The following is a 230,686-nucleotide window of genomic DNA, read 5'->3' as shown; positions in this document are numbered from 1 at the left end:
TCATTCCATATTCGGTTACCATGCTACGGGCAATCCCAGTCGCTTGTTCAAAGTCATTAGATGCACCTGTTGATTGAACATTGAAGATAATTTCTTCAGCTGTACGACCACCAAGTAAACCAACGATTTGTTCAAACATGTCTTCTCTAGTCATTAAGAATTGATCTTCTTTTGGTAAAGCGATCATGTAACCACCAGCGCGACCACGAGGAATGATCGTTACTTTATGAACAACACGAGCACGGCTTAAGACTAAACCGACAATTGTATGTCCAGCTTCGTGGTAAGCAACCATTTCGCGTTCTTTTTTGTTGATGACACGATCTTTTTTCGCAGGTCCTGCAATAACGCGATCTTCTGCTTCATCCACATCGGATGCATCGATTTTCTTCTTATTACGACGAGCAGCAACTAGAGCCGCTTCGTTTAAGACGTTTTCTAAATCAGCACCAGCAAAACCTGGTGTTTGTTGTGCCACGACTTTTAAATCAACATCGTCAGCCAATGGTTTGTTTCGGGCATGAACTTTAAGGATTGCTTCACGGCCTTTCACATCAGGACGACCTACTAAAATTTGACGATCAAAACGACCTGGACGTAACAAGGCTGGATCTAACACGTCTGAACGGTTGGTTGCGGCAACAACAATAACACCTTCGTTACCATCAAATCCATCCATTTCAACAAGTAATTGGTTAAGAGTTTGTTCACGTTCATCGTGTCCTCCGCCCATACCGGCACCACGTTGACGACCTACTGCATCGATTTCATCGATAAAGATGATCGCTGGAGCATTTTTCTTCGCTGTTTCAAACAAATCACGGACACGGCTTGCACCGACACCGACAAACATTTCAACGAAGTCTGAACCTGAGATAGAGTAAAACGGTACGCCTGCTTCACCGGCAACAGCTTTAGCAAGTAATGTTTTACCTGTTCCTGGAGGTCCTTCTAATAGAACACCTGCTGGTATGCGAGCACCTAATTCAACGAAACGGCGAGGATCTTTTAAGAACTCAACCACTTCAACTAATTCTTGTTTTTCTTCTTCAGCTCCTGCTACATCAGAGAAGCGTACACGGTTGGCTTTTTTGTCTGCTTCTTTGGCTTTTGATTTACCGAAGTTCATGACACGGCCGCCACCACCGCCACCGCCGCCTTGTTGTCCCATCATCATATAGAATAGGAAGATGAACAATACGATCGGTAAGAAACTAAACAAGATAGACAGCCAAGCACCACTTGTTGATTGTTCTTTTACGGTAAGTTTTACATTGTTGTCTTTCGCCATATCTTGGATACCTGATAATGTAATATCACTCGGTAGGACGATTGTTGTAAATGATTTTGTCGAAACTTCTGTTGATCCCCATAAAGAAAGACCGCCAGTGTTTTTGATTTCTTGTTTTTCTTTGTACTGACCTGTGATTTTAAACACACCATTTGTTGGTTGGATCGTCAGTTCTTTGACTTTGCCTTCCTCTAATTGAGTACTGAAAGTCGAGTATTCGATATCTGGTGATTGAGGATTGTTATTTCCAAAAATGAAATATACAACCATGACCATCGCCAAAATCAGCAATACATAATATAGGCCATTTTTCATGCCGCCATTCTTTTTATTCATGCCTGTCCTCCTTTGACTGCTGCTCGTAATTAATTTTACGGTTTATTTTATCAATTCTGACCTTTACATTGTAACATAACTAAATCTAAGAGAGATATTAATTTGATTCGTAGATTTCAGGTTTTAATACGCCTACATAAGGGAGATTTCGGTATGCTTCTGCATAATCCAATCCATATCCTACAACAAATTCGTTCGGTACATCAAAACCAACGTAATCTGCAACGATATCAACGACACGACCTTCTGGTTTATCCAATAGGGTGACGATTTTCACAGATGCTGCTTTTCTATATTTAAATAAATCTACGAGATAAGCTAACGTACGGCCACTGTCAATAATATCTTCTACGATCAAGATATCACGTCCTTCAACATTTGTATCTAAATCTTTGATGATTTTTACTTCACCGGAAGATACAGTTGCGTTACCGTAACTAGACACAGCCATAAAGTCCATTTCTAAATGCGTATCGATGCAACGTGTGATATCAGCCATGAAAGGTATCGCACCTTTTAAAATACCGATCACTAACGGATTTTTACCTTGATAATCTTCTGTTAGTCTTTTGCCAAGTTCAGCTGATTTTTCAAGAATTTGTTCTTTCGTAATCAAGACTTGTTTAATATCTTTCTCTAACATATTGCTCTCCCTTTCCTTATAAGTTCGACCTTTAACTCCTTGCAGTTTCTCCTGAGAGGTAGATAGAGTCGAAACGATAGTGTGTTTCCTTGCCCTAAACAGATATGCTTTCATGAGCAATCATTTTTTCTCTGACTTTTAAATCGTTGTTTCTGATTTTTTATGTTCTTTTGCTTCTTTGAATAACAGTATTTTTTAGTTTTTACTGTTTTACTTTATAAAGGAGCCTGTAGAGTATTTTATCAGTTTCTTTAGGAATACTCAAATAGGAATTTACAAATTGTGGAATCCAAATAATCTGCTCTTGACCTGATAGAACGACCCATGCTTGCTCTCTGATCGAATTAGGTATTTTACGATCGATAAATATCCGCTTCAAGCGCTTTGTCAGCTCTGGAGTCAAAGCGATTTTATCCCCGTTTTTTCGGCGACGAATCGTTAATGGTAAAACAGTTTGTCCACTTATGAGCAAAGAAAATTCTGCCCAATCCTTAGTAGACTCAGGCACCTCAAGTGTTTTCCCTGTTACTTCCAAACCGACCCATTCTTTTTCAGATAGAAAAAGGTGTTCGTTTTCATTCAAATAAAATAGGCTCTCATGATTTACAGGTTGCTTTTTTTTCAGTAATAGCGTGTCATATTCTTTTACAGCCTGCCAACCTTGTTGCATATCTAATGACAACTGGGGAGCGGAACGATCTAGCATTGTCAATAATTGTTGAATCTGCGATTGGCTTATCTTTACACCTTTAGGTACGATTGTTCGTTGAAATAACGTCATTAGGAAAAATGTTTGGATACTTTTTTGCTCCCGTTTCAAATCAGATAGTTTGACCTGCCAACCTTCTGTAGTTGCTTCTACCCAGCGTTCATATTTTGGCTCTATCACGGACTGAATAAGTTGATCAGCCAATGAGACTTGTTCACTAAAATCCATAATGTGCTGCAAAAATTTTGGGTTTTCTTTTTTCAAAAGTGGCACGATTTGATTTCTGAAGCGATTACGCAAATAGGTATCACTCCTATTTGAATCATCTTCAAAATAAACGATTCCTGATTTTTTAGCGAACTGCATCAATTCTTCTTTAGAAAATATTAAAAAAGGACGAATCAATTTCCCAGTTCCAAACAGCTGTACGTCTCTAATTCCCACTAAGTTAGGTAACGCACTACCTCTCGTTAGTTTCATTAATATAGTTTCAGCTTGATCATCACTATGATGAGCAGTCATAAGCGTAGGGTAGTTTTCTCTCTCCATAATTTCTTTGAAAAAATCATAGCGAAATTCGCGAGCCCGCGCTTCTACATTTTTCGTCTTCTCAGGTTCTTCCCATACTTTGCTATAGTAAGAAATGCCTTGATCTTGACAATAGTTTTGCAGGTACTTCGCTTCTGCCTCGGATTCTCCCCGTAACTCATGGTTGATATGGGCGACTGCTAATTCTAGCTGGTCTTTTTCAGCAGCTATTTGCATAAGCCTCAACAAAACCATTGAATCTACTCCGCCAGAAATCGCCAGTACTATTTTTTGCTTTGGTAGCCAGTATTCATTTCTTTTACAATGATTGTAAAATTCTTGAAACATCTACTCACCTCTTGGTTGCATAGTTGATAGACCCGAAAAAAATGCTCAAAACACAAAAGCCGAGCTTTCGCTCAGCTTCGATATTTATTAGTTACGGCGTCCACCGCGTCCGCCACGTTTACCTTCTGTATTACGCTTCAAAGAAGTTAAACGGTCGTCACTATCTTTTAAGAATGAGCTCATCAATGAGTCAAAATCTTGTTTTGAGTTGTTCATTGGTTGCGCTCTTGTAAATTGTTTTTTAGGTGCTGGGCGTGTTCCACGGTCACGATTGCCTTGATAGTCATTGTTCTCACGACGTTGATATTCACGCTTTGGTTCTGCAGCTTGTTCTTGTGCTTTACGAATCGATAAACCTACTTTACCGTCATCACCGACTGAGGTAACTTTTACGGTTACTTCATCCCCTACGGTCAATACATCATGGATATCCTTCACGAATCCATTTGACACTTCACTAATGTGAACCAACCCTGTTTTTCCTTCACCTAGATCGATGAAGGCACCAAAATTAGTGATACCAGACACTTTTCCTGGCAACTTAGCTCCTACTTCAATTGACATAAAAAAAATGTTCCTCCTATTATTTACCCTATTATATCTGCAGCTATTCGCCTGATTGTTTTTCAGTTGAATGAGACTGTGATTGACTCTCTTGCCCTGATTGTTTTTGCTCATTACTAGAGCTAGTCGTTCCGCCTAACTCTGGAATGTTGTAAATCTGTTCGCCTTCTTTTGAGACATAAAAACGGCTACGAGCAAGCTTCGCCACATAATCGTCATCTCTTAAAAGCGCAACATCCTGTTCCAATCGATTTAACTTTTTATCCGCTTCTGCTGACTCAGCTACGGCTTCTGCCTGCTGTTTCTTAAAGGCATTCAACTGTTGATAGTCTTGCATTAGCTGGATACCCGAAACGATAAAGATCACAAATGCCACGAGAAAAACAACAGCCAGACGTCGGCGTCTGAAAATCAGCTGCTTTTGCTGTTTTTGAAATTCGGCATACTGTTCTTTAGTATACTCATTATCTAAGGCAGCAACTTTTTCCACGTCTTTTTTCTTTTTACTCATGTTTTCCGCTCCACTCGTTTTTGGTTTGTCTGTCTTATTATACCAACATCTAAGAAGCTTGTCTAATCTAAATTATCACTATTTTCGACTCTTTTCTCTGAAACAACCTGATACATCTTTTCTGCATCTTCTTTTTTCGTTGAATCACGAAGTTCAAGAACTTCGATTTCTAAGATTTTATTACCAAATTGAATTTTGACTTGATCGCCAATTTTGACATTACTTGATGATTTCGCTAGGATACCATTGATCTGAATCCGGCCTTTGTCTGCTACTTCTTTGGCTACAGGTCTTCTTTTAATAATTCGTGAAACTTTTAAAAATTTGTCTAAACGCATACCCTTACCTCTTCATTCTTAATATTTTTGCTCCAAACGGTAATGTTAGCCATTCCCGAATTGTAAATAGTTTAATTTTGATGATGATATAAATAAATGTTCCGCCACCGAGTAAAACTCCGATGATGGTGATCAACAACGCCTGTCCACGATGACTAACTACTCCTAGAAATAGAGCAATCACGCCTTGATAACAGAGTAACACAAATCCCATCGATCCTAAACTGATAATCAGCTTTCTAAAGAAATGATTTTCAACAGCAAATTGATTGATTGCTTTTTTTGAAAAAAGGATCAGGAAAAATAGCGTTGCGACTAACCCAGCAATGGTTGAAACGCTCGCTCCAATTGTTCCCCAAGCAAACGTCAAGGGGCTCGTCAAAAAGAGCTTCGTCAACAAGCCGATTCCTGCTGATACCATTGATACGACAAAGCGATTCTGACTTTGTAAGATACTTTGATAGGCTTGGATAATTGCCATAAAAGCAATCGAACAGACATATACACCTAAAACACCGTTTCCCTGATAATCTTTGAACAAAGCAAAGTTCATATAAGGAAGTAATAATGCTAACCCGATCGATGCAGCAGCTGCAATCGTTGTGGTTAACCGTAAAAATATTTTGGCTGCTTGTAAAAACCGACCTTCTTCTCGACTCATAAAATACTTCGTTAACGCTGGTAAAAAACTTGAACTTAAGGCTAGCGCAACAACCAAGCCTAATTGAACTAAAGGCTGACCTCGATCATAAACACCTTTATCTATTTTCGCCGCTGAATCACTGATTCCTGCTGCGACTAAGGAATTTTTAATCAAAAATGAATCAATTAGTTGAAAGAGAATCAAAAAAGCACTGTATAGCGATACCATTCCACCTTCTATGACTAAACGACCAAATAGTTTTCCGGAACCTTTTTCAACTTTCCATTGCGTCAAATACGCAGAACTTCCTACACGGATTTTCCGATCATAATACCAAAGAATCCCTGCAGCAACAATCCCACCTAACAACGCACCACCCATTGCGATCGTTCCTGTCTGATACACCGACCAACCAAACTGACTAAAAGAGTAAGCCGCAATCAAGATCACACCTACTCGAACAATTTGTTCCATTACTTGAGAAACCGCGCTTGGGATCATCAATAAATGACCTTGAAAATTCCCTCTATAAAAAGATAATACAGGAACCAACAAGAATGTAAAAGAAACGACTTGGATCAAAGAAGCTAAGCGATAGTCTCCCATCATAAAGGCAATTTCATGACTGCCTAAAAAGAAAAACGCCCAACACAAACCAGCAATCACAAAAACAAAGGGAAACAGCTGTTGTAAAACCTTTTTCTGCCCACTAATATCTGCTTGCTCCGCTACTACTTTTGAAATAAACTGCGGCATTCCTGACAATGCTAAGGTCATCGCAATACCATAGATTGGATACACTTGTTGGTAGACATAAAAACCTTCATCACCAACTAGATTTTGAAAAGGCACACGATAAACTGCACTTAACACTTTGGCAATAAACGATGCGACCGTTAAAATAGCTGCACCTTGCATCATCGTCCGCATTTCTTTGTGTGCCATTGCATTACCTCCGATTCTAAAAGCTGAATGAGCCCGTTTAGTCTCGACTGGAAAATAGAAAAAATCGATTGAGGTGCTTTTTGCCTCACTCTATTTTTATCTTTTTCCCGAGAGACTGGCTCATGAAGCTAGATACGTCTAAAAGCTGAACAGGCTCGTTTAGCTCTGACTGGAAAATAGGAAAAATTGACTGTGACGCTCTTGGTCACATGCGATTTTTATCTTTTTCCCGAAGAGCTAGCCTGTAAAGCTGGATAAGTCTAAATGCTGAATAGGCTCGTTTAACCTCGACTGAAAAATAGGAAAATACGAAGGTGACGCTTTTTGTCACATGCGGATTTTATCTTTTTTCCGAGAGGTTAGCCTGTGAAGCTGGATAAGTCTAAATGCTGATCAGGCTCATTTTCATTCTGCCTCAGCAATGGCAGTCTTATACTTTTCTTGCCTCAAAGCTGTCGTAAACAAGGCAACTTCCTGCAGCCAAGCAGCTTCTTTCATATCTTTAGGCAGTTTCAAGCGAATCGACATTTTTTCATTGTCAACAGCAAGATCTGCTTTTAACTGAGTGTGTGATAATGCTTCAAAAATTTGTTCTACATTATACGTTTTCGTCCCGATTTTGCTCAAAGTAAACGTAATTTCTTGTTGTCTCTTACGGATTGTTTCCACTAAGGCGCGATCACCATCCATTTTAATTTGCCCAGTCGTTAATAAATGAGCGACTTCATCGGGATATTCGCCAAAACGATCAAGCAGATCTGCTTCAAGTTCATCATACATATCTCTATTTTCAAGTTGACGAATTCGTTTGTAAATCTCAATTTTTTGACGTTCATCCGAAATATAACTAGTTGGTAAATAGGCGTCAATTCCTAGATCAATCTCAACAGATGTTTTTTGATCTTGAATATTTTTCCCTTGTTTACGGGCGACTGCTTCTGAAAGCATTTGTGAATACATGTCAAAGCCGACTGAATCGATAAAGCCATGTTGCTGAGCGCCTAATAAATTTCCTGCACCACGAATCGATAAATCGCGCATCGCAATTTTAAAGCCTGATCCTAGTTCAGTGAAGTCTTTGATCGCTTCTAATCGTTTTTCACTAACTTCGTTTAAAATCTTTTGCTGTTCGTACATAAAATAGGCATACGCCACACGATTGCTTCGGCCAACTCTACCACGTAATTGATACAAGGTTGATAAGCCCATGTAATCAGCATTTTCTACAAATAACGTATTCGCATTGGGAATATCAACACCCGTTTCAATAATTGTAGTCGTCACTAAAACGTCGTATTGTCGCTCAATAAAGTCAAACAAGGTATTTTCTAGTTGAACTTCGGTCATTTGCCCATGTGCATAAGCAATTCTAGCCTCTGGAACCAAGGCTTGGATTTCTTCCACTTTTTGCTCAATCGTATCTACACGATTATAGAGATAAAAAACTTGTCCATCTCGCGCCATTTCTCTTTCAATCGCTTCTCTAATCGCACCTGGATTATGCTCCATTACATAGGTCTGGATCGGATAACGATTTTCCGGTGGCGTTTCAATAACAGATAAATCACGTACGCCAAGCATCGACATATGCAGAGTCCTTGGAATCGGTGTTGCAGTCAAGGTTAAAACATCAACTTGTGCTCGCAGTTGTTTTAAACGTTCTTTATGTTTTACACCAAAGCGTTGTTCTTCATCAATCACTAGTAAACCTAAATCGCTGAATTGCACATCTTGAGAAAGTAAACGATGTGTTCCTACAACAATATCCACTTGACCATGTTTGATTTTTTCGATAGTTTCTCTTTGTTGTTTTTTCGTTCTAAAGCGGCTTAATAAACCCACTTCTACTGGAAACCCTTCAAAACGATCTACCATCGTTTCATAATGTTGCTGAGCTAAAATCGTGGTTGGAACTAGAAAGGCTACTTGTTTATTGTTATTGATTGCTTTAAAAGCCGCACGTAAAGCCACTTCTGTTTTCCCATACCCCACATCACCAACTAATAAACGATCCATTGGTCGTGTTTTTTCCATATCATGTTTAATTTCAGCCGTACTACGTAACTGATCGTCTGTTTCACTATAGGGAAATGCATCTTCAAATTCTTTTTGATACGCATCATCTGGTGGAAAAGCATAGCCTTTTTCCGATTCTCTGGATGCATATAATTGAATCAAATCATCTGCAATGTCTTCGATTTTAGACGTAACTTTTCGTTTTGTTTTACTCCACTCGCTACCGCCCAATTTATTCACTTTCGGCGATTTCGATTCAGAAGCAACGAATTTCTGTATCAGATTTAGTTGCGTAACGGGAATAAACAGTTTGTCGTCATTTTGATATAAAATCGTGATGTAATCTTGGTGAACACCATCGACTTCCAAGGTCTGCATTCCAATATATTTCCCGATCCCATGGTTTGCGTGAACAACATAGTCACCATTTTTTAAATCACTATAGCTTTTTAATCTTTCCGCATTAGAAACAGTTTGACGTCTGGCTCTTTTTTTGGTCGTTGTATGGAAAATTTCTTTTTCGGTGATGGTGACGAGTTTTTCCACAGGGAGTTCAAAACCTGACTGCAAGGAACCTTGAACGATTTGAATTTTTCCTTCTATTAAACGGTCAGCTGCAGCAGTCACGCTAGCAATGTCGAAATCCCGAAACAGTTCTTCAACTTTTTGACTCCGTTCTTTCGTTGGGACAAATACCACAACCGTTTGATCTTGTTTTTGCCAACGATCCATTTCAGTTTTTAATAATGGCATTTGACCAAAAAATTGCTGCATTGAGCGATATTGGAAGTTATGAACCGCTTGAAAACGGAGATTGCCCATCCCTTTTTGAAATAATGAAAAGAAGGTTGTTGCAAAAGTCATTTTCCGTACTTGCTCATGAAACTCTAAACCAAAAGTCTGTTCAGGAAAAACGCGCATTTCTTCTAATTTAAGAACTTGCCACTCATTTTCTTCACGAATTATCTCACGTTCTGCCTCTAAGATACGAGCATAATCATCAATAAAGACCAAGCTATCTTCTGGTAGATAATCAAGCAAGGTTGTCTTAGTTTCATATAGAAGGTCTGTATAGTAATGGGCTGTATCGGTAGGAATCCCTTGATTCCAGGATGTTGCCAACTGACCAAAATAATCTTGGAGAAAGTCTTTTTCAGCAGCGTCTTTCACAATTGCCACTCGTTTTTCTAAAGCATTCGTTAATTGTTTTTCCCCATGAATCAAATCTGCTTTCGAAAAGACTAAGTCTGTCATCGGCGAAAGCGTCACAGATTCAATGTTGCCGACTGATCGCTGCGTATCTGCTTCAAAATAACGCAAAGAATCGATCTCGATATCAAACAATTCTGCTCGAACTGGATAGTCAGAGTTCAGTGGATAGACATCGACAATACTTCCTCGAATGCTGAAATCACCAGGTTTCCCCACTAAAGACTCACGTTGATAGCCCATTAAGACCAATTGCTGCGCCAAAGTATCTAGCTCAATTTCACCACCAAGTTCCCAGTGAAGCTGAGCTTGTCCCCAAGTCTGTTTACTCGGCAAGTACTTTCTTAACCCAGCTACAGGCACCACAATGATTCCCGCTTGATCTGTCAAAAGAAAGTTTAGCGCTGCAACCCTTTCTGCCCTAGCTTCCGGCGAAGAAAAAGCCATTTCAGCTGATAAAACCTCATCTACAGGAAATAGGTACACTTCTTCATCTGATAAAATATTACGAAAGTCTTCAACTAGCTGATTCCCATAATAAAGATTTGGAACAGCCACAACGACTTTTTTATTTTTTTGTTTAAACCCACTGGTCATAACCAATGTCTTGGCTGAGCCAGCTAAGCCAGTAATCAATTGGCGGGTATTTCCTGTTAACTGCGTTTGCCAATCTCGGGCTAGTTCACTTGCGCCAATCCGTTCAATGATGTTCAAAACAGGCTCCTCCTTCTATGCTTTTTATTCTACTTATTTCCCATTAAATTGATTCATCGTATCGACAAAGGTATGACCTTCACACGCATAAATCGCTGCATCCGCTGCATTTTTCACAGCTAATAAAATTTCTTCATGCTTGTCTTTAGGAAACCCAGTCAGCACGTGATGAACGACAGTGTTACTCCCGATAGGACGACCAATGCCGATCTTGATTCTTGGAAACACATTTGTGCCCAAATGTGCGATCAAGCTTTTAATGCCATTATGTCCACCTGCACTGCCTTTCTGGCGTAGACGAATCTTACCGATTTCTAAATCTAAATCATCGTAAATTACGATCAAGTCTTCTTCTTCAACGCCGTAATAAGTCATTAATGGCCCAACTGAACGACCGGATTCATTCATAAATGTCAGCGGTTTGACTAGCATGATCTTTTCCGTTCCTATAAAAAATTCAGCAATATCGGCTTCAAATTGACTACTATTAAATGTGGCATTGTAGCGATGAGCAATCTCATCCAACGTGATAAACCCAATATTGTGTTTCGTTTCTCGATACTTACTTCCTGGATTGCCTAATCCGACGATCATTTTCATTTATCTATATTCTCCTTATTAAAAGGTGCTTTTATCACCATCTATTCATTCTCCAACACAAAATACCCGAGCAGGAAAATCCTCTGCCCAGTTTTTTTTATAATTATACCATAAAACAAACGTTTGCCGATGCTTTTAAATTCTTAAAAAAGCTGTAAGCTTCATTACAGAAAAAAATGTTGACCAAAACACAAATAGTGAAATAGCGCACATGAAAGAGTTTTCTTATGAAACACCTTGAAAAACTGTATTAATATAAAAAACAAAAAACGTGACAAACCTCACAAACGGTGGTATTATCATTGTGATAAAACAATTATCTGAAAGGAATGATACACATGACTGCAGCAGTTGGGAACAAAGACCACCAAAAGGTAATTTTAGTTGGAGATGGCGCTGTCGGATCTAGTTATGCTTTTGCCTTAGTTACTCAAAATATTGCTCAAGAAGTTGGTATTATTGATATAGATACAAAGAAAACTGAAGGAGATGCCGCTGATTTATCTCATGCGTTAGCTTTTACTTCTCCTAAAAAGATTTATGCCGCAACATATGACGACTGTCACGATGCTGACCTTGTTGTTTTAACAGCAGGTGCCGCACAAAAACCTGGTGAAACACGGATTGATTTAGTACACAAAAACTTAAAGATCAACAAACAAATCGTTACAGCGATCGTTGATTCTGGTTTTAGCGGAATTTTCTTAGTTGCTGCTAATCCAGTTGATATTTTAACTTATTCTACATGGAAATTCTCAGGATTTCCAAAGGAACGCGTTATCGGTTCTGGAACTTCACTTGATTCAGCTCGTTTCCGTCAAGCAATCGCTGAATTAGTAGATGTAGATGCTCGTAACGTCCATGCTTATATTCTAGGCGAACATGGGGATACTGAATTTCCAGTTTGGTCTCATGCCAATGTTGCCGGCTTACAAATTTACGAATGGGTTAAAAACAATCCAGATGTTGATGAAGAAGCGATGGTCAATTTATTCTTTAATGTACGAGATGCTGCGTATTCGATCATTGAGAAAAAAGGGGCGACATTCTATGGAATCGCCGCTGCTTTAGCCCGAATCACAAAAGCGATTTTAGACGATGAAGATTCTGTTTTCCCACTTTCTGTTTATTTAGATGGTGAGTATGGACAAAATGATATCTATATCGGTGCACCAGCTGTAATCAACCGTCAAGGAATCAAACAAGTCATTGAAATTCCGTTGACTGATTCAGAAAAAGATCGTATGAATGCTTCTGCAAATGCGTTGAAAGAAGTAATCAAATCTGCTTTTGAAAAATTTGAAGCTGAAAATAATTAATTATAAAAAGCATCGCAGCTAATTGGTTGCGATGCTTTTTGTATTAATTATATAATCCGTCTGACTCTTCTTTGGTCACAATATAAATATTCTTCATTTGTGTATAGGCATCTAGCATTGATTTATGTGTTTCACGTCCAATACCAGATTTTTTATATCCGCCAAATGGAGCTCCAGCAGGCAATTGATTATACGTGTTGACCCACATCCGTCCAGTTCTAACTTTACGAGCAACACGCAGGGCTGTGTTGATATTTTGTGAGAATACGGCTCCACCTAACCCATAATCAGATTGATTCGCTAAAGCAATCACTTCTTCTTCTGATTTAAACTTGATCACAGTTGCTACTGGACCAAATATTTCTTCTTGTGCAATACACATCGCATTGTTGGCGTCTGCTAATAACGTGGGTTCCAAAAATGCGCCTTTATCTAAGCCATTCTCAGTGATTTTACGTCCACCTGTAACCAGTTTAGCCCCTTCTTTTGTGCCGATTTCAACATATTTTAAAATATCTTTTAATTGTTTTTCATTGATTTGCGCACCCATTTGTACACCCGTTTCCCACGGGAGACCGACTTTGATACTCTCAAATTTTTCTTTCAGTGCTGTTATAAATTTATCGTAGATCCCCTCTTGAACAAAAACACGAGAACCAGCACAACAAACCTGTCCTTGGTTAAATAAAATCCCTAATTGAACGCCTTCTAACGCTCGCTCCCAATTTGCATCATCAAAAATAATATTGGCTGATTTTCCACCTAATTCTAAAGTTGCTGGAATCAATTTCTCTGCTGCTGCCTTTGCAACTGTATAGCCAATTTCCGTTGATCCTGTAAACGCTAATTTATCAAAGCCTTGGTGTTCCAACATATAGTTTCCAGAGTCAGACCCTTTACCTGTGATTAAATTCACAACACCTTTTGGCAAAACTTGATCCAATAACTTAAATAGTTCCAGTAAACTTAAAGAGGTTGTCGAAGATGGGTGGATCACAACTGTATTGCCCGCAGCAATAGCAGGTGCTAACTTCCAAGCGCCCATCAATAGCGGGAAATTCCACGGAATGATCTGACCTACAACACCGATCGGTTCTTTAAGCACAATGGACAACGTATTTTGATCAAAGTCTTTTACAGAACCTTCCTCGGCCCTAATCACACCAGCAAAATAACGGAAGTGATCTGCAGTAGCTGGAACATCAATCGACATTGTTTCACGTAGCGGTTTACCATTATCCAATGTTTCAACTAAAGCCAAATGTTCTGTATTTGCATCGATCAAATCAGCGATTTCCAACAATAAATTACTGCGCGTAGTAACATTCACATCTTTCCACGTCTTGAACGCAGCTTGTGCCGCTGCGATCGCCTGATCAACATCCTCATGAGTCGCATCAACAAAATCTGCCAATTTTTCTCCATTACTTGGATTATAACTAGTCATTTTCTGATTTCCTGAACCATTTGTCCACTTGCCGTCAATATACAATTGATATGTGCCATCCACCGTGTTACGAACATCGATTGGTCTACTCACTTAAAAACACCCCTTCTTATTTTTGGTTACGCTTACATTTTATATCTATAAAGCAAAAAAGTAAATAGAGATTTGCCATTTGTATTTTAAAATTCAAAAATGGTCTAATTAACGATCCTTTAAAAATTATTTTGTAACAAAAAAAATATACGCAATTATCGCATTGTGATAACTACATACCCACTAAGAGAGCAAAGAATTTCACACTAAAAACAATGACCCGAGATAAACTAAACTAGTTTGATCTCAAATCATTGTTTTTTAGCCTTTATATAAAATATTTTTTAGCTCTAGTGCTGCTTTGATTTGTTGAAAAGTAGCTTCGTCTTTACAGCGAATCGTATGCAGATGAACACCATCTGTCAGCTCAGACAATAAAGTCGTGCTGTTCTTTTCATAATTCTCGACAAACTCTGTTATTGCTTTTTTGGTCTTGATATGCAAACCACCAGTCAACTCACCGTAAATAGGATGCTCAACAATAACATCGATAACTTCTCCACCTAGCGAGATAATCGTCAACAATTCATCTTTGGTTTGATCGGGTGAGTGTTGACACGCAATTTTTCGAATAATCCCTTGCTGATCTTCTGCTCTTTCAAGTAAGTACCCTCTAGCTGTTGCAATAATTTCATACCCTGCCGCTCTTAAAAGTGCAACATCTCCTACCACGATTTGACGGCTGACCTTGAATTCTTTGGCAAAACGACTGGCACTGATCGGTTTTTCAGTTGTTTCTAATTGTAGTAAAATGGCTTCTCGTCTTTTTACGCCATCCATTCAAATCCCTCCCTGTCATCTTTAATCTAGTTGTTTTTGCTGAAAATGTTTGGATGCATCCATAATTCCTTGATACGTTTCTTTGATGACTTCTTGATAGTCTTCATTTTGGACATACGTCGCGACTTTAGCTAAAACGTCTTGTTCTCTAGTTGTATCTAAAATTTGTGTATCGGACGTCTTTTTGATTGCTACGATTGCTTCGACAACTTCCATACGTTCTTCTAATAAAGCGACGATTTTTTTATCTAAAGTATCGATTTTGTCTCGTTGGCTCATTAGTGGAGACTGCTTATTATCATCTAGTTCTATTTCCTTGATGATTTTCGCAGGATTGCCGCCGATCACACAATTATCTGGAAACGATTTGGTTACAACAGCCCCAGCTGCTACTACCACATTATTCCCTAATGTCACGCCAGGTGCGATGATTACACCGCCGCCAAGCCACACATTGTCACCGATTGTGATCGGTTTTCCGTATTCTAAACCGCTGTTTCGTTTGACTGGATGTAGTGGATGTGTAGCTGCATATAATTGAGCGTTTGGTCCAAACATGCAGTTGTCTCCAATCGTGATTGGGCAAATATCTAAGAAAATACTATTGAAATTCGCATAGAAATTTTTCCCCACATGAATGTTAAAACCATAGTCAAAACTAATCGACGGTTCGATATAACTGCCTGTTCCGGTCGAGCCAAAGGTTTCTTCAACTAATTGACGGCGAATCTGCGTGTCTTCTTCTCGATTGATCAGCTTCATTTGTTCTCTAGCAAATTTTCGCGCTGTTGCTAATTCAGGATCTCCTGCAAAATACAGTTCGCCGTCGATCATCTTTTGTCGTTCTGATTTAATTTCTTCCATATTAAAGCTCCTCTGTCACTATATTTTCAAAGACCTTTACTGCATCTTCTTTTAAGAAATAAGCCTCTCTGTTTAAATGAATCGGGGTTTGATTGATCACTAAAACAGTCGCCGTAGCTTTTGCGTAATGAATCAAGTCACAAAATGGGTGCACTTGAAAGCTAGTACCCACGATTACGATCAAATCGGTCTTTGCTACAGCTTCAATCGACATGGTTATCGCTTGTTCATCTAAGCCTTCTTCATATAAAACGATATTCGGCCGAATTTGTCCACCGCATTGCTCATGGTGATCAGAAACTAAATATGCTTCTGCTGAAACAGCTTGACCACACTTCCTACAATAACAATCATACAAGTCCCCATGAAAATTAACTAATTGCTGTGTTTTGGCTTTTGCATGTAGGCCATCGATATTTTGAGAAATGACCCATGTATTTTTTATTTTTGCTATGTTTGCTATTTTCAAGTGGATACTATTTGGTTTTGCATCAGGATGATATAACGTTTGCACAAATGAATAAAATTTTTCTGGCTCCTCACGCATACAGGTCTGGCTTAATAAATATTCAGGGCGTTCGATCCCGTGATAAATACCAGATAGCGAGCGATAATCAGGTATGCCAGATGCTGTTGAAACACCTGCCCCTGTTAAAAAGGTGATTTGTTCCGCCTGTTTGATTAAAATGTGCGCTTTCGTTTCATCGATTGTTTGCATCGTCTCATCTCCTAATAGGTTTATTATAACGTAAAGATAGAGTGGAGAGAAAACATATTCGCACAAAAAGAAAATTACTCCCTTTCCTACTGATTGATCTCGGTAAGAATGTTCCCTTTTTCACTGTCTTTTCATGACAAACAAAAGAGAACGTGATAGAATACATAATGTATAAAAGTGAGGTGAAACTTCGTGGTAGCATTTATTATTTATTGGGCAGCTATTTTAGTCTGCATCGCTTGGGGTGTTTTAAGCATCTGGTTTTCGATCTACTATCTTTCACGTAAAGAAAACGGAAATCTATGGGCGTTTGCATTTTTCAACGTTCTTGCAGCTATTGTTTTAGCAATTGTTTTAGTTATTTACAAAACGTGGGATTTCGATATTACAACTTATTCAAGCTTGATTTACACAATCTTAGCTTCATATGGTGTCTTAACAGTCTTACAAGCAATTTTAGGCCGCGAACCAAAAGAAGCTGCGAAAGCTTAATTCTTATTTGATGATTAAAAAGCACTGAAAAGGAATTCTTTTCAGTGCTTTTTTCGTTGGAATGACCTGTCTGCCAAACATTGCTTAGCTCTCTAATCGTTTAATAGCATTTCTGATTTCCACAAGTACCTCTTCTTCTGGTTCTACTTCCAATAATTCATTCAAAACACCTAACCATTTTTCCGCTTCTTTATTTCCAAGTTTTCCAATTGCCCAGATAGCCGTCCCTCTGATTACAGGACGCACATCTTCTGTTGCACATCTGTAAATCTCTGGCAACGCACTGCGGTCACCTAAATTGGCTAATGCAATCAAGGCATTTCTTTGCAATGGCTTTTTCCCCCGCCAGGATCCTGAAAGATGCCCAAAGGTTTCTTTAAATTCTTTATTGGAAATGCTCAGCATCGGCTTTAGTTTAGGATAAACAGTATCGACCTCTGGTTCCATTTCTTTATGAAAATGAAAATCCTTCCCGCGATTATAGGGACAAACAAGCTGACAAATATCACAACCGTAGATAACATTATGCATTTTCTTTCGGTATTCTTCTGGCATCATTTCTTTGGTTTGGGTTTGATAAGACAAGCATTTTTTTGCGTTCATGCTCCCATTCCCTAAAAGTGCCTGTGTGGGACAAGCTGTTACACACCGCGTACAATCGCCGCAACCAAACGCAACAGGTTCATCTACTTCAAAATCAATATTTGTCACGATCTCTCCTAAATAAACAAAGGAGCCGAACTCTTCTGTGATCAACAAACCATTTCTTCCGATAAACCCTAGCCCAGCACGTTGGGCAACAGCTACATCTACTAATTCGCCAGTATCAACTTGAGGTGCAAACCGCCATGCTTCAGTCTCTTCAAGACTTTCGGCTTGTGATTGAATAAAAGCAATCAATTTCGCTAACCGATCTCGCAACACATCATGATAATCAATCCCCCATGATGCTCGGGCAAACATGCCTCTTTTTTCATCTCTTGGTACTTTTCCTTCTATTTTAGTAGGATAAGCTAACGCAATCGAAATAATTGTTTTTGGATTCTCAAATGTTTTTTCAGGATAAATTCTCTCTTCGATCACTTGATGTTCAAAGCCTGAATTAAAGCCAAGTTCCCTTTGCTCTTTTAATGACTCTTCTAGTTCATAGAAAGGTTGCGCTGAAGCAAATCCAATCTTATCGATCCCTAGCCGCTTACTTTCTGCTACGATTTTTTGTTTTAATGACATGAGATACTCCCTACTTAAGATAGTACCTTCATTATAAGCTACCGCCTCAAAACTTGTCACCCTTTTGCTTTTATCTTTAATTTTCTATTTATTTCCAAATACAAAAAGCGTATTTAATTTTTCTCTCATCTAAAAAAAGATTAGAAGCGCCTAATCTCCAGTTTTTCCACACTTTTCATTATTTTTATGTTATTTTTCATAAAAAAATTTAATTTTATTCGTATTTTTATGATAAAATGATTTGTGATAATACATTTTTTATTATCTTCACACACTTTATTCTGAACTATGGAGGAACTACATATGAAAAACAGAACTATTACACCACTACATAAGAAAAGATCCGTCCGCGCAGTTATGGTGCTGGCACTTTTAGCACCGACTTTGCTCACCACTTCTCATGTTTTCGCTGAAGATAGTCCCGCTGAAACTGAGCAAACCACGCCTGCAGTATCACAAGAAAGCGCTGAAACAACAGAAGCAACACTTGAGTCTGCTACTACTGTTGAAAGTTCTAGCACAGAAGCAATCCCGGAAACAACAATTCCTGTGGAAAATGAAACAACGATGTCAACGACAGAATCTATCACAGAAAACGAAGCTGTACCAACATCGATCGCACCTAGAGCAGATACTATTGAAATCGCCGATCCCGTTTTAAAACAAGCAATCGTTTCATCAGTAGGTCTTCCTGCTGGCAGTGAACTGACACAAGCAGACATGGATCGTTTAACGAATCTTAATCTTAGTTCAACTCTAATCACTAGTCTTTCTGGATTAGAACACGCAACCAATTTAAGCTCTATTTACATGAATGTTAATAATAGCATAACCGACTTCAGTCCATTAGAACAGCTATCTTCGTTAACTTATGTTACGCTTCAAACCAAAAGTTTAACTAGCGCTAATTTCCCTGATCTAAGTAAAAATACCGGGTTGACCAATCTAAGTGTAGCCGCTACAAGTATTGACAATGATGTCTTGCCTAAGATCGCTCAGTTAACCTCACTAACACGTATTTACATGGACACAAATATGAATATCACATCCATTGCCCCTTTTAAAGCACTGCCTAATCTGACATCACTTTCTGTTCAGTTTTGTGGAATCACGGATTTTACTGTAATCAATGAATTCCCTGTGCTTAATAATTTGTCAGCATTCGGACAAAATACAGGTCGTACCGATCTACCAACAACACTTGGTCGTTCTACTTTAGATTATGACTTTGATCAAGAAACGTTATTTTTACCATTTTCAATGATGCCAAACCGAATGACGAACTTCGATGGTTATGTTCCACCGTTTACAACATCAAATTCTGCTAGTAATACTTACCTTGATTTCAACGGTACACAATTACCTGCAAATCGTCTCCAGATCACTGATTTAGGTATTACAGTTTCTGGGGTGACAGAAGATGAGTTTAAAAACCTTACAAGTTTTGAATACAATGCACGTCTAAATAATCCAGCTGGAACTTATGCACAACCGGATGGTTTTACTTTCTATGCTATTTCATCAGGAACTTATTTGCATCAATTCACTATTCTTGATGACGGCCAACCAGTTACCATTCATTATCAAGATGAAGCTGGAAAAGAGTTGTTAGCTAGCGAAACACGTTCTGGTTTAGTTGGGCAAACATTTGAGATCACAGCTCCAGAAATTACTGGTTATGAGCTAACAGAATTACCTGCCAATGCATCAGGTAGTTTCACTGATCAAGAACAAACAGTGACCTTTGTTTACAAAAAAACTTCTGAACCGATCATTAAAGGAACCGTGACTGCTTATTATGTTGATACAACGGGTACCGAGCTGAAAAAAATCGAGCAGACCGAAGTAGTTGGAACTCCTTTTACAACAGAACAACTAGCTTTTAAAGACTACACATTTAAAGAAGTAACAGGAAACCAAACAGGTTTATTTACGAAAGAAGCTCAGAAAGTAACATATGTTTATACGAAAGATAAAGATACAACAGAGCCAACTGCATCGACTGATTCTTCTGAATCAACCGAATCAAGTGAATCGACTGAAACAACTACGTCAAATACTGATAATAGCGAAACAAACGATTCCGCTAACCAAGTTCCAAATACTTCTAACAGCAACACGCCTTCACCAAAAGCAAGCGCTAAAGCGAATACAACGGCTAAAAAGAAGTTGCCTGCTACAGGTGAACAATCAAGTTACGCTTGGTTATTCCTTGGTTTACTTGTCATTGGCTTCGTCAACTATCAATATGTTTTAAAAAAGGTAAAACAAAAAAAATAACCTTTGATTAAATAAAAAATACAAGAGTGAACAAAAGCGAACCCAAACTTTTGCCCGCTCTTGTGTTTTTTTATTGTCCGAATAAACTAACGACCTTGGTTGTCTCTTGATTTACAACATCACTTACGATTATTTAGGTTCTCCATTAAACGGTCCGCTGACCACGACTTTCCCATTCATATGCCCTGTTTCCACATCTGCAGTAGCTTTTTTCAAATTGGCAGCATTGATCCCATTTGAATAGGCTTTTCCTACAGTCGTCACAATTTCTCCCGCTTCTACCAGTTGTGCTATCAGAGCTAGTGTTTGACCTTGTGTTTCGATTCGATCCTGATAATCTGTTTTAGCAAACATATATTCCCAATCAAAACTAACCGACTTATTTTTCAAAAGACTGATGTCTAAAGGCTCTTCTACACCTACGATCGTTCCAACATGCCCGAAAGGTTTGATTACTTCAGCCACTGTGGCAAAGTACGAAGTGATATCAAATAAAACGGCTACATAATCCACCTGCTGAACCGCCAATTCTGTTAAACTCTGTTTTAAATTTTTATGATAGTCGAGAGGATAAGTTACGCCATTTCTCTTCAACCTATCAAAATTTTTAGGACTAGCCGTAGCGTAAACCGTCAGACCAGCCCAAGCAGCCAATTGCGTCAATATCGAACCCACACCCCCTGCTCCGTTGATGACTAAAATCGTTTTGCCCTGATTAGCCTGTTTTTTCGGAATCAAGCCGAATTTTTCAACTAATAATTCATAGGCTGTCAAAGAAGTAAGGGGGAGCGATGCCGCTTCTTCATCGTTTAAATTGCTAGGAGCTACTGCCGCAATTGCTTCATGTACTAATTGAAATTCTTGATTGCTACCAGCTCGTTTCGTTGTCCCTGCATAATAAACTCGATCACCTATAGAGAATTTTTTGACATCCTTACCCACAGCGACAACTTCGCCGACCCCATCAAAACCTAAAACAGTTAAAGTCGTTTGTTTCTTTGTTGTTTGTCTTAGCTTTATATCAACAGGGTTAACAGAGACCGCTTTAACCTTGACAAGAATGTCTTGAGCTGCTGGGATTGGGATCAGTTTATCTTTATCAATAAAGCTTGCCTCATTCGTAATAGGAAATCCTTCAAAAAAACCGACTGCTTTCATTTGAGTTTTTTTCTCCATTCGTTTCATTCCTCCAATTAACTATTTATTCATTAGTATGAACTCAATCGTTTACGATGAACAGTGATTTGTCTCATTCCTTTGGCTTTTTATGTACTATATTAAGAAACTCTTATGACATCTTGCAACAGACGAATGTTATCTATACAATAAAATAAAATACATCTATTATCTAGCTTGGCTGATCTATTTTGCTTAGCTTTTACAATAAGGAGATTACACAATATGCTTGAATCCGCACACACACAAATCACATCATTGATCGATGAAATGGAAAAAGTTATTTTAGGAAAACGTGATATCTTACAATTAACTGTGACCGCTTTCTTAGCTGGCGGTCATGTTTTACTTGAAGACATACCCGGTGTCGGTAAAACGATGATGGTCAAGACTTTAGCAAAAGCGACACATGGTACATTTAATCGAATTCAATTTACCCCAGATTTACTGCCTAGTGATATTTTAGGTGTTTCTATTTACAATACAGCCGAGCACCGATTTGAATTTCATCAAGGACCAGTCTTTACAACCGTTCTATTAGCGGATGAAATCAATCGAACGACGCCTAGAACTCAAGCTGCATTATTGGAAGCTATGTCTGAAAACCATGTAACGATCGATAATCACACGTATCCATTAGATGAGCACTTCTTTGTCTTAGCAACTCAAAACCCGTTAGATTACGAAGGAACTTATCCTCTACCAGAAGCTCAGCTAGATCGCTTTTTATTTAAACTCCAGATTGGCTATCCTGAATTTACAGATGAACTTAATTTAATCTTGAATCAAACTGGACATGAGCTGAATCGAGTACGACAAATCTTGAATGCTTCTGAAATCAGTCAGTTAAAACAGATTGTTGACGATATCTATGTGGATCCTGTAGTTGCTAGATATGCTTTGCAATTAGTTCATGTTACTCGGAATCATGACGGAATAGCTCTTGGAATCAGTCCGCGCGGATCCGTTTCATTTATACGAGCTGCTAAGGCATTTGCGTTAACTGAAGGAAGAAATTACGTTACACCTAGTGATCTACAACAAATTTTACCTGCAACTTTTGGCCATCGCTTGCTATTAAAAGGCGGACAACCAGCCACGTCAAAACACTTAGAAGACATTTTTGAGCAGTTACTTAGACAAGTACCTGTTCCAGTTAGGAAATAGTTATGAGACGATACTTGATCAATAACCTTATCCGAGCTATCGGTATCGCTTTTGTTTACACTGCTGTTTTTCTATATGCAATTATTTTTAACAATCCAACTGGTTGGTTACTGTTTTTCTTTTTGCTCTTTTTATTGTTGCTAGATATTTTGACTTTGCTGCCTTCTCTAAAAAAAATTAAGGTTCACTCAATAGAAAAAACAATTTACAGAGTCCATCAATCAAGTAACATTCAAGTAGAACTCTTTCGCTATCGTCCAACACTGTTGCCAATTCCAACACTCTTGGTTTTTTTAAGCGAAAATAGCGCAACAAACAGCCACTATTTAGGTCTATATTCAGGACAGCGAAAAGATCTGGCTTTTGAGTGGCGCCCTTCCCAGAGAGGTATTTTCCAAGAGCTTTCATTTGTCCTTGTCAGTACAGACTTATTCCGGCTATTTTCTAAACAATATGCAGTCAAGGCTGCAGGTCCATTTGTGGTCATGCCTACGTTGCAGATAGATGTAGCAGAACAACTTTATCACCAACTAGTGAACTCAATGGTAAATTTTACTACCCCTTTTGGGAATCAAACTTTTTCGATTCGAAATTTCCGCAACTATCAGGTAGGAGATCCGTTCAATTTAGTTGATTGGAAACTATCTGGAAAAAGAAATGAATTGATCGTGAAAGAATACGAACACGAAGCCGAAACAGAAACTTATTTTGTATTTTATGGTTTGGCTCATGAAAAATTTGAAGAACTTGTTTCTATCTATTATTCATTTATTCACTTCGTTGAGCATAAACTATCGTTTCAACAAACGATTCTAGCTGATATTCCTGATACTGCACTAAAAGAATTTACCATGGCCACCGTAGCTCCTTTGTCACAGGAGTGTGCTCTACCGTCTTATTCAAATAAAAAATTAGTGATTTTTACGCCTTGTAAGACACCCCAGTTAGCAGAACAATTAAATCATTTGGAGAAGACAAATGAGCTCTGTTTAATTACGTTTGAGGAAGGGGCTCTCGCTTTTCTTTGGAAAGATCAAATAAGCTCGCTCCATAAAGGAGGTCCTATTTTTGAAAAATAGTCTAAAAGAAAGATGGCCTTTTGCACTGCTCAGTTTTTTTATCTTAATAACAGCTGCTCTGCCTTTTTTAAAAGTCTATAATCTAGCCCAAGCAAACACATTCTTTTTCGGTGGGATGTTGGCATTGGTTTGTTCTATGACTTTACTTGTCAAAAACCAATTAGTTATTTTACCGTTTTATATGCTTAGTTATTCGTTTACACTTTACTATTATTTCCCTTTTTCTCGATCATTCGGCTTTTCTTGGTTCAGTGTTTTTGTTCAGAAAATGCTAGTCACCTATCCAAAAATGATTAGCGGGGAAATTAATTACTTACCTGATTTTTTTGCTTTGGCGATTATTTTATTTTTACTGATTTTATTAAATGTACTCTTGATCCGTTATGAGCGGTGGCTACTCGGTACTTTGTTGTTGATTGGTTATTTGCTTATGCTGGCGGTGTTTAATCGTTTAAATTTAGGGCTTCACGTTATTTTGATCACAAGTTTTGCCATTCTTTTTTATGGATTGAAACACACGCCGAATTGGTTGGCCAAACAAGTCAAATTGAAGCTATTTTTATTAAGTAGTACTGCGCTGTTCTTGATCGCTGTCGGCTCGTATTTCTTTCCTGTGCTATTTCCTCAATCACAGATTTTTTTAATTACGCAAACTGCAAGCATTCGTGATTACGTAAATCAACAAGGAATCTATCAAAAAATTGAGGGTTATGGGAGTGACTCTTTGGCTACAGCTGGTTTTAGTGAAAACGACGCTCAATTAGGTGGACCGTTGTCAGATGATCAATCGGTACTTTTCACAGCTAAACAGACCAGTGAGCATTATTGGCGTGTGGAAACCAAAAATTACTATACTGGAAAAGGTTGGAAGAATACTTCTGAAATAGTCACAGTAGCTGCAGAACACCCTTTGATTCTCTCTACAAATCTTGAATATCAAGGGACTTTAGCTGCTGAAACAAGCATCACATTGACTTTTAACGCCCCAAAAGACTATTTGCCTTATCCTTACGGAACGATTTCCCTTCCAATTAACGAGCTTGGACAGGTAGAACAGATCAAAGATAAACAACGAATCAATCTTACATCGAAGCCTAAATCGATTCAGTTTACTTGGCAAAAGCCTACATTTACTCAAGAATCGTTGGGGCAAGTGCCTTATCAAATTTCGCTAGATGAACAAAATAGTCAAATTCCTCTGACTACACCAAATCGGATCAAAGAGCTAGCTATTTCAATTACTGAAAATCAAGTCACTCTTTACGATAAGGTAAAAGCTGTTGAGCGCTATCTAAAACAAGAGGGTGGTTATCGCTATTCAAAAACGGATACACCTTTTACTCCACAAAATGAGGATTATGTTGATCACTTTCTTTTTGAATCAAAAGTTGGTTATTGTGATAATTTCTCCAGTGCTATGACGATCTTACTTCGGTCAATCGGTATTTCTAGTCGTTGGGCAAAGGGATTTTCACCTGGTGAACTCACGCGCTCTGAAAATACAGGATATCAAGAATATACCATTAAAAATAGCGATGCTCATTCTTGGCCAGAAGTTTACTTTGAAGGATATGGTTGGATCCCGTTTGAACCCACACCAAGTTTTGTCAACGAAGTTAGTCAAGCTACAGCAACAACCACTTCTAGTACAGAAAAGACACTTGAAAGCTCAGCAGAAACCACTGTGTCTTCTGAAACAAAAAATCGAACTGAAGCTACTTCTAGCAATTCAGAACCTGTCACTAAAAAAAATACACAAGATTCTGTAAGTAGCCCATGGCTTCCAGTTTTGCGTAATATGGCTATCGGCTTATTGATTATCTTATTAGCAGTCGGCAGTTTCTTTTTGAAAAAGTACTTTTTCTTGCTTCGTTTCAGCCTAGCTCTAAAACTTCATCCAAAGCAGTTTGCTAAAGCTTACTCGCTATTATTACGTAAAGCAGAGCATATTTTACCGCGACAGCCCGATGAACCCTTAACTAGTTATGCTCAACGGTTGGAGCATGCGTATGTACAATTTCACGGTAGTTTCATCCAATTGACGGAGTTATATGAGCAGAATTTATATGGCGATGTAAAAGCTAAAAAAGTAGATTATGCGGGGCTATTGAAGCATACAGCTGGATTGTTGACTCGTTTGAAGTAACGTAGCATTTAAACATATAACGCTACTATACAAACAGGACTATGAGAAAACACACTCGTATTAAGTCAAAACAAAAACAACTTAAACAGCCAATTGTATGATATACTGAACATTGTAGAAAAGTTATGACGGTGGCTACTTCCGAAGGGTGGTGGTGCTTATGCAAGTAAGTACTAAAATCTACGAAAGGAGAAAGCCTTTTGTCTGCATTAGAAACAATTCAATTGATTCTAAGTTTTGGTATGTTTACCATGACTTTGATTAAATTGATTGTAGATATGCTAAAACAAGACAAAAAAAAATAACCGTCTTATCTTTGGCAGGATAACGGTTATTTTTAACTTATAAAAAACTGCTACCGTCTTAAACGGTTCTACATAAGAGGGATGTGAGCTAACATATCCCTCTTTTCATTTTCATTATATCACTATTTTATAAAATTAGCTAATTTTATAATAGATCGAAATTCCCAAAAATCACCAGTAAAACTAAATTATCATTACTATAAAAGTATGATTTTACATTTTGTTTTTTAGTATTTAACCAATGCTCAAAATCACTTAGTCCACAAAGTCAGTTCTTTAACCTAGATAACTTGCATTATTCACTCTTAAATAGCCATTAGTCTCCTCTAGAAAAAGTACCTGGGTTTTCTTATCCAAACCATTGTTTAAACTGGTACGTATGAAATGGCTGTTCGCATGCATTCCCAAAGGCTAAATGCATATTTCCTTTTCCTAAATCAAAAACCATCGAAGCTAATGATTTGGATAACGGGTGCTCTGGCGAAGGATGATTACAGACACTTTTCGGAAAATTACGATGATTGGCTAAAAACTGTTTACCTAACTCCGCATCAATAATTCCAACATTTTCATTTACGATCGCTTCCATTGCTTCAAAACGAGAATGAGAGGTTTTAGAACCGCCTTCTTCTGGTTCTTCTAGGGCAATACTATTATGATTGGCGTGAATCATAACATCTGCTGGTGCATGTTCATAAATTTTGTTTGGAAAACACTCAAAACTTGCGATTCCTTCAGTTGAATGCGATAGGCTAAACTGATTTGGCACTGCATGAGGAATGCTATACAGATATTCACGCGCTTCTTTTAAGCTTTTCTTGTTGAGCAACTCTCTGATGATGCCCGCAGTCGGCAGACCAGCCTGACGCTGTCCATTGTCGATATAGGTCCACATCACGGCTAAGCCATAATTGTTCATACCCATATAGGCTGGAATGCCTGGATGACTGTAAATCAACGCTTCAAAATCAGTCTCGCTATCTATATGATGAACGACGCAATCAACTTCTGATCGGTATTCATCCAGTCTTTCATCATTGGTTTGTCCACAAATCACGGAACCATCAAGAGTCGCATTTCCTTTAGCAGCAAATGAGGTACATTTATCACTGATCAATTCATCAAAAAATGAGCGTTCGTAAATCGTATACAGATACAAAATCTCTTGAAAATCTAGGCCACTTCCTTGAGCTACGCCTTTCATTTCCGCCACTACGTTCGGTGCGAATTTTTCTGTATAGTCAAGATATATTTGTGCTGTTTCCAACCATTTATCCACGATTTCAGTTGGATCTTTATAAAATAATTTTTGACTGGATAAATTCGTTTGGATCTGCATTTTTAATATTTTACCGATTTCAACTCCGCGTTCAAAGGCTGAGCCTGTTACTTGAATATATCGGTGAATCATCTAATCCACTCCTTTTCAACTTTCAATTGCTACTCAATAAATGTCCATTTATAATCATACTCTGGTCCAGAAGGCAAAATACCTTTGACTTTAGGATTTCGTAAATGGGCCTCCGCTTTTTGGTAGACTGGACAAACACCCATCGTATTCATCAAAACCTTTTCCGCTTCAAGCAAGTCTGTCCAGCGTGCTTTGGGATTCCCAGCATCAGTCGTAGCCGATGCTTTCAAATACTTATCGAATTCTTTGTTATTATATTTACCACTATTATTGATATTATCAGATGCAAATAGTTCTAAAAATACACTAGGATCATTATATTCTGCACCCCAACCGACTAAAATCATATCAAAATCACCTTGATTGCCCCGCTCTAGTCGAACGGAAAGTGGTACAGAAGAAACTTCTACCGTGACCCCTTTCAAGGTTCCTTGAATTGCACCTTGCATGTATTCTACCACTTTTTTAGCTGAATCAGCATCGGATGAAAGTAAATTAATTTTAAGCGTGTCGATCCCCAGCTCTTTTTGGGCTTTTTCCCAGGATTCTTGGGCTTTTTCTGGATCATATTTCAAATGATTACCAGAATCTTTCACAAAATCAGCTTCTGTTTCAGGATTGAAGGACATATTTTTAGGGACTAATCCTGTTGCTGCAATCGATCCATCACCTAATACTTGATCAACTAATGTTTGACGATCTAAAGCATATGAAATGGCTTTACGGATATTTTCATTTTGGAATTCTTTTTTTGTCTGGTTATATTCAACATATGTTGCATTCGACATATCTTGTGAGAAAAACGCTGGATCATCGACCATTTGTTGAGCTAATTCGCCTGTTACAACGATATCATCTGTTTGACCATCTTGAAACAGATTTAAAGCAGTCGCATCTTCTTTGACTACATCAAAATCGATTTTCTCCATCTTAACATTGGCTTGATCCCAATATTTTTCATTTTTTACATAGCTCCATTTTGTATCTGTTCCTGCCCCTTCAAAATCACTTAGGACAAAAGGACCATTGTATACCATATGTTCACTTGAACTAGCATATTTTTCACCACTTTTATTAATTGTTTTTTCATTTTGCGGGAAAAATGGCGGTAGTGACAGTAGCGATTCCATATAAGGAACAGGTACTTCTAGTGTCACCTCTAACTCATAATCATTTAACGCTTTTATACCTAAATCTTCTGCTGGTGCTTGGCCATCCATGATTGCTTGATAATTTTTGATTGATTCAAATAGGTAAGCAACCTCTGAAGCCGTTTTTGGTGCTACCGTCCGTTGCCATCCATAAACATAATCTGCTGCAACTACTGGATCACCAGTTGACCATACTGCGTCTTCTCTTAATTTAATGGTGTAAGTTAAACCGTCTTCACTGATTTTTGGTGACTCAGCGGCACCTGCTGGAATTAATTTTCCATCCTTATCAGCACGGAATAATCCTTCACTGGTATTTTTCAATACGCCCCACCCAACGACATCATTTGTAACCGATGCATCGATCGATGGAATTTCTTGTTTAGCAACAACGGAAAATGTTTGTTCATCGTTTGCTGATTTTTGACCAGAATCACCAGTCTTTGCTCCACTAGAACCGCATCCACTCAATAAAATGGTTAAGCTTGCAGCCGCTAGCAAATACCCTAATGTTGTATTTCTCATCCCGTAACCTCCTGTATAGTTAAGCTGTATTGTAACGAACAATAACACTCATTATCATACCATAATAAAAAAGTGTTTTCTCATTAAATTCCTGTTATTCTTTTATCGTTTTTTCTCCATAGACTTACTATCACAGTTAGAACAGCCGCTCACTATTCAGATTGACTTGCATCCAAGTCGATCTTATGTGACAATAAATTACTTAATTCTAGATGAATACAAAAGGAGCAACTTATGAAAAAATTAGCGATTATCGGCGGTGGAATCATTGGAATGACTTTAGCCAACTATATCGATCTAAAAAAATATAGTGTAACAATTTACGACAACCCTGTTGGCCAAGCAACCAAGGCAAGCGCAGGAATTATTTCTCCTTGGTTGTCTAAGCGACGCAATAAACAATGGTATCAACTAGCAAAAGATGGGGCAGCGTTCTATCCTAAACTAGTACAAGATTTTGATTTGGCCGCCAATGTTTATCAACAAACTGGAACATTGATCCTTAGAAAAGATGGCGAACTCGAACCATTAATGGCTTTGGCCAAAGAACGGAAGCAGGCAGCACCTGAAATTGGGGATATTCAATTATTGACTGGTGCAGCAGTCACAGAAAAGCTGCCGTTATTAAAAACAGCACCCGCCTTATTTATTACAGGTGGCGGAAAGTTAGATGGTGCCAGTTACTTAGAAACATTACGACAACGGGCAATCGCTAAAGGTATAGCTTTAAAAACAGCTTTTGCTCAACTAAATCAACAAAACGATCACTGGCTCGTTAACACTGAAGCTTTTGATGCTATTGCATTGTGTGCAGGACCTGGATTGCCTCATTTATTACAACCCTTGGGACTTACTACAGATATTAGACCTCAAAAAGGACAACTATTAGCCTTTGATACACCTTATAAAAAGAGTGGCAGCTGGCCAGTTGCCATGCTCGATGGCGAGAGCGATCTGATTCCTTTTGAAAACGGACAAATTTTAATCGGTGCAACACATGAAAATGACGGCGGCTATGATCTAACACCAACAACCGAAGCTTTTTCTCAACTGAAAGAAAAATCAGTACCTTTTCTGACAGAATCAGCTTTTTTTGAAAAACATTCAGCAAACTATCGTGTGGGAACCCGTGCCTATACCTCCGATTTTGCTCCTTTTTTCAACTGCTTACCAAATAATCCAACAGCTGTCGTTGCAAGTGGTTTAGGCTCTTCTGGTTTGACAACTGGTCCTTATATTGGCTATTTATTAGCTGATTACTTTAATTCTGGACAACAAGATTGGTTGAACTACCAAAAAACAATCGATCATTATTTGAAATAACATCTAAAAAAACAGTTAAGTCGTCGAAGACAAACTAACTGTTTTTTTATCACGCTTTCGGAAAAAGCAATACGGATTGAAGTAAATATGGCTCCTGATACTTAACTGTTAATTTTTTTAGAAAAGGTAATACTTCATCCTCATTGATAGAAAAGTTTTCTATCAATGATTGATAATGTTGACGTTCCTCATCTGTTGCTTTTGTTTTAAAGTATCCCCAGACATGTTGATAGGCGTTTAGCAGATCTCCTTTTTTAGTTGGTTGGGCTAACGCATGTTGAAGATACTTACGAAATACCCATTCTTTTTCATCATCCCAATGATTATCTGCAAATAGTTTTCTGATAGCCTTGTAGTCAGGTTGGGATTTTGCTAAAACCAGATATTTCAATGAAGCCCATTCTTTTTGGCGTTCGGCTATTTTTTTCAAAAAAACTCTTCCTTTCTATTTTAGTCCATTTCTTTAGTGACGTCTTACTATTAAATTTAAATGAATAAACTAGCTATTTTTCTTATAGTCTATTCATGAAACTTTATGAAGTTTAAAAGAGTAACAGTTTACAATATATCGTATATATTTTTTCAGAAATTCTAGGTTAAATGAATTTTCTGAATATTAAAAAGAATTGAGGTTATTTTTTATGGATGAGCAGCAGTTAGACAAGTCGTTCTTGGGGCAACCCAAAGGATTGTCTACACTCTTCTTTACTGAGATGTGGGAAAGATTTAGTTACTATGGTATGCGAGCAATTTTACTGTATTATATCTATGATACGGTCGCAAACGGCGGATTGGGCTTACCGAAAGAAACAGCTTTAGCCATCATGTCGATTTACGGCTCATTAGTTTTTATGTCCAGTATTGTTGGTGGTTGGATCTCTGACCGGGTATTGGGCGCCAGAAAAACGGTTTTCTTCGGCGGAGTATTCATCATGGTCGGACATATTGTTTTAGCAACACCGTTTGGAATTGGCGCATTATTTCTTTCGATTCTTTTGATTGTGATCGGAACTGGAATGTTGAAACCGAATGTTTCTGGTATGGTGGGACATCTTTATTCCAAAACAGATACACGTCGTGATGCTGGTTTTTCTATTTTTTATATGGGCATCAATATTGGTGCGTTGTTAGCACCCTTAGTTGTCGGAACATTAGGCCAAACATATAATTATCATGTCGGCTTTTCTGTTGCTGCATTTGGGATGTTTTTCGGTTTACTACAGTATTACTTGCAAGGGAAAAAATCATTAGCAGGTATTGGCTTAAAACCAACCAACCCAATCGGAACAGAGGAACGGAAAAAATTTATTCGCTCATTAGTGATTGCGCTTCTCTTTATTATCATTCTTTTTGGTGGAGCCTTTTTATTAGGTCATTTAACGATCGGGTTCTTTATCAACAGCGTTAGTATTTTAGGGATCTTGCTGCCAGTTTATTATTTCACCAAGATGTTAACTTCTAAGGATGTTACTGCAGAAGAAAAACCAAGAGTACTTGGCTACATCCCTTTATTTTTAGCTGGTATCGTTTTTTGGTCATTAGAAGAACAAGGCTCTTCAATTTTAGCATTATTTGCGAGTGAACGGACGAATGACACCCTATTCGGCTTTTCCATCGCCCCAAGTTGGTTTCAATCTTTAAATCCAATTTTCGTTGTGATCCTAACACCTGTTTTTGTAACGCTATGGACGCGATTAGGGAACAGACAACCATCGACTGTGGTTAAGTTTTCATTTGGCTTAGTTTTTGCAGGGCTTTCTTTCGTGCTTTTGATGTTTCCGGGATTGCTATATGGTACAAATACCAGAGTTAGTCCGTTATGGTTATTCTTTAGTTTCTTTATTATGATCATAGCTGAAATGTGTATTTCTCCTGTAGGCCTATCTATTACAACAAAGCTTGCTCCTAAGGCCTTTGAATCACAAACAGTGGCAATTTGGTTATTAGCCGATGCCGCTTCACAAGCAATCAATGCTCAGATCGCACGTTTTTATACTCCTCAAACGGAATCAGCGTATTTCGGTATCATAGGAATCATTGCTGTAGTGGCGGGTATCTTGCTACTCTTTTGTAAAAATCCAATAAAAAAATTAATGGGTTCTATTCATTAAAATAAAACAGTTTCTGTCAAAGTCGCTTTTAATGCGTTTTGGCAGAAACTGTTTTTTTAGTAATTAAGTTGTTTTTCTTGTTTCATGATCGTGGCTTTCAATAATAAAGGCGCGATAATCGTTGTGGCAATAATAACAATGATCACAGAAGAATAATACTCTTCTGAAAGGAAACTTGACGTTAGACCAACTTGTGCAATGATTAATGCCATTTCCCCTCTAGATACCATTCCCGAACCAATGATCAAGGTCGAAACCCCTTTGAAGCCCGTCGCACGTGCGCCTAAAGCACCACCTAACAATTTAGACAAGACCGCTACAACGGTTAAGACGAGGATAAAAAGAAAATGCTTTGACATGCCTGTAAAAGTCATATTCAACCCAATAGAAACAAAAAACATCGGAATAAATACAGTGTAGCCTATCGTCTCTAATTTCTCATCAACTGCTTTACGGTAATCCGTCTGTGCAATGGCCACACCTGCAAAGAACGCGCCAATGATCGCGCCCATATCCAACATTTCTGCAAAATAAGCAAAGCCTAAACATATAACTAAAGAAACCGCCGATACAGCCTCAATTGCAATCAGCTTTTTACTTAAATTCAATAACCAAGGGACCAACCACTTACTAGCAGCAAAAATCACAACAAAGAAGAAGACTTTTAAGAGTAACACTTCCCACATTGGCAAGCCTTCACCTGGTGCAGAGCGATTCATCAGGCTCAACATAACACCTAAAATCAAAACGACCACAATATCATCGACAACTGCTGCACCTAGGATGGTTGCACCTTCTTCGGTATCTATTTTTTTCAGGTCTTTTAATACTTGAACAGAAATACTAACAGAAGTTGCACTAAACAAAACGCCTAGGAAAATTGAATTCTGTACAGAAAACTGAAACATCTCCCCCACACCAAATCCCATCGCAGCTGGAAAGACAATTCCTAAAAGCGCTACTGCTAGTGCTGGCCGCCAATATTTTTTCAACAATTCCAGATCACTTTCTAAGCCTGCAATAAACATCAAAATAATAACACCAATTTCAGAAAAATAATGCATAAAATCATCTGGTTTAATCCAACCTAACAACGCTGGTCCAATTAAAATCCCTACTAGTAATTCGCCGATCACAGAAGGGATCCCTACCCGATTACAAAAATGTCCAGCAAGTTTAGTAAACAATAAGACCAGACATAACGTTAATAAAAAACCCATATTTCTCTCCCTTTCTACTCTAAAACATATATTCCATTGTAACATGCCAACTGACTTTAGTAATGCTGAAATGTTTCTTAAAGCTTGCGAAAACATGAAAAAAAACTGACCGATCACTTACTCATCGGTCAGTTGTCTTATTTTACTTATTTTGACGCACGTTTTAAATACGTACCTTCTTGTGTGTTGATTTCTAACGCTTCATCTACTTCGATAAAGTCAGGAACGTTGACAACTAAGCCTGTTTCCATCACAGCTGGTTTACCTGAACCTGAAACCGTTGCGCCTTTGATCGATGGTTGAGTTTCTTTAACTGTTAACACAACCGTCGTAGGTAATGTGATTCCGATTACTTCTGATCCGTAAAATTGGATTTTTACTTCCATGTTTTCTAAAAGATATTTCAATTCATATTCGATCACAGAAGTTGGAATCTCATATTGTTCGTACGTTTCAAGGTCCATAAAGTTCGCTGTATCATCTTGGCTATAAAGATATTGAACAGGTTTACTTTCGATAAACGCTTTTTTGACTTTATCATCAGGACGCATAGTTGTGTCCGTTGTAGCACCAGTACGAACATCTTTTAATTTCATACGCATAACCGTATTCCCTTTACCTGGTTTATGGTGGCTTGCTTCCATTACACGGATTAATTTGCCGTCTTGTTCAAACGTCATGCCTGCTTTAAGATCACTTACTGCTATCATGTTGTTATTCTCCTATTCTTTAAGATCCGACCAGAAACTCTGATCGAAACGTTAGTATAATGCCGCTATATCTAGGTTGCTTCGCTTCTTAGGATAGAGGCGTTTCTTAAAAAAAATCTTCTCAATCATTGTAGCAGATTACTAGCGGATATTCTAGAGAATACACAGTTTAGATTTATATTTTGAGAAAAAATAATATAAAATCTAATTTTTGAAGCAAAAATAACTGGGCCATAACTCCGCGAGTTACAACCCAGTTACTTATAATCCAGATAAACGGTGAGATGAGCTGTGGTCCTGACTTTTTAAACGTCTATTCAGCCCTCCCTTTAAAATCAATCAATACTGACGGGTTCTTTTTGTTCAACGACTGTTCCTATCCGTTCTTTCACTAAGTTTTCTAGTGATGTGATTACAGCTTTATTTGCTGGACTTCGTTTGACAAATTTGACAGCTGCCTCAACTTTCGGCAACATACTTCCCGGAGCAAATTGTCCTTCCTCAATATACGTTTCTATGTCGGAAATACTAACTGTTTCTAAGGCTTTTTGATTTGGTTGATTATAATGAACAAAAACATTAGCTACACCAGTTAAAATGATCAGTGTATCCGCTTCGATCAATTCAGCTAATTTTGCTGCTGCCAAATCCTTATCAATAACTGCCTCAGTTCCTTTCAACTCACTCCCTGAACGAATAACTGGAATTCCTCCCCCGCCACAGGCAACTGTTATAACACCATTCTCTAATAAGAGTTTGATTGTCTCACTTTCTTTGATTTTGACTGGTTCAGGAGATGGAACCACTTTGCGAAAACCTCGTCCTGCATCTTCCAGATAAACAGCATCTGTTGTTTTCATTAATTCTTGCGCTTCTGATTCTGTTAAAAACGGCCCGATCGGTTTACTTGGATGCGTAAATCCTTCATCATTTGGCGATACTTCGACTTGCGTCATGATCGCTGCAACATTTCGGGTTATTTTTCTTTTTTCCAATACATTTGTTAATGAATTGGCTAACCAATACCCAATGCTACCTTCTGTCATCGCTACACATGTATCTAATGGCATTGCTGGATTTTTTTCTGAATCAGCTTCAGCTTGCTGCAAGACTACGTTCCCTACTTGAGGTCCATTGCCATGAACAATTACTAATTCCATTTCATCAGTCAATAAATCCGCTAATGCTTCAGCAGTCTCCTGCACGATTTTTTGTTGTGCCGCAGCTGTTGGATCACTTTCTAAAATGGCATTACCACCTAATGCTACAACCACTCGTTTCATTTTCCGCCAACTTTCTCCACATCTTCTGCCATTATTTTATCAAAGGTTCCCCACAACGAGTCGCATTCAGGACAAGGGCCTGTATGAATCATTGCTAATGGTGATTGATCTGTTCCGTTTAAATAGTTTCGTAAATGCATATCAGAAAAACCATGCTTTGCTGCGTCTTCTCTAGTATTAGAATAATAAACCGTTTTGATCCCAACCCATAAAATAGCGCCTACACACATTGGACAAGGTTCACATGTTGCATAAATTTCACAATCAGATAAATCCATCGTATTTAATTTTTTACATGCTTCTCGCACAGCAACCATTTCTGCATGTGCTGACGGATCAGTATCTTTCATCATAGTATTACTAACTGAAACAATCACTTCACCATTTCTAACTAAAGTTGCACCAAACGGACCCCCAAATTTCTTTTCCATTCCAGCAACTGTTGCATCTGCTGCCATTTTCATATAGTTCATGATTTTTCTCCCTTCATTACTTTACTAAGTACGCTATATACAACAAATGAAAAGATCAATCCTGAAAAGAAAGCAAAATCATTGATCGTTTTCAACAATGAAACGGACTGTAAAAACGCGCCTGACATCGTGATCACAAAACTTGTTGCTAAGGTGATCATGGCTTTTTTATTATAGCCAGATTTAAATTCTCCCAGATCACCATTTTCAACATAAATATCCTCTAAATGGATCACTTGTTTATGTTCAATATAAAAACTAGCTAGCATGATTCCAGCAATCGGGCCAAACATTGAACCAATAAAACTGTAGAAGTAAAATAATGTCGAAGCATTTTCCACTAATTTCCAAGGTAGAATCATGGTTCCAATAATGGCCGTTAATACTCCTGCTTTTTTTACATCTAAATATTTAGGGAATAATGAAGACATTTGCAACCCTGCTGGGAATAAATTCCCAAATACAACGAAAGCCAGCGCCCCCATATTCAAGGCTAGAATCAAAACAAAAACCGCAAAGGTATTATCGATTTTATCAAAGGCATTAACGATATTAAAGATTGGTTCTCCAAAAGCAATTTGGGTTCCTGCAATCAACCCTACACATGTAACCGCAAACAAAATATAAGAAAGGATAAAACCTAATGGTAACCCGATGATCATCGCTTTCGGTGTTTTCGCCTTTTGAGTAAAGTCACCAATGTTTACGATTGGACCTGCCCAGTTTGAAACCAAGGCACTCACACAAGCAATAAAAACAAGTGGACTGGTTGTCGCATTCGCTGGTGAATAAGCTAAAATTGGGCCAAAACCGCCAGCAATTTGAATTGTCCAAACAGCCGCTCCAATGATGAACACATACACAATTGGTGATGACCAATTACCGAATTTGTCCAAAACTTTGGTTCCACCCAAAAACAAAGCAACTGTAACACACCAAACGATCAAATAGCTAAGCATCGTTGGAGCAGGCATCCCTAAAATCGCCATTCCACCGCCAATATTCATATAATTAGGAAAAATCCGGCTAAACAAGACATCTAAAGATTGAGCACTCACAACACTTTGTGTTCCAAAGAAAACGACTCCTGCAATCAAGCCACGGCATAAAGATGGAATGATTGCTCCTTTCACTCCAAAAACAGAACGCAACAACATCGGAAACGGCAGTCCATATTTGGCTGATGCTACACCATTCAGTACATAGAAAATCGACACGATCACAGCTGACAGCATAACAGCCGCTAAAACTTGTTTGGTATTCAGTCCGAGCAAGAAGAAGCCAGCTACAGTCATATAAGAAAGAATATTATGGACGGCTCCCATCCATAAAGTCACATAATTAAAGACGCCCCAATTTTTATCTGCTCCTGTTTTTGGTAGTAATTCTGCTGAATAGGCTGGAGCTTGTGCGATGGCTTGTTTTTCTACTGATTCCATTGTATTTTCCTCCAATACATTTCTTTAGTTTTTTACTAACTGAAGTGATTGTGCAAGGTGTTCTGAAAATAATGGATTTTCCGGATTGAGTTGAATGGCTTGTTCCATCGCTTCTGCAGCTTCTTGATGCCGATTCAAACTACGTAAGCTGTTGGCTTTATGAAAATAGAAATCAACTCGATCAGGGTAGTCTTCCAACAAGTTATCCATCATTTTGACAGCTTCTTCATGACGGCCTAATTCTCTTAAGAAATTAGATTTATGATAGCGGTAAAAGAAGCTTGTATCGGTTTTGATTGCTTGGTCATAGACTTGTAGCGCTTGGTCTATCTCTCCCATCATACGATAACTATTTCCGACATAAAAAGCAAATTGATTGTCTTGCTGCCAGCCTTTTTCATAATAGCTGATTGCTGTCGGATAGTCTTTTAGACGTTGATAAGTATAGCCTAAATAATAAAGAACAGCTAAATCCGTTTGGTCTTGATCTTCTAATCTATTTAACGCCTGGATCAGTTCATCTTTCCTTATACGGGTACGGACTTCATGGAAAAGTAAGTCTTCGACTTCTTCTCGTTCTACAATAGCAAGAAGTTGCTCATTGTCTGCCTCTTTTACATAATCTACCGTGTCTCTTCCAGTATCATCTACTTGATTCACGTCTGCTTGATGTTGAATCAATTCACGGATCACATCTTGATATAAGAAGCCGCCATTCCCTAAAATTGTTGCTTCTAATAATGCCGACCAACCTAAACGATTCACATGATTGACTGGAACGCCTGCAGTTAGACATAACTGAACAGTTCTCAAGTACCCTTTCTCACTGGATGGAAGTAACGCTGTGCCGCCAAAACGATTGACTGAAGCTAAATCTGCTCGTCCTGATCGAAGAATCTCACTAACGATCTCATCAAATCCATTAGCTGCAGCGCAGATAAACGGCGTAAGTTGCGTATTATCCCGTTGATTCACATCTGCACCAAAAGCCAACAATTCTTTCACTAATGGTAAGTCGTTATTTTGAATTGCAATCATCAGTGGGGAACGACCTGCTTCATCTTCCACAAAGACATCGCAACCATCATTTAGTAATTGGCGTACTTGTTCGATTTGCCCTAACGCTACAGCTTTTAGCAAGGGTTGATTCACTTTTACTGTATCCATGATTTCACTCCTTTCTCTATTTTTATAATTGTTCGCTAAAAGCAATGATCGCTTTTTCAAAAGCTTCCATCGGCGGATGTGTAATCCCTGCTCCGATCATACCGATTCCAGCTTCTTTGTGAGCGATTGCGGTATTGATGATCGGTAAGGTATTCGTTTGAATTACTTTTAAACTATCGATCCCTGATGGAATTCCCATAAAATCTAATGTAGGAATTGTGATATTTGGATTCTCTGCCGTCGTAATGCCTTGCATTTCCATAGAAAAACGTAGAGCATCTTCAATTGTTCCACCTACTAAAGCTACGATTGCAGGAGCCGCTGCCATTGCAAAACCGCCAATTCCATATGTTTCAGTAATGGCACTGTCCCCAATATCAAGTCCTGCATCTTCTGGCTTATAGCCTGCAAACATTGGCCCAACAACTTTTTGTGACGGTCCAACGAACCATGGATTCCCTTCGATTCCGCTGATATGAATCCCAAATTCAGTCCCATTTCTAGCCATAGTTGTGACAACTGTACTGTATGGAATCCCAGCTGCTGAATCTAATGCTGCTTTACACATGGCCATCCAAGTAGGTCCAGAAAAATAATCACTGCTAGCTACAAAATCAAAGACTTCTTTCATTGCTTCGATTGAATGATCCGTTTGAATGATATACGGCGTCAATGCTTGAATCAACAAGGTCGTTCCTGCATTATTACGATTATGACACTCATCTCCCATATGCAGCGCTTGTGCTAACATATGTTTTAAATCAATTCCTTCTGTACATAACTTCATCGCATCTCTTAAAATCGGACCAAAGACATCTCGCATCCAAATCAATCGTTCAATTACACTGTCATCATTGGCACCCATACGCAGAATTTTAGACATTTGCTCACTTAAATTTGTGAACGCTAGGTTGCCATACGTTTTGTTTTCCACGATATGCATATACATTGATGCTGACGTGACCCCTGCCATCGAGCCAACACATTGATGTTCATGACATGGTGAAAAGATGATTTCGCCAGATGCTGCGACTTTTTCAGCGTCATCTAAGTCTTTTGCTAGCCCTTCAAAAACTAAGGCTCCTTTGACGGCTCCTCTCATCGGACCATTCATTTTATCCCAAGTGATTGGCGGTCCTGCATGCAAAATCGTATTTTTAGTCATGCCTGGAACCACATTGATTGCCTGATCATAACCAATCAATGAAATTTGAGAAGAAATAATTCGATGGACAGCTTCTTCATTAGCCTTTTTGATTTTTTCCAAATTTTCTGGTGTTTCGATTTTCTCTAAGGCAGCTAAAATACTTGCTTTGCCTCGACCGGGAGGTGCCCAATTTAGATACGTCGCCTGCACCTGTTGTTCGACTAACTCTTCTTGAAAAGATTCAATCCCTAGATCGATGATAACGGGTTGTTCTTTGAATAACTCAGTAATTTTGCTCATTGTTCTGCTCCTTTCACAACAAACTCTCTTGCTAATAAACCGGCGTTTTGACTACTGCTGGCATAAGTTGCACCGATCGATGTCAATTTTTCAACTTGTTCATTAATGTTTTGTTTATCTAGATCTGTCCCTAAAACATAGCCAATGATTTCTAAATGACGACCACGAGCAGCCGCTTGTTCTTTAGCTGCTTTCATCGCAGGCAACATTGCACCGACTGGATCTGGATGAGCACCATAACCTAATACGAAGTCCATTAGAATCACACCAACCGTAGGATCAGCTGCTTCTTCTATAAAACGAGCGATTCGATTAGATGGATCAATCATTGGATGCGGTTTGCCATTCGTAAATTCATCTGCACCAAAATCGATAAAAGTATGTGCTTGACTAACATCGCCAAAATGTAACAGATGTTCCTGATCAGTTGCGATATTGCTGTATACATCAGAAAACCGTTCTTTGGCTGTAAACATCGCTTCATCACAAAGAGTTCCACCTGTAAATAACCCCCGAATATATCGTTGTTCAGGATTTAATTTTTCCCGAACTTCATCGATCAATGGTAAGTTCAACGGGTGAACATCTAATGTATCTGGATCAATGCCAGCTAAAGTGACCGCTTTTAACGCAGCAGCTTTAGACATTTTTTCAAAGTAGATCCCCGCTTCATTTTCTCGTGTTTCACTACCAATAAACCAAATGACAACCGGTTTTCCAGCTTTTCTAACTCTAGCAAGGATTTTTTCTTCAACCGTTTTTGCTGGTGGTTTTGAAATTAGAACAATCACTTTTGTGTCTTCGTCAGCTTCTAACGCACCGATTGCATCTAGCATCATTTTTCCTCCGACGGCTTCACTTAAATCACGTCCGCCTGTACCAATCAATTGAGAAACACCTTCACCAAATTCATGGATCCGAACACTGATTTCCTGACTACCAGTTCCAGAGGCCCCAACGATCCCAATACTACCTTTGCGGACATTATTAGCAAAACATAAGCCAACATTGTTAATAATGGCCGTTCCGCAATCCGGTCCCATCATCAATAACCCTCTGTCATGCGCTAGCTCTTTTAATTGAATCTCATCTTCCACGCTAACGTTGTCGCTAAACATCATCACGTGTAAATCATTATTCAACGCTTTTCTCGCTTCACGCGCTGCATATTGACCATTAACAGAGATCACTGCTAAGTTCGCTTCTGGTATCGCTTTTTTAGCCGTTTCGATCGTTGTATAACGTTCAACCGTTTGACTAGCACTCTTCTCTTTTTTTTCTGTCATTAACGATTCGATCTGCTGGATCAACACTGCTGAGTCCTGCTCTGCTTTTGCATCTAAAGCAATAACTAAATCACTTGTCTGAGCTTGAGCAATTTCATCTGTAAATAACCCGACATTTTTCATCACTTCTTTATTCATTTCCGTTGCCATTGCAATGATTGCCTGTTCTACCCCAGTTAACTGATTCGCCTTTGTTGATAACGCCATTAATGAGACTGAATCAATGTAGGTATTTGGTTGAATTTTAATACTGATTGTCATTTTGGTTCCTCCTTAATATAAAAGCATAGCGGGCTCGTTCAGTCTCGACTGAAAAATAGGAAATTATAACTGAGGTGCTTTTTGCCTCATTTATAATTTATCTTTTTTCCGAGAGACTAGCCCGTGAAGCTAGATAACAATAAAAGCGTAGCGGGCTCGTTCCGCTCTGACAGGAAAATAGGAAAAATTGATTGAGACGCTTTTTTGTCTCACTCCATTTTTATCTTTTTCCCGAAAGGCTAGCCCGCGTAGCTAGATAACACATGGTAACAACCTTTCACCTGCTGCTTTCCAACGTCAACTTGATCCCTGCCAACATCCCAGTCAATATATCGCCTCCAGATGTAGAGCCGATTGCCAACACAGCCAACATCTTTATTTTCAAAGCACCTTCATTTTCTCCATAAAATAGTTCATTTAAAAAAAGTCCGATCCGCTCACGTGCTGATCCTTTAATAGCCCAATCTAATGCAGAATAACTAATAATATTCGTTCTTTTTTTCAGCTCCGTTCGACTATTGATTAACCATTGTCTTAATGAATGATATGGATAATTCACTGTTGTAAAAATAAGTGCTAATCCTACTAAAAAATCATCACCTGAAGGGGTTAAACCAGGTCCTAAGCCAATCACCCGATTCAACTGCTTCATCGCTTGGAATAATTGCTTTTCCTTTAAGTAAGTCAGTAATTGTTCCGATTCTTGCCAAAGCATGACATGGATCATTTTTTCGTACGTTGTCGCTTGCCTCTTGTTTAATAAATAGCCACCTGTATTCTTTAATTGGATCAACCACTCATTCAGTTGTTCAATACGCTTACTGATTTTTGCATAGTCGTATTGCTTAGGAAATTCAATTTGTGGATAGTGCCATTCACTCGCACTTTGAATTTCAATTGCAGCTGTTTCACCAATCATTAATTGGCCTTTTTGAGAAAAAACAGGCGTTTTTACGAGAATCTGAGGTCGTTTGTCAAAAAAGTCAGTCACTCTCAAGGTATTGGGCGCATTATCCAATTCCTCTGCCGCTATCGTGTACAATTCTCCAGAATCGCAAATTATATTTATCGTTCGGTTAAAAGTACTATGAACTTCTCCTTTCCACGACTTATTTTGAATCTCAGATAAGAAATTTTGAGACCCTGATAGGGATTGATAGGTACGCATCTCATTCACTTCCTTGAATGTTTTTCTTCTTTACACTATTCAATTTACAACAAGAAAGCCTTTTCATATACAGATAGAGTAGCCGAATATTTTCTTTTCCTGTTGTACACTTTAACCAATTGCCGTATAGTTAATGTAATAAACTCATGAATAGGAAAGAGGCTGTATCATGTTAACTGTCAAAAATTTTCTGCAACTAGCTCCTTTTAAAACGTTCAAACTAGTCGCAGGAATAAACGGGCTTGAAAATAAAATTACTGGAGTGAATATTTTAGATAATCCAGACGCTTCAGACTGGTTATCAGCAGGTGAGCTACTGATTACTTCTGGGTACTTTTTTAGCGAAAATGCTGAAATCCAAAAACGCTTTATTCAACGCTTTAAAGAAATCAATTGTTCAGCAATTTGTATCAAACCGCATATCTACTTAAAAGGAATCCCTGAATCCATGCGTATTCTAGCGGATGAACTGGCTTTGCCAATCATCGAAATCCCCTATGGAATCGCGTTTTCTAAAATCATGAATATCGTCATGGCGGAAATTTCTGGTCGAATGAACGAACTGAATCAAGCTTCTTTAGATATCCATTCACAATTTTTTGAAATTTCATTGCATGGCGGTGGTATGCAAAAAATTGCTTTAGGCTTAGCAGAGATGGTCAATAATCCTGTTATCTTAGTTGATACGGATTGGTCAGTAGCCTCTATTAGTGATCCAGATCAACCTATGATCAAAGAAACAATCAAAAATACAGGGGATACTTTTAACTTCCCAGTTCAACTTTTTACTGACTTGCCAACAGATTTTGAGCGAATTCAAAAACCGATTACTCGAGGGATTTCTTTTGAGGAACAAGAATATCCTTGCGTGATCATGCCTGTTTACTTTGATACGATCCATTATGGCTTTATTCTGGTTTGCCAAATAGAGCGTCCTTTGACTGATCTTGATTATGTCGCTTTAGAAAATGGTTCGATGGCATTTGCGTTAGAACAAATGCGTCTATTTGAGATCGAACGGACGGAAAATCGCATTCGTCGTGATTTCTTCGATCAATTATTATCTGGTCAAATCAAAGACTTAGATGCATTAGCTGCTTATGACACAACGATCGATCCAAGTCTTAACTATACTGTGTTGATCCTATCGATCCAGACGATTGGTCATGAATCGGACTCATTGATGAAAAAAAAACAATCCGAAGATCGTTTAATGAAAAGTTTGTTATCATCACTCACAACCTACACAACCAATCGATTTCCCCAACTTCATTTGTTCAGTCGGAAAAATCAGTTGGTCATGCTGTTAGGAACGGAGCAAAAATTGAGTTCATTAAAAACCTACAATGAAATTTCTGATACTGCTGAACGGATTCGGATGTATATAGAACAACAAGGGCAATCTGAACGAGAAATTTTCTGCACGATCGGTTCAACCTTACCGATTCTTGAATTATCTCAAAGTTTTGAAGAAGCAAAAAAAGTCATCCAACTACTTGAAGATGACTCAAAAGAAGAAAAAATTTATTTTTTCAATGATTTTTACTTTGATTCATTTTTAGTTGATTCCATTTCAAAAGAGCAAGGAAAAAAATTTTACACGCACTATTTGAACACGTTATTGACCTATGATCAGGAAAACAACACTAGCTTTACACCGACCTTAAAGGCTTATTTGGCTCATCATTTAAATATTGCTACGACGTCAAGAGCGTTATTTATTCATCGAAATACGTTGCTTTATCGGATTGAAAAAATCAAAGGATTACTGCCAGTGGATTTGGAGCAGGAGAAAAATACTTTTGCGTTACAATTAGCGTTGAAATTATATGAATTGCATCACTAAAATAAACAAAAAAAGCCGAAACATTTTGTTGGTTTCGGCTTTTTTATTTATTTATCTACCTACGATAAACGTCAATTCACATTCACAAACTTTTTTATCTTCAACGTAAGCAGTTGCTTTCCCAATTCCTACATAATCTCTGATTTTCACGATTTCAAAGTGTAATTTCAAAACATCACCTGGAACTACTTTTTGACGGAATTTTGCTTTGTTAATACCGCCAATATAGGCTGTTTCGCCGTTAAATTGTTCCATTTTTAAAATCAAGATCGAACCCACTTGCGCCAATGCTTCAATAATTAGAACACCTGGCATTGTTGGATTTCCAGGGAAATGTCCTTGGAAAAATTCTTCATTGATCGTAACGTTTTTTGTTGCGATGATTTTTTTCTCTGGAATAATTTCATCCACATAGTCGATAAAACAAATTGGGTAACGGTTTGGAATCATTTCCATAATTTCTGTTGCATTCATTAATCTTGTCATTGTTAATTTTCCTCCCATTTCTTCATACAAATAACGCCATTATGACCACCAAAGCCAAATGAATTGCTGATTGCATATTCTGCAGCCACTTTGCGTGAGCCATCTGTTATATAATCTAAATCACAATCTGGATCGGCCACTTGGTAACCGACAGTAGGATGCGCAACACCTTCTTGCAGTGTCTTCACACACGCGATTGCTTCAATTCCTCCACCAGCGCCTAAAAGGTGTCCTGTCATACTTTTAGTGCTGGAAATTGGAATATCATACGCACGTTTGCCAAACACTCGTTTTAAAGCAGCTGTTTCAGCCGCGTCATTGGCTGGCGTTGCTGTTCCGTGTGCATTAACATACCCTATTTCAGAAGCTGCGATTGACGCTTCTGCCAAAGCTAATTCAATTGCGTCAGCAGCGCCGCTACCATCTTTTAATGGTGCTGTCATATGACTGGCATCGCAATTACTACCGTAACCAACGATTTCACCTAAAATGGTTGCCCCACGTTTTTGAGCGTGTTCAAGTTCTTCTAGCATCAACATGCCCGCTCCTTCGCCCATCACAAATCCGTGTCTTTCTTTATCAAAAGGAATCGAGGCTCTCGTTGGATCATCCGTTGTATTCAACGCGCTCAATGCAGCAAAACCAGCAATCCCAATTTCACAAATCGTTGCTTCTGTTCCACCAGTGATCATCATATCAGCTAAGCCATATTTAATCGTTCTAAAGGCTTCACCAATGGCATTTGTTGCTGAAGTACAAGCTGTAACGATCGTTTGAGAGGGACCTTTTGCACCTAATTTGATGGAAATATTTCCTGATGCCATATTTGCGATCACCATCGGTACAAAAAACGGTGTTACCCGTTTAGGCCCTTTTTTATCCATCACTCTTACTTGATCTTGCAGGGTAGTCATACCACCGATTCCACTACCTACGATCACACCAAAACGCTTTGGATCAATCTCTTCCTTCGTTAAGCCGCTCATATTCCAAGCTTCCATCGCTGCCACTATACCGTATTGTGAAAATAGATCCATCCGTTTTTGTTCTTTACGATCAAGAACCTCACTTGGGTCAAAGTCTTTTACCTCTCCTGCAAGTGCCACACCTGTATCTTCTGAATCAAATTTCGTAATTTTAGCGATTCCTAATTTTCCATTGACTAGATTTTGCCAATACTCTTTTACCGTATTTCCTAAAGGAGTCACAGCTCCCATTCCGGTTATTACAACTCGTTTCATCGTGCACCTCCGCTATTATTTTGACGCTCAAATTAAAAAAAACTTGCTTAACCAACACTTTTTTGTTTAAATTTAAGTAAAATAGTTTGACTTTCAAAGTATTTTGGTTAATAATTCAGACATCCGATAAAATGTCTGTATGGGTGTCGTATTCGTTAGAGAATTTTATTAGCTTTCTCAAACAGATAATACCAGTTGCAATTTTATCCGTCAACTTAAATAAAATTAGATATTTAGATTTTATTAAGAAGTGAGACCTTTTCACAGACTAAAATAATTTTAAAAGGGGAAAATCAATATGTTTCTAAAAAATAAAAAAGTCGTCGTAATGGGCGTAGCAAACAAGAGAAGTATTGCTTGGGGATGTGCCAAGGCATTGAAAGAGCAGGGTGCTGACATTATTTACACGTACCAAAACGAGCGCATGAAAAAACAATTATTAAAATTAGCTGAACCAACAGACTTACTTGTTGAATGTGATGTTTCATCAGATGAATCAATCGCACAAGCCTTTACGATTATTCAAGAAAAATTCGATAAAATCGACGGTTTAGTTCATGCGATTGCCTTTGCCAATAAAGAAGAACTAGATGGCAATGTTAGTGACATCACACGTTCAGGCTACTTATTAGCGCAAGACATCAGCAGCTACTCTCTATTAGCTGTGGCTCACTATGCTAAACCATTATTAAACCCAGGTTCTGGAATCGTGACAATGACTTACCTAGGATCTGAAAGAGCCATTCCAAATTACAATATGATGGGCATTGCCAAAGCTTCTTTAGAAACTGCGGTAAAATATTTAGCGTATGAATTTGCTGTTGATAAGATTCGTGTAAACGGCATTTCAGCAGGTGCTATTAAAACCCTTGCAGTGACTGGCGTAAAAGATTACGATCAATTGATCAAACTCTCAGAAGATCGTACTCCAGATAAAGCGGGTGTGACAATCGAAGAAGTAGGGAATACTTGTGCCTTTTTAGTCAGCGAATTAGCGGCTGGTATCGTAGGCGATATTATTTATGTGGATAAGGGTGTTCACTTAACTTAAATAGAAAAGCTGAGACAAAATTCATTTCATTTTGTCTCAGTCTTGTCTTTTTATGCTAAACATCAGCTTCTACACCAATTTTTGGATATAACTACGATTGACTCTAAGCATCAATTGCAAATCGAAATAGTAGTACGGAAGTTGCTGATTAAATAGTATCACGAGCGAGCTCAATAAATGAGTAGCTACAATGGTAACGATTAACTGCAGCCAAGCATTTGCAAAAAAATCATAGCTGTTAACTAAATTGGCTGCCCACAAAATACATAACGGATGGATGAAAAAATAATATTTGCCTAATTCCCTCAAATGCTTAAAGTCAGTCTTACACTTTACTTGCCACGCTAAACTCCAACAAAAGAAGACTGCTGTAAAGGGTATTAATGACCACATAAAGTTTTTGTCGATCCCCATATTAGCATAAACAATCAACCCTTCCCCAACTAAAATCAATCCAGTAAAAAGCACTAAAAAACGAAAATGCTTGTGGAATCTAGCTATTTTTTCACGATAATCCCATAGAAAATAGCCCACTGCCACAAATATTAAGGCAAAAAACAAACCATTACGAGTTGTAATAAAAATAGTTAGATACTGATCAAAAAATAATTGCAACTGTTCATTATTGATATAGCCATAATACGTTTCTAATGAACCAAAAAGATATAATATAAACGTTAACATGAATAACGGAAAATAGCCTGTTTTCTTGATCAACCAGTGAGCGATAATCATACCAAAGATCATAGCCGGTATGTACCAAAGGTGATAATAAGTTCCTGTATACAGCAATCCTGTTAGCAATGCTACAGGATATAATTCAGGTCCAAGCGTATAATTTTCTTGAATCCACATAAAACCAATCGGCATATAGATTAAGCTCCAAAATAAATAGGATTTAATAGATGATTGCAAATAACGTTTCAGATAACTTGGCGAACCATTTTGTCCTCGTCTAACAAAGTAACTAGATGAAATAAAGAAAAACGGTACAGCGATCCGACATAACACATTTTTAAACAAATGATGCACCATTGGATCTTGAATCACTCGTTCACAGTGAAAACAAATAATTAAAATTGCCGCAGCGTACTTTATTAAATCGATTCCATTATTACTTATGGCTTGTTCTTTGACTTGCTTATTCATACCACTCACCCCTATACTCCCCATAAAAAAGATTTATTACACCAACTTGCTCTTATTCATTTTAATTATAACAAAGCAACCGCTTCATTTTATCGGCTTAAAGTCTGAGTTTTTCTCACAGCTTTAGGACTACTTTTTGATTGATTCTAAAAAAAAAAAAAAGAAACATTCGTCAGAGATTTCTCCATCCAATGTTTCCGCTTCTCATTAAAATGTCATCGTTTAAAATAAAATGTACGATACCATGAATGTTCTTCAAATTTATATTTATCAACTTGCCCACCAGATAGAGCAAAACCGATCATAGCGATCACAAAACCTAAAACAGTTAAACTAAGCCCAATTTTAAACAGTGATTTTTTATTCGTCATAACGATAATCCCCTTCCCTCAAACAGACCGACTATTTTTCCTGAGAATCGCTTCGATGCTTTGATAAAATGATTCGCTAGATTCAAGGTTGCTAAACCACTAAGCAACGCTAAGCCTAAAACAAAAATACTGATACCCATTTGTGTAACTGCAATGTAGACACCATCTTGTATAGCGAAAAAACTAGCACAGACACTAAATATTGATGCTCCTAAGCCGAGTACCGCAAACATTCCCGTTGTAAAAGGTAGACACCAAATAATAATATAGGCGGATAAAATAAGTAAAATAGCTGTTAACAAAATACTGCCCCATAAAGGAAAACCAATAATCAGTAAAACCACCATCAACGGACTTCGTTTTTTCTTTTGAAAACTCCGCTCTTCAAACGCTTCTTCTAAAATCTTACTTGCGATTCTTGAAGGTTTGCCCAACTTGCTTACCGCCTCTGCTTCACTGGCTCCATCTTCTAGGTAGTCTTCAATCAATTCATCATAATAAAGAATAAATTGATTTTTTTCTGATTCCTCCAAGCGAATCAAACCTTCTTCTAATTGATACAAAAATTCTTGTTTATTCATTTTGCTCCCCCTTTTCAATAAAATGATACACTTGCATCACTTCATCCCATTCTTGAATAAAGGACTTTATTTTGTCCCTACCAACATCAGTAATTCGATAGTATTTTCTTAAGCGGCTATTATGTTCCATTGAATATGTCTCCAACTCTTCTTTCGTCTCTAAACGTTTCAAGATTGGATATAATGTTGATTCGGAAATTGTTATCACGTTAGATAAATCTTTGATGATTTGATAGCCATAGGAATCTGATTTCTTTAAAATGGCTAAAATACAATATTCCAACAACCCTTTTTTTAATTGTGAATCCATAATATACCTCCTGACACATATTACTATACATTGCGTAGTATAATGTGTCAAGGAGTATTTTTACAGTAAAAAAAAGAGACCAAAAATTGGTTCTCTTTTCTAGGATTCACAATATAACTACACCTTCCCATAAAACAACTGAATTTTATCAGCTTCGCTACGAATTGCCGTAACGGCTTCATCTTCGTTTGAGAGATTTAATGCTTTTTGAAATGGCTTGTCTAGATTGAGTTTGATTGATGAAAATTTTTCGTGATGCCAGATAGCATGGGCAATTTTTAGCGATTCTACCCAAAAATAATAGGTTTTATCTGGGGTCACGATATCGATCAATGTTACAAAATTACCACCCACATTTCGAAAATATTTTCCAAATTGTAAGTTTATCTCCAAAATCTCATGCAGTGAAAAGGAGGCTATCGGTTGCTCCACAGGTATATTTACAGCAAGCTTGAATTTTCCGATTTGATCAATAGACACTTCATCACTGTTAAAACTACATAAACAATTAGCATAGCCCATCAATTTTGAAAAAGTTGCTTGTGGAAAAATTGCTGCTTCGATTTTGATAAATGTATTTACCCGTTTGTTCGCTGCAAATAATGGTTGAATTTCTGGTGCATAAGCACTATAAAATGCTGCATTATTAGTTGCCTTGCTACTTTGATCCATAAGACTTTGCCTTCTTTCTTTTCCGCCAAACAAGCTCTCAAAGAAACTAGCTTTCTTACGTCCAATTAAAACATCGACACTGATATTGAAATAGTCAGCAATTCTTACAACATTTTCGATATCAGGAAGACTTTTTCCTAACTCCCATTTTGAAATTGTTTGACGAGAGATCGTTAAATAGTCAGCTAGTTCCTGTTGTGAAATTTCTTGTTCTTCACGGAGTTTTTTAATTTGTTTACCAATTTCTACAGTCACTATAATTCACCCATTTCCTAACGTCTAGTATTTTCGCCGCATAAATACGTTGCTTTCATCTATTATACAATAAAGGTAGTTGCAACGGTGCGTTGCTTGCTGATTTAACAGTGTTTTAATAGAAAAATCCAGCGGCATTCGTTCGCTAAAACGAGTACCGCTGAATAGATTTACTATTTAAATTTTTTTAGCTAATTGTAATTGTGTCAGTTGTATCGTAATACCTATTTTTTCTAATTCAGCATATTCTGGTGTTGCCTTATCAAAGTTGGTGAATTTGATTGTATCAAGAATTTCTTGTTCTTTTAAAGTAAGTAAGATAGCTGTTATTAACGAGCAATTTTTTTGTTCAACTAGCTGTAATTGTTTAAGGACTAAACTTTCTCCAGAAACATCCTCAACTAGATTAAAACTGATTGAGCCAACTTTTAGTTCTTCGTGATAAATAGCATAGTTTTGTTCAGAAAAAATACTACGATTTTGCCAAGGTATCCATTTTGTTTCGCTTAACGCTCGTTCTTCTAACGGGATAGCTTTGAACTCAATGCACTCTTTTTTTCTTGTTCTAGCTGGTAAAACAACTGAACCAACTGCCAACTCATTGATAAGTTGAAACCCTTTTTCTTGGTACAATCGCCTCGCCCGCTCATTCTCTTTGATCACTTCCAAGATTAGGTACTCACATTGATGTTCTTTTGCTAATTTTTCTGCGTAATCCATCAATTTAGAAGCGACTTTGTTCCTACGATATTTCGGAACAACCGCCATACCACCGACCCACATCACTTTCGTTCCTTGAAAGGTTTGCACGCCTAACAGGATAATTCCAGCAGATTCTCCCTTGATCGAATAAATAGCCGAGAGTTTCTTTGACAGTTTTAACGATTGAATTCTCTGTTCTAACGCTTTTTGATCGACAGTTATTGGCAATAGGTAATCGCTAAAGCCTTGATTCCAGGTTTCTACAGCCTGTTGAAACTTTACGTTCTCAATTGTTGTAAACATTTTTTTGCTCCATTCATTTTAGCTTTATTCCTTTAACTATAAACGAAATTAAAAATATTCATAGCCTTTAGGAGCAATAATGTTATCAATATCTAGGTACAGCTGAAATCCTTCTTTATTACAAAGGCAAACCTGCTCTTTTTCACTATCTATAATAACTGTTTCTAAATAAAATGTAACCAGCAATTTTTCTAAGCTTCTCATAAGTTGAGCCCTAATTGGAGAATTTAGACAATCTGGCAGTAGCTCATCCGAGTGTTCAATGATCACAACTTCTTTGCCTTTGTTAGCTAGCTTAATAGCTGTTTGGCATTCTAAAACGCCGCTGCCAATAATCAAGATTCGATCAGCCAACTTATCTTCTGATACTCTTTTTAGTTCTCGCTCCATCCACGAAAATTGGTAGACTTGATGGTTTTCATCTCCAGTAAAATCCATTATCGGTCACCTCATTGCTTTAGAAGATGTTTATCTGCAACAGCATAAACATGATCCGCTACACCTGAATAAAACTGTTCATCATTTGAAATCAGCAATACACTTCCTCTAAACGCTTTTATAGCATCTTGCAAGGCTTTTCTTGAATCTACATCTAAATGATTGGTTGGTTCATCTAAAATCAGGAAATTGCTTGGTTGCATCGTCAGATCACATAATTTCACTTTTGATTGTTCCCCACCACTCAGCATAAAAATATTTTTTGAAGCAATTTCTCGTTTCAACCCACATTTTGCCAATTCGCGACGGACATCTTCATAGGTAAGTCTTGTATATTTATTGGCTAATGCTTCAATTGGTGTCCATTCAGTATTTTCCCACTCAATTTCTTGAGAGTGATAACCAGTAACAACTTGTGGTGAAAATTGTGCTTTACCAGAAATTGCTGGTACCAGTGACAGCAGTGTTTTTACTAATGTCGATTTGCCTAAACCATCTGCACCAGTGATCACGATTTTTTCCCCTTTTTTTACTTGTAAATCACGTACCGTAAGAAGCGGTTCTTTGTAGCCTACTGTTAATTCATCAATTGTCATCACATTAGGCGAACTTTGAGGCATTAGTTTAAAGGAAAAATTAGATTTCACCTTTTTCTCTGGTTCTTTCAAACGATCCATTTTTTCTAGATGTTTTCGTCTGCCTTGTGCCATTTTTGTTTTGATCCCTGCAATATTTTTCTGAATGAACGCTTCTGTTTCTTTGATTTTTCGTTGCTGTGCTACAAATTGACTTTGATACGCTTCAGCTAAATGGGCTTTTTGTTTTAAGAAATCAGTGTAGTTGCTATGGTATTTTTTGATCGAACCAAAATCAATATCACAGATACAGGTTGCGATGTTACTTAAGAATTCTGTATCATGGGAAACGATGATAAACGCATTCTCAAATGCATTTAGATAATCTGTCAGCCATTCGATATGTTCTTGGTCTAAATAGTTTGTAGGCTCGTCTAAAATCAAGACAGATGGTTTTTCTAATAGTAATTTGGCTAAAATGACCTTGATTTGATCCCCACGATTTAATGCAGCTAATGTTTGATCAGCATCACTGATGCCAAGCCCTGTGATTGCTTTGCTGATATCATTTTCAACTTCATAAAATCCCTTCATTTCCAAATTTTCTTGATAGGTTGCCGCTCTTGTTAACAATTGGTCATCGCCCGTTTCACCATATGTCTCATAAAGTTTCAACATTTCTTGTTCTGTGGCAAATAATTCTTGATAAGCAGATCTTAAAAATTCGTTGATCGTCAGCGATTGATCCATATCCACATATTGGTCTAAATATCCTAATGTAGCAGCTGGATTCCATATGATTGCTCCTGCATCGGGTAAAACGTTCCCTAAAAGCATCTTCAACAAGGTACTTTTTCCTGCACCATTTTTACCGACGATGCCCATATGTTCGTGACTTCTTAACGTAAATGAACTGTTTTCATAAAGCTGTTTATCAGGTACTGCATAAGTTAAATCTTTGACTTGTAATAATTCCATTTTAATTTCCTCTTTCATGTGGTTTCCTAGATTTTTACTAAAGAACATACAAAAAAGACCCACAGACAAAATGTCTAGGGCCTTTTAATCTATATATCCTTCAGTAAATAAGCAGACTAAATACATAGCAAATAGATGCTATTTTTTTAGTATACTAAATTTACTGATGAATAAGAAAAGCTCTTAAGCTTCTCGATTAAGCTCCATACAACACTTCATCAAACATAAGTTGTAGGGAGCTAAGAGTTGAAATATATAATACGTACATTTGAAACACCTTCCTCAGGTGTTACTCTACCATTTTGGGAAAAAATAGTCAAATTCAGATAAAACGAATAAAAATTTTCATTATTGCTACCCATTTAAGTAAGTTATAAATCAATAAGAAAAACGATGACTAAATTACCAAACATAGACAGATCTGCGGTAAATACACTTGGAGTAATTCGCTGCTTGGATAAAGTCCCCCTTTCAAAAATGTAATAAAAGAACACACTTTATCGATGTTCTTTTATTATGGATTCCTCTATTATTAAGATATAAATAAAGGAGGCTTACAATGAATCAAGAAAAAACTGCTAAAAAGTTTAAAAAACACGGAAATGTATATGCCTGGGTAACAACGATAATCTCTGAAATCGTGGATCGTATTATTTTCTAGATCCTTATTCATATAGAAACCAAGAGTAGAACAAAGCTTTCTTATCTACTCAATCCACTGACACCAAACAAGAGGATGGAACAGCAGCAGACGCTACTATTCCATCCTCTTATAATTATTGATACTACTTTCTTTTTTTATTCAATTGTAGCTCTCTATTAATTCGGACAATCTCATTACCAAAGTTACGCCAATCACTGGCTCTTGGCGGCGCCAGCCAAATCAGATTTCGTGCCGAAAAAGTTACTTGGGGAAGATAATCAGAGACAATCAAATCTGTATCTGGACGTATGACTGGCTGAAAATGTATGCTAAAAGAGTCAAAAATTTGAATCTGATTTTTAATGAAGCGATTGTATTTTTCACCTTGGGTAAAGTTCACATAAATATTGATTGTATTTTTATCGGTTTCTTCGTCATATTGCTGCGATAATACCAGTAACAGATTGAAAAACAATGATTTTTTGCTAAATTTGAATTCATCTTCTTTCAATTGATAAATAAATGTATGGCACATCTCGAATATGATTGGATAACGCTCATGAAAAAACTCCAAATCGATTGCTCGCAGCGTAAGATCTATCAACGGTGTAATAAATTGGTGCTGATAAATGGTCATCTTCACACTTGTACAAAATTCGGGACCTATTTCACTTAACTGCATATTCATCTGAAATTGTTGCTTTAATCGCTCAGTATATTCTGTGACCACATCATTTTCAAGATCACAAAATTCGAGTCTGTAAACGGATAGCTGGTTGATGATACCTCTTATTTCCACTTCTATTTCGCGATTGGTTCCCTTCAAAGTGCGTTCACTCCACTGAGCAACGGTTTGATAGATTTTATTCTTTTGATCAAATTCAACCGATTTAAAACTATTAGGTAAAAAATAGTGCTGTTTTCTTTTGACTCTTTCTAACGTGATCAATAAATAATGTTTAAACAGATATAACGTGTTTACTTCTTCACAATATAATTTAATCTCAGAAAATAATTCTTGGACCGCTAGGATATCTGATTGATTGTATAGTTCATCCGAGTCTTTATAAATTCGATAATAGAGCATATTAAAATACTGACGAATCTTCCATTCATTCCCAACTAGCTGAAAATTTTTCGATAACTTTATCTCATATTGCGCTAGTTCTTTTCGAATTCTATCAACAATTTTATAGACTACAGTTCGGCTCATCCCATGTTTTTCTCCATATTTTTTAATTGACGTAAACTGATTAAAAAATATGGTTTGCAACAATGTAAACTCCAGTGAGTCTTTTAAATATTTTTCCTCCACAACACTTGATGATACTTGTGCATCTTGGAAAAGAATGATTTCACTGCTTTGTTCGACCAACTCCATATCATCGATCAGTTCAAACTGTTTCAAGTCTTCATTTATTTCTGTGACGCTACGTTCTAATAAGTATTGGGAGATATTTAGTTCTTCACATAAAACATCTTTGCGCTCCGAAAATGAATATTGTTGCTCTAACTTTCGGATGATGGATAGTTTTAAATTCGTTCGATCGTCTAATAGCAGAAAATCCATTTATACTCTCCTTGTTCCATACAGAAGCGTACCTGATAGGAAACTCAACATATTTCCAAAGTCTGTGGAACCTTGCTGATCCGCTCCTCCAGAAGTGTTTGTGTTCATTGTTATTTTGTTTGGTTGTTCTTTTAGTAGTTCGTCATTCAACATGATTTTTGTTTTAGAGTCATTTGGGGAAGTCTGATTCACTCTTCTTTCTTTTAAATCTGAACTAGTAAAAGGATTGACCGTTACTTTTGCTATTGCAACCTCATCTTCATATGAAAATCTGACAAAATAAGTGCCTATTTCTTGTGTATTGACATTATTTTTGATCATTAGTTGGTTCAAGTTCAGTGGTTGTCCGTCTTTTCCTTTTAGTGAAACCACGTTATCTATTGGAGACCATGTTGCATTTTGTTTGATGATGATATCTTTCAAGAGAAGCTCTGTTTGATTTTCTTTGACTTCAACTATGACCGTCTCTACTTTGCCATCTACCTCATAGGTCATTTTATATTTCCCAGGAGTCGTTGCTTCTTTTCCATAAAGCGTTTCTGCTTGTAAAAAAAGTGCTGATGAAAATAGTAGTGCTGTTCCTAATATCAATGGTTTATTTTTCACTTATGCTTACGCCTCCAACCGTTTCATCCCAGTGAATAAAGGCTAAACAGAAGCATATAATGTACTGCTTCTGTTCAAGCCTTAATTTACCTTAGCGTTCAATTAATCTGTTCTTCGTTTCCTTACTCGCATCACACCAATGAGTGTGAGCGATACAGATAAGAGGCCGATCAAACTTAGATAATGGTTGATTTTCTCACCTGTTTTAGGGTAATTCCCTTGTTTATCTGGCTTAGAAATATGTGTTTGATTCTTCGTTGTTTGATTGGTTTTTGGTGCATTTTTTTCAAGTACTGTGATCGTTGCTGTAGCTGTTAATTTCTTTTCAGTTTGGTTCGCTTGTTTAGTCTTACTTTGTTTTACTTCTTGATTGGTTTGAACTGCGTAAACGACTTGCTGTTCTCCTTTTTCTTTGGTTTCAACTGTTCCATTGACTTCTACATCTTCAAAAGAAATAGCTTTTCCGTCTCGATCTGTGGCTGATACAAAGTTATCGGCGCTCTTCCAATCGTCACCTACATATATCGTTGAATCTTTTACAACTAGTGATGATTGGTCAGCTTTTACTGTGATTTTTGCCCTTTCTTTTAAGGTTCCTGATCCATAAACAACTTCATAAATACCTGCTTTTGTTGTATCTACATTTCCTGTGACAATGATATTTTGAATTGAAATTGTTTTGCCTGTTTCATCTGTTGCGGCTATAAAATTGTCAGCTGGCTGCCAGGTATCTCCCACATATATGGTTGAATCTTTCACAGCAAGTGTTGCTTGTTCCGCAACAACATGGACGACGATAGTATCTTCCTTTCCTTGGTTTTTATATGTGACGTTATAATCACCAATTTTAGCTGTATCAACACTTCCAGTGACCGTAATTTGGTCAAATGCAACAGGTTTTCCTGTTTTATCTGTTGCTTCAACGAAGTTATCGGCTGGGGTCCAGTTTGTTCCAACAGAGATTGTTGAATCTTTTCCTTGAACAGCTGTTTGATTGGCTAGTACAGTGATTTTAGCGGTTTCCTTTAATTCATTGAAACTGTATGTTACTTCATAAGTACCTGCCGTCTTCGTATCGACTGTTCCAGAAACAGTTAGCTTTTCAAACGGAACGTCTTGACCCTTTTCATCTGTCGCAGATACAAAATTATCTATCGCTTGCCATGTATCTCCCACATAGATGGTAGAATCTTTGACAGCTAGCGTTTCGTCTTTTGCACTAACAGAAATGATGGCTTGGGCTTCTTTGTCCTGATTATGATAGGTTACTTCATAATCACCAATTTTTGTGGTATCGACTGTTCCACTTACCGTAATTTGGTCAAATGCAACGGCATTTCCGTCTTGATCTTTAGCTCCGATAAAGTTATCTTCTGCGTTCCAATTTGTCCCAACATAAATAGTTGAATTTTTTACGCTGACACTTGTTTGATCTGCTTTCTTTTCTTTAAGTGGAACTTCGATCTGATTCGTATCTTTGCCTATTTTGATCTTTTTCCCATCGATATATTCCTGTGCCATCGTATAGCCTTCTGGAATACCCACTACTTTTAAGGTATATTCTCCAGACATGATCGCATCAAAATTATATTTGCCGTTTTCATCTGTAGTAAACTCACTGCGATTTTGCGTCACATTATCAATTAATTCAAATGAAACATGAGGAATGTTTATCGCTTGATTACTCTCATTATACGTGTGAAATTGTGCTTGAGCCAAATATACGACTCCTTCTGCATCTCCATCAGAAAATCTCAAAACAAGTGGCGTTGTTGTGGCTGTTCTACGAGTTTCAGTCATTTGATCTAGATTATCCGCTTTGATAATGGTTTCCGTATAAATTTGTCCAGCATTTTTAGATACTGTATTGTAAGTAATGGTAATATCTTGTGTTAACGTATAATCTGCAAAAATAATTTGAGCACCGGTTGCTGTTTGCTTGATAGTATAGGAATCTTGTGGAACATCTGCTATCGTGATTGAATTTAAATCGATGCCAGCATTGGTCGTCCCTTTGGTTGTGATATCAAAGGTTGGATTTTTAACTTTACGTGTTCCATTATTAATATTTTTTGTTTTCACTTCATTTTTTGTTACATTTTTTAATGATTCATGGCTTGTCTGAGTAGCAGATAGAATTTCTGCGCCTTCATTGTTTACTGAAACTGAGGCTGTCATTTCTTGATTTCCATATAATGGTTCTGCCGCGCTTCCAGTCACATTGATCGTTTTGGTATCGATCCAGCCATTGGCATATTTATATTCAATAATATAGCGTTTCGATGTTTTACCGAAATCAAATTGATAACTGTTTGCAGCTTCGTCAAAGGTGATTTTTGGATACGCTGCGCTGGTAGGATCTAATGGTTTATCAAAGTAGTACCCACGATCCCAATATTGTGGATAAATAGAATCCACTTGATCATTTGAAACATCATAAATATCAAACACTACATCTGCTCCAGCAGGAATCTTCGTTGAGATACTTAAGGAGTCAAACGAATCATTTCTTGCATTGACTAAAAATTGATTTTTGCTTGCCTGTAACGTTCGCTCTGAATACATTTTTCTACCAGTTCTAACGGTTGTATTAACTGTTTCATAGTCATCGGCACTTAACACGACTGGAAGCGTATCGATTGGAATACTTTTACTTTTTTCTAGACTATCAGGCACATAATTAAACCCTAGATCCAGATTGAATGAATGAGTGACTGGTGTTGAAAATTTTATCAAGCTACCGCCTTCAACTGCTGTTATCGTGTAGTCTTTATCCAGCTTGTAATAATCGTATACCCCTTTAGGCGCTCTTAATTGTAAGTAATTTGGATGTTCGATTTTGATTGTCGCATTCTTTACAGGTGTTTTGCTGCTACCAGCAATTGCGATCGTTGTATCGCCAGAATAAGCACCATTACTGTCATAATTTCCCCAGGCCGTTTCCGCATTATTCGGATTAATGATCGAAATTGGCTGCAAGTATTGGTCAGATACAAACATTATCTCCTTACCGCTATTGACGACAGGCGTACTCAGCGCAATATCAATATCTTTTTGATCAAATGGAATCATTAGCTTATTTACACTGATTTTCAAAACGCTATCTTTCGTTGCAGTTAATGTTAATTTATTATTTTCTTTCTTGATGTCAAAATAATCCGTGATTTGAGCTGTTTGGTAATCAGCCGTATACGCTGAAAATGTATAATCATTGATTGTTTGGCCATTTTTACTTTCTAAAACAATTTGTTCCCCTACTTTAGTTTGTGTAGGAATATTGTAAATATAAAGATAATAATTTCCTTTTTCTTGAAAATTAGCTCCTTGTAACGATCCTAGGCTTAGTTCTTTTAATGATTTTTGATCTTTACTCGTTTTGGCCGTAAACTCTAGACCACCATATGGCGCAGTTGAGCGGTTTATACTGACAGATCCTAATTTAGTCGTAGGATATTGATTGTAAAAACTATACGAATAATTTGAGACATTTTCTAAAGCCATCGTGCGATCCACAGATAAAGCATAGGCTTTTTGTTGGTCCATATTTGTAATGGTGATTGAGCTTCGATTAGCGACGTCCTCATTGATTGTGTAGTCTACATCTTTCGATAAGGTCTGCTTTGACTCTGGCAGTACATTTCCGTTGATATCAACATCGTATGAGAAAACACCAATTTGTTCTTTAGAAGTGTTATAAAATTTTGCTCCAGGTATATCTGATGTCGCTAACTCTAAATTTTGACTGCCAGATAAAGCTCTATCTAGATTGTAATAGATGTTCCCTTTGATTCCGAAATTATTCGTTGTTTCTTCATATTTGATTGGCGCGACTTCTTCATACAAGTCAAAATTATATTTATTTGTCGTTTGACCAGCTGTTTGGATCGTCACTAAGGGTTTTGTCTCAGTGAATACATAGCTTTTCAACTCTAAATTAAATTGAGTATCCGTAACACGTTGATTAAAGGTAATCGTCAGTGTTTGGCTTTTGGCATCGACTGCCCAAGTTGCGCCAACGTTCGCTACTTCTCCACCAACATTGGAATAACCTAAGTTATCAGGTAAGGTCATCGTATAAACTGAACCAGGCGCATAGTCCTTATCTTTGATCACAAAATTCAATTTTGCCGTTACAGGAGTTGTATTCAACACTCGGTTTAAGGTACTTTGACTATACTCCACACCTTCCATATTGGTAATGGTCATATTGGCTAAGATTTCATCCTCAATCGCTGCACCAAGCGTCGTTTCTTTTGTTTTTGGAATCGCTGTGCTCTCTGTTGTTGACTGTTCAGTTGAAGCAGGCGAGCTAGCCTCCTGCTCTCTGTCACTTTCATTTGTTTTAGTGGCTTCTTCAGTGGCTTTATCAAGATTTTCAATTAGCGGTTCTACAAATTCACTTGATAAGTTAGTTTCGGAGGTTTCTTCTACAGATGTGTCAGCTGATTGTTCAGTCGGGGAATTTTGATCTATGTTAGTAGTCGTTGTTGCAAAAGCACTTACGGTCGAACCAAAGCTTTGTGTAAGTAATACTGCAAGCATAAATATATGTAACTTTCTTTTCTTCATGAACAAACTCCTTTTTCTTACTATTTTTGTATATTTATATAATATACTTTTCTAAACTTTATTATGATTATTTTTTTACATTTTAACAAAAAATAAAAACATATATACCGTTATCCTTAAAAAATAACTGAATTATCTATAAACAGCCGATTCTTTTACTAAAAATACTAGATTTTATTTTCAAGAAACTATAATAATAAATAATTAAAAAATATTTTCTATAAAATTCAGAATTAAAATCGGGATAAACTTTCCCTATTACTGATTTAAATTTCTGCTTTTTAACGAGTAGAAAAGAAAAAACACTTTATTTTTACGAACATACGTTTTATAGTATAAGAAAAGAATAAAGGAGTTAACAATGAAAACATCATTAACCACCCAAATGGAAGAGGTTCTTTATTATTATTGTCGGGAAAATGGCGATATCGTAGTAGAAGAAGTGACTATGCCAGACGACCAAGGAATTGTTGATACGCTAAGTTGCCGCTTGACTGCAGAAAAACAATTTGAATGGCGTTGTTATGAGTTAAAAGTTAGCACAGCCGATTTCCGCTCAAAGGCCAAACTTTCATTTATTGGTAACTATAACTATTTTGTCTTACCAGAAGCTCTTTTTGCCAAAATTAAAGAAGATATCCCTAAGCACGTCGGTGTGATGGTTTATCATCAATACCTTTCAACCAAAGATCAAATGCTACCTGGCTATTTTACGATCGAAAAAAAGCCACAACGGCAAGAACTTTTGGTCAATGAACAAGAACTACTTTTCCGCTTGATTACAGCCCAGGCTCGTGAAGTCGGCAAAGCCAAACAAACCGCTCGCGGTTTACGAGTATTTTCAACAGATCAACTCTATAAAGAGCTAAAAAAAAGACAACCAGATTATGACTTATTTGGCGGAGGTATCAATTTCTATGATCGCTTCGTTGATGATATTTGTGATCAAGCAGTCGAAGCGTTAAAAAATGAATTGGATGCAACTCGTGAGGCTTATTTTGAGCTAGAACAGCGTCTTTTGGAGGGAAAATAATGTATTATCCTTATTTTCGAGGGAAACAATTTGATTTATTGGCTTTGACAACCTTGGTAGAACAACATCGTTTATCTAATAAGATCTTGCCGATCATTGAACCAGTGAAAAATTCTAATGCGTTAAAAAAATTTATTCGCTTGTTTCAAAAAGAAAATCACCCTTTTTATCTTATTCAAAATCCTCAAGCAGGTGATTTCCTGACTGAAGACGGACTGCTCTATCTACATTCTTTGTCCTTAGATAAAGCGATGATCGTAGAACAGCCTATCGAAACCTTAAGTACAGAATCCCAATTATTTGTGATCAATAATGCAACGCCAGCCCTTCAAAGCGATTGGCAATCTAATCAAATAAAGGTCCTACTACCACAAGAATTTCGTTTGCTGCAAAAAGTCAAAGGCGCTAAAATTCTTTCACAAGATGTTTTTACTAGACTGCCTAAAACAAGTTTTTATCAAGAATGTCCGGATGAATTTTTTTCTGATACTCATTTAACCTTTCAAAAAAGCGGTTTTATTGGCTTTAGTGATTTTTCTATTGATAGTCGCATTTATTATGAACATAGTTATCCTTCAAAAATCTTAAGCCTCCATCTTGTCTATTTTGAACATGATCAATTGCGAATCCATCATTTTCTTTCAAGCGAAGATGCTCCGAGTCAAAAAGATCAGTTCTTTGAACTCATGGCTGAGGTGAGTGATTGGGGGAACAGATTGTATGGTGAGCATGTAACATTTGGGATTGAATTATTACTTGAATCAGTTTCGAAAGAAAAATTTCCTGGTATGGGCGTGATGAGAAAAGCGGCTGTAATGCACCACATGGAACTGATGTCTCGTTACCTTGATCAACATAAATAGGTTAAAGTTGAACTTTCCAGCTTAACTTTAACCTATTTATTCACTCTTGCTCTTCTTGTTTTTCTGAAGCTAGTTTCACCTTCACTTCAAAGGTATTATTGATATTTTGTGCCATTTTCTGTAGATTTTGGAGTAATAAAACGATCCAGCTAAATGCCAACATAAATGATAATAACTCAAATGCTGTCAATGAGAGATAACTCGTCCATTGAAATAGCACAACAACCACAACTAAGGTCGCTGCGATCATATAAGAAATCGACAAAAACTCTTTCGTTACATTCGGCAATAGCCATTTGATCCCTACAATCAAAATAACGATCAAATACACTAAATAACCAGCTACTTGATTGTGAACGCCTTGAAAAGGCCCCGTTTCAGTGTAAGGAAATAATCCGACAGCCCCAAGATCTAGCGCTGTTAATGTCAGTAAAACTCTTAAGATCGTCAATCGTTTACTATGGGGGATCGCTTTTTGCAACTCTACAAATAATCCATCAATCAACGCTACCATCAGTAAGGAAGAAAACATCAGCGTTAAATTAAATTGCCAACTACTTTTCGCTTCAATCGTTCCTAAAAAGCTAAAGTTAAATTGCCACCATTGATAATCTTTATTTGTGATCATCGCCAGTAGAACACCACCAATAATCACGAAAATCAATAGATTTGTCAGTTTAGCTGGTGTAATCGACAACGCTGAATAAATCATAAAATAATTGACTAAACCAACAAAAACAAAAAATAGCAGTGTTGCTGTATAACGGTCAAATGTTGCACCAATAAAAACAAGTCCAATCACTTTGAAAAAAACAAGTAATGCAAAAACTAAAATAACAATAAATGACAGTAAAATCGTAGGAAAATTTCGCCAGTAAATATCCTTTGATTTCGTTGTGACTTGAGCTCTTTTTCCTTTAATAAAAAAGAGTAAGAAGCTAAAGACGCCACTTAACACCCCAAATGACAGCACAAAGTTCGCAATTGAATATGCCCCTACTAACGCAATTTGGGTTTTGTCAGTATAAAATAAGTACCCTAAAAATAAAAGGCTGATCACCGTTGTCGGAATCAAAAACCATCTTAATGAAAGGGTTTGATTCCCTGGTGCTTTCTTTTTTGGTTCAATCACTATTTTTTGATCCTTGATACTTACCGTCACTTCATCTTCGTTTTCTAAATGAAATTCTTCTACTATTTTTTCAGGTATCGTTATACTAAATGTATTTTTTCCCACACCCGTTCCCCCTATTCTTAAGTTAACACCTCATAAATATTATAGATTTATTGTGTTTAAAAGCAAGCTATAGACATTCTTTAAACTATTTAATTGCAAAAAATTCTGCTTGTCTTTCAGTATTGTTCGTTTTTATTCACATTAATCGATGATAGAAATTTCGTTTTTTTTATATACTAACGTTAAATAATATTCAAAGGAGCTTTTTATGTTAAAAAAAATCTTAATTTCTTTTTTAGGTCTAATTATTCTATCTGTAGGGGGAATTTTACTCTATAATCATGTTAAACATAAACCTGTTTACGGAATCATTGTGTTAGATAAAGATGAAAAAAGAGTAACTGATGCAATCAATTCACAAAAAGGAGATATCGAGAAGTCCATCGTTGTAAATGGTAAATGGGTAAAAAATTCGAACACCCTTGTTTTAAATACAACTGATGCTAAAAAAATAACAACACTTAATGGCTTTCAAAAAGTAACTAGTAAAAAGAATGAGTATACATTTGACGCAATAAAACAAATTTCTAAAGATGAAGCAACTTTATTTTCAAAAGAGAATGCTCCTTTAATTAAAGATGAAGCAGACAAAGCATTTTCTTCTAAAGTACATGAGTATGTGACATTAGGTGAATCATCCGCCTATGTCAATAGCGTGTTCATCCTCCCAGATAATCAATACAATGAGTTTACTGGTTCACCAATTAGTCTCGGTGTCTTAAAAGTCAAATCAGATGCATCTAAGGTTCTAATCCATTATAATAATGTTGAAATGAATCAACTATACGACGAGAGGTAGAACAGAAGCTTTTTAAATTGATACTACTCTCGCAAAATTTCTAAATAAGATGGAAAAATGAATGACTTTTTTCCATCTTATTTAGTTGAAGAAGGAGAGTAACGTTTAATGCCATTAGTTATTATATCTTGTATTTTTATTATTATCGGGGGCCTTATTTTACTAAAGGAACGTCGCAGCTTTTTTGGAGGCATGTTCTTTGCCTTTGGCGGCTTGTTTCTTATTTTGACTTTATTTGTAGTAGGATTGATAAAAATAAGTGAAATTTCTACAAACAGTTCAGAACTTCTCACTGTTATTTTCTACACGTTATTTCCCTTGATATTTTTAATCGTATGCACCTTTTTTATTTTTAACACACATACGATGCAAACCAAAGAAGGTCGCAGCGTTACCGCAAAACTTTCCGCGCTATTAGGGATCAATCTACTTATTACCGTACCAGCTTTTTTCTATTTATTGTCTATGGGCTCTAGTAAGATTCCGCTCTGGCTTTTTTCAATATTACTTTTTCTATTATTAAGTGATTTGCTCTTTTCTTTTCTGTTCACTTGTTATTTATTTTATTCATGGATGTATCAAATGATTCCAATCAAAAAGAAAGTTGATTACATCATCACCTTAGGTTCTGGTATCAGAAGTGAGGAAGTTCCCCCACTGCTTAAAAGTAGATTGGATAAAGCAATCGAGTATTATCATAAAAATCCAACTGCCAAAATTGTTGTTAGTGGTGGCCAAGGAGCAGATGAACCGGTTTCGGAAGCCTTTGCCATGAAAAAATATTTGCTATCACAGCAAATACCAGATGTTCATATTTTAATGGAGGATCAATCGACAACAACCTTTGAAAATATGGCTTTTTCAAAAAAAATTATTTTTGAAGACTGGAAAAATAAAGACCAAGCTCCGACGATTCTCTTCTCAACAAATAATTATCATGTTTTGCGAGGAGCCTTATACGCTAGAAAAGCTCATTTAAAAGCAGAAGGCGTGGGTGCCCCAACTGCTCTATATTTTCTTCCAACTGCTCTTATTCGCGAATATATTGCTTTATTAACTCAATATAAGTGGTTTACAGTCTCTATGATCTTAGTTTGTTTAGTATTCATTATTAGGAGTGTATTGCCTATATAACCTTACTAACGATTAACTATTCAATATAATTAGCCTTTTTAAAAAGAGGGTGAAAAAGGCGTTAAGCCCTGAGAAATAAGAAAGTGCTGCCTCTGTTTCCACCGTCTATTCGAATTTTAAGTGACTGGGTTATAGCTCCTAGAGTGATAGCCTAGTCACTTTTTTTCTGCTCATCTTCTTACTTAGCTGTTTTTATTGTTTTCTTCATACAAATACATAACGCATCACCAATAAACTCACCATAATTTGGAATGATGTGATAGCCGTGTCGTTCGTAGAATCGAATAGCACCTGTCATATCTTTTCCCGTTTCTAAAACAGCTTGCTGATAGCCTTTTTCTAGTATATCTGCCTCTAATGCTTGGATGATTTCACTAGCTGCCCCGTTACCGCGGCTCGTTTGTTGTACATACATTCGTTTAATTTCTGGTGTCTGTTCATCCAACAGTTTCCAACAACCGCAGCCAACTGCAACTTGATCATCATAAGCCACAACTGCACATACCATTTCAGCTAAATTGTGATGATTTTGATATCCTTGCGCTACCTCTGTCCCCCATTCTTCATTAAAAAAATGATTTAATTCTTGGATTAAATACAATAAATCTGGATGAGTTGTTGCTACCCGTTCTATTTTGACTGCCATTATGCTGCACCTCCACTTTTTGATGTAATCTTCTGACTCTATTGTACCTATTCTTGTGTTTCAAAGTAAATAAAAATAGAAAACCACTTGTCGTTTTTGCAAGTAGCTTTCTATCATCGTATTGTTTTACAGAGAAGGAAAATTAAACGCTTTCATTCCTTTTTACAAATTATAGTCCACCTAAGCTTGCTAGGTAAAAGTCCAATGTATAAAACCGATAATCGCTTTTAGAGTATTTGGATTTCTTATCTCGTAATTGATCGATCAGTGCTAACCGTTCTGATTCTGCAACTTCTTCCCAATCTTGTTCTCCCGTTCTACAATACAAACGAAACGGCAACTCAACATCCATGTGTACTTCTAGAAAACCTTCTGGTTCTCCTAAACCGTGGTATTCCACATCTGTAATAATTTCGCCTACATAATTTAGATATTTTCCACTCATTTCACACAACCTCCTAATAATTTTTTAGCGCAAAAAAATATTTTTCTTTATAATGAAATTGTACTAAAGTTTCCAATAATAAACAACATATTTTCACTGTTTCTATTTATTAAAAGGAGGCATTAATTGTCCTTGTCATTAAATAGTCTTTTATGCCTAAAGTTTCATTCACTACAGGCTCCCCAATCGCCTTAAAGCCACACTTTTCATAAAATCCCTTTGCACTTGAACGAGCTGAAACATCTACTCTTTCATATCCTTTTTTGCTCAGGTCTTCTAGAAGAAATTCAACCAACTTTTTCCCGTAGCCTTGATTTTGATAGATCGGTTCAACTGCAAAAGCTGTTAGCTGAATCGTTCTGTCCTCTTTTAGATAAGTACTCAGTGTCGCAATAATCTGATGTTCTTTCTCCCAGCCGTAAAAATCATTCTCTTTTTCAATTGTCAGATCTTCCACAAAAATATTTTTACCTAAAGGTAGCCGTAAAACTTTATTTCTAAGTTGAAGGGTTTGTTCATAAAAATCTGTCTCTTGACTTTTATACTTTACTACACTCAATTTCTCTCCTCCTTTAGTTCAAAATAATAACACAAACTAGGCTTGATTCTCTAGCTCTTTTACAAAAAAAGCCGTATAGAAGGGATTTCCTCCTATACAACTCCTTTAATCAACTAGCTGATTCTCTTTTTATTTCAGACGCTCAGGCATCATTCCTTCTAAAAATCCCCAAACGCCATTACTGATTCGTAATTCATCTCGATCATAATGAGAAAGTTCTGTTCTTATTAAATGATCTTGTTCATCTAGCACTTTTTGTGCCCAATGTGGATCGATCAATATTGCACGACCAACAGCCGCTAAATCAGCTGTTGCCAATACTTCTTTTGCATCAGCACCTGTTCTGATATCCCCTACACCAATCAGGGGAAGTCGATCATTGATCGTTTCTTTGATATACTCGATAATCGGTTTTCCTTTAAACTCGTCACTAACAGAATGATTTCTATAATTACTCATTGACAAATGTAAATAATCTAACGGTTTATTAGACAATTGATCTACTAAAAATAACGTATCGCTTAAACGAATCCCTGGATTTTCATATTCCTCTGGTGAAAAACGATAACCTACAACAAAGTTCTTGACGCCTGATTGATCAACAACTGCTGTAACACCATCAACCAAGTCATTGATAAATTTAACTCTTTTCTCTAACGATCCGCCCCATTCATCTGTCCGTCTATTAGAATGAGGAGAAAAGAATTGTTGGATCAAATAGGTATTAGCACCATGAATTTCTACACCATCAAAACCTGCTTTGATGGCACGTTCCGTTGCTTGTTTGAAGCTTTCTAAGATTTCGATTATCTCTGCTTCCGTTAACTCTCTTGGCGTTTGTGCACCTGGACGTTCAGCCGCAATAGCACTTGGTGCGACAGGTTGAACTCCATGTAACACTTCAGAATCCGTCATACGACCAGCGTGAAAAATCTGTAGAATCGCTCTTGTGTGATTTTTTTTAATGGCAGCAGCTAATTTAGCAAGGCCGGGAATAAACCGATCGTCATAAACACCTAACTCACCATCCCAGCCTTTACCACCTTCATGAACATTTGCGGCAGCGGTGATAAAAGCCCCTACTTCACCAGTTCGTAAGGCATAGTAGTCAATTTCATCATTTGTTACAACACCATCAAAAAATGACATTTTTGTCGTCATGGGTGCAACAACTAATCTATTTTTTAAGTGCAGTCCTCTTTTAAACGTTAAACCTGTATCTATGTTATTCATCAGTTTTCCTCCCCTTCAACATGCATGCACATGCAACTATTTATATAATAAAGAATAAAAGACTAAAAAGCAACTCTTTAGTCTTTTAAATAAAGTGCTCTTTTAAAATAGCCTCTACTTTATACTCGATCGAGGCCAATAATTTAGCGCCATCATCTGTCAAATCTATGTATACACCACGTTTATCATCCGAGCAAATTTTTCTTTGAATCACATTCGGGGTTCTATCTTCTAGGCGATTGATCAACCGAGACAAGGCACTTTGACTTAAACACAAATAGCTCCCTAAATCATTCAGGCGCATATGACAGCCATTTTGCTTTAATTGATATAATGCATAATATTCACTTGTTGTAAGATGACTATTTTTCTTTAGCATTTCTTCTAAATTTTTTTCCACCATGGACTGCTTTTTTTTGTACTCTAGCCATTGTGGTATAAGAGGTGTTTCCATTCCATCATCCCTTATCTCTTATTCTCTGCAACTATTTATATTTTGCTTGTTTTTAGGATAAAAGTCAAAGTTTTAAGAAACTTACAGATAAAAGTAATAAGTTGGGCCAGAAATAACTCCACTAACTAAGAGGGAGTTACCTCTGCGCCGACCGTTTATTCGGATTCCTTGAGGCTGGAACATGACTCGTAGAGTTTTTTCCTAGCTTTTGTTAATTAACGTTCAAAATCCACATAAACCCTACAAAAACAAAGAATAAGCCATACATAATCGGTGATACTTCTTTGCCTCTTTTAGCAGCGATCATTGTGATCGGATAGAAGATAAAACCAAGAGCGATTCCATCAGAAATACTGTAAGTTAAAGGCATACCCAATAAAATTAAGAAAGAAGGAATCGCAATTTCCATTTCTTTCCATTTAATTTGACTAAGTGATTGAGCCATCAAAACACCGACGATAATCAATGCTGGCGCGGTTACTTGAGACGTTACTACTGAAAGTAATGGAGAGAAGAACAAGCCGACAATGAAAAATAGACCTGTCGTTACCGCTGTTAATCCAGAACGTCCACCTACAGCGATTCCTGCTGATGACTCTACATATGCACCCACAGGAGATGTTCCTAAAAGTGATCCTGCCAGCATAGCGGTTGAGTCAGCGGCTAACGCTTTACCAACTCGCGGCATTTTGTTGTCTTTCATAAAACCAGCTTGGTTAGCTAATCCAACAAGAGTTCCAGCTGTATCAAAAAACGTGACTAATAGGAAGGTCAAAACAACTACCCATAATTGTAAAGAGTTGATATCCCCCACATGTTTTAACGCAACTAAAAAGGTTGGTTTAAGACTTGGTGCTGCTGAGACGATTTTATCAGGCGTTTGAATCAAGCCTGTGATCAATCCTAAAATAGTCGTTGCAGTCATTCCAATAAAAATACCTCCTGGAACACGGCGCACTACTAAAATCGCTGTAACAGCTAAACCAAAAATAGTCAGCCAAGTCGATCCAATGTTCAATGGTCCTAAAGCAACTAGTGTTGACTCATTAGAAACAATGATCCCACCTTCACTTAGACCTAGAAACGCGATGAACAGACCGATTCCGCCAGAGATAGCGTATTTTAAATCTGCTGGTATGGCATCAATGATCAATTCACGTAATTTAAATATGGTAATCAAAATAAAAATCAGAGATGCAACAAAAACTCCTGCTAACGCTGTTTCCCAAGGAACACCCATCCCGACACAAACAGAATAAGCAAAAAAGGCATTGATTCCTAGTGCTGGTGCTGTTGCGATCGGATATTTAGCAAAAATTCCCATCAATATACAACCTAAAGCACTAGCTAAAGCTGTTGCAGTAAAAACTGCGCCCTCATCCATTCCTGAAGCCCCTAAAACTGTTGGATTAACAAATAGAATATACGCCATTGAAATAAACGTTGTAAAACCAGCTAGAAATTCACGCTTAACAGTCGTATTTAATTTGTCGATCTCAAAATAAGAAATAATTTTTTCTTTCACTTGTTATCCTCCTAAAATTTAAAAGCGTAGCAGGCTCGTTTAGCCTCGACAGAAAAATAGGAAAATAGGTTTGTGACGCTTTTTGTCACAAGCAGATTTTATCTTTTTTCCGAGAGACTAGCCTGTGTAGCTAGCTAAAATATGAACAATAAACTGTTCGTAAAATTGCGATGTATTACTTAAACAACGTGTTCAATCATATAATAAAAAATGGAATAAGTAAATACAAAGGGTACTAACTGTAACCCCTCTACAATATTTAACCTAAATAAAAAAATGACAAGCTTTTTTCATTAAAAAAACCTGCCATTTCACTATTAACAACGATATTATTCTGATAAAGATTCCCCGTCTAACCGTTGATTTAAAAGACGAGAAACTACATAAATCACAAAAATAGCAATCACAGAACCAACTGCTACATCACTCAAAAAATGTGCGCCGATCCGCACTCTAGAAAAAGCAACGAAGCAACCGAATACACTTGCTAAAATCATAATTATCTGGCGTTTCTTTTTCTTCAAAGGATCAACAAAAAGTGGTAAGTATAAAGCTAACCAAGCTTGTTCTGAATGTCCTGAAGGAAATGATTTATGACCATTCGCTCCATTGATACTCCACCAATTTGTGTACTCTGCCCAATTACTTTGCAATTCGTAAGGACGGAATCTACCCCAAAAAGTTTTCATCACATCTACTATGGTATTAGCAGCATAAACTGCCACAATTGCGCCCAAACCAATCAAAACCAAGCCATTCAGTTCCTGCCGATTTTTTCCTTTTAGCCAACGATTACACAACATACAGCCCACCGCAAACGTAAGCACTGAAAGAATAACGAGAGCTGGAAAGAACCAATTTGGAAAACTCATTGCTCCACCACCATCATTATTAGCGGCTCCTAACGGCTGATTCTGTTGACGATTATTTAAGGATGTAACGGTATAAAAAAGCATGATTTTGATCATTTGCCAAATTTGATATAGCCCAGCAATAATAGCAATAAAATAGATACTCCCCTTACCAAATCCTGGTAAATTACTTTTTTTAGCATAATAAATAAAAATTTGAGTAGACATAAATAGAATAATTCCTGGAAAAATCAACCCATAATTTTGAAAGAATGTGCCAAATAAAGATCCTTGATTCATTATTCCCTGACTGATTTGTTTGTCCCAGATACCACCGATCAACAATAATATTCCTAAACATGCAACTATAGACAATTCTCTTTTTTCTTTTATAAAGTTCATTAATGAACCTCCTCTCTACATTAAATTGTAGAAAAGAATTGTTGAGTTGGTGTATGATCCTCGTATAGATTTCGTTAATTTTGAGTAAACCTTTAAATGAATAAAAAAAGGTTCTAGTTATAAACTTCAATGAGCTTTATAACTAGAACCTAAACAACTTTAGCTATGTTCACTTAACAGTCAGCTAGTATCATTATTTTCCTACAATTTCAGCAAAACCATTAATCAAATCAGCATTTTGAGTCTCTTTAAAGTAAATCATGTTTTCCGCATTCCCTTGATTTTGCATTGTCACTAAAACTACAGGTTGACCATTTAAAATTGTAAACAGGTATAGGTGTCTCTCTAATTTATCAGTTGTCGCAATATCTGAGTAGATAGCCACAACATTATACACATTACTAATCGCTCCATTGTCAGACCATTGTAAAATTGCTTGATTCCCCCCAACAGCTATATTATTCCTCGATAATACACTTGGGAAATAATACCCGTACCAATTTGCCTCAAATTCCGGGGAATATTCTATATACGATTGCCCCATCACATCGCCCCAACTTTGCATAAATGTAAGTAGCTCTAATCTTTTTTGGAGATTCCACAGCGTTTTGGGTTCAACCACTGGTGGAGTTGAAGTTTTTTTTGTTTCAGAGGGTTCCGTTGTTTCTTTCGTTTGTTCTGATTCTTTTTTACTTTCTACCTGTTCTTTGACTCGTTCCTTATTTATCTTTTCAGTCAATTCTTGACCATATTGTTTAAGAATCTTGGAGCCTTTTTTAGCTCCAGTCAATACTGATAATTCTTTCAATGCCTTAGTATATTCTTTCTCATCTTTTAACGATATTGCTTTTTGGTAAAGTTTCACTTCTTCTACTAGCTGTTTAGCTTCCGCGCTATCTTTATCGTATTCTAACGCTAATTGAAATGCCGCAATTGCTTTGGATATATCTTTATCGACAATCGCTTCTTTTCCTTTGGCCATTGCTGAATCATATTCTGCTTGTTTTTTGTTAGTCGTCGTATTAATAGTTTCACTAATCGTTGAAGTGGTCCCTTTTTCATTTGAGCATCCTATAACCAACAAAACACTTAAAACTAAACTTCCCCCAACCAATATCTTCTTCATCTTCAAACACTCCTTTTATATTTGACTCATTTTCCACTCTCTATTATCCATTATGATTCTCTTTGTGACAAGACTTGTCGCTACTTTTCAAAGAATCAGCTTCTTACTTTCATTCATAAATATATTGATTTTGGCCACACTATTGTTCACACAAATTGTACCAGACTAAAAAACCTGAAATAACTAACGTCGACCGTTAGTTATTTCAGGTTTCAACTTATTTTAATTCAATCCTCTTTTACTTTACTAGCTTTAATTTTGCACATCTCGTTCCGACGAAAACAAGGAAAATAATAATGAACGCCCCCATCGTTGCATCACTAAAAAAATGACAACCTAAAAGAACTCTGCTAATAGCTGTAATCGCACCCCAAGTTACACCAAAAATCAGCAATCTTTTCCGTAATTTGGTATTTTTAGGGCTAGCATACAATGGAAAGAAAAGTGCAAACATACTTTCACAAGAATGGCCTGATGGAAACGACTTATGTCCAGTTGGTCCATTCATTTTGTACCATGGCGTAAAATTATCTTGAACAGCATTTAGCTCGTATGGACGAACACGCCCCCACATAATTTTGATTTCCTCTACACACATGAGATAAACAAATGCCAAGGCAATTCCCAAAATCGCCACACGCATTAAGCGACTAAGCTCTTCTGCCGTTTTATGACTTAACCATTTTTGAATAATCAACGTCGCTACTGCAAAAACAGCTAAACAAATAATAATATTGATAAATGTTGGTAGGGTTGGATTCACTCCCCCATCATTATTAGCTTGACCGATTGGACGATTGTGTTCTAGATTTTGAATCGATGACAAGGTATACTGAATAGCAAATTTCAAATAATACCATATTCCATATAAAGAAAGACCTGTTCCCGCCACAACAATCAAGAACTTAGCAATCACAGGTTGACTCGAGCGAACCGCATGATGCATGATGATTTCCCCACTCATCATGATCACAACACCTACTGGAAAGCAGGCATAGTTTTGTAAAAATGTTGCAATGTATGAATTTTGACTCATCACTGCATTTGAGATTGCTAAGTCCCCAAACGTACCAATCCCAAGTAAAACTACAAATATAGAGATAACAATTGTAATTCTTCTACTATCTGACACTTTTTCCACCATTTCTCATTCCTCCTAAATTTAAAAGCGTAGTAGGCTCGTTCAGCTTTGACTGGAAAATAGGAAATTAAGACTGTGGTGCTTTTCCCACATTCTTAATTTATCTTTTTCCCGAAGAGCTAGCCTACAAAGCTAGATAACATCAAAAGCGTAGTAGGCTCGTTCAATCCCGACTGAAAAATAGGAAATTAGGACTGTGGTGCTTTTTGTCACATTCCTAATTTATCTTTTTTCCGAGGGATTAGCCTACAAAGCTAGATAATATTAAAAGCGTAGTAGGCTCGTTTAGCTCTGACTGGAATAACAAGGCTGACCTTTCCGACTGTTTCCCAAGCCTTCTATCTTTAGCTTTTAAAAATTGCTAAACATAACTCAACGCTCACTGTTTGCTCATGATGCTAACTAATATTAAATCATTCACAAATAGTAGTTTACCATTCAACACCACTAATTACCATATATTTTGTTATTAATTATTTACAATATATAAACAAAACAATATTTAATTCGTCAAAAAGAACCACAGATCTAACTCTTCTCTGTGGTTCCTATATTTACCTTTTAAAATGAAACTATTAGTGAACTGATTTTAAGATTATTCTCTCCTATTTACCTTCCCCATTTTTGATTTGGTTTAACGCAAAAATCATTATCGGTAAGTAATTAAAAACAAAACTCACTCTCTGACATAGTCCAATTTGATTTAGTATAGGTAATTGATTGATACCAGGAATTCGAGCCAACCCGTAAACTCCAGCAATAATGAAACTAATGAACAACAATATTAAATAAAGTCTGCTGTAAGTTTCTTCTTTTTGTTTTTCATATATCAAATATAAAAAAAGGGGGAAAAGTAAAAAGCCAGCATAACCTAAGCCAGAACCAATATTATGGATCCAGGTAGAAACATTCCAATTTGCTTGCTCAGTATCAATGCTAAATAACCCAGTAAAAATGCAATCCCCCACACCATATAATCCAATTGTTAAAGTCAATAAACCCGCTAAAGTCTTTGACGTACTCTCAAAAAGTTTATAAATAGCAGGCATCGCCAAAACAAAAAATAGACCAGAGACTACAGACCAAATCAAAAATGCTTTTCGAACTGGACTATCTACATCCCCAAATACGCTGATCACCATTGTCATTTGATTCACTTTAGGGTAAAAGAGCCCTAGAATATAAGGGGTTAAAAAATCACTTATTACACCTAAGAACAGAAAGTAAAAACCATATTTTTTAAGAACATTCATATTTCTTCCCTCCTGAACCAATGATCTCTAGCAATTCTGTTAGTCTAATCAGGTTTCTTTACGCTACTATGTCTTTCAAAATATGTTTAACATCTAGCTGAGCATACTCCTTTTTTTCAATTACTTTTACAGGTATGTTAGGGAATTTATGCTTGATTTCCTCTTTGGCGTAGTGAAGTTCTGGACATAATAAAATGTAGTCAGCTTCTCTGCCTTTTTCATCTATTTTAGACACGCTATACGCTTGAGCCGTTACATTTATATTGCGATCTCTTGCTAGATTATTCATTTTCGTCACCAATAAACCTGTATACATTTCATAATCTGTCATCATCCCTGTAATCCCAAATAGTACGATTTTTTGAGGATTTTCCATTTTTTTTGACGTCTTCTCATTCTTAACTTTGTTATCATTCTCCATACTTTTTCTACCTTCTTTTTTTGAAAAAAGAGAGCTAAAAAATGATTGTTTAGTATTTCCTAAAATAGTATCGGTTGAAATGTTAAAATACTTGCTGAGCTTTACCAACGTATCCAAATCTGGGTAGCTTTTATTCCGTTCCCATTTCGAAACGGCTTGAGGCGTAACATTCAGAAACTCGGCTAACTCTTTTTGAGTCATTTTTTTTGATTCTCTTAATTCTTTTATTTTGTTTCCAATCTCTACCACCAGCATAACCTCCTAGATTAACGTTGGGCAAACAGCTATCCGTTGAATACGTGATACCCCCGCCTCAACTATTAGTTGAATTCACAAATGTGATGCTCCATAGACTTATTATAGCAACAAAACCTTAAAAAAAATATTCCAACTACATAAAATATAGGTTAATAGGTTGTTGCTTTTTTCAGCTATACTCTTTTTAATTTCCATACTAATCTCTTTACCTATTAAAAAGAATGAAAAAACTACTTTTACTTCCATAGGTAATCGCTTTCAATTATAATACAAATAGCATCAAAATATGAAACATATTTCATTAGGGGGCAACAACTATGGCAAATTTTGACATTCCAACAATGCGCAATCAAATAAGAGAACATGATGAAAAACGAGATGCTGGTTTGACTGAACCAGATACTCTAGAAATAATCAAAGACTTATCTTACGGTCCATACGGTATTGAAAATACGTTTGATATTTATTATCCTAAAGGGACCACTACCTGTTTACCCACGATCATCAATATTCATGGTGGTGGATTCTTCTATGGCGACAAAGAACTTTATCGTTTTTATACTATGTATTTGGCAACACAAGGCTTTACCGTAGTGAATTTCAATTATCGTTTGGCACCTGATCATCAATATCCTGCTCCATTGGAAGATACGAATGCTTTGATGAATTGGTTGATTGAACACGGACAAAGCTACTACATTGATTTAGAGCATCTCTTTTTAGTTGGTGATAGTGCTGGCGCTCAACTGGCAGAACAATATGCTACGCTAACAAGTAACTCAGCTTATGCACAAAACTTTCCGTTTAAAGTTGCTGCCATCCAGTTTAAGGCAGTCGCTTTGAACTGTGGCGCTTATTTCATTGGAGAAAATGGTGCTATTAATCAAGACTTTCCCTTTTACTTTGGTGAAACAATCACGCCCACACTGGAGAGTCAGTTTCCAGTAGAGCGTTATATCACAGACAGTTTCCCACCAACTTTTGTTACAACCGCTACACACGATATGTTAAAAGATCTTGCCCAGCCATTGGTAGCGTTATTGCAGTCTAGAGGCGTTGAAACAACTTACCGTCTTTACGCAAATCAAGATCATTCCGAGCTCGGACATGTCTTTCATTTGAATCAAAAAAGTGATATTGCAAGACAGTGTAATAATGATGCACTTGCTTTTTTCAACGATTTCCTTTAAGAATAATTGATACGTATTTTATTAAAAAAGTAAGGATTATCCGTATGATCATGATCATACGGATAATCCTTACTTTATTTTTACGGTGTTGCACTTACTTGCCATAAAATCGAGGCTTTATAGTCCCCTTTTTGAATGATCTCGTTAGCATAGACATTCAATTGTAATCCTGTAGTATTAGTATCCCAGTTCTTACTAATATTATATTCTCCTAATGGTGAAGCCGCGCCAGTTTCAATGGGCTGTGCCTCTCCTTCATATAACATTACTTTTGATCCTTTACTGGTTTTATACCACAGCGCTCTTGGAAGAACTTCACTTGGGCTTTCTTCACTGGTTAAAGGTTTTTCTAGTGTTGCCGTCAGTGTCCATGGTGTTTTCTTATGACGATTGTCGCCAATAATCAGCGGAGCATCATACTTAGGTTGTTCTTCTTTGATGAATGATTTTGATAGATATTTATCGCCGAACGTTAAGTTTGATGGGAATGACTCAATAAACAAGCGACCACTAAATTTATAGGCTATTGTTTGCACTTCATCTGTCACTTCAACAATCTCAGATGGTAGGGGTTCTAGCAATACATACTTTTTCTTTAACGTTTCGATCGTATCTTGAATTGCTTTTTCTTGTGCTAAATTAATTTCAGTTCCTATTTCTTGCGTAAAAACTATATCTTTAGCTATTTTGCTAGGGGGTGTCCCATCATCTATAAAGGTAACGATTACTTGTGATTCCGTTACTATTTGTGTTTTGGTAGGTGGATCTGTTGAAATGTCCACTGTACCATCTACTAGATAGTCTGCTTTAAGGTTCACTGTTTGGCTTATAAGATCGCCTACTGGTGTAGAAACAATTGTTGCATCAAATTCAATGGTTGACTCATGATTATAAGCGATCCCCTCTGCTGGTGGTATTGCAGTTATATTGCGACTTATTTGATCATAAGTAACAGAAGCATTGGGAATCTCTACATTATCTTTCGTTTTCCATGTAAAGTTTGTCGGATTTTCTAGATTCATATCTAGTAACTCCGTAATATTTAGTGAACGATAGTTTCTAGTTGAATGATACCTAAATACGTACTCAGCTGGTGAGGTTTCATTGAATATCACCGGATAGCTTTCTATTCCATCACTTAGCGCATAGCCAGGTATTACTTTCGCTTTCACTGAGTAATTTGGAAGATACTTATCTCTCCCCAAATAGATTTCATCAACTGAGATCGATTGATCATTCTCATCAACATAGCGAACTTTCTTTTGAACCAGATTGTCCATAGTTGCTTCAAACCCACTTAATCGAATCACAATATCATCACCAGCAACTGTTCCGGTTGCATTTGAAGAGGCTGTTACACCAACATTATCAAAGCCTTCCAGAGCTGGTATCTCGCTGAAATCATAACTTGTTCCGTTTTTCCATTCGTGGATACTATCTGTACTGATCTTTTGACCCTGATCGTTAAAATATTCAATGGATATTATACTTGAGCCCAAATCTTTCGTGGCTTCTTGAACAGATCCAACATCAATTTTATAATGTAGGCTTTCACCAGGTTGAGCTTTGGCTTTGTCTACTGATTGTTCGAGTGTTACCTCAGGCACTATTTTCTCATACACATACTCTACGTTCTGTTCTGTATTTGAAAAAATCGCTTCCCTATCAACTGATTGAGGCATTTTCAAATTATATCCTTCGATAGTTGGTGCACTAAAGTTGATTTTCTCTCCCAAAAACCCTAATTTAGTTTGGGAAGCTTGTAAGTTTTTTCCAGCTTCATTTTTGTAGTGTATAGTGGCTTTTTTCAAATTTACATGTCCAAAAGCAATATTTGAGGTTACTTCTTTCATTACACCGGAATCAACTCCGCCAGCATTGCTGTATTTTAGTTTCATCTGGAAAGGAATCGTTAATTGTCCGGTTGCGTTATTCTGATATTTCTTGTATGCATTACTCGTTTTATTAAGTGTCGTTTTAACATCCACACGTAACTGTTCCGTTTTATCAACTAGGGTAGCTGTATACTCTGGCTTAGCTACGACTGTAAATTTTTGCGGATTCTTAGAATCTTTTACTGTGATAAAACTTGTAGAAATATTCTGATCATCTCGATTATAAATCTGAATATCTGAACTGCTAAAAGTCAGACTATCATCAATAGTCCCTTCAAATGCAAGAGATAATAAGTTTCCTAGTGATGATCGATACGGTATTGGTTGAATCAATGATGTTGTAATCACTTCATCCTCTAAGTTTCCATCCACATCTGAAACAAGACTGGGCGCTTCTAACTCAAACATTGCTTCTGGCACCTCTACTTGCGATATATTGATTCCTGTACCGCCAGTGTAATACTGAATATCTAGAGAATCCACATCGCTATATCCTATGGTGAAAAAACGTGTAAAATCATCGTCACCCACATTTGAATCCTCTGGTGAAATCATCGTTACCTGTTCAGACGTGAAAATGGCTGTGTCCGTTAAAATTCCATTATCATTTCTCGCTGAAATATAATCAAACTTTCCACTACCAGTAGGTGTTACTTTCATCCATTCGGTATAATCAATATCATTAAAGGTCACATGCCCTGAATCCATTTTAACTGGCTCCCCAGACTCGTGATCAATAAAACTCATCCTAAAGATAGGCTCAGTATTCTTTGAAGTTGCTACAGCAAATGCTAGATGAATTGTCCCTCCACCTGTTGGTACAGTTCTTGATACTCCTACCGAAATTGTTTCAGTTGTAGATTTCACGGGACCTGTATCCACATATTCTAATTTAAGATCAAGCCAACGACCATTTTTGATTCCCATATGGGTACCGAGTAAATAGTACCCAACATCTGTTTGTTTAAGACTATCAAGTGGTGGCCATGATCCAGGCTTTATAAGTTGTTCGGCGCTTCCAGGTCTTTTTCTATATAACTCTGTTAAAGAAGTAATTTTTGGCTGAAACGAATACTTATTAGGAAAACTCTCAGCTACACCAGAAATCATAGATTTATACAAATCTGGTCGTGTCGGTCCAAAAGTAGCAAGTGGTGCACTTGGTTTTGCCCCCCAAACAGCTCTCGACTCTGGTTTTAGAGGAGATTCCTTTTCTATTTTCTTCTCAGACTCATCTTTTACTACAGACGTTTCTTTCACTGGTTCTTCCTTCGCCTTGATACTATTATTGTTTGAAAAAACGCCCCAGCTTATCAATAGAAGGGAACTTGCTAAACCACTCCATAATATTTTTTTCATTTTTTCTCCTCCTTTCTTTATTTATATAAAAATCTTCACTTTTACAAAAAATGAAGACTTTTTTTATTTCAACTTTCAACTACTTTTCTTTAAAAAGTAATTGAAAAGAGAAAACAATTTTCTATTGGGGAAGCACTTCCTCATAATATACATTTTAAAAATTATTTCTCCCTATCCTTACATCTTTTTATAATAAAACCACTCAGTATACTGAATAATAGAACGAGTATTATAATGATTAACCAATATTTAAATCCAGAATCCGATTCGTTCATTAGTTGTTTATTGATCTGTTCTGCTTCAACTTTTGACAAGGTAAAATTTTTCACCCAGTTCCAATTTCCACCATTTTTTGTGGTGATTTTAACATTCGCTGTATACTCACCAGAATTTACCTTTTGATTATTTAATGGAATTGGCAGATTCATCATAGTATTGGGGGCCATCCGCATATCTTCTTTTTTCAATTCAAAAGAGTTCTTACTCTTATCTTTTTCAGTAATGTTAATATCGGCAATCATTTTTTCTACAAAAATGCTTTCCGTATTTGAGATATTCGCGAAGACTGTGTAACTGCCATCCTTTAATTTCAGTGATACATTATTTAATTTCAGTTTAGGTTTTATTTTTTGAGTATCCGATTCGCTCAATAATACGCCAATTAAAAAAGCAAATTTGTTCACGATCGTCCCTTGGGTATTTTGAGCCTGTTGGGTTTTCACAACTGGTTTCAACTGAATTCCACCTGCAATATACCCATCAAAATGTGCTATTGGGCTATTGATTACAAAAGTTACACTCTCACTGCTTTTTGGCGGTACAGTGATTTCAGAAGGTCCGCTCATGATTTCTGCTAGATTATACTTTAACGAAGGATCTTCTTTTAATTCGCTTGGTCCATATTCAATGACACCATTTCCATTTGTTTTTGCGCTATTTAATTCAATATCCACCTTCATAGCTTGATCCGATGTATTGTTTAACTTTAGCTGAACTTCTTGTTTTTCTCTTGGATTTATTAAAAGATCATAATATCCAAGGGTTTTATCTTTTTGATTCTCAGGTAGTATTAACTCATAAGAAAAATATTTAATTGCATCTGCTATACTTTCATTAGCATTCCCTAGCAGTGGATAAGACAAAGTGAAAAATAGAGAAAGAGCAATCGCGTATATTATTTTTTTTCTCATTTGTACTAAACCTCTTCGTTTCTTTTCTCGTTTTTTCATGAACAACTTATAACAATAACTCTCTACACAATCTATATTTATACTTTTTTTATTTTTTAATTAATTAGTGTGTGTTTTAGTTACCTACTAAATCATCTAAAGTCCATGTTACTGTACCAGTAAATGACTCGCCTGCTGCGTTATCTTTTTTAGCATCTGCTACAACTAATTTTGTATCTTTAATTAGCGTTGCAACCCCGCCTTTAGTACCATTGGCTTTTTCTTTACCCAAGATTGTTTTACTTGTAGTGTCACCAGCTACTAGTTCGATAGATTTGCTTGCGCCATCGCCTAATTTGATACCAGCATCTTCTAATTTACCTAATACACCTGAAGTATTAGGATCATTTACAATATAATCGTTTTTATCATTAAGTACAGTTGGATCATCAGTGATTCTATACGATTCAGCATCACCTAAATTAAATGTTAATTTAGATGCTAACGTTTTAGAACCGCTAACAGATGTTAATTCAGACATTTTAGCTGATAATTTCCAACCAGTTAATGCATCATCTGCTCTGTCATCATTTACAACTACGTATTGGTTACCTTCTACAATATTACTGAATGTCGCTGAGTTCCCCACAGCTTTTTGCTCCCCAAATTCGAAAGCTGCTGGTTTCCATACAAGAGATAAGTTATCCTTATAAGGTATGTTTTTACCTGGATCATTTGGTCCATCAGATTTAAAACTTACCCCTACATCAGTTTGATCATCAAAAGTTTTTGCATCTGCTGAAGTAGCAAATAACATCAATGCTGCTGATGACAATAAAGTAATCATTAGTGTTTTTTTCATTTTTATACCATCCTTAGTTTTGATCGTATAAATATAGATTGGTGACAGTTACTGTTATAAGTTGTTCATTTTATTATTGTAAAAGCTCAATTTGATCTCTTAATAGGACAAACAGATAGGCAATCAACCCTAAGCTAGTTAATGTAATAAATAGCAAAGCAAAGTTTAATCCTAAAATCTGTTTCTTTTTCCTTAATTTTTTAACTAGAAAAACATCTCTAGATAGCGTCATTAGAAAAAAGACTAATGATATAATTGCAACGCCACCTAATATAAACAGCCATAAATAATCGATCATCTATTTTTCACTCCCATGATAGTCTTAACATAATATTTTTCAAACTATAAACGCCAACAAAAATAATAATTATAGAACAGCCAAGGATTGTCCAAATCAGTGAAGTAATTAAGTCACCTGTAGAAGGTAACTTTCCACCCCTCTGTATTGGAACATCTACGATAGGCAATGTGGGGGCTTTAATAATAGGTATTTCTGGTTCTACATTTTCTCCTTTTAAAAAAGTAATACCCAGCTCTGTTTCGTCTGCTTTACTGGCCGCTTCCACCTTATCTCCGTATAATGCTCCAAATCCAACAATCAGAAAAAATAGTAGTACTACATATTTTTTCATCTACATTATCTCCTCTCTTTTTTCTTCTTTTTACGCTTTTTACGTCTGATTTTCCAGGTTGTTTCCATTTTCTTTCTTCTAATCAGAATAAAAAATACAATTACGACTAAAGCAACCATCAGCACAATTGTTCCAACTTTGATCCAAATTGGCGTAATGATGTTAAAACTACTTTCTTCGTTCATCTTTTTAGCCTGGTCACCAGTTATCGTAAAATCTTTTTCAAATTGCCAATCAGAATATCCATTGTTTGCATTCATTACTATCGTGTATGTTCCCGCTTTGACAGCACCTGTTCCCCAATCTATCTCAAATTCAAAATGACTATTAGGGGCTACTGAATAATTTGTTACGTTCTTTTTCTTTAAAATAGTTTGATTATCTTTTTCTTTTACTTCTGCTGTTATCTCTAAATCACCAAGAATCTTGGGTTCTGGATTTTGTAATGTCGCTAAAATCATTTTTTTCCCAAGTTTAAGTGTTGATTTCGCCTCTAGTAAATTTAGTGTTTTTGCGTCTCTATAATCATCTCCAGTTTCTGAGGTGATCAATCCTATTCTGTATGAAAATTTACTTGATACTTGCTCTTTACTTTCAGCATCATCGAGTTCAAAAACTAGGGCACCCATTTTTACACCTGTATAATTTTCATTTGGCGGCATTAGTTTGAAGGTTGCTTCTTTCTCCTCGTAATTTTCAACAGTTATGCTAGGCGTTTCAACTTCCACAATAGATGAAATTGGTTGAACTAATGTCGGATCTAGCACTTTCTCGTCCTCAGTATATTCAATCGTCCCGCCATCTCCTGTATAAGCATTTGTCGTATATACTTTGATTTTGATTGGCTCTTTTTGTGTACTTCTGACATTTACTTTCAATACCTGCTCTTGTCCTGGAACAGTTTGAATATAAAAATAACTTTTTTCTGGATCAATTTGTTTCCCGTTGTGTACTGCTGAAACCGAATAGCCTAAATTGGATGATTCTCCTTTAGCTAGTGCTTGGTCAGGATATGAACAAAGGAACAAACTCATAAACAAAACGAAATATATAAATTTATTTGTTTTCATCTAAATTTTGATTACTCCTTACTGTAAAAGTTTTGACTACTATTTATTTATCGTTTCTACATAGATATCTACATAATACTTACCGTCTGCAGCAACGTAAGTTTCTTCGTCTAACATGATTTTTTCTTCTTGCCATTTACTAAAAAATAACTCTATTGCGCTTTGGGCTTCTTCCTTTGTTTCAAAAGGACCCTTCACTTCAATAACGTCGCCTTCTTCAAAATCAAATTTTTCTCTAGCTGAACTTAATTTTGAAAAAATAAAGATGATATAAACTAAACTCGAAGCTAAAATTAGAATAGTCGCAAAGATGAAACCACAGATATTAATCAGTAAAAACAAACTACATAACAAATTCAGGTATAAAAACACTGAAAGAACTTTATGTTTTTGCTGCTCTTTTTTATTTATAAAGAATAGCAAGCAGTTAAAAAAGAGTGTACAAGTTATCAAAAGAAAGCTTAGAATAAAATAGATAAATACCTCATTCCAATTATTATTCAAAAAAGATAACATCTGAATAAATAGCGATAACCGCTTGTCTATATAAAAATAGGATTCTTGATAAAAAGAGTAAAATTTTAATAAATAGATTATCCATGCTCCAGCAATGATGCCTTCTATAAGATAGACATAGCCTAACTTCGATTCTTTATTGGCTATTTCGCCCATTATTGACTCCAACCCCTTTATTTTTTAGACGTTTTTTTAATATTCTCTAATTTGATCATATAGCCTTTTGAACGCACCGTTTTTATAAACTCTGATCCTACGTCATGTCGTTCCAGTTTTTTCCGCACGTGAAAAACAATATTGGCGACGCGATAGTTTTCTTCTTTATATGGGCTATTCCATAGGTTTTCATGTATTTCTTGGTAATTAAATGCTTTTCCTGGATAACTGTACAATAATTCGAGTAAGCGATATTCTAGCCTAGTCAATTCAACTTCGACTTCTTTCTCACCTATAAACACAATCAAACTGTGATTTGTAGGATCCATCTCAAGTTTTTCTCCGATTGTACTGATTTGATTGGCGTTCTTTTTTCCTCCAACCACAGCTCGTTGTGTTTTTCTCTGTTCATCTTGACGTGATAGAAAGTTCTTTAAATATAAGAGTAACTCTTCTGGAAAGCTTTCTTGATCAAAATTCCCATCTACTCCCAGTTGTAGATATACTTGTCGATTGATTAATGTTGATTTCCCAGATAAAACCCATATGTAAACATTCGTTTGTTGTTTGATTTGTAAGATAGTAGAACAAACACTACTAATTGCTCCTTCGTGTACTTCCTCGATCAATAACCCGTCATATGTATGAAGCTTTTCAAAATTTGGAACTTCTTTAAGGTGATCGAGTTGACAATTTATTTTTTCAAATGCTTTATACACGTCAGGTGAAGGCGTCATCGTGGATGCCAGTATACCTATACGATACATGTCAACTTCCTCCTAATTCATTTGATTTATTTTATGTTTCTATCGAAGTGTTATTAGCGTTTCTTTTGTAAAAATTCCATTTATCTATTAAAATGAAAAATAATCTTTCTGATTCAACCTTACCTGTTTCAGCTAAGAACAGGTAAGTAGCGCCGTTTTCTTGATAGAATCCTTTTCTCAAAACAAACGACGGCTCTGCTGACGGTGAATAGAAAAAAGGCAAAAAAAAAAGCCGCTTTTAGTTTCCCTTGCAAAGCTAAAAGGAAAATCTAGCAGATTAAATAACTTTAGTTATACAAAGTGTACAGTCCAACCCCCAGAGCAAAATTAACAGTCAATTTTAACTCAGGGGTTCTATCAAATTAACGATTTCTTTACTATTCTACTAAAATGCAGAAACTTGATCGATTGCTTCTCTTTCTTGTGCAAGGAGAGAATGTGTATAGACATCCAGTGTCATTTTTATAGAACGATGTCCTAATAAAGCACTAATCGTCGCGATATTCACTCCTGCTTCTAAACAACGCGTCGCAAACGTATGGCGTAAAGTGTGAAAGGTCACGTCTGACAATCCCGCCTCCTGGCTCATTTGCTTAAATTGGTAACGAACTACTCTAGGTTCAACACTTTTTTCAGTATTGCTTAAAATATAAGCCTCTTTTGAAGAATGTTTTTGTTTCCATAACAGATGATACAAGCGTTTAGATAAGGGGATCACACGAGTAGACGATCTTGTTTTAGGTAAGCCTTCTACTATCTGACTCTTTCCATTATTATCTGTTAACCGCTGTAACGTACGGTTAACATGAACTTCTCGTCTTTCCCAATCAATATCTGACCATTTTAGCCCACTAATTTCGCCTATTCTCATGCCTGTTTCTAATGCAATTAATACAGCTAATCCATTAGTAGACGAATTTGCGACTTGTTTTAGACGCTTTTGTTCGCCAGTAGTCAAGGCTTTAGAAACTCGTTTTCCCATTTTGGGTAAGCGAACGGTATCAACTGGATTTTTAGGAATCAGTTCATTTTCTTGTGCTGCACATAGGCAAGTATGAAAAACACGAAAAACAGCATGAACAGATGCATCAGAAAGCTTTTCTTCTAATTGATCACTTAAAGTTTGAACGTCTTCTTTTTTTAGCTCAGTTAATTTTATCTCTCCAAGCTGTGGAAATACGTGCACAGATAATTTACTTTTGTAACTTACATAAGTACTCAACTTAACTGTTGGTAATACAAATGTTTCCAACCAATAAGCAGCCCATTCTTGTACTGTTCCACTATAAGAATAGATGATCTGTTCTTGATAATAAGGAAGCTGAGATTTGATAAGAGTCAATTTTTGTTTGACATCATAATATTTTTTACCATAAACATACCCATAATGAATTGATCCATTTAGTTTTCTCCCTTTAATGTAACGACCTTCCCAACGGCCATCTTTTCGTTTATAGATATTTTCTCCTCTTCGTGACATCCATTTTCCCTACTTTCAGTTGACGGCGAATTTGACGGCGAATAGAATTGTTTGTTTTTTCCACCATATATTCTTTTAAAATTCAGCTTTTCTTTTGATTTTGGTTAGTTTTTATTTCAAATATAATAAATAGAAATAAGTTATTTAGTACATTAAAACAAGTTGAATAGGATAAAAAAACGTGTTGACATCTTGATAAACAACAGTTATCATGATTACAGAAAGTTATTTAAGTTTAATAAATCTACTATCCTACCTGTTCTTAGCTGAAACAGGTAGTTTTTTTATACATTATTACAGTTCTAAAAATAGTTCATTTTTTCACAATTCTGATGTTAGAAAATAATTTGACCAATAATTCACATGTTTTCCCCACATATTTTGATTCAATTCCCATGTAGATTTGACTCTACTTTTCCCGTTTTTTATCTAAACTATCTCAAACGAACTTTTTTTCATATCTCTATTATACGGTTTTTCCATCCAGTTATTATCCTATCAATTTACTTATAGATATAAAAAAAAGATGAAATAACAATTCTTATAATAATATATATTTTTTATTGTTCTTATTTTAATAAGTCTTTTTTTAGGACAGAAAAATAGAATAGTGCTTCGAAACCCTAATAAACAGAGACGTTCAAACTGAAACAACTAATTCAATAAATAGAATAAAAAAGTATAATTGACAATAGAACTGAAAAAAATAGCTCTTTTGATCCGAATTAAAAAAAATAAAAATGAGAGTATCTGGTCAGCACAAAAAGCCCAATCACTGTATTCGTTGATTGGGCTTTTACTATTGCGTCCTATATTTTATTTAAAAGAAAGGATAAACCTTTGTGCATAGAAAATAGTTTTATCTACGCATTTCTGTTTAAACTATCACTTTGTGATAGTTTAAGTAAATACACTCAATAATAAACTTCGTCTAAAAATAACCCTTGGGCAGGCACTGTGATTCCAGCCTCACTTCTGATTTTACTTTCAAATACCTCATCGATCACTTCTAACTTCAATGTTCCAGCACCTATTTCTAAAATTGTCCCCATAAGGATTCTGACCATTTTATGCAAGAAGCCATCTCCAATAAAGGTAAAATGAAGCAGCCTCCCTTCTTTTTGAATTGCTAGTTCTTTGATCGTTCGAGTCGTTGACTTTTTCGTCTTTTTAAGAGAAGAAAAGCCAATAAAATCATGCGTTCCAATCAGTTTCTGGCAAGCTTCGTTCATTAACTCAACATCAAGTTTTTCAGAATAGTGAAAACTATAGTTACGCTCAAAGGCTGACGGAATCAAATCGTTCCAGACATAATAGCTGTATTTTTTCCCTTTTGCATTATACCGAGCATGAAATCGATCAGGAACCTCTTCAACCTTTTTTACAACAATATCTTGTGGAAGATAGCGATTTAGAAATTCAATCATCTCTACTCGTTCCATTTTACTCTCTGTTTTGAAATTCGCAATTTGGTTTCTAGCATGAGTTCCAGCATCCGTTCGACCAGAACCGATGATTTCAATTTTTGAGCGTGTCATTTGAGTTAAGATATTTTCAATTTTCCCTTGAATCGTTTTATCTGAATCACCAAGTCTTTGCCAACCAAGATACCTAGTCCCATCATACTCGATCGTTAATCTGATATTTCTCATATTGTTTTGTTTACTCCTCTTAAAATACATTTTTTTCGTTGATTATACTCGTTTGCTTTTCTATTATAACAGTATTCCTATATATGATGAAGTGGAGTCAATTTAAATTCTAACGAATAGGACTTTATTGTAGCAAGGGAATCATTCCGATTTATCGCTCTTTTCCTACCTATTTCGTAGCACCAGCACTGCTTGACATTCTATTCATGTTCCTCTATATTGAACATAGACAGTTATCTATGTTCAGGAGGAATAGATATGGATTATGAAAAAATTTCATTGATACTCAAAGCGATGGCTGATCCAAAACGTATGAAAATAATTGATTTACTTTCTTACAGCAGCATGTGTGCTTGTGACGTATTAAAACATTTTGATTTTACGCAACCCACACTTTCTCATCACATGAAGGTCTTAGAAAGTGCCGGAATTGTGTCTGTCAGCAAACAAGGTCAGTGGCATCACTACACTTTAAAAGAAGACTTTGTCAAAGAATTTATGTGCTCGATGGTGCAATTGCTTTCTGATAGTGGAGAAGATTGTCTTTGCCAAAACAATAAAGAAACAAAAGGAGATCATGATTAAATGACGTATGCACTTGAAATAACGGATTTAAAAAAAGTCTATGGTAGTGGGGTTGAGGCTCTTAAAGGGATCGACTTAGTCGTAGAAGAAGGTGACTTTTACGCTCTTTTAGGACCAAATGGAGCAGGTAAATCAACAACAATCGGGATCATTACTTCCCTTGTCAACAAAACCTCCGGGAAAGTAAAGGTTTTTGGTTACGATTTGGACACTGATTTAGTTATGGCTAAACAACAGATTGGTCTGGTTCCACAAGAGTTTAACTTTAACCCATTTGAAACAGTCGAGCAAATTGTTGTCAATCAAGCTGGTTACTATGGTGTTTCAAAAAAAGAAGCCTTGAAACGCAGCGAGAAATATCTGAAACAGTCGGATCTCTGGGAAAAACGCAACGTCCGTGCCAGAATGCTTTCAGGCGGAATGAAGCGTAGATTGATGATTGCACGTGCTTTGATGCATGAGCCTCGTCTACTTATTTTAGATGAACCTACAGCCGGAGTTGATATTGAACTAAGACGGGAAATGTGGGATTTTCTAAGAGAGTTGAATGAAAACGGCACAACAATTATTCTGACAACTCATTATTTAGAAGAAGCTGAGATGCTTTGCCGAAATATTGGTATTATTCAATCAGGGCAGCTGATTGAAAATACGAGCATGAAAACATTACTGTCAAAACTACAGTTTGAGACATTTATCTTTGATTTAGCACCTTTCGACAAAGAACCCGAAATTATTGGTTATACGTCCAACTTCGAAGATAAACAAACACTTGAAGTGGAGATTGAACGTAATCAAGGCTTGAATGGTTTGTTTGAACAACTCACAAAACAAGGCATTCAAGTGCTTTCCATGCGCAATAAATCCAACCGATTAGAAGAACTGTTTCTAAAAATCACAGAAGAAAAACATCCAATGGATGCCAGTTCCACTTTCCAAGTATAAGCTAGTGGAATGGTATACGGCATAAGCATCAAGATTGATTTTTCTTTTAAAAAATCAATACTTTTATACGAATAAGGAGAATGAACATGTTTAAGTTATATTTCACCGCTTTAAGAAGCCTTGCAGTCAAAGAAACGAATCGTTATCTACGGATTTGGGTGCAAACCTTAGTACCACCAGTCATTACCACTTCACTCTATTTTGTTATTTTTGGAAATCTGATCGGCGGACGAATCGGACAGATGGAAGGATTTTCTTATATGGAATTTATTGTTCCAGGTCTGATCATGATGTCTGTTATCACCAGTTCTTATGCGAATGTTTCTTCTTCATTTTTCTCACAGAAGTTCCAGAAAAATATTGAAGAATTACTCGTTGCGCCAGTGCCAACCCACATTATTATTTGGGGATTTGTCTTTGGCGGCTTGGGCAGAAGTGTTCTAGTTGGGACACTTGTAACCATCATTTCGTTATTCTTCGTGCCACTTCATGTTTATTCTTGGTCGATTGTGATTATTACCCTTCTTATGACCGCTATTTTATTTTCATTAGCTGGTTTATTAAATGGGATATTTGCCCAATCTTTTGATGATGTCTCTATCGTTCCAACATTTGTTTTGCAACCATTAACCTATCTTGGTGGTGTCTTTTACGCAATCTCAATGTTACCACCGATTTGGCAAGCCATCTCTAAAGTCAATCCGATCGTCTATATGATTTCGGGCTTTAGATATGGTTTCCTCGGTACGATCGATGTCCCGATCATTTTGTCTCTAGTTATTTTGATTCTCTTTATCTCTGTGCTTTATGCAGTTTGTTGGTATTTGATTGATAGAGGCCGCGGGTTGAGAAGTTGATGATGATTTATATGAACATTTTTAAATTATATTCCTGAGTATGGGACGCTAGTTAGAAGAAATTTTCTAACTAGCGTCCCATACAATGTTTATTTTTTAGATCGCTTTTTATTAGCAACCCACCCGCCTACTATTGCTACAGTAGCACAGGAAAAAACGATTAATAAAGTTGACATTATTACACCTTCTTATAGAAATATCTATTACATTATCCTTACCTTACAACACAAAAACCTCAAAGTAAATACATCGAAAGTCCTACCGCTAATCGTGCTTAAATGATTATAATGAGGAAACTGGTTTCAATATCAGAGCCTGTTTCGTTCTAGCATTTCAATTTGCGTAGGAAAAATGTGAAAAAATAAGTATCTGGGATATAACTCGGCGAGTTATATCCTAGATACTTATTTTCTTTTAGAAAACGCACACTTTATTGTGCCTCCCCTTATTTCGCAATAATCTTCATTGCTTTACTCAACTCTGAATCCTCTTTATCCGAAATCAAAATAACTTCATTCAAATCAAAGGATTTCACTGCAGATGATTTATGAAACTTAGAACTATCACATAACAAAAATGACTTTTTCGCATGATCGATGACGGTCTTTTTTTTGATTGCTTCAACTAAATTTGGCGTCGTTACACCAAATTTTAAATCAATCCCGTTTGCGCCTAGAAACGCTTTATCAAAGACATATTTTTGAATGTTTGCTTCAGCTAACGGACCACTTAATGATGAAATTTTAGGATCGTAAGTTCCACCTAAAACTGTGATCTCTGCTTCAAATTCTCCCGTCAATCGAAAAACATCCGTATTTGTAGTAATGATCTTGATTTTCTTTTTAAGTAATTCTCTTAATAATGTCGTACATGTGGAACCAGAATCTAGATAAATCGTTTCTCCAGTGACAACCTCACGAGCAGCCAATTCAGCAATATAAAGTTTTTCTTTTGTTTGTAAACTAGATTTGGTTGACATAGGTAGCTCCGAAACACTTGAACAAATCTTGACAGCGCCTCCTGACAAAGTTTGGACCTTATTTAACCCTTCAAGCTCTTTTAAATCACGTCGAAGAGTAGACATAGATACTTCCGGAATTAAGGTTTGTAGTTCTTCGATTTTGATCAGCTCTCTATTTTCTAGTATTTCTATAATTTTCTCTTGTCGTACATAGGGAATCATAAGAAACTCCTTTCATTTTTTCATTACGAACTAGTTCAAGAAGGATATACATTCTTAAAATACCATAAATATGGATAAATAGTAACGAAATAAACGAATTTGAAAGAAGTTCTTTGACGTTTTTAAGATAACATTTCTTCCCTTTCCATAAACATATAAGCTAAAATAGCTGATACTGCTAACGAGATCCCTAATCCAATCATCGCTTGAATAAAATTTGATGCATTATCGGTCACAAAAGCAGGGAACGTTGTCACACTACCAAATACAAAGGCGTTTGTTACTACTTTGGTTAAGCCTAAATAAGCCCCGCCTACAGCCCCACCAATGATTTGCGCTAAAAACAACTTTTTATTTTTTACTAATAAACCGAATAAAGTAGGCTCAATAATCGCTGAAAGAGCAACTGTGACTAAACCAGTGACAGCAAAACTACGGAGCTTATTATTTCTTGCTTTAAAATAGACACCGATCGTCGTCCCAATTACCGCAAAGTTACAGGCAAACGTGAATGGGACAATATAATCAAAACCATAAGTTGAAACATTGTTGATCATGATTGGATTAACGGCCCAGTGAATCCCTAAACTTACAAGAACACTCCAACCACCGCCAATCAAGATACCAGTTAAAATACTGCTGCGTTCAATCAGCCAATTAACAACTTGTGCAACAGCTTCACCACTATAAACACCAATCGGACCAATGACAATCACCGTCAAAGGGATCATAACTGCTAGAGAAATTAATGGAATAATAACTAATTTTAGTGTTTCTGGAACTTTTTTATCTAAAAACTTATACAGATAAGAAAACGCCCAAATTGAGAGAATAATGGGAACAACTGTAGAATTATAATTCATTAAAACAACAGGGATTTTTAAAAAGCTTGTTGTAGCACCATTTCCAGTATCTCCCATCAATGCAATAAATTCTGGATTTAGTAATGCTGCACCTATCAATGCAGATAAATAAGGACTAGCGCCAAACCTTCTAGCTGAAGTAAACGCTAACAATACTGGTAAAAAATAAAAGACACTCATTGACGCAACATTTAAAATACTATACGTTCCACTAGCTTCGGATAAAATACCCGTTTGCACAGCTAAGATTAACAAGCCTCGTAGAATACCAGAACCCGCTAAAGCAGGTAATAATGGAGCAAAAATGGCTGAGATAGCTGAAAAAATAGTACTAATAATGTTACCAGAAATTCCACCATTATTATTTACTTGAACGCTGCCATCATCGCCTGTAACTAACGCTTCAAATTCATCGTATAACTTCGGTACTTCAGTTCCAATCAAAATTTGATATTGTCCAGCTTTGTTGACAATATTGACAACACCATCAATCTCTTTGATTGCCTCATCGTTTGCCTTAGAAGGATCTTTCAATGTTAATCTCAATCGTGTAGCACAATGTGTCATATTCGCTAAATTATCTGCGCCGCCAACATTTTCTAAAATTTCTTTTGCTGCTAATTTGAAATCCATCTTTATTCACTCCCCTGATTCTTTTTATTGTTAGAATTTAGTATTAGAAATCTTAAATTAAGATTTCTAATACTAAATCACTTACTTTCAATCCACTATTTTTCTTGATTAGCTCGGCGATATAGTCCATCCCTAATCTATCTATGATCGAATCGATTTTTTTGATCATCTTGATGTTTCTTTCACATTCAGCTACTGGCTCTTCAATCACTGGGAATGTATCAAAATAAAACGCATGATCGTAGTTATGCAGTTTCGTATAATAGATAAATTCGATCGTTTTGATCAGTGTACTTGTCCCGATCATCAAACCATCATCATTCAATCCATAGCCATCATTTAGATGAACCCCAAACAATTTTTCTCGACTACCTAAAATGCTTGCTCCATATGCAGGATTTTCATGTTTCATCAGCATATGACAATAATCTAACGTAATGCCCAAATTCTCACGACCGACCTCATGAATCATTGATAACGCTACTCCAAAACTATCTAAAAAGGCATACGCTCTTGGTTGGAACGGCTTATATTCAATACTGATCTTAAGGTCTGGTGCGTAATCAGTGATTTCGATCAGACAGTCTTTAATTTGATTCCAAACTTTTTCATAATCGATCTGAAATGAGTAATCAAACCCATCAAAGCCTAACCAAATAGTCACAACTTCGCCCCCGACTTCACGGCAGTAATCACAGGCTTCTTTACATAACTGTATTGCTTTCATTGAAATCCTTTGATCAGCATTCCCAAGTTCCCCGTTGATAAATTCATCTCGAAACCGTAAAGCAACCCCATTAGCCTGTAACTTATTGGCTTGTAAAATCCCTTTCATTTTTTTAGCAGAAATCGTTTCTACATGTTCTGGATAATTAAAATCAACATGTGTTAATCCTAAGCGATTAAATTCTTGCAAGACTTCTTCTACATCATTATTGAATTTTGGTAAAAATGAATTGATTCTTGTCGCTAACTTCATTTTTATTCCTCCTTTTCTCTTCTACACCCCCATAATAGCACCTCTTATTTCCATTTTCAACCATTATTTTTCATTTTATTTCAAAATCAATCACATTTATTCATAGATAAAGAGAGTAAACTCTTGTTTAATCCTCTAGCTGCCGAATCATCTCTACTCGTTTGGCATGCCTGCCCCCTTCAAAAGAAGCATCTAACCATTCTTTTACAATCATTTTCGCTAGTTCGCTTCCAATCACTCGAGAACCAAACGCAAGGATATTTGTGTTGTTATGCTCTTTAGATAGCCGTGCTGAATAAGGTTCGCTACAAACAACTGCACGAATTCCTTTTACTTTGTTGGCAGAAATCGAAATCCCAACACCCGTTCCACAAATCAAAATCCCACCATCAACGTTTCCAGAAGCAACTTCTTCTGCTACTTTTTTACCATATTGAGGATAATCCGTTCGTTCTGACGAATATGCGCCAAAGTCTTCAACGTCATGTCCTAATTCTTTTAGATAATCGATAATAATCGGCTTTAGTTCAAAGCCAACATGATCACTGCCAATTGCCAATTTCATAAACTGATTCCTCCTGTTAGTGAGAGCTAAACTATTTTGTGTACTCCATTCTAGTATTTTCTTAATTCTGTCAGTATTTCTTGATAAGTTCCCGCTTTCCCAAATAATGCCGATGTTCCTAATACAAAACCTGTCACACCATTTTTACTTAATTGCGCCACTTTTTCTGGTGAAATTGCCCCATCAACCATTACTTTAAAATGATGTATTTTTGATAAGCCCACGAGTTTTTCTATTTTAGAATCTGTATACGCTAAATATTGCTGCCCTGCAAATCCAGGATTTACAGTCATCACCATCACATAATCCACTAAAAATAGTAAATCCAGGATCGTTTCAACTGAGGTTCCTGGATTAATTGCAATACCTGCTTTTTTCCCTTTCTGCTGGATCATAGCCAATGTTCTGGCAGCCTGTTGGTCAGCCTCAGGATGAATATAAATAATATCCGCCCCAAGGTCTGCAAACTTCTCTACGTACTTACTTGGTTCTTGAATCATTAAATGAACATCCAACGGTTTATCCGTAACAGAACGAACGAGTTCAAAATCTTGCAAACCCATTCCAAAATTGGGAACAAAACGACCATCCATAATATCCATATGAAAAATATCGACCCCCGCTTGATCAAGTTCTTGCGTATCTTTTTTTAAATTAGAAAAGTCTGCACACATCATTGAGGGACATAATAATTTGTCCATTGTATTTCCTCCTCTCTTGAGATAACGATTACCCAACCCTTAAAAAAACATTTGAGTAATCGTTTACCTTTATTTATGGACAATATATCACCAATATTTCAACCTGTCAATCAAAATTTGCCTTGAATGTTTGTATTCAGCTAGAATTTATGAGAAAATAGCATTAAATATAAAAGAAAAAAGAGAACGATTACTCAAAAGGATGCTATCTATGAAAAACTATTCGATCAAAGATATTGCTGAGATTGCCGGAGTTTCTGTTGCGACTGTTTCTAGGGTCATTAATGATAACGGCCGCTTTTCAGCTGAAACTAGAAAAAAAGTGCTCAAGGTTATTGAAGAGACCGGCTATAAAATGAACTATAGCGCGAAAAATTTACGCATGAATAAATCATTTACGATTGGAATTTTAGTACCGGATATCAGTAATTATTTCTTTTCTGATGTTGTTCAACAATTGGAAGAAATTTTATTTGCTAAAGGCTACTCCACCATTATTTGTAATACGTCTAGGGGTTTGGAAAAGGAGCTTGCTTATTTACGTATTTTAGAAGGAAAAGGTGTGGATGGATTGATCGTTATTTCAGGAGCTGAGGCGTTTGAATTTACTTCGTCTAGTGCGGAAAAGAAAATTCCTTATATATGTATTGATCGAGAGCCTAAAAAGAAAGAAGATACTGTTTTTATCTCATCTAACCATTATCAAGGTGCCTTTGAAAGTGCTGAAGAGTTGATTCAAACAGGCTGCCAGCATCCTGTCATTGCGATGCATAATCAAAAATCAACCAGTGCAAAAGAACGATTGAAGGGATTTAAGGACGCATTAAAGAAAAATAGTATTACGTTCAATGCTAAACACCATTTGCTTTCCATCGATATTGAAAGTAGTGATTTTGAACAAGATCTTCTTACTTTTCTCAAGAAAAATCCAAGTACTGATGGAATTTTTTCCATCAATGATCTGATTGCTTTAGAGTTAATGCTCCGCTTAAAGAAACATCATATCCCAGTACCACAAAAAATAAAATTGATTGGTTTTGACGATACGGATACTGGTAAATATACATCGCCCACGCTTTCATCCGTAAAACAAAATACAGAGTTGATTGCGAATCATGCAGTGGAATCATTGTTAGAATTGATTAATAAAAAAGGGGCTCTAGGCAGACAAATTGTGGTTCCTGTTTCGTTGGTTTTGAGGGAATCTAGTAATGTTTAACAAAAAAGTTGAAGCCCGAAAATCTTGACGTGATTTTCGGGCTTCAACTCTAACGATCGTACTGGAGTAAAGCTCTGGAGATATATTTTAATGATTAAGGTGCATCAACTAAACTCATTTCAATGCTTCCTTTGTAATTTCCTTTTTTAACGTCTGGTGGCGTTTTGATAAAGATTCCATTGTCGCCAGTTCCCCATTTTATCGGAAATAGAACATTACTGGACGTTGCTTTCCCTGTGCTTAGCTTAACGGTTGCACCTTTTGTAAAAGGAGTCTCATTTCCATCCTCGTCTCGGTAAATGATTCCATCTGTTAATGTAGTATTTGTAGCACTATCTTTTAATTCTGTGATAAGTGAACCAACTAATTTCCAACTAGTGTTACTTCCACGATAGTCTTCTACACTGAAGTCAACACTCTTATTCAGCTTAGCGTATGAACCTTTTGAACTTATTTTAGCGGCATCAAAATCCAAGGTTGCTGGAGGTAACTCCTCAAAGGCTAGATAGCCACGAATATCTAAGGTAAATTGGGCAATTTCATAGTGAAAATGACATCTGTAATCGGCACTTTTAAGGATGCATTTTTTTCAACTTTTTCCTGATTGTAATCAATCATGCCATTTTGGTTGGTTACTGCGATATTAGGTATGATAATAATCGTTATTTTTTTTCGAACTGTTACTGACAGTCATTGACACATCCTGTTTTTGCCCAGGGGTCCTTTTTAAATCAAAATAGGTTTTACTTTTATCTATTTGATTCTCTGGAATATTTGCTTTGATAGAATAGGCCATCGTATCAGCATACGCTGATTGATTTAACAACCTATTACTAACACTACTAGAGCCGTTAACCTGTACTTCATATTAATTTATGCCTCCATTACTTTACTCAAAGGAGACTACATGTTTAATTGATGTTGATCCTCACAATAGTAGGTTACAATTATTTCCTGAAAGTCTTAGTGTATGCTTAGACAACCAACAAAATATCCAACTCATGCCTTTAGAGTTTGCAACATTAGCTATTCTAAAAAAGAATGCTGATACCGTATTGACCTATGATGAACTTTTTCAAGCTATATGGACTGATGGAGAAAAAAACAAGCAATATCGGTTAAACAATTTAATCTTCCATTTAAGAAAGTAAATTGAAAAAAATACTAAAAATCCAGTTATTATCAAAACAATTCGTTCTAGAGGGTATATGCTGACGATTTAAAATAGAAACGCTAGGATAATTGAGACTATTGTGGTCAAAATTATCCTAGCTTTTATTTGGACTATTTTCTTTGTATATTTATTTTTTTACATTAGACTTTTTAATCGTCCTGTCTTATGATGATTATATTGATTTATTCTTACTAAATAGGGAGTGTATTGTGAATGAAAGCATTACTAAATAAAGAATTTATTTTTCGTTTAGAAGTACTAAACAATCTTTCTAGAGAACATAAAAATACAACATCCATCTCCGATTATGCTGGTAAACTTTCAAAAGACAGAAGAACGATACTTAAAACAATAGAAGCGTTAAAAAATGATATTCTCGATTTAGACTGTGAAAAGTACATTACGATTATTTCAAATGACGAAAGTTCTGTTTTTGTTGATATTGCACCAGATTTTGATACAAATTATTTTCTTCTTTATTATTTGGAGCAGTCCGTGCTATTCAATCTTTGTCTTGAACTATTCAATGGGACATTCGTTGATTTGCAAAGTTTTGCTACAAAACATTATTATAGTTACTCTACTGTTTACAGAAAAATGAAAGACCTAAACCAACTATTAGAACAATATGATTTGTCTTTGGACTTAACTACATCAACTTATATTGTAGGAAGAGAACAGAATATACGTTTCTTCTTTTTCACTTTATTCTGGGAATCTTACAAAGTTTTAAAATGGCCTTTTCCATCTGTTGATCATACTAATCTAAAAAAAGCGTTGGAAGAAAATACTGAAGCTGAAGAACTACAACCCTTTTTAATAAAACCAAATATGGTGTTCATTTGGCTCGCGATCACGATTATTCGTATATCAAATGGTCATGTTCTTACCGAAGAGTACGAATATACTGAGTCTGTTTTCCCAATGTTATCAAAAGAAACATTCTCTGGTTTTTTTTCCAGTTTTAGTAAACATTATCCTAATCTAGAAACTTTAAACCAAACAGGTTGGAATTATGAAGCTAATTTCTTATATTTTACACTCTTAACAAGTCAAGTATATCCGTTAAACCAAATAGCATCATTGCAATTAACAAATTTTGTTGGGGTTAAAATGAATACCTCAAACCTGATTACAGAGCATTGGATCAAACAATTTATGGCTGAATTTGATTGTTCATTAGATGTGAATAACTATTTTTATCTTTACTATAACTTGCTTTCACTACATAGCAGATATCTCTACCTACCAGGTCCCGTTGAAATCATCAACATTTTCAATGATACTTCTTATGCAAATATGGACTTGTTTATTGATTATGAGCTTGTTTTTACTTTTTTAGATAGTCTCTTTTCTAACCCTATTTTTGCTTCTTTACAATCACAAAAACAATCCTTGATCAGCTTTTATTTATTATTAATTTCCGAACTAATGAATGGTAAACGACCTGTACTGAATATTGCTATTTTTTCCCATTCAAGCGTATTTCAAAAAGATTTTTTTGAAACTATGTTAATCAAAAGCCTTTCGTTCCCTGTCAATTTCGTTTCATATGCTTCTAGAGAAATAGATTTTTTAATTACAGATGTTAGTTTATCTAAATTACTACAAAAAGAAGTTCCTACTTTTGTCTGGAACTCAAATATTCAACAAGAAAAACTCTCTCGACTAGTTTCTTATTTAAATATAGTCTATACAGAAAAATACAAAGTCAAAACTTTCTCCTCAAAAAAATAACCATTAAATGAATACTGTGTCCTTTTTTAGTAAATAGGATACAGTATTCATTTTTTATTCCTCAATTCAAATGATGTAAAAAATAACGCCATTTATTGAAAAATGAAAATACTTTTTTTTCCGAAAAATTATTGTATGATAGGCTTCCAGATCACAAAATAACTATTTTGTTTATGGTAATCAAAAAATGACCGGAGGAATTGCATGCAGTTAATAAAACATCGCTACTCTTTCATATTAGTCTTTTTACTCATTTTCTTTCTTCATGCTCCTATTATATCGATGGCTCAAACCAATCAAGAGAATTTCAGCGTCACCCCTAGTTATCCTACTCAACAAGATAAAGATGTTTCTGGCTATTATGACCTTACAGTAAAAAAAGAGGAAGCAATCGAGCTGCGTTTTTCTTTAAGAAATCCATCTGATAAAGAGATCATTATCACGAATACAATCAGCCCAGCCACAACCAATAAAAATGGTCAAATTATTTATGGACCTATACAAACTAAAACTGAATCCTCTGCCAAATATAATTTAGCCAAACTGATTGAAGGACCTAAAGAGACAATCGTTCCAGCAAATGCAACAACTGATTTAGTTATTCATTTAAAAGCACCTAATGCTGACTTTAAGGGAATTATTTTAGGTGGAATTGAATTCGAGCAAAAAAACGAGAAGTCTGATACACAAACCATTCAAAATATTGTGGCATACGATATCCCGATATTATTACGCCAAAGTAAACAAGAAGTACCGCTTTCGTTTACATTTGACAAGCTAGATCAAAGTAAATTAGAAGATAAACAATTATTAACACAAAAAATCCACAATCCAATCCCTACAATTGCTAAAAAAGGAACCATAACGACTGAAATTCGTAAAGAAAATTTGGACGAAGTATTGTACGAAGAAACGAATGAGGATGTAAATTTTGCACCTGATTCTGTCATGGATTTTGCTATTTCGTTGACTGATCACCCTCTACCTGTAGGATGTTATACAGCTAAAACAATCGTTCAATTTGGTGATAGAAAGTGGGAAACAACAGATCTTTTCCGCATTGATCATTCTTTTGAACGAACAAATGCTACCTCTACTATTATAAACACGAAAAGCAACCATTATATATACCCATTAATCATCGCTATCCTGATTATAGTTATAGTTGCTTTATTGTATAAAAGTCGAACAAACAAGAAATAATTCACTACTGTTTGCCTAAGAAGGAGGTGTTCATTGCGAAAAAAAGAATTCTATTTACTTTGATATTTGGTCTTTTGACTATTTCTTTTCCATCTGCCAACGAAGTTTCCGCATCACCAACTCATAAGACTGATATTCAAAATTCAAGTATTGAAGAGCCATCGGATACTTTAAGCAATTCCACAACAACAATTGAAACTCAAGAATCGATGACTAAAGAGCAAACTAATCCAAGTGACATTCGTTATTCAACAAATGATTCTGTTGATCCAGGCTTGCTCCGTTCTGATATAACAAAACAAGCAAATGAAAAACTCCAAGAATTAAAAAATCAATTAGAACAAGCTAAAGGTATCGGTATCTATGTTGAAGATTCGTTGACAATTTCACTAGATGGGCAAGTTCATTTAGACTATACTCTTCCTGATCAAAACATCGTTACTTATGATGGGATTCTTTCTTTTGAAAAACCAAGCTATCAGAACTTTCCAAGTACAAAAACTGAACTCGCGCAACAATCGCTAACGATTACTCGTGAACGAGAAAGTTTAGATAAAAAATTATATGAAACAATCTCTACAAGGTGGCATTTTTTAGGAGAAAAATCGATTAACGGTGAGGAGCCTACTGAGATTTCAATCGATCAAGTGGATAATACTTGGGAATACCCACTATCCATTCCATTGATTTTAACAGTAGATGTCCCCCCATTAATCGTCGATGCACCTCGGGGAACTAGCAAAGAAAATCCTATTTTAGTAGAAAAAGGCAGTACGATTAGTGATGATCCTAAAGATTATTTCCGTGTAGTATCGAGTGGATACGAAGCAACAATTGAATGGCATGTCCGCCCAGATTTTACTAAGGAAAACGAATTTACTGCTGAACTTGGTATAAGAGACAAATTTGATCAATACTGGACTGTAAATGGTCAAAGCTCCGTTCCTATTTACTTTAAAGTTGTTGATAAGGTCTCAGGATACTTAACTTCTTTGACGCCTGAAATCTCTTACAGTGATATTCAGTTGGATAATGGGACAAAAGGAATCCGTGTATCTAATAAACTTGATGCTGATGCAAATACCCAATTCTACTCCGTTCCTGCTCAATTAAATTATTTGCGATTTTCTTTTCCAGGTGAATTTTCACTACTAACTGAGTCAGTTACCTTAGAAGCTATCGTAAAAAGTACAAATCAGGTAATCCAAATTGGACAGGAAGAATACTCTATTGCGGTAGCTGGAAATTCCTTTTCCTTAACGAATCTATCTAAAAAAATTGAAATGTTTTATGCTCAAGAAGAAATTATTATTCATTATGACTTAAAAAAGATGACTAAACTAACTAGAGAAGCATATTGTGCATTTGAAACAAATTATAGTCCACAAAATAGTGAAACGAATACGGCTAAAACTCTAGTTAAAATCCAAGAACCAGATGGACTATTAACATTGACTGTTCCTGAATATTTAGATTTTGGATTGATAGAAATTGGACAAGAAGCTCAAGCAACTTTACCAACTATCGCTCCAAAAAGTCTCAACATTACAGATAATAGAGCACAAAAATCATCATTAAAATTACTCATTGATCTATCCTCACCTTTAAAAAATATAAATGGTGATACCCCATTAGCAGGTGGTCTTTTTCTCGAAGATATAGAGCCTAATTCATTTAACCAGTATGTTTTCTATGAAGGGAAAACAACTGAACATGAAGACAATTTTTTTGATTTAACGGATCAGTTAATTGAGCAATTACAGTTGAAAGTACCAGATAATGAACAATCTGGTAAATATGAAGGAACGATTAAATGGACATTGTTGTCGGGAGAACCTTGACAAAATGTTGGTTACTGAGGAGAATCCTTATGAAAAAAAGACTATTTATTTCCGTAACACTTCTATTTTCTGTGCTAACAGCCCAGCTTTGCTATGCAGAAGAGAACAGTCAGGTCAGTCGAATTACCGTTGATTTAACTGATACACAGCTCGATGATTTTGAAGTGCATGGGATAGCTCCTTCCTTTTATCATGTTGATAAAAAACAATCTTACTTACCTAAAGCTGGTGAGGAAAAAGAGTTCTTGATTTCCTTAATTGGTTTACTATTCTGTTTATTAACGATACTAGTCAAGATAAAAAAATTGTATCGTTTAAATAAAAATTTTAATTGAAACGGAGAAATGATTTATGAACAACACAAAAATGAATGCTAGTATCGTTTTAACAATTTTTAGCGGACTATTCTTATTCCCTCTAACCATGCAAGCAGCTGAAGATACTAATGCAAATACCAAGGTAAATGCTGAATTAACCGGCGGTACCTTATCACTTGGCGATTTGTCAACTGGCGCTGCTGATATGAGTTTTACAGGTACTATTGATGGTTCAAGTAAAACATTAGCTGATCTAAATAAAAATACCTCTAACGTAACTGTAAAGGATTTTCGTGGTCTGAGCGATGGTTCTTGGGAACTTAGCGTCCAAGAGGAGATTCCAGCAGATAAACAAAATAATTCATACGGTCTTGAAAATAATCATATAAAGTTAATGGTTACTCTCCAAGGAGATAAAACTACACCTGCAGGTACTAAAACCATTACTAACTCTGCAATCAGAGTAACTTCAGCTGAAAATGATGCTGCGCGTGGTTCCCATTCACTTCTATTAAATGGCGAGTTAGGTATTAATGAAAAAACCAAAGCGCTTAAAGGAGAATTAACAACTTTGAAATGGACATTAATTGGTGAGCAACCTTAATTAAAAACTCTTCCCAAACAAAAAGGCGCATCCATTTAGGAGTGCGCTTTTTAAATTTATTTAATCGTTCTTATTTCCCAATAACCAATCTTCTTGTATAAACAGCTTGCCCTGAATGCATCACTGCATCATCAATGGCCGAAACGATTCGAGCTTGGCGGGTTACAACTGGTGTCCAGTTTCTATCTACAACATCACTAAGACTTTTTTCTTCAAGTGTTGCTAAATACGTATTCGTAAGATCTACGCTCGCTTTTAAATACTCAAATAGTAATGCTTTCTCCGTTACTTTGACTTTCGCAGCTTCTTCTGGTGTATGGCACCAATCTTTTGTATCATCCGATAAATCCAACGCAAATTTCGTACTCCAGCCTGCTGATAACCATAACGGTTTGGTCTGATTAAGTTCAGAAATCTGATAGTCCAGTTCTCTTGCCGTATGCCAGATCAACCAGGTAACTGATTTAATCAAGGCTGCCGGCATCGTATTAGCTTCATCCACACTCATTTGATCCAAGGTCTCTTCAAAGCGCTCTTGCGCTCTCTTTAACGTATCACTAGATAATTGTGTAACATTCATCATTACTCCTCCTTTTGGATATAAAGTACGTATATCTCTTTCTACCAGTAAGTTTACTCTAACGCTTCCAAGACAGCAACTAATCAAATCATGCTCTAAAGCAGATTGCCTTTATGCTATAATAATGGCAATAAGTTTACGTTAGAAAGGAAACGAGTGTGAAAACTACTATTGAAATTATTGATCCAAACACTGAAGAACAAGCCACATTTAAGCTTCATCAACTATCACCAACCATTGAAAAAGTAATCAGCATCCTCAATGAAGAAGAGCATTTTTTAATTGGCGAGGCAGAAAATGCGCTCTACAAAATTTTGTTTTCTGATATTTTATATATTGAAGTTGTCGATAAAAGAAGCTTTATTTATACTGAAAAACAAGTGTATCAAAGTAATGACAAGCTTTACCAACTCGAAGAAAAATTAATGCATTTTGATTTTATCCGTATCTCAAAATCGATGTTGCTTAATATCGAAGCAATCCAAGCAATTGCCCCCTTACTTAGCGGTCGATTTGAAGCTCGTTTGATCAATGAGGAAAAAGTTGCGATCTCGAGAAAATATGTTCCAGAATTAAAAAAAGGCCTAGGAATGGAGCGATAATATGAAGATAATCAACTATTTAAAAGAAGCTTTCCGTTTAACCTCATTGATCTTTACAACCCTGGTCATGCTCAACTTCGTTTTACAAACCGATGCATTGACTCATTCTCTCGGCTATATGTTATTGATTGCTGCGATTTCTGGTTCGCTACACTTTCTTATTGAAGATCATGAAAAATACTCTGGCCAAAGAATCCTACTAAATCACGGGATCTACTTACTGATTGTTTGTTTGCAAATAACCCTTGCAAATTATTTGCTTCATTGGGAACTTGGTTTTGGCGGGCTATTATTGAATTATGTTATCGTTGTGCTGATTTATCTGTTTATCCGATTTATTATGTATAGCAATGACCTCAAAGAAGCTGACAAGATCAATCAATTTATCCAAAAACGAAAACAAGGATAGGTCGGACTATCCTATTGAACGATAAGCAAAAATTCATGAAAATTTGAAGAACAATAAGTTGGATCTATTCAATCTCAATATTGAAAATCCTTTGTTTCTTTTCATTTTCGTGAATTCTTGCTTATTTTTTTACCTCTTGGTTTTGAATTTTAACCACTTAGGAAAATACTATTGTTCCTTAAAATCTTAGCAGTTATAGTTGATTTATCAACAAGAATAAAAAGGAGCAAATCAGATGAATGAATTAGTCAACGTAACAACGCTTGGAAAAAAATATGGGGAGCAAGTCGTATTGGATTCTGTCTCATTTTCCATTAGAAACGGTGAGTTATTTTCCATTCTCGGCCCAAATGGTGCTGGAAAATCCACTTTGATTTCCTTGCTTTTAGGATTACTCAAAGCTGACACTGGCGAAATAGAATTAGAGGACAAAAAAATAGGGTCAGACCCTTTAGAACACAAATCACTGATAGCAGTCGTATTTCAAAATAGCATTATGGATTCTGATTTGTCAGTAAAGGAAAATTTAGTTATGAGAGCTTATTTTTATACTAAAAATTGGAAAGAAGCAAAAGAACTAGCCACATTAAAATTACAGGACGTTCAAGGAAGCCATCTACTAAATAAGCGTTACGGCGTTTTATCGGGAGGAGAACGACGCAAGGTAGATATTGCCAGAGCATTATTGAACACACCTAAGTTATTATTTCTCGATGAACCGACTACGGGATTGGATATCCTCTCTCGTGCCGATATGTGGTCATTGATCCATCAGTTAAAAGAAAAGTATCAGATGACCATCGTCTTAACTACCCACTATATGGAAGAAGCCAGAGATTCCGATCGGATCTTAATGCTAGCAGAAGGCCGAACAGTCGCTTATGACACACCTGGAAATTTAAAAAAGACCTACCAGTGTAATACTCTAGAAGATGTCTTTTTATCGATTGCCAAGAAGGAGAACAACTAAAATGAATGCATTAGTATATAGAGGATTAACCTTATTTTTTAAAAACAAACAAGCAGTAGTGGGTTCCTTCATAGGTGCCTTTATCATGATCGGTTTATATGTCTTTTTATTAGGAGATAGCATGATCAAGCAATTATCGATGCTTTCGCAGCCACAATTAGTGATCGACACTTGGATGCTGGCTGGTGTGATTGGAATTGTCTCAGCCAGCTCTACGTTAGGCTCAGTCAGCCAATTGATTCGTGACAAAGAACGTAATGTTTATACAGACTTTATGATTTCACCTATTTCAAAAAAACACATCATGTTGGGGTATTTTCTCAGTACTTTTTTTATTTCAATGTTCGTGACGTTAGGTGTGATCCTTGTCTCTGAGTTGTATATCGTCTTTATTTCAAATGGTGCTTTACTATCCTTCAAACAATTTGGCTTACTCATTTTAGCAAGTCTGCTGACCGTTTTATGTTCTTCAGCATTTATGTTTTTTATTGCCAGTTTCTTCCGTCGAATTGATACATTTTCAACGATGACTTCTATTATCGGTCCATTACTTGGTTTTTTAACTGGCTGTTATGTCCCAATCGGCAGCTTACCAGAAGCAACAAGAAACGTAATTCAATATTTCCCTCTAACAAGTGGGATTGTTTTGATCCGAAAAATTCTGACAGAAAATGCGTTTGCTTCTGATTCTCCCAAAATTGCACTGGCAGTTCAAAAAGAGCTAGGGATTGTTATGAACTATCAACACGATGTTTTGATTCCTGTCATTATTTTGATTGTGAGTAGTGTTCTATTCTTGGGAATTGCTCTTTGGAATGTTAAAAGAATTGAATTAACTAGATGATAGCTTGGATTAAAACGAGGAAAGATCGATATGAGTAAAAATAGAAGTGTGTTTTTTGCTCGTATTTATCCAGTTCTTCTCTGAGCAAATAATATAAATGCTAAAGTAAAAGGGATATAGGACTGTTCCATTTATTCATTGCTCGTTTTTCGTCTATTAAAATAACCTAGAGGGGTTTTCCCTCTAGGTTTATAGTCGTTATATGCTGTTACCGCTAAACTTTTCTAGATTACTATTCTAACCCTTCAATCACAAGGTTTTCAATACTAGCAGCTTTTGCATCTGCTGTAACGGCCGCTTTGAATTTAACTATGTCTCCTTCTTTCAAGAAAAGAGCCATTGGACTATTATTCGTTGTTACACTATAGATGGTTTTATCATTTTCCAACAAGAAAGAGACAACGGTTTGTGCTTCACTTGCAACGATCGTTACACGAGAAACACTTCCTTTGATTTCTTTTAAATTAGCTGCTTCACTACTTGTATTATTACTACCTTTTGTTGCTAATTCAATTCGGTAAGCATCCAATGCATTTTGGGCTGCATCAGCATCTACCACAATATCATTATCAACTGCATTCACATACACATATTTTTTGAAAATTCCTTTACTATCCATTAAAGAAACAATCCAAGTTGGAACACCATCGATATTATATAAAACTGGCATACTGGCTTTCCATTTTTTCTCTGGGTAAATTTTCGCTGCAATCGAAATGGCGCCATCGCTATCCATGATCCCGACTTTTGTATCACGATAATAAGTTACTTGACCTGTTCTGGCATTAATCAGTGAATAACCTAAAGCAGAATCTTGATCCTCATCTCCACTTGTAAAGTCCGTAAAATACAATAATTGACTGCCTTCTTTATTCATCATTGGTGTGATTTGACCTGATGCATAGATACCATTTTCCGTTGGGATTTTAACATCTTTTTTAGCACCGAACATTGTTTGATTCCACCAGCCTTGACTATAACGACCAAAGTATTCATTGATACTGTTGGCAGCAGAACTAGTGATTGGTGCATCGACAAATTTGGGCGCGTCTTTGCTGTCATAGACTTTCACTTCGCCCGTTGTAGCATTTAACACAGCTGTTTTAAATTCGTTATAGTTCATTCGACCAGAAACACCATATTCTTTATATAAGGTCTGAATATAAAATGGATTCCCCTCTTCGTCAATTTCTAAATTGATTTTTCCAGTAGCTGCGTAATCAGGATAAGCAGCATAAATTTTACGTGCAGCATCTTTCCCAAAATAAGCTGAAGGTGTGTAAATAATCGGCTTTTCTACAAATGTCGGCTGAGCATTGATATCCGTTGCACTAATAATGAAGTAGCCAGGAACTGCTCCTAATTTTGACCATTTGAAAAAGCCATTAAATTCCACTGTCGCAACATAGACATACTCCCCATTCACCACTTGTGCCGTAATCCCATCTAGTGTAAACATATTCGAATTAGGAATCACCGAGAACTTTTGCAATATCTTTCGTTTCGCTGTTTTTGGTGCAATGGCTATCGGTGTTTCTTTGGTGGAGGTTAAAACTTCTGCTTTTTCTTCAGTCTTTAACGGAATCGTTTGGTAGACATCATCGATTGCTGTTACCTTTGTTACAGAACTAACAATGAATAATAAAACCATTGCAGCAATGCTGATACCTAGTACACGCCCAGACCAATCATTCACTCCATTTACCACGGTCGTTTTATGCCCTTTGTGCAAGATTTTATTAGAGGCTTGACTGAGAGAGCGACTTGCCAATAATAAACTACTTGCAACTACAGCTCCTATTAGGTTGATCCATAGAATAGTTGATAGTGTCTTACTTGGTAAGGCAATAAATAAGAAACTGCCCAGTAAGAGTAATTCAATGACTAGTAATACAATCATCCTTTTAACATTTTTCCCTTTTGTGACCATAAAACTAATACCGTTTGCGAGTAATATCCCTATACCAAAAAATAACGTTAACCCGATAAAATTTAAAAACATACTTTTTCCTCCTTTAAATTTAGATAAAAAAAGTACTTCTACCTAGAAGTAGAAGTAACTTTTCTGATTTATTTTATTATACAAGATTGTGTTTTTACTTACAATGTCTATTGTTGTAATCTTGATCTGAATGTAAGTGTATAACTTTTCATTTATTATTTATGGTGAGATTTCTAAAAATATTCCTAGTTATGATACTACTCTGCGTATTGGAAGTGAATAATAGTTGGATAGACTGTCAAGTCAATAATATGAAAAAAAAGAGCAAACATCGATTAAATTATCAGTCTTCGAAAGATAATCTATAATGGCTTCTTCTTTGTCACCTTTGATTAAGCTTGCAAATATAAATCCTTCGCTAAAGCAAGACAACCAATCACGCCAGCATTGTCCCCCAATTGAGGAGTAACGATATAAGTAGATAAATCTGGATATTTCACATAATCATTAATGAGCTTAGCGAATTGATCTTGGACTTTTTTTCTTAATTGTTCTTGCTTCATAACACCGCCGCCAAAAATAATGACCTGCGGCGAAAAGAGCAAAGTGGTATTGTATGCGCATTGTGCAATGTAGTATGCTTCAATATCCCATGATGGGTCTTCTGTCGATAGATCTTGCCCTTTGATTCCAGTTCGTTTTTCGATGGCTGGACCCGCAGCTAACCCTTCCAAACAGTCTGTATGGTACGGACAATTACCGATAAATGTATCCTCAGGATGACGTCGAACCATGGCGTGTCCCATTTCCGGATGGCTAAATCCCTCAACGAATTGGCCATCTATTAAAGCACCACCACCAACTCCTGTTCCGATAGTATAATAGACTACATTTGATAATCCTTTACCGCAGCCCGCAATAGATTCACCATAGCAAGCAGCGTTTACATCCGTTGTCCAAGCAACAGAAATATTCGCCAACTGGTCTTTTAAGTACCCAACAAAATCAAAATTCTTCCATGCAAGTTTCGGTGTAGATGTAATATAGCCATACGTTTCAGACTCTCGTTTAACATCGATTGGGCCAAATGATCCGACTCCGATCGTTGAGAGTGTTTCAAATTTCTTGAAAAAACCAATCACAGAGCGCATAGTTTTTTCAGGTGTTTCTGTAGGAAACGATACACGCTCAATTATTTCTAAGTTTTCGTTTCCTACTGCACAAACAAATTTCGTGCCTCCAGCCTCGATCGCACCGTATAACATATTGTTCACTCCTTTTAAGGGTTAGGTTGTTTGACCTTGAATTAGTTTTACCGGTAGTAGGTAATTTTTTTCAAGTTTTTTTTCTGGATTTTGGATTCGTTGTAACAACAAATCTACTAAAATATCTGCATAGTCAGCCATTGGTTGGGCAATCGTTGATAGTTGTGGAAAATAATTTTGAATGAATTTGGTCCCATCATACCCAATGATCTTGATTTGTTCAGGAACGTTTATCTTCAACTGCTGACATTGATTATATGCTAAGATAGCCGTTAAATCATCCGTACAAAACAAACTGTCGATTTCTTCTGTTTCTAAAATATGTTTGATTTCTAAATTTTTCAACGTTGTTGATCTAGCCGTTGTTTGAATCTGAAAAATTTTAGGTTCTAATTCGTGTTTCTCTAAGAAACTTAAATACCCATTCAAACGAAAATTTGTAGGCGAATTGGATTCTTGTGAACCAGTAAGAATCGCAATTTTTCGTGCACCTCTGACAAATAATGTTTCAGTAGCTAGATAGCCCCCTTGAAAATTATCACTGCCAATGATTGGAATATTGTCAGCTAAATAACGGTCAAAAGAAACAATCGGCAACTCGATATCTTCATATTCAGTGATTCCCAAGTTATGAGCTCCAGCAATGATTCCATCCACTTTATTGGCCGCGAGCATATTAATATAATGACGTTCTTTTTCTTTATTATTGGCACTATCACACAAAATAACGCGGTAGCCTAAATCAAATAGTTTCCCTTCGATTCTTTCAACGAGCTCCCCAAAAAAAGGATTTGCAACAGTTGGAAAAATCAATCCAATTAATTGTGTATTTTTTCCTTGCAAGGAACGAGCTAAAGAATTTGGTTGATAATTCAGCTCTTTCATTGCTAAATTTACTTTATCAATCGTTTTTTGGCTTAGGGAACCATAATTATTAATCACACGAGAAACAGTAGTGGGAGAAACACCGGCTTTTTTTGCTACATCCGTTAGTTTGACAACCATGTTCATTCATCCTTTATTGGTTAGTTTTCCGCAGTTGCCATAATTTCCCTTGATAGCCTCCATCACACTCTAGATGGACTCCTGTCTGATGTGTTTCTGGAAATACTCGCATTGTTGCTACTTTTTCACCTTCATTGATGAAAATCTCAACAATCGAAGAATCTACAAAGATTTGTAGTTCCAAGGGTTTTTGTTCAACAGAAAACGATCGGATAAAGCCATATTCTTCTCCAAAAACAGCACCAGCTTGACTACGGTCTATCGCTATTTTACCATGTTGCGAGTCAAAATTAATCGTTAATCCTTTATTTTGTTCTTTATTCGTAAACAAAGTAAGCGTTCCACAGGAAAGCGGGTCAAACGATAGCATTAATTCATACTGATTTGTATCTGTTTCAAAAAAGGAAGCAGAATCTTTGTTAAACTCAAGTGCTTCACCTACACGTAATTGTTTCATTTCCGCAACAGGACGTTGATACAATTTTTTGTCTTTTATAAGCAGCTCTTTTACACTACTTAAGCAATGAGCCCATTCTTCTTGATCGGTTGGATACTCAATTTCTGGTAAGCCTACCCAACTAATAGACAATAAACGATTATCTGGTGCTTGAAAGGCTTGTGTAGCGTATACATCAAACCCTTCATCTAGATTTTTTAATGCAGTAGGCTGAATCAAACGATTCGCTTCACTGTCGTAAGAATCCCCGATAACGTAAGTATTAGGATAAATATTTTCATAAGAACAAATATCTGGTTCTAAACCTTGAGGACAAAAAATAAGTAATGCCGCATCTTTTGTTACTAGTAAATTAGGACATTCAATCATAAAACCCATTTCTTTATCGGTAAACTCTAATTCACCCTTGCACTGCCATGTAAGCAAATCAGAACTCTGATAAGTAAGAATCTTTCCTTTTTCAGCCTCATTTTGAGCACCTATGACCATCAAGTACTCATCATCGTAACGGAATAATTGGGGATCTCTAAATTCAGATGTGTACCCTGTCGGTGGTTCAGTAATCAGTGGCGTTTCGATTTTCCGAACTGTTCCAGAGTCATCCATCCAGGCACCTAACTGATAGGAATGGCGAACCCACTCTGCATCACGAACATTTCCTGTATAAGCAAGAAACAACTGGTCCGAAACAGGCAAAGCAGTCCCTGAATAAACACCATGACTATCATACAAACTATCTGGAAATACTTTCGTTCCTTCTTCTTTCCAATCCACTAAATTATCAGATGTCAGATGATACCAAGATTTTAACCCATGAACGGCTCCCATTGGGTAAGACTGATAAAAAACATGCCATTGATTATTAAAATATGAAAAACCATTTGGATCATTTAGTAAGCCAGTATTTGGCTGGATATGATACCCTAAACGCCATTTAGAATTAGCGATGTTCTCTTGCAATAAGGCTAGGTGCGTTTTATCCCATTCTTGATACGGACGATAACGTTCTTCTTTTGTCCAAACTTTTTTTACAGACATATGTACTCTCCTCGTAAGCGTATTCTTGCATATAGTTTAGCTTTAAAAACACATAATGTCAAACGTTAATCAATTATGATTCGAATATAAATAAATACACCTTAACAAAAGAAAATAATCATTGTTATACGTTTGACAATTTTATAAAAAATGGTATACTTTGGATGTGAAAAAGCGATTTCATTTCTATCTTTCATACACAAGATGACCACTTCTATTGAAATCGCTTAAATGACATTTAGGAGGAATGAGAATGGATTACAAAAAAGTAGCAGAGGAAATCAAGCAAGCACTCGGCGAAGACAACATTCAAGCTGCAGCGCATTGTGCGACACGACTAAGGTTAGTTTTAAAAGATTCAAGTAAGGTGGATCAAAAAGCTTTAGACAATAATGATGCTGTTAAAGGAACCTTTGAAGCCAATGACCAGTTTCAGATCATTATTGGGGCTGGTGATGTCAACAATGTCTATGATGAACTGATAAAAATAACGAATGTCAAAGAAGCATCCACCGCTGATTTGAAAGCAGTCGCGGCAAACGGTAAGAAGAACAATCCAATTATGGCCTTTATTAAAGTATTATCTGATATTTTTGTTCCGATTGTTCCAGCTTTAGTTGCTGGTGGTTTATTGATGGCGTTGAATAATGTGTTAACTGCACAACATTTATTTGGCCCGCAATCCGTTGTAGAAATGTTCCCTAATGTAACGGACGTTGCAAGTATCATTAATTTATTAGCTTCTGCACCATTTGCTTTCTTACCTATCTTAGTCGGATTTTCTGCATCCAAACGCTTTGGTGGTAATCCTTATCTAGGTGCTGCCATTGGAATGGCGATGGTTATGCCTGATTTAGTTAATGGTTACGGTGTGGCAAATGCAATTGCGGAAGGCAGTATGAATTATTGGCATATTTTTGGGATGAACGTTGCCCAAGCAGGTTATCAAGGTTCTGTGTTACCAGTATTAGTGGTTGCTTGGATTTTGGCAACTTTAGAAAAATTCTTCCACAAACGCATTCCAAATGCATTTGATTTTACTTTCACCCCTATGTTAGCCATCATTATTACTGGATTTTTAACATTTATCGTTGTGGGACCTGTTATGAGAATCGTTTCAGATGGTTTAACTGATGGACTTGTTTGGTTGTATAATACAACAGGAGCAATTGGTTTAGGTGTATTCGGACTGTTTTATTCACCAATTGTTATTACAGGACTACATCAAAGTTTTCCAGCAATCGAGACCACCTTGTTAGCAGATGTGGCACGTACTGGCGGTTCCTTCATTTTCCCAGTTGCCTCTATGGCAAACGTTGGTCAAGGTGCAGCAACACTTGCCATTATGTTATTAACTAAAAATAAAAAACAAAAAAGTTTAGCGACCTCAGCAAGTATTTCAGCGATGCTAGGAATTACGGAACCAGCAATTTTTGGGGTCAATTTGAAACTTAAATTTCCATTTATCTGCGGTATGATTGCTTCAGCAGTTGCTTGTGTATTTATTGGTGCATTTCATGTTTTATCAGTGGCGATGGGACCTGCTAGTGTGATTGGATTTATTTCAATCGCACCAAAATCAATTCCTTATTTCATGATTGGGATCGTCATCAGTATTTTAGTTGGTTTTGTTACGACATATGCTTATGGTAAACGTCATATGGCTGTATTTGCAGATGATGATACTAGTGCAGGTGAAGTTGCGGTTGCAATCAATGAAGATCCTGAAGCGGAAGTGATCGCGGTTCAAGATGAAATCTTAGCTGCACCAGTCAAAGGCACACCTATTGCTTTAAAAGAAGTCAACGATCCTGTCTTTGCACAAGAAATGATGGGGAAAGGCATTGCGGTAATTCCAGAAAAAGGGATTATTTACGCCCCAGCCGATGGGGAATTAACGGTCGTATACGATTCAAAACATGCTTATGGGTTAAAAACAACTCATGGTGCGGAAGTACTGATCCATATTGGAATCGATACGGTAAAACTAAATGGAGAATTCTTTGAAACGACTAAAAAATATGGAGACTTAGTGAAAAAAGGGGATATCTTAGGAACAGTTGATTTAGACGCTGTCAAACAAGCCGGCTTTGACCCAACAGTGATGATGATTGTTACGAATACGAACGACTATGAAGCTGTTGAAGTAATTGACACATTAAGTGTTGATGGAAACCAAGATCTACTAGCTTTGAGTGTGCGCTATGAAAACTAATTGGTGGAAAAAGGCAACGATCTATCAAGTCTATCCACGTAGCTTTCAAGATACGAACGCAGATGGGATCGGGGATCTTCCTGGAATTATTCAACGGTTAGATTATCTTGCTTTTCTAGGGATAGAAGCAATTTGGTTAAGTCCTGTGTATCAATCGCCTAATGAAGATAATGGCTATGATATCAGTGATTATCAAGCGATCGATCCAGATTATGGAACAATGAAGGATATGGACACACTAATTGAAGAAGCGAAAAAAAGGAATATCAAGATCATCATGGACTTAGTCGTTAATCATACTTCCTCTGAACATCCGTGGTTTCAATCCGCGCTTCACGATCCAAAGAGTGAGTTTCATGATTTCTATATTTGGAGAAGAGGCGTTGACGGACGACCGCCGAACACCCTGCAGTCAAACTTCGGCGGTTCTGCTTGGACATTGGTTCCAGAACTTGGAGAGTATTATCTTCACTTACACGCCAAAGAGCAGCCTGACTTAAATTGGGAAAATAAAATGATGCGCTACGAAATTTATCGTATGATGAATTACTGGATCGAAAAAGGAGTAGGCGGATTCCGTCTAGATGTTATTGATTTAATCGGAAAAGAACCCGACCAATTCATTACTAAAAATGGGCCAAAACTCCATGAGCTATTACAGGAAATGAATCAAAATACCTTTGGTGAATATGATTTGGTCACGGTTGGCGAAACTTGGGGCGCAACACCCGAAATTGCTCAACTTTATTCAGACGAGGACAGAGATGAATTATCGATGGTTTTCCAATTTGAGCATATCAATTTGGACAAACAACCAGGCAAACGAAAATGGGATCTAAAAAAACTTGATCCAAAAGAACTGCATCATGTTTTTTCTAAATGGCAAACTGAATTAACTGGTAAAGGCTGGAACTCCCTATTTTGGAATAATCACGATTTACCACGAATCATTTCTCGTTGGGGCAATGATCAAGAGTACAGGGTGCTTAGTGGGAAAATGTTAGCTATCTATCTTTATTTTCTTCAAGGAACACCTTATATTTACCAAGGAGAAGAAATTGGGATGATCAATTATCCAGTAAAATCAATTGACGAAGTCGATGATATTGAAAGTCGTAGAATGTATGATGAACGCATCACTTTAGGCTATACAGAAGAAGAAATCATCGCCTCTATCAATGCCAAAGGACGTGATAACGCACGTCATCCAATGCAGTGGGATGATTCTAAACAAGCGGGCTTTACAACTGGTATTCCTTGGCTACCTGCAGGAGATTCAAGTGAAATCAATGTAGCCGCTGCTTTAGATGATCCAGACTCCTTATTTTATACGTACAAAAAATTGATTCAACTCCGAAAAGAATTACCAGTGATTACAGAAGGAACATTTGAGAGTATTCAAACAGAAGATGCAGCAGTTTTAGCCTATATCCGTAAGAATGACGGAGAAGAAATAGTAGTTGTTGTCAATTTTTCCAATAAGCCGGCTCAATTCTTACTGGATGCAACACAACAAATCAAAGAAATCCTGATTCATAATTATGAAAAAGAAATTAGTCAAACCCTTCTCCCTTACGAAGCTTATGCTGTTTTATTAAATTAACCAAAAGATCCCTTACGGCGGTTCGCCATAAGGGATCTTTTTAATGTATCATTTACCTAACAACAGTCCAATGAATATAGAAACAATTGAAATCCCCTTTGATCCTTGGAACAAGAATACCGGCATGATTTAATTCACTACCGCTGTATATTTCCCCAGTACGCATGTCCTTATAAAGAGCCGATTCCTCAAGATATTTTGTTTTTAAATACTGAACCGCTTGCGCTGGTTGAGCTAGTCCATTGGAATAAACAAGAAGCGCTTCTGTTTCATTTTTGAATAGCCAAGCAGTGGAATAAGCCGCATCAAGTTCTTTTAAACGATAGAATTGACCAAACTGTAATAGTTTACGATGCTTTTTATAAAATATAATTTGCTCTTTTATCATTTCGAGCTCTTGTGGCGATTGTTTTTCTATTGCTAATTCGTAGCCAAAGTTTCCACTCATTGCAATTAGAAAGCGACTTTCTAAGGGAGTATTTCGACCTACTTGATGATTAGGACTATCCGAAACATGAGCGCCCATCATAATTGGTGGATACAGATAGCTATAGCCATATTGGATTTTCGAGCGACATAACGCATCTGTGTTATCACTTGCCCAAGTTTGAGGCATATAAGCAACCATTCCTGGATCAAATCGTCCGCCACCACTAGAGCAATTTTCAAAAAGGACTTGGGGAAATCGTTCTGTTACTTCAGATAGAATACGATACAGTCCTAAGACATAACGATGGCTAACTTCTTTTTGCTGATCATTGGGTAAAAGAAAGCTACCCAATTCCGTTAAATGTCGATTCATATCCCATTTTATATAATCGATTTTATTTGATGACAGATACGCTGTCAGCATTTGAATGAGGTGGTCTTGAACTTCTGGTAAACTCAAATTTAAGACCAGCTGTTGTCGCCCCTGTGTTTGAGGGTAATTGGGAACCTGTAGACTCCATTCTGGATGTCTCTCAAACAAACGACTTTTTACAGAAATCATTTCTGGCTCAAACCATAAACCAAATTTCATCTTTTGTTGGTGAATAACATCCGCAAGATGCTCGATCCCATTTGGAAGTTTTGCGTTGTTCACATACCAATCGCCTAAAGAAGTTGTATCATCTGTACGTTGACCAAACCACCCGTCATCTAAAACAAATAATTCAATCCCTAATGTACTCGCTAATTGAGCTTGGCGGATCAAGTCCTCTTCAGTAAAATCAAAATAATTGCCTTCCCAAGAATTAAGTAAAATGGGACGCTCCTCCTGTTGCCATTGCTTAGGAATCAAATAGGTTTGGTATAACGTATGAAATGTCTGGGAAAGCTGATTAAATCCTTTCGCACTAAAATTCAACACAACTTCTGGTGTTTGAAACGTTGATCCAGGTGTTAATTTCCATTCAAACGTTTCTGGATTGATTCCGATTTGAACCCGTGTGCTTCCATACTGCTCTACTTCAGCTTGAGCAACAAAATTCCCACTATAAATAAAATGAAAGCCATAAACATCCCCTTGATCTTCATTCGTATACCGATCAGCAAGCCCTAAGAACGGATGATGCTGCGGACTGCTCGTTCCTCTAGCTGATGAGATTTTTTGTATACCAGGATGGAGCGCTTGGCGATGGATTGTTGCTTCATTTGTATGGGCCCCGTTAAGTGTTAGTAAGTCAAAGTCACAACGGGGAAAATCTAAGAGCATCGAACCAGCGTTTTCTATATAGATTACCTGTGCCCCATTATTTGTATAGGATACGCTGCGTGTAATGACAGGAAGATCTTCGTATATCGTATAATACAACACCATTTCAAGTGACTGGATAGAATCTACAAGATAAATTGCTAAGGTTTGTTCTTGGTCTCCCCTTAGTGAAGGGAGGCCTTCTAAAGGTCGCTTGCCTTCTAAAATTTCAAAATGATCATACACAAAATTAGTAATACAATGGCCATCTGTATTCCGAAACAGATAATTACTCACCCGATAATCTAAGCTACCTTGTGTACTCGTTTCAAGCGGTAGCGTGTTTAGCGAAAAAGTACGCTCTTCACTGATTGGATTCGTGGCAAAGCCGCGATCGATCATTTGCAGCTGATTGACTTGATGATACTCTGCTAAGCGAGGACCAAAATACCTATGGGTAAGATATTGTTCTTTTTCGATACCAATGATATAACTAATTTCATTATTGCTCAGGTGAAAAAAATTCTGTGCTGTATCAAAATAGATCGACATATTTATCATTCCTCTTCTTTTATTATATCCATGATATCGAGTATAATCAGAAGTAACAAGAAGAAATTATTTCATGGAGGGTAATAAATTGCAGAATTTTGTACGTCAATTCCATTACATCGATGACCGACATTTACCACTCATCCGGGGCATTGGTGTCGGACAAGGAAGTCTTCATTATGATTGGGACGCACGTAATCGAAAAGAACAACTAATTGTTTTGCAAGTAACATTAAAAGGTCAGGGATTTCTACAAGTAGGCAAGCGAACCGTTGCTTTAACAAAGAATAAGGGCTTTTTTGCTAAAATCCCTGGAAATTATCGCTACTTCGGTGAAGATTGGCACTTTCTATTTATCGAGTTTTCAGGAAATATGCTGCAATGGTTGGATACATCCTTTACCGTTGTTGAATTATCGGATTCATTCATTGAAATGTTGCAAGAATTTATTATAGATAACTATACCCAAGAATTAACTGTTACACAAAATGCTAAAGCAGCGTTTACTCTTTTTTTAGATATCCAAGAAGAAATTCAAAAAGAAATTCAACAAAAAACAGACACGGTCCAAGCAATAAAAGACTATATTGATCATCACTATTTCCAAGATATTAGCTTAGAATTCTTGTCTGAAAAGTATGAGTTATCAAAATATAAATTGATTCGGTTATTTGAAGCAACTTATCACTCTCCCCCAATTCATTATTTAAAAAAAGTACGTATCCTTCATTCCTTATCGCTATTATGGGAAGATGAAGCGGTGGAACTGGTCGCTAAAAAAGTTGGCTTTTCAACAGGAAACTATTTTAGCAAAGTCTTTAAAAAAGAGATGGGGGTCTCTCCTAGTGAGTACAAAACTAAAAAAACACACTATTATTAATAACAGCCATATTTTAGGCGCTGTCATAATTATACTGATGTGTGACAACTAGAACTGATTCCTTCAGCTCTAGTTGTTTATTCTATTCACTTTTTTTGAACGTAAAATTTTCATCTAAAAAGGTAAAATCATTACCTAACACCTCTTTAACCTCTTCCAGTGTGTTTTCTACGGTAAGCTTCTCGGTATTTTCCTCATTAGAATCAGCCTTCAGCCACAATCCAGTTTCGTCAGGAAATATGAAGAAACGTGAAATACTTACTTTAGAGTATTCCCCTTCTTTGTACGTAACAACGTAACCATTCTTTACTTCACCAATGTCCTTTTCAAAGTATGCTTTAGAAAAAGAGTTCTTATCTTTTATGAAACTTTCATTTAAACTATTCGTGATATTTCCTGATATAAACATACTTGCTGAACGTTCATAACGTCGATTAGAATAAAAAGGAATATAGGCGATATAAAAATAATTCGCATATTTATCATTTGTCGGTAACACTGACAATTCTTCTTTTTGGATTTCTATATCTGCATCATTCAACACTTCTAATACATAACCATTATTAGTTACAATACTATGATCATTGATACTAAGCGCAAGTGGTGTACTAAAATTTTTATCACTTGTTTTATTGACAGTTCCTTCTTTTAAAGGATAAACATCAATATATTCATCTGAGTAAGAACTAAATGAACCAGAAGAATTATTCGCCGTCTTGATAACAAAAAAAATAATTACTAAAAATACAATCGCTAGAATCATTGATAATTTTTTTTTAGCAGGTTTTTTTTCTTTTTTCTTGCTTTTTGACGGTGTTTTAGCTGAGTCTTTCATAATCATTACTATACTTTTCAGCTTAAGCTTTGGCATGTTTTTTTCATATGTCTTCTCTTGCTTTGTAAAAAGAGCTGGTTTTGAAAACAGAGCATCATACGAGTCATAAAAATTCTTTTGTTTTTTTCTCATTATTTTCCCTCGATCAATTTCTTAGTTAGATAGATATCTTCTGAGGCGTCTTGAATTATTTCTTCATATTCATCTGTAATACTAGATGAATACGACGTAATGGTTTCCATAATCATTTTCTTTGACCTTTCAATATCTGCTGTTGAAAGTTGCGCTTCTTGTATTTGAATAAATTTTTCTGAGGCCTCGACAATACCTGGTAGCTTTATATACAAAAATTGTTCAAGCTCAGTCATCCTCTTTGGTTGTTCCATCAATTCAGAGAATAACAATTTTGAAGAACCTAGTCCTTTTTCTTTTGTTTCTATTTTCATTAAAGCTTTTGATTTGTTGATTGTTAATTCCAAAAGTATAATTTGATCTTTTGCAATAGACATCGTTTCTTTAAATAAGACTATTTCATCGGTTGTTAACTCGTTTTCTTTCTGATATTCTTTGATCCGCTTTTTATATGCATGTACTCGTGCAAAATATTCTATTCCTTTTAGAATAAGAAGCAACAACAAAAACCCTATTATTTTCATACTCAATTTCTCCTATTCTGAAAAGTTATTCCATTCCCTAAAACATCCACATGATGAAAGGATTGTGTAAATGTTAGTACACAAGTCTTATCTCTATCACATCATCTGGTTTGTTTTCACTTCTATATTTATCTTAGCTGATTTCATAGATACTTTCAATTTCTTATAAATGAATTCTAGTGACCGTTCTACATAAATTGTTTTATTAACTACCATATATTTACCTTTAAAGAGTATTTACTCTAGTCTTCATAATCATCATTTTTTAGACTTACTAAATGTTACTCAATCAAGATCTCTCTACAAATCCATTCCTATTTTCAGCTTAAAAACATACCTTTATCAACCATTCACACTACATTTATACCACTCCTTGTGCGTTTGAATTGGAGTTTTAATTATGCTATTCTTTATAGGTAGTAATGTTATTTACAAAGATAACATTACTTAAAACATAAAAAGGAGAATATTATGAAAAATTTCAAAAAAAAGGCTTGGGTTGGTCTACTGGTGTTGCTCTTATTAACTATTGCTGCTTGCGGTACAAACAGCGGGAATAAAGAGGGATCCAAAAAGAAGGAAAATGACACGGTTAAAAAATTTAAAGATGAAGGATATCTATTTTCAGATAGAAGTTATCCCTCCTTTGGCACGATGATTTATTCTCTGGTTCTGGACAATCCAGATACAGGTATTACATTTGAATCCTATGTAGAATTAGAGAAAAAAGGGGACAACCTGATTCCCAATAGCATAGCAAGCATCCGCTATAATGAGAAAGATAATGATATCGACAGTGAAATCGTCTATTTCCAAGGAAAACATTCTGCTGATGAAGAAGAAACCCTTGAGGCATATACAAAATCGTTGAAAAAAATAGGCTTGACTAAAGGCGATTTTATAGACTTTGTGCTCCAATATGCAAAAGATAACTATAAAGCAAGTGAAGAAGATTTAAAAGATGCGAAAGAACTTGATACTGACACATCAGATAGTGAGGACACATCCGATGAGGAGGATTCTGACAATGACACAACTAAAAAACCTGACTTTGGTGCTTTAAGTGACAGTTGGGACTCTTTCCAAATAGAACTTGATGGAGAAGTGGTTCAACTTCCTCTTACGTATAAAGAATTTGAAGCATTTGGTTGGTCTGCAAAAGAGAGTAATAGCGTTAAAACAACGGATACTCTTGAAGCAGGAGATTCTGAAAGCAGCTTCTATATGGTTAAAGGTGATGCCGAAGTAACGGTTAAAGTAAAAAACTTTTCTGAAAAAGATCAGAAATTAAAAGATTGCGATATTACTGAATTGTATCTTCATACCTCAGAAGCTTCCGATCTTGGAAGAGGAATCACTCTTCCTGGTGGAATAAAAATTACGGATAGGAATAATTCTATTCTGATAAATACCATAAAAGAGAAGTATGGTAGTACAAACTCAAGAGACATAGAAACGATTGGTGCTTTAACTTATGAGATTGGTGTCAGCAAGAGCTATACATTCTATTTCTCTAGTAATTTTGATGATCAACTAACTAGAATTAAAATAGAAGTTGATGCAAAAAGATAAGTTATACAAAATCTTACAGAAACTATTTCTTATTAGTCCACAAAAATGAGTATTGAATAAAAGTACTTTGATTAGGCTGTCTGCTTCCTTTAATTTCTGGGAAACAGACAGCCTAATTTTTTCTTGCTACACTTTTTTTGAGGTATTTTATCGTTTCATTTCAGAAATTCTATCTGCATTATTTAAACTCACATAATCGCAGAGATGCTTCAAACGAATCTTGTTTCGCTAATTTTTTTTACATATGAAACTCAATAACAAAAATATAAAACTGTTTTTACATCCCATCTATCTTTGATACTATCACCTTCGATAAATTGTTTTCCATTTTTAAGTTGAGAATCCAACTAACTACTCAAGAAATGTACACACCCATTAAAGCAGCATATTCATTGTTGACTGGTCACATCGGTAAGAAAATACAAAACATATTCATTGTCTTGATTATCTACATATAAATACAAGTGGGTCATTACTAGTTTTGGTAATTGTTTTTTGGCTCCTTCAGGAAGAGTAGCTTCGTCTAGTTCTTCTCTCTCCAGTGTGACAGATTCATAGCTCCATTCCTCTTTTACTGTTACAAGCTGCATTTGTTTTTATAAAATCGTCATTGCTTCATTTAACATGGCTTTTTTCCTTTCTATGGTATAAAAATAACCTTATGAGCTTCCCTCATAAGGCTTCTTTACTTACTATCGGTTATATAACCTTCTGCTTTCATAAACAGATATTTTCCACCACTACCAATTATCAAATGATCCTGTAAATTGATTTGAAGCAATCGACAGGCTTTTTCTAACTTCGCAGTAAATTCAATATCCGCTAATGAAGCGGTCACACTACCTGAAGGATGATTATGCCCAACACAAATAGACACACTATTTGACAACAGTGCCATCTTTAAGATATCTCTAGGGAAAGCGAGGGACTGATTGATGGTTCCTATATGAACAACTTGAATAGCCGTTGGTTCATTTTTTACGTTTAAACCAGCGATCACCAAATGTTCTCGATCTTTTGTTTCAATAAACGGGGCGAATAACTCGTAGACTGCTTGAGGGCTAGTACAGGTTCTAGCGGCGTAAAAAGTTGAGGCTTCTTTCACCAGTTCAAGACTAACAATAGCTACACGTTTTCTCGGTTAGTTTGTTTTCATGTTTTTCTCCTTACTGATTGTTGTAGTTGGTTCTTAGAAAAATGCAGTTAATAATCTTCTGGTAATAACATGGTTTGATGACTACGATCATCGATCACCCATATTTTTTTAATTTGGAAATCAGCTATCTTTTCCTTTATGGTGTAGGTATGATAATCGATGAAAAATGGTTCTTCTTGTCGATGAATCACTTCAACTGCTTGGCGTTGGTTATCTGGATTGAACTCAAAGATTTGTAAGTAGTCTAATTCTGGTTCTGCTTCGCTTCTTTTTTTGTCGATTAATTGCCAGCAATAGAGTTGGATTTCTTTTGGTACTTGTTCGTTCACTCCCTTCGTGATGTAACGATTTTCTTTGTTATCAAACATTTTATTTCCCTCCTTGAAGCACAAAAATAGACCAACCACCATTTAAGATGATTGATCTTCATAGATATAATATATAGTTGTTTTTGAGATGAATACACTAGTTCACCTTCATGATACTATCATAAATTAGTTTCACTCTTCTCAGATGTAACACTCATCAACAAGTTATCTTTTCCTATACGCTTGGTATAAGGAAGTTCCATTTTATATTGTTTTTAAATATGCTATTTCTTCATCTGTCCATTTTTCATGAATTAATTTAGATATTTGATCGGAAAATTCTAGTATCTCCTTCCACTCTTGGCTTTCTTTTATGGCACATACATCCCAATTTTTCTTTTGATCAATTAAAAAATATTTTTTTTGTAAATCAGTTCCCAAGTTTTTTATTTTTCTATCTATAATTCCTTCATTTTCTAATCTTTCAAGTGTAAAATCACTCAAGAAAGCTGGTGCCTCTATGGCAAATTCTTCAAGAAGATAGTACTCTATAATATCATCATCTTGCTTTAACACATTAGAGTTAGAATGCTTTAATGTTTCTAAAAATAGTTCAAATGATTTGCCTACTGTTATCAAAATTCACACCTCTTTTAATCAATTTTTATTGCAGTACCTTTATCATCCATTGTAGGAACATAGCCATCTTCTTCTTTATAAATTTTAACTTTTCCAGATTTTCCATTTGAAAATCCATAATACGAACCTTCGTGAACACCACCACCACCATGGTAGAATACACTTCCATCTGGATGTGTAAACTTCCATCCAGACCCATTTCGACCATAGACTCCTTCAGTCCATTCCGATCCTAAAATAGATTTGATTTCATTTTTTGTACTTCCATATAGTCTTTCTGGATTTGCTACTATATCATCGAATGAGGTGGGCTTCCATTGGACATTTCCAGCACCATATTTATCTTTAAAGTAATTATTCCAGTCTTTTCCAGATACTGGATTTTCTGCACCAAAATCAGTTTTAGGAGGTTTAGTCCCACTAGATTTCTTTGGAGTTGAAACCTTCGCTTTAGAACCTGCATAAGAAAGCCCCGTCATCATAGCAAGGTCATATAGTCCACTATCTTGTGCGAATGCATATCCTGTCGAAATATAGCCACTCAACTGTATAGAACCTTTTGATAGTCCTTCATATTTTTGACCTGTTATATAGGTTTCTCCTCGTCTTAAAGCATCATTCTCTAAATCTCTGATTTTTTTCCAATCGACAATTTGATAATAACTGGGATCTAATTCCGTTCCATGTTGTTCTAAGAAGTTTTGTAATTCACTATTGTCAAGTCTGCGGCCATCTTTATCTATAAACCAATTAACTGAAACCTTCCCAGTTACAGGGTCTTCATATGGCCATGCATAAATAGTATAGCCTTCTAGTTTCTTTAAGTTGTTATTAAACGCTTCTTCTTTTTGCTTTGCTTTAGCTACTTCTCTATTTTTCCAACGAGTAGTAATATCTTTTGCCCAGTTCATATCTAACTTACTGATATCAAAAGTCCCTGTAGAGGCATTCCATGCCTTACAATCCTTAACTTGCGCAATACCATTGTTCAATTCTTGTTGAGAAGAAGTGTATTCACTAAAGAAGCTTGCTGACTGAGCACTGTATGTCCGTAATTTCTCCAGTTTTTCTTTTCGCTTTTGCATGGACTCATAAGCGTTCATAGAACGTCTTTCTAAGTCTGGTCGCGGCCTTTTCGCATCGCGAATCAAGTCGTCAATCGTGTGTAATAACTCTTGATATTGATCAATCTCTGCTTGAATTTTGTCCTCATCTATATCTTCTCCACCTACAGTAGCCTGATATTCACTTACAAATTTCTTATGCGCACTGGTAAAAGCTTCGGCAGTCATGATAATGGACTGACAAATAGGCGTATACGCCACCATAAAATAACTTTTAGCCGAATCATAGGCTTTACTGGATAAAGGCGCAGACAAGAACAGTTGGATGCTTTGTTGTAAGGAAGACACAGCTTGTTGTGCCTGACTACTAACCTGTGTTGCTTGTGAACTTCTAGCTTGTGCTTCTGACACAATAAATTTAAGTCCCATTCGACATCTCCTTCTCTTCTGTTTTTAAGAAGTTTCGATGTGCTGAACGGACCGAGTCTTCTTTTTCTAACAAGGTTTTACGGTCTTGCGCTAACTGTTCTTGTTCCTCTTCAAATTCTTGTAATGCTTGTCGTGATAAGTGAAAACTATCATCCTGTCGTTCCTCGAAAAAAGCTCTCTCTTCTGATTCTACTTCATTTAGAGATTCCTGATAGATTCGTTGTTCTTGTTGTTGTAACGCATAGAATCGTTCTTGTAGTTGTTCAATAAACTGTTGGTCTTTCTTATTATCTCGTTGTGCTTCTTGAAGTTCTTCCAGTTGATTTCGAAACTGGTAGTTTTGATCGTCAAAACGTTGTTGCGAAGTTAACGTCATTACCTTATCCCTCCAATTGAAAGAGTAGGTAACTGCGCAATTTTTTGGTCAATGCGTTCAAACTCTTTCGCAACAGAATTTATATTGTCCCCTGCTTTTACAATACTGTTAGACACACCTTTTAGACTAGATTGAAAGGTTGAAAAACTTTCAATTGCAGTGCTATTACCAGCCACGTTGATTTGTCCAGAGCTGACAGAAACGGATATTCTATTTAATGCACTAGCTGATTGACTAAATGAGGCTGAAACCCCACTGGCAATACTAGAATTACTATTAATCGACATGCTTCACTCTCCTTTTTAACAAGTCATTAACTTTGTGTCTATTTAATTTTACCAAAGAGCATATCTATTTTCTATACTTTTTGTTAATAAGCAAAAAAATATCCCTACTTATGATACGGTTCCCCTCGCATAATCCGAAATCCTCGATAAATCTGCTCTACCAAAACCAACCGCATCAACTGATGTGGATAAGTCAACTTTCCAAATGACATCTGTTGTTGACTTCTTTTCAGCACTGCATCACCCAATCCAAGTGAACCCCCGATTACAAAGGCCAACTGGCTTTTACCGTTGATCCCAAGTTGTTCGATCTCCTTTGAAAAATCCTCGCTACTGAACTGTTTTCCATTGATTGCGAGCGCAAAAACATGATCTTGATCATTGATTTTGGCTAAAATTCGTTCGCCTTCTTTTCCTTTAACTTGTAGCATCTCTGCGTCACTTAAATTTTCTGGTGCTTTTTCATCTGCCACTTCAATGACTTCAACTTTTGCATAGCTTTGTAGACGTTTTAAATATTCATTGATTCCTTGAACTAGATATTTCTCTTTCAGTTTTCCCACAGTAATAATTTTTATTTTCAACAGATTCACGTCTCTTTCGATTTAATTGTTTCACTTGTTAACAAGTTTATCATGAATGTTTTGACTCTTCCACATACTTTCCCACAAAGTTATGCACATATGCACAGACTTATCCACAGGTTGATGTCTATTTTTCCTTTATTTCATAGTATTTTGAGATACAAACACATATTCCCATTTATTTATCCACATTATCCACATTTTGTGGATAACTTTTTCACAGCACTTTTCCTCTGTTTTTCAAAAGTTTTTCACACTTTCATGTGTATAAGTATTTCTATAATCCGATTTTTCATGATTTGTATCTGTTTTTCTCCCAAACTTGTTCATAAAAAATTCAAAGCTATTAGGTAGACTAAAGGTGTCTTGAAAGACTATACTAAATATAATAAATAATGATAATTAAATAGGAGGTTGCTTGTATGCAAAAAAAAGATGTTACACCTAATTCAGATAAAAAACAAAACAGCTTGTTCAAGAAATTTGGGATTGGTTTAGTTGGGGGCTTACTTGGTGGTGCGCTTGCTTTTGGTGGTGCGTATGCCATCATGGGCCAAAATCCATCCTCATCTAATTCAAGCACAACAACAAATTCGGTAAAAGATAATAAAGGGGATACGAAAGTAACCAATGTTAGTTTAGACGTAAATAGTGATGTTACGAAGGCTGTGGATAAAGTGAAAGATTCTGTTGTTTCTGTTATCAATTTACAAAGCCCTAGTCAAAACAGCGATGCTAGTGGTTTTGGCAGTATCTTTGGCGGAAATGATGGTAGTGGCTCTGATGATGCTGAGTCTGATGGTAGTGACTTACAAGCTGCTAGTGAAGGTAGTGGCGTTATCTACAAAAAAGATGGTAAAACTGCTTACGTAGTCACAAATAATCACGTGGTAGATCAAGCTAAAGGATTAGAAGTTGTTTTACACGACGGGACTAAAGTTGAAGGCGAATTAGTTGGTACAGATTCTTATACTGACCTTGCCGTAATCAAGATTTCTTCTGATAAAGTGGATTCAATTGCTGAATTCGGCAATTCTGATAACTTGAAAATCGGTGAACCAGCTTTAGCGATCGGTTCTCCATTAGGTTCAGCATATGCGAACTCCGTAACGCAAGGGATCATTTCTTCATTAAACAGAAATATCCAAAATGAAAACAATGGGCAAGCGATCAATATTAATGCCATCCAAACAGATGCAGCGATCAACCCAGGAAATTCCGGTGGTCCTTTAGTAAATATTGAAGGGCAAGTGATTGGGATCAACTCAGTTAAAATCGTTCAATCTGAAAGCCAAGTCAGTGTTGAAGGTATGGGCTTTGCGATTCCAAGTAATGATGTAGTAAGCATCATCAATCAATTGGAAAAAGAAGGCAAAGTGACTCGTCCAGCATTGGGAATCACAATGGAAGAATTAACAAATGTTTCAACACAACAAAGAAAAGAAATCTTGAAGCTTCCTGATACTGTTCAAATGGGCGTACTTGTTCGTTCTGTTCAGACAGCAACACCTGCCGACAAAGCAGGACTTGAACGATACGACGTTATCACTAAAATCGATGACAAGGATATTGATTCTGTCACTGACTTACAAAGCGCACTTTACAAGAAAAAAGTCGGCGACAAGATGAAAGTTACCTTCTATCGTGATGGAAAAGAACAAAGCGTAGATGTTGATTTAACTATCGATCAATCCGCACTTAAACAAAACTCATCTAACTCAGATAATTCTCAAAATCCATAATTTCAGTTAAATAAAACTAGGTTGTATTCTTTTCAATTACATGAAAAAATACAGCCTAGTTTTTTGCTTTATTCATAAAGCTTTATAGGAGGAATAACTCAAAGAATATTGTAGAATAAAGATACAGTAAAAATATTGAAAGAGGGATGCACTATGGCTCACAAATTGCGCGAAGAATGGGATAAATTATTTGGTAAAAAATACGATTTAGATACAGTAAAAAATGCGAAGCATGATGAAAATGGACATTTCATTACAGGTGATGGTTTGAATACTGAGGTTTTGGGTCACCGTTCTATAGAAGATTTAAATGCCATGATGGATGCAGATTGGAATACCTTTTTAAATGATAGTACTTTGTTTACCTCTTTAGAAGAAGGAGAACAAGATAAAGTTCGTTCAAATGGGCCTAGTTTTGCTGAATATAACGGCGACTAGCAAATGTAAGTAAAGTCTATATATCGAATCTACACGTTCTGATGTCGCTGAATAATCACCGACATCTTTTTTTATGAAACTAATTACAGATAAAACTCCTCATCAGTACAGCTAAGATAGCTCTAAAAAGAGTCTAGGACATAACTCTACGAGTTATATCTCAGACTCAAAGAATACGTATAAACGGTGGGAGCAGAAGCAATCACTTCGCTTCGCTTCGATCACATCAAATTCTAAGTGCTAAAGCACTAAGATTTGAAGGCTTCGGAAATAAGTTTAAATTTAACATATATCGGGATCATCTCAAAATAAGTAGATTACTAGTCGTATTCTTTATAACATGTTTTGCGACAGATTCTAGTTCTCTTTTAGACAATAATTCATCATAGCTACCTAGGACGATTAAATCCATACTATTTTTTTCGATATATTTATTGATAAAAGATTTTGTACTGCCACTATAAATTGTAGTCACCAATTTGTCTACGCCTTCGGCTTTGACTTTCGAAATAACCTTATCCACATCTTTTTGATAATTTTCGTCATTCTCTTTAATCATATCATATTCATAAGGCATATACATTCCACTATCATATGGTAGATAATTCAGTTGTTCAAGCGCTTCTATTTCAGGTTTGTTAATTAATAAATGAAGTTCAGAATTTTCTCTTTGCGACATAGTAATGACTTCAGCTAATACTCCATTTGGTTCTCCAAATACATCAACTACTGTTACTATTTTTTTATACATAAAATTCACCTCAAATTTTTTCTTAAGTATACCATTCATTTGAAATTTATACCTTTAATACAACTTTATATTGCTTTTATTATCTCTTATTTAAGGATTAATTTTTGCGATCCGTATTTTTTTCTAATCATTTCACTTATGGTATTTTACCTTTTTTAAGCCTACATACCCCACAATTACTATCAATAGTATTCCTATTGCATAGAAAATCCAACTATTTTTTTCTCCCGTTGCTGGATAATCTTTATTAAGGCTATTTTTACTTGGCGTTTCAGGATCATTACCCTTTATTTCATTTTTGGGTATATGCGTATTTGTAATAATAATGTTGCCGACATTTTCGGCGTTGATTGTTACGTCGTATCCCTTAATATTTCCTACTTCTTTTACAGTGTAGACGATTGGTTGTCCATTGTTTTTCTCTGCCAAATCAGTCCAAGTCGTTGTCCAGTTATTGCCTTCATTTAAGGTAACTTCTTCTCCTGACTTTTCACCATCCGCGTATAATTGGACCTTGATACTGTCGGGACGTATGCCATCTTGATTATTTCCATCATTCCACGATTTCGTTACTGTTACACTGGTTTTGCCTGGTGTATAATGATTCGTAATAGTTGTTCCTTCTATACTTGTCGAATACTCTGGTACATCATTTTCTGTTACAGTATAAACGATCTCTTGCCCATCTTTATATTTAGGTAAGTTATCAAAATGGTATGTCCAGTTATCTTTTTCCGTTACTTCTTTTGAGTCAACTGGTGCTCCGTTTGCTAACAGGTTTACTGTTATCGTTGTTGGACGTTTACCGTCTTGATCGTTTTTATCATCCCATATTTTTGTTCCACTGATCTCTGTTACCTCTGGGATATGGGTATTTGTAATAATAATGTTACCGCTATTTTCGGCATTGACTGTTTTATTGTATCCTTCGATACTTCCTACTTCTTTTACAGTGTAGACAATCGGTTGTCCATTTTTTTTCTCTGCCAAATCAGTCCAAGTCGTTGTCCAGTTGTTGGCTTCATTTAAGGCAACTTCTTCTCCTGATTTTTCACCATCCGCATATAATTGGACCTTGATGCTGTTGGGACGTATGCCGTCTTGATTGTTTCCATCATTCCACGATTTCGTTACTGTTACACTGGTTTTGCCTGGTGTATAATGATTCGTAATAGTTGTTCCTTCTATACTTGTCGAATACTCTGGTACATCATTTTCTGTTACAGTATAAACGATCTCTTGCCCATCTTTATATTTAGGTAAGTTATCAAAATGGTATGTCCAGTTATCTTTTTCCGTTACTTCTTTTGAGTCAACTGGTGCTCCGTTTGCTAACAGGTTTACTGTTATCGTTGTTGGACGTTTACCGTCTTGATCGTTTTTATCATCCCATATTTTTGTTCCACTGATCTCTGTTGCCTCTGGGATATGGGTATTTGTAATAATAATGTTGCCGCTATTTTCAGCATTGACTGTTTTATTGTATCCTTCGATACTTCCTACTTCTTTTACACTGTAGACGATTGGTTGTCCATTGTTTTTCTCTGCCAAATCAGTCCAAGTCGTTGTCCAGTTATTGCCTTCATTTAAGGTAACTTCTTCTCCTGACTTTTCACCATCCGCGTATAATTGGACCTTGATACTGTCGGGACGTATGCCATCTTGATTGTTTCCATCATTCCACGATTTCGTTACTGTTACACTGGTTTTGCCTGGTGTATAATGATTCGTAATAGTTGTTCCTTCTATACTTGTTGAATACTCTGGCACATCATTTTCTGTTACAGTATAAACGATCTCTTGCCCATCTTTATATTTAGGTAAGTTATCAAAATGGTACGTCCAGTTATCTTTTTCCGTTACTTCTTTTGAGTCAACTGGTGCTCCGTTTGCTAACAGGTTTACTGTTATCGTTGTTGGACGTTTACCGTCTTGGTCATTCTTGTCATCCCATGTTTTTGTTCCACTGATTTCTGTTACCTCTGGGATATGGGTATTTGTAATATTCATCCCATCACTAATTGCTGTATAATTAGGAACGGAATTTTCTGTCACTGTATAGTCAATCTCTTTTCCCTCTTTATATTTAGGTAAATCAGAAAATTCATATGCCCATCCTTCATTTTCTGTAACATTCTTTGTTTGAATTATTTCTCCATCTGCTAATAAATTGACCACAATAGATGAGGGGCGTATCCCATCTTGATTATTTCCATCTTCCCATGATTTGACTCCTTTTAGGTCAATTGTTTCAGGTTTATACGTATTGGTTAAAAGGATAGCTTTTCCTTCATCAGTCGAATTTATACTCAAATCATATTTTGAATCAAGTTCTTCTCTAGCCGTATAATATAGAGGATTTCCATTATTATCTTTTATTGGTAAGTTCCCCCAGATATACTCCCAGCCATTTTCTTCATTTAGCTCTTGTACCTCACCAAATTTAGTTTCATTGCCTTGTGTCAGGCTTTCGTTACTTGTATGCGTGTATGGTTTATCGCTCTGATATAATTGTACAGGTAAATTCAATGGACGTATGCCATCTTGATTATTTGAATCATCCCAATTTTTCAACACTGAAAAAGATGTTTCGGATAAATCTAAATCAATACTGGTTCTGGTAGTTAATGTCCTTTCAATTGGTTGGTATCCACCGAGTGGTTGAACTCCACTTGAAATAAATACCAAATAGTAGGGATGTCTAGTCGTGAGCAGTGTATCTATATTAAAATAAATGACCGTATCATCGGCTTTATCTTTATCAATTAGGTCTTTCGGTATATCTATAGAGATTGTTCGCTTATCGTAGTCTTTATTAATTGTAGTATCTTTCGTAATATCGGTTATTTTAGAATTCTTATAGAGTTGTACCCCTATATTTATCTCTTCATCTTTTACTTGAAGTAATTTTTCTGTTTCTTGATCGATATTGTCTTCAAATTGCAATAAGTAATTATAATTTGTCCCATCGTCACCGTTTGGAATAATCTCTTTTGCGTTGATTTCAACGTTATTTATTTTGTTGATCACTTCTTGATACGAGGTATCATCATTGGTCTTTGTTTGCGCTTCTGTGTATAGATCTTTTATTAAAGGATTTGATTCAATTAACTTATTATCAAATTTTCCTCCAGTTAATTTCCAAATAACAACTTGTATTGCAGCATATCTAGTTAACTCGTTTGCATCACGATATCCTTCAACATTTGGTACAGAATTCTGTGTATCTTGATTTTCGTAGAAAGTTTGCATCAACCATAGTACTGAGCCAGATATTTTTTCGTTCATATCTACTTTATAATCTTGACCTGATGGATAGTATTTACTTTCGTCCAAACAAAAATATAAATTTTTATCATTATCGACAATCGTATATAATCTAGAATTCAATAAATTCAAATTAACTAGCTTAACATCAGGATTACCTTTTAAATTCGTATCTAAACGAACATTTTTAATTGGTTCTGGCGGCAAAATAGTCGCCTCCGCCTTGGCAACTTTAGGCAAACAAATAAAACTAAAGAAAATTAACAATAAATATATGTATTTCTTCATCTTTTCATCTTCTTTCTTTTTATAATTACATATAAATGGAATAGCATCTGATTTCCAATAACATTTCCAAAGTAATTTTTAAATCAAACATTTTTATAATTCACTAGACTATTCATGTTCTTTTATTAAAATCTACTCACTATTAAAACGTTATTGAAAATCTTATCTCGCATCAAACATTTCAGATTATACATTATCTCTAAAAATTATAAAAACCGGACACTCGTTATTTAATTATCACATCATGAAATGAAGTTTTCTCTTTCCTAGATTTTTAGAGTATCATCTGATTAACTAACTATTCAATATTAATATTTAATTTTATAATATTTTTAATTTAATTTCAAAATAAATGTTTTTATCATAAAAACGACTGATACCCAAGGAATTTCATCACCAATCAACATTTGTTTTTTTAAAATATATTTTAAAAAAATGAAAATTAACACTACAAATATAATTAATACTCATCTTACTTCTATAAAAATAAAATATTAATTTTTTATAAAGAGTCTCTGCTATTAACTATTTCATCTGTCTATTTATTTTACATCCACAAATATCGAGAGTATTATTACATATACAAATTATGTAGAAAGGTGTTTACTATGATAACAAATTTAAGAGATATAGGTGGCATTACCGTACCTACAGGAACTTTAAAAGAAGGATATTTCTATCGAAGTGGTCAGTTAGTTGGATTAGAGAAAAAAGATATTTTATTTTTAGAAGACGATTGTAGAATCAAAAAGGTCTATGATTTTAGAAACAAAACAGAAATTTCAGAGCAGCCAGATATGGATATGAACAACATTACAATAGAGAATATTGATATATTAGCATCTGAGGATTCATCTAGCATCGCTTCTTTACAAGGAATGTTAGATATTGACCAAAGTGATGTCGAAAAAGCGATGTTTGAAACCTATGAGGAACTTGTAGTCAGTGATTCTGCACTGTCTGGTTATAGTAAGTTTCTTACGGAAATATTAGAAGACAATCAACCTATTTTATTTCATTGTTTTGCCGGGAAGGATCGTACTGGATTTGCAGCTGCTCTTATTTTAAAAATAGCTGGTGCCTCTGATCAAAGTATCATGGACGATTATCTAAAAACAAATGAATCTAGAAAATCAGCAAATAAACAAATCATTGACTCACTGAAAAGCAAACTTACTGAACAACAACTAAACGCTTTGGAACTTGCTTTAAATGTTGATAAAACGTATTTATGTCATGCAAAAAAAGTTTTAGAAGAGCATTTTGGTTCTTTTGACAATTATTTACTTAAGGGATTAAAACTAGATACTGATTATGTAGATCAATTCAGAAAAAAATTTATTGTTTAGCTAGTTGTTGAACATAATCTATCTCATAAAACGAGGTTGAGATAGTTGTTTCTGTTTCCACCACTTATTCGAGTTGCTTAAGTCATAGGAAAATGTCTCATCTTCGTTTTAATTAATGTACTCCCCATAAAAAAGATCTGCTAGCGAATGGATGGTTATAAAGTGAAGGAAGAATTAAAAGACATCATCTCATATATTCCAATTATTTTTGTTCTTGCATATATCTTATTATTAGCAGATAAAACAGCTAAAATAGGTGTCTTTGGTACGATGATTACATTGTTGATAAACACTGATAACTATGAATTAAAGTATAAAAAAAAAATAAGTGAATCTACTAAATTAAAAATTTTAAAATTTAAAAATATTGCACTTACCTTTTATTGCAGTTGCTACATAACTGGGATTATAAATATTTTCATTACAAACGCTACTCTTCATACAGTAGTAAATTTAGTATTTCCTAGTATATTTTTTTTGATTATCTGGTTATATGTTCAAAAAATAATCCCTACAACGATTGATTATATGGAAAAAAACAGAAAAAAATAACAATGTTATGATTTTAAATTTTTCCGTCGTAATCATAACAAAGCAATTCCTTTTAAGAAGTTTTTCTATGAATGCCAACTATTGTCAAGACTGATATAGCGAGTATTCATCGTGCTATTCTCCTCACTAACAGGGTGAAGAAAACTCAAAGATTGAATTTCCTTCACTCGCATCGATTTTTCTATATTATTTTAATGATACGCTCTTAACACATCGTTCGCTAATGATGGGTAAGCAAAAATGATTTTTTTCAGCTCTGATTTAGTCCATCCCGCATGCAATGCCATCGTAAAATAATTAATAAACAAATCCGCTTGATTACTTAAGCTAGTTGCACCAACTATTCTATTATCACTTTTCTGATATATAACTTTTACTAACGCAATAGCGTCATTATTTTTTTTATATTCTAGCCAATCAGTCATATCAATCGTTTCAACGCTATATAGATCTTGATGTTCTTTGGCGTGGGAAATTGAGATGCCTACTTGGGCTAATTTAGGTTGACTAAAGGTGGACATCACGGATAATGGATAGTCTATGTTTTTCAGCCCATCTCCGGTCAAATGTTCGACTAAATAGTCTGCCTCCCAAACTGCATATGTAGCTAGTTTTGGTACAGAAGTGTTACTACAATCTCCACATGCATATATAGTTGATATGTTGGTTGTTAGATACTCATCGACGACAATACCGTGTTGATCTGATTCAATCCCGATCCTTTCAATTCCTAAATCAGATATATTTGGTATTCTACCAGCAACACAATAAATAGCATCTGCTTGATACTCGATACCTTTAGCCGTTATGGCACTATAATTGTCTCGATTCTTTTTTACTGCAATAAGCTGTTCATCAAAATGATAGTTTATTCCACGACGTTTATTTAACTCAATCAGCTTATAAACAAGTTCTTGGTCAAAGGCAGCTAAGGCTCGCTCATCATGCTGGATGACAGTCACTTCTGTATCAAAAGCTTCAGCAATGGTTATAAAGGCGAACGCAATAATCCCAGCCCCAATAAAAATTACTTTCTTCGGCAACTCTTTTTGCGTCAAAAAATCAGTACTGTCTTTTAAATAGTCGCTACCTTCAATTTGTAATGTTCTACTTTTTGCACCTGTTGCTATCACAAATTTTTCCCCTTCATATTGAGAGCCAGCTACTTCAATATGATGCTCATCCACAAATATTGCTTCTCCATAAATTGTATCGATTCCAGCCTTTCGCAATGCTGTTTCATGCTCTAGTGATTCAGTGTTCTCGAGTGAATCTATATAGGCCATAGCTGACTGCCAGTTGGGCGTTAGTTCATTTACCGCACCTGTTTTGGCTAGTTGCTGTGCAGTAAGTTTTAGCTCTGCAAAAGCAACCAACTCTTTTTTTCGAGTACTACCGTAGTTTGCAACTGCTCCACCAAACTTGTTAGCTTCGACAATAGCAACACTCACCCCTTTTTTATTTAGTCCGTAAGCAATCGTCAAACCACTTAACCCACTTCCAATAACAATCACATCATACGATTTTGTCATACACTCACTTTCCCATCTAGTTAATTTTAGCTTAGAATGTTTCGCTCTTTACTAAATATTCTTTTTAGTGATTTTATTATTCTTGAAGCAATTTTTTGGTATCGATCCTTAAAACTCGATCAACCCATACTTTTTCGTTTTCTCGATAAGGTTTAGCAGCAGACTCAAAAATCGCATATATTTGTCCTTCACTTGCTGACACTTGTTCTGCATGAGCCGGCATATCAACCACTTTCTCTATATCATTATCTAAAAAACTTTTTTTGTTTGTATCATAATTAAATAGTAGTAACTTAGAGTTTTTGAACGCACCATAAGATTGAGTAACAACTAGTTTATCTTCAACAAACGTAATCCCTTGTAACTCTTTAACGATTGTTTCATTTGTTTTGCTTTTATCTATATCCATAGTTGTGTGGATTACTTGCTCCGAAGCCAATTGCCCTGTCATTTTCCCTCTTTCATCCAAAGGGTACTGTTCTAACTTGCCATCTGATTGACTATCAAAATAGCCGACATATATATTTTTATTTGAATACGTAATGACTGACGCTCTTTTTACTTGTGGTAGTTCTACTTGTTGTGTGTACTTGATTGGTTGAAGCGTATTTTTTAATTCATAGTTTTCTATACTGTCCATCGGAATCGCAACAATTTCTGCTCGATCTTTATGGCGAGCGCAAACCCAGACATTTTTTGCAATCGGATCATATGTGATCCCTCCAACATGGGGATAGCCTTTAAGAACCACTGTTTTTATATACTGATGTGTATTCTTATCCAGCACATAAAAGACTGAATTATGTTTATGTTCATGACAATAAGAAGAAATAAGTAAGTAATCGCCTGCCATCGTGACTCCTTGTGGTGTCATAGAATCGCATTCAACGATTGTTTTTATCTGATTATTTTCAAGTGTTGTTGTACTAAGTAACCCCGGTATCACATACATGCCATTTTCCCTTTTTCCTTCTTGGGATTCGACAGCTAAATTATACAATTCTGAATATCCGATGATTGCTTCAGCCTGTTGCTCGTATGTTTTATAAATGGCAGGTGTTACATTCGTCATAGCTTCTTGCTGTTTCCCTATGTCTGTTGATAATGCCGAATCGTGTTCATTATTGAGTTTCGAACAACCAGAAAAAATCGTCATGAATGAAAGAAAAAGTATCATCCCCTTAAATCGAGTCTGCATAAAATCTCCTCCATTTCCAAATGCTTTATACTTCTTCTATTTCTTTAATTCTATTTAAAAAAATGATAAGTTGCAAATCTAAGGGTATCACTTTTTAAAAAGAGTCGTTTTCATAACAACCTATTCTCATTTAATAGATAGATTTAGTGTAATTAGAATAAATAAATAGGGACTGGAAGAAAACACATGGTGTTTTCTTCCAGTCCCTAACAACTAATAAATAGATTTAGGTACATTTATTTCCCAACAGGAAAGGCTTCGCCAATTACTGCATCAAAAGGCAATTCTAAAATTCCTTTTTTCGCTGGCGCATCAGGTAAGCGTAATTCACCTGCTGAACAAATCATGCCAAAACTTTCTACACCACGTAAAACTCCTGGCCAAATCATCAGACCATCTGGCATCATAGCACCTGGCTTTGCGACAACTACTTTTTGTCCTGCTTTGATATTTGGTGCACCACAAACGATTTGTAGCACTTCACCATTATTCACTTCTGTTTGAGTGATTGATAAATGATCTGAATCTGGGTGTTTTTTACAAGATTTTACAAACCCAATAACGATTTTTGGATCTATTTCATTAAGTAATGTTTCTGAAAATCCAGCTCTAGCAAGTTCCTCATTCACTTTAGTCAATTGCTCATCTGTTAATTCTATTTGACCAACGCCTTTTATATCACCTAAAACGGCAGATGCTTCAAAGATATTCCAAGCAACGGTTTGATCATCTTCTACAACACTTATTCGTGCTACATTTCCTTTACGTTCTACTTGATTATCTAGCCCTTTATCATCAGACACGATGACCATCAAGACATCGCCGACATGTTCCTTATTATAAGCAAAAATCATTTCTTTTCCTCACTCCATTTTTCTCATTTTCCAAGATACTTGCGTAAAAACCTTTCCATGCACGATATCTCCTGTCCTATCTTAACAAAAAAACAGATCCACTGCATGACATTTTTTCTTATACTCGCTTTATCCAGAAAAAATAGGTGAAACAAAACGGTTACGCCTTGCTTCACCTATTTTACATGCGTCATCTATTTTTCATTTAGCTCAGGATGAACGATCAAAACATCACACGGTGCATGACGTATGATGTAGCTGCTGACACTACCAATCATTAAGCGCTCTACGGCATTTAATCCTGACTGACCTACCATGATCAAATCAACTTCATATTTCTTAGGTAAATCTTGGCACATCACGTCTTTTGCCGAACCATAAGTTACAACTGTTTCGACCTGCGTAAAATCTACGCTTTTTGCATATTCTTTGCAATCATCAAGTAATTCTTTAGCATTTTCTGTTTCTTGATCTAATAAACTATCATTTAAAGAAGAATAACCCATCATTGCGTAGGCTTTATTTTCTATAATATGGGCGACGATTACACGTCCATTATTTCTTTTAGCTACTTCAATCGCTTGTTCGTAAGCTAAATTTGCTTGATCACTGCCATCTACACCAACTAAAATATTTTTATAGGTTTGTGTTAACACAGTACTCATCTCCCGATTGTTTTATTTTCTCTCTTGAATCAGTTTGCTAGTATTGTCTTATTTTCAGCTAATACTGTTTAAAAATGTCGAAATTTCTTCTTTTGTTTTACGCTCTTTATTGACCAAGCGACCTAATTCTTTGCCTTGATCTGTGACTACAAAACTCGGAATACCAAAAATATTCCATTCAGAAGCAAGGTCCATAAATTTATCACGGTCTACTTCAACAAAACGAAATTTTGGAAATTCTGCTTCGATTTCAGGCATCACCGGTTTGATAAAACGGCAGTCGCCACACCAATCTGCAGTGAAGAAAAAAACATTTTTATCTTGTTTTACATAGCTTGCTAGTTCTTCATAAGAAGTTGGAATAATCATAAACTATCCTCTACTTTCCGTAAATGATTGTGTTAACCGTTGTTTTATCCAATCCTTTTAGGACTTGAATCAACATTTCACGAGCTGCTTCAAAGTCTTTGATGTTAAACATCGTTTGGTGTGTATGGATATAACGTCCGCAAACACCGATCACAGTACTTGGTACACCATTATTTGTTGTATGGGCAGCACCTGCATCCGTTCCACCTTTAGAAACAAAATATTGGTAAGGAATATTGTGAGTTGCTGCTGTATCTAATAAGTATTCACGTACACGAGGTAATGTGATCATTCCTGGATCGTAAATACGTAATAATGTTCCTTCACCTAAATGACCATATGTGCCTTTTTTCGTTTGGATATCATCGGCTGCTGAACAATCCACTGCAAAGAATAGATCAGGATTAAATTTATGAACAGAAGGTTTAGAACCACGTAAGCCAACTTCTTCTTGAACATTAGCACCCGCAATTAATGTATGGCCTAATTGTTCGTTTTGCAAAGCTTCTAATGCTTCTAAAACTAATGTACAACCATAGCGATTATCCCATGATTTACTGATGATATTTTTACCATTGGCTGTTTTGATCGTTTCTGTTTGTGGAACGATTGAATCACCTGGGCGAACGCCAAAACTTTCCGCTTCTTCTTTTGATTCAAAACCTGCATCAAATAACACATCCGTTACTTCTAGTTGTTTTTGACCGCCTGTTCCACGTAATAAGTGTGGCGGAACTGAAGAAGAAATACATGGATAATTGCCTTTACTTGTTTTTAATGTAAAACGTTGTGCTGAGACGACATAGGGATTCCAACCACCTAAAGGAACCACTTGGAATAATCCATTGTCTTTGATCTGTGTCAACATAAAACCAACTTCGTCCATGTGAGAGGCAACCATAACGCGTGGCGCATCTTGTTCTTTTGCTCTTTTTAGACCAAAAATCCCACCTAAACCATCATATTGAATCTCGTCTACTAATGGTGCCATATTTTTTTTCATATACGCACGAATATCATCTTCAAATCCGCTTGTTCCTTGTAGTTCTGTTAGTTCTTTGATGCGTTGAAAAGTTTTTTCTTCCATTGTTGTATTATCTGCCAGTTCGCCTGTTTACGACTTTCTTCAGGTTCAACCGTTCTTTTTTGTAAAAAATAACATGATTTTTAAACAAAAACGGCAGATACTCCTTTCATATGATTTCACATTCATTATAACGCAAATTTTTTCAATTGCCCACGTTTTTTGTTTTTCGATATTTTCATACAATGTGTTAGAATAGAGCTAAAGCTAAAAAAATTTGGCGAACATTTGAAAATACGCGGAGGTTATTCCCCATGAATGAAGAAAATGAATTAAGCTATTTTAAAAGTGGCTTGGCAATCGGCGTGAGTCTAGGCATAGTGAGCGGAATCGCTTCAACTTTATGGTATCAGAAGAAACGAACAGTCGATGCTGATTTAGTTTTAGAAAATGTGAAAGACGCCTTTTTAAAAGAAGGTCCGATCGAAGGGTCATGGATTGAATTTGAGAAAAAACCTTTACGAAAATTTGCAGTCCACTCAAAAACTTACAATGGCGGGATTTCACGTTTGGAAGACGGCGTTATGGTTCAGTATGAATTTACTGCAGATGCCTTTACTGGAACTGTGATTGACGTAAAACGGATCAAAGATTAAAGTTAAAAGAACAGTTGTAGGGACACATTACACGATGTGCTGCTACAGCTGTTCTTTTTATACCAGTCTGGCTTTCTTTCTCCTATTGTTTCCTCTATGCTCTACTCGCGGTTTTTCTTCAAATTTCTCTTCAAAATTTGTTTTTAAAATGTAAGTACCTTCCTTATATAAACAAAAAAATAAAGCACCCATTCTAACAAGGCAATGCCAAGGATAGACGCTCTATTTTTTCAATAAAACAAAAAATCATTTCGTTGTTTTTTCAGCTTGAAATCTTGCTTCCACACGATAAATCGGCTGACCTTTGGCTGAAAACTTTGCTTCGTATTCAGTCATGATATTTCCTCCGTAGTCGCTTGCATGCAAATCAAGCCAAACTTGTTCTAGAATCATGCCATATTTTGAAAAACTACTCAGTGAATACTCAAATAGTCCACGGTTATCCGTTTTAAAATGAATTTCGCCATTTGGTTTTAGAATGGTTTCGTCTGTTGCTAAAAATGTTTTAAACGTTAGACGGCGTTTTTCATGACGTGTTTTTGGCCAAGGATCCGAAAAGTTTAAATAAATTTGATCCACTTCATTTTCAGCAAAGTATTGTGTTAATTCTTCCCCGTTAACATGAAGTAACTGTAAATTTGGTAATTCTTCTTCCAACGCTTTTTCTAAAGCGATCGAAAGAACACTGAGTTGCATATCGATCCCAATATAATTGATTTCTGGATGTGCTTTTGCCATTCCTACCACAAATTGTCCCTTACCTGAACCGATTTCAATATGAATAGGGTGATCATTCCCAAAACGTTCTGTCCAACGACCTTGCCATTTGGCTGGCTCATCAACCACTAGTTCAGGATGACTCGCTAAAAGTTCAGCCGCTCCATGTCTTTTTCTCATTCGCATGTTTTGTGTTTCCTTTCTTTAATAACAAATTTTAAGAGGGTAGAACAAAACGATAATCGCTTTGTGCTGCCCTCTATCTATTCAAGTAAATGATGAAAATAAAAGGTCATCCTCTTTTCATCGTTTATTAATACCCAAACGCTCGTTTTAGCTTCAAAATTTCAGCATTCATTTCCCGTTTTTCTCCTGATTGGTGATGTCTAAGAATCTCTTGCAGGAAATTAAATAGCGCATACCACTTGATTCGCGTTAACGCTTCTTCGCTCGGACGCATACCATAAGCTAATAGCCATTTATTCCAGCTTGCCCGCGGAACGTAATGACCTAAAAGCATACCTAAATCTAAAGCTGGATCAGCAATCATTACTGAATCCCAATCAACTAAATACAAATAATTATTCGATACGATCCAATTTCGATGGTTCACATCACCATGGACGACCATATAATTATGAATAGAATAATTTGGTATATTTTCTTGCAGATAGTGATAGACTCTAGCAAGATACGAATTATTTTGAAGTTCTTTAGGCAATCTTTCGCCATATGCTTGAAGCATCATTGCAGGTGTCTGGATCTGACCGCCGATTTTCCCTAGCATGCTTTTTAGCATATGTGAATGGTGCAAATGATAAAGGACATCCACAACGTCATTTCTTTGACCGATTTCTTGGGCTTTAAGGACTTGACCATCTAGCCATTCTTGTGCTGTTAAAATATCGCCTGTTACTGTTCGTTTGGTCCAAACTAGCTTAGGGGCAATTCCTTCTTTAGACAATGCAGCCAAAAGAGGAGAAGTATTTCGTTTAATAAATACTCTTTCAGTCGCACGTATACCCATGAAAGTTTGGCCAGTTGCGCCTTTTATTGGCTGCAAGCGCCATTCCTTATCCAACTGAAATGCCATGGAAATTATCTCCTATCCTAACAACTTCTAATAATTATTTACAGTAAGTATCATTTTAGCTTCCATAGCGTACTTCGTCAAGCATCTCTCTTGTTCTTTTGTCAGCAACTTTATTCCCCAACTGTTCCACATGTTGCATCAACACTAGCAATATAGGCTTCTAAGAGCTGTTTTGTTACTTTACCAGGTTTTCCTGTTCCAATAATATGATCATTTACTTTTACTACTGGAACAATTTCCGTCAATGATCCTGACACAAAACATTCGTCTGCTGTAAATAGTTCTTCTTCATACACAGCTTCTTCTTTTACGGGAATGTTTAACTCTCTCGCTAACTCTAGAATTTTTTTCTTCGTAATTCCGGGTAGAATCAAGTTACCGTCAGGATGAGTATATACCGTTCCGTCTTTGACTACCCAGAAATTGGCTGCTGAAGCTTCTGTTACTTTATCATCGCGAACTAGCACTGCATCATCAAAACCTTGGCGGCGGGCATCATCTAATGACAACACATTACCTAATAAGCTCAATGACTTGATATCACAATGTAGCCAGCGGGTATCTGGCACAACCGCAACGGTAATCCCTTCTTCCATTTTTTGTAAAGGACGCTCATACGCTCTAATATTAGCCGTTAAGACACCTTTAACTTTTTCTGGATCTGGCAGCGCATGATTTCTTGGTGCATCAATGCCTCGTGTTACTTGAAAGTACAACTTGCCTTCTTTGATTCCTTCAATTTCAACTAATTTCTTTAAATTAATTGTCAATTCTTCTTTTGTAAACGGCAACTGCATTCTAATTTTTTCAGCACCGTCCCATAAACGATTTAAATGCTCTTCCATCATGTACAAATGCCCATTATAGACACGAACGACTTCATAGAGTCCGTCACCGTACTGATAACCACGATCTTCTATATCGATTTTTACTGCTTCACGTTCAACAATTTGATCATTCCATAAAATGTGCATCATTAAACCTCCATTTTCTTCAAACGATAAGGGACATAAAACTTAGCAAATAGAATTACTTCCACAAGCAATGCGCCAACAACCAATAAGCCTTCTTTAAAATCAGGCAATGCTGTCAACACAAATACACTAAATAAAATGGCTGCGGCTAATAACAAGACTGTTACCAGTTTACTGACCGCCTGTTTCTTTTGTTCATTTGGTACCGGGTACAAGTGTGTCATCACCATATAATCAAACTGCGTATAGATTGGAATCAACTGAAAGCCGATCAAATAGATAAATAGCACAGAAACCCCCAATGAGATCCAAAACTCTTTAAGGAAAAATAAAATCACTCCGCCCACTAATACTAAACGAATAAATAAGCCGCTATATTCAGAGCCTCTTAGTAAACTACGAGCATACAAATATAAGTACGTATTCTGACTAGTTTTTTTAATGTTGCTCAACAACGGATCTAGGTACTTCCGACGTTTTACACTGCTTGAAATTTCTGGTACATCTGTAAACAAATGGATAAATTGATAAATTCGATGCATGCGATTTTTTTCTTTTTGGACCATCTGTTCCCAATCTAGCGATACCGCTGTTTCTTTTTTATTCATTATAAAAAAGAACAACATCACCTGTACCAAGCCTGTTAGAAGACCTGCTAGTGGTAAAACATATAAACTAAGAGCAATCGCAACACCACTTGTGATCAACCAAATAGTAAACCATAATTGTGCTTCTTTAGTAGAAATCTGATACAATTCATATTTTTGTAGGCGTAAATGGCTGATTTTTAAAAGCCCCAACATCACAATAAAATAGAAAAATGTTGAAAAAGCCCAGCCTGTCGAAACAACTACTAACGGCATCGACATACCACCTAGTAAAATCAAGGCGATCAGTGGCAACCAAATTGAATACCGCATCGCACGATTCAAATAGCGATTCATCTCAGGTTCTTTTGGTAAAATAAACACTTTATCCGCCTCTTGTGCCAAGGTCGCAATACGACCAATCTGCAATAACACCAACCAAAAGATCACAACGATCGGTCTGCCCCAGACAAAATTTTCGGGTAGTGTTTTTAAAACTTGAGAATAGTAAAAGCCAAGTCCCCCCAATAAGAAGACGCAAACTAAAATAAAATGGTCATTAAACACATAACGCATATATTTCATCATTTTTTTCAGATGGCGTGCTAAACGAATGCCAAAAAATCCAGACATATTACCCCACCTTTTCTTCTTTTGTTAATGCGATATAGATATCATCTAAAGATGAACCTGGTAAACTGAATTCTTCACGCAACTCGTCCATTGAACCAACAGCCCGGACTTCACCATCATGTAAAACAACAAAACGATCACAATAACGCTCAGCTGTTGCCAAAATGTGAGTCGACATTAAGATTGCGGCGCCCTGATTACGCATTTCATCCATCAATTCCAATAAGGCGTGGATTGCTAATGGGTCTAACCCTAGAAAAGGTTCATCAATGATATATAAACTCGGTTCAATCAAAAAAGCACACAAAACCATGACTTTTTGTTTCATTCCTTTTGAAAAGTTTGCAGGAAACCAGTCTAATTTATTTTCCAAACGAAATGTCTTAAGCAAAGCATCTGCTCGTTTAAAGGCTTCTTCAATTGGGATATCGTACGCCATTGCCGTAATTTCAATATGTTCTCTTAATGTTAGTTCTTCATATAAAGAAGGTGTTTCAGGAATATAACCAATTTTTTTGCGATAGCTTTCTGGTTGTTGTCTTAACGTCTCACCATCAATGGATATCTTCCCTTTTTGTGGTGTTAATAAACCGATCACATTTTTGATTGTCGTACTTTTACCAGCGCCATTCAATCCGATCAGACCGACCATTTCACCAGATTTCACTTCAAAATTAATATCTTTCAAGACAGGAATATGACCGTATCCGCCTGTTAAATGTTCAATTACTAAACTCATTGATGTACCTCCAACTATTTTTATCGTGAATCTATTATACCACGAACTTTTTGAAGGTTTCATGAACTTTTCCTCCCAAATAAAATTCAAGGTATGGTAAAGTAAAAGAAACAGTATAAAGAAAGAAGGGATATCATGACAGATTGTATTTTTTGTAAGATCATTAATCAGGAAATTCCAAGTTATAAAGTGTATGAGGATGATAAGGTTTATGCCTTTTTAGACATTACCCAAGTGACTAAAGGTCATACTTTGCTCGTTCCTAAGGAGCATGTGACTGATATTTTTGAATACGAACCAACTTTAGCAGGTGAAGTTTTTGCACGAGTTCCTAAAGTTGCTCGCGCTTTGGAAAAAGCTTTTCCAGAAATGCAGGGCTTAAATATTATCAATAACAATAAAGAGCTAGCCTATCAATCTGTTTTTCACTCTCACATCCATTTAATTCCACGGTATGGAGAGTCTGACGATTTTTCGATTCATTTTGGAAATAACCAAGCAGCATACTCTTCAGAATCAATGCAAGAAATAGCCGAAAAAATTATGAAGCAGGTGGAACAATAATGGGAAAGTTTTCTAAAGGAATTTTATTTGGTGCCGTCGTTGGTGCTGCGAGCGGGCTACTTTTTGCTCCAAGAAGTGGGAAAGCCACTCGTCAAAAATTTGTAGATGAATTGGAAGATTGGTCTGATTTGAAAGAGGATTTTACAGATAAATTAGATCAGTTCAAAGAATCTGCACAAGCATTGCAAGCAGCAGCGGACACATACATCGAGCCCTTCATTGATGGAATCAATCGAGATGTTGAAACATTTAAGTTCCAAGCAGAACCAAGAGTAGAGCAAATTCAAGAACAAGTGGAAAAAATCCAGTCTGAACTACCTGATTTACCTATAGAAAAGTAGAAAAAAACGAGGATAAACATGCTGATTTTAAGCATTCGATCCTCGTTTTTTTGTTTTAATTCAATTAATTCCCTTTTTTTAGATAAAACACTTTTGTTTTTTTACACTGTAAAAATCTTATTTTAAGCTCATTTCCTTAAAATCGTACGTTTTTATAGATTAAAGTGTGTCCTAAATTCGAAAATTGTTTGAAACTATGGTTTACGTATTTCTTTTATGAAACATAGTGTGGTATAGTAATAACCGTGAGAATTAATTTCTACATAATAAAAAATAAAACAAACTTAGGAGTGCTTAAAAGAATGAAGAAAAAATTAATCTTAGCTGCAGCAGGTCTATTCAGTATTTTTGCCTTAGCTGCTTGTACTGGCGGTTCACAAGACATCGCAACAATGAAAGGTGGCACTATTTCTGTTGATGATTTTTACAATCAAGTGAAATCAAACCAACAAAGCCAACAAACAGTTCAACAAATGATCATTTTCAAAGTATTTGATCAAAAATATGGCAAAGATGTTTCAGACAAAGATGTTCAAGCGAAATTTGATGAATCTAAGAAAAGCATTGAAAGCCAAGGTGGGAACTTTGCTGATCAATTGAAACAAGCTGGTCTTACAGAGAAAAGCTACAAAGAACAAATCAAACAAAGCTTAGCTTATCAAGCTGGAATCAAAGCACACATCAAAATTACAGATGAAGATTTAAAAACTGCTTGGGAAACATTCCACCCAGAAGTAGAAGCTCAACTTATCCAAGTTGCAACTGAAGATGAAGCAAAAGAAATCAAAAAACAATTAGATAACGGCGAAGACTTCGCAAAAATCGCTAAAGAAAAATCAACAGATGAAGCAACTAAAAAAGACGGTGGCAAAATCAAATTTGATTCTCAAACTGAAACAGTTTCTGAACCAGTAAAAACTGCTGCGTTCAAATTAAAAGATGGTGAAGTTTCTGAACCGATCCAAGCAACTGATTCAACTGGTTACCAATCAACATTCACTATCGTAAAAATGGTGAAAAATAAAGAAAAAGGCAATGACATGGCTCCTTACAAAAAAGAGTTGAAGAAAATTGCTGAAACAGCAAAACAAAATGATCAAACATTCACTCAAAAAGTGGTATCTGAAGTTTTAACCGCAGCAAATGTTAAAATCAAAGATGACGCCTTTAAAGACGTTCTAGCTGGTTTAGTTGAAACAAAAGATTCTGCTAAATCAAGTGATTCTTCTAAGAAAGAAGAAAAAGAATCCTCTTCTAAAGAAAAAGAATCTAAATCAAGCGATTCAGAAAAATCTAAAGATTCTTCAAGCAAAACAGAAGAATCATCAAGTAAAACTGAAGAGTCTTCTAAATAATCAAATAAAAAAAGAGATGAAATTCATCTCTTTTTTTTATTTGCACTATTTTCAAAGACTACTTCAAAAAGTTCATAAACGATCAGCATATCCTCTGAAAAAGGTAATTCATATTCCTCTAATTCTTGTTCAAAGAATGGTTGATGAACACTGCGCCAATACTTAAGCGTACGATCCCCTTCTCCTTCAAGATAACCATGGACTTCTGATATTTGAGCATATGGCAGAATATCGACTACTTTTGTACAAATGATCGCTTGTGCTTGGTCATTACCATCTAATAATACACTGTAGTTCCCTACTTCTGGCAGTTTCTCGCCTTCCAAATCTAACTCATATAAAAGACGCAGCGAAGAGGTCCCTGTCTTTTCTCTACTAAGGACAAGTCCCAATAGCTCATCCGCCATTGCAGGAGAATTTCCAAAAGCCCACGCTTCATAGTGGTCATGTGGGATTGAAAATTGTTTTTTGAAATCTGACCATAGTGTTAGTACGGATTGGTTCATGATTCTCTCCTAACTATTTTAAATATCTTTTGGGACATAGAAACTACGATTATCTAAGCCAAAAATCCGATCTGTATATTGTCCTGGCTCTGTTTGGCGCACTGATCCTAACATCATTTGGATCGATGCATCGATATTATCGATTTGATGTAATACTTCTGCTTCCATGATGCGCGGACGAACGGGTGAGCCATATTCTAATAAGCCATGATGAGCTAAAACCATATGACGTAATACAATCACATCTTCATCATTTTCGTCGATTTTCAACGCAATACAAGCTTTGGTAATTTCTTCATCTACTAGCACCAAATGCCCAATCAAATTGCCTGATAGTGTATATTCAGTAGTCATAGCACCAGATAGTTCTTTAACTTTGCCTAGATCATGTAAGATGATTCCTGAATAAAGCAGTGCTGCATTTAATTCACTATATTCTTTACAGATTGATTTACCTAAACGAAGCATGGAAACCGTGTGATAGGCTAAACCATTTGCAAAAGCATGATGGTTTCTTTTAGCTGCTGGATAATCAAAAAATTCTTTTTGATATTGCGTCAATAAATAACGAACGATCCGCTGCCAATGAGCATTAGTGATTTCAAATACAGTTTGATTGATTTCTTCAACCATCTCTTCTCGTTTTAATGGCGCTCGCTCCATGTATAAAGCTGGTTGATTCGGTTCATCGGGACGTGCAACCCGCATATGAATAATTTTAACTTGAGGATTGCCTTGATAAACTTCTCTTTTTCCATTTAAAAGAATCACATTCCCAGCTGTAAAGCGACTGATTTCTTCTTCCGAGGCATCCCAATATTTTCCATCAATCGTGCCTGAGGTATCTTGAAACGTAAAAGCAATAAATTTTTTCCCATTTTTTGCAATACGTACATCAGCATTTTTGATCAAAAGAAATAATTCAAATGTTTCATCTACTGTTAGTTCACGGATTTTTTTCATACTTATGCTCCTTCTAATTCCATAATAGGTTGTTTTAACTCTTTGTAATAGCTTACCATTTCTTGGTCAGAAGAAAAACAAATGACTTGCTGATGCTCAGAAAAAACGGCAAATAATTGTGCTAGTTGTTGTTTTCTTTGACTATCATAATGTAGCCAGCCATCATCGATCATAATAGGACATAGGCTACGTTGCTCTTGTAGATAAAGAAAAGCAAAGCGAACAGCCATAATCACTTGATCTCTTGTTCCGGTGGACAACTCATGCAACATAAAACGCTGCTGATCTTCACGAATAACGATCAATTGTTCGTCGTCTAGCTGAATCCCTCGATACGTGTTCTGGGTTAAGAGTTTGAAATAATCCGTTGCCTTTTTCAATAAATTAGGTAACTGCTGTTCTGATAATTCAGTTAACAAATCCATTAACAGCTGTCCTGCTAATTGATGAGCAGACCAATCTAAAGCCAGTTCTTCTATCTCTGTTTTTAGTTCTGCTTGTTCTTGATATAGTTCATCCAATGTACCATCTGACAACATTTGTTGGCGCTGATACAGCAGCTTCTGCTCTTTTTCTTGTAATTGTTGAATAGTACTTTCGAGATCTTTGAGCTTCTGTGACATTTCCAACTGCTGTTTTGGTAATTGTTGTGGGTCAATCGTCTCAGGGTATAAACCTATTAACATTCTTTGCAATTCTTGTTTTCGCCTATGATTAGCAGATGTTTCTTGATAGTGTTGGATCTTATTTGGGATCTCGTTGATCGACGCTATTTGGAAACGTTGCAGTAACGGCCGACTTTGATCGATCACCTGCTGTTGCTTTTCTTTGACTTCCCTAATCGTCTGGCGGGTATAGGCATCTGCTTGATATTCTTGAGCAAAACGAACTTTTTCCATTTTGTCTGCAAAGTTGCTGATTACGCGCATTCTTTCAGCTAACGAAGTTCCCGCGATCGGCAACTGTGCTGTGTAACGCTCAGTTGCTTCCGCTATTTTTGCTGCTCGTTTTTGGTCTTCTTCTAATTGATGTTTCAGCTCTTGATTGGTATTGATCAAAATCAAATAACGTGTAATATCAGTACGATAGGTCAACCAAAATTCAACTTGATCCATTCGACCTAAATGATTTTCCTTGACTTTTTGAGCGATAAAACGCTCCATGTCTTTTTCCTCTTCACGAATCCGTTTCATTTCTGCTTTTATTTTTAGCAATTGATCGTTCAGATAATCTAGTTGTGATAGTTTTTCTTGCCATTGTCGTTTTTCATTTTCATAGGTATCTTTTGGTTGGTAAAAAACTGGGAATAAACCTGCAAGCAAAAATCCTGCACTTAAAATAAACGTTCCATATCGAAGCGGCACCGGTAAAAAGAAACTCAATGCTAAAATGATTCCAGCAAACCCACAGAAAAGAAGATTAACTTTTTTTGTTGTTTGGCGATGATTTTTTCGAAACATCTCCTTATTGACCGTTTCAAAGGTACTTAAATTTTCTTCCCTCGTCGCAATTTCTTCTTCCAACAATTCTAAATCAGTCTGTGTCGTTTGCAGCTTGACTGTTCGTGCAACGATTTCATCTCTCATCTCCTTGACCACTTGTTCTTCAAACGACAGCTGAGGCGGGGTTTCTTGATTCCAGCCCCATTTTCTTTCCAAAGGAAACAGCTCTTCTTGGTTTTGCTGTAAGGATTGTGTCATCCACTTGATCTCAGAGAGTAGTTTATCAATATCATATCGTTGATTCAGTAATTGTTGGATATGTTCTTCTTCTTTTAAGTAGAACTGGTAATCATCTGTTTGATCTTCTGTCTCACTTTGTGCTGCTATACTTTGATTTAATCTTGTTAATTCTTCATTTAAGAACCGATTCTGTTGATAAATTGAAAGTAAATTTTCTTGTTCTTCACGACTTAGCGCAGTTAACGTCTTTGACTGTTCAATTGATTGTAATTCTTCATATAATGGTAAATTCATTACCTGTTTTTCTATCAAGGCTAGTTGACTTTTGATCTCTTGTGCAGTTTCACGTTCTTTTGTTACTAACTGCTCAGTACTATCTAACTCAGCCAGCAGCTGCTGAAAAGGTCGCTCTTGTTGCTCTTTATCATTTACACGTTGTTGTAAGCTTTGATAGGCATTCAACTTTTGATTTAATAGTGGCTGACTCCCTTTGCCCTTATAAATCGTCTGTGCGTCCTTAAAATAGGCTTCTCTACTGACCAATAGCTGTTGACTTCCTGATAGGCCAAGAGATAATAATGAGGTTTGCAAAGCTTCTTCATTTAATTTTTCTAATTGACTAAGCTGCTCTTGCTGAAAAGTAAAGACAGACTGAAATAGCTCTTTAGTCAGTGGATGGATCATCTTTTCTAGCATAGACTCATCGCCCACTTGGTCATTAAAATAGACTTTTGCTTGCCCTTTATTTTGACCTTTAAATCGTTCAACTTGTACTTCACCATACACTGGATGAGTAAACCACAAACGACCGCCATATGCTGCACCATTTTTAGGTTGGTAATCTTTTTTTCTTTTTCCTTTAGCTGGAAAGCCAAATAGCATTGCTTGAATAAATTGATAAATCGTTGATTTTCCAGCTTCATTTGCGCCAAATACTAATTGGTTTTTGGATGAAAAATCAATCCTATGTTGCTGCCATTTACCGAATCCAACCAATTCTATTGCAACGAATTTCATGTCTGATCCTCCTGAATGACAAAATCTTCTTTGATTTTTTGATTGGCCTGCTCAACACTACGCTCACGCCACTCTTCATTTATCGACACAACTGAAGAAAATAATGGATTTTGCACTAATTCTTGTAATGTATTTGAAAAGATATCCGGTTGTAAATAGTTTTTCTCTAATTGACTTAATAGCTCTGGCGCAGCAGTGATCATAACTTTTTTAGTCAAATCTTCTGCTACTACCTCTACTCTGAATAAAAATAGTGAATGATTTGTTTGTTGCAGTAAACTGTTTTGTAAATAGTGAAGCAATTCACCGTTTTCATAAGATAGTTGGAATTCTTCGCCTAATTGCACTATATCTGTTAACTGGATTTCTTTCAATAGCAATTGCCCAGAAGTTGGTCCAGCTTTCAACATCAGCTCAGTCAAAATACTTAACGCTTCTTGCAAACTTCCAGCTTGACGCAGCGAATACTTCTCTACTTGCCAAGAAACTTGAGCGACTGGTTCAAATCGAACCGTTGCATGACCTGCCTCTATGGAAACAATGGCAACCCCTTGTACCGTCCGTTCTTTTTTTGTGTGTCCTTGAGGTGTTCCTGGATACACGATCAACGGATCTGCACTGACTACTTGTGGCTGATGGATATGTCCCAAAGCCCAATAGTCATAACCTTTGGATTTCATCGTACTAAATGTAAAGGGTGCATAATTCTGAGCTCCATTATTGGTCGTATCTCCGTGATAAACCCCAATATGTATATCTACTCCTGCCTCTTTTGTAGGAAAACCTGAAAGTTTATCCTCATTGATCCACGGATGCTCATAACTAAACCCTGTTACTGCCACTTTTTCTTGATTCTTCGTCATAAAATAATGCGTCTCAACCTGTTCTTTTTGAAAAAGAAACATATTTTTTGGAAAATCGAACCAGTAACGTTCTGCTACATAATAATCGTGGTTCCCAAACGACATGATCACAGGGATGCCCTCTTGATCCAAACGTTTCATCTCATCGATAAAATAGGCTTGTGTTCGGATAGATGTCCGACTTTGATGAAAGGTATCTCCGGCCAAAATAACCGCATCTACCTGATTTCTAATGGCTATATCAACGATTGCTGTAATTGTTTTATGGTTAGCTTGTTGTAATTTTTCTGCGATTTGTTTAGGACTGTTTTTAAGGCCTTCAAAAGACCGATCCAGATGTAAGTCTGCCGTATGTAATAGTTTCATAAGGTCCTCCTGTTCGCCCGATTTCTTTTCCTTAATCATATCATTTTATTAAGAAGCGGTCAGTAAAAAGATACGAAAATTTGTTCGTTTTTTATTCTTTGAGAGCAAAAAAAAGAAAGAGGTTGGAATTCGACTCTGTAAGTCGACTGCCAACCTCTAATAAGCTACTATTTTAGCGTAATGTCAATTCGGACGATTTCACTTTGGGTTCCGATTCGCATTGGTGGACCCCATGTCCCAACACCTGAAGAAACAATCACTTGAGGACTATTTTCGTTTTTACGATAGTAACCATAATCTACTGTAAAATAAGCTTTTGTCACTAAACTAAACGGGAATATTTGTCCTTGATGTGTGTGGCCAGAAAGAATCAACTCATTGGCCTGTTCATATTCATCAATATTTGAAGGTTGATGATCTAAAATAATCTTGGGCAACTTGTTTCCTACTTTTTTGAATTGTTCTTGAACGCTCGTTCTATTACCATCTTGTGTGCCTATTGGTCTACTGTCTTTTCGCCCGACAACTAAAAGCTCTTCGCCAACGACTGTCATTTCATCTTCAAGTAAGGTGATGTTTGATGCTTTAACAAGTGCTTTCATCTTCTCGAACGTTTCTCCTGCATCATGGTTGCCCCAACACATATACGTTCCGTAAGTAGAGGAAAGGCGTTTGAATTGTTTCTCCATGCCTTGTGGATCTTGTAACGCTTTATAGTTCCCATCAAATAAATCACCTGAAATAAAAACAACATCTGGCTGCATTTGATTGATTTTAGTGACGATTTTCTCGAGCTTCTTCACATCATTAACATAGCCTAAATGCAGATCACTAATCAATACCGCTTCTATTTTTTTCGCTTGATTGCTAGCTGACGTATCGATCGTTACTTGATAATTCGATGTTTTGATTTGTTGTGCTTGCCAAGAACCATAGCAGAATAAAACAACAACCAACACGGTTGAACCAAGCCAAATGATTAGTTCTGTCTTTGTTTGAACTGTGGTGATTTTCTTTGAAATCGTTAAAATCAGATCAGTTAATCCAAAAATAACCAACGATAAAAACCAGCATGATAGCCAATAGCTCCCAATTTTGCCGACCAATCCCCCTACATTAGCATCAAACAACAATAATGTCAGCATTGACGCAAGTGCCAATAAGCCAATAACTACCCATAAAATTAGTGGATGTTTAAAAAAGGAAAATTGTTCTAGTATAGAAAGAAGTTTTCTACCAATATAAAAATTCCCCAAAAGAAACAATAGTCCAATCATCAAAAATGCCAATTTATTCATGACTTTCCTCCATTTTTTTGCCAACAACTTGTCCGAACTTTACGATTGTTTCAAGATTTTGTTCAGTATTTACCCAAATTTCTGGATCAATGATCACTTGATTTTTTTGAAATAACAAAATCACTGTAGAGCCGCCAAATTCAAACCAGCCTTTTTTCTCAAAACGCTGACAATTGCCTGAGGTTTTTACATTTTTGATTTTTCCAACCATTAAAGCCCCAACTTCGATTTGGACAATCTCACCAAAGTTTTTCGTTTCAATTACCGTTACTTCTCTTGCATTCGTCGAAAATACTGGTTGACTATGGATCGCGATCGGCTGTACAGTATGAAAAACACCAGCTATTTTCTGGTGCGCTACAATCGTCCCTTCGTCAATAAAATAATAGTGATGATAATCATCTGGTGTTAAACGAAAAATGACAGCACATCCGCCTTGCCATTTCTCTGCAAGGCTTGTGCTATCAAGCAACTCTGAAAGAGCATATTCTGAATGTTTAACTTTAAACGTTTGTTTGTCACTAATTGGATAAACAGTCACTTTGCCATCACAAGGTGCACTCAAAGAGCCTCTATCTTGAAATAAGACGCGGGCAGCAGGTTTGATTTCCCGCATAAAAAAGTGATTAAATGAAGTATAGCTCATAGGTTTGTAGTCTTCCATTTTAAGACTGTTTTTTTTGATGAAACGATTGATCATTCCTTTTGAAAGTGAGCTGTTCAAATAGACTCCAGCAAGCTTTGTAAGTGGCGGCTGGATAATTACTTTCAACAAACAACGTCCCAACGGGTTTTTGTATAAAAAATTCAATGACCAATTATTATTTTCAGTAATACGCTTTGTTTTAAACTGTCTCTCCATCTATTTACCCCTTTAAAAAATTTAACGGACAAAAAAAGCCACTACAGCTCCTACAAAAGCGCCAAAAGCTAACTTTCTAGGATCGACTTTTTTGATTTTCACTTTTGAAATAAATAAAAACCCAATGACCAATAAAGCTGCCGGATAGATTAATGTAAACGCAATGTGCAAGCGTCCTGCGATGAAAAATAACAACGGAATCAAGGCAGCACTACTCGTAACAGGTAAGCCTTCATAATACTCACGACACGTATCGCAGTGCTCTTTTCTCTCCATCTCAGTCACATTATAGTGCGCTAAACGAATCAAAGCTGCTAAAATATAAAAGACAAATAATGGCAAATAAATTCCCTGAGTCAAACCAGAAGCATAGCCTAACACTGTTGGAAACACCCCAAAACTAATCAAATCAGCGAGTGAATCGATTTGAATCCCATAACACATCTCACTCTTGGTGCGTTCTTTCGTGTTTGCGACAAATCCATCAAACATATCACAAATACCTGAAAATACTAAACAAAAAATCGCTTCAACAATATGCTGAGTCAGCGCCAAATACATCCCGACTATGGAAAAAACTGCATTTCCATACGTTAGAATAACTGTGTAATCATAAATACCAATCATACTTTTTGTTCCCCAATTCTTTTTTCGTTTAGTAATACTATAGCATTAAAATCGAGATAATTGGGAGAGTTTTTAATATTTTATCTATTTTCCGACGCACTATTTTGTCTCTGTTATTGAAATAAGCATACTAAAAAAACTTTAAAACAATGAGTGAAAACAGTATCACTCATTGTTTTAAAGTTTAAATCGCTATCGCTTAATCGTTATACAAATCACGAATCGGTGTCATAATAATACGGTTCAAATCATTCACGATCAAACTAAATGCTTGTTCTTTTTGCATCAATTGATTGATGACTTCTGCTGCTTGAACTTCAGTTGCTAAAGCTTGGGCTTTTTCAGCATCTTCTTCTGAAAATTCTTCTCCACGCATTTGTTTTTCTTGTAAGCCTTGTTGGAAGGTTTGGAATTCTTTAAATAATTTGTAGGCTTCTTCATCCGCTTTTACATCTGCATACGCTTGTTCTAACGCTTTAAATTCTTCCATTTCACGGATTTCGCGTTCTACTTGATTGGCTGTATCATAAATATTGCTCATTCAATCTCCCTCATTTCTATAAATTCTTCTCTTTGATTGTACCATTCTTTGATTCGTTTTCAAACCGATTATTCTCCCGTCAAGCCACCCCAAAAGTCTTTCAGCCCATTTTTGGCATTGTCCCAGCCTTCTTTGAGTTTACCGCCAATATCTTTGGCTCCTTCTTTGACTTGGTCACCAATATCTTTCACACTGTCTTTCCAAGCATCGTTATTTCCAGGCGTTGTAATTTCTCCAGCTGGCTGTACGATTCCGCCTGTTGCATACGCATCGGCTACTGTAAACGGTGTTTGTGCTGTATAAGGTAAAATACCTTGCGTTTGACTACTGAATACGGTCGAGGCATGTGTAGCACTACTTCCTTGTAGATAATGGCTTTCACTGGTTTGCTCAAAACCTAACCACGTTGCAACTACCACATCTGGCGTATAGCCTACAACCCATTGGTCATTGGTTTTATCTGTATCAAAATTGGTTTCGGTCGTTCCTGTTTTTCCGGCCATGACATAGCCTGCTGGATCAGCATTTATCCCAGTTCCTGAGCTGAAGACACCTAAAAGCATACTGGTCATTTGATCTGCGGTATCTTTGGTAATGATTTGTTTCGTTTTTGCATTGGTATTGTCTTCGATCACAGCTCCCGTAGAGTCTACAATTTTCGTGATTAGATGTGCTTCTGATTGAACACCACCATTGGCAAAAGCACTATAAGCACTAGCCATCGTTAATGGTGAAACTCCAGTTTTCAATCCACCGAGCGCTAAACCATAATATTTATCTTCTTTCGCTAAAGGAATACCAAATTTCTCCGTTTTTTCAAATCCTTTATCTAAACCAATTTTATGCAATGTCCAAACAGCTGGTAAATTTAAACTCTCACCTAACGCTTGATACATTGTCACTTCACCACTATTTGTTCTACTATAGTTTTCAGCTGGATAATAATCTTGTGGCTTATCTTCTAAAATACTGTCTGGTTTCATGCCAGATTCTAAAGCTGGTGTGTATACTGATATTGGTTTTAATGATGAACCAGGTGAACGTTTCGTTTGCGTGGCGAAGTTAAAGCCTCGGTATACGTGTTCCCCACGTCCCCCTACGACCCCTTGGACACCACCAGTTTTTGGATCAAGCGCAACGGAACCACTTTGGACCATTGCACCATCTTCTGCATTTGGTGGGAATAAGGCGTCATTATCATAGGTTTGCTGCATCGCTTCTTGATAATTTTGATCTAACGCTGTATAGATTTTATAGCCTTTATTCAATAGATCTTCTTCTTTTAGTCCATATTTATTAACAGCTTCATCGATGACTGCATCAAAGTAATAAGGATATCTGTAGTCTGAATTTTGATCAGAATAATTGTCAGCTAACATACTGCCCATATCAACACCTGCTTGAGCATCCGCTTCGCCTTGTGATAATTTCCCATTATCTACCATTAACTGTAAAACCGTATTACGGCGATTAACTGCATTTTCAACATAATCGATTGGATTAAAAATCCCTGGTCCTTTCAACATTCCAACTAAAGTTGCTGCTTGACCGACTGACAGTTCACTCGCACTCACAGCAAAATATTTATGAGAGGCATCTTCGATTCCCCAAACCCCATTTCCAAAATAGGAGTTATTAAGATACATCTCTAAAATCTGCTGCTTATCATATTTTTTCTCGATTTCAATTGCTAAGAACAGCTCTCTTGCTTTACGCGTCATGGTCTGTTCTTGGGTGAGGTAGGCATTTTTAGCCAGCTGTTGCGTGATCGTACTACCACCGCCACCGCCGCCAATCATCCCAAAACTCAACTTTCCAACAACCGCACGCAAAAGTCCCTTGATATCATAACCGTGATGGGTCTCAAAATTTCGATCCTCAGTTGATATCAATGCATCTTTGACATAAGGAGAAATCTGATCGATCGTCACAAAGGTTCCTTTTTGTCCAAACAATTTTCCGGCTTCGTCGCCTTTTTTATCGTAGATAACAGTTGATTCTTCCAACCCTTTTTTCAAGGCCCCAACATTCGCTGATTTAGCTAAAGTAAATAGATAGATACTTGTAACTAAAACAACAACCATTCCTAATAGTAAAATGATTTTATTAATTTGATATTTTTTCCAAATTCGCTTCCGCCAATGATGAAAACGAACCAGATATGGCTTGATCCACGCCCAAAAGCGCTGAAAACCTGTTTTTATTTTTCCCATAATTGTTTTAAAGTCCATAGTGCTCCCTCTTTATATAAAAGTTTCTAAGCCATTTTAACACAGTTCCGTTCAGTTATTCATACGGCTTTAGCATGAATAATACACAGAGAATTTTGTTTTGCCTATTTTAACACGTTTTTCTTTTATTTTTATGTAGAAAAGGTTAAGAATCCATCAAGAAATCCATGATTTTAGTGGTTAAAGTAGAAATCTAAATCGCAAGTTCTTATTTTCATTGAAAAAAAGTGCTTATTTAAAAACGATTTGATCATAAAAAATTCATATTTTCCCTTTATTATACAAGTATACCAACAAACAACCCTAACAAAACACTTTTTCATTTTTTAACTCCTTTTTCCCACTCTTCCCCAAAGAGTGGGTCTCTTTTTGTTTTGGAAAAATTTTCAAGCTAGACAACTAGACCTGAAATTGCTACCTAGATCATTGAATAGAGCCGCTCTAATTATTAATATCATTTATTTTATGCTACACTTTTTTTGAAATGTAACCGTTTTACAAAAAAACAGAAGAGGAGAATTTTTATGTCTAAGAAACTAACCTTTTTACTTATTCCGCTTTTCTTTTTACTAAGTTTTAGTCTGTTTTCTAATCCGTCGGAGGCAGCACAAGCAATGCCAAAGCAGACCCCATCATGATGGCTTACTATCGCACATGGCGAGATGTGACCATGCCTCACGATGCAAATTCAACTTTACCTGATCAAAACGTGACTGCGATGACAGATATTCCAGAAGGCGTGGATATTGTCTCTGTTTTCCATTATGTTAATCCTGGTACAGATCAACAGAAATTTTGGGATACATTGAAAGACACTTATGTCCCCACATTACATGCTAGAGGAACACGTGTTATCCGGACGATCGACATTCGAGAAATTTGGAATGTCCCACATGCAGGTTTTACGCCAACAACAGCTGAATATGAAGCCTATGCTCAACAGCTGATCGATACTTATCTTACGCCTTGGAATTTAGATGGACTGGATGTTGATATGGAGTCTAGTTTAACTGCTAAACAAGAAGAAATGGCAGTCGGTACATTCAAAGCCTTATCTAAAAAATTAGGTCCAAATTCTAATACTGGTAAGCTATTGATTTACGATACAAATAAAGATAACCACTCTTTATTTAAAAAAACGGCTTCTTATTTTGATTATCTGTTCGTACAAGCCTATGGTCGCTCAGCTAGTTCTTTAGATAGCACTTGGAGTACGTACAAAACATCGATCACACCACAACAGTTTCTTCCTGGTATCTCATTCCCAGAAGAACAAGATCACAACCGTTGGAATGATACGGTAGAACCTTACGAAACAAGCCGGGCTTACGCTTATGCAAAATGGAATCCAAAAGATGGACAAAAAGGCGGCATGTTCGTTTATGCAATCGATCGGGATGGAAAACAGTTTGGAGATGATACCATTACAAAAACCGATTTTAGCTGGACGAAACGTTTGATCAATACAATGAACGGTAACTAGATTGATGATTTTGTGTGAAGCTTAAACACTTCTTTAGAAAAAATTTACAGTTTCAGATAAATTAATACACAAAAAATTCATATTTAGTTTGTATTATATATGTATACCAACAAACAACCCTAACAAAACACTTTTTCATTTTTTAACTCCTTTCCCACTCTTCCCCAAAGAGTGGGTATTTGCTGTGAATCACTACGACTGGCTTCGCCAGAGTAGATGATGAACAGTACTTGGCGAACATAGTGAGAGAAGTTTCATTACTTGGAATCACCAAACGCCTTAGACAAAAACTAACAAAAAAAAATAGAACCGGTACTGGCACAAATGATGAACAATGAAACATCATACTCTCTACTTATCTTTCTCAAAAAAACTTTCCTTACTTGAACCTTTAATCCCAACTAACTACTTGAACTTATCCTTCCATTTGTTAAACTAAGAGAGAACGCTATTGAAAAGGTGGAAAACATATGGAATTATCCATCCAGTTACCAAAGAATTTTAACGAACAAACAGTCAGAGAATTACTGGAACAAGAATGGTTAGTTCCTCGTAAAGTACGCCACTTTTTGAGAACCAGAAAAAATGTTTCGATCAATGGAGAGCCCGCTTTATTTCATTTTCCTGTGAAAAGCGGCGATGTTGTTACGTTACAGTTTGAGCCAGAAGATTATCCAATACCAGCGATTCTTTTGGGGAATACCGATAAAGTGAACGTGCTTTTTGAAGATGATCATTTGATTATTTTAAATAAACCGATCGGCATGAAAACTCACCTGAATCAACCAAATGAAAACGACACACTCCTTAATCATTTAGCTGCCTACTTAGCACCTAAAAACCAAGTCCCATATGTGGTTCATCGGTTAGATAAAGAAACAAGCGGTACGATTCTATTTGCTAAAAATCCTTTCGTTTTGCCAATTTTAGGCCGATTATTGGAAAGTAAGCAAATCTATCGTCGCTATCAAGCGGTGATTTCAGGGCAGCTAAACGAGTCTATGACCATTCGAAAAAAAATTGGCCGCGATCGTCATGATCGACGAAAACGAGTGATTGATGAACGGCGTGGTGATGTGGCTGTTACTCATGTTGACGTTGAATCTTATGATCGAAAGACAAACCACACTACTATTTATTGTGTTCTGGAAACGGGACGAACGCATCAAATCCGTGTACATCTAACAAGTATTGGGCACCCGATCATTGGTGATCCGTTGTATCATCCAAAACCTAATGGACGCTTGATGCTTCATGCTTATGAACTGCACCTGACACATCCGTTTACTGGAGAAACGATTATGGCAGTTGCCGAGCCGAGTTTGTGGTAAAACAAAAAGCTAGGAAAGAACGTTTTGTTCTTTCCTAGCTTTTACTATTTCCCCAATGCTTCAGTGAGTTTCGCTAAGTCCAATTGTTTATATCCTTCAAAGAAACCTGCTAATTCTTCTAAAACCTTTTGATTCATTCCAGCTTGATCATTTTCAACTTGTAAAACTAACAATGGTTCATGTAAACTCATCCTTAGTAAGAACCAACCACTGCCATATTCATCATAAACATTTACCCTAATTCCTTCATGATTTTCAGGATCGATTTTCATCCCTCGTTGACTCCCGACAAAACCACTTAAATCTCGTATCACCTGTTCACCATAATCACGGACATTTCCTGCTAGAATTTCAAAACGTAATTCTTGGGTTTCTGTCGGTTGTTTTAATGAACTGATCAAATCACCGAGTGTTGATCCTTCTTTTTTTAAGGTAGGCAACAACATCAAAATTTTAGCAATAACATAGGCACCATCATCTAAATAATAGTTTTCTTTAAAAGCGGCGTGTCCACTTGTTTCTATCGCTAATTGAGTATTGATTCCCTCATCATTGAGTTCAATCATTTTGTTGATTACATTACGATAACCAGAAATATAACGCACTTGTTTGCCACCTTTTGATTCTATAAACTCTTTCAGATGGCTTGAAGTTGGTGAGTTTGTCACAATACTGCTACCAGGATTTTCAGCCAAAACAATCGTCGCTAAGACCGCAATCAAATTATTTCGGTTAATGACTTCACCAGATGCATCTACCACTGCTGAGCGGTCCACGTCCGTATCAAAAATCACTCCTAAATCAGCCTTACTTTTCAAAACAGCTTGTTGGATGCTTGCCATTGCTTCTTTATTATCAGGATTAGGAATATGATTAGGAAACATACCGTCAGGTTCTAAAAATTGTGAACCTGTAATGTCTGCGCCAAGTTTTGCTAAGACTTTTTCCGCAAAGAAACCGCCTGCGCCATTACCAGCATCGACTATAATATGAAAACCTGCTAGTGGTTTCTCGTCTGTCGTTTTCATGCCTTTACGAATTTTATCGGTTAAATCAGCAGAGTAATCCTCTAAAATCGAGTATTTGGTTACTGAGCCTTTTGCTACAAGCGCAGGTCCATCAGTGTGTTCTAAGATATAAGCAATGTCCGCTTTTTCCGCTCCACCAGATTTAGTGAACAGCTTTAAGCCATTAAAATAATAAGGTAAGTGACTAGCTGTGATCATAATTGCCGCATCACAATCATATTGCGGAAATTGCGTAGCCATAAACATAGCTGGCGTTGTCGCTAAACCAAAGTCTATGACTTCGACATTTTGCTCAACAAAGCTGTCGATCAAGGCTTGTTTTAGGCTATCTGCTGAAATCCGGCTATCATGACCAATACCGATTCTCAATTTTCCCGATTGCTGTTTGTCAGCTAAGTTTTTCTCATCACGAAGCCAATGAACCATTCCGACTGCAATTTTCCCGACTTGCGCTGGTGTTAAGTTCGCTATTTTTTCCTCATGCTCTACTGCTATTCCTCTTATATCTGACCCGTTTTGTAACGCTTTCAAATCCATGTAACCAAATCTCCCTTCATTTTTTGATTGGTTCTATTTTAATCCATCATCACTTCAAAACGTTCAACAACAGCTACTGCGTCATCTTCCGAACGAGCAATAATAATGATTGTATCCACTCCTGCGACCGTTCCTGCAATTTCTTCATAACTGACTTCATCTAAAAAATTAGTGACGACATCTGCTGCGCCCATATCGGTATGAACGATTACCATAAATTGAACCCGTTCCATGCGAATCACTGAATCTTTCACAGATGCTTTTAGTTTTTCCTCACTGCTAGATGCTTGTTGTTGAGAGAATAAAGCATACTTCACTCGACCATCTGAGCCATGCGTTTTAACGATGCTCATTTCCCGTACATCTCTTGAAACAGTTGCTTGGGTTGCTTTGACACCAGATTGTTCAAGAAGTGCAATCAGGTCGTCTTGGGTTTCTATTTCATTTTCTGTGATCAGTTGCTTGATCAACCGTTGTCGGTCTGCTTTTTTCATGTTTAGCTACACTTCCTGTTTTGGTTATTTTCTTTATTATAGCGAAAGTTTGGGGAATTTGCATTTCTTTTTGGTAAAAATTACTTTATTATGAGAAAAGTGTAAAGCAGTCATCAGCTTTTTTCTGTATATAGTTTAAACATTATAAAGATTTACCTACCTTTTTTCCTGATATTTTGATAGTAGCTTCATTTGTAATTATGATTGATACTGACTAAATTAATCACAACTAAAATAAATTTTAAGAGTTGTTTATCATGGTAACCATCACAATATCCTTATTTTTTTTAGTGGCTAAATAACTAAATTCCTACTGTAGTTGTATAAAGTCAAATAAAAAAGCTTCAAGATCTTTATAACGTAAAAAGATCTTGAAGCTTTTTATGACTATTGTAGCGCACTCTCAACTAAATAACTGGTACCATATACTACTTTACTAGTTACTAATTACAGAGAGTGCGATGATCACAAAGTTATAGCTCGCATGTACCAAAATACTGTACCAAATATTATGTTTTCTTATATAAACCAAACTTAAGAGAACACCTAATACAAAGTAAGGAATCAATAATATATAATTGTAATTCGCAGCTGCCGCATGACCATACATAAACCAAATACTAGATAGTAGCATTTGAATGATCATCACATAGATTTTATGAGAGTTAATAAAGCAATATCGAAAAACTATCTCTTCAATAAATGGTGTAATAAGAACTGCTTCTAAAATTAACATAGAGCTCACATTGTATTTCCCGATAGCTACACCTGTACCTAAGATTTTAACTACAAGTAGATATGTTAAACACATAAATACAAATGTAATGCAAATTGGAATAATCGTTTGCTTTAGTTTCACTTCTTTCAGTCTAAACCATAGATCATTTTTAAATAAGACTATTGCTAATAATACAAAAAACACCTTTTGGATGAGCATAAATATTGGATTAGATAAATCCCAGCTTACTCCTACAGATGGGATTAATTCTGTTATTAAAAAATAAATTAAAATGTAGATAACTTTAAGAATCACTAATATCACTCAATTCATTATGCTTTGTTAAATTGCTACGTAATCGGTATATGATGTGTTAGACGTTACTGTCTTAGTATCAACATATTTATTATCTATCATTATATCAAAAACAAACCAAAAGTTATACATTACACTCTAAATAAATAGTTATGAATTCTCTAGATAATTTTTTTCACACAAACTTACATTCCCCCATTGACTCTCCACCTCACTTAAATTAAAATGGAATGAGATAGAACGAAAAAAAATCTAGCCAAACGAACTTCGTTCAGCTAGACAAAATAAAAAGGCACTCTGCAGGAAGATTGGTCGTCATCCCACAGAGCCTTATACAATCAGACAACACCTGAATGTACAAGTTGCCCTTAGTCAATTTTCATTGACTGTTTTTATTTTACTCAATATTTCATGAAATTACTAGTGTTTTTTCTGATGTTCTGAGTTTAACGACAAAAACAGGTCAATGCTTCTTAATTGTACTTAGCGCGGTTTCGGCAGGTGTCCGGAACCGTTTTTTTTCGTTCTATTTTACGATGGAGCAACGATTTTTTGAAATTTTAATAATCGTTTCGAGGAAGTTACCACAAATCTAACTTCTTTCATCACACTTCACTTTGCTATAATGATCTGCCAATTTTGTGCTAACTTTTGACGGAGCAAGCCTTTTTTATAGACAGATCATTGTAGCCACGATAGTAACGAGGAAACAGCCGACACCTCAAGATGTTAAGCGGTCACTTGACATTTTGAAGCCAAAAACAATCAGCACGAACTGATAAATCAAGTTGCCTAAGTCAATAATGCGTATAGTAAGAAAGAATGCTATCTACCAGAATCCGTAGCATTCGATCAGATGAACATTTTCCACGGCTGACTATTTGCTCGTTACTATTTTGTAAAATATTTAATACACTATCAATGCAATTTTTGATATACTATAACTAGTTGAATAACGGCTGAAGCTCTGAAAAAGGAGTTGATGCCATAAAGATATGTCTTTATCGCTTTTGTCCTACTTTATTGCATAGGAACAGCGGTCCTTGAAAGATTTGTTAAAAGATATCGCTTCAAAAATAGTTGTCACGCTTGTGGCTTACTATATTGTCGAAGGGATCAAACTCTTTATCACTTCTATTTTTGAGTAAAAAAAGACCACTATCTGCCCGACCAAAGTAAGATAGTGGCGATATTATACACTTTCGAGCTTTAGTCAAAACTCAACTAAAGAGTCAGTGTTTCCGCACTGGCTTTTTTTTTGCAATCGCACTTAAGTGCGATTGCTTTCTCCTTTATTATACCTTATAAAGTACAAAAAACACAACATAAGAGATAGATAGCTCTCTTATGTTGTGCCTTTTCATCAATCAACCATTATTTTTCCAACATCCCATGATCCACCAAATAATCATGTGCAACGGTCGCCGGATCTTTTTGCTCCACATTGACTTGATAATTCATCTCACTCATTTCTTCTTCCGTGATTTTACCAACTAAAGGCTGCAATAATTCTTTTAATTCCGGATATTTCTCAAGCGTTTCAGCTTTCAGCAATGGCGCACCTTGATACGGTGGAAATAGCTGTTTATTATCTTTTAAAATCACCAAATCATATTGCTTCAATTCACTATCAGTCGAATAGGCATCTACTACATTCACATCCCCATTATTGATTGCTTGGTAGCGTAACGATGGTTCCATCGACTTCACATCTAAATTCAAGTTATACAACTTTTGCAATCCTTTATACCCATCTTCACGATCGATAAATTCTAGTGTAAAACCAGCTTTTAACTGACTTTCGACTTTTTTCAAGTCTTCAATTGTTTTCAGCCCATTTTCTTCTGCAAATGATCGTTTGACTGCCACCGCATAGGTGTTTTGATAACGCATTGGTTCGAGATAATCCATATTTTCTTGTTTCTTGATTTGATCTCGCGCGTATTCGTACACTTCTCTTGGATCATTCGATGTGTTTTTATTATCCTTCAAAAATGTTTCAAGAACCGTTCCTGTAAATTCAGGGTAGACATCGATTTCACCAGATTTTAGTGCATTAAATAGGAAACTGGTTTTCCCAAAGTTTGATTTTAAGTTTACGTGGATATCGCTATTTGCTTCAATTAATTCTTTATACATATTGATCAGGATATCCGGTTCTGCACCTAATTTTCCTGCAACCGTGATTTCTTTTTGCTCTGCTTCTTGATGAGTATAGACAAATGAACCCACTAATAAAGCAAGTAACACCATAAATGCAGCTACAATTCGTTTCACTGTGGCTTTCTCCAATAAATGGATTCCAAAGTTAAACAAGACTGCTAAAACAGCGGAAGAAATTGCCCCAATCAAGATCAGGTACACATTGTTTCGGTCGATTCCAAGTAAAATGAATGTTCCGAGACCTCCTGCACCAATCAAAGCCGCTAGTGTTGCTGTTCCAATGATCATAACGGTGGCTGTGCGAATCCCTGAAATGATATAAGGTAACGCTAACTGCAACTCAAACTTGATTAGTTTTTCCCGTTTATTCATCCCAAACGCTTCGGCTGCTTCTTCCAACGAAGGATCGATTTCAGTCAAGCCTGTATAGGTATTTTGTAAAATCGGAAATAGGGCATAAATCACTAACGCCACAATAGCTGGCGGACTGCCAATCCCAATAACTGGAATCAATAACCCTAATAAAGCGAGTGACGGAATCGTTTGGAAAATCCCTGTAATTTGCAGAACAAATTCAGCGACTTTTTTGTAATTCGTCAGTAGAATTGCTAACGGAATTGCGATAAGAATCGCAATCAATAATGATAATAACGATAGTTGGATATGTTCGACGACCGCTTGAATAAAGTCTTCTTTACGGGCAATGAATGTTTCAATCAGTTTTCCCATATTATTGATCACCTTCTATCTTTGTCTCTAAAAAGCGTAGAATCGTTCGATCTGTGATTTCACCGATTGGACCATCTTCATCGACTAATACAACAGTTTTTCCTTCTACCAGTAAGCGAATCACCGTTGGTAAATCTGTTTCTACAGTCACAGTGGTATCACTCTCAACTTGTCCATCCTCTACAAATCCAGCGGTTACTAAATCTTCTGCACAATAATTCTCCAAATTGGTATGCTCATGTTGAAAGAACTGCGCTACAAATTCATTGGTCGGATGACTTTTGATGGCTTCTGGCGTATCTGTTTGAACGATTTTACCGTCTTTCATCACACAAATTCGATCGCCTAATAGTAGAGCCTCATTCATATCATGGGTCACAAAAACAACGGTGCTGGCTAATTCCTTATGCAGCTCTTTGATCAACAATTGTAATTGCCCTCTTGAAATCGGATCTAAGGCACTAAACGGTTCGTCCATTAAAATAATATCTGGTTTGGCTGCAATCGCTCGTAAGATTCCGATCCGTTGTTGTTCGCCTCCAGATAATTCAGCTGGTTTTCGATGGAGGTATTCTTCTGGCGGTAAACTAACTTTTCTTAGTAATTCTTCCGTTCTTTCCCGTCTTTTGGCTTTGCTCCAATGTTTCATTTCTGGAATCAACTCGATGTTTTCAGCGACAGTCAGATTGGGAAATAGTGCGATTTGTTGAAGCACATAGCCAATTGTTAATCTTAGTTCTTTTAAATTGTACTCAATCAGTCTTTGATCGTTAAAATAAATATCCCCATCGGTCGGTTCGATCAAGCGATTGATCATTTTTAAGGTCGTGGTTTTCCCGCTACCACTTGGTCCGACTAATACAAAAAATTCCCCATCTTCAATTGAAATGTCAAAGTCTTCTAAGACGGATTGTCCATTATATTTTTTGGATACGTGTTGAAAATCAATCATTTACTCACCTCATTTTTTCTTGCATACAAATGCTATTTATCTTTAGACAAACCTTCACTATTTTTAAGTATGTTTATAAGTATACTTGAAAATGTCCGATGTTTCTAACGACTTGTTTCTATTGTACAGAAAAAAACCTGACAACTGTCTGTCAGGTTTTCTGATTTATTTAGATTAGAAAAGCAAAGCTTATTTCAATATTTGCAATCCAATAAATAAAACCCTTGATTCTAATACGTCAAATTTCTGACATGAGCATATTTATTCCCTTGCCGATAAAGCTTTTATCGAAAATTTTTCATATACAAGAAATTACCTTATAGTTTATTTTTCTTGCTATTCTTTCTAATCATCACTGTTCCTCCTAGTAAAATGATAGTTAATTCCATAAAAATTAAACAAAACGACTTTTGTTCTCCAGTTTCCGGCAATTGAGTTGAACTTGTTGATTGATTTTGGACAGCGTCAGCACTCTCCAAACGGCTATTATAAACATTGATACTGACAGTCCTATTCCCTTCTCTTATAGTAAAATCAATTGGTTTTGTATCAATTTGATAACCTTTAGGAGGAGTAATTTCTTTTAATTGATATTGACCTTCCTTCAAGTTTTCCAGAGTAAATACACCATTTTTATCAGTTTTCAAGTTTTTTTGAATGAGTGTCCCTTTACTATCATATACGTTGAAGACCGCTCCGCTAAGAACTGCATCATCTTGTTTATCTTTTTTTATCACTCTCAAAGCATAATTTTTTGCTTTGTTTGTAATTGTAATGACCTGTTCTGGATGAGTTTTATCATTCACCTCAAACCTAATTGGTTCATTATTTAACGTATACCCTTTAGGAGCACTCGTTTCTACAACATAATAGATACCTGGAGATAAATCATTTATCACAAGTCTTCCTGTCTGATCAGTGATCATATTTTTTTCTATTACTTGATGATTTTCGTCTTGCAATTCAAAAACTGCTCCTGACAATGGCTGTTTCGTATCTTCATCCACTTTTTCCAGTAAAATACTCCCTTTTGTTCTCTTGTTTACTGCAGAAATCTTAGACGCTACTGTTTGTCCTTTTTCAATCGTAAATGTTAATGGCGTTTGATCCAATTCATAGCCAACAGGTGCTTTTTGCTCTATAAATTGATAGTCACCAGGAGCAAGACCATTAACCACTAGCTCCCCTGATTCGTTAGTCATTAAGTTGCTTTGCACTATTTCACCGTTTTTATTTTGGAGTTCAAAAACAGCGCCTTGTAAAGTATTTTTAGTGTCTTTATCTATTTTTTCTAATAAAATCTTACCTGGAAAGTTTTTGACAGCCATACTCGCCTCATTTGATACAAAAGAAATATTTTTATTGTTGAAGCTCAAACTAGTAGAAAAGCTATTCTTTATTTTTTGATTTGCTCTGGCACTTGATGGAATTTTTGTTGGTACTATGATTTTTAGAGAAGAATCAATTTCTAATTGATCAAGAGAGATCCTAAAAGCCGTTGCATCCTTCCAATTGTTTGTCCAATCACCAGTATCATAATCACTTGCGTTACTCGAGTATTCAATCTTAACATTCGTATTACTCGAAATTATTGGGCCGGCTAATTTTGTTTCGAATTCAGCTTGAGGTAGTTTATCAAATAATTTCAAGTCAGTCACAGTTCCCGCTAATGTATTTTCAATCAACAATTTCCAACTACCCTGTTCTCCAACTTCAAGCTGACTATCTATCTGATATTCCAGATCAGAATCAGCTTTACTCAGCTTCGTAAGTAAAAGACCACCACTGGACTGCACTTGAGAATTCGCTGAACTATACGCTATCTTATCACGATTCAAATCAAAATCATTACTATCATCGGTAATATATGTTCTAAAATTAGCATTTGGAACTTGGTCATAAAGTGGGTCTTCAATGTACGCCCATGACTCAACTTTCGCTCCAGTTTTATTTGCCTTATATGCACTATTAGTTATGGTAACTGGAATAGTATACCCAAACCCCTCTGCCCATCTGTCAGAAGCTAGCCCAGCTCCTCTAGTTAAAGGAAGTGGTGGATTAAAATTGAAACAAACAACTTGTTGCACAGGTTCTGTTTCATTCTGACCACCTATAAAATCAGTTGTTACGGATACTCCTTTACCAATCTTGGGTATTTCTATGTCAAGATATGGCGCTGGTAAATATGCTGAAACTCGCTCAATTGTTTTTGTAGTATCCAAAAACACTCCTGTAGGCAATACAACTTTCATACGCCCTTCATTATAACTATCGGTTGGACTTAGATTATTTATATAGGCAGTATAGTACACTGAATCACCCGTTTTAAAACTACTCGGCGCTTTAACTGTTGTAGCGATTGGTACACTATCCTTTATTTTTTTTTCGAAAACAGCTGTTGCTGGATTAATGTCTCGTCCATCTTCATCAACACCAGAAATAGCTGCAGTATTTTGATAGTCTTTTTCTCCGTCGCCTATTTTAGTTTTAAAATCTTTATAGATTGGAATTAAAAAAGTATCAACATCGATTTGACTTGTAGGTGGAATTTTCGCCTCTCCATTTTTGTCTCCCACTTTCACACGAAATCCCGCAATAATTTCATCTTTAGGTAAAAATATTTTGTAAGCAGCATTTTGCCAATTTATACTTCCTATAGTCGCAAAAGCAAACTGTGTATTATTTGCTGTTGTTCCTGATGCCCCGACATGCCATGTATCATTTTCAGTTGTTTGATATTCAACAGTATAAGGTAAATCCTCTACCTGCAGTACTGAATTAAAGCTAACATTTAGAAGATACAGATTTACATGATTCCAAAATTCTTGGTTACTGTATTCATATGCAGAATCGGTAATTGTGAGTTCTTTTATTTTATCCACAGTATTAGTACCATAGCTACCTGATATACCAAATTTTCTCGACCATGTTCCAGAATACCATGGTGAGTTACCACTCCCGTCTGAAGCTTTTTTTTCTATGCCCAGAGTGCTTCCAGATGTAGGTAAAAATCCTAAACTTTGAACATTTCCTGGTTTGCCATCATAATTTTGATTATCCTTATCTATTAATGATAGTTCAGCAGTATTAGTAGGCGGTTTCGTGTAATCCGGAAAATTTTCTTTAGGATAGTTCACAGTTATCGAAGGCTGATCGCCTAATAAAGTTGAGTTTGGACCATAATCAGCATTTCGGGACCACACTGCTTCGATACCTGTAGAACTATCACCAGATATTTCCCAAATACCAGATGAATCATTTGTACTAATTATTTCTACACCAATAGGTAGTTTATCAGTAATTTTTTGTGACTTTGTAATGAATTGATTTAAAGGCTCCCCTTCAGAGACAATATTGAAAGCATAAGTAACCGTTCGATTGTTACTAGCTGGCGGCACGCTATAGGATTTATTAACTTTATAGTCAATGTCACCTATGATTTTTGTGATAGTTTCATCTGAAGGCGTATTGCCCAAAGGAGTACTTGTTCCTTTGACAAAAAATGTTTTCTCTATATTTGGATATTTAGCTGCATCATCAACATGTGTGACTGTGAAGCTAAAATTAACGACCGCTTGAGCTAAGTTATTCAATTTAATTGTTAAAAGCCTTTGATCTGAATCGTAATTACTCTCCATAATATAACTATTTTGAACAACCTCGTCATATTCATATCCTTCAGGTATATAAACATTTAATACAACATCATCTAACGTATTTTGAGGCGTTGCCATAGATTTTACCATTATCTCATATGTACCGTTTGAACTTACTGATAAGTTTGCCGGACCGCTTAGTTCTACTTTGTATTCTTGATTGGTTTTTAATTCTTCTTTGTTACTCTCACTATTGATTTTTTGTCCAAAGGGTTCTTCTGCGCTTTTTTTTCTTGTCGTTGTCACATCCATATTTTTTTCGCTAGCTAGGTCAAGCTCTTCAACAAAAACGGCCCTATCTAAAGCCTGTACTACCTGCGGCGAAAAAATCATCTGACTAACTAGTATAACTACCAGAATAAACCTAGATATATATTGAAATTTTCTCACTTCTCTCTAACTCCTTTTTTGTAATTTGACACGCTTATTTTTTATGTTTTTCTTCTTTCGCTTAGTCAACTTCTTGTACTCTTGATTTTTGTTGATAGATTTTATTGGTAGATTCTCTTTTGCGTATACTTTCTTACTTAGAACACGCTAACAATATAAAGGATTATTACGTCAGCAGATAGCCTTTTGAGCGGATTGTTTTTATGCAAATCATGTTCAGCCCACTTTTTTCTATTTTTTCTCTAATATGAAAAATTATATTGGCAATTCTGTAGTTAACACCAGAATAATTCTGTCCCCAAACTCCTTCAAACAACTCTTCATACGTTACTACTTGTTTTCGTTTTTCTATCAGGATAGCCATTATTTTAAATTCAATATTCGTTAATTCAATATCTTGGTCATTGATTGTCAAAGTTAACTTGCGATCATTGAGGTCTATTGATTTGTGGTTGCGTTTAACTTTTGTAGAAATCCCCTTCATCTCAAGCTTATTTTTCTCAAGTGTTCCTTGTTTTCTTTTCAATGAATTCAAAATTTTCAAGTGGAATTCTTCAATTGTTTGTTCCTTACAGAAATTATCATCTGCTCCCATTTTTAAAAATACAACTTTTGCAATGTTATCTAATCGTTGCGAGACAATCCAAATAAATGATTTGGATTGTCTTCTGATTTTTAAAATGTAATCACTAATTTGAAAAAATGATTCACCATCTCCATCTAATATTAAAAAGCCATCTATGTCTACGGGACATTCTTCAAAAACTGATGCGTCATAATGTGTCAACTTACACTCTTTAGACAAAACATTTATGTACTGATCTGAGTTAGTTCCAGATAAGTCTATATAGCCTATATTGTACATTAGAATTTCCTCCATACTTTTTGATAAAATACTTACATTCAAAACTGAATTTACACTACTAACTGCTATCAATTTATTCACATCAATCTTTGTTATTTACTATAATTAAGCTGTTGATTAATATGTGTTATCTAGGCTCCATGTTACGGCACCTTTAAATCTCTTACCCTCTGCGCCAGTACTTGACGTAACAACTAACTTTGTATCTGTTAATTTTGTTGCGAAACCGTCCTTCATTGAATCTGTCTTGGTTTTCCCTAACACTTCAACAGCAGATGTATTTCCTGCTTCTAGAGCTACATTTTGACCAACCACAATGTTGTTTGGATCGATAAGTGCACTTAAATTCCCTTCAATTGGGTTTGGGGCAAAGTCATTTGTCTCCGTATCTACTTCCCCAATAGTGTAAGCTTGTGGTGCATCTAATCCAAAGGTCAATTTAGCAGGCAGTTCTGTTGTTGAACTATCTGTAGATACAAGTTTTGACAGTGTTGCTGTGACTTTCCAGCTAGACGTTGTTGTTACTCCTTGTTCATTTGTTTCCCCTGCGCGGTCATCATTGACGACAATGAATTGATCTCCTTGTACTGTATTATTATAAGTAGAAGAATTTCCAACTGCTTTTTGCTTCCCAAAATCAAACTTGGATGGTGTCCACACCAATGCCAAATTATCTTTGTATGGACCAGGTCCCGGTTTTACAGGACCATCCGTATCAAATTGGATACCTAAATCAGAGGTGTCTTTATCGACCTCAGCGGCACTTGCCGGAATTGTTGCAAACCCCAAAGCGGTTGCAGATACTAATGTTAAAACAAACAATTTTTTCAAAATTTTATCACCTTTCTTATAAGTGAATAAATTGATAGCAGTTAATAGTGTAAATTTAGTTTCTCGTTAGCCAAGTAATTGAATCTGATCCTTTAATAACACTAATAAATAAATAACTAGCGTCACACTAATAAATGTAAAGATGAGAAATGAAAAGTTCAGTAATAAGAACTGTTTGTTTTTTTTTAACCGTTTGATCAAAAATACATCTCTAGAAAATGTCAAAAGAAAAAAAACAATAGAGGCAACTCCTATCCCACACAAAATGTATACCCATAAAAAGTTCATTCGGCCTCTCCTCCTTTCTTTGAATGGTAAATTTTCTTAAAGCTAAAAATACAAAGACAAACTATCAGCCCTTCAATAATTGCCAATAGAAAAATGAAAGACTGCACTAGTTCTCCCGTAAAAGGCAATTGTCCCCTGGATGTTGATGTATTTACTTTTGGTACATAGGTAGACGGCAATTTCCCTTTATTTTCCTTTTGTGTTTCTTCAAAGCTGATTGCTGCATCTGTCCGATTTATTCCCTCTGCTACTACCTGATATGGCGGGACCAGCCAAAGTAAGAACAGAAGTACCGCACAACCCCCGATTATTTTTTTCACAGTACTCACCTCTGACTTTTAGCTTTATGGTTCTTTTTATTTAATCGTTCCCTTTTCTTTGCCCGACGTAGTTTTTCCCACTCCATTTCCCATTTTCTTCTTCTCGCCATTAACCAGCAGCTGTTTATAAGGGTGAAAAATAGTAAGGCAATAGCCGTTAATTGCCCCCACTTGGGCGTAATGATCTTGAAGGCACTCTCTTTATTAATCGTTTTTGCTTGTTGATTAGTAATTGTGAATTCTTTCTGTAAATACCATTCTTGGTAGTCACTATGAATAGCTAATGTAATCATGTACTTTCCCGAGGGCAAGGTATTCGTTCCCCAATCTATTTCAAAATCAACATGACTATTTGGTGCCATAGCGTAATTTTTGACATTTTTTTTCTTGATGACTTTTTCACTGTTTTTTTTAGTTAACTCTGCGGAGACGGTTAATCCTTCAACGGTTTTTGGCTCAGGATTTTGTAATGTAGCCAACACCATTTTTTTGCCTCGTTTAATAGATGCTTTTGCTTCTGTCAGGTTCAATGTTTCTCCATTAGTAAATTCATCTCCCGACTCTGAGGTAATCAAGCCAATCCGATATGAAAATTCAGTAGCCACACCATTTTTAGCTTCTTGGCCTTGATCCAGTGCAAAGACGAGTGCCCCCATCTTTACGCCTTTATACGATTCTTTTGGTGGCATGATTGTTATTTTTACTGTTTTCTCTTCAAAATTTTCTACGGTGACTTCTGGTGTCTCTACTTTTACCATTTCTGTTATCGGTGAAGTTAAGCTGGCATCTTTATCTGCTAGTTCTTCGGTATAGTCAATCGTTCCATTATTTCCGGTAATCGCATTTTGACTAAAAATTTTAATTTTTACTGCTTCTTTTTTCGTACTTTTAATACGAACTTCAATATTTTGCGGCTCATTTGGTCTGGTTTGAATGTAGAAATAACTTCGTTTTGGATCGATTTGTGTTTTTGGTTGAACCATTGATACCGTGTAACCTAAATGTTCTTTTTCATCGGCAGCAAACACTTCTCCTGAGTGATATATGCTTACTACAATAAAAAATGCCAACACATAAAACAGTTTTCTTATTTTCATTATGACAATTCTCCTAGCTAATTAATTTCTTTTTTCCGTTCCACAATAATTGCTAACTGCCTCATCCTCATTTTCAGCGATTGCAAAGTTTTCTTCCTGTCTAAAAAGTATGCAAACGATGAATCCAAGCATAAACGCGAATACAAAAGCCATTAGGAAAAACGACCACATACGTGTACCTATAGGAACTAGCGCAACCAAGATGAGTAAAATACTAAGAACTATTTCTTGTTTTGATAGCATTTGCTTAAGTTTCCGTGTTCGAGGATTCCATAAAAGTAGCAACATACTTCCCAGCAGCATGATGACATACCCTATAGTAAGCCACAGGATTTCATATCCTGAATAGGTCAATAAGAAAAGAAATTGAATCAGTCCATTTGCTTGTTTATCGAGGTAAAAAACGATTTCTTTGTAGCACTGCGCAAATACAACCAAATATAGGCTCCATCCCCCAAGAATGAGTAGGACTTTATTAATAAATGCCCACCACTTTCTATTCTCTTCTGTTCTAATGTCCATTATTATCTCCAATCATTTCTTTCTGACTTCCGTATTTGTCGTTCATCTAGACTGTTCATACTAATCACTAAACCGTTTAAATACGATACTCTGTCTTTTTTTAACTGGTATAAAAATGTCCTCGTTATCGCACTCCAGTTTGATACTACTTTCTTCTCTGTTTTATTTTTTCGCTGATTTGTAAAATACCACTTCTATTCTTCATAAGTTTTTCCTATTCTGATTAACAACTAGCCACTTTTTTTTTATAAGAAAAACACTTAAGACAGTGAGTACTAGTAAAATTGCACCTAATAGAAGTCTTATATAAGGAAATTGTTTATTTTCAGCAACCATTGTATTAACTTGTTCAGCTGAATTGGGACTGATAGAAAATTTTCTATGGTAGGTCCAGCTATTCTCTTTTTTGTCTGTGATTATTAGTTTTAATTTATAGTTACCAGCTACTAAATGCTCATCGTCCCAATCGATAGAAAAATGGTAGGTCGAAACGGGTGCTAGTTGTAACTCGGTATAGTCTTTTTGGTTGATTAGCTTTCCTGTTTCAGCCTCTCGGACTTCAACATGATAGGTCAAGTGACCATAGGCTTCCCGTACGGGATTTATTAAATCAATCGCAATACTCGCTTTACCAAAAGCAATCGTCGGTTCAATTTTTTTCAACCCAATCTTTCGTTGCACAATTTGGTCATTTTCTGTCAATCGCAGTCCCAAAAGATAGCTATATGTATTAGTAATCCCCTCTTGATTCATCTGATTTTCCAGCTTACTGACTTTAATTCCTGCCAATAGTTCACCAGAATAGGCTTCCTTTGGCATTTTCAGTGTAATGGGAACTTTTTCAGTATGTTGTTTTTGTATCATCACGGTTTTCTTATACGTAGCAATTTGGTCAATCGTTAATTCTTTGTTTGTTTCTTGCGTTCGTTGTTTGTCAGAATAATCGATAAAGCCTTGTTCATTGGTATAAGCTTGGTTGATTTCTAGCGTAAAAGTCTGCTCTTGCGACGAGACGTTGACAATAGCAACTTCAATGGTCTGCTCCTGCCCAGGTGTCATTCGTAAATCAAAAAATGAATTGTCTGGATTTTGTTGATTTTCTGGTAAAATGGCATAAATGTGGTACCCCATTTCAGTGCTAGTTGTTTCTTGTGCATGCCCTTGTTTTGTGTGACCAGACACTACCGGCAGACAGCATAAACAGCCCACAAATAATATGCGGTAATAGGTCATCTTCATTTAAACATCGTCCTTACATTTTTATTGTGCATTTGGTGTGTTATACAGTTTATAACTGATCGTTCCTTCCAATGCGTCTCCTGCAATTAATTCACGGTTTAAATCGTTAAATACGATACTTAAATCTGAAATCGCGGTTTTAATTACACCCGTATTGTTCTGCGCCGTTTTATTTGTTGCTGCCTGTGCAACGATCCCTGTTGCGCCTGTACCTACAAGTTCAGTTTGATTTATTTTGAAACTTGTCACTGTCAGTTGTTCATTGGAACGAACAATACGCAATTGATTATCTACTACCTGTGCCTTGACCGACCATTCTCGCTTGATTCGGTCATTAAATACGGCCAAGGTTTCCTGCGATTTCGCTGCTGCTGTAACTGTTTGTCCTTGTAATTTCGTCTTAAATTGATAGTTTTTCGGCACAGTTTCTAACAATAGATTTTTTTGAGTAGGATCTGTTGGATCTAATGGATCGACACCTGTTCCATCATCATTATCAATCACAGTAATAATAATTGGTGTCTCCTTTGTTTGATCAATAACCTCCTCTGCAGATACTAGCTGGCTTGAGCTTAATGCGTGCATAATAGCAAAGGTAGCTATGATATATATTCTTCTTTTCATCGTTTCCCTCACTCTATTTTCAATTTTTCTTTCCTTCAATTGTCGCGCTCTTAGTCAGGCATAAGCACTTGATTCAATGTCCACTGAATTGTTTGCTTGTTCTTGTAAGTACCGATTGCAAGATACTCGGTATTTTTGAGTAGTACGCCTTCTGTATTTGTGAAATGTATTTGATAGTCGTATAAGCGATTCAGTGAAGCAGTTGTCGCGTCCATGATTGTTAATGAATTACCAGACTGCTTGTCTGGAATTTGTTGACTGGGTCCGTTTGGTGTTTTCCATACGAAATTGCTACTAATTAACGCTGTTGGGTCTGTAGTAACTGTAGCAATGCTGAGGTACCAATCTTTGGCTTGCTGCTGTCGACTGTCAGTTACTGTCAAATCAATGGTATTTCCAGCATCTCTAGCAAGTTCCCCTCTTGTTTCCCCAATTTTGAGATTAGTCCAACTCAACAGATTCGGCACCTGAGTAACTTGTAGTGAACCATTTACTGTAATAATTGCTGTAAGCTGTATAATCATATTGGGATTAGTGTCTTCATAAACCGATAGAGTCACTATATTATTTCCATATGCAAGTGCGCTACTTGGTATTTGCAGTTCCTTACTCTTTTGAGTAGAGGTGTTACTTTCATTGGCTATCGTGTCATCAGCAAGTGACTGTCCATCTTTTACTAGCTTGTAATGGATTATTGATCCAGCAGTCCCTCCACTGTAATAAAATCTCAATAAGTAATCTGTATCAGCAAGCGCTGCTCGATCAATTTCTTTCGTTAAGGTTGTTGTTATTGTCTCGTTTGACCAGGATGCTGTAATTGGGTCAGTAATAAGTTTCAAAAAGAAATGAACTGGCATAGATGAAAGAAGATCTTGATTGCCTGAATAAATATTTATCAATAACAAACTGGAAGTAAATTTAGCTAACTCATCGCTTGCTGACTCAGTTGTACTTTTCACTTTAAAGTCAATAGTTACATAATCTCCTTTTTTTACAGTCGCCGGAATACTAAGAATAAATTTATTATTCTTAGTATCAACAGTTGGTACATATGAACCTAGGTATTGATCATTTACGCTTACTTTTGCCTCTTTTAATGTGGTTAGATCAAACTGGTTTGCAGTCAAACTTGCTTGATAAATTAAATTTGTTGTTTCATAAGATATATTTTGTAATCTGGCAGTTGTTTTAAAGGATACGTCATCTCCTTTTTTTGTAAATTTTTGGCTGTTGCCTCCATTTGTTTCTAAAACAATATTTTCTCCCTCGCTATTAAAAACGTCATTATCCAAAGCATATTGTAGTTCTACTGGTGCATCAGCAAAAACCATTTTCACACTACCTTCACTAGCTCCATTGGCAGCGGTGAATCCCCAATAAGCTTTATTATCATTGGCTGACAATTTTAATTCTGAAGAGAGTGTATCCCAAGGAACCAGTACCCGCGATGTCTCTTCACCACTCTTGGGATCTTTTAACGAATACGTAAATTCTTTTTTATCAAAGTCAAAGTTGAAGTTAAATTCATACCACGTACCATCTTGGACATTATCTGTTTTTAAAGCATTATTCATGTATTGATATGCATTATGTTTTATCCTTGCTGATCGTCCTACTAATCCTAAAGAAAACCAACCACTCGCATCAGAAATATTTCCTAAAACACTTTTGTCAATTGGTTGATAAGTCGTATTTAAATTCCCGGGAAATGTATAGGCTAAATGAGGAGCATTCAATTCACCTAAAGGATTATCGGATACATCGAATGCATTCGGGTAACTTTCCTTTCCGTTTTTGTATAGATCGAATTCCACAGAAAAAGAATTTTTTATCGCATCTGTATTTGGATAGATTGTAGTAAAAATCCTTTGAGAAGAAGCATTTGTTCCATATACACCTAAATTTTGTCCATCAGTTTTCTTATTTTGTGCCGTTGTCAATGCTTGTGTTTTGTTCGTGTCATTATGCATCGTAAACGTAAATCCATCTGATTGATTCGTTCCAAAGTTAACAAACATTCTTCCTTTAAAGGATTGCGAAAAATCTAATTTATTCGTTTCTAACGACCACATAGAGATCCAATTATTTTTTCCACCAATTGTAATTTCACTATAGGGAAATCCATTATTTACAGCGTTATTCGGCGCATAGTTTTTTATCGTAAATCCGATACCTCCAACAGGATTATCAAACAAGCCATCAATCGTTATTCCACCTTCTGGTATAGAATCAATACCTCTCGTATCTCCGATACCAGCATACGGTTGTGAAACTGGATCAACTGTATTTTCTGTACGTTCTATGGCGAAACTACTTATTGGAAGGAGAAAAAGGCAAAAAAAAGAGAGAGTATATCCCAACTTGTAATAATTCAATTCAATAACTTCCATTCTTTATATTTTTTTTGTATACTAATTATATGATTGTTTCCTGTACCAAAGGGACATTTTTTTTTTTCATTTCCGAAAAAAAATTATCTTTTTTTTGTAGAAAGGAACCTGTAAAATGTACCCTACTTTAGAAACACTACTTGACTTTCTATACGAGCCAGAAACAAAGAAAAAGCTCGCTATTATGAAAACTTTACAGTTTAAGAATGATTGGATGACACTGGAAGAATTACATTCAGCTTTAGGATATACCAACACAACTTTAAAAAAATATTTGAATCAATTCAAAAAAACATCAGATGAAAATAATACCTTTTCGATAAAAGAAGATAAAAAAAGAGGCTTTTTTTTAGAAATTAAAAACACGTTTGAATTTGGTCAATATTATCGAGATATTCTTTTTGATATGTGGCCAGTACAATTTCTAACACAGCTGATTTTACATAATAAAGTAAGTAAAGATTTTTTCCCGCTTGAATTTTTCATTAGTGAGTCGACATTAAAGAATAAAATCAAAGAATTTAAGAAGGTCACGGCATTTTTTGGTATTGATTTAAAAATCCGTAATGGTTTTTATTATTTAAAAGGAAATGAGGCAAATATTCGGAGGCTTTCAGAGAATTTTTTTTGGGAGTTTTTTAAAGGCAATACATGGCCGTTTAAAACGATTGATGAAGACGTCATCATGGATAAAACAGAAAGTTTGTTACAAAAAGCAATTAAGCCATTTTCATTGATTGACAAACGTAGAATCCACTATACTTTGGCTATTCAAGAGATACGTACTCAGCGTGGTCAATTTTTTGAAGTAAATCCAACTATCACTAGTTATTTCCCGATTTTGAAGCCTTTTATAGCGGATATGCAGCAAAACCAATCACTTTTTCCTAGCACATCAGAATTCTATTATTTCTACCTTTGGCTAGCTACTAAACCAAGATTTTATGCTTATTTTAATAGCAGTATGAGAGATTACGATCAGTGTGATACGCATATCCAGTTGAACATTAGGATTCTTGAATTTATCACCCAAACATTAGGGTCACTAAACGAGAATAACACTACTATTGTATTTAATTATTTGTTTTCCACCCACATGAATCTAATCTTGTTTAAAAATTGTCGTGTAATCAACGATACAAAAATGAATTTTTTTAATAAGAAAAATATGCAACCATTTATCCATAAGATGCTGAGCTTAATCGAAGAGGATGTTTCTTTAACGAAAGAGAGTAGAGCATTTTTATCTTATCACTACAGTATTATTTTATCTGTCATTTATCCCCCCACTATTTTTTCGCGAAAAATCAACATCAGTTTTTGTACAGATTTAGAACCACTGATAGAGGCGAAATTGCTGCACATTTTAACAGATTATTTTTCAAACATCGTGAATGTGGCTTTTTATTCTGGTATTAATGAAATAGATGAGCCTATTGATTTAGTCGTGCATACTGCTTTAAACCCTAGTGATTTTTTAACTGAGAATGTTAAAGATGCCCTTTACGTAGATACACGATTTCTCTACAATCGAAATTTATCTCCATTACTTGATCTTATCAACCAATATCTATCTAATGAGATAAGTGATTTTTCTCATTCTTGATTCTTGCTCCTTTTTTTAATTTTGAAATACACAAAAAGCACTCAATTCTGCTTGAAACCAAGCAGAATTGAGTGCTTTTTATTTAAAATGAGACAATCAATTACGTGTATTTTCGCACCTAGCTTGTCACTGACTTTTGAACTATTATTTCGCCAAACGATAAATCGCATCCGCATAAATAGCTGTTGCACGGAATAAATCATCCAACGCCATAAACTCATTGGCTTGGTGCATTGTATCTGTATAGCCTGGGAACATTGCGCCGTATGCCACACCACGTTTTAGTAAACGTCCGTACGTTCCGCCACCGATGATTTGTTCATGGCCTTTTTGACCAGTGTGGTCTTCGTAAACTTGTAATAACGTTTCAACCAATGGATCATCTGCTGGAACATAATGTGGTTCTTGATTGCGTCCACCTTGTGTGGCCGTTACATTTTCACCCACTGTTTTTTGCACTTTTTCTTGTAATTCTTCTGCTGATGTTCCTTTTGGATAGCGGAAGTTTAATGTCACTAAGCTATTTTCTGGGTTAGCAGAATCAAAGTTCACAATACCCGCATTCATTGTTAATTTGCCCATTTTTTCATCTTCAAATGCAGTACCTAATTTTTCACCATAGAAATCTTCGTGAACGAATTCCGCTAATGTATTGATGAAGCTATAGGCCCCTTCAGCAAAGCTGTAATTATTTAAGAAAGTTGCTAAGAATGTAGCAGCATTAATTCCTGATTGTGGACTAGCGCCATGTGCACCTTTCCCAACAACATGGAAGGTAACGGTTTTATCTGAAAGTTCTGCATGTCCTGAAATTTTTTGTTCTTCTTTAATAAATGTTTCAAATGACGCTGTTAAAGAGGCTGCATCATCTGCTGAAGCAGCCGTTACAACTGCCGTTGCTGTTCCGGGAACCATATTTTCACGTAAGCCAGATTTAAAGTTAATTAATTGATAGTCCACGCCGTTTCCGCCTTTGAAAGTTAAGCGAATCGTTACGTTTCCTTTTTCACCATTGATGATCGGAAATTCTGCATCTGGTGAGAAACCAAAGTCAGGTTTTTCTTCATGTTTGAAGTAATAATCCATATCACCCCAGCCGCTTTCTTCGTCACTACCTACGACAAAACGAACTTTTTTAGATAATGGTAACCCTAAATCTTTGATGATTCGTAATGCATAATAAGCCGCCATACTTGGGCCTTTATCGTCACTTGAACCGCGGGCAAAGATTTTACCGTCTTTGATTACAGGCTCATAAGGATCCGTATCCCAGCCATCACCAGCAGGAACTACGTCCATGTGCCCGAAAATCCCTAATGTTTCAGCGCCTTCACCGTATTCGATATGTCCAGCGTAGTTATCCACGTTTTTCACAACGAAACCATCACGTTCGCCATACGCTAACATATGTTTTAAGCCTGCTACAGGCCCAGGTCCAAATGGTGCATCTGGTGTTACTTTTGAGTCATCACGCTCACTATTGATGCGTAATAAATTTTGTAAATCTTCTAATAGCGCATCTTTACGTGCATCTACTTCTTTTTGCCAATCAATTGTCATTTTTTAGTCACTCCAATTCATTATTCTACCTTCCCATCATACCACTAACTGGCTTAAAAGAAAAAGGCGGGAACAGTTTTTTCTGTAATATTTTGCGCTTGATTCGAAACAGATTTATACTAAAAGTAAATCACTGAAGGAGAAGACCCAGATGAAAGAATTATCACAAGAAATTTTAACTGCTGTCATTCGTCCTCGTCCACAAAATGCTCATAAAGGAACCTTTGGACGCTCTGTGTTGATTGGTGGTAATGAACAATACGGAGGAGCAATCATGATGAGTGCAGAAGCGTGTGTCAAAGCAGGTTGTGGATTAACTTCCGTCATTACTGCAGAAAAAAATCATCCCCCTCTTCATGCGCGTTTACCTGAAGCGATGGTGCTGGATTGGAGACTCACACAAGATTTTACTTGTCTACTACATACAGCAGATGTCATTTTGATTGGACCGGGTTTAGGTTTAGAACCCCATAGTCAGCAGATTCTAGAACAGGTCTTGCTACAACAAAAGTCATCTCAATGGTTGGTGATCGACGGGTCTGCGATTACTTTGTTTGCTCAAAAGCACTATTCCTTAAACTACCCGAAACAAGTTGTATTCACACCTCATCAAATGGAGTGGCAACGGCTGAGTGGACTCGAAATTGTCGATCAAACGGTTGAAAACAACCAGATTTGCCAAAAATCATTAGGAGCCACTATTGTTTTAAAAAGCCATCGAACAGAAATTTATGCTAGCCATTCACAATACAGAAATCCACTAGGAACTCCTGCTATGGCAACTGGCGGCATGGGCGATAGCTTGGCTGGCATAATCACTGGCTTTCTGGCTCAATTTGCCAATAAAGAAGCGGCTCTTTGCGCAGCGGTTTACCTTCATAGTTTGATTGGGGAGGAATTAGGCAAAGAGCATTATGTTGTCTTACCGACCGAAATCAGTAAGAATTTGCCGCAGTATATGAAACAATTTGAGCAATCAAATAATAAAGCAGAGGATAAATGAGTGTCATTTATCCTCTGCTTTATTTTCTATAAATCCTGTTTGTAAAATTCTCATATAAAGCTCTGCTCGTTCTGTTAAAAACTGCATTTGTTTGACCTCAGTAACTTCTGGGTGAGCATTTAAAAGCTGAAGACTTTCCACAGTAATCTGGTTAAATACCCCAAAGACTAACTGAATAACATCTTGCTGTGCCACTTCTTTTTTGATTGGTAGTTGTTCGATGATACCTGTCAAAAGCTGTTGGGCAATCGCCCTATTTTGCTCCATGTAATGTGCTAATTTTTCTTGAACTTCCTCTGGTAAACGTTGCTTTTGCGCATACGCTGTAATCAACAAATGCATTTGATTTGGGTATTTTTGTTCTAGTTTTATTTTATGCTGAGTAGATTGGATTACTACTTCTACTAAATCTGTATATTTCTTAGACACTAAATCATCTGACTGCTCCATCAAAAAATCAATCACATCGCTGATCGTCCGCTCATACAAGACTTGTTTTTTACCAAAATAATGAAAAATCAAGCCCTTAGAAACCTCAGCCTCTTTCGCTATATCATCTGTATTCGCCTTTTGATAACCGTATTTCGCAAATTGATTTAACGCCGCCTTTAAAATCCGCTCATATTTTAGTTGATCAATGTTGATTTTTTTCACTAGACCTTCAGATCCTTCCGTTGGTAAACCGCGTATGTTCCGCCTAGGAATAAAAGAATCAACATACTCAACAACACTATATTTCCGCTAGATAGGCCTTTATCTAACAAGTTACTTGGAATCCCCATATGAGTTGGCGAAATCGTTTTAGCCCAACTAAATGAGTCATTCAAATCAGAGAATATCCCGATCAAATAAAAGCCAAATACAATCCCTAAAGAAACGCTGGTGCTTTGTTTACTTGACTTTATAAATGTTGAAACAAAAAAGCCAAGTGTTAAGAAAAACAATAAAATCAGACTTTCTTGCACAAAAATTTTACCAAGCTCTTTGGTTATCGTCGCAGCTGAATCAGTCGATTGACGGTAAATCAAGGTCGACCCTACAGAAATACCAAATGAAATCAACCAGAAAATAGCTAGAACGAAGAGATTTGCTACAAATTTACTGGTCACAATTTCTCTACGGGTCACAGGTTGAGCATATAAAAATTCAATGGTGCCGTCTGTCTCTTCTTTGATCAAAGCTTGACTTCCCAACATCATCGCATAAATAGATGCAGCTAAAAACATATATTGAAAATAGTAAGCAAAGAAACCAGTTGCAACTAAGAAGCTCGCTTGACCATTCACACTAATATTAAAGGTTTTTAGGAGCGCAGGAGACAAGCCATTTAGTTTAGCACCTAAAAGATCTTCCATAGCTGAGCTGTGCATTTGAGGATAAACAGCACTAAAGCCGAAGATAATTACTGCAAACAGGATTGTCCAAATAATCAATCCTTTAATAAGCCCTTTGCTTTCAATTTTAGCTGTAATCATTTCACTGTTCCTCCCTCATACAATGCCATAAATTGATCTTCTAATTCTGGATTCGTAATCGTAAAATCCTGAATCGATGAATCAGCTAACAATGGCAGTATCTCTTGTAACTTGCCTTCGTAAAATAAACGGGTTTCATTACCTTGGTGTTTTAAAATCGCTGCTCCGATTTTTTCAAACAAGGATAAAGGAATATGTTCTCCAATTAGCGTAATGACTTTGCCTAGCGATTTTTCTTTTGTAATATCTTGAACTGTGATGATCTTTCCTTCACGAATAAAAGCGGCCCGATGTGCGTGTTGCTGAACTTCATTTAAATCGTGGCTGGATAAAAAGATCGTCATGCCTTTTTGATTGTATTTTTCTAGCTCTTCAAATAAACGATGTTGCATCAGTGGATCTAACCCATTTGTCGGTTCATCTAGAATCAGCAGCTCTGGATTAGGTAAAATGCCCGCTGTAATTGCGATTTTCTTCTTGTTTCCTAATGACAATTCAGACATTTTTTTCTTGGCATCAATATCGAACAACTCTATAAAATAATCAATTTGCTGTTTGCTGTTTTTTAATTGGTGAAGCTCAGCGACATATTTAAGTATCTCAAACGTTGTCATATTAGGATAAAAACGAACATCACTGGAAACATATCCTGTCCGCTTACGAATTTCTTTTGCATCTTTGATACTATCCAAACCAAGTAGCGTAGCCGTTCCTTGATCAGGGTAAATAAAATTCAGCATGGCTTTGATCGTAGTTGATTTTCCCGCGCCATTCGGACCGATAAAGCCGTAGATTTCGCCTTTTTCTACTGATAAGTCTACTTGATTGATGGCTGCTTGTTTTTTATATAATTTAGTCAATCCTTTAAGCTCAATAGCATTCATTTTATTATTCCTCCTCAATATAAAAGCGTAACGGGTTCGTCCAACTCTGAAAGAAAAATAGGAAAATATGAGGGTGTCGTTTTTTGCCACAATCAGATTTTATCTTTTTTCCGAAGAGTTAACTCGCATAGTTAGATAATATTGACTAGTTAGTCAATTGAAGTATATACCCGTATTGGCAAACTAGTCAAAGAAAATACAAGCAACTGTGATTGCTTTAACACGCAGCAATCACGCCCACTTGTATTTTGTATAACGTCTATTTATTCATTTTTAATCCATCAAGTTCTTTTTCGGTCAACGCTCGATATTCCCCAAGCTCTAGTTCTTCATCTAGCCATAAATTCCCCATCCGCAATCGTTTCAGATAAATAACTTTTTTACCTACAGCTTCAAACATGCGTTTTACTTGATGAAACTTCCCTTCTTGGATAATCAAACGAATTTCTGATTGTTCCTCTTCCTCATTTACAGAGTCAATCATTAGCTCACTTGGTTTGACCAACTCCTTGTTGGTTAGCGCAAATCCTGTCGTAAACTGTCTAATATCATTAGTTGTTACGATCCCTTGAACAATTGCAAAGTATTCTTTATCTACATGCTTTTTTGGCGATAACAGTTGATGTGCTAGTTGACCATCATTTGTCAATAATAGTAAGCCCTCCGTATCCTTATCTAGCCTTCCAACAGGAAATAAATCTTCCCGATAATCTTCATCTTTTAATAAGTCCACTACAGTTTGGTCCCACTTGTCCTCAGTTGCTGAAATCACGCCCTGCGGCTTATGTAGCATATAGTAGTAATATTCTTGATACGTTAATTCTTCACCAGAAAATACAATGATATCTTGCACTTCATCAACTTGCGTTTTAGCCTCCTTGATAACTTGGCCATTAACTGTTACTAGCCCTTTTTTCAATAATTGTTTGGCTTCTTTTCGGCTGCCAACACCTGTTTCTGCAAGGAATTTATCTAAACGCATATACTCTCTCTCCTCCATTTAAAAACTGAACGAGTTAATTCAGCTTTTCTCCCAATAGGCTAGCTCTTAAAACTAGATAGAGTAAAAGCGGAGCATTACGCCCCGCTCGTTACTTGATTCTATTTTATTTTCAATTTACGACGAATTTTACCAACACTAGCTCCTAGCAATTTATCAGCTAAGCGTAGTTTTAATGTGATATAACCATAAATCGCTCCGCCAAACGAGGCTACGATCATGATGATCACAAACGATTGGAATTTACGTGTTGGATCTAAAAATAGATACAAGAACTGTCTCATAATAATTGCCCCGATCATCATGATTAATGTAATCAAGAAAATCAATAGACCACGTCGTAAAGTCAAGCCAAAGTTAAAGTGACTGACCTTTTTGATTTTTCTCATGATCAACACACAAGAAAGGGTGAAACCAATCATAGTAGCAATCAATGGACCATATACTTCAAAAAGTCGCACGCTTGGATATTGAACGATCAATTTTAATGCTAGCCCTAAACCAAAATATTTGATTGCAGCTTTATTTTCATACATCCCCATCAACATCGTTGAAGATAGCATGTATAATCCCATAAATAAACCTGCAAAACAGGCTTGGATCAAGACGGATACACCTAAAGCATCTGGAGCGTAAAACATTGTATAAAGTGGTTTTGCCAACACGATCATACCAAATGTCGCTGGCAACATCACAAACATAAATAACTGTAAGTTATTGCTGATTAATTTTGATAAATCTCTATATTTCTTCAAAGTGATCGCTTCAGTGATCAACGGTAACCCCGTAGCTGAGATAGACGTTGCTAACGCAATCACGACCATTGTCAGTTTGTCTGGATTTGCATTAAAGATCGCAAACAAGGTACGCAATTGACTTCCTGAATAGGTTGTAAATGTATTCATAAAATTAGAAAATGTAAACTGATCAACTAATTTAAACACAGTCACACCTGAACCTACGATGATGAAAGGAAGTGCTTCTTTTAAGGTCTCAGTTAACAAATCGCGTGTTGAGGCTTGATGTTCATTCGCACTATGAGCCGCGAGATAATCAAACATCGGTTTTTGTTTATGGAAATAATAAAATAAAACGACAAGACTTGCCAACATCCCCACAAATGCTGCTAATGTTGATTGTGTTACAGCATCAACATAGTTTCCTTCAAAAACTTTCATGATGATAAATGCTGTCAGCAACATGTAGAAAACACGTGCTACTTGTTCAACGATTTGTGATAACGCATAAGGCATCATATCTTGGTTTCCTTGGAAATAACCGCGAACGACACTCATACATGGAAAAATCAGTACGGCTAAACTTAATGACCGCATTGTTGGAATCAGTTCTTCGCCACCGCCAGACCACTGTGCTAAAAGAGGAGAAGCCAAATACATCACGATCGCAAAAATCGCTCCTAAAATAGCCATCAGCTGAAGTGCCTTATAAAAGAGTTGGCGGCTGATCTTATATTCATTTAATGAATTGTAATAAGAAGTTTGTTTAGCAATTGCTGCAGGAATTCCTGCTGTAGAGATTAATAAAAAGAGCGCATATACCGTGTAACCCATTGAAGACAAACTATTCGCTTCATTGGCGTGACTCCCCATCCATGCGTACCATGGGATAATATAGACCGCACCCAATAAACGAGAAATTATATTACTAGCTGTCATCCAAGCAGACCCTTTAACCATTTTCTCTTGGTTAGTCAAGATCGGTTGATCAGCAGGATTTGGTTGATTTATCATTTAACTCCTCCATCTTTCTTTGAACATGCTTTCTTTATTTTAATTGTTAAACCAAGTATATGCAACGACTTTCTCGAATAAATTAACTTATTTATAGTTTCCTCTCAGATTTTGAAAAAAAATAGTGACGATCATTTTTAAATTATCTAAAAACCAAATAAACACTCAATTTATATCTATTCTTTTTTATTTTATATTAGGCATTCAAAGCACTAAATATCACTCGTTATTTATATTTATTTTTTTATTTCACTAAATTATACCTATCATCTTTTTGTTATTTTAAATAAATACTTACGACAAAAAATTCATTCCTTGATTAAAATTTTTCTTAGCACTTTTTCCATCTATCAGCAAGCGTCTTGAAGTTTTGCCGTTTAAATTGTATGATGAATTTCTAAAGTTTCTATCCACAAAACCTTACATTCAGGTTTTAACTACCGCTTGGAGGCATAATGATGACTATTTCTTTAAAAAAAATCCGTGAATGTTTACTTAAAGAACATCTTTTAAAAGAATTTATTGCAGCAGACAGTTGGTCTTTGGACTTACCTGCTTCGTTTCAGGATAAACCATTTACTGCCCTGTCTTATGATTCTCGTACTGTTGATGCAGACACACTTTTTTTCTGTAAGGGAATGAATTTCAAGTCTGTTTATTTAGAAAAAGCGGTTACGGCTGGTCTTGAGGTTTATGTAGCCGAACAACCTTATGACGTCCCAGCAGCATTAGGAATCATCGTAACAGACATCAAAAAAGCAATGGCCGTTTTAAGTATGGCTTTTTATGACTATCCACAAAATAAACTAAAACTAATTGGTTTTACTGGTACTAAAGGGAAAACAACTGCCGCTTACTTCACAAAATTTATTTTAGATCAGGCAACGAACAAAAAAACAGCGATGCTCTCCACCATGAATTCCACTTTGGATGGCCAGACTTTTTTTAAATCACATTTAACAACACCTGAATCTCTTGATCTTTATCGCATGATGGCAGAGGCGGTTCAAAATAATATGAGCCACTTTATTATGGAAGTATCCTCCCAAGCCTATAAAACAAATCGCGTGTATGGCCTGTTTTTTGATGTTGGCATTTTTCTAAATATCACGCCCGATCATATTAGTCCAATCGAACATCCGACATTTGATGATTATTTTTATTGCAAACGCCAACTGATCAAGCATGCTAAAACAATAATTTTAAATCACGAATCAGACCATTTTCAGCTATTGAAAGAAACAGCAGAATTGCATGACGTTCCTTACATCGTCTATGGTAGTCACTCATCAGCCGATACAGATTATATCTATCAAACATCAGCAGATGATTCTCTCGCTTTTTCTATCGAAGCAACGGTTGATTCATTAGCAATTTCTGGTGAGTATCACTTACGTTTAGGTGGTGACTTCAATAAAGGGAATGCCTTAAGTGCGGCTTTAGCCAGTGCCTTAGTCGGTGCTTCTCGTAATGATTGTCAACAAGGAATCAAAGAAACAACCGTTCCTGGTCGCATGGAATTATTGACAAATAAAAATGGTGCAAAAATCTATGTCGATTATGCACACAATTATGATAGTTTAAAGAACCTTTTGACTTTTGTCAAAGCAGAACATCCTAACGGTCGATTACTTGTTGTGATTGGAAGTACAGGTAACAAAGCGATTTCCAGACGAAAAGATTTTGGGATAGTTTTATCTGAACTGGCTGATGTTGCTATATTAACGACTGATGATCCAGCTGATGAAGATCCGATCACGATTTGTGAAGAGATCCAATCTTATATTACTGCAGATATTCCTGTTGAAATCGTGGCTGACCGCACTGAAGCAATCGCAGCAGCTTTAGCTATGAGTAAAACTGAGGATGCTGTTGTTTTAGCTGGTAAAGGTGCTGACTTATATCAAAAAGTCGGCGGTGAAGATACACCTTATGAAGGCGATTTTTATATCGCAGAACGACTGATCTTAGCATAAAAAGAGTAAGGAGAGAAATCTCCCTACTCTTTTTTATCTTTAGCCCATCAACATCATGATGACCGTCATCAAGACTAAACTGATCAGAATACTTGCAGATGACGTAAAGCCAACTGTTTCTTCAGGCATCCCAGCTTTAACACTATTGATCACCGAGAAAGTTGGCATTGGTGCTACACTCAATACAACCAAAACAATTCGCAATAACGGATCTAAAGGAATCACAAAAGCAAACAGCAACGCAAAAGCCGCTCCACACAAATAACGCCAAGCCAATACTTCTTTCACTAAATGCATCGCTTTTTTCGGCAACCTTAATTCAAGATATAGCCCGAGCATAAACATGGATAAAAAACCATTTGCTTTGGCAATCATTTCTAAGATACCTAACAACTCAACTGGCAATCCAACCTGGACAGTTCTCAGTACTAACATCACCATATAGGCTGTAAACGGGGGCGATTTAAACAAAGATAAAATAATCTGCTTGAAAGTCGTCTCTTCTTTAGAACCAACTATTTTATCAATCAACACGGTGGTCCCGCCAGTTAACATAACACTATTTCCGATATCAAACATCAACAGAAACGGCACTGCTAAAGGATAAAAGCCTTGAATAAAGGGTAAACTAAAATTCCCGACATTATACCCTGACATTGAGTACATTTGAAATTTCCGTTCTAAAGTAGAGCGTTTTTTACTTATTTGTCCACCAATCAAAATCACAAAAATATTCAAAATAATCCCCATCGCTAATAAGAAAAATAACGTTCCCGAAACACTCACACTAGCTAAACTAACAATCACCGTTGCAGGCAACGTAATATTAACGATAATAATAGCTAGTGTTCCACCATCCGCTTTACTCAATAAGCCAATTCGTTTCATCAAGTAACCTAAAAAAATCACAAAACAAAAACCAATTGCTTGTAATAAAATCTCTCTCACCCAACTCGCTCCTTACTTGTTTCTGCACCAATTCTGATATCAAAAGAAACACTTACTCAAAAACTATCCACGCATTTTTACGCAGATAGTTCTTGTTGGTCAAATTGTACTTATTTAGTTGAAATCAAGAATTTTCGTGCTAAAAGAAACATCAGAACACCAATAATTAGAAAATAGAGCGGCATCGCTAGCAATGTGCCATTATGCAGTTTACTCATACCAAACGTGAATAAGCTTACTAACAAATAATACCCTAAACTAAAAATCGCTCCAGCACTTCCAATCACATCCTGAAAATCAACCAAAGCTAAACTAAGGCAATTAGGTAATGCCATACCCGTTCCAGTCAGCAAAATAAAGATCCCTATCAACATCAGCCAAAACTGTACCGATTCTGGAAGGTTATTTGCCATACTGGTAATCAGCAGAAAAAGGGTCCCAAACATCATGGTTTTGATTCCGAGTAAAATGATTTTTTCTGGCTGATAAATCGATAATAAGCGTTTGGATAATAACGAACCTAAAATTGAAGCACCAGCTACACCGATCCCTAAAAAACCATACATAGCTGTTGATAAATGAAATTGCTCGATGAAGATAAATGGTGCTTCTGCATAATAACTAAACAGCACGCCATTGATCGCCCCAATCAAAAAGCCATAAGTTAAAACTTTAGGACTTCTTAACAAACGTCTGATGATCGGCACTAATTTTACTGGTACTTGTTTGCTTACCTCAAACGTTTCTGGTAAGCGTAAAAATGCATAACAAAAAACCAACACACTCATCAAGACTAATACAAAGAAAACAGCTCTAAAGCCCAAATATTGATCAACGAGTCCACCAATCAAAGGTCCTATCGCCGGAGTAAACGCAAGCGCTGCGGAAATTTGTGCAAATAAAGTATGGCGCTGATTACCGGAATAACTTTCCCGCAATATCGTTTGAGTGACAACTGACCCTGTACTGGCCCCAAATGCTTGAATAAATCGAGCAAATAATAGTACTTCAACCGAGCCCGAACGAAAACAAAGAAAGCTACCAACGCCATAAAATACTAATCCATATAACATAGCTTTGCGTCGACCAATAAAATCAGATAACCAACCCCAAAAGAACACACCTAGCGCAAAAGCTAGAAAATAAATACTCAAAGTTAATTGAACCGTTGCCATAGATGCTTGAAAATCATGGGCAATATCTGGTAATGATGGTGTAAAAATTGTTTCACTGATTTGTGGAAATCCAACTAAAACAATCAATAATAATAAAGATGGTACACGAGTTTCGATGCTTTTTTTCAAAAGAAATTCCTCCATTTAAGGTTTCACAGACTTATCTGTGAAATCAGATAGTTTATGAAAAAAAACATCGAATTCCGGGAAGCGGCGGGAGCATGATCAATATTAAGTTGTATGTATTCATCCGCTGGTCACTTCCTTTCAATTTACTATAATTTATTTCACATCCTTTTCATGGTAGCACAGACCTAACGCCCATTTCAATACCGAAACATTTTTCTAGAAAGCTAAAAAAACTGAACATCAGCCAATCAATTAATGATAAGATTGTTATAATAGAGACAAATTCTAACTAAAGGAGCTTTGCTCATGAACTTAAAACAACTTATTTCAGCTGATTTCAGTGGTTTTGTCAATATCAGATCCAATTCAGATCCATTATTAGTTGAAGCTTATGGTTACCGAGACTTGCCCAACAAAATAAAGAACAATGTAGACACTATTTTCGGTACCGCATCTGGCGGAAAAACTTTCATTGCTGTGGCAATCATGAAATTAATTGAAGAACAGAATATTGGAATCGATCACCCCATCGACCAAATTCTTTCAACGAAACTACCGAATATCGATTCTAGTGTCACTATCCATCAATTATTGAATCACACATCTGGAATCGGTGATTATTATGATGAAGAAGTCCTCAGCGACTATAGTGAATTATGGACAGATTTTCCAAATTACAACATACGGAAAAATGGCGATCTTCTGCCTTTATTCATTGATAAAAAAATGACGTCTATTCCTGGCAAAACATTCCAGTACAACAATACAGGTTATGTCATTTTAGCCATGATCATCGAAGAGCTTACTGGCCAAGATTTTGACCGTTACTTAAAACAAGTAATTTTTGAACCAGCAGGTATGCATTCAACTGGTTATTTCGCCTTAGATCGTCTGCCGGCAAATGTAGCGAATGCTTATATCTATGATGAAAAAACAGCAGAATATTATACGAATATTTATAGTATCGATGCTAAAGGAACTGGTGCTGGAGGGTGTTTTACAACGCTAAAAGATCTTGATCGTTTTTGGCAGACCTTGTTTAGCGGAAAAATCATCACGAAACAAGCTGTCGAATTAATGCAAACAATGCAAGCATCTGATTATTATGGCTATGGCTTTTGGATTGCTAAAAGTAACGAACATGCTTTTCCCTACATGCAAGGGCAAGATCCAGGTGTTTCATTTATTTCTTCTTATGATCAATCGGTGAATCGAACTATTACGATTATGAGTAATTTAGGTCAGGATGTGTGGACGCTGCATAAAAAGATTTCTGCTACGCTTTCTGAAGAGGAAAACGCAGTAGAGAAATGAGGAAACACTATGAGTTTTAAAGCAAAATTAGAAAGCTACATAAATACCTATGACCAACAAGGTTATTTGCAAGGGAATCTGCTTATTGCTGATAAAACAGGCATTCTTTTAGAACAAAGTTTTGGACTGGCTTCTATTGAGTTCAATATTGCGAACACCTTTGACACAAAATATCAAATAGGTTCATTGACAAAAGCTTTTACCTCCATGGCAGTGTTGCTTTTACACCAGAAAGGCTATTTATCCATTGATGACTCTATCAACACATACCTAGATAATAGTCCAAATGGAGATAAGATAACTATTTACCATTGCATGACTTGTACCTCTGGGATACCTGACTTCGCTTCACTTGAAGATTTTTGGGAAACAACGATGCGACTTAGCTGGACGCTTGATGATATGTTGGATTTATTCAAGAATTTGCCATTAGAATTTGAACCAGGCAGTCAATTTGCTTATTCTAACTCTGGGTATTTAGTTTTAACAAAAATAGTCGAGGTGGTCTCTGGACGTTCATATGCTCAGTTTTTACAAGAACATATTTTTACACCGCTAAATATGACCAATACTGGATGCGTGAATGAAGTAGATATCATCTCAAACTTAGCCTCAAGTTATAGTTACTGGGAAAAAGAAATAAATACTCCTCAAACGAACAATTCATTTCCACTAGGAGCGTATGGCCTTTATTCCACGACAAAAGATTTATACCTTTGGGATCAAGCACTTAGAAGGCATGAACTCATTTCGAAAGACTTAACCAAATTAATGTTCACCATCAATCAGGGAAGCTATGCTTGCGGTTGGGATATTACTAAAATCAACGGACAGCTGTGCCGACAGCATTTTGGTGATATCAGTGGTTTTGTTAATTCGATTAAACAGTTTGAAACAGATGAATTCACGGTTATTTTTTTAAGCAATCTTGACTTAATCCCCGTGAGTGTCATCACTAAAGAGATTGGTCAATTGAAATTTGATAGTTCGTTTAATGCCACACTACCTCGTATACAACCAACATTTCCTGTTTTATTGGAGCAATTTGTTGGACTTTATGAAATAGAAAATTTTTCCTCTTTTGAGATAGTCGCAGATGAGGACTTGTTTCTTATCGTGCCTAAATTATACGATGTTCCGTACAAACTCAAACTTAAACACTTCCATTCAGATAACAAGAAATCTGTATTCAAAACAGAAAAAATAAATGAAACACTTGTTTTTATTCATCAAAAAAAAGACACCTTTCAAAAAATTATTTGTACTGATTATTACGGTATGACACGAGTTGCTAAAAAAATATGTTGAGTATGGCTAAAGCTTTGAAAAAGCAGTTGCTGCCATAAAGATATGTCTTTAGCACTCGCTACATTATAGAGGTAATTAAGTTTTTAATCCTTTTAATCCAGAAATAAAAAGACCACTATCTTTCCCTCGGCTAAGGCAAGATAGTGGCGATTTCATACACATTTAAGTCAATTTACTAACGTTTCTTTTTTTATTTTTTCAACACTGAAGGCTTAAACCCTTTCAATCTCAACGCATTCAACAATACAGATACTGAGCTAAAACTCATTGCAGCCCCTGCGATCATCGGATTCAACAATGGTCCACCAAATAGATACAGTACACCCATCGCTACCGGAATACCTAATGTATTATAAGCAAAAGCCCAAAATAGGTTTTCTTTGATGTTTTTGATTGTGGCTTTACTCAATTCTACCGCTGTCGGTACATCCATCAAATCACTGCGCATCAAGACGATATCCGCTGATTCCATGGCAACATCTGTACCAGAACCAATTGCGATCCCGATATCCGCTTGCGCTAAAGCTGGAGCATCGTTGATTCCATCTCCAACCATGGCAACTTTTTTGCCTTCTTTTTGAAGTTTCATCACTTCGTTGGCTTTATCTTCCGGTAAAACTTCACTTAGCACACGGTCGATGCCAACTTGCTTAGCAATCGCTTGAGCTGTTCGTTTATTATCCCCTGTAATCATCGCCACTTCAATACCCATTTGATGCAGTTTTTTGATTGCTGGGATACTGTTTGGTTTGATTGTATCTGCTACTGCGATAATTCCAGCAATCTTACCGTCTTTGGCAATATACATTGGTGTTTTTCCTTGCTCTGCTAATTGATCGGAGGTAACTCCTAAATTCCCTAGAGAAATACCGCGGTCATCCATCAGTTTTTTGTTTCCTAACAATAAGCGGCTGCCTTCTATCGTCACTTCGATCCCATGACCTGGAATTGCTGCAAAATCTTCTGTTTTGGCAAAAGCTAGATTTTTTTCTTCTGCACCATTTACGATTGCTTCACCTAAAGGATGTTCTGACCCTTTTTCAGCTGAAGCTGCTAGTCTTAATAATTCATCACGACTCATATCATTTTCTGTCACGATATCTGTTACTTTTGGTTTGCCTTCTGTAATTGTTCCTGTTTTATCAAAAACGATTGTTTGGATTTTATGAGTCGTTTCAAGTGCATCTCCACTTTTGATCAATACGCCATTTTCAGCGCCTTTTCCGGTTCCCACCATGATCGCTGTCGGTGTCGCTAAGCCTAACGCACATGGACAAGCTATAACTAAAACGGAAATCGTGATCGTCAATGCAAATACCCATGATTCTTGTCCTAAGAAATACCAAGCCAAACCAGCCAAGACAGATAAAACCATTACAATTGGTACGAAAACACCAGAAATTTTATCCGCCATTTTTGCGATCGGTGCTTTTGAGCCTTGCGCATCTTCAACTAATTTGATGATTTGAGACAATGCTGTATCTTTGCCGACTTTAGTTGCTTTAAAACGGAAGCTACCATTTTTGTTGATACTTGCACCGATAACATTATCACCGATTTTTTTCTCAACTGGCATACTTTCCCCTGTTAACATCGATTCATCGATTGCGGATGATCCTTCTATCACAACGCCATCTACTGGAATTTTTTCTCCTGGACGAACAATGATCGTATCATCTAACTGAACACTGTCTACTGGAATTTCCATTTCTTGACCATTACGGAAAACACGGGCATTTTTTGGTGCCAAGCCCATTAATTTTTTGATTGCTTCTGATGTTTTTCCTTTTGAAACAGCTTCAAAGTATTTCCCTAATGTGATCAATGTTAAAATCACGCCAGCTGATTCGTAATATAACGCCATTGTGAATTGCGGATCGCCAGCAAAAATCATAGCAGTCCCGTATAAACTGTACGCTACAGCTGCACTAGTTCCTAAAGCAACTAACGAATCCATATTAGGATGTCCTTTAAATAAAGCTTTAAACCCAACTGTAAAGAAGCTTCTACCTAAATATAATACAGGAATCGTTAAAATCAATTGAACCATGGCAAATGTTTCTGGATGCATCATGGGATCGATTATTGCTGGTAATGGCAGACCTACCATGTGACCCATTGCGACATATAATAATGGAACCGTAAAGACTGCTGACATCCAAAAACGTTGCCACATTTCTTTGATATGTTTTTGTTTTTTCTCACGGTCTTTATCCACAGTATCTGCAGAATCTATTTGCTCGATTGCCTCATAGCCTGCATCTGATACCGCTTTGGTAATATCAGAAACGTTTATTACTGATGGATCAAAGTCAACGACCATTTTTTCTGTCGCTAGGTTGACTGAGGCTTTTGAGACACCCGTTAGTTTGTTGGTTGCTTTTTCGATTGTTTGGGCACATGAAGCACATGTCATTCCTTCTATATCGAATGTTCGTTGTTGGACATTACTTAAAGCTTCATAGCCTGCATCTGATACCGCTTTTTGAATATCGCTTTCTGATAGTTTATTTTCATCGTATTCAATATTTAGTTTCTCGGTTGCTAGGTTGACAGTGGCCTTTGACACGCCGTTTAGTTTCGCAGTCGCTTTTTCGACTGTTTGCGCACATGAAGCACACGTCATCCCTTCTATATCAAATGTTTTTACTTCCATTTTTCTCCATCTCCTTTTATTTGTTTAATTTTATAAATATAACCAAACGACTATAATTGTAGTCGATATATTTCTTCTTCATAATAAGATAAACCGATTTATTTGTCAAACTAAAGGGTCTGATCAATTGCAGAGATAGAAAACATAGATTTGAGAAGTAATTTAATAAGGTTATACTATTTATTTTTGTAACATATTTAGGTATAGGCCATGATTTATTCTTTTTCTTCTGTTTTTATTTCTTAATAAGTGTCCAGTCTCTGTCTGTTTTTATGAAATTTGATCGTATCTTGTAGCCAAACGAATTACCAAGTGCGATTCCTTATTTATTATGAGTAAATTAATTGAAGTCTAATTTATGTATTTATTCTCAAATATTTTAGTTAGTTTTTTACAATATTACCATGACTTTCGATCGATTATTTCTTTTTCTATTTTTTAGGGAATCAATTAACCTAACTAATCTACTTAAACTTAATATCTTACACGTAATTTGATTACTGTTGTTACCCAACTTAATTATAAACTCGAAAAAGCACCTTTTTATTACAATATCAAACGGCTATTTTTATCATATATGCTACTTTTAGAACTGCCCATTAGATTAAGTATTAGTAAACAGATAAACATATAATTTACTTGAAAAGTTATAAACTATTGACTGATAGTAACTCTAATCCTTTATTATTAAACAATAGAGTTTGCATAGAATAGGAGGTATGAATTTTTTAATAAAACAAAATGTTAGCGCATTCTTTTTTTTAGCGAACCCATCTAGAAAAATAGATATTGAATTTACTATACTATAAAATCGAAGCATACTCTCATAAATACAAGTATAGAGGGCACAGCTATTGAATTGCTCAAACATGTCATTTGTAAAGCATTTATAAATAATTACTTAAAAGGACGTGAATTTCAATGAAAAAAATGATTTTGGTTAGCTCAATCTTATTATCAATGTTACTTTCACCTAACACTGTAAACGCACATCGACACTCAGGTTATTCTGATGATAGTGGCGTAGAATTTCAAAACTCAAAATGGATGGATGCTATTCGTGATGATATAAAACTTTCAGACTTGTCCATTCCTGGAACACACAATACAATGTCTAATGGGCCTGGTGGGGATACTGCAAGAAATCAAGTAAAAAGCTTAAGTGAACAACTAAACTCAGGGATTCGATTTTTAGATATTAGAGCAAGAGTTACCAGTGGAAAGCTGGCTATGCACCATGGACCAATATTCCTGAATTCTATGTTTGGTGACGTGATGAATGGGTCTGTAGATTTTTTGAAAAAAAATCCTAGTGAAGTAATCTTTATGAGAATTAAGCAAGAACACAGTACATCTTCAGATCAGGAATTTATAAAAATTCTAAATAGTTACTTAGACGCTCCAAATAACGCCCCTTACATTTATCAAGGTAGTAACAGAACGAATCCAAGTATGCAGGAAATGAGAGGAAAAATAGTCATTATCAGAAACTTCGCTGGAAGTTCGATGGGAATACATTATAACTCGGAGTTTGATATTCAAGATAATCATAACTTAAGCACAAATTGGGATTTACACGACTACAAATGGGAACCAGTAAAGAGACAACTATACAAGGCAAACAATAATTCTCACAACGAAAACAAGTATATAAATTATCTAAGCGGCAGTGGTGGCTCGTTTCCTTACTTTGTAGCCAGCGGACATAGTAGCAGAGGAACTTCAGCACCAAGGTTAGCCACTGGATTGACCCATCCCGGTTGGAAGGATTCGTATCCTGATTTCCCTCGAGTAGACTGGTTTATGGGTATTGCAACAATCGCTTTTGAAGGAACAAATGTGCTTACTACTGACCTTATTAGAAATAATAACGTTAAGAATAATACCTTTTTTAGTGTCGGAGTTATTCTTGCAGACTTTCCTGGCAGCGGGTTAATTAACAATGTCATTGGGTTAAATACTCGTCACTCCAAAGAAGATAGAATTCCAGATGGTATTTATAGCATTCATTCAACTAGTGCTAATTACAAAGCTATACAATTCATTTCTAAAGGTAGAGATGCTGTTATCTGGGAAAGCAATGACGATAATAATCAAAAATTCGAGTTCAAATATGACTACAATAAACAGGCATATCAAATTTTCAACAAAGATGGAAATAACATCATTATGGCTTGGAATAATGTTGGTAATTCTGATAAAGTCTTTGGTCATCCTAATGAGTATAAGGAAGAACATTATTGGATACTAGAACGTTCGGGTACTAACATGTATATATTTAAAAATAAAAAAGATTCTAATAAAGTTCTAGATGTACACAATTTGGGGCAAACAAATGGTACAAGAGTAAAAGTAAATGAACGACATCCATATGAACATGGGAGTGCTCAACGATTTGCTTTAAATGTAAATAATTAATACTAGTAAAAAGGAACAATTCTTTTTTACAGCATGAAACTACCTATTTAGGCAAACTATTGAAGTATTCTATTCCTTCCACTTTAGTAGTTTGTCTTTTATTTAGATTATACTTAGAATACATATATTTTATACAAATAAGCTAATCAATAACTTTTTAGAACATAGTATGTCCACCTAATTTTTCTTTGTATATTTCAAAAAAATCTTTGTCAATAGTATTACATTATAATTGACCATAAAAACCGCCTCTATATTTCCTTATGCTAGTGAGAGACCACTGTTATCTTCTTTATGTATAATAGTATAAAAGACACCTCTATCGCTTTTAAAACAACATCGACCTAAATCAATCTTATCCATTTTTTATCTATCCTTTCATTGACCATTACTTTTGACGAAAATCATTGAAGAAATACACAACTATAAATTAAACGTTCTACACCCTGTTATCATGATTTATTTATGTCCAATAGACTACAGCTTGCGCGAGATTTCATGGGTTATTTATAGACGAATCCGCACACTAAAGTTTACTATCAAACGATTATTTCTATAAAAAAAGAACAAGTTAAAATTGAAAACAAACTAGAATCAACTTAATTTAATGAATCGCTAAATTTTTAAGTAATAATTTAAAAGTTTTCAAGAGAAAACCTTATAGGCTTCGTAACTTTTACAATTTTAAGTTGAGAATTTCTTTATGTTTTGGCACTATTCTTTTTCAACCAAATAGAAAAAACCTAGAGGAAAGTTCCTCTAGGAATCATACTAATCGATTTAATTCTTTGGATTTTCTTCACCAACATTAGTTGACAAAGAGCCTAGCAGCCATAATCGCAACTGTTGATAGTAGATGTTTCATTTTCATTATCGTTTTCTCCATTTGAATCTTCTATATATAATTCAATTATATTTTTTATAGATATCTCTAGTTTATTACATTTTATCAACATGCATAAGTCTTATTTTCTACTACTTATTGACCTTGTGTTTTTATTATTCTAATACTGAAATTCTCCTAAATTAAAATAGTAGGAACGGAGTGAATTCAAATATTTTAATTGTTTCACCAGTTGCTACAGAGGTTGCTGAAACTATATACTCTTGACCTAAGAACTTATCTGTATTTGGTCTTATGACCATCTCATCTATATTGGCAACAGGTCTTGCAAAACCAACTTCTGAGCCGTCTTGATTTGTTAAAGAGAATGTATACTCATCTCTGTATTTATTATTATACTTAACACCCATTCCAGCAGTTTTAGTTGTTACTTGCTTGTTTAACGTATTATCAGCATACGGATCACTCTTGATAAATTTTTTGTATCCCTCTAATTTAGTCATATTAGTAAATTTTGATACATATCCAGTGCCTAATAACTTCCCTTGATCAACAGCATTCATTAATTTATCCGTCACAAATTCATTTTCAATCTTAGATTTCTCTATCTCTTTTGGAATAGAAGTACTTCTATCCAACAGACTCAACGTTTTCAAAACCTCTTCCTTATCTTTTTTATCAGGGAAGCTTTTTGCAAATTCATCAAGATTGATGTCAAAAGCTACTGTTTTTCCATTTTCTTTAACTGGAGTACCTAACTTTTCATTTTCTCCATGAACAACTGATAATTCTGAATTATTACTTTCATAAGGTTTAACTAATTTAAGTCTTAAGATATTGTAATGTTCTAAATATGCTTCTTTCAATTTAGGCGCATTTAAATTAACTGCATTCATTAAAGCATCTGTAATAAATTTATCTTCAATGTCAATTCTCGTACTAGGAGCGCCACCTGTATTAAATGTAAAATGCATCAAGTGTAGCGTACTTGTAACTTCCTCTTTATCCTGTTTAGTAGGATATCTTTTTGCAAATTCATTAAGATCAATATCAAAAGCAATCGTTTTGTCGTTCACTTCAACTGAATTCCCAATCATTTTGTAATCTCCATACATACAATATAAAAAGTCTGTATCAGTATTTTGATGTGGTTCTGCTAATACTAGCTTCAATACATTGTTCTCTGTTACATAAGCATCTTTAATACTTGGTGAGATTTCCTTGTTAGCGCTTACACTGATAGCTTCTGCATGAGCAGATGTAGTAGTCACAACTGATCCTGCCGTGATAGCAGCCATTATAACCACTGTTGATAACATAAATTTCAATTTCATTCATTATTCCTCCGTAAAAATTATTATATATCACTTGTATCCTTTTTATGAGGTTATGACTAGTATTAAACCACATAAAATTTGGAAACAAGATTATACCTTTTTGGAATTTCAATAGTATTTTCCTATATTCTTTACCAATAAAATATGTAATGACTATAGGTACTCATCAAGAATTTTTTATCTTAGGTTTAACTTAATTCTATAGCACCTTATGTTCGTTACCCTATCCAACTAAAGTATTTTTTGGAAAAAAAAAAATATCAGAAATGCTTAACATTCAAAAAAAACAAAGTTTTTATTCATTAGAATTCAAAATAATCTTTTATGTTAAATATGCTTTCTACAATTTATTTTTTTAATAGCGTATAAAACAGCAGGGTAACTCCCATAAATATAATTCATATAAAGGAACTGTTGGGAAAGTAATCCAAAAGCTTGTGAGGAAAAGATTTGAGGCCTTTCTTTTTCATAAAAAATAGTAACGGTACAACAAAATTTAAATACTATGCAGACAGAGCGATCAAAAAATCACGTATCAATCTTTTTGCATTTCAATTCATTCTTTAAATTTAATTTCCTAATGATTCTAAACAAACTAGAGTACGAGCTGTTATTGCTAAATTAAATGAAGCTATTGTTTAAAGTTTGGATTGCGTCTAACGACTCGCTACTTATTCTAAGTGTGAGTGAATCTATCAAATACCTCAGTATACAGATATATTTAAGAATCTTCGCATTTTTCAATCTATGCGTTGGAAAGGAATCTGTTATGATAATTCTGTGATTGTGATGGAGAACTATTTTGGATTGCTTAAACAAGAAATTAACTATAGCTGTATTTTTACAAGCAATGAAATGCTAAGAAAAATAATAAAAAACCTACTCTTGCACCACTATAAAAAATGGGCTCTATACTTTCTGATGTTGGTGAGATATCACCGGCATCTTTTTTAATGCAAAATAATAGAAAAGACACCCTGATATCCTTTAGAATTAAGTCGTCTAAAACCAATCAAAAGGAGGAAATCAAGATGTCCTATACAAATCTTATCAAAAATACCTTAGATATTCTAGACTTAAACATTACTTTTAATGAGAATTCTTTAAAAAAGGAACGCATCAAAGGACGGATCTGCCAAGTATTCTCGGGTACATTGGATTATTTAGCCCACTCCTGTCCTCATTGTGGGGCCAAAGAAGACGGATCGATTATTCGTTGGAGCTTTACAACCTGTCAGATTTTAGTGAATGATGTTTCTGAATACCAAACATACTTACGGTTGAAGAAACGCCGTTTCTTCTGTCATTCTTGTGATAGAACCTTTGTCGCTGAAACAAGTCTTATCGAAAAGTGTTGTTCGATCTCGAAGAAAGTAAAACTCTCGATTGCCGATCGTTTAAGAAGCACCACGTCTATGAGCGAAATTGCCTGTCAAAAGAAAGTCTCTGTTTCTTCTGTGTATCGCGTATTGAAACAGTTTTACGAACCGAAAAAAATCAATCGGCTCATCTTGCCAGAAGTCCTTTGTTTTGATGAATTCAAATCAGTGAGACAAGTCGCTGCCTCTATGAGCTTTATCATGATGGATGGGCAAACAAAACAGTTAATGGATGTCGTTGAAAATCGACAACTTCCTTTTTTAGAACGCTATTTCTCACGATTTTCTTTATCTGTTCGTGAAGGGGTAAAATACATTGTTTGCGATATGTATGCGCCTTATTTTTCTTTAATTAAGAAACTATTTCCCAAGGCTCAGGTTATTCTTGACCGCTTTCATATTGTGCAACACATTGGGCGAACGTTCTTAAAACACCGCATTCAACGAATGAATACCTTTCTCCATCAAGGATCTGTAGAAGCAAAAAAATACCGTCACTTGAAGAAATACTGGAAACTACTTCAAAAGAATCAATCGAAGCTCAATTTTGAAAAACGCCAATGGCGTCATTCCTTCCGTGCTTATTTAACAGAAACCGAACTCGTGGATCGGTTACTTTCTTATGATGAAGAATTGAAAGCTGGCTACACCTTTTATCAGGATTTTCTCTATGCCATACAGACAAGAGACTACACACGGTTTCATGCGTTAGTAGAACAAGATTATTCTAAGCTTCCAGCTTATTATCAAACGACAATTACTACCTTTAAAAAAGTTCAAACGGGCATTAAAAATGCGTTGGATTTGCCTTATTCCAACGGACCATTAGAATGCTTGAATAACCATATAAAAGTACTAAAGAGAAACGCCTATGGCTTCCATAACTTCTATAATTTTAAATTGAGAATTACTTTATGCTTTGGCACTGTTCTTTTTCAACCAAATAGAAAAACCTAAAGGAATTTACCTCTAGGCTTCATTAGTGATTTAATTCTTTGGATTTCTTCACCAACATTAGTTGACAAAGAACCTAAAAAATGAATGAAGAAGAACATAAATTAGCTTCCCCCAGAATAGTAGCGGTTAAAGATGATATAACAACAAAAAGAGCTAAACAATTAAGCTTAACTCTCATTTGCCCAGATTTATGGACATGCTACAATAACTATTCAACTTTTTTCAAATTACTATAAACCTACGCCTAATTTTTAATGATTCGGCTATTTTACTAACCTCCTTTTTCAAATATTCAATGCTCAAATTCGTTTTTGTATTTTTGTTCCATTTTCCAACATATTTTTCATGGAGTATCCGCTACTTGCCATAAAATCGTTGCGTAATATTTCCCAGCTTGTAATACTTTTCCTGTGGGAACCTCTAATTGTAAACCTGAATCGCCTTTATCCCAGCCATCGCTTATAATTACATCACCAGTTTCTTCGCTTTTTTTCGTTAAAATCGGCTCCGCACTTCCTTGTTTTAATGTAACAGTAGTCGCGTTGTCTATCTTATAGCGAATAGCCTCAGGCAATATTTTACTATCATCATCAAGACTTGTTAAGGCTTTTTCTAATGTAGCCGTCAGAACCCACGGACTTGTTCCTTTACGATTATCCCAGATTGTAAGCGGCTTGTTGTATTGCGCTTTTTCTACTCGAATGAACGGCGTGCTCGCCTGTAATCCTTTTACGCCAAAATTCATAAATGTTGGATAGGAGCTCACAAATAGCGTTCCTTTAAATCGATAAGTTACCGTTGTATCCTGATTTGGTACTTCTAACGTAGTCTCATTTTCAGGCCTTTGATATAGTTGATAACGTTTGTCCTGAATTTCTTTAATAGCAGTTTGAACGTCATCTTCTTTTGTCAAATCAATTTTTGTCCCTACCGTTCTAAGTAATGAGACTGGTTCATGCATAGATTCCCCTACTTCGTCTAAGAATTCTACTTTTACTGTTTGTTTATCCACAATCGTAATCCCAATATCTTTTGTTTTACTTAGAGTTCCTTTAACTGCTTCTATACTGGCTTTGTAAGAGCCCACTGGAGAATTTGGCTTCAAAGTGGTCGATTGTACAGATAGCGTAACGTCTTCTGATGAACCACTACTAACATCCCACGCAATTGCTTCTGATTTTTTTAAAATAAGCTCAGCGACCTGCTCTTCTGTAATTCCTTGAATCTCTTGAACAACACTCGTGTAGTCTTTTGCAGCCAAGTATAATCCGCTAGTTGGCGGAGTGCCAGAAGTGACTTCTACAGGTACTTTAATTAAAGTTGTTTTTTCTGGTCTTTCCTTATCCGTCATTCGGACCAATACGCTTGTTAAGCCAACTACTGAGGTATCTGGCAACTCACCTTCATATTCATATACTGCTGTATTCCCTGGCAAGATCACTGGATCTTTAATTAGCTCTGATGGTTTTTTTGTAAAGGCTTTGCCTTTTTGTATCAATTGCGGGATTGGTTTGGCTCCTAAGTTGTAAACATTTATAGGGACAGCATAATCATCTGTAGGAATTCCAAGCTGTTCGTTCTCAGCGTAAATTTCCGTTGCATAGCTTTTAATAGTTCCCGGATCACTGTTTAAAACTTGAGGAAGCGTCGCCCTTGGTACTATGAAAGACCCTTTACTGGTTTTATTTTCATCTGCTATATAGTCCACTTGTTTTGTTGTCTCATCTGGAAATGTAAATTCAATCGTTCCGTTGTCTCCAGCTGCGGGAATATTACTTAAAAGATACTCAAATTTTGTGTCTCGATCATACTCTTCATAGACATTATATTCTTTTGGCGTAGCCTCAATAATCATATAAGGGATTTCATCTCCTGAAAAATAATGAATTCTTGAAGTAACTTTTTCTCCTGGAGCAACCAATCGTGGTTTCATCCCCATGTGAAAGACTTGACTTCGTACATCATCTTTATTAGAAAATATAACAGTATTATTAGGATAAAAATCGTTTTCCATACCTCGCTTCGAAAAATCATCTTTAAAATAATTGACACCAGCATCCGTGAGTAGGAGTATCGGAGGTTTGTTATTCGGTTTTGCGTTTGACTCAAAAGTAGTCCCAACTGCCCATCTGTCTTGGTCACCCAAAAAATTACCACGACCATCTTTAAATTTAATAGATAAACTATGATGTTTTTTAATTGTTCCTTCATAATAGGGAACACTTTGGATAAATCCAGCTCCCTTATCATATAAACTGACAAATCCGGAATATCCTGCATAATCTATTCGTTGTGCGGCATGCACTCCTATAGAAGTATTCGTTGAACCAGTATTATATATTGAAAAATCTTCCGAAAAGTATCCAGATTTAGTTTTATAAGCATCTACTACATAGATAATATTAACTGTTCGATCCACAAATACTTGTCTTAAGCGATCTCCTTTTTTCACATAATATCTCAATGTTTTTCCTAAAAAAGGAGTTCTGAAGCCGTATAAACTATCATACCTTTTATTGTCAATATACGCTGTGTAATTGTTCGTAGAACCTGCATCAAAAAAAGCATTATTTCTATATTTATTACCAACGGTATAAAACGATTCATTTTGATAGTTGTCATTTTCATCTCCACCACGATAAGGCATGCCCATAAAACCAGAAGTTAGGTCATCCTTAATAATCCCTAACTTAGACCCCTTTGGTAAATGATCCCAGCCTGCTAGCAGTTCGTTTAGTAATTTTTGTTCTATGATATTCTGCTTCTCTTCTTTAAACATAACATTAATCGTTAATGATACCCTATTTTTATCGGTACTTGAAGACGTATAGACTAGCAAGCTCGCTTTATTCATAAGGGGATTTTTACTAGGCAATAAATATTCAGGGTACGAATCCTTTGCAGATGCTATCTTTACTGGATTTCCAGTGGCAATTTCCCACATCACGATTCCCGCTTTTTCCATTAAATAATCCGTTTGTTGATCTATAGTAGTCACTTTTGCACTATAATCAGCATAATCTATACTAAGTTGGTTTATATCTTGACCTGCTGCAATTTTTAAAGAACTATCTTTTTCCATTATTGCTAAAGGTACTTTAATTAGCAACTTAGTCTCTGGCTGTTCATTATCCAGCATGTAAACTTTAAGAATCACAGAATTTGCAACTGTATTATCTATAAAAGGTACTTTACCATCTACGTATGAAAAAGTAGCGGTATGTCCTTCTGGAAGAACAATATTCTTAACTAATTCTTCTGGTTTTTTATTAAACGTGTCACCCACTGAGATCACTTGTGGAATAGCCGTTGCACCGAACTCTCTCGTTTGATCACTATCCTTCATATAAAATGAGAAAGGGTTTGTAACATCTTCTTCGTTTTTTAGTTCCACTTGAGCATCGTCCTTAACCCCACTAGACTCAACTTTATTCTGATCCGTTGCTACTGAATATTCTGTAGACTCATTCATTAAGTTTTCCGACGATGATGGTAACGTTTCTTCATCGGCACTTATGGTTGTAGATTTTTCTATTGAAAAACCAAACAGAATTGTTACAAGCAAAACAAGAATGAGTAGTCTATATTTTTTTAATTTTTCCATTAAATTTCACCTCTAGTATAATTGGTGCTCTCCGTTTATGGCGTTTCAGCTACCTGCCACAAAATTGTTGCACGATATTTCCCTGGTAGTACTACCTTGTTAGGTGATACTTCCAATTGTAATCCTGTTGTATTTTTATCCCACTCTTGGCTAATATTGTATTGTCCTTGCTCTTGGTGCTTTCTAATAGCGATTGTTTGGGCAGCACCTTGCCGCAAAGCAACCGTTTCTTTCTCATTCACCTTATATTTCAGTGCGGATGGTAACTCTTTAGTTGGATCAGCTTGACTTACCAAGGGTTGGATTAACGTAACTGTCAAATTCCAATCTCCTCTATACTTTCGGTTGTCCCATACAATTAGCGGCTGATCATAGCTGGCTCGTTCTACCTTAATAAAGGTACCTCCTAAGTTTTTTCGTCCAAAATTTAAATACTTTGGAAAAGATTGTACAAATAATTTCCCTTTGAACTTATAGTTTACTGAACTTTCTTCCAAATTAATCGGAATCGAATTTTCCATCTCTGGCTTTTGATCTATTACATAATTTTGTTTTAAAATACTTTGAATGGCCTCTTGTACCTTTTCTTCACCAGTCAAATCAATCGTTGTATTTATGTTCCCTTGTAACGTAACCGGTTCATGTAATGCATCTCCTGCTTCATCAATAAAGTCAACTTTTACGGTTCCTATGTCTCCTACAATTGTCATTGTTATGGGTAATGTGACCGTGGATGTATCTGATATATAACTTAGACTAACAGCATAGTCTCTTGCATCTGGAATACTTCCAGGTGTTGGCAAGCCATCCATCTCAATACTGATTAATTTAGTATCGATTTTTTGAAGCGTGCCCTGTTCATTTGCTTGCCACAACTCTGCTTTGGAATCCGTTAAAATTCGCTCCACTAATTCTTCGTTCGTTTTTGGATATTCTTTATAAAAAAGTTTTACGTTTTCTGCTTTGATCAAATACGTATCATCATTTGAGATCAGTTCCTCTTTTTCTTTGATATATAAAGGCACTTCTACATAATTGACATTTCCAGCTTCATCGGTTAATGTCAACGTTAATTTTTTAGGTCCTGCTGTCTCCACTATTTGCTTAATATCTTGCTCTTCCTTTAATTTGACGACTATCTTATCTTTCTCTGTGACATCGTCGCTCCACTCCTTTAGAAGTTCCTTGTAATCTGCTATATTTGTTAAATACTCAGTGTCGTTTTTTTCAATTACTGTTAGTTTCCCTAGTCCGATCGGCGCCTCACTATCTATCTGATAAGAAGCTGTTATTCCATCAGTCTGTTTATAATTTGTTCCAGATAGATTACTATTGATGGTTGGCTTATCAAAGGATTTTAGCCCTTCTGTTTTAATCTTAAATGCCACATCTAAATTACTGTTTTCTCCAGTAATATCTGGCAATGCTATACTTAATGTATTCCCAGAAATAATTGGTTTTACTATCTTACCACCTACTGTAAAAGAATCCTCTTGGTATTTTTGACCTGTGCTAAGTTTGAATTTCAGGGTAGGTTTTAATAGATTTTGTTTGGAATAGGCTTGTTCATACTTGCCAGAGTATTTAACGCTTAATAGCGTATCATTTTTAACGTAGCTATTTTCTCCTAATAATTCGTCGTTCTCATTCGCAATACTTATATTATTCTCATAATGAACTAGGCCAGGTACCGTTGCAAAAACCACTTCCGCTTGTTCCGTAGAACCTCCTGTAGAACCAGTAAATCCCCAGTATACTTTATCAGTAGCAAATATCTCTCTGTTTATAACGACAGAGGTAGGAGGTAACCCTTCATAAGAATAGGTCAGGATTCCATTATTACTACTGTCAAATTTTTTCCAATTAATACTGAACTTCTTCCAAACATTATTTCCTAATTTCGATTTTGGGTACTGTACTCCATAATGAATATTACCAAGTATGTAGTCAAAAGAACCATGTCTATAGGAACTGTTCAAGTCTGGATAACTATATGCAATATGCCCGCGTCCACCATTATAATCAACCGAATTGTCATATCCATCACTGTTATAATATGTATCGAATTCTACTACAAAACTTTTTTTAATTTGTTTTCTAGGAGTCGTATAACCCGTTTCTGAATAGGCAGAGAGCCCCTTCCCTGGAACTGCCTGAAAATTTTTGACAGCATTGGCATCATTATGCATGATAAACGTCATTCCATCAGCTTCTCCATTTATTCTCAGAAACATTTCTGCATTGAAATCAGTATTAAGATTTAACATATTACTTTCAGTTGAAAAAATGCTTCCTATCTGGTTGCTCTTATTTTCGGTAATGGTTACTTTATTGCCACTCGTATAACTATTTGCACCACTAGGAACTTTGAAAATGCCTGTCAACGGTATACTAGGTGGCTCAGTTGCATAGACTTTTGTTTTATTTTGATTATCTTCTAATTCGCTTTCGCTTGTTTCACTCTCTTGCAATTCGCTTTCACTGGTTTCACTCTCTTGCAATTCGCTTTCGCTTGTTTCACTCTCTTGCAATTCGATTTCGCTTGTTTCACTCTCTTGCAATTCGATTTCGCTTGTTTCACTCTCTTGCAATTCGATTTCGCTTGTTTCACTCTCTTTAGCTACTTTAATTGAGGCTTCTGTTTTTTCTTGTTGAATAAATATAGTTAAGATACATATTATAGATAAAACAACTAGTGATAAAAATACTTGTTTCTTCATATCATTCTCCTTAGTGTATATTTTCTATAATATATTAAATATCAAACTCAACTATATTTTATTTATGTTTTTTTTGACAACAAAAAAATATACGTTCTTTTTAAAACAAAATTAAATAACTTTTTTAATTAGAATCTTGATAGGTAAGCTACTTAAGTCTTTTTTCTCTACCGTATTTAATTACACGATTGTCTACTGATTCTTTTTACTAAGTAAATCATTTTCTTTTCGGATTCTAAAATATAGACATAGTCCATAAGGAATGGATAGTGTCAGAAGTGTTCTCCAAGCGTGAAATAATAGTGTAACCCCGATAAGTTCGGGAATAATATTAAAAAAATAATTGGGATGCTTAATTGTCTTAAACACCCAATTATTATTAATTTTATGCTGATCTTCAACTATTAATTTCACAGTCCAATAATAATCTAAGCTTTTGATTACATACAATAAAACAACAAATGAAAGTGATACTATCATTATGCCAATGTAACTAATAAAATCCATTTTCACATGCCTAGTCATCCCTTCGACAAAAGCTGAAAAATAGAATATTGTATGTAAGACTGCTAAATAGTTAGATATATTTTTTCCATATTCTACGGCTCCTTTAGAGAGTAGCTTTTTTTCATTATTTTTAGAGATACAAAGAACTACTAGCCGAAATAAGACAATCAAACTAAATAAGTAATACACTATATTATTCATGTCCATATCCTCTCATGTTACTTCCTTAAAATTATGTAATCGGCGTTTAGCCGATATTATTTTCTAGTGTAAGCACCTGGAAATGCTTATATGTTTTTTTTCAAAAAGAATAATGATGTTCCCTCTTCTGGTGTATCAATTAATGTCCCAAAGACTTTATAAGAAAACTTTTTATAGTAGTTTGGCGCTTGAAAACTGTACGTCTCTAAATGAATAACTGAACATCCTAAAGAGATTGCTTTTTGTTCGGCTAGTTTTAATAATTGTTCACCAACTTTTTTGCCTCTAAGTGATTCTTTAACCCACAGGTAGTCTATATGCATAATCCCCCAGTACCAACTCATGGAGATACCAGCCTGAATCTCCCCTTGCTCATCTTTATTTATGAAGGATACCTCACCTGTAGGCTTATTATTAATTATGCTAGGCACAAATTTACTATTATACTGAACAATATTATTTTCTAAAATTGATTTTATTTCTTTATTTTTTTCGCTTTGAAATTGCATCTTTGTCTCCTGAAGGGATGAATGATTTTATTAAGAGAATAAACCTAAAAATGGGTATCCTATTTTTGAGTAAAATTATCTATAAAAATAAAACGTATTGCCTTATGAAACATTTTTAATAAGCATCAGAAGTGTGGTCTTTAACCTAACTGTCTTTCTATTATATATATATATCTGGGGAAAATAGAGTCCTTAATCTACGCTAGACAATCATCAAGTCTTCTTTACTTAAACTGGTTGTTTTACAAAAATGATATTGGCAGTTTTCGTATTATATTCTAGAATAAAAATTTCTTCTACTTTTAGTCCTTTACTTCCAACGAATGCTTCTAACCAATCGTTACTTTTTTTTATTTCAACTAGCTCAGTAGCATTTATCATTCCATCTACAATTAAATATTTATTAAATGAATCTTCTTTCTTTTCAGAAATGGATAATTGACCATTCGCTTCAATTCGTACATTTTGCAAATTGTCTATACTGGTTACTCCCTGGTTTCTAAGTAGTGTGATAAAGTCTCCAGCTGATAGTTTTGCTTTAAGAAAAGCTTTTTTATTCGGTCTATTTTCCGAAAACAATTCAATTGAATCCCCTTCTATCAAGCTTCTAAGTACAGGAATTCTTAATTTCAAAAAATTTACCGATGCAATAATCGCAAACCATATGGCTAAGATGATCAAAAACTGAATTGGGCTAATCGAAAAATTTAGAATTACCGCACCCGCCATACCACCTAAAAAGAAATTTTGTACTTGATCTGAAGCTGTAGCAGGAGCCATAGCTGATCGCCCAACCATATGGAAATAGACAATGATAGAGGCATAGCCTATTAACAATTTTAAAAATATAGTAACTAATTCCATTGAAACAACTCTTTTCTTCTTATTTAATAGTTATTTTCAATTAAGCTTTGCTTTATCTAAAATAAAAGATAATCAATTTTAAGTCTATTTTCATTTTAGATAAAGCTCATTTGCTTATTACTTTACTCTTGAGTCAGTTGCTTCCTTCACTTTGTTTGTACCATTACTAACCGCATTTTTTACTTTATCGGTTTGCTCAGAGGTGAATTCGCCCAAAGAACCTGTCGCTTCGGATAAACGATCTTGTACAGTAGTTGAATCCTCTTCATGCTGTTCTTTGGTTTTCACATCAACCACCGTTACATTTACTTCTACAACATATAACGAAGTCATTTTTTCTACTTCACGAGAAACAACTTCTTTGATTTTGTCATATAATGATGCAATGTCTTTCCCATATTCGGCCACAACATTTAAGTCCACCGCTACTTGCGATTTTCCAACTTCAACATCAATTCCATTGGTCACGTCTTCTCGATTCACTAATTTATTCGCTACATTTGAGAAAAAACCACCATCCACTGTTAGTAGACCATCAATTGTTTCTAACGCTATTCCAATTATTTTCTGAACTACTTTGTCTTCAAATGTTAATTCACCTTTAATTTCTTTTACTTCGCTTACTTTTTTTCCAGCTTTGTTATCCATAATTGTCCTCCTGATTAATACTATTTATAATTAATTTCTCTTTTTAGAAAGAAATCCATCCAATAAACCACTCTTTTTCACATAATATCCGCCATAGCTACCTAAAATGGTAAATATAAAGATCACTATTGTTTTGAAAAAACCGATCGCTATGAAAATGGTGGCGAATAACAGACCTAAAATGCCCCCTATTAAAACACTTTGATTCGATTTCAATAATTCTTTCATCCTCTCACTCTCTTTCTAGCCCGCTCTTCGAGCGTCTTCATCGGCATAAGCTTTTAGTATAACCTTTGTTCTTATTCCAACCTCACTGCCAACTAGCATCTTGATCTGTTCTTCCATCTCATACTCCCATTCTTTTATGCGGCCATATATTTCGGACGTTACACCTATTTTCCCTTTTATAGCAACATGTATTTTTTTCTTTGTCATCTTAATGTGAATAGAAGGATCTTTGATAACTTTTTCTTCTTTTAAACTAGAAAGAATAAATCCTTTAATTCCCTTACGATCAATTAATAGTACTCCACCATTTTTTTTAAATTTTAATTTGGTCATTTTTTTAGGATAACATGTTATTACAAATACCGTAGTTAAAAAGAATAAGAACATACATGCGTTAAACCAAATAACGAGAGTAGCTACAACATCATTAGCTAATAAAAGATCGGGATAAGGTAATTCAAAAATATACATACCTGTAGCAGTTGAGTAGGATAGTAGAGTAAATAATGTCATACACATAACAATTGAACAAATAACTACCATACTAAATTTTTTCCACTTACCCAAAATATTACCTCCAAATCAACAATCTAAATTAAGAACACTAAATATACATATTTGAAAAAAATACCCTGTCCTTATGTAACCATGTTAATACATTAGAGCAAGTATCAGTCAACTAATATGTTTAATTATTTACAATAAATTTATTATAGGAAACAGTAGAGGTTGGGGCAGAAGTGTTTAACTCCGAGAAATAAGAAGGAGTTTACGAAAATTGCTCTTCAAATTTTTGTGAGTTTCGGCTTATTTTCGAAGGAGTTGCTTCTGCGCCCACCGTTTATTCGGTTACTAAGAGCCTGAAACATAACTTTTTTAGTTATGTCCCAGGCCCCTACTGTTTTTTCTATTTTAAAAGCTTAACAGATTCATTTTTCAGTTCAATTATCCCATGTTCTTTTGTGCGAGCTACTATACAAAAGACATCATCTCTAACTGTAATTTTTTTTAACTTAAATCCTCTTTTTAAAATAAATTTAGTGCCTTTTAATTTTAAATCCTTCGTCAAAATAACCGTATCTCCATTATGCAGTTGATGACCTAGGCTATCATAGATAACTACTTCCATTTTATTAGAACTCTTTCATTCGGATTTGCTTCATCTGCTCTGTTCATAACAAGCAGTTCACTTAATTATTCAGCTCTAAAAAAGTAAGCTAGTTGAGAATACAGCTCTTCATTGTATAGTAAGTCTTCTCCATGAGAAGATGAAATTAAATTAGGTTTTATTTCATCTAAAATCGCTCCGCTATCAATACTTTCTGTCATATCGGGAGTAAATCTCACGATAGGTGGTAGCAATTGTTTATCTGTTGTTGTAAATAAATCTCCTACCATTAAAACTTGCTCTTCCATGTGATAAAAAATAGTATGGCCAGGAGAATGACCTGGCGTTACAAAAGATTGAAGTCCAGCTTCTTTCACAATTTCATCTGTTAATTCTTTAAACATCCCAGACATTTTGTCCTCTGATGTTGGATAAGGTGCCATTGCATTTTCGATTTGTTTTATCTCTAAGGGATGAGCATATGCTGGGATATCAAACATATGGGCAAGTTGATGAACACCAAGTATGTGATCTCGATGGCCATGTGTTACAAATAAGGCTTTCGGAGTTCCTAAAGCTGTTATATATTTTACAAGTTCCTCTGTCATTTCAGCAAAGCCAGTATCAATAATGTAGACATCTGTTCTTTTTAATACTAACCAAACATTTATTCTTACTGCATCTTTGAGTACACTACCAGCTGGAAACTCATATTTATAGATTGATTTTGAAAGTTGAATGATATTCATCTTACGTCACGTCCTTCTGTTAAATTCGGATTATTATTCTTTTATGGTTATAATTTTGTTTAGTGATTTACGTACTACACTTGGCAAGAAAAACGAACATGCAAATACGATTGCGAAAGCGATAAGCCACGATCTAAGCCAACTTACAAAATTAAAATTATCAATACCTGCATTAATCAATGTCAATGTTAAAGATACTAAAGCAGTTAATGTCCCTGCATAAAAAATGGTAAAAAATAGATTATATTTTTTTAAGTCTATTAAAAACAAGAGCTTCCTCCTTTCTCTGTTATATCAGTTTTTATACTACTTTAAGACAGCAAATTACATTTTTTTACTCTAATATTTCATTTATAAATAAGAGTTTATGTTTAAAACAAAATATCTTAGTAACTAATGTCCATCATTATGCCGTTTGAATGATTAACAAAACCCCCTTTCCATGACCACAAACGCAGTATAAAAGGTTAGAGTTAGTCTAAGTCAATACTTAAAGTCAAACTTTTTATAAATAAATTTTGTACATGCTTACTTACTATAAAAAAATAATAAAAAACATTTGCATGATAGTAACTCTAATGCACTATACTTCATATAATCTAATCTTAAGTAAATAGCATTGCCTATAAAACACTCTATTCTTTTCAAGTGATAGCTATTGACTACTAACCATCAATATGAAGAGATATTGCTGTAGTTTACTTAAAAATTAGATAAAAATATATTGAAGCACGGGAGCGGATACTATGGAAAATATTAAAAACAAAGTTATTATTATTACGGGTGCATCTAGCGGTATAGGTGAAGCTACTGTAAAAAAATTAGCAAAGACTGGTGCTAAAGTTATGATGTTTGCTCGAAGAGAAGATCTGCTAAAATCCATAAAATCAGAATTAGTAGCCTATGATGTAGAGTATAAAGTTGGAGATGTTACAAGCTTATTGGATATGAAAGAACTAGTCAGCTATACACTAGAAAAATTCGGGAAAATCGATGTTATGTTTCATAATGCTGGAATTATGCCAATGGGACCTTTAGCTAGCTCAGAGGAAAAAGAAGTAAAAAAATGGACTTCAGCAGTTAATGTTAATATTATGGGGGTTGTAAATGGATTAGCAGCATGTCTTCCTATAATGGTAGAGCAAAAATTCGGACATATGATTGCAATGGACTCAGTAGCAGGTCATCTAGTCTATCCAAATTCAGCTGTTTATTGTGGAACTAAATATGCAGTTAGAGCCATCATGGAAGGAGTTAGACAAGAACATTTAGAAGATAACATCCGCTCGTCTATTGTTTCACCGGGTATTGTAGAAACTGAGCTGATCAACAGCGTAGGAAACCCTGATATTGAGTCGTGGATTGCGGGTGAAGTAAAAGACCGAACTACATCATTGTCAGCAGAAGACGTAGCAGAAGCGGTCGCATATATCCTATCGACACCTGAAAATGTTTCAATTAGTGAAGTGTTAATGCGCTCTTCAAAACATGCATTGTAAAAGGAAATGTGAGGAACATCTTTTTGTCTATCGTTCTATATAAGGAGGAATGTATATGGATTTTCCCAGTAGAAAAAACACCGGAGAATTAGAAATAGCAGCAAAATTTTATAATGCGATGCCCACAGGAGTGGCTATCTCTAAAAACGGGAGATTGTTTATAAATTTCCCGAAATGGGGAGATGATGTAACATATTCTGTGGTTGAGTTAGTAGATGAAAAAGAAATACCTTATCCAAATGAAGAAATGAACCGTTATGATTCTACTAATCCAATTAACACGTTTTTAAGTGTACAAGCATTATTTATCGATCATCTCGATCGATTGTGGGTTTTAGATACAGGCGCTCCATTTTTTAATGTACCAAACAAAGAAGCCGCAAAATTAGTATCTATTGATTTAAAAACGAACAAGATTTTAAATACTTATTCGTTTTCTGAAAAAGTCCTATTAGATACAACTTATTTGAATGATATGCGCTTTGATTGGAATAGAGGCGATAAAGGAACCGCATTTATCACTGATTCATCTGTCTCTGGACCTGGAGCAATCATACTATTAGATCTAGAAAGCGGACAATCTAGAAGAGTTTTAGACGGTGTCAAATCAACGGCTGTTGATGAAACTATCCTTCCTAAGGTCGAAGGAAAACCTTTACGTAATTTGGATTCTGATGGGAATATTTCTAGTTTTCACGTAGCTGTGGACGGAATTGAACTATCTCCAGATAAAAAGACGCTTTATTTTTGTTCTTTAGTTGGACGCTACCTGTATTCTATTGAAACAGACTTATTATTTTCAAACTTTACAGATGAATACTTAGAAAGTAAAGTAGAAGCACTGGTTGAAAAAGGGTCTTCTGATGGTCTGATTATGTCTGTTAATGGAACTTTGTATGCTGGAGACTATGAGCACAACTCTATAGTGGCTATTAATGAGGACGGACAATTAGAGACCGTTTTGCAAAATGATTTAGTCTTGTGGCCTGATTCTATGACTATTGGACAAGATGGCTATCTTTATGTAACAGCCAATCAAGTGCATAGGCAACCAGGCTTCAACGGAGGAATTGATAAACGAGAAAAGCCATATTTATTATTAAAGATAAATATTGGAGAAACACCATCCTATTAAAATGAAGTGAGGCGCATAGTATGAGATTAGATCATATTTGTATTAGAGTTAGTAATCTTAGAGAGTCAATTGCATTCTACCAAAAAGCATTCGGCTGTGAGGAGATCAGTATGGATGATTTTCCAGAATACAAATTTACTTTAGTATTCTTAAGTTTCCCCAACAGTGATGTAAAAATCGAATTAACGTATAATTATGACCAAAAAAATTATGATTTAGGTGATGGATACGGACATATTGGCATGAAAGCTGAAAACATTCGAGAATTGCACGAAAAACAGGCATCATTTGGTTTAAAAGTAACAGATATAAAACAGTTTAACGGAGCCTCAGATTATTACTTTCTAGAAGATCCTGATGGCTACAAAATTGAAATTGTTTCTATATAACATATTTTTGTAAGTATCTAATTCGGTAAAAGGGTATTTCGAATAGACATGTCTTTTTTAATTGTTTAGCTTTACGTTACGAAATTTGAATAGATCACATTATTGCTGTTTAATTGGATAATAACAAAAAGCATCACAGCCTCCTATAACCAAAATAAGGAGATTGTGATGCTTTTTTCGTCTTTATATTAATAATTACATACTTACTAAAGCAATAGTTTCTTACGATCTTCATTCTAAAGTAGCAATTAACCTGATGATCATTAATTGAATTATATCAATCGAAGTTTAGAATTGTTTATTTGCTCTCTTTTTTTTACTTTCTCAGAAATTGGATTGTGTAATCTGACTTTGTTTCCATCAATCATCCCCTGATACACAGCAATCTTGTACTCTAACATTTCACTTTTCTGCTTTAGCTCAGCTAACTGTTTTTTGATAATTTGACGTTGCTCTATCAATAATTCTAAGCGTTTTTTTACAGTATCATCACCCTGACGAAATAAATTTATGTAATACTGAACATTACTGATCGATAACCCCGTCGCTCTTAAGCACATTACTATATATACCCATTCTAGGTCTTCCTCATTAAATTCACGAACGTTCTTACTATTTCTTTTCACAAAAGGGAATAAGCCTTTTTTATCGTAAAAGCGCAATGTGTACGGTGAAATATTCATCATTTCAGAGACCTCTTTTACAGTATAAGTCTTCACAACCGTTCCCTCCTTCTTCCTACTCAGCTGACATTTCTGAATACACACATGTTTCTTTACTACATAGATGTCTATAAAAGTATCAATGCTTTCTCAAACGGTCTCCCTTATGTTCTCAACTACTCCTACTATTTTCGTTTAACCATTATTCATTTTATAAATGAATAATGAACCTATAAGAATGTCTATTTTTAATAATTATTGGGAAAACCTTTGAATATCATTTTTTTATTCTCTTTATTAGAAAAACGACCATTACTAAAACTAATATTACCACTGACGTAATTCCTAAAAGTAATGTATATAGTGAAATCGTGTTATCCTCACCTAATTCTTTCTTTTGAACATCCAAAGATGATAGATCATCCTGGGTTACCGTAAAATTTTGCTCCCACTTCCAATTTTCACCAGTAGATAGTCGAATGTCGGCTTGTAATTTATATTTACCTTTAGCTAATTTTTTATCTTCTAAAGAAATCGGAAAATCAATCATCGAATTAGGGGCCATTCTTAATCCACTTTTTTTTAATTCAAATAAATCTTTATTAGAATTATGCTTTGATACTTTGACTACCACGTCCATATTTTCTACGAAAATTGGGCTAGTATTCGAATAATTCAAAAATAATGTATGCTGTCCATTAGAAACTTTTGAGTAAGTCTCATTGAATTTAAGTCGTGGCTTAATGTCTTTGGTATCTGACTCACTTAACAAAAAGCCGATTAAATAAGCAAATTTATTCTGTATAATTTCTTTTTCAGTGTTTTTCTCTTCCTCAATGAGTTGTAGCTGAATTCCACCTGCTATAAGACCTTCTATTGAATCTTCGGGCATCGTGATCTCTAATATGACCGTTTTGTCACTCTCAGCTGGAACTGTTACTCTATCAGTAGTTTTAACAATATCTGTAAACTTATATTTTAGTGAATCATCTTCTTTTAACGCATTGGGTGCGTACTCTACAACGCCATTCGCATTTGTTTTAGCGCTACTTAACTTGATAGAAACATCAATCGCTTTTTTCTTCGCGTTATATAAAATTAATTCTACTTTTTGTTTTTGCCCCTTTTTCATTAGAAGATCATAATAACCTACATTTTTATTTATCTGATTTTCAGGTTGTCTTACTTGATATGAAAATCCATTCATCGGCTCATTATTACTCTCTTGTGCAACTGTTTTTAAAGGGTATATGAGAAATAGTAACAGACTAAGAAAACAAAGACTTAACCATTGTATATTTTTCAAAAATATCCCCTCATTTCTTACGTATTTTCCATATAATTAGTTATCTAGTTTGTTAGTGAACAGCTTAAATCAGTAACTGTCATCCGAATTTGGAAACAATTTCTTTAATTTATTTTTTTATTTTTATAAACTTTTTTAGTAAGTGTTATCTAGACTCCAGTTAACTGTACCTTTAAAGTTTTTACCAGCAGCATCTTTACCTGAAGTTACTACTAATTTTGTATCAGATAATTTAGTTGCAAAACCGCCTTTTACAGCATTAGCTTTTGTTTTACCCATAAGTTCAACAGCAGTTGTATTTCCAGCTTCTAAAGAAACTGCTTTATTTAACTTTGTATCACTATTTTCTGCTAATTTACCTAAGTTACCTTCAACAGGGTTTGGATAATAGTCATTTGTTTCTTCATCTACATCACCAATATCATATGATTCAATATCGCCTAGAGAGAATGTCAACTTAGCTGGTAATTCAGCTTTAGTCGTATCTTTAGATACTAATTCAGACATAGTCGCTGTTAATTTCCAAGCGCTTGTTGTACCATCTGTTTCACCTTCTAAGGCTCTATCATCGTTGACTACAAGATATTGATCGCCTGCAACTGTATTGCTGAAAGTGGCAATATTAGCTGTCGCTTTTTGTTTACCAAAATCAAATGTAGATGGTGTCCAAATTAATGCTAAGTTATCTTTGTATGGTCCAGGTCCAGGTTTATTTGGACCATCTGTTTCAAAGCGAATACCTACGTCTGTGCTATCTTTACTCACTTCTTCAGCATTTGCTGGTTTAGCAAAAATCATCAATGCTGATGATGCTAAAAGTGTTGTCAAAACTAATTTTTTCAAAATTTTATCTCCCTCTTAAGCTGTTATCCAGATTGGAGACAGTTACTGATTTAAACCGTTCATTAACAAAAAATTATCCTATCAGACCAATCTGTTCTTTTAATAACATAAATAAATAGATTATCATTATTAAGCTACCAAGTGACATTGCTAAAAAACTAAAATTCAATACTAAATTACTTTTTTTCAGCTTTAGTCGTCTAGCCAAAAATACATCCCGAGACAATGTAACGATGAAAAATAGTAATGATACTGAAGCGATTCCAGCTAAAATAAATACCCATAAATAATCTCTCATTGTTTATCTCTCCTTTAAGCTATTGTTGTAACATAATTTTTTCAATGCAAATACACCAATAAAAATGATTAGCATTCCTAAACCTATCAATAATAGAATGATTGATGAAATCATTTGCCCTAAATGCGGCAGTTGTGTATCTCGATCTGGTCCTATAGGCTTAGGCTTCAATGTTATGGGTGGCTCTGGCTTTGAAGAATCAGTCGTTGTAATTGTAGATTCTTCAAAGCCTATACCCGCATCCGTTTTTTCTGCTTGAACAACTATATTATTCGAGCAAAAAGAGATAAATAAAAATGCTTGTAGTAGTATGACCTTAATTAAATATTTATTTTTTTTGCCCATTTATAAGTCTCCTTATTCACTAACTCACTACTTTTTTTTGTTTTTCTTTTTCTTTTTCAATCTCAATTTTTTCCATCTTTTTTCCCATTTTTTACGTCTAACTATAGTAATAACACCACTCATCATAGTAATGAAAGCCATTATCACAGTCACAATTTTGATCCACATCGGAGTCACAATCTTAAACACACTTTGTTCATTCATTTCTTTTGCTTCTTTATTCGAAATAGTAAAATCCTTACTCAGATTCCACTCTTTATTACCATTTTCAGCTTCTAATTTTAGTGTATAGGTACCCGATGGTAGATTTTCGATTCCCCAGTCCATTTCAAAATCAAACTGACTATTTGGCGCCATTGAATAATTTTGAACCGTTTTTTGTTTAATGACATTGTCTGTTCCTTTTCTTACCATCATCGCTGTTATATTTAAATCTTCTAATACTTTGGGTTCTGGATTTTTTAAATTCGCTAGAACCATCTTTTTCCCTCTCTTAATCGCTGCTTTTGCTGATGTTAGTTCCAATGTTTGACCGTTATTAAACTCGTCTCCTGACTCCGATATCAGAAAACCTGTTCTATATGCAAATTCTGTTGCAACTCCTGAACTTTTTTCTCCTACATCTAACTTGAAGACTAATGCCCCCATTTTTACACCTTCATAATGCTCTTTAGGAGGTGTCAATCGAACCATCACTTTCTTTTCTTCAAAATTACCAATTGTAATTTCAGGTGTGTCAATTTTAACTAATGAACTCACAGGATTTTGTAATGTTTCCCCTAGTTTTTCTTTTTTATCCGTATATTCAATCGTCCCACTATCCCCAGTAAATGCGTCTGTTGCACTAATTTTGATTTTCACATTTTCTTTTTTTGTACTTTTGATTCTTACTTCTAAGTCTTGTTCAATTCCAGGTTCAGTTTGAATATAGAAATAACTTTTATTAGGATCTATTTGACTTTTAGGTTGTACTAAAGATACTACATACCCTAAATTATCATCTTCTGACGCAGCTAAAGCTATCTGACCTCCAATACTATTAGCAAATAAATAAACAATTACAAAGCATAGTAGTCTAATTTTTTTTTTCAAAATTTCTCTCCTTATCCATACTCTTTTAGTTATTTTTACTGATCGTATATAAATAAACAAAATAGTTATTACTATCGTCTAGTTCTATATTGCTATGTATGGAAAAACCTTTTTTATCAAAGTAATCCTTCCAATAGCAATCAAATTCACTGACATATGCTTGCGCCTCTTCTTTCGTTTTAAATGGACCTTCTAATTTTATATTTTCGTTATTTTCATATAAATTTTGCGTATCTTCATATATGTACTTAGTCGCAACGTATATGATATAAACAACTGTAGAAGAAAATACAAGCGTTAGTAAAAACAATGGCCAGATTAAATTAGCCATTAATCCTATCAAACAAATTATGAAAAGAAATAAAAATAACCAGATAATTGGTTGAACTTTTTTATTCACAGTTAATTTTTTTTGTTCATTTATAAAAAAGTACACTATGATTAGTTGGTGAATTGTTAACAAAATAAATGCCAGTGCAATATATACTAATATTGCATCTAGATAATAAGTTGTTAAAAATAGTAATTGTATGACAATACCTGCTTTTTTATCTATGTAGAATGCAGCCTCTTTGTAAAAGCTATTAAAAAACAGAAAATATAATGACCATGCCATTGCTATAAACAATAGGTTCAAAAAATAAAGTTTGTACTTTTTGAATCTCTCTTTGATAATGTTCACTTGATATACCATCCATTCCTTCGGATTATTTAGAATTTATTTCTGGACTCACTAGCTTAATCTATTTTATTTTTAATAGATAACCCTTCGTTCGAATTATTTGAATATCTATATTCGGTTGTCTTCCTAACTTTTTTCTCAGATGAAATACTAAATTTGCTAATCTGTATTTATAACTTTCACTATCAATCGTCGGCCAGATTATTTCTATTATTTTTTCATAGCTAACAGGATTATCTAAATTGTCATATAAGATAGTAAATAATTTAAACTCTGACCTTGTCAGATATATATCTTTATCCTCAACGACAATTTTCAAACTTTGACTATCCAAGTAAAAAGTGGCTTTCCGTTCCTTTTGCTCTTTATACGAGAGCAAGCTATTTTGAAAATCAATCGCTTGTTTTACTTTGCTCATCAAATGTTGATTGTTTTTATCATATTGGATAACCTCAATCATTGCATTCGTTGCTAATTTACAATATAACTCCTTCATATTATCGTCATAATCTTTACAAACGATCCAAACAAATAGCGGCTTTCTATTGCGCAGTGACAATAGCCATTGACAAACTTCGATATAATCAACTATCTTATTTGCGAAAATCATTAATCCAGCTATTTCTTCTAATTGTTCTTCATTTTCAATGTTTATGAACTCATATTTATAATTTTCATTAATGCCATTATTAATGCCATTAAAGATTGATTCCTGATCTTCAGCACTATTAATTTCAATTATTCCTAGTCTGTCACTCATATAATTTGTCCTCCTTTGTCTTTTAAAAGCAAATAAGTTGATTTATTTTGCGATTTAAACTTAATATAATACATATGTATTATCTAAATGTGTTGGAAATCATCTGTTCTGTATAATCATTATCTATCATTTATTTAATATCTATTATTTTATTACTGTTTTTTTTTACAAAAAAAAAAGAACACCTCTTTTCAACTCGCAAAAGGTATTGAATTCAAGATTATAATGAAAATAAACCATATAAAAAGGAGAAATATGATTCCAGTAAAAGAAAATAACAGCTTTATTTCTAAAAAAGAGACAATTAAATTAGATTTATTAAATAACTTACTAGAAAGAGGGGCTATGACTTTAGATGAGCTGACTACTTTTTATACGATTTCTAAGCGAACAGCAAAGAATTTACTGGTAGAATTGCTTGAAGAAATACATGCTATAGATAGTTCGTTGGATATTTCTCTTAATGGAAATACAATTAAATTTGGAGATAACTTTAATTCTGAAACTTACTTAAATGTTTATAAAACCATGCAGCTCAATTATTATGAGAATTCAATTTCATTTCAATTATTCACATTATTATTAAAATCTAAATCAATCTCCATCTATGATCTATCTGAAAAGCTTATGGTTAGTCACTCCTATCTTTACAAATTAATAAAAGATCTTTCTGATCAATTAAAACTTCATCATCTCAATGTACATATAGATGTTCAAGCTTACAAAGTCTCTTTTTTCGGTGATGAAATAGAGATTCGATGTATCGCCTATTATTTTTTTTCTTTAATTTTTAATACACTTGATTCAAAATTTAAACCAAGTGTGACACATTCATCAAACGTTTTTGTTAATAATAAATTTACCGAAACAACAAATCATCTTATTACTATAGTAGAAAGTATTTTCATGTCG

The 230,686-nt window shown here is 35.7% G+C and carries 205 protein-coding genes and 1 pseudogene (2 of these 206 running past the window's edge); 55 read left to right on the top strand and 151 right to left on the bottom strand.

Annotated features, from left to right (window positions below; genetic code table 11):
• The 9 genes from ftsH to pth all read right to left on the bottom strand — a co-directional run.
• Nucleotides 1-1,627 carry the 5' portion of an ATP-dependent zinc metalloprotease FtsH gene (gene ftsH, locus ATZ35_RS07640; protein WP_208930226.1) on the bottom strand. It extends 536 nt beyond the left edge of the window, so only the first 1,627 of its 2,163 coding nucleotides appear in the window; it begins with the start codon at nt 1,625-1,627; its stop codon lies beyond the left edge, outside the window.
• A 97-nt stretch (nt 1,628-1,724) separates the two neighbouring features.
• Entirely contained in the window at nt 1,725-2,270 is a 546-nt protein-coding gene (gene hpt, locus ATZ35_RS07635) for a hypoxanthine phosphoribosyltransferase (protein WP_208930225.1), read from the bottom strand.
• A 202-nt stretch (nt 2,271-2,472) separates the two neighbouring features.
• On the bottom strand, nt 2,473-3,855 hold the full coding sequence (tilS, locus tag ATZ35_RS07630) for a tRNA lysidine(34) synthetase TilS (RefSeq protein WP_208930224.1): 1,383 nt from the start codon (nt 3,853-3,855) through the stop codon (nt 2,473-2,475).
• A gap of 87 nt (nt 3,856-3,942) precedes the next feature.
• Complete coding sequence (locus ATZ35_RS07625; RefSeq protein ID WP_010772275.1) at nt 3,943-4,419, bottom strand: S1 domain-containing RNA-binding protein; 477 nt, start codon at nt 4,417-4,419, stop codon at nt 3,943-3,945.
• Nucleotides 4,420-4,462: 43 nt separating this feature from the next.
• The gene (locus ATZ35_RS07620) at nt 4,463-4,930 is read right to left on the bottom strand and encodes an FtsB family cell division protein (RefSeq protein WP_086276921.1); all 468 of its coding nucleotides are present in this window, start codon (nt 4,928-4,930) and stop codon (nt 4,463-4,465) included.
• 62 nt (nt 4,931-4,992) lie between these two features.
• A complete protein-coding gene (locus ATZ35_RS07615; RefSeq protein WP_010762494.1) occupies nt 4,993-5,268 on the bottom strand; it encodes an RNA-binding S4 domain-containing protein in 276 nt (91 codons plus the stop codon).
• Between the two features lie 4 nt (nt 5,269-5,272).
• On the bottom strand, nt 5,273-6,856 hold the full coding sequence (locus tag ATZ35_RS07610; protein WP_208930223.1) for a putative polysaccharide biosynthesis protein: 1,584 nt from the start codon (nt 6,854-6,856) through the stop codon (nt 5,273-5,275).
• A 405-nt stretch (nt 6,857-7,261) separates the two neighbouring features.
• Nucleotides 7,262-10,795 (bottom strand): transcription-repair coupling factor, encoded by a 3,534-nt coding sequence (gene mfd, locus ATZ35_RS07605; protein WP_208930222.1) that lies wholly within the window; start codon nt 10,793-10,795, stop codon nt 7,262-7,264.
• A 33-nt stretch (nt 10,796-10,828) separates the two neighbouring features.
• A complete protein-coding gene (gene pth, locus ATZ35_RS07600; RefSeq protein ID WP_208930221.1) occupies nt 10,829-11,395 on the bottom strand; it encodes an aminoacyl-tRNA hydrolase in 567 nt (188 codons plus the stop codon).
• 338 nt (nt 11,396-11,733) lie between these two features.
• Between pth and ATZ35_RS07595 the strand changes: the two genes are divergently transcribed.
• Nucleotides 11,734-12,714: an L-lactate dehydrogenase gene (locus tag ATZ35_RS07595; protein ID WP_025873392.1), complete on the top strand. Its 981-nt coding sequence runs from the start codon at nt 11,734-11,736 to the stop codon at nt 12,712-12,714.
• A gap of 43 nt (nt 12,715-12,757) precedes the next feature.
• Here ATZ35_RS07595 and ATZ35_RS07590 read toward each other — a convergent pair whose 3' ends face one another.
• The 4 genes from ATZ35_RS07590 to ATZ35_RS07575 form a co-directional block, all read right to left on the bottom strand.
• Nucleotides 12,758-14,254, bottom strand: coding sequence for an aldehyde dehydrogenase family protein (locus ATZ35_RS07590; protein ID WP_208930220.1), 1,497 nt, complete (start codon nt 14,252-14,254; stop codon nt 12,758-12,760).
• Nucleotides 14,255-14,515: 261 nt separating this feature from the next.
• Nucleotides 14,516-15,034 carry a transcription repressor NadR gene (locus tag ATZ35_RS07585; protein WP_208930219.1) on the bottom strand — a complete coding sequence of 173 codons (519 nt, stop codon included), beginning with the start codon at nt 15,032-15,034 and terminating at the stop codon, nt 14,516-14,518.
• 21 nt (nt 15,035-15,055) lie between these two features.
• The gene (locus ATZ35_RS07580) at nt 15,056-15,898 is read right to left on the bottom strand and encodes a chorismate mutase (RefSeq protein ID WP_208930218.1); all 843 of its coding nucleotides are present in this window, start codon (nt 15,896-15,898) and stop codon (nt 15,056-15,058) included.
• A gap of 1 nt (nt 15,899) precedes the next feature.
• Nucleotides 15,900-16,616, bottom strand: a complete 717-nt coding sequence (locus ATZ35_RS07575; protein WP_208930217.1) for an NAD-dependent protein deacylase — start codon at nt 16,614-16,616, stop codon at nt 15,900-15,902.
• A gap of 192 nt (nt 16,617-16,808) precedes the next feature.
• Here ATZ35_RS07575 and ATZ35_RS07570 point away from each other — a divergent pair, with 192 nt between their 5' ends.
• Entirely contained in the window at nt 16,809-17,108 is a 300-nt protein-coding gene (locus ATZ35_RS07570) for a hypothetical protein (protein WP_086276943.1), read from the top strand.
• 84 nt (nt 17,109-17,192) lie between these two features.
• Here the strand turns inward: ATZ35_RS07570 and queG are convergent, their stop codons facing one another.
• Nucleotides 17,193-18,338 (bottom strand): tRNA epoxyqueuosine(34) reductase QueG, encoded by a 1,146-nt coding sequence (queG, locus tag ATZ35_RS07565; protein WP_208930216.1) that lies wholly within the window; start codon nt 18,336-18,338, stop codon nt 17,193-17,195.
• A gap of 303 nt (nt 18,339-18,641) precedes the next feature.
• Here queG and ATZ35_RS07560 point away from each other — a divergent pair, with 303 nt between their 5' ends.
• Nucleotides 18,642-20,618 carry a MucBP domain-containing protein gene (locus ATZ35_RS07560; protein ID WP_208930215.1) on the top strand — a complete coding sequence of 659 codons (1,977 nt, stop codon included), beginning with the start codon at nt 18,642-18,644 and terminating at the stop codon, nt 20,616-20,618.
• A 129-nt stretch (nt 20,619-20,747) separates the two neighbouring features.
• Here the strand turns inward: ATZ35_RS07560 and ATZ35_RS07555 are convergent, their stop codons facing one another.
• On the bottom strand, nt 20,748-21,794 hold the full coding sequence (locus tag ATZ35_RS07555; protein WP_208930214.1) for a zinc-binding alcohol dehydrogenase family protein: 1,047 nt from the start codon (nt 21,792-21,794) through the stop codon (nt 20,748-20,750).
• A 225-nt stretch (nt 21,795-22,019) separates the two neighbouring features.
• Here ATZ35_RS07555 and ATZ35_RS07550 point away from each other — a divergent pair, with 225 nt between their 5' ends.
• From ATZ35_RS07550 to ATZ35_RS07535, 4 genes are all read left to right on the top strand, one after another.
• Entirely contained in the window at nt 22,020-22,961 is a 942-nt protein-coding gene (locus ATZ35_RS07550; RefSeq protein WP_208930213.1) for an AAA family ATPase, read from the top strand.
• A gap of 2 nt (nt 22,962-22,963) precedes the next feature.
• Nucleotides 22,964-24,040: a DUF58 domain-containing protein gene (locus tag ATZ35_RS07545; protein WP_208930212.1), complete on the top strand. Its 1,077-nt coding sequence runs from the start codon at nt 22,964-22,966 to the stop codon at nt 24,038-24,040.
• The gene (locus ATZ35_RS07540) at nt 24,030-26,186 is read left to right on the top strand and encodes a DUF4129 domain-containing transglutaminase family protein (RefSeq protein WP_208930211.1); all 2,157 of its coding nucleotides are present in this window, start codon (nt 24,030-24,032) and stop codon (nt 26,184-26,186) included. The genes ATZ35_RS07545 and ATZ35_RS07540 overlap by 11 nt, the downstream gene beginning before the upstream one ends.
• 200 nt (nt 26,187-26,386) lie before the next feature.
• Complete coding sequence (locus tag ATZ35_RS07535; RefSeq protein ID WP_208930210.1) at nt 26,387-26,491, top strand: putative holin-like toxin; 105 nt, start codon at nt 26,387-26,389, stop codon at nt 26,489-26,491.
• A gap of 349 nt (nt 26,492-26,840) precedes the next feature.
• Here the strand turns inward: ATZ35_RS07535 and ATZ35_RS07530 are convergent, their stop codons facing one another.
• Nucleotides 26,841-27,902 (bottom strand): C45 family autoproteolytic acyltransferase/hydrolase, encoded by a 1,062-nt coding sequence (locus ATZ35_RS07530; protein ID WP_208930209.1) that lies wholly within the window; start codon nt 27,900-27,902, stop codon nt 26,841-26,843.
• 29 nt (nt 27,903-27,931) lie between these two features.
• The gene (locus ATZ35_RS07525; RefSeq protein WP_208930208.1) at nt 27,932-29,578 is read right to left on the bottom strand and encodes a peptide ABC transporter substrate-binding protein; all 1,647 of its coding nucleotides are present in this window, start codon (nt 29,576-29,578) and stop codon (nt 27,932-27,934) included.
• Nucleotides 29,579-29,812: 234 nt separating this feature from the next.
• Between ATZ35_RS07525 and ATZ35_RS07520 the strand changes: the two genes are divergently transcribed.
• Entirely contained in the window at nt 29,813-30,901 is a 1,089-nt protein-coding gene (locus ATZ35_RS07520) for an NAD(P)/FAD-dependent oxidoreductase (protein WP_208930207.1), read from the top strand.
• Nucleotides 30,902-30,950: 49 nt separating this feature from the next.
• Here the strand turns inward: ATZ35_RS07520 and ATZ35_RS07515 are convergent, their stop codons facing one another.
• Nucleotides 30,951-31,331 (bottom strand): YbgA family protein, encoded by a 381-nt coding sequence (locus ATZ35_RS07515; RefSeq protein WP_208930206.1) that lies wholly within the window; start codon nt 31,329-31,331, stop codon nt 30,951-30,953.
• Nucleotides 31,332-31,542: 211 nt separating this feature from the next.
• Here ATZ35_RS07515 and ATZ35_RS07510 point away from each other — a divergent pair, with 211 nt between their 5' ends.
• The gene (locus ATZ35_RS07510; protein ID WP_208930205.1) at nt 31,543-33,012 is read left to right on the top strand and encodes a peptide MFS transporter; all 1,470 of its coding nucleotides are present in this window, start codon (nt 31,543-31,545) and stop codon (nt 33,010-33,012) included.
• A 56-nt stretch (nt 33,013-33,068) separates the two neighbouring features.
• On the opposite strand, the gene ATZ35_RS07505 is transcribed toward ATZ35_RS07510, so the two are convergent.
• The 9 genes from ATZ35_RS07505 to ATZ35_RS07465 form a co-directional block, all read right to left on the bottom strand.
• Nucleotides 33,069-34,232, bottom strand: a complete 1,164-nt coding sequence (locus tag ATZ35_RS07505) for a cation:proton antiporter (RefSeq protein ID WP_208930204.1) — start codon at nt 34,230-34,232, stop codon at nt 33,069-33,071.
• Between the two features lie 146 nt (nt 34,233-34,378).
• Nucleotides 34,379-34,942, bottom strand: coding sequence for an elongation factor P (efp, locus tag ATZ35_RS07500; RefSeq protein WP_208930203.1), 564 nt, complete (start codon nt 34,940-34,942; stop codon nt 34,379-34,381).
• Nucleotides 34,943-35,277: 335 nt separating this feature from the next.
• Nucleotides 35,278-36,225, bottom strand: coding sequence for a carbamate kinase (gene arcC / locus ATZ35_RS07495; RefSeq protein ID WP_208930202.1), 948 nt, complete (start codon nt 36,223-36,225; stop codon nt 35,278-35,280).
• Entirely contained in the window at nt 36,222-36,698 is a 477-nt protein-coding gene (locus ATZ35_RS07490; protein WP_208930201.1) for a nucleoside deaminase, read from the bottom strand. The genes arcC and ATZ35_RS07490 overlap by 4 nt, the downstream gene beginning before the upstream one ends.
• Entirely contained in the window at nt 36,695-38,137 is a 1,443-nt protein-coding gene (locus ATZ35_RS07485; protein ID WP_208930200.1) for a cytosine permease, read from the bottom strand. Before ATZ35_RS07485 ends, ATZ35_RS07490 begins: the two co-directional genes overlap by 4 nt.
• A gap of 24 nt (nt 38,138-38,161) precedes the next feature.
• Nucleotides 38,162-39,304: an ankyrin repeat domain-containing protein gene (locus ATZ35_RS07480; protein WP_208930199.1), complete on the bottom strand. Its 1,143-nt coding sequence runs from the start codon at nt 39,302-39,304 to the stop codon at nt 38,162-38,164.
• A gap of 22 nt (nt 39,305-39,326) precedes the next feature.
• Complete coding sequence (locus tag ATZ35_RS07475; RefSeq protein ID WP_208930198.1) at nt 39,327-40,751, bottom strand: YlbE family protein; 1,425 nt, start codon at nt 40,749-40,751, stop codon at nt 39,327-39,329.
• Entirely contained in the window at nt 40,748-42,298 is a 1,551-nt protein-coding gene (gene fdrA, locus ATZ35_RS07470; protein ID WP_208930197.1) for an acyl-CoA synthetase FdrA, read from the bottom strand. Before fdrA ends, ATZ35_RS07475 begins: the two co-directional genes overlap by 4 nt.
• A 277-nt stretch (nt 42,299-42,575) precedes the next feature.
• Nucleotides 42,576-43,466: an oxamate carbamoyltransferase subunit AllH family protein gene (locus tag ATZ35_RS07465; protein WP_208930196.1), complete on the bottom strand. Its 891-nt coding sequence runs from the start codon at nt 43,464-43,466 to the stop codon at nt 42,576-42,578.
• Between the two features lie 169 nt (nt 43,467-43,635).
• Between ATZ35_RS07465 and ATZ35_RS07460 the strand changes: the two genes are divergently transcribed.
• A complete protein-coding gene (locus tag ATZ35_RS07460) occupies nt 43,636-45,312 on the top strand; it encodes a PucR family transcriptional regulator (protein WP_208930195.1) in 1,677 nt (558 codons plus the stop codon).
• Nucleotides 45,313-45,363: 51 nt separating this feature from the next.
• On the opposite strand, the gene fabZ is transcribed toward ATZ35_RS07460, so the two are convergent.
• Nucleotides 45,364-45,798, bottom strand: a complete 435-nt coding sequence (gene fabZ / locus ATZ35_RS07455) for a 3-hydroxyacyl-ACP dehydratase FabZ (protein ID WP_086276992.1) — start codon at nt 45,796-45,798, stop codon at nt 45,364-45,366.
• Between the two features lie 2 nt (nt 45,799-45,800).
• Complete coding sequence (gene fabF / locus ATZ35_RS07450) at nt 45,801-47,039, bottom strand: beta-ketoacyl-ACP synthase II (RefSeq protein WP_208930194.1); 1,239 nt, start codon at nt 47,037-47,039, stop codon at nt 45,801-45,803.
• A 298-nt stretch (nt 47,040-47,337) separates the two neighbouring features.
• Here fabF and fabI point away from each other — a divergent pair, with 298 nt between their 5' ends.
• On the top strand, nt 47,338-48,090 hold the full coding sequence (fabI, locus tag ATZ35_RS07445) for an enoyl-ACP reductase FabI (protein ID WP_086276997.1): 753 nt from the start codon (nt 47,338-47,340) through the stop codon (nt 48,088-48,090).
• A 69-nt stretch (nt 48,091-48,159) separates the two neighbouring features.
• Here the strand turns inward: fabI and ATZ35_RS07440 are convergent, their stop codons facing one another.
• The 11 genes from ATZ35_RS07440 to ATZ35_RS07390 all read right to left on the bottom strand — a co-directional run bounded on the left by ATZ35_RS07440 (nt 48,160) and on the right by ATZ35_RS07390 (nt 61,812).
• On the bottom strand, nt 48,160-49,239 hold the full coding sequence (locus ATZ35_RS07440) for an acyltransferase family protein (protein WP_244148224.1): 1,080 nt from the start codon (nt 49,237-49,239) through the stop codon (nt 48,160-48,162).
• 215 nt (nt 49,240-49,454) lie between these two features.
• Nucleotides 49,455-49,610 (bottom strand): hypothetical protein, encoded by a 156-nt coding sequence (locus ATZ35_RS07435; protein ID WP_208930192.1) that lies wholly within the window; start codon nt 49,608-49,610, stop codon nt 49,455-49,457.
• Nucleotides 49,607-50,191 carry a DUF1700 domain-containing protein gene (locus tag ATZ35_RS07430; protein WP_208930191.1) on the bottom strand — a complete coding sequence of 195 codons (585 nt, stop codon included), beginning with the start codon at nt 50,189-50,191 and terminating at the stop codon, nt 49,607-49,609. Before ATZ35_RS07430 ends, ATZ35_RS07435 begins: the two co-directional genes overlap by 4 nt.
• Nucleotides 50,184-50,501, bottom strand: a complete 318-nt coding sequence (locus ATZ35_RS07425) for a PadR family transcriptional regulator (protein WP_086445159.1) — start codon at nt 50,499-50,501, stop codon at nt 50,184-50,186. Before ATZ35_RS07425 ends, ATZ35_RS07430 begins: the two co-directional genes overlap by 8 nt.
• A 117-nt stretch (nt 50,502-50,618) precedes the next feature.
• Entirely contained in the window at nt 50,619-51,428 is an 810-nt protein-coding gene (locus ATZ35_RS07420) for a helix-turn-helix transcriptional regulator (RefSeq protein ID WP_208930190.1), read from the bottom strand.
• A 177-nt stretch (nt 51,429-51,605) separates the two neighbouring features.
• Nucleotides 51,606-52,433 carry a GNAT family N-acetyltransferase gene (locus ATZ35_RS07415; protein WP_208930189.1) on the bottom strand — a complete coding sequence of 276 codons (828 nt, stop codon included), beginning with the start codon at nt 52,431-52,433 and terminating at the stop codon, nt 51,606-51,608.
• A 48-nt stretch (nt 52,434-52,481) separates the two neighbouring features.
• A complete protein-coding gene (locus ATZ35_RS07410; protein WP_208930188.1) occupies nt 52,482-52,871 on the bottom strand; it encodes an FAD-dependent oxidoreductase in 390 nt (129 codons plus the stop codon).
• Between the two features lie 11 nt (nt 52,872-52,882).
• Nucleotides 52,883-54,424, bottom strand: a complete 1,542-nt coding sequence (locus ATZ35_RS07405; protein WP_208930187.1) for an ABC-F family ATP-binding cassette domain-containing protein — start codon at nt 54,422-54,424, stop codon at nt 52,883-52,885.
• Nucleotides 54,425-55,209: 785 nt separating this feature from the next.
• A complete protein-coding gene (locus tag ATZ35_RS07400) occupies nt 55,210-56,637 on the bottom strand; it encodes a helix-turn-helix domain-containing protein (RefSeq protein WP_208930186.1) in 1,428 nt (475 codons plus the stop codon).
• Complete coding sequence (locus ATZ35_RS07395) at nt 56,638-57,243, bottom strand: hypothetical protein (protein ID WP_208930185.1); 606 nt, start codon at nt 57,241-57,243, stop codon at nt 56,638-56,640.
• A gap of 102 nt (nt 57,244-57,345) precedes the next feature.
• Nucleotides 57,346-61,812 carry a bacterial Ig-like domain-containing protein gene (locus ATZ35_RS07390; protein ID WP_208930184.1) on the bottom strand — a complete coding sequence of 1,489 codons (4,467 nt, stop codon included), beginning with the start codon at nt 61,810-61,812 and terminating at the stop codon, nt 57,346-57,348.
• A 361-nt stretch (nt 61,813-62,173) separates the two neighbouring features.
• On the opposite strand from ATZ35_RS07390, the gene ATZ35_RS07385 reads away from it, so the two are divergent.
• Together ATZ35_RS07385 and ATZ35_RS07380 are read left to right on the top strand one after the other, a co-directional pair.
• Nucleotides 62,174-62,845: a hypothetical protein gene (locus ATZ35_RS07385; protein WP_208930183.1), complete on the top strand. Its 672-nt coding sequence runs from the start codon at nt 62,174-62,176 to the stop codon at nt 62,843-62,845.
• Complete coding sequence (locus ATZ35_RS07380) at nt 62,845-63,708, top strand: sce7725 family protein (protein WP_208930182.1); 864 nt, start codon at nt 62,845-62,847, stop codon at nt 63,706-63,708. The genes ATZ35_RS07385 and ATZ35_RS07380 overlap by 1 nt, the downstream gene beginning before the upstream one ends.
• A gap of 40 nt (nt 63,709-63,748) precedes the next feature.
• On the opposite strand, the gene ATZ35_RS07375 is transcribed toward ATZ35_RS07380, so the two are convergent.
• A complete protein-coding gene (locus ATZ35_RS07375) occupies nt 63,749-64,945 on the bottom strand; it encodes a DUF998 domain-containing protein (protein ID WP_208930181.1) in 1,197 nt (398 codons plus the stop codon).
• A gap of 208 nt (nt 64,946-65,153) precedes the next feature.
• On the opposite strand from ATZ35_RS07375, the gene ATZ35_RS07370 reads away from it, so the two are divergent.
• A complete protein-coding gene (locus ATZ35_RS07370) occupies nt 65,154-65,744 on the top strand; it encodes a lipoprotein BA_5634 family protein (RefSeq protein ID WP_208930180.1) in 591 nt (196 codons plus the stop codon).
• Nucleotides 65,745-65,852: 108 nt separating this feature from the next.
• Entirely contained in the window at nt 65,853-66,878 is a 1,026-nt protein-coding gene (locus ATZ35_RS07365; RefSeq protein WP_208930179.1) for a YdcF family protein, read from the top strand.
• A 178-nt stretch (nt 66,879-67,056) separates the two neighbouring features.
• On the opposite strand, the gene ATZ35_RS07360 is transcribed toward ATZ35_RS07365, so the two are convergent.
• The 11 genes from ATZ35_RS07360 to ATZ35_RS07310 all read right to left on the bottom strand — a co-directional run bounded on the left by ATZ35_RS07360 (nt 67,057) and on the right by ATZ35_RS07310 (nt 77,183).
• Nucleotides 67,057-67,524 carry a GNAT family N-acetyltransferase gene (locus ATZ35_RS07360; protein ID WP_208930178.1) on the bottom strand — a complete coding sequence of 156 codons (468 nt, stop codon included), beginning with the start codon at nt 67,522-67,524 and terminating at the stop codon, nt 67,057-67,059.
• Between the two features lie 169 nt (nt 67,525-67,693).
• Nucleotides 67,694-67,969 carry a hypothetical protein gene (locus ATZ35_RS07355; RefSeq protein WP_208930177.1) on the bottom strand — a complete coding sequence of 92 codons (276 nt, stop codon included), beginning with the start codon at nt 67,967-67,969 and terminating at the stop codon, nt 67,694-67,696.
• Between the two features lie 109 nt (nt 67,970-68,078).
• Nucleotides 68,079-68,528, bottom strand: coding sequence for a GNAT family N-acetyltransferase (locus ATZ35_RS07350; protein ID WP_208930176.1), 450 nt, complete (start codon nt 68,526-68,528; stop codon nt 68,079-68,081).
• Nucleotides 68,529-68,657: 129 nt separating this feature from the next.
• Nucleotides 68,658-69,761, bottom strand: a complete 1,104-nt coding sequence (locus ATZ35_RS07345; protein WP_208930175.1) for an NADH-dependent flavin oxidoreductase — start codon at nt 69,759-69,761, stop codon at nt 68,658-68,660.
• A gap of 85 nt (nt 69,762-69,846) precedes the next feature.
• Nucleotides 69,847-70,215, bottom strand: a complete 369-nt coding sequence (locus tag ATZ35_RS07340) for a MarR family transcriptional regulator (RefSeq protein ID WP_208930174.1) — start codon at nt 70,213-70,215, stop codon at nt 69,847-69,849.
• Between the two features lie 211 nt (nt 70,216-70,426).
• Nucleotides 70,427-71,740: an NCS2 family permease gene (locus tag ATZ35_RS07335; protein WP_208930173.1), complete on the bottom strand. Its 1,314-nt coding sequence runs from the start codon at nt 71,738-71,740 to the stop codon at nt 70,427-70,429.
• Nucleotides 71,741-72,069: 329 nt separating this feature from the next.
• Nucleotides 72,070-72,993, bottom strand: coding sequence for a phosphatase PAP2 family protein (locus tag ATZ35_RS07330; protein WP_208930172.1), 924 nt, complete (start codon nt 72,991-72,993; stop codon nt 72,070-72,072).
• Between the two features lie 193 nt (nt 72,994-73,186).
• Nucleotides 73,187-74,119, bottom strand: a complete 933-nt coding sequence (locus tag ATZ35_RS07325) for a DUF4767 domain-containing protein (RefSeq protein ID WP_208930171.1) — start codon at nt 74,117-74,119, stop codon at nt 73,187-73,189.
• A 238-nt stretch (nt 74,120-74,357) separates the two neighbouring features.
• On the bottom strand, nt 74,358-75,263 hold the full coding sequence (locus ATZ35_RS07320) for a phosphatase PAP2 family protein (protein WP_208930170.1): 906 nt from the start codon (nt 75,261-75,263) through the stop codon (nt 74,358-74,360).
• Between the two features lie 602 nt (nt 75,264-75,865).
• Nucleotides 75,866-76,513 (bottom strand): DUF998 domain-containing protein, encoded by a 648-nt coding sequence (locus ATZ35_RS07315; RefSeq protein ID WP_208930169.1) that lies wholly within the window; start codon nt 76,511-76,513, stop codon nt 75,866-75,868.
• Nucleotides 76,514-76,571: 58 nt separating this feature from the next.
• Nucleotides 76,572-77,183, bottom strand: a complete 612-nt coding sequence (locus ATZ35_RS07310; RefSeq protein ID WP_208930168.1) for a helix-turn-helix domain-containing protein — start codon at nt 77,181-77,183, stop codon at nt 76,572-76,574.
• A gap of 326 nt (nt 77,184-77,509) precedes the next feature.
• Here ATZ35_RS07310 and ATZ35_RS07305 point away from each other — a divergent pair, with 326 nt between their 5' ends.
• Nucleotides 77,510-78,382, top strand: a complete 873-nt coding sequence (locus ATZ35_RS07305; protein ID WP_208930167.1) for an alpha/beta hydrolase — start codon at nt 77,510-77,512, stop codon at nt 78,380-78,382.
• An 80-nt stretch (nt 78,383-78,462) separates the two neighbouring features.
• Here the strand turns inward: ATZ35_RS07305 and ATZ35_RS07300 are convergent, their stop codons facing one another.
• From ATZ35_RS07300 to truA, 10 genes are all read right to left on the bottom strand, one after another.
• Nucleotides 78,463-81,636 (bottom strand): MucBP domain-containing protein, encoded by a 3,174-nt coding sequence (locus ATZ35_RS07300; RefSeq protein WP_208930166.1) that lies wholly within the window; start codon nt 81,634-81,636, stop codon nt 78,463-78,465.
• Nucleotides 81,637-81,797: 161 nt separating this feature from the next.
• Nucleotides 81,798-82,826 (bottom strand): WxLIP family cell surface protein, encoded by a 1,029-nt coding sequence (locus ATZ35_RS07295; RefSeq protein WP_208930165.1) that lies wholly within the window; start codon nt 82,824-82,826, stop codon nt 81,798-81,800.
• A 115-nt stretch (nt 82,827-82,941) separates the two neighbouring features.
• Nucleotides 82,942-83,667 carry a WxL domain-containing protein gene (locus tag ATZ35_RS07290; RefSeq protein WP_208930164.1) on the bottom strand — a complete coding sequence of 242 codons (726 nt, stop codon included), beginning with the start codon at nt 83,665-83,667 and terminating at the stop codon, nt 82,942-82,944.
• 73 nt (nt 83,668-83,740) lie between these two features.
• Nucleotides 83,741-83,965, bottom strand: a complete 225-nt coding sequence (locus ATZ35_RS07285; protein WP_208930163.1) for a hypothetical protein — start codon at nt 83,963-83,965, stop codon at nt 83,741-83,743.
• Nucleotides 83,966-83,972: 7 nt separating this feature from the next.
• On the bottom strand, nt 83,973-84,299 hold the full coding sequence (locus ATZ35_RS07280; RefSeq protein ID WP_208930162.1) for a hypothetical protein: 327 nt from the start codon (nt 84,297-84,299) through the stop codon (nt 83,973-83,975).
• Between the two features lie 5 nt (nt 84,300-84,304).
• Nucleotides 84,305-85,369: a WxLIP family cell surface protein gene (locus ATZ35_RS07275; protein WP_208930161.1), complete on the bottom strand. Its 1,065-nt coding sequence runs from the start codon at nt 85,367-85,369 to the stop codon at nt 84,305-84,307.
• 39 nt (nt 85,370-85,408) lie between these two features.
• On the bottom strand, nt 85,409-86,041 hold the full coding sequence (locus tag ATZ35_RS07270; protein WP_208930160.1) for a hypothetical protein: 633 nt from the start codon (nt 86,039-86,041) through the stop codon (nt 85,409-85,411).
• A 17-nt stretch (nt 86,042-86,058) separates the two neighbouring features.
• Entirely contained in the window at nt 86,059-86,808 is a 750-nt protein-coding gene (locus tag ATZ35_RS07265; protein ID WP_208930159.1) for a winged helix-turn-helix domain-containing protein, read from the bottom strand.
• Nucleotides 86,809-87,193: 385 nt separating this feature from the next.
• Nucleotides 87,194-88,288: a tyrosine-type recombinase/integrase gene (locus ATZ35_RS07260; protein ID WP_208930158.1), complete on the bottom strand. Its 1,095-nt coding sequence runs from the start codon at nt 88,286-88,288 to the stop codon at nt 87,194-87,196.
• A gap of 914 nt (nt 88,289-89,202) precedes the next feature.
• Nucleotides 89,203-89,940: a tRNA pseudouridine(38-40) synthase TruA gene (truA, locus tag ATZ35_RS07255; RefSeq protein WP_208930157.1), complete on the bottom strand. Its 738-nt coding sequence runs from the start codon at nt 89,938-89,940 to the stop codon at nt 89,203-89,205.
• A gap of 258 nt (nt 89,941-90,198) precedes the next feature.
• On the opposite strand from truA, the gene ATZ35_RS07250 reads away from it, so the two are divergent.
• The 3 genes from ATZ35_RS07250 (at nt 90,199) to ATZ35_RS07240 (ending at nt 92,327) form a co-directional block, all read left to right on the top strand.
• Nucleotides 90,199-90,525, top strand: a complete 327-nt coding sequence (locus ATZ35_RS07250; RefSeq protein WP_208930156.1) for an ArsR/SmtB family transcription factor — start codon at nt 90,199-90,201, stop codon at nt 90,523-90,525.
• Nucleotides 90,526-91,470: an ABC transporter ATP-binding protein gene (locus ATZ35_RS07245; RefSeq protein ID WP_208930155.1), complete on the top strand. Its 945-nt coding sequence runs from the start codon at nt 90,526-90,528 to the stop codon at nt 91,468-91,470.
• Nucleotides 91,471-91,556: 86 nt separating this feature from the next.
• A complete protein-coding gene (locus ATZ35_RS07240) occupies nt 91,557-92,327 on the top strand; it encodes an ABC transporter permease (RefSeq protein ID WP_086277080.1) in 771 nt (256 codons plus the stop codon).
• Nucleotides 92,328-92,772: 445 nt separating this feature from the next.
• On the opposite strand, the gene ATZ35_RS07235 is transcribed toward ATZ35_RS07240, so the two are convergent.
• The 5 genes from ATZ35_RS07235 to rpe all read right to left on the bottom strand — a co-directional run bounded on the left by ATZ35_RS07235 (nt 92,773) and on the right by rpe (nt 97,251).
• Entirely contained in the window at nt 92,773-93,510 is a 738-nt protein-coding gene (locus ATZ35_RS07235) for a DeoR/GlpR family DNA-binding transcription regulator (RefSeq protein ID WP_086277083.1), read from the bottom strand.
• 122 nt (nt 93,511-93,632) lie between these two features.
• Entirely contained in the window at nt 93,633-95,006 is a 1,374-nt protein-coding gene (locus ATZ35_RS07230; protein WP_208930154.1) for a PTS transporter subunit EIIC, read from the bottom strand.
• Between the two features lie 52 nt (nt 95,007-95,058).
• Nucleotides 95,059-95,985 carry a sugar phosphate isomerase/epimerase family protein gene (locus tag ATZ35_RS07225; protein WP_208930153.1) on the bottom strand — a complete coding sequence of 309 codons (927 nt, stop codon included), beginning with the start codon at nt 95,983-95,985 and terminating at the stop codon, nt 95,059-95,061.
• A gap of 127 nt (nt 95,986-96,112) precedes the next feature.
• On the bottom strand, nt 96,113-96,550 hold the full coding sequence (gene rpiB, locus ATZ35_RS07220; RefSeq protein WP_208930152.1) for a ribose 5-phosphate isomerase B: 438 nt from the start codon (nt 96,548-96,550) through the stop codon (nt 96,113-96,115).
• A 50-nt stretch (nt 96,551-96,600) separates the two neighbouring features.
• Nucleotides 96,601-97,251, bottom strand: a complete 651-nt coding sequence (gene rpe / locus ATZ35_RS07215; RefSeq protein WP_208930151.1) for a ribulose-phosphate 3-epimerase — start codon at nt 97,249-97,251, stop codon at nt 96,601-96,603.
• 211 nt (nt 97,252-97,462) lie between these two features.
• Here rpe and ATZ35_RS07210 point away from each other — a divergent pair, with 211 nt between their 5' ends.
• A complete protein-coding gene (locus ATZ35_RS07210) occupies nt 97,463-98,470 on the top strand; it encodes a LacI family DNA-binding transcriptional regulator (RefSeq protein WP_208930150.1) in 1,008 nt (335 codons plus the stop codon).
• A gap of 94 nt (nt 98,471-98,564) precedes the next feature.
• Here ATZ35_RS07210 and ATZ35_RS07205 read toward each other — a convergent pair whose 3' ends face one another.
• Both ATZ35_RS07205 and ATZ35_RS16945 read right to left on the bottom strand, forming a co-directional pair.
• Nucleotides 98,565-98,945, bottom strand: coding sequence for a hypothetical protein (locus ATZ35_RS07205; RefSeq protein WP_208930149.1), 381 nt, complete (start codon nt 98,943-98,945; stop codon nt 98,565-98,567).
• A 44-nt stretch (nt 98,946-98,989) separates the two neighbouring features.
• Nucleotides 98,990-99,266 (bottom strand): annotated as a pseudogene (locus ATZ35_RS16945) (WxL protein peptidoglycan domain-containing protein).
• A gap of 79 nt (nt 99,267-99,345) precedes the next feature.
• Here ATZ35_RS16945 and ATZ35_RS16940 point away from each other — a divergent pair.
• The 6 genes from ATZ35_RS16940 (at nt 99,346) to ATZ35_RS07170 (ending at nt 105,346) form a co-directional block, all read left to right on the top strand.
• On the top strand, nt 99,346-99,621 hold the full coding sequence (locus ATZ35_RS16940) for a winged helix-turn-helix domain-containing protein (RefSeq protein ID WP_354017270.1): 276 nt from the start codon (nt 99,346-99,348) through the stop codon (nt 99,619-99,621).
• A gap of 236 nt (nt 99,622-99,857) precedes the next feature.
• The gene (locus ATZ35_RS07190) at nt 99,858-101,381 is read left to right on the top strand and encodes a helix-turn-helix domain-containing protein (RefSeq protein WP_208930147.1); all 1,524 of its coding nucleotides are present in this window, start codon (nt 99,858-99,860) and stop codon (nt 101,379-101,381) included.
• Nucleotides 101,382-101,585: 204 nt separating this feature from the next.
• Nucleotides 101,586-102,584 (top strand): DUF916 domain-containing protein, encoded by a 999-nt coding sequence (locus tag ATZ35_RS07185; RefSeq protein ID WP_208930146.1) that lies wholly within the window; start codon nt 101,586-101,588, stop codon nt 102,582-102,584.
• 26 nt (nt 102,585-102,610) lie between these two features.
• Entirely contained in the window at nt 102,611-104,425 is a 1,815-nt protein-coding gene (locus ATZ35_RS07180; RefSeq protein WP_208930145.1) for a hypothetical protein, read from the top strand.
• A 29-nt stretch (nt 104,426-104,454) separates the two neighbouring features.
• Nucleotides 104,455-104,760, top strand: coding sequence for a hypothetical protein (locus ATZ35_RS07175; RefSeq protein WP_208930144.1), 306 nt, complete (start codon nt 104,455-104,457; stop codon nt 104,758-104,760).
• 16 nt (nt 104,761-104,776) lie between these two features.
• Entirely contained in the window at nt 104,777-105,346 is a 570-nt protein-coding gene (locus ATZ35_RS07170; RefSeq protein ID WP_208930143.1) for a hypothetical protein, read from the top strand.
• A 70-nt stretch (nt 105,347-105,416) separates the two neighbouring features.
• Here the strand turns inward: ATZ35_RS07170 and ATZ35_RS07165 are convergent, their stop codons facing one another.
• Complete coding sequence (locus ATZ35_RS07165) at nt 105,417-105,926, bottom strand: DinB family protein (protein ID WP_208930441.1); 510 nt, start codon at nt 105,924-105,926, stop codon at nt 105,417-105,419.
• A 158-nt stretch (nt 105,927-106,084) separates the two neighbouring features.
• Between ATZ35_RS07165 and ATZ35_RS07160 the strand changes: the two genes are divergently transcribed.
• The 4 genes from ATZ35_RS07160 (at nt 106,085) to ATZ35_RS07145 (ending at nt 108,751) form a co-directional block, all read left to right on the top strand.
• Nucleotides 106,085-106,528, top strand: a complete 444-nt coding sequence (locus ATZ35_RS07160; RefSeq protein ID WP_208930142.1) for a LytTR family DNA-binding domain-containing protein — start codon at nt 106,085-106,087, stop codon at nt 106,526-106,528.
• 1 nt (nt 106,529) lies between these two features.
• Nucleotides 106,530-106,937 carry a DUF3021 family protein gene (locus tag ATZ35_RS07155; RefSeq protein WP_208930141.1) on the top strand — a complete coding sequence of 136 codons (408 nt, stop codon included), beginning with the start codon at nt 106,530-106,532 and terminating at the stop codon, nt 106,935-106,937.
• 235 nt (nt 106,938-107,172) lie between these two features.
• Nucleotides 107,173-107,907 carry an ABC transporter ATP-binding protein gene (locus ATZ35_RS07150; RefSeq protein ID WP_208930140.1) on the top strand — a complete coding sequence of 245 codons (735 nt, stop codon included), beginning with the start codon at nt 107,173-107,175 and terminating at the stop codon, nt 107,905-107,907.
• A gap of 1 nt (nt 107,908) precedes the next feature.
• On the top strand, nt 107,909-108,751 hold the full coding sequence (locus ATZ35_RS07145) for an ABC transporter permease (RefSeq protein WP_208930139.1): 843 nt from the start codon (nt 107,909-107,911) through the stop codon (nt 108,749-108,751).
• Between the two features lie 232 nt (nt 108,752-108,983).
• On the opposite strand, the gene ATZ35_RS07140 is transcribed toward ATZ35_RS07145, so the two are convergent.
• The 4 genes from ATZ35_RS07140 to ATZ35_RS07125 all read right to left on the bottom strand — a co-directional run bounded on the left by ATZ35_RS07140 (nt 108,984) and on the right by ATZ35_RS07125 (nt 114,458).
• Nucleotides 108,984-110,753, bottom strand: a complete 1,770-nt coding sequence (locus ATZ35_RS07140; protein ID WP_208930138.1) for a DNA-binding protein — start codon at nt 110,751-110,753, stop codon at nt 108,984-108,986.
• Nucleotides 110,754-111,085: 332 nt separating this feature from the next.
• On the bottom strand, nt 111,086-111,958 hold the full coding sequence (locus ATZ35_RS07135; protein WP_208930137.1) for an ROK family protein: 873 nt from the start codon (nt 111,956-111,958) through the stop codon (nt 111,086-111,088).
• 21 nt (nt 111,959-111,979) lie between these two features.
• Nucleotides 111,980-112,963: a LacI family DNA-binding transcriptional regulator gene (locus ATZ35_RS07130; RefSeq protein ID WP_010762417.1), complete on the bottom strand. Its 984-nt coding sequence runs from the start codon at nt 112,961-112,963 to the stop codon at nt 111,980-111,982.
• A 13-nt stretch (nt 112,964-112,976) separates the two neighbouring features.
• The gene (locus ATZ35_RS07125; RefSeq protein ID WP_208930136.1) at nt 112,977-114,458 is read right to left on the bottom strand and encodes a sucrose-6-phosphate hydrolase; all 1,482 of its coding nucleotides are present in this window, start codon (nt 114,456-114,458) and stop codon (nt 112,977-112,979) included.
• 253 nt (nt 114,459-114,711) lie between these two features.
• Here ATZ35_RS07125 and ATZ35_RS07120 point away from each other — a divergent pair, with 253 nt between their 5' ends.
• Nucleotides 114,712-116,673: a sucrose-specific PTS transporter subunit IIBC gene (locus ATZ35_RS07120; protein WP_208930135.1), complete on the top strand. Its 1,962-nt coding sequence runs from the start codon at nt 114,712-114,714 to the stop codon at nt 116,671-116,673.
• A complete protein-coding gene (locus tag ATZ35_RS07115; protein ID WP_208930134.1) occupies nt 116,663-118,276 on the top strand; it encodes a glycoside hydrolase family 13 protein in 1,614 nt (537 codons plus the stop codon). The genes ATZ35_RS07120 and ATZ35_RS07115 overlap by 11 nt, the downstream gene beginning before the upstream one ends.
• 52 nt (nt 118,277-118,328) lie before the next feature.
• Here ATZ35_RS07115 and ATZ35_RS07110 read toward each other — a convergent pair whose 3' ends face one another.
• Entirely contained in the window at nt 118,329-120,503 is a 2,175-nt protein-coding gene (locus ATZ35_RS07110) for an alpha-galactosidase (protein ID WP_208930133.1), read from the bottom strand.
• Nucleotides 120,504-120,591: 88 nt separating this feature from the next.
• Between ATZ35_RS07110 and ATZ35_RS07105 the strand changes: the two genes are divergently transcribed.
• Nucleotides 120,592-121,383 (top strand): helix-turn-helix domain-containing protein, encoded by a 792-nt coding sequence (locus tag ATZ35_RS07105; protein WP_208930132.1) that lies wholly within the window; start codon nt 120,592-120,594, stop codon nt 121,381-121,383.
• A gap of 82 nt (nt 121,384-121,465) precedes the next feature.
• Here ATZ35_RS07105 and ATZ35_RS07100 read toward each other — a convergent pair whose 3' ends face one another.
• Together ATZ35_RS07100 and ATZ35_RS07095 are read right to left on the bottom strand one after the other, a co-directional pair.
• Nucleotides 121,466-122,350 (bottom strand): hypothetical protein, encoded by an 885-nt coding sequence (locus ATZ35_RS07100; RefSeq protein ID WP_208930131.1) that lies wholly within the window; start codon nt 122,348-122,350, stop codon nt 121,466-121,468.
• Entirely contained in the window at nt 122,350-122,874 is a 525-nt protein-coding gene (locus ATZ35_RS07095) for a 5-bromo-4-chloroindolyl phosphate hydrolysis family protein (RefSeq protein ID WP_208930130.1), read from the bottom strand. Before ATZ35_RS07095 ends, ATZ35_RS07100 begins: the two co-directional genes overlap by 1 nt.
• 471 nt (nt 122,875-123,345) lie before the next feature.
• On the opposite strand from ATZ35_RS07095, the gene ATZ35_RS07090 reads away from it, so the two are divergent.
• Entirely contained in the window at nt 123,346-124,446 is a 1,101-nt protein-coding gene (locus tag ATZ35_RS07090) for a hypothetical protein (RefSeq protein ID WP_208930129.1), read from the top strand.
• Between the two features lie 389 nt (nt 124,447-124,835).
• On the opposite strand, the gene ATZ35_RS07085 is transcribed toward ATZ35_RS07090, so the two are convergent.
• From ATZ35_RS07085 to rlmH, 8 genes are all read right to left on the bottom strand, one after another.
• On the bottom strand, nt 124,836-125,036 hold the full coding sequence (locus ATZ35_RS07085; RefSeq protein ID WP_208930128.1) for a hypothetical protein: 201 nt from the start codon (nt 125,034-125,036) through the stop codon (nt 124,836-124,838).
• 95 nt (nt 125,037-125,131) lie between these two features.
• Nucleotides 125,132-125,551, bottom strand: a complete 420-nt coding sequence (locus ATZ35_RS07080; protein WP_244148223.1) for a JAB domain-containing protein — start codon at nt 125,549-125,551, stop codon at nt 125,132-125,134.
• Between the two features lie 98 nt (nt 125,552-125,649).
• Nucleotides 125,650-125,970 carry a DUF960 family protein gene (locus ATZ35_RS07075; protein ID WP_208930127.1) on the bottom strand — a complete coding sequence of 107 codons (321 nt, stop codon included), beginning with the start codon at nt 125,968-125,970 and terminating at the stop codon, nt 125,650-125,652.
• Between the two features lie 204 nt (nt 125,971-126,174).
• Nucleotides 126,175-126,549, bottom strand: coding sequence for a hypothetical protein (locus ATZ35_RS07070; RefSeq protein ID WP_208930126.1), 375 nt, complete (start codon nt 126,547-126,549; stop codon nt 126,175-126,177).
• 14 nt (nt 126,550-126,563) lie between these two features.
• Nucleotides 126,564-128,042: a T7SS effector LXG polymorphic toxin gene (locus ATZ35_RS07065; protein WP_208930125.1), complete on the bottom strand. Its 1,479-nt coding sequence runs from the start codon at nt 128,040-128,042 to the stop codon at nt 126,564-126,566.
• Nucleotides 128,032-128,418, bottom strand: coding sequence for a DUF3958 family protein (locus ATZ35_RS07060; protein ID WP_208930124.1), 387 nt, complete (start codon nt 128,416-128,418; stop codon nt 128,032-128,034). Before ATZ35_RS07060 ends, ATZ35_RS07065 begins: the two co-directional genes overlap by 11 nt.
• Nucleotides 128,418-128,705, bottom strand: a complete 288-nt coding sequence (locus ATZ35_RS07055; RefSeq protein WP_069640256.1) for a TIGR04197 family type VII secretion effector — start codon at nt 128,703-128,705, stop codon at nt 128,418-128,420. The genes ATZ35_RS07060 and ATZ35_RS07055 overlap by 1 nt, the downstream gene beginning before the upstream one ends.
• Before the next feature lie 104 nt (nt 128,706-128,809).
• Nucleotides 128,810-129,289, bottom strand: a complete 480-nt coding sequence (gene rlmH, locus ATZ35_RS07050; RefSeq protein WP_208930123.1) for a 23S rRNA (pseudouridine(1915)-N(3))-methyltransferase RlmH — start codon at nt 129,287-129,289, stop codon at nt 128,810-128,812.
• A 422-nt stretch (nt 129,290-129,711) separates the two neighbouring features.
• Between rlmH and ATZ35_RS07045 the strand changes: the two genes are divergently transcribed.
• The gene (locus tag ATZ35_RS07045) at nt 129,712-131,031 is read left to right on the top strand and encodes a S1C family serine protease (RefSeq protein WP_208930122.1); all 1,320 of its coding nucleotides are present in this window, start codon (nt 129,712-129,714) and stop codon (nt 131,029-131,031) included.
• A 153-nt stretch (nt 131,032-131,184) separates the two neighbouring features.
• Nucleotides 131,185-131,469: a hypothetical protein gene (locus tag ATZ35_RS07040; RefSeq protein WP_069647287.1), complete on the top strand. Its 285-nt coding sequence runs from the start codon at nt 131,185-131,187 to the stop codon at nt 131,467-131,469.
• Between the two features lie 298 nt (nt 131,470-131,767).
• Here ATZ35_RS07040 and ATZ35_RS07035 read toward each other — a convergent pair whose 3' ends face one another.
• Together ATZ35_RS07035 and ATZ35_RS16875 are read right to left on the bottom strand one after the other, a co-directional pair.
• The gene (locus ATZ35_RS07035; RefSeq protein WP_069640260.1) at nt 131,768-132,220 is read right to left on the bottom strand and encodes a universal stress protein; all 453 of its coding nucleotides are present in this window, start codon (nt 132,218-132,220) and stop codon (nt 131,768-131,770) included.
• 132 nt (nt 132,221-132,352) lie between these two features.
• A complete protein-coding gene (locus ATZ35_RS16875; RefSeq protein ID WP_208930121.1) occupies nt 132,353-135,775 on the bottom strand; it encodes a Cna B-type domain-containing protein in 3,423 nt (1,140 codons plus the stop codon).
• A 608-nt stretch (nt 135,776-136,383) separates the two neighbouring features.
• Here ATZ35_RS16875 and ATZ35_RS07025 point away from each other — a divergent pair.
• Together ATZ35_RS07025 and ATZ35_RS07020 are read left to right on the top strand one after the other, a co-directional pair.
• Nucleotides 136,384-137,124, top strand: a complete 741-nt coding sequence (locus ATZ35_RS07025) for a tyrosine-protein phosphatase (RefSeq protein ID WP_208930120.1) — start codon at nt 136,384-136,386, stop codon at nt 137,122-137,124.
• A 162-nt stretch (nt 137,125-137,286) separates the two neighbouring features.
• A complete protein-coding gene (locus ATZ35_RS07020) occupies nt 137,287-137,676 on the top strand; it encodes a hypothetical protein (protein WP_069640263.1) in 390 nt (129 codons plus the stop codon).
• Nucleotides 137,677-137,867: 191 nt separating this feature from the next.
• Here the strand turns inward: ATZ35_RS07020 and ATZ35_RS07015 are convergent, their stop codons facing one another.
• The 6 genes from ATZ35_RS07015 to pepA all read right to left on the bottom strand — a co-directional run bounded on the left by ATZ35_RS07015 (nt 137,868) and on the right by pepA (nt 143,381).
• Nucleotides 137,868-139,208: a dihydrolipoyl dehydrogenase family protein gene (locus tag ATZ35_RS07015; RefSeq protein ID WP_208930119.1), complete on the bottom strand. Its 1,341-nt coding sequence runs from the start codon at nt 139,206-139,208 to the stop codon at nt 137,868-137,870.
• A 76-nt stretch (nt 139,209-139,284) separates the two neighbouring features.
• Nucleotides 139,285-140,406 carry a hypothetical protein gene (locus ATZ35_RS07010; RefSeq protein ID WP_208930118.1) on the bottom strand — a complete coding sequence of 374 codons (1,122 nt, stop codon included), beginning with the start codon at nt 140,404-140,406 and terminating at the stop codon, nt 139,285-139,287.
• 236 nt (nt 140,407-140,642) lie between these two features.
• Nucleotides 140,643-141,260, bottom strand: a complete 618-nt coding sequence (ytpR, locus tag ATZ35_RS07005) for a YtpR family tRNA-binding protein (RefSeq protein ID WP_208930117.1) — start codon at nt 141,258-141,260, stop codon at nt 140,643-140,645.
• Nucleotides 141,261-141,454: 194 nt separating this feature from the next.
• Nucleotides 141,455-141,925: a universal stress protein gene (locus ATZ35_RS07000; RefSeq protein WP_034702639.1), complete on the bottom strand. Its 471-nt coding sequence runs from the start codon at nt 141,923-141,925 to the stop codon at nt 141,455-141,457.
• A 54-nt stretch (nt 141,926-141,979) separates the two neighbouring features.
• Nucleotides 141,980-142,294: a thioredoxin family protein gene (locus ATZ35_RS06995; RefSeq protein WP_208930116.1), complete on the bottom strand. Its 315-nt coding sequence runs from the start codon at nt 142,292-142,294 to the stop codon at nt 141,980-141,982.
• Nucleotides 142,295-142,304: 10 nt separating this feature from the next.
• A complete protein-coding gene (gene pepA, locus ATZ35_RS06990) occupies nt 142,305-143,381 on the bottom strand; it encodes a glutamyl aminopeptidase (protein WP_208930115.1) in 1,077 nt (358 codons plus the stop codon).
• Nucleotides 143,382-143,632: 251 nt separating this feature from the next.
• On the opposite strand from pepA, the gene ATZ35_RS06985 reads away from it, so the two are divergent.
• Complete coding sequence (locus ATZ35_RS06985) at nt 143,633-143,974, top strand: PepSY domain-containing protein (protein ID WP_208930114.1); 342 nt, start codon at nt 143,633-143,635, stop codon at nt 143,972-143,974.
• Nucleotides 143,975-144,220: 246 nt separating this feature from the next.
• Here the strand turns inward: ATZ35_RS06985 and trmB are convergent, their stop codons facing one another.
• From trmB to ATZ35_RS06960, 5 genes are all read right to left on the bottom strand, one after another.
• Nucleotides 144,221-144,877: a tRNA (guanosine(46)-N7)-methyltransferase TrmB gene (gene trmB, locus ATZ35_RS06980; RefSeq protein WP_208930113.1), complete on the bottom strand. Its 657-nt coding sequence runs from the start codon at nt 144,875-144,877 to the stop codon at nt 144,221-144,223.
• Nucleotides 144,878-145,004: 127 nt separating this feature from the next.
• The gene (locus ATZ35_RS06975) at nt 145,005-145,784 is read right to left on the bottom strand and encodes a phosphotransferase family protein (protein ID WP_208930112.1); all 780 of its coding nucleotides are present in this window, start codon (nt 145,782-145,784) and stop codon (nt 145,005-145,007) included.
• 110 nt (nt 145,785-145,894) lie between these two features.
• A complete protein-coding gene (gene dat, locus ATZ35_RS06970) occupies nt 145,895-146,758 on the bottom strand; it encodes a D-amino-acid transaminase (protein WP_208930439.1) in 864 nt (287 codons plus the stop codon).
• Between the two features lie 2 nt (nt 146,759-146,760).
• The gene (locus ATZ35_RS06965; protein WP_208930111.1) at nt 146,761-147,978 is read right to left on the bottom strand and encodes an ABC transporter permease; all 1,218 of its coding nucleotides are present in this window, start codon (nt 147,976-147,978) and stop codon (nt 146,761-146,763) included.
• Between the two features lies 1 nt (nt 147,979).
• Complete coding sequence (locus ATZ35_RS06960) at nt 147,980-148,717, bottom strand: ABC transporter ATP-binding protein (RefSeq protein WP_025871916.1); 738 nt, start codon at nt 148,715-148,717, stop codon at nt 147,980-147,982.
• Between the two features lie 135 nt (nt 148,718-148,852).
• On the opposite strand from ATZ35_RS06960, the gene ATZ35_RS06955 reads away from it, so the two are divergent.
• The 3 genes from ATZ35_RS06955 to ATZ35_RS06945 all read left to right on the top strand — a co-directional run bounded on the left by ATZ35_RS06955 (nt 148,853) and on the right by ATZ35_RS06945 (nt 150,977).
• Nucleotides 148,853-149,281 (top strand): HIT family protein, encoded by a 429-nt coding sequence (locus tag ATZ35_RS06955; protein WP_208930110.1) that lies wholly within the window; start codon nt 148,853-148,855, stop codon nt 149,279-149,281.
• Nucleotides 149,281-149,622, top strand: coding sequence for a YtxH domain-containing protein (locus ATZ35_RS06950; RefSeq protein ID WP_208930109.1), 342 nt, complete (start codon nt 149,281-149,283; stop codon nt 149,620-149,622). Before ATZ35_RS06955 ends, ATZ35_RS06950 begins: the two co-directional genes overlap by 1 nt.
• A gap of 302 nt (nt 149,623-149,924) precedes the next feature.
• Nucleotides 149,925-150,977 carry a peptidylprolyl isomerase gene (locus ATZ35_RS06945; RefSeq protein WP_208930108.1) on the top strand — a complete coding sequence of 351 codons (1,053 nt, stop codon included), beginning with the start codon at nt 149,925-149,927 and terminating at the stop codon, nt 150,975-150,977.
• 23 nt (nt 150,978-151,000) lie between these two features.
• On the opposite strand, the gene ATZ35_RS06940 is transcribed toward ATZ35_RS06945, so the two are convergent.
• From ATZ35_RS06940 to ATZ35_RS06900, 9 genes are all read right to left on the bottom strand, one after another.
• Complete coding sequence (locus tag ATZ35_RS06940; protein ID WP_208930107.1) at nt 151,001-151,483, bottom strand: ASCH domain-containing protein; 483 nt, start codon at nt 151,481-151,483, stop codon at nt 151,001-151,003.
• Nucleotides 151,484-151,501: 18 nt separating this feature from the next.
• A complete protein-coding gene (locus ATZ35_RS06935) occupies nt 151,502-152,446 on the bottom strand; it encodes a 3'-5' exoribonuclease YhaM family protein (RefSeq protein WP_086277253.1) in 945 nt (314 codons plus the stop codon).
• Nucleotides 152,447-152,448: 2 nt separating this feature from the next.
• Nucleotides 152,449-155,145: an ATP-binding protein gene (locus ATZ35_RS06930; protein WP_208930106.1), complete on the bottom strand. Its 2,697-nt coding sequence runs from the start codon at nt 155,143-155,145 to the stop codon at nt 152,449-152,451.
• Nucleotides 155,142-156,374, bottom strand: coding sequence for a metallophosphoesterase family protein (locus tag ATZ35_RS06925; protein ID WP_208930105.1), 1,233 nt, complete (start codon nt 156,372-156,374; stop codon nt 155,142-155,144). The genes ATZ35_RS06930 and ATZ35_RS06925 overlap by 4 nt, the downstream gene beginning before the upstream one ends.
• A 167-nt stretch (nt 156,375-156,541) precedes the next feature.
• Nucleotides 156,542-157,672 carry a metallophosphoesterase gene (locus ATZ35_RS06920; RefSeq protein ID WP_208930104.1) on the bottom strand — a complete coding sequence of 377 codons (1,131 nt, stop codon included), beginning with the start codon at nt 157,670-157,672 and terminating at the stop codon, nt 156,542-156,544.
• Nucleotides 157,665-158,534, bottom strand: a complete 870-nt coding sequence (locus ATZ35_RS06915; protein WP_208930103.1) for a phosphatidylserine decarboxylase — start codon at nt 158,532-158,534, stop codon at nt 157,665-157,667. The genes ATZ35_RS06920 and ATZ35_RS06915 overlap by 8 nt, the downstream gene beginning before the upstream one ends.
• Before the next feature lie 21 nt (nt 158,535-158,555).
• On the bottom strand, nt 158,556-159,161 hold the full coding sequence (locus tag ATZ35_RS06910) for a CDP-alcohol phosphatidyltransferase family protein (RefSeq protein ID WP_208930102.1): 606 nt from the start codon (nt 159,159-159,161) through the stop codon (nt 158,556-158,558).
• A gap of 199 nt (nt 159,162-159,360) precedes the next feature.
• The gene (locus ATZ35_RS06905) at nt 159,361-159,702 is read right to left on the bottom strand and encodes a YlbF/YmcA family competence regulator (RefSeq protein WP_208930101.1); all 342 of its coding nucleotides are present in this window, start codon (nt 159,700-159,702) and stop codon (nt 159,361-159,363) included.
• 68 nt (nt 159,703-159,770) lie between these two features.
• Nucleotides 159,771-161,933 carry a transglycosylase domain-containing protein gene (locus ATZ35_RS06900; protein ID WP_208930100.1) on the bottom strand — a complete coding sequence of 721 codons (2,163 nt, stop codon included), beginning with the start codon at nt 161,931-161,933 and terminating at the stop codon, nt 159,771-159,773.
• Nucleotides 161,934-162,567: 634 nt separating this feature from the next.
• Between ATZ35_RS06900 and ATZ35_RS06895 the strand changes: the two genes are divergently transcribed.
• The gene (locus ATZ35_RS06895) at nt 162,568-163,416 is read left to right on the top strand and encodes an endo-beta-N-acetylglucosaminidase (RefSeq protein ID WP_244148222.1); all 849 of its coding nucleotides are present in this window, start codon (nt 162,568-162,570) and stop codon (nt 163,414-163,416) included.
• A gap of 470 nt (nt 163,417-163,886) precedes the next feature.
• A complete protein-coding gene (locus ATZ35_RS06890; protein ID WP_208930099.1) occupies nt 163,887-164,747 on the top strand; it encodes an RluA family pseudouridine synthase in 861 nt (286 codons plus the stop codon).
• 44 nt (nt 164,748-164,791) lie between these two features.
• On the opposite strand, the gene ATZ35_RS06885 is transcribed toward ATZ35_RS06890, so the two are convergent.
• The 15 genes from ATZ35_RS06885 to ATZ35_RS06815 form a co-directional block, all read right to left on the bottom strand.
• Complete coding sequence (locus tag ATZ35_RS06885) at nt 164,792-166,312, bottom strand: phosphohexomutase domain-containing protein (RefSeq protein ID WP_208930098.1); 1,521 nt, start codon at nt 166,310-166,312, stop codon at nt 164,792-164,794.
• A gap of 38 nt (nt 166,313-166,350) precedes the next feature.
• The gene (gene argR, locus ATZ35_RS06880) at nt 166,351-166,806 is read right to left on the bottom strand and encodes an arginine repressor (RefSeq protein ID WP_208930097.1); all 456 of its coding nucleotides are present in this window, start codon (nt 166,804-166,806) and stop codon (nt 166,351-166,353) included.
• 436 nt (nt 166,807-167,242) lie between these two features.
• Nucleotides 167,243-167,665, bottom strand: coding sequence for a CPBP family intramembrane glutamic endopeptidase (locus tag ATZ35_RS06875; protein ID WP_208930096.1), 423 nt, complete (start codon nt 167,663-167,665; stop codon nt 167,243-167,245).
• A 1,548-nt stretch (nt 167,666-169,213) separates the two neighbouring features.
• Nucleotides 169,214-170,731, bottom strand: coding sequence for an ABC transporter permease/substrate-binding protein (locus ATZ35_RS06870; protein ID WP_208930095.1), 1,518 nt, complete (start codon nt 170,729-170,731; stop codon nt 169,214-169,216).
• Nucleotide 170,732: 1 nt separating this feature from the next.
• On the bottom strand, nt 170,733-171,683 hold the full coding sequence (locus ATZ35_RS06865) for an ABC transporter ATP-binding protein (RefSeq protein ID WP_208930094.1): 951 nt from the start codon (nt 171,681-171,683) through the stop codon (nt 170,733-170,735).
• 317 nt (nt 171,684-172,000) lie between these two features.
• Nucleotides 172,001-175,729 carry an MSCRAMM family protein gene (locus ATZ35_RS06860; RefSeq protein ID WP_208930093.1) on the bottom strand — a complete coding sequence of 1,243 codons (3,729 nt, stop codon included), beginning with the start codon at nt 175,727-175,729 and terminating at the stop codon, nt 172,001-172,003.
• 166 nt (nt 175,730-175,895) lie between these two features.
• Nucleotides 175,896-176,594, bottom strand: a complete 699-nt coding sequence (locus tag ATZ35_RS06855; protein WP_208930092.1) for a winged helix family transcriptional regulator — start codon at nt 176,592-176,594, stop codon at nt 175,896-175,898.
• A gap of 117 nt (nt 176,595-176,711) precedes the next feature.
• Complete coding sequence (locus ATZ35_RS06850; RefSeq protein ID WP_208930091.1) at nt 176,712-177,425, bottom strand: WxL domain-containing protein; 714 nt, start codon at nt 177,423-177,425, stop codon at nt 176,712-176,714.
• Between the two features lie 66 nt (nt 177,426-177,491).
• Nucleotides 177,492-177,713: a hypothetical protein gene (locus tag ATZ35_RS06845; RefSeq protein WP_208930090.1), complete on the bottom strand. Its 222-nt coding sequence runs from the start codon at nt 177,711-177,713 to the stop codon at nt 177,492-177,494.
• The gene (locus ATZ35_RS06840) at nt 177,710-178,033 is read right to left on the bottom strand and encodes a hypothetical protein (RefSeq protein ID WP_208930089.1); all 324 of its coding nucleotides are present in this window, start codon (nt 178,031-178,033) and stop codon (nt 177,710-177,712) included. Before ATZ35_RS06840 ends, ATZ35_RS06845 begins: the two co-directional genes overlap by 4 nt.
• A 5-nt stretch (nt 178,034-178,038) precedes the next feature.
• A complete protein-coding gene (locus ATZ35_RS06835) occupies nt 178,039-179,130 on the bottom strand; it encodes a WxLIP family cell surface protein (protein ID WP_208930088.1) in 1,092 nt (363 codons plus the stop codon).
• Nucleotides 179,131-179,151: 21 nt separating this feature from the next.
• Complete coding sequence (locus ATZ35_RS06830; protein WP_208930087.1) at nt 179,152-179,652, bottom strand: hypothetical protein; 501 nt, start codon at nt 179,650-179,652, stop codon at nt 179,152-179,154.
• 201 nt (nt 179,653-179,853) lie between these two features.
• Nucleotides 179,854-180,891, bottom strand: a complete 1,038-nt coding sequence (locus ATZ35_RS06825; RefSeq protein ID WP_208930086.1) for a DUF916 domain-containing protein — start codon at nt 180,889-180,891, stop codon at nt 179,854-179,856.
• Between the two features lie 21 nt (nt 180,892-180,912).
• A complete protein-coding gene (locus tag ATZ35_RS06820; protein ID WP_208930085.1) occupies nt 180,913-181,515 on the bottom strand; it encodes a hypothetical protein in 603 nt (200 codons plus the stop codon).
• 50 nt (nt 181,516-181,565) lie between these two features.
• A complete protein-coding gene (locus tag ATZ35_RS06815; RefSeq protein WP_208930084.1) occupies nt 181,566-183,890 on the bottom strand; it encodes a hypothetical protein in 2,325 nt (774 codons plus the stop codon).
• A 130-nt stretch (nt 183,891-184,020) separates the two neighbouring features.
• Between ATZ35_RS06815 and ATZ35_RS06810 the strand changes: the two genes are divergently transcribed.
• Nucleotides 184,021-185,511 carry an AcpB/EbpR/MafR family transcriptional regulator gene (locus tag ATZ35_RS06810; protein ID WP_279614924.1) on the top strand — a complete coding sequence of 497 codons (1,491 nt, stop codon included), beginning with the start codon at nt 184,021-184,023 and terminating at the stop codon, nt 185,509-185,511.
• Between the two features lie 144 nt (nt 185,512-185,655).
• Here ATZ35_RS06810 and pepV read toward each other — a convergent pair whose 3' ends face one another.
• Entirely contained in the window at nt 185,656-187,071 is a 1,416-nt protein-coding gene (pepV, locus tag ATZ35_RS06805; RefSeq protein ID WP_208930082.1) for a dipeptidase PepV, read from the bottom strand.
• 151 nt (nt 187,072-187,222) lie between these two features.
• On the opposite strand from pepV, the gene ATZ35_RS06800 reads away from it, so the two are divergent.
• Nucleotides 187,223-188,074 (top strand): NAD(P)H-hydrate dehydratase, encoded by an 852-nt coding sequence (locus tag ATZ35_RS06800; protein ID WP_208930081.1) that lies wholly within the window; start codon nt 187,223-187,225, stop codon nt 188,072-188,074.
• Nucleotides 188,075-188,077: 3 nt separating this feature from the next.
• Here the strand turns inward: ATZ35_RS06800 and ATZ35_RS06795 are convergent, their stop codons facing one another.
• The 5 genes from ATZ35_RS06795 to ATZ35_RS06775 form a co-directional block, all read right to left on the bottom strand.
• Nucleotides 188,078-188,728: a TetR/AcrR family transcriptional regulator gene (locus tag ATZ35_RS06795; protein ID WP_208930080.1), complete on the bottom strand. Its 651-nt coding sequence runs from the start codon at nt 188,726-188,728 to the stop codon at nt 188,078-188,080.
• Nucleotides 188,728-189,549, bottom strand: a complete 822-nt coding sequence (locus ATZ35_RS06790) for a DUF2705 family protein (RefSeq protein ID WP_208930079.1) — start codon at nt 189,547-189,549, stop codon at nt 188,728-188,730. Before ATZ35_RS06790 ends, ATZ35_RS06795 begins: the two co-directional genes overlap by 1 nt.
• Nucleotides 189,546-190,433, bottom strand: coding sequence for an ABC transporter ATP-binding protein (locus ATZ35_RS06785; RefSeq protein ID WP_208930078.1), 888 nt, complete (start codon nt 190,431-190,433; stop codon nt 189,546-189,548). The genes ATZ35_RS06790 and ATZ35_RS06785 overlap by 4 nt, the downstream gene beginning before the upstream one ends.
• Nucleotides 190,434-190,692: 259 nt before the next feature.
• Entirely contained in the window at nt 190,693-191,415 is a 723-nt protein-coding gene (locus ATZ35_RS06780; protein WP_208930077.1) for a pseudouridine synthase, read from the bottom strand.
• Between the two features lie 119 nt (nt 191,416-191,534).
• Nucleotides 191,535-193,184 carry a putative polysaccharide biosynthesis protein gene (locus tag ATZ35_RS06775; RefSeq protein ID WP_208930076.1) on the bottom strand — a complete coding sequence of 550 codons (1,650 nt, stop codon included), beginning with the start codon at nt 193,182-193,184 and terminating at the stop codon, nt 191,535-191,537.
• A gap of 458 nt (nt 193,185-193,642) precedes the next feature.
• On the opposite strand from ATZ35_RS06775, the gene ATZ35_RS06770 reads away from it, so the two are divergent.
• Nucleotides 193,643-195,160 carry a UDP-N-acetylmuramoyl-L-alanyl-D-glutamate--L-lysine ligase gene (locus ATZ35_RS06770; RefSeq protein ID WP_208930438.1) on the top strand — a complete coding sequence of 506 codons (1,518 nt, stop codon included), beginning with the start codon at nt 193,643-193,645 and terminating at the stop codon, nt 195,158-195,160.
• A 39-nt stretch (nt 195,161-195,199) separates the two neighbouring features.
• On the opposite strand, the gene ATZ35_RS06765 is transcribed toward ATZ35_RS06770, so the two are convergent.
• Both ATZ35_RS06765 and ATZ35_RS06760 read right to left on the bottom strand, forming a co-directional pair.
• The gene (locus ATZ35_RS06765) at nt 195,200-196,108 is read right to left on the bottom strand and encodes an AEC family transporter (RefSeq protein WP_208930075.1); all 909 of its coding nucleotides are present in this window, start codon (nt 196,106-196,108) and stop codon (nt 195,200-195,202) included.
• 110 nt (nt 196,109-196,218) lie between these two features.
• Nucleotides 196,219-197,412, bottom strand: coding sequence for a multidrug effflux MFS transporter (locus tag ATZ35_RS06760; protein ID WP_208930074.1), 1,194 nt, complete (start codon nt 197,410-197,412; stop codon nt 196,219-196,221).
• Between the two features lie 306 nt (nt 197,413-197,718).
• Here ATZ35_RS06760 and ATZ35_RS06755 point away from each other — a divergent pair, with 306 nt between their 5' ends.
• Together ATZ35_RS06755 and ATZ35_RS06750 are read left to right on the top strand one after the other, a co-directional pair.
• Entirely contained in the window at nt 197,719-198,726 is a 1,008-nt protein-coding gene (locus ATZ35_RS06755) for a serine hydrolase domain-containing protein (protein ID WP_208930073.1), read from the top strand.
• 9 nt (nt 198,727-198,735) lie between these two features.
• Nucleotides 198,736-200,034, top strand: coding sequence for a serine hydrolase domain-containing protein (locus ATZ35_RS06750; RefSeq protein ID WP_208930072.1), 1,299 nt, complete (start codon nt 198,736-198,738; stop codon nt 200,032-200,034).
• A gap of 190 nt (nt 200,035-200,224) precedes the next feature.
• Here the strand turns inward: ATZ35_RS06750 and ATZ35_RS06745 are convergent, their stop codons facing one another.
• Nucleotides 200,225-202,690 (bottom strand): heavy metal translocating P-type ATPase, encoded by a 2,466-nt coding sequence (locus ATZ35_RS06745; RefSeq protein WP_208930071.1) that lies wholly within the window; start codon nt 202,688-202,690, stop codon nt 200,225-200,227.
• 921 nt (nt 202,691-203,611) lie between these two features.
• On the opposite strand from ATZ35_RS06745, the gene ATZ35_RS06740 reads away from it, so the two are divergent.
• On the top strand, nt 203,612-205,108 hold the full coding sequence (locus ATZ35_RS06740; protein WP_208930070.1) for a phosphatidylinositol-specific phospholipase C domain-containing protein: 1,497 nt from the start codon (nt 203,612-203,614) through the stop codon (nt 205,106-205,108).
• A 1,026-nt stretch (nt 205,109-206,134) separates the two neighbouring features.
• Here the strand turns inward: ATZ35_RS06740 and ATZ35_RS06735 are convergent.
• Nucleotides 206,135-207,286, bottom strand: a complete 1,152-nt coding sequence (locus ATZ35_RS06735) for a hypothetical protein (RefSeq protein ID WP_208930069.1) — start codon at nt 207,284-207,286, stop codon at nt 206,135-206,137.
• 1,034 nt (nt 207,287-208,320) lie between these two features.
• Here ATZ35_RS06735 and ATZ35_RS06730 point away from each other — a divergent pair.
• A complete protein-coding gene (locus ATZ35_RS06730) occupies nt 208,321-209,625 on the top strand; it encodes an ISL3 family transposase (RefSeq protein WP_208930068.1) in 1,305 nt (434 codons plus the stop codon).
• A gap of 343 nt (nt 209,626-209,968) precedes the next feature.
• Here the strand turns inward: ATZ35_RS06730 and ATZ35_RS06725 are convergent, their stop codons facing one another.
• The 11 genes from ATZ35_RS06725 to ATZ35_RS16935 all read right to left on the bottom strand — a co-directional run bounded on the left by ATZ35_RS06725 (nt 209,969) and on the right by ATZ35_RS16935 (nt 221,033).
• Complete coding sequence (locus ATZ35_RS06725; protein WP_208930067.1) at nt 209,969-213,229, bottom strand: WxL domain-containing protein; 3,261 nt, start codon at nt 213,227-213,229, stop codon at nt 209,969-209,971.
• A 35-nt stretch (nt 213,230-213,264) separates the two neighbouring features.
• Nucleotides 213,265-215,949, bottom strand: a complete 2,685-nt coding sequence (locus tag ATZ35_RS06720; protein ID WP_208930066.1) for an L-type lectin-domain containing protein — start codon at nt 215,947-215,949, stop codon at nt 213,265-213,267.
• Between the two features lie 192 nt (nt 215,950-216,141).
• The gene (locus tag ATZ35_RS06715; protein WP_208930065.1) at nt 216,142-216,657 is read right to left on the bottom strand and encodes an isoprenylcysteine carboxylmethyltransferase family protein; all 516 of its coding nucleotides are present in this window, start codon (nt 216,655-216,657) and stop codon (nt 216,142-216,144) included.
• Nucleotides 216,658-216,743: 86 nt separating this feature from the next.
• On the bottom strand, nt 216,744-217,166 hold the full coding sequence (locus ATZ35_RS06710; RefSeq protein WP_208930064.1) for a GNAT family N-acetyltransferase: 423 nt from the start codon (nt 217,164-217,166) through the stop codon (nt 216,744-216,746).
• 228 nt (nt 217,167-217,394) lie between these two features.
• Nucleotides 217,395-218,030, bottom strand: coding sequence for a DUF421 domain-containing protein (locus ATZ35_RS06705; RefSeq protein WP_208930063.1), 636 nt, complete (start codon nt 218,028-218,030; stop codon nt 217,395-217,397).
• A 117-nt stretch (nt 218,031-218,147) separates the two neighbouring features.
• Nucleotides 218,148-218,678 carry an Asp23/Gls24 family envelope stress response protein gene (locus tag ATZ35_RS06700; protein ID WP_208930062.1) on the bottom strand — a complete coding sequence of 177 codons (531 nt, stop codon included), beginning with the start codon at nt 218,676-218,678 and terminating at the stop codon, nt 218,148-218,150.
• Nucleotides 218,679-218,708: 30 nt separating this feature from the next.
• Nucleotides 218,709-218,906: a DUF2273 domain-containing protein gene (locus ATZ35_RS06695; RefSeq protein ID WP_208930061.1), complete on the bottom strand. Its 198-nt coding sequence runs from the start codon at nt 218,904-218,906 to the stop codon at nt 218,709-218,711.
• Nucleotides 218,907-218,921: 15 nt separating this feature from the next.
• Entirely contained in the window at nt 218,922-219,473 is a 552-nt protein-coding gene (gene amaP, locus ATZ35_RS06690) for an alkaline shock response membrane anchor protein AmaP (RefSeq protein ID WP_208930060.1), read from the bottom strand.
• Between the two features lie 340 nt (nt 219,474-219,813).
• Entirely contained in the window at nt 219,814-220,035 is a 222-nt protein-coding gene (locus tag ATZ35_RS06685) for a PhnA domain-containing protein (protein WP_208930059.1), read from the bottom strand.
• Nucleotides 220,036-220,100: 65 nt separating this feature from the next.
• Nucleotides 220,101-220,763: an MBL fold metallo-hydrolase gene (locus ATZ35_RS06680; protein WP_208930058.1), complete on the bottom strand. Its 663-nt coding sequence runs from the start codon at nt 220,761-220,763 to the stop codon at nt 220,101-220,103.
• Nucleotides 220,764-220,796: 33 nt separating this feature from the next.
• Nucleotides 220,797-221,033, bottom strand: coding sequence for a DUF2798 domain-containing protein (locus tag ATZ35_RS16935; protein WP_208930057.1), 237 nt, complete (start codon nt 221,031-221,033; stop codon nt 220,797-220,799).
• Nucleotides 221,034-221,509: 476 nt separating this feature from the next.
• Between ATZ35_RS16935 and ATZ35_RS06670 the strand changes: the two genes are divergently transcribed.
• The 3 genes from ATZ35_RS06670 to ATZ35_RS06660 are packed head-to-tail and all read left to right on the top strand — an operon-like array spanning nt 221,510 to nt 223,786.
• Nucleotides 221,510-222,262, top strand: a complete 753-nt coding sequence (locus tag ATZ35_RS06670) for an SDR family oxidoreductase (protein ID WP_208930056.1) — start codon at nt 221,510-221,512, stop codon at nt 222,260-222,262.
• Nucleotides 222,263-222,317: 55 nt separating this feature from the next.
• A complete protein-coding gene (locus ATZ35_RS06665; RefSeq protein WP_208930055.1) occupies nt 222,318-223,397 on the top strand; it encodes an L-dopachrome tautomerase-related protein in 1,080 nt (359 codons plus the stop codon).
• A 20-nt stretch (nt 223,398-223,417) separates the two neighbouring features.
• Nucleotides 223,418-223,786: a VOC family protein gene (locus ATZ35_RS06660; RefSeq protein WP_208930054.1), complete on the top strand. Its 369-nt coding sequence runs from the start codon at nt 223,418-223,420 to the stop codon at nt 223,784-223,786.
• Between the two features lie 272 nt (nt 223,787-224,058).
• Here ATZ35_RS06660 and ATZ35_RS06655 read toward each other — a convergent pair whose 3' ends face one another.
• The 8 genes from ATZ35_RS06655 to ATZ35_RS06620 all read right to left on the bottom strand — a co-directional run bounded on the left by ATZ35_RS06655 (nt 224,059) and on the right by ATZ35_RS06620 (nt 229,774).
• Nucleotides 224,059-224,505 carry a MerR family transcriptional regulator gene (locus tag ATZ35_RS06655; protein ID WP_208930053.1) on the bottom strand — a complete coding sequence of 149 codons (447 nt, stop codon included), beginning with the start codon at nt 224,503-224,505 and terminating at the stop codon, nt 224,059-224,061.
• A 220-nt stretch (nt 224,506-224,725) separates the two neighbouring features.
• On the bottom strand, nt 224,726-225,754 hold the full coding sequence (locus ATZ35_RS06650) for a WxLIP family cell surface protein (RefSeq protein WP_208930052.1): 1,029 nt from the start codon (nt 225,752-225,754) through the stop codon (nt 224,726-224,728).
• A 135-nt stretch (nt 225,755-225,889) separates the two neighbouring features.
• Nucleotides 225,890-226,597, bottom strand: a complete 708-nt coding sequence (locus ATZ35_RS06645; protein ID WP_208930051.1) for a WxL domain-containing protein — start codon at nt 226,595-226,597, stop codon at nt 225,890-225,892.
• A gap of 73 nt (nt 226,598-226,670) precedes the next feature.
• Nucleotides 226,671-226,895, bottom strand: coding sequence for a hypothetical protein (locus ATZ35_RS06640; protein WP_208930050.1), 225 nt, complete (start codon nt 226,893-226,895; stop codon nt 226,671-226,673).
• 3 nt (nt 226,896-226,898) lie between these two features.
• Complete coding sequence (locus ATZ35_RS06635; RefSeq protein ID WP_208930049.1) at nt 226,899-227,240, bottom strand: hypothetical protein; 342 nt, start codon at nt 227,238-227,240, stop codon at nt 226,899-226,901.
• 27 nt (nt 227,241-227,267) lie between these two features.
• Nucleotides 227,268-228,332, bottom strand: a complete 1,065-nt coding sequence (locus ATZ35_RS06630; RefSeq protein ID WP_208930048.1) for a WxLIP family cell surface protein — start codon at nt 228,330-228,332, stop codon at nt 227,268-227,270.
• A 25-nt stretch (nt 228,333-228,357) separates the two neighbouring features.
• A complete protein-coding gene (locus tag ATZ35_RS06625) occupies nt 228,358-229,014 on the bottom strand; it encodes a hypothetical protein (RefSeq protein WP_208930047.1) in 657 nt (218 codons plus the stop codon).
• Between the two features lie 61 nt (nt 229,015-229,075).
• Complete coding sequence (locus ATZ35_RS06620) at nt 229,076-229,774, bottom strand: winged helix-turn-helix domain-containing protein (RefSeq protein WP_208930046.1); 699 nt, start codon at nt 229,772-229,774, stop codon at nt 229,076-229,078.
• A 255-nt stretch (nt 229,775-230,029) separates the two neighbouring features.
• Here ATZ35_RS06620 and ATZ35_RS06615 point away from each other — a divergent pair, with 255 nt between their 5' ends.
• On the top strand, nt 230,030-230,686 hold the start of the coding sequence (locus tag ATZ35_RS06615; protein ID WP_208930045.1) for a helix-turn-helix domain-containing protein. 774 nt of this gene lie beyond the right edge of the window; only the first 657 of its 1,431 coding nucleotides appear in the window; the start codon lies at nt 230,030-230,032; its stop codon lies beyond the right edge, outside the window.

The organism is Enterococcus rotai (genome assembly GCF_001465345.1).
GTDB lineage: Bacteria > Bacillota > Bacilli > Lactobacillales > Enterococcaceae > Enterococcus_L > Enterococcus_L rotai.
Note: the sequence above shows the minus strand (reverse complement) of the source record. Positions and strands in the feature narration are given on the sequence as shown.

Coding starts and splice junctions, on each gene's coding strand:
- hpt (WP_208930225.1), bottom strand. CDS start 2,270: ATGTTAGAGAAAGATATTAAACAAGTCTTGATTACGAAAGAACAAATT.
- tilS (WP_208930224.1), bottom strand. CDS start 3,855: ATGTTTCAAGAATTTTACAATCATTGTAAAAGAAATGAATACTGGCTA.
- ATZ35_RS07625 (WP_010772275.1), bottom strand. CDS start 4,419: ATGTCAATTGAAGTAGGAGCTAAGTTGCCAGGAAAAGTGTCTGGTATC.
- ATZ35_RS07620 (WP_086276921.1), bottom strand. CDS start 4,930: ATGAGTAAAAAGAAAAAAGACGTGGAAAAAGTTGCTGCCTTAGATAAT.
- ATZ35_RS07615 (WP_010762494.1), bottom strand. CDS start 5,268: ATGCGTTTAGACAAATTTTTAAAAGTTTCACGAATTATTAAAAGAAGA.
- ATZ35_RS07610 (WP_208930223.1), bottom strand. CDS start 6,856: ATGGCACACAAAGAAATGCGGACGATGATGCAAGGTGCAGCTATTTTA.
- pth (WP_208930221.1), bottom strand. CDS start 11,395: ATGAAAATGATCGTCGGATTAGGCAATCCAGGAAGTAAGTATCGAGAA.
- ATZ35_RS07595 (WP_025873392.1), top strand. CDS start 11,734: ATGACTGCAGCAGTTGGGAACAAAGACCACCAAAAGGTAATTTTAGTT.
- ATZ35_RS07585 (WP_208930219.1), bottom strand. CDS start 15,034: ATGGATGGCGTAAAAAGACGAGAAGCCATTTTACTACAATTAGAAACA.
- ATZ35_RS07580 (WP_208930218.1), bottom strand. CDS start 15,898: ATGGAAGAAATTAAATCAGAACGACAAAAGATGATCGACGGCGAACTG.
- ATZ35_RS07575 (WP_208930217.1), bottom strand. CDS start 16,616: ATGCAAACAATCGATGAAACGAAAGCGCACATTTTAATCAAACAGGCG.
- queG (WP_208930216.1), bottom strand. CDS start 18,338: ATGTCATTAAAACAAAAAATCGTAGCAGAAAGTAAGCGGCTAGGGATC.
- ATZ35_RS07560 (WP_208930215.1), top strand. CDS start 18,642: ATGAAAAACAGAACTATTACACCACTACATAAGAAAAGATCCGTCCGC.
- ATZ35_RS07555 (WP_208930214.1), bottom strand. CDS start 21,794: ATGGAGAAAAAAACTCAAATGAAAGCAGTCGGTTTTTTTGAAGGATTT.
- ATZ35_RS07550 (WP_208930213.1), top strand. CDS start 22,020: ATGCTTGAATCCGCACACACACAAATCACATCATTGATCGATGAAATG.
- ATZ35_RS07545 (WP_208930212.1), top strand. CDS start 22,964: ATGAGACGATACTTGATCAATAACCTTATCCGAGCTATCGGTATCGCT.
- ATZ35_RS07530 (WP_208930209.1), bottom strand. CDS start 27,902: ATGATTCACCGATATATTCAAGTAACAGGCTCAGCCTTTGAACGCGGA.
- ATZ35_RS07525 (WP_208930208.1), bottom strand. CDS start 29,578: ATGAGAAATACAACATTAGGGTATTTGCTAGCGGCTGCAAGCTTAACC.
- ATZ35_RS07520 (WP_208930207.1), top strand. CDS start 29,813: ATGAAAAAATTAGCGATTATCGGCGGTGGAATCATTGGAATGACTTTA.
- ATZ35_RS07510 (WP_208930205.1), top strand. CDS start 31,543: ATGGATGAGCAGCAGTTAGACAAGTCGTTCTTGGGGCAACCCAAAGGA.
- ATZ35_RS07505 (WP_208930204.1), bottom strand. CDS start 34,232: ATGGGTTTTTTATTAACGTTATGTCTGGTCTTATTGTTTACTAAACTT.
- efp (WP_208930203.1), bottom strand. CDS start 34,942: ATGATAGCAGTAAGTGATCTTAAAGCAGGCATGACGTTTGAACAAGAC.
- arcC (WP_208930202.1), bottom strand. CDS start 36,225: ATGAAACGAGTGGTTGTAGCATTAGGTGGTAATGCCATTTTAGAAAGT.
- ATZ35_RS07490 (WP_208930201.1), bottom strand. CDS start 36,698: ATGAACTATATGAAAATGGCAGCAGATGCAACAGTTGCTGGAATGGAA.
- ATZ35_RS07485 (WP_208930200.1), bottom strand. CDS start 38,137: ATGGAATCAGTAGAAAAACAAGCCATCGCACAAGCTCCAGCCTATTCA.
- ATZ35_RS07480 (WP_208930199.1), bottom strand. CDS start 39,304: ATGGATACAGTAAAAGTGAATCAACCCTTGCTAAAAGCTGTAGCGTTA.
- ATZ35_RS07475 (WP_208930198.1), bottom strand. CDS start 40,751: ATGAGCAAAATTACTGAGTTATTCAAAGAACAACCCGTTATCATCGAT.
- fdrA (WP_208930197.1), bottom strand. CDS start 42,298: ATGACAATCAGTATTAAAATTCAACCAAATACCTACATTGATTCAGTC.
- ATZ35_RS07465 (WP_208930196.1), bottom strand. CDS start 43,466: ATGCGTACCTATCAATCCCTATCAGGGTCTCAAAATTTCTTATCTGAG.
- ATZ35_RS07460 (WP_208930195.1), top strand. CDS start 43,636: ATGTTAACTGTCAAAAATTTTCTGCAACTAGCTCCTTTTAAAACGTTC.
- fabZ (WP_086276992.1), bottom strand. CDS start 45,798: ATGACAAGATTAATGAATGCAACAGAAATTATGGAAATGATTCCAAAC.
- fabF (WP_208930194.1), bottom strand. CDS start 47,039: ATGAAACGAGTTGTAATAACCGGAATGGGAGCTGTGACTCCTTTAGGA.
- fabI (WP_086276997.1), top strand. CDS start 47,338: ATGTTTCTAAAAAATAAAAAAGTCGTCGTAATGGGCGTAGCAAACAAG.
- ATZ35_RS07440 (WP_244148224.1), bottom strand. CDS start 49,239: ATGAATAAGCAAGTCAAAGAACAAGCCATAAGTAATAATGGAATCGAT.
- ATZ35_RS07435 (WP_208930192.1), bottom strand. CDS start 49,610: ATGACGAATAAAAAATCACTGTTTAAAATTGGGCTTAGTTTAACTGTT.
- ATZ35_RS07430 (WP_208930191.1), bottom strand. CDS start 50,191: ATGAATAAACAAGAATTTTTGTATCAATTAGAAGAAGGTTTGATTCGC.
- ATZ35_RS07425 (WP_086445159.1), bottom strand. CDS start 50,501: ATGGATTCACAATTAAAAAAAGGGTTGTTGGAATATTGTATTTTAGCC.
- ATZ35_RS07415 (WP_208930189.1), bottom strand. CDS start 52,433: ATGTTTACAACAATTGAGAACGTAAAGTTTCAACAGGCTGTAGAAACC.
- ATZ35_RS07410 (WP_208930188.1), bottom strand. CDS start 52,871: ATGGATTTTACTGGAGATGAAAACCATCAAGTCTACCAATTTTCGTGG.
- ATZ35_RS07405 (WP_208930187.1), bottom strand. CDS start 54,424: ATGGAATTATTACAAGTCAAAGATTTAACTTATGCAGTACCTGATAAA.
- ATZ35_RS07400 (WP_208930186.1), bottom strand. CDS start 56,637: ATGGATTTTCTGCTATTAGACGATCGAACGAATTTAAAACTATCCATC.
- ATZ35_RS07390 (WP_208930184.1), bottom strand. CDS start 61,812: ATGAAGAAAAGAAAGTTACATATATTTATGCTTGCAGTATTACTTACA.
- ATZ35_RS07385 (WP_208930183.1), top strand. CDS start 62,174: ATGAAAACATCATTAACCACCCAAATGGAAGAGGTTCTTTATTATTAT.
- ATZ35_RS07380 (WP_208930182.1), top strand. CDS start 62,845: ATGTATTATCCTTATTTTCGAGGGAAACAATTTGATTTATTGGCTTTG.
- ATZ35_RS07370 (WP_208930180.1), top strand. CDS start 65,154: ATGTTAAAAAAAATCTTAATTTCTTTTTTAGGTCTAATTATTCTATCT.
- ATZ35_RS07365 (WP_208930179.1), top strand. CDS start 65,853: ATGCCATTAGTTATTATATCTTGTATTTTTATTATTATCGGGGGCCTT.
- ATZ35_RS07360 (WP_208930178.1), bottom strand. CDS start 67,524: ATGGCAGTCAAAATAGAACGGGTAGCAACAACTCATCCAGATTTATTG.
- ATZ35_RS07355 (WP_208930177.1), bottom strand. CDS start 67,969: ATGAGTGGAAAATATCTAAATTATGTAGGCGAAATTATTACAGATGTG.
- ATZ35_RS07345 (WP_208930175.1), bottom strand. CDS start 69,761: ATGAATAACATAGATACAGGTTTAACGTTTAAAAGAGGACTGCACTTA.
- ATZ35_RS07340 (WP_208930174.1), bottom strand. CDS start 70,215: ATGGAAACACCTCTTATACCACAATGGCTAGAGTACAAAAAAAAGCAG.
- ATZ35_RS07330 (WP_208930172.1), bottom strand. CDS start 72,993: ATGAACTTTATAAAAGAAAAAAGAGAATTGTCTATAGTTGCATGTTTA.
- ATZ35_RS07325 (WP_208930171.1), bottom strand. CDS start 74,119: ATGAAGAAGATATTGGTTGGGGGAAGTTTAGTTTTAAGTGTTTTGTTG.
- ATZ35_RS07320 (WP_208930170.1), bottom strand. CDS start 75,263: ATGGTGGAAAAAGTGTCAGATAGTAGAAGAATTACAATTGTTATCTCT.
- ATZ35_RS07315 (WP_208930169.1), bottom strand. CDS start 76,513: ATGAATGTTCTTAAAAAATATGGTTTTTACTTTCTGTTCTTAGGTGTA.
- ATZ35_RS07305 (WP_208930167.1), top strand. CDS start 77,510: ATGGCAAATTTTGACATTCCAACAATGCGCAATCAAATAAGAGAACAT.
- ATZ35_RS07300 (WP_208930166.1), bottom strand. CDS start 81,636: ATGAAAAAAATATTATGGAGTGGTTTAGCAAGTTCCCTTCTATTGATA.
- ATZ35_RS07295 (WP_208930165.1), bottom strand. CDS start 82,826: ATGAGAAAAAAAATAATATACGCGATTGCTCTTTCTCTATTTTTCACT.
- ATZ35_RS07290 (WP_208930164.1), bottom strand. CDS start 83,667: ATGAAAAAAACACTAATGATTACTTTATTGTCATCAGCAGCATTGATG.
- ATZ35_RS07285 (WP_208930163.1), bottom strand. CDS start 83,965: ATGATCGATTATTTATGGCTGTTTATATTAGGTGGCGTTGCAATTATA.
- ATZ35_RS07280 (WP_208930162.1), bottom strand. CDS start 84,299: ATGAAAAAATATGTAGTACTACTATTTTTTCTGATTGTTGGATTTGGA.
- ATZ35_RS07275 (WP_208930161.1), bottom strand. CDS start 85,369: ATGAAAACAAATAAATTTATATATTTCGTTTTGTTTATGAGTTTGTTC.
- ATZ35_RS07270 (WP_208930160.1), bottom strand. CDS start 86,041: ATGGGCGAAATAGCCAATAAAGAATCGAAGTTAGGCTATGTCTATCTT.
- ATZ35_RS07265 (WP_208930159.1), bottom strand. CDS start 86,808: ATGTATCGTATAGGTATACTGGCATCCACGATGACGCCTTCACCTGAC.
- ATZ35_RS07260 (WP_208930158.1), bottom strand. CDS start 88,288: ATGTCACGAAGAGGAGAAAATATCTATAAACGAAAAGATGGCCGTTGG.
- truA (WP_208930157.1), bottom strand. CDS start 89,940: ATGAGAAATATCAGATTAACGATCGAGTATGATGGGACTAGGTATCTT.
- ATZ35_RS07250 (WP_208930156.1), top strand. CDS start 90,199: ATGGATTATGAAAAAATTTCATTGATACTCAAAGCGATGGCTGATCCA.
- ATZ35_RS07245 (WP_208930155.1), top strand. CDS start 90,526: ATGACGTATGCACTTGAAATAACGGATTTAAAAAAAGTCTATGGTAGT.
- ATZ35_RS07240 (WP_086277080.1), top strand. CDS start 91,557: ATGTTTAAGTTATATTTCACCGCTTTAAGAAGCCTTGCAGTCAAAGAA.
- ATZ35_RS07235 (WP_086277083.1), bottom strand. CDS start 93,510: ATGATTCCCTATGTACGACAAGAGAAAATTATAGAAATACTAGAAAAT.
- ATZ35_RS07230 (WP_208930154.1), bottom strand. CDS start 95,006: ATGGATTTCAAATTAGCAGCAAAAGAAATTTTAGAAAATGTTGGCGGC.
- ATZ35_RS07225 (WP_208930153.1), bottom strand. CDS start 95,985: ATGAAGTTAGCGACAAGAATCAATTCATTTTTACCAAAATTCAATAAT.
- rpiB (WP_208930152.1), bottom strand. CDS start 96,550: ATGAAATTGGCAATTGGCAGTGATCATGTTGGCTTTGAACTAAAGCCG.
- rpe (WP_208930151.1), bottom strand. CDS start 97,251: ATGGACAAATTATTATGTCCCTCAATGATGTGTGCAGACTTTTCTAAT.
- ATZ35_RS07210 (WP_208930150.1), top strand. CDS start 97,463: ATGAAAAACTATTCGATCAAAGATATTGCTGAGATTGCCGGAGTTTCT.
- ATZ35_RS16940 (WP_354017270.1), top strand. CDS start 99,346: ATGCCTCCATTACTTTACTCAAAGGAGACTACATGTTTAATTGATGTT.
- ATZ35_RS07190 (WP_208930147.1), top strand. CDS start 99,858: ATGAAAGCATTACTAAATAAAGAATTTATTTTTCGTTTAGAAGTACTA.
- ATZ35_RS07185 (WP_208930146.1), top strand. CDS start 101,586: ATGCAGTTAATAAAACATCGCTACTCTTTCATATTAGTCTTTTTACTC.
- ATZ35_RS07175 (WP_208930144.1), top strand. CDS start 104,455: ATGAAAAAAAGACTATTTATTTCCGTAACACTTCTATTTTCTGTGCTA.
- ATZ35_RS07170 (WP_208930143.1), top strand. CDS start 104,777: ATGAACAACACAAAAATGAATGCTAGTATCGTTTTAACAATTTTTAGC.
- ATZ35_RS07165 (WP_208930441.1), bottom strand. CDS start 105,926: ATGAATGTTACACAATTATCTAGTGATACGTTAAAGAGAGCGCAAGAG.
- ATZ35_RS07155 (WP_208930141.1), top strand. CDS start 106,530: ATGAAGATAATCAACTATTTAAAAGAAGCTTTCCGTTTAACCTCATTG.
- ATZ35_RS07150 (WP_208930140.1), top strand. CDS start 107,173: ATGAATGAATTAGTCAACGTAACAACGCTTGGAAAAAAATATGGGGAG.
- ATZ35_RS07145 (WP_208930139.1), top strand. CDS start 107,909: ATGAATGCATTAGTATATAGAGGATTAACCTTATTTTTTAAAAACAAA.
- ATZ35_RS07140 (WP_208930138.1), bottom strand. CDS start 110,753: ATGTTTTTAAATTTTATCGGGTTAACGTTATTTTTTGGTATAGGGATA.
- ATZ35_RS07135 (WP_208930137.1), bottom strand. CDS start 111,958: ATGTTATACGGTGCGATCGAGGCTGGAGGCACGAAATTTGTTTGTGCA.
- ATZ35_RS07130 (WP_010762417.1), bottom strand. CDS start 112,963: ATGGTTGTCAAACTAACGGATGTAGCAAAAAAAGCCGGTGTTTCTCCC.
- ATZ35_RS07125 (WP_208930136.1), bottom strand. CDS start 114,458: ATGTCTGTAAAAAAAGTTTGGACAAAAGAAGAACGTTATCGTCCGTAT.
- ATZ35_RS07120 (WP_208930135.1), top strand. CDS start 114,712: ATGGATTACAAAAAAGTAGCAGAGGAAATCAAGCAAGCACTCGGCGAA.
- ATZ35_RS07115 (WP_208930134.1), top strand. CDS start 116,663: ATGAAAACTAATTGGTGGAAAAAGGCAACGATCTATCAAGTCTATCCA.
- ATZ35_RS07110 (WP_208930133.1), bottom strand. CDS start 120,503: ATGTCGATCTATTTTGATACAGCACAGAATTTTTTTCACCTGAGCAAT.
- ATZ35_RS07100 (WP_208930131.1), bottom strand. CDS start 122,350: ATGAGAAAAAAACAAAAGAATTTTTATGACTCGTATGATGCTCTGTTT.
- ATZ35_RS07095 (WP_208930130.1), bottom strand. CDS start 122,874: ATGAAAATAATAGGGTTTTTGTTGTTGCTTCTTATTCTAAAAGGAATA.
- ATZ35_RS07090 (WP_208930129.1), top strand. CDS start 123,346: ATGAAAAATTTCAAAAAAAAGGCTTGGGTTGGTCTACTGGTGTTGCTC.
- ATZ35_RS07085 (WP_208930128.1), bottom strand. CDS start 125,036: ATGCAGCTTGTAACAGTAAAAGAGGAATGGAGCTATGAATCTGTCACA.
- ATZ35_RS07075 (WP_208930127.1), bottom strand. CDS start 125,970: ATGTTTGATAACAAAGAAAATCGTTACATCACGAAGGGAGTGAACGAA.
- ATZ35_RS07065 (WP_208930125.1), bottom strand. CDS start 128,042: ATGGGACTTAAATTTATTGTGTCAGAAGCACAAGCTAGAAGTTCACAA.
- ATZ35_RS07060 (WP_208930124.1), bottom strand. CDS start 128,418: ATGACGTTAACTTCGCAACAACGTTTTGACGATCAAAACTACCAGTTT.
- ATZ35_RS07055 (WP_069640256.1), bottom strand. CDS start 128,705: ATGTCGATTAATAGTAATTCTAGTATTGCCAGTGGGGTTTCAGCCTCA.
- ATZ35_RS07045 (WP_208930122.1), top strand. CDS start 129,712: ATGCAAAAAAAAGATGTTACACCTAATTCAGATAAAAAACAAAACAGC.
- ATZ35_RS07040 (WP_069647287.1), top strand. CDS start 131,185: ATGGCTCACAAATTGCGCGAAGAATGGGATAAATTATTTGGTAAAAAA.
- ATZ35_RS07035 (WP_069640260.1), bottom strand. CDS start 132,220: ATGTATAAAAAAATAGTAACAGTAGTTGATGTATTTGGAGAACCAAAT.
- ATZ35_RS16875 (WP_208930121.1), bottom strand. CDS start 135,775: ATGAAGAAATACATATATTTATTGTTAATTTTCTTTAGTTTTATTTGT.
- ATZ35_RS07025 (WP_208930120.1), top strand. CDS start 136,384: ATGATAACAAATTTAAGAGATATAGGTGGCATTACCGTACCTACAGGA.
- ATZ35_RS07015 (WP_208930119.1), bottom strand. CDS start 139,208: ATGACAAAATCGTATGATGTGATTGTTATTGGAAGTGGGTTAAGTGGT.
- ATZ35_RS07010 (WP_208930118.1), bottom strand. CDS start 140,406: ATGCAGACTCGATTTAAGGGGATGATACTTTTTCTTTCATTCATGACG.
- ytpR (WP_208930117.1), bottom strand. CDS start 141,260: ATGATTTTTGCTTATAATAAGGAACATGTCGGCGATGTCTTGATGGTC.
- ATZ35_RS07000 (WP_034702639.1), bottom strand. CDS start 141,925: ATGAGTACTGTGTTAACACAAACCTATAAAAATATTTTAGTTGGTGTA.
- ATZ35_RS06995 (WP_208930116.1), bottom strand. CDS start 142,294: ATGATTATTCCAACTTCTTATGAAGAACTAGCAAGCTATGTAAAACAA.
- pepA (WP_208930115.1), bottom strand. CDS start 143,381: ATGGAAGAAAAAACTTTTCAACGCATCAAAGAACTAACAGAACTACAA.
- ATZ35_RS06985 (WP_208930114.1), top strand. CDS start 143,633: ATGAATGAAGAAAATGAATTAAGCTATTTTAAAAGTGGCTTGGCAATC.
- trmB (WP_208930113.1), bottom strand. CDS start 144,877: ATGCGAATGAGAAAAAGACATGGAGCGGCTGAACTTTTAGCGAGTCAT.
- ATZ35_RS06975 (WP_208930112.1), bottom strand. CDS start 145,784: ATGGCATTTCAGTTGGATAAGGAATGGCGCTTGCAGCCAATAAAAGGC.
- dat (WP_208930439.1), bottom strand. CDS start 146,758: ATGCACATTTTATGGAATGATCAAATTGTTGAACGTGAAGCAGTAAAA.
- ATZ35_RS06965 (WP_208930111.1), bottom strand. CDS start 147,978: ATGTCTGGATTTTTTGGCATTCGTTTAGCACGCCATCTGAAAAAAATG.
- ATZ35_RS06960 (WP_025871916.1), bottom strand. CDS start 148,717: ATGAGTTTAGTAATTGAACATTTAACAGGCGGATACGGTCATATTCCT.
- ATZ35_RS06955 (WP_208930110.1), top strand. CDS start 148,853: ATGACAGATTGTATTTTTTGTAAGATCATTAATCAGGAAATTCCAAGT.
- ATZ35_RS06950 (WP_208930109.1), top strand. CDS start 149,281: ATGGGAAAGTTTTCTAAAGGAATTTTATTTGGTGCCGTCGTTGGTGCT.
- ATZ35_RS06945 (WP_208930108.1), top strand. CDS start 149,925: ATGAAGAAAAAATTAATCTTAGCTGCAGCAGGTCTATTCAGTATTTTT.
- ATZ35_RS06940 (WP_208930107.1), bottom strand. CDS start 151,483: ATGAACCAATCCGTACTAACACTATGGTCAGATTTCAAAAAACAATTT.
- ATZ35_RS06935 (WP_086277253.1), bottom strand. CDS start 152,446: ATGAAAAAAATCCGTGAACTAACAGTAGATGAAACATTTGAATTATTT.
- ATZ35_RS06930 (WP_208930106.1), bottom strand. CDS start 155,145: ATGAAATTCGTTGCAATAGAATTGGTTGGATTCGGTAAATGGCAGCAA.
- ATZ35_RS06925 (WP_208930105.1), bottom strand. CDS start 156,374: ATGAAACTATTACATACGGCAGACTTACATCTGGATCGGTCTTTTGAA.
- ATZ35_RS06920 (WP_208930104.1), bottom strand. CDS start 157,672: ATGAATAAATTGGCATTTTTGATGATTGGACTATTGTTTCTTTTGGGG.
- ATZ35_RS06915 (WP_208930103.1), bottom strand. CDS start 158,534: ATGGAGAGACAGTTTAAAACAAAGCGTATTACTGAAAATAATAATTGG.
- ATZ35_RS06910 (WP_208930102.1), bottom strand. CDS start 159,161: ATGATTGGTATTTATGATTACACAGTTATTCTAACGTATGGAAATGCA.
- ATZ35_RS06905 (WP_208930101.1), bottom strand. CDS start 159,702: ATGAGCAATATTTATGATACAGCCAATCAAGTAGAACGCGAAATCCGT.
- ATZ35_RS06900 (WP_208930100.1), bottom strand. CDS start 161,933: ATGGACTTTAAAACAATTATGGGAAAAATAAAAACAGGTTTTCAGCGC.
- ATZ35_RS06895 (WP_244148222.1), top strand. CDS start 162,568: ATGATGGCTTACTATCGCACATGGCGAGATGTGACCATGCCTCACGAT.
- ATZ35_RS06890 (WP_208930099.1), top strand. CDS start 163,887: ATGGAATTATCCATCCAGTTACCAAAGAATTTTAACGAACAAACAGTC.
- ATZ35_RS06885 (WP_208930098.1), bottom strand. CDS start 166,312: ATGGATTTGAAAGCGTTACAAAACGGGTCAGATATAAGAGGAATAGCA.
- argR (WP_208930097.1), bottom strand. CDS start 166,806: ATGAAAAAAGCAGACCGACAACGGTTGATCAAGCAACTGATCACAGAA.
- ATZ35_RS06870 (WP_208930095.1), bottom strand. CDS start 170,731: ATGGGAAAACTGATTGAAACATTCATTGCCCGTAAAGAAGACTTTATT.
- ATZ35_RS06865 (WP_208930094.1), bottom strand. CDS start 171,683: ATGATTGATTTTCAACACGTATCCAAAAAATATAATGGACAATCCGTC.
- ATZ35_RS06855 (WP_208930092.1), bottom strand. CDS start 176,594: ATGTACAATATAGGCTATATAGACTTATCTGGAACTAACTCAGATCAG.
- ATZ35_RS06845 (WP_208930090.1), bottom strand. CDS start 177,713: ATGAACTTTTTATGGGTATACATTTTGTGTGGGATAGGAGTTGCCTCT.
- ATZ35_RS06835 (WP_208930088.1), bottom strand. CDS start 179,130: ATGAAAATAAGAAAACTGTTTTATGTGTTGGCATTTTTTATTGTAGTA.
- ATZ35_RS06830 (WP_208930087.1), bottom strand. CDS start 179,652: ATGGACATTAGAACAGAAGAGAATAGAAAGTGGTGGGCATTTATTAAT.
- ATZ35_RS06825 (WP_208930086.1), bottom strand. CDS start 180,891: ATGAAGATGACCTATTACCGCATATTATTTGTGGGCTGTTTATGCTGT.
- ATZ35_RS06820 (WP_208930085.1), bottom strand. CDS start 181,515: ATGAAAAGAAGAATATATATCATAGCTACCTTTGCTATTATGCACGCA.
- ATZ35_RS06810 (WP_279614924.1), top strand. CDS start 184,021: ATGTACCCTACTTTAGAAACACTACTTGACTTTCTATACGAGCCAGAA.
- pepV (WP_208930082.1), bottom strand. CDS start 187,071: ATGACAATTGATTGGCAAAAAGAAGTAGATGCACGTAAAGATGCGCTA.
- ATZ35_RS06800 (WP_208930081.1), top strand. CDS start 187,223: ATGAAAGAATTATCACAAGAAATTTTAACTGCTGTCATTCGTCCTCGT.
- ATZ35_RS06790 (WP_208930079.1), bottom strand. CDS start 189,549: ATGATTACAGCTAAAATTGAAAGCAAAGGGCTTATTAAAGGATTGATT.
- ATZ35_RS06785 (WP_208930078.1), bottom strand. CDS start 190,433: ATGAATGCTATTGAGCTTAAAGGATTGACTAAATTATATAAAAAACAA.
- ATZ35_RS06780 (WP_208930077.1), bottom strand. CDS start 191,415: ATGCGTTTAGATAAATTCCTTGCAGAAACAGGTGTTGGCAGCCGAAAA.
- ATZ35_RS06775 (WP_208930076.1), bottom strand. CDS start 193,184: ATGATAAATCAACCAAATCCTGCTGATCAACCGATCTTGACTAACCAA.
- ATZ35_RS06770 (WP_208930438.1), top strand. CDS start 193,643: ATGACTATTTCTTTAAAAAAAATCCGTGAATGTTTACTTAAAGAACAT.
- ATZ35_RS06755 (WP_208930073.1), top strand. CDS start 197,719: ATGAACTTAAAACAACTTATTTCAGCTGATTTCAGTGGTTTTGTCAAT.
- ATZ35_RS06750 (WP_208930072.1), top strand. CDS start 198,736: ATGAGTTTTAAAGCAAAATTAGAAAGCTACATAAATACCTATGACCAA.
- ATZ35_RS06745 (WP_208930071.1), bottom strand. CDS start 202,690: ATGGAAGTAAAAACATTTGATATAGAAGGGATGACGTGTGCTTCATGT.
- ATZ35_RS06740 (WP_208930070.1), top strand. CDS start 203,612: ATGAAAAAAATGATTTTGGTTAGCTCAATCTTATTATCAATGTTACTT.
- ATZ35_RS06735 (WP_208930069.1), bottom strand. CDS start 207,286: ATGAAATTGAAATTTATGTTATCAACAGTGGTTATAATGGCTGCTATC.
- ATZ35_RS06730 (WP_208930068.1), top strand. CDS start 208,321: ATGTCCTATACAAATCTTATCAAAAATACCTTAGATATTCTAGACTTA.
- ATZ35_RS06725 (WP_208930067.1), bottom strand. CDS start 213,229: ATGGAAAAATTAAAAAAATATAGACTACTCATTCTTGTTTTGCTTGTA.
- ATZ35_RS06720 (WP_208930066.1), bottom strand. CDS start 215,949: ATGAAGAAACAAGTATTTTTATCACTAGTTGTTTTATCTATAATATGT.
- ATZ35_RS06715 (WP_208930065.1), bottom strand. CDS start 216,657: ATGAATAATATAGTGTATTACTTATTTAGTTTGATTGTCTTATTTCGG.
- ATZ35_RS06710 (WP_208930064.1), bottom strand. CDS start 217,166: ATGCAATTTCAAAGCGAAAAAAATAAAGAAATAAAATCAATTTTAGAA.
- ATZ35_RS06705 (WP_208930063.1), bottom strand. CDS start 218,030: ATGGAATTAGTTACTATATTTTTAAAATTGTTAATAGGCTATGCCTCT.
- ATZ35_RS06700 (WP_208930062.1), bottom strand. CDS start 218,678: ATGGATAACAAAGCTGGAAAAAAAGTAAGCGAAGTAAAAGAAATTAAA.
- ATZ35_RS06695 (WP_208930061.1), bottom strand. CDS start 218,906: ATGAAAGAATTATTGAAATCGAATCAAAGTGTTTTAATAGGGGGCATT.
- ATZ35_RS06685 (WP_208930059.1), bottom strand. CDS start 220,035: ATGGAAGTAGTTATCTATGATAGCCTAGGTCATCAACTGCATAATGGA.
- ATZ35_RS06680 (WP_208930058.1), bottom strand. CDS start 220,763: ATGAATATCATTCAACTTTCAAAATCAATCTATAAATATGAGTTTCCA.
- ATZ35_RS06670 (WP_208930056.1), top strand. CDS start 221,510: ATGGAAAATATTAAAAACAAAGTTATTATTATTACGGGTGCATCTAGC.
- ATZ35_RS06665 (WP_208930055.1), top strand. CDS start 222,318: ATGGATTTTCCCAGTAGAAAAAACACCGGAGAATTAGAAATAGCAGCA.
- ATZ35_RS06660 (WP_208930054.1), top strand. CDS start 223,418: ATGAGATTAGATCATATTTGTATTAGAGTTAGTAATCTTAGAGAGTCA.
- ATZ35_RS06640 (WP_208930050.1), bottom strand. CDS start 226,895: ATGAGAGATTATTTATGGGTATTTATTTTAGCTGGAATCGCTTCAGTA.
- ATZ35_RS06635 (WP_208930049.1), bottom strand. CDS start 227,240: ATGGGCAAAAAAAATAAATATTTAATTAAGGTCATACTACTACAAGCA.
- ATZ35_RS06620 (WP_208930046.1), bottom strand. CDS start 229,774: ATGAGTGACAGACTAGGAATAATTGAAATTAATAGTGCTGAAGATCAG.